Here is a 230686-nt window from a genome sequence, read left to right on the forward strand (position 1 = left end):
TTACTTGCCGAAACCCAGCTGGTCAATGTGAACAGGCTGGATTTTCTGAAAGAACAGGTCTTGTTCTTTCTGGGATCTATCTTCGTTATTCTGGCAGGATTTATTTCTTTTTTTGCATACCCCCGTTTTAAAAAGTACCGGGTCTTCTTCTGGTCGTTTCTTTTTACGTTGACGCTTTTCGTTTACCTGAAAGCTAAAGGTTATTATGCGATTGGGTTGTACCCGATTTTCCTTGCATTTGGCTCGGTATACCTGGAATCATTGTTTACAAAAAAAATGGTCTGGTTTCGGGCGCTTGCCTTTGGGGTGATGATTGTGATGTTTATCCCATTTTTCAGGATCGCTTTCCCCATCAAAAGCCCGGCTGAGATTGCAGAGAATTCGAAGGCGTATAAGGATTTTGGCCTGTTGCGTTGGGAGGATGGCAAGGACCACGAATTGCCCCAGGATTTTTCGGATATGCTTGGCTGGCGCGAGTTGGCCGAGAAAGTGGATGCGGATTACGAAAAAATCGCAGATAAGGAACATACCCTGGTTCTCTGCGACAATTATGGACAGGCCGGCGCCATCAATTATTATTCCAAATTCAAAAACATCGGAGCGGTAACCATGCATGCGGACTATATCAATTGGATTCCGCTGGATGAGGAAATTAAAAACGTCATCCTGGTGCAAAACGCGGACGATGACGACAAGGATAGAAAAAAGGAGCAGCCGCTTTTCAGGGAAGTAAGGATGACGGGCAAAATTGAAAACAGGTATGCGCGTGAGAAGGGCACGAGCATTTATGTGCTGCTGGACGCGAAAGTTTCTATTAACGAGATTTTGAAGGGCGATATCGAGAGAGAAAGGTGGTAGCAGTCCGGTACGGGTGCAGTCTTCAGTAACCCGCGGGCGATCCGCAGGAGTATGGCTTCACCTGAGATACGATGAAAACGGACAAAGGCTGAGAACAAGGGTCTTTTCAAATGGCTCTTTTCCAGTAGCCATCAAAATCGAAGCCACGTGCTCGCTGCGGATTGTAAATGGATAGAAGGGTTGTTGCAAAGGCGGTGCCCCGATAGTAGGTTTTTGAGGAATCGAGGTTTAGTTATCAAAAAGAGCAGTTTCCTCAGAATCGAACTTATGAAACAACTTATACCAGCCTTTTTCGCCGGACTTTTGATCGTTGCAGGAATTACGTCAAACGCGGCCGACATCCGTATCAAAATCACCAATAAATATCTTAATCTGCCTGTTTCTCAGAAGCAAGAACGGAAGACCATGCATTTCGAGATTGATGGCAGGCAGGAGCGCTCCTTCAAAATCAGGCTCTCCAATGAACCGGAATACTGGGTTTTCTGCGATATGACCGCTTTCAAGGGGGAAACCGTCAAAATAAGCTATGACGGCGATGCGGCAGGTTTGTCCAAAATTTACCAGGACGATAAAATGGCCGGACAGGATTCCCTTTATAAGGAGAAGAACCGCCCTCAGTTTCATTTCACTTCCAAAAGAGGCTGGAATAACGACCCGAACGGGATGATTTTTTATGAAGGAGAATACCATCTTTTTTACCAGCACAACCCTTATGAAAAAGAGTGGGAAAATATGTCCTGGGGCCATGCCGTGAGCAAGGATATGATCCATTGGGAAGAATTGCCGACTGCGTTAAGCCCCGATCACCTCGGCACTATGTTTTCCGGATCAACAGTGATCGATTACAATAATACGGCCGGTTTCAACAAAGGAAACATTCCCGCGATGGTTGCCGTTTACACGGCCGATAATGCCGAAAAACAAATCCAATGTGTCGCATACAGCCTGGATAAGGGCCGCACCTGGACAAAATACGACAAAAACCCGGTGATCGACTCCAAGGCTAAATGGAACAGCAAAGATACCCGCGACCCGCGTGTGTTCTGGTACAAGCCTGGCAACCATTGGGTACTGGTACTGAACGAACGGGACGGGCATACGATTTACACTTCAAAAAACCTCAAAGACTGGAAAGCAGAAAGCCACGTCACAGGCTTTTGGGAATGCCCTGACCTTTTTGAGCTGCCTGTGGACGGCGATAAAGCCAAAACGAAATGGGTGATGTACGGCGCCTCTAACACCTATATGATCGGTTCGTTCGATGGTAAAACCTTCCGGCCCGAAACCGGCAAGTACTATTACGTCAAAGGTACCATTTACGCGGCGCAAACTTTTACCAACATGCCTGATGCAGATGGCAGAAGAATCCAGATCGGGTGGGGAAGGGTAGGGCATCCGGGCATGCCATTCAACGGAATGATGTTGCTGCCTACGGAACTCACATTGAAGACCACTAAGGATGGCATCAGGATGTTCAGCCTGCCAATAAAGGAAGCGGTTCAACTGTTTAGTCCGATTCAGAAATGGCAAATGCTAACTGCCGAAGATGCTAATACTCAGTTGAAGGCGTTTGCGGCCTCAGACCGTCTCCGCATCAAAACCACCATCAGGCTGTCCCATGCCACAAGCGCGGGACTAAACTTTTTCGGGCAGCGTATTCTGGATTACGACCTCAATTTTAACCTTGTCAACAAAGTATTCTATTCCCCGGAAGATATGACCAGCATGGAGATCAACGCCGACATTTACATGGACCGGACGTCCATTGAAGTGTTCATTGACAACGGTGCTTATTCCTATTCCATGGAGCGGAGGCCTGAGAAAGGCAATACGGAAGGCTTTCAGTTTTGGGGCAATAACATTGAGGTGAAGGGATTGGAGGTTTTTGCGGTGAAGTCTATTTGGGAGTGAGAAATGCTGTCAGTCCTTCGGCGGGCCACGCTAACTGACGTTCCGTGTTCGTGCATTTGCCGGCAAATGCACGAACACGGACGATCTGCGTCTATCCGCGCCATGACCCTGCACACCCGGAGTGGGGCAGGGATGATTGGACGGAATATGCAGTTTGCCCGCTGGGTTAGCCTGCGGGTTTTGGGAACTATCCCAGAAGTAACCCCCTGACGGGAACCTCCATCGCTTTTAAAAAGTTGCTACGCAAGAACATGGACAGAAAACATGGCACCACAGCAACTAAAAACGTTATTTGGAGTAATCGCAGCGCTGGTGATCTGCCCGATGACGTTGGCGGCGCAGGATGCGGCCGACTCCGATAAACAGATCAAAATAGATATGAATGCCTATCCGGTGCCGACCGATGTGCCGGATATGCTCTTTTATCTCCAGCGCTCGCTGGATTTGAATTCCGTTATTTATGCTGCGCATTATGACGAGGCGAAGGGCGGCGGGCACAGGCGGCTGGACAGTGAGCAGCCCGTTGATATTTATTGGCTCATCAATGACGAGGACAGAAGCACAAAGCCGCTTTCAAAGGTTCAGAGGCTGGGCTATGGCATTAAGCCAGAAGACTTTGATGGTGATGTGGTTAAGATCCGTCTGCTTGCTTACCGCGACATGCTTATTGTTCTGAAGCCTTCGCCCAAAGACTCCAGGTACTACGCGCACATAGCTGTGGAGGGCAGGGACGTGATCCTCAAAAAAGTTTTTATCAATATCGATGGCGGCACGAAGCTGAAACCCAATGTAACGTTCATCGAATTGACCGGCACCAACGTTCAAAATGGCAATAAAGTCGTACACAGGTTCAAGCCGTGAGGTCAGCGATGGCTCTGTCAAAACATAGTTGGCCGGCTGTGTTCAGGCAGTCGTTCCCAACAGGGCTTGATGACCTGCATGGCATTCTCAGCCAGGATTTTCTTTTTGGTCTCAAGGGGTAATTTTGAGAAAACGACCCAGCCCAGTTGCTGTCTGGGATCGCGCATCGGCAAGTCGGAGCCGTACATGATACGGTTTTCTCCCGCCCCTTGTACCAAGTATTCAATCATGCCCTGCGGGACGGGGGTGAGCGTTACTTCTGCGTACACATTCGGGAATTTTTTCATAGCGGCAATGGCCATATCCGCCATTTTAAAGCTGCCGCCGGCATGGGCGATCACCCAGCGAACATCCGGATATTTTTTTGCCAGTGTTTCCACTTCGAGCAGGTCCGCCCGGGAATTGTGGATCAATCCGTAGAACTTGTTTTTGTTGCCATACTCCCACCATATATCGTAAACCGGATCGTGAAATTCATAGCCATAAAACTGGTAAGGCTTCATCCCGATGAAACGCTTATCGGCATATACCTGGCCGATCATGACCCTTAGTTCCTCCTGACTGTAGTGGCTCGGATCGAAGGTAGCCAACCCCCAGTAGCCTTTGGGGGCGGCATCCAATGCCAGACTGGTAACCGGATTTCCCGCAGCGGCATTCTGACTCACGACGCCATTCCAGCTCATGATCCCGCCGCCGATGTAGCCCAGCCTTTTGGCCATTTCAAAAATTCCTTTCGGCCCGCCGTGTTCCATCCGGTAAGTCCATCCGCCGCCGTTCATTCCCTCATGGAGCATATGCATGTGCATATCAATCACGGGAACAGGCAGGGGCTTTCCTTGGCGCACGGCAGTCATCAGGGTGTCTTCGTTTTTGTTCTGACGCAGGACTGGAGGCTTCGCGATCTTTAGCAGGCGCATCAGGTTTCCACCCGCTGCTTTGGCGCGGGCTTCTTGCGGAATGTCAGCATAATCGATGTATGCCCGATGTGCGCCCATTGCCATGGCAGGGCTATTGGACGCGAAAATCATCTGATGCGCGCAACCCGTCCTGTACAGGTATTCAATGCCTTCGTTGATCTGAAAGTTATCGAAACTGATGTGCAGGTTTTTATAGCCTTTAACCAGGGGCAACACATAACGTTGCTCGTTCCAGGTTGCGCTGGTCAGCAGCAAGGGTATCTGAGGATAGCGGACCAAAAATTCTTCCACATCTGTCCATGAACCGAGCTCTGCGCCTGTGGTGATGGTCAGGATTTTGTTGGCACCTAGCCAGTCGAACAAAACCTTGCAATGCCGCGCTTTCCAGTCCCAGGAATTGGTTTTTGGATGAATACTCAATGCACGGACGTTGTGCGCCTTCATTTCCCTGCCCAAATCTTCGGGAGCCGGAAATTCGCCGGTTTGATGGGGCATGGCGTTCCAGATCGGGAATAATTGCGGATGATCGCTCACCATCCGGCTCAGTTCCAGATTGGAATACATCAGGTCATAATTGACGGACTGTGTGTAAGCCACCAGGGCAGCTGATATGGAGCATTGGTCCATATCTTCCAGCAGGTCGGCCAATTTCCATTTCTCCGCAGGATGTTTGAATTTTCTGGGGCCAATTCTCGTGAAACCGTCGAAATAAAGGGTGTCACCTTCATTCACAGTTATTGGACTCAAAAAATCCTCCGGCCGACTGTCCTGCCGGACCGATTCGCGCATCAGTTGGGCTGTGACTCCGAATAACGCATTTGTTTTGATAAAATCCCGGCGAGAAAAATGGGGGTCCAGCATATGAAGCAAGGCGGAAAGACTTTTTGTTTTTGATTTTTTGGTAAACAAAAATAAGATAATTTTGTTTACCAAAAAATCAGACTTTGTATGTCATTACGAGCGTTCCCGCATTACTTTAAAATCATCAGTTTCTTTTGGATTGCAACCGTGCCTCTTTTTGCTCAGAAAAGCACGGATATCGTGGTTCCCCCGTTCGTCCAGGTTCCGGAGCGGCTTCCAAAATATCCTCTGAAAACACAGCGGATGATCTACTCGGATGCAGACCTTGCCGTTGCAAGGCAGAATCTGCGGACCTATCCCGAGGCTGGGAAGGTTCGGGACAGTATCGTGGCAGCTGCCAGCAAATGGTTGGAATTTACAGATACCGAGCTTCGGAATTTACTGACAGACGCCCGTGTACCCCGCGCTTTTGACCTCAATCCCAAAGGAAGTCCGGTGCACGGTGATGCTGTCTTTAAAGTGGGCGGTACCTATCCATGGATCGTAGATCCGCATCACCCTTTGCAGGTAAAGTCCCCGATTGACGGGCAGGTTTTTCCGAGCAATGATTATCTGGCGTACTATCTGAATGATTTCAAAGATAAAACCGGGCTGGACAGAACCTATGCCGACGATGGCTGGGGCTGGGTGGCACCCGACGGGGAACGTTACTGGTTTGTAGCTTATGCCAATCAATGGACCTGGAAGGGCCACATCGAGCCTGGGCTGGCTGATTTGGGAAGAGCATACTTATTGACCGGCGACAAACGGTTTGCGCATAAAGCGGCAGTGATGCTGTACCGGATGGCCGAGGTGTATCCTTCTATGGACCATGCCAACCAGTCGAGGTATGGATTAATGGAAAAGGCGAAGGGGCGTGTTTACGGCGGCAAGGTTTTGAACCTGATCTGGGAAACCAGCTTAATTCAGAATGCGGCTGAGTCTTATGATGCCGTTTGGGAGACGATCGATGCCGACCAGGAGTTGCAAAAGTTTTACGGCAAAGAAGGTAAACAAATCAGATCGTTTATCGAAGCCAATTTGCTGGAAGACGCATTAGACGCCTACATGCAGCGCAAAATCCAGGGAAACTACGGCATGCACCAGATCGCTCTGATTTATATTTTGCTGGCGAGGCAATATATGGATACCGAAAAATACCTGAGAATGATCGTGGAGGAGCCTGGGGAAAGCAGGGTACAGAGCGGGATCAGGTATGCGCTCTATAATATGATCTTTCGCGACGGACAGCCGTTGGAGTCGCCTCAATATAATCTACTTACCGTGGACAAGCTGGCGAAGTTCGCGGAAATACTGAACAAAGGTGGGGTGAATTTGTTTACAGAACCAAGATTGAAGGCCTTGTTGAACAGTCCGCTGGATGTGGTGGCGATAGGCAAGTTTACACCGGATATTGGTGACAGCGGTAATGTACTCGGAAACCTGGTGGGGCGTGACCCGGGGATTTATCAAATCGCTTATAAAATGTACCAGAATCCGGCCTACCTCACCTGGATGGCTTCTGTAGGTAAAACCGGGCCTGCTACTTTCTCGGATTTCGAATCCCTGTTCAGGGCGCCGCTGCCGGAACAAAAACCGCTTCCCGATCACCGTTCGGTTCCGGTACAGCGTTCAAAACTGCTTGCGGGGTATGGTATGGGTATTTTAAACAATCCCTCCGATGCTACCGCAGTCGCTTTCAACTACGGATTCAAGGGGACACATTACCACTGGGATTTTTTGAATTTTGAGCTTTTCGCAAATGGCCAGAAAATGATGCCGAACCTGGGTTATCCGGACGCGATGAACGAATATGTAAAGGAAGTTTATACCTGGTCCCAGAATACCGTCTCGCACAATACCGTGGTGGTGGATGCCCGCAGACAGCAAACCAATGTTCCCGGGACCCTGCATGATTTTTCGGCCGGATCTTTCGCAAGGAACATGGACGCATCTTCGGGCACTTATTCCAATACATCTACCTACCGCAGGAATATGATCATGGTCGATGCGGGAGCGGGGCAAAGTTACGTAGTGGATTTCTTCAGGGTTGCAGGTGGAAGCCAGCATGATTACATCTTGCATGGCCCGCCGGGTAAAACTATTGGCATCAATGGAAATTGGGGCAAAGTGCAGACAGGCACCCTCGCAGGGCCGGACGTAGCTTTGGGCGATATCTATGACGACAAGTCTATGGGAGTAAGGGATTACGCAGGCAGCTATCGCGATTATATGGGCTCCGGCTATCAATATCTGTTCAACGTACAGAAGCTCGGTGACGGCAAGTCTGTACTTGAATACCAGCATGAACTGGACCCTGATGCGAAATTGCGGATCCACGTCATGTCGCAGGCAAATCAGGAAGTATTTATGGCTGACGCCTACGATAAACCTCGGGCGAAGCTTCATGTGCTTAAATATATGGTGGCAAGAAGGAAAGCGGTGCCGGGAAAAATGCTTACCAGCCAGTTTGTAGGCATTATGGAGCCCTATCTGAAACAGAATTTTATATTAGGTGAAAAATTCCTGCCCATTCAAAATGGAACCGGCATTGCCCTGGAAGTAAAACGCCCGGGAATGACAGATGTGATCATCAGTGACACATCCAATACGAAGAAGATTGTTTTAGCAAGAAAAATCGAAACCGATGCCCACGCGGCTGTGGTCACATTTGATCTCCAAGGGAACCTCGCCCGGGCGTACTTCAGCGATGGTACTTACCTCGTTGTAAACGGAAAGAAATTTACTGCGGAGCGTTTTGAGGGGACAGTAACCGGGGTGGATGCTTACAGGCGTAGCATTCAGGTTCGGTTCGACAAAAAGTTCAGTCACCTGACGTTCAGGCCCGGGGATATGGCCCATTTTACAAATCAGCTGAGAACGACTGTGCATCCTGTCGACTCGGTTTTGGTGAAAGATAACACGGTCCTATTTGTTGCTCAAGACGATTTGCTTGTCGGCAAAGTGCATGTCAGGGAAACAGTTGGCGATTCCATTGTAACAGATACCAATTTGCCATTTGCGCCCACTTACCGCGGCACTACCATTCTGGATAACCAATACAGGCCGCTGGGTATCCTGAAATCGGCTTCGGCTGACAAGCTCATACCCGTTGCAGGGCTTACCGGTAGACCCGCCTTGGGAGAGGATGTGTGGGTTTCCGATATTGGCATCGGGGATAAGGTGGTAATCAAAGCCATTTTTTCCTGGGAGAGGGACGGTCTGAAACAAAAGTAAATCTGACATATACCGACCTTTGGATAACAACGGAAAAATATCGACCATTTAAAACGAGCTAATATGCCCCACATTGATCTGCAAAATGGAATGCTCGGTATACTTGGGCCCATGTTATTCAGTCCGCATACTGCTGCGCCCATGAATTTACTGGCAAATGCGCTGACGCAATCAGATGAAGGTTTGAGCCGGGGCGAACGGGAGCTCATCGGTACTTATGTATCTTCTCAAAATGACTGTTTTTTCTGCCAGACCATTCATGGCGCAATTGCAAGCGACTACCTGGGCGACGACGACTGGTCGTTGGTAAAAAGTGTCAAGGAAAACTATCAGGAAACCCCATTGTCCGATAAAATGAAAGCGTTGCTTTCCATTGCGGGTAGTGTGCAGCGAGGCGGAAAACAGGTGACCCCGGAGCAAATAGAGGCTGCCAGGGCAAGTGGGGCCGATGATCGACAGATCCACGATACCGTGCTGATCGCTGCGGCGTTCTGCATGTTCAACCGGTATGTCGACGGACTTGCAACCACAGCACCTACCGATCCGGAGATCTATCGTGCCCGCGCGAAAAAAGTAATTGCGAACGGTTATTCGGCGAGCGGGACCACTTATTAGGCCGCATGAACAGCAATTGAGGCTGCCGATTTTCCCTTACGACGCCGGTTTTCTGCGGAAATAATAGAATAGAAAAACGCAGAAAACAATCAACCCGCCTGCCAGAACGAATACAACGGGCCTGGACGGCCCCAGATTGACAGGTGCGGTTTTGCCGACGAGCACCATTCCCGCCCAGGCATACGGAAGCTGATCAGATGGGCTGGCGGTTTTGAGCCAGTTGGTCTGCGCGTTTTGCAATGCGACATCTAACGGCAGGCCCTTTTCGAGTTCCAGGTAAAACAGTTCGGTCAACCCATAGACCGATTCATTCTCCACGCTCCAGAGTGTCGTCAAAATAGAAGGGATACCAATTCCGGCAAATCCCCTGGCCAGGCTGAGAACGCCTTCCCCGCGCTGATGTTTGCCAATTCCGGTGCGGCAAGCCGATAGGATAAGCAGTTCGGTACCCGATTTCTCGGCGGAGGGCAGCTCATTGAGCCTGAGCGTCGAATCTGCAAAATAGAGTGTCGGTATCTTGTCGCTGCTGTCGGCTGTGGCGTGTGTCAGCAGCTGTACAATGCGGTAGTCGGCGAATTGGCTGACAAAGGCGTTTCTGGAAGCGTCGGCGCCGGTTAATGTTTTGGAGCCAAAAAAATACTGCCCGATGGTTTTCAGGACCTGGTCGGAACCGGGCAGGCCGGGCTGCTCCAGCCTGGGTGCGAACTGAACAGGCGCCAGTCCCAAAAATGGTTTCGAAAGCATATGGTAGCGCTTGTTCTGAAGATTTTTGGCCAGGAAGCCCGCTGAGTAGGTATAGCTGAATGCATATTTCGAAACCAGATATTCCGGAGCCGTGGCTGATGAGCTCAATGCCTCGAAAGGCAGGAAAGCCCCGTCCGGGGAAATGACGACGCGGGTATTTGGTAAAATGGCGAATGGTCTCAAAAGCAACTCAAATAACCGGTTCGAAACCTGCAGATACTCGCGGAACCGACGGTTTTGAGCTTCCCCATCCGCAATAAGCTTCTGAAATTTTGAAACGTACTCCCGATATCGCGGCAGATCGATCTTTTTCAGCACCGTATTTCCGTCAGAAACGGCCAGGCCATATACAGCGCTATCGCCCACAAAAAAAGAGACCATCGTCTGTTTTGCTTCCAGTATCGCGCTCCGGAGTTGTGCAAGCGTTGGAACCGCATTGTCGTATTTGTAAGCGTAATATTGCGGATTGGTTTTTTCGATTTGGCTGATGAAATCCTCCTGCTCGCGGCGTGCTGCGAAAAGCCTGGTCATTAACAGTCCTGTTTTCCTGGTGTCACCTGCATTTTCAGCGAGCCGGTTCTGAAGGTCTGAGACTTTTTGTTTTAGTGCCGTTTCGTTTTGCTGGTCCGTTGTTGATAACAGCTGCCTGGCACCGAGCTCATTGAGCTGATCATTGAGCATGACGGCCCTGCTCTTTTCGAAGAAGTAAAAAGCTTTGCCCGGATCGTTCAGCAGATAGCAGGTTTCGATCGCCTGCTCATACATGCTGCGAGCGGTTTCGCGCCAATAGAGTTTTGAAGCGACACCGGTGTGTTCCCAGCGCATATAGTCGATCATTGTATCGGCCAGCATGTACGTTTTAAGGGCATATTGCAGTTTTACCTGGTCATTGCCGGTATGTTTCGCGTAGGCAAGCCAGATGTCGGCTTTATCGGTAATTGGGTTGAGAATGTAATCCTTAAACAGGATATTCTTAATGGCGGCAGCCTTGGGGTTTTCAGTGACACGGGCAGCGCTAAATCCCAAATGTTCCAGTGAACTCAATGCTAGCTGGATATTGGCCAGTGCCTGATCAAATCTTTTTTCCCGGCTAAAAACCCAGGATTGGTTATCGTAAAGGCGGGAACGGTAGTTTCCGGCAGGGAGGTTTTCAAGTGCCAGCTTGAAATATTTGTCCGACAAAGCCTTGTCCTTTCTCTCCACGGAAATATAATGCAGATCGGAATACAGGATCCCCCGGATCTCCTGTGCCGTGGAATCTTCCATGAAGCCGATGCCTGTGAGATATTGGCCGGATGCCTCTGCATATCGGCCCCGGCTGGCCAGTAAATCGCCTTTCAGTTTGTAATAAACCGCCACGTCCACCGGGCGTGACTTTCTCCTGGCAGTATTGACCAGGAAATCGACCTCCTTAAAATCGGATATGTTTTCGCCCAGATGAAAGCTGCTCAACAGTTTTTCGTAGAGGCAGTTCAGCAAGGCTGCCGTATCGGATCTGGCTTTCGCATAGGTGTACCCCTCTGCCGAGAATTCCCTGGCCCTTTCAAAATCGCCCATTTCCTTATAAATCCCTCCCAGTGCCAGATAGGTCTGCGACATGATTCCCCATTTATCGTACTGGCCCTTCCCAGCGGCGATCGCCTTTTTGTAAGCTGCTATTCTGGCATTATAACTTTCTGATTTTGAGATATAATAACCATAATAAAAATAGTATTTGGTAAGGTAGTAGCGAGGGTTCAAAGTCGGATTTTGCTCTGCGACCTGGATGGCCTGACGCTGAAGCAGGATAGCCTTATTGGAATTGCCGGAGTAAAACAACGCGCCAGCATACAGGCTGAGCAGGTTGGAATAGGTACTGTCCTTTGTAATCCCTGATTGGGTACATTCCTGTTGTAACCGGGCAAAGCGGGTAACCTGCGAAGGATAGTCCAGCACAACAATTTCGTAAAATTCTTTCCAGATGAGCACGCGGTCGCTGTTCGCGGCCGCGTGACGGGGTGCGAGTAAAATAATGGCAATCAGAAGCTTTTTTGCCCCCCAACTAATCATTCATCGTGTATTTTGTCAGGATTTTACAAGATCTTCAGGAGCTATATTGAATTTTTGATCAATGATGTCCAAACCCTGATCGGTAAAGATTTTTAACTCCCGCTCATACAAACCGAAAGATTCGGGTATTACCGGCGGCGGCGGCGGGCCGGGCGTAGGGCCTCCCTGTCCTTTGGGCTTAGATAACTTGTCCAGAACTGAGATGATGTTAGGCCCGGACAGAAATACAGCCTTTCCTTTGTCTTTGATCACAATTTTCAAATTCTTCAGGTCAATCGATAGTTTCATGTGTTCGATCTCCTTTTTGATCTCTGCCGCAGTCCTGCTTTGGGTATAAAAAAGCCACAGAGAATTTCTGTCGTAAAATGTTTTTCTTTCAATAGAGGTTGGAAACCATTTTGTTTCTTTCTTGAATAGCATAAGATGAGCACGGTTAGGATTATGAATAACTGTTGACAAAAATTCAATGCATTTAGCTTCAATCCATCCACTTCACGGCCTCTTTCTTTCCTTCGAGGTTTTGGTCAATGACTTCTTTTAAAAGAGTCCTGGCCTGTTTTGCATCTTCCGGGCCATTGCGCTGAATCAAGGCAATGGCCTCATAAAATTTCCCGGGGTTTGCATAAAGTCCTTTCTGGGCACCCAGCTTGTGGAAATATTCGATTGCTTGGTCGTAATCCAACAGCTTCAGGGAAACAATACCGGCGACCTTTTTTGCGGAAACATTTCCAGGGTCTTTGAGGAGAATGTTTTTACAGATTTTCAATGCCGTGGCATACTGGCCTTTATTGTACTGATCTATTGCGATCTGCATGCTATCGCCATTGTCGCCCATTTGCACGCTCAGCGTCGTGAAATTTTCCATGGCATAGCCGGAGGCAACTTGTCGAAAATCTCTGGCGCCGGGGTTCAGCAGATACCATCCGAGTCCGATTGCCACGGCTGTTATCGCCGCAGCGACGGCGTACCAGACATTTAAATTCGAATTTCCGGAGACTGGTTTTCTAAGTGACTGCCACTCTGCGTGCTTTGCAGCCAGTTTTTGTTCATGGGCCTGAATAGTTACGGTTTGTTTGGATACAAGATAAAAGGCAACCGCCTCCGCCAGCTCAGAATCCGATTTCAAATCGGCCTCAAACTGCATTTTTTCGTTTGGGGAAAGCTTTTGCTCAAAATATTCCTCTATCCGTTCAATCATATCTGGCCGCTGGTTTTTGGCTTTTAGCTGTTGGCTTTTTTGAATGCAACATTCCTTCACCTGCTGTTTTGTGAGGTTCCCTTAACCACTTCACTGTTATTCCTTACACCTTAGTCCTTACTTCCCTTCACATATAATTCCCTCAGCTTGTCCAGGCACCTCAACCGACTTGTTTTGACCACGGCAGCGGATTGGTACCCCATTTCAATGGCGATTTCCTGGTCCAAAAATCCGTCTCCCCAAGCGTGCACCAGTTGTTTACACTTTTCCCCCAATTCCTGAATTCGTTTTTTCAAAAGGTCCATATCATACTGCGCGATCAGCTTTTCAATAATCCCCTTGGAGTCGTCAGGTAGGATATGCAGGTAATCATCCAGCGCCTGGCCGCGAACGGTTTGTTGTTTATTTGTTGAATTTTTCCTTAATAAATCAATGCATTTATTGGCGAATATCTGATTAAGATAGGTTTTAATGGAAGAATTGCCCTTAAACCGGCCGCTCCGGATCTGTTCCAAAACGGTGAGAATGGTGTCCGAATACGCCATAGAACATTCGTCTTCCGAGAGCTGATGCTTCCAGGTGCCTTCCCTGATCAGATAGGCGAATTTTTCATACAATCTGTTCTCGAAAACGCGGCGCCGCGGATCGACACTGCGAATTCCTTCTATTAGTTCTGAATCTGTAAATGTTCTGCTCAGGAGGGCCATTATGTACATTTCTGTATGCCGAGAAATATACAGAAAAACGGGTATTTTACTGTTGGTCAGGTTTTAAATAATGAAAAAAGTGATTCAGCGGTCAAGACCAAAACCCATCTACCAGGACTGCCTCCTCCACATCCACCGGCCATTGGGGCATGGTGGCAATGATAACACACAACGGCCTGTCCCCCACATTTTTGAATTGAAAGCGGTTGCCGAGCGGAATGTTGAAGCTGTCGCCTGTTGTAAATTCTACAGGCGCATTTTTGGGTCCGTTTTCCTTTTCTTGCCAAATCAGGCCTTTCCCTGAAACACAGTACCATATTTCCTGCACCGTTTTGTGCCTTGCCGCTTTCGAAGTTGCGCCAACCGGAAGCGTGCAGTGGCAGATGCCGCCTTCCTTAAAGGTGATCAGATTTCTGATTTCTGAACCGTCCGGTGCAGCGTAATCGGCGTCCGGAGCAAGTGACGTAAATTGAAAGGGTTCTTCCATTTTCTGGTTCTTGGTTAAGGTTAATATTCCGGGGGAAACCTGTCGGCGGTTTGTGTCCGATGTCTTAGTCGTACATTTTCAGGGAATGGTAACAGCTGCTTTCTGTAACCTGCATTTTGGCTACAGCATAATCCGGTTTGGCTACAAGGCGCTTTGAACGCAGGCGGATCTTTGTGCTGTTCAATTTAAAACAGAAAGAATGATGGTTCGGTCAAAAGGATATGCGGCACAAAGTGCCGAAAGTAAATTAGCACCATGGGAATTTGAAAGACGGGAAGTGGGCCCGCACGATGTGCTGATAGAGATCGCCTATTGCGGCGTTTGTCATACCGACGTCCATCTGACCCGTAATGAATGGTTTCCGGGATTATTTCCAATGGTGCCGGGGCATGAAATTGTCGGAATCGTGAAACAAACAGGGGACCATGTAACGAAATTTAAGATAGGCGATCGCGCCGCGGTGGGCGTGATGGTCGATTCGTGCCTCGCTTGCGAGGAATGTAAAAATGGTCAGGAGCAATTCTGCAGCGTAAGTCCGGTGTTGACTTACAACAACCTGGACAAGACAGGCCAGCCGGCCTATGGCGGATATGCCAACAACATGGTTGTTTCCGAGCATTTCGCCTTGCATGTACCCGAAAACCTGGATTTCGCGGGTGTTGCGCCATTACTTTGCGCCGGGATCACCACTTACTCGCCTTTGCGCAGATGGAAAGTAGGGCAGGGGCATCAGTTGGCCGTTGTCGGCTTGGGCGGGCTGGGGCATATGGCGGTGAAATTCGGGGTGGCTTTTGGTGCGGAAGTGACTGTTTTGAGCACATCGCCCAATAAAGCCGCGGCAGCAAAAACGCTGGGTGCGCACCATTTTCTGGTCACCAGGGACGAAGCTCAGATGGAGGACGCCAGGCGTTCTTTTGATTTTGTGATCGACACGGTCGCGGCTGACCATGATATAAATCCCTATCTCGCCGTCTTGAAAACCAATGGGGTATACATCAACGTAGGAATGCCTGTAGAGCCGCTGAGCGTGCCTTCTTTTACGCTTGCGGCCGGTAATAAGGTGGTGGCGGGATCAGGCGCGGGCGGCTTGCCGGAAACACAGGAAATGCTGGATTTTTGCGCAGAGCATCACATCATATCGGATGTGGAACTGATTGATATCAAAGACATTCACACGGCGTTTGACAGAATGCTCAGAGGCGACGTGCTTTATCGCTTTGTGATTGATATGGCAACCTTGTAAATTAGAAACCCAGGCATGAAAATCCAGGTCCTGCTTTTCTTGCCTGCCCGATCCGATGAAAAAAGAAACGAACGTGCCTTACATTTTCAATTCCATTTCCGAGTTACACCGGATGCTGGAACTGCCCAAGCCGGAACATCCGCTGGTAAGCCTGGTCAATTATAAGGATGTCAGAGTCAACGTTGAACACATTGCCAAAGGCTGTGTGATGAATTTTTATAAAGTATCCCTCAAAAAGAGTTTCACAGGGAGGCTGAGGTACGGACAACATTATTATGATTTCGATGAAGGCGGGTTGTCGTTTATTTCGCCTGGCCAGTTGCTTTCGGAGACCGAGCCCAACCCCGACTACGATGGCGTCGGACTACACATCCACCCTGATTTTATCAGGAACTATCCGTTGGGGAGGAACATCAAGAACTACGGATTTTTCTCGTATGCGGTTAATGAAGCATTGCATCTTTCGGAAAAGGAAAGGGTTACGATCATTTCTATTTTTGAAAACATCCGGCAGGAGCTCTCATCGACCATTGACAATTTTAGCCAGGACGTGATCGTGTCGCACATTGAGTTGTTGCTCAATTACGGTAACCGCTTTTACAACCGCCAGTTTATCACTCGTAAATCCGCCAACAGCGATTTGCTGATGCAATTGGAAGAGCTGCTGTGCGAATATTTCGAGAAGCAGATGCCGTTGGTTTCCGGTGTTCCGACTGTCCAGTATATTTCGGAACGGCTGAATGTATCCCCCCATTACCTGAGTGACATGCTCCGATCACTGACAGGCCAGAATACGCAGCAACATATCCATAACAAATTGATTGAAAAGGCGAAAGAGATTTTGAGCACGAGCAGCCTGACCGTTGCGGAGGTGGCTTACCAGCTCGGTTTCGAACATCCGCAGTCTTTTAACAAAATTTTCAAACGCAAAACGAATGTTTCGCCTGTGGAATTCAGGCAGTCGTTCCATTGAGCGTTTATCAAACTTTTCACCTAAACCAGGTATTCCATGTCGTATTGCAATGCAATTGATTTCATGACCGCAGACAGAAAGGCGCTTCACAAAGCCTACCACGATCATTTATATGGGTTTCCGATTCATGATGACGACGAATTGTTCTGTCGGCTCGTATTGGAAATCAATCAGGCCGGGCTGAGCTGGGAAACCATTTTGAAAAAGGAAGAAGGCTTCCGGAAAGCTTACGACAATTTTAATATCAAGATAGTGGCAGCCTACACCGATGAAGACCGTGAGCGCCTGATGTCGGATCCTGCTATTATCCGCAACCGTTTGAAAATCAATGCCGCGATAGAAAATGCGAAGACGATCCTGACCTTACAAAAAGAACATGGCACTTTTGAAAGATGGCTGGAACTGAACCATCCGAGAACAAAAGAAGAGTGGGTGAAGTTGTTCAAAAAAACCTTCCGCTTTACGGGCGGTGAAATCGTGAATGAATTCCTGATGAGTATCGGCTACCTGCCGGGCGCACATTCGGAGGATTGCCGTATATATGAAGAGGTTTTGGCGGCGAAGCCGCTTTGGGCGGCGGGATAGCCAGCGATTTATCAGTTTTTTGTTTTTTTGCACGGATCGTTAATAAGTCAAGCACGTATTGGAATGTGAAGCTGACGATCGAACAAACTGTTATAGAGAAGACGAAGAAGTATGTAAAGGATCAAGAGCGGAGCTTATCTGATTGGATAGAGAATGATTTGAAAATTATTACGAATGACAATCAAGAGGATGATATTGAAATTACACCTCTTGCTGAATCGTTAAGAGGCTCTTTTAAGGCACCCAGAGATTTTGACCACAAGACAGAGAAAAGGACCTTTCACATAAATATCTATAACTGGTGACTGGAATATTGATGATCCCGATGTGATTCTTGATCCAGTTTTTGCCCCATTATTTCCTGAGTCGGGACCCCAAGGCATAAGCCTTGGGGTGATGCAAACTGTATGATCCCATAAAAGTTCGCGGGCGGGCGGCAGACTTTTATGGGATTATTTATAGGACAATAATAGTCCCTATTTTGATTTTTCGAGTAAATAAGGACGACAGGCTGCTTAACAAAGTAAAAATTACTTTCACTTAGCTCAGGCCTGATTCTCAATTAAACCCAAACCGTTCTATGCAAGAAAAGATTACAAATGCTGAGACATCCGCTTCTTCCAGAAGGGACTTCATCAAGGCATCGGCCGCTACGGCAGCAGGATTCATGATCGTTCCCCGCCATGTGCTGGGAGGAAAAGGCTTTTTGGCACCCAGTGACAAGCTTACAGTTGCGGGCGTAGGTGTAGGTGGAAAAGGAACCTCGGATCTTGCCAACTTCTTTAAAAGTGGCAAGGCAGATATTGGTTATTTGTGCGATGTAGACGACAGAAGAGCAGTTACAAGCCGCGAAAGTTTCCCCAAAGCCAAGTACTACAAAGATTGGCGGGAAATGTTTGGGAAGGAATCCAAAAATTTTGATGCGGTGTCGGTTTCAACGCCCGATCATACCCACGCCGTAGTGGCGATGGCCGCAATGCAGCTTGGGAAACACGTTTACGTGCAAAAACCAATGACGCACGATATCTATGAAGCCCGTAAACTCACCGAAGCTGCCGCCAAATATAAGGTAGTGACCCAAATGGGCAACCAGGGGTCATCGGGCGACGGTGTGAGGCAATTGCATGAATGGTACGACGCAGATATCATCGGCGACGTGAACGAAGTATTTATCTGGACCAACAGACCAATCTGGCCACAAGGTATTCCCTGGCCTACAGATAAGCCGGCGGTACCCAAAGAACTGGACTGGGATTTATGGCTAGGAACAGCCCCTAAAAAAGATTACGTAGACAACCTGATCCCCGGAAGCTGGAGAGGCTGGTGGGATTACGGAACAGGTGCTTTGGGTGACCTGGGTTGTCACCTGATGGAGGCACCGTTCCGTGTATTGGGCCTTAAATATGCCATCGACATGCAGGCAAGTGTGGGCAGTGTGTTTACCGCTTTTGGTAAAAGAGGAATTTTCCCCGACAGCTGCCCTCCGTCAAGCCATGCCACCTTGACTTTCCCTAAAACACCCAAAACAAAAGGTCCGGTGATCATGCACTGGATGGATGGCGGTATCAAACCTGAGCGCCCTGAGGAGCTTGGTCCGAACGAATTGTTCGGCGACGGCAACAGCGGCATTTTGTTTGTGGGCTCAAAAGGCAAGATGATGGCCAGCGAATATGCTGCCAATCCCCGTCTGCTGCCGCTTTCGCGTATGCAGGAAGTGAAGGTAAAACAGAAATTTGCCCGCGTACCAGGAAGTGCGGACGGCCACTATGCACAGTGGGTGGAAGGATGTATTGCAGGTTACGGAAAAATGGAATTGAGTTCACCATTTGAACTGGCTGGCCCGCTGACCGAAGCGATCCTGGGCGCTAACCTTGCGATCCGCGGCGCTGACATGCCAAAAGCCAGGGAAGATGGAAAAGGGTTTACCTATCCGGGCAGCAACATGAAAATGCTTTGGGATGCTCAGAATATGAAGGTTACCAATTACGATGAAGTTAACCAATTCGTTCGTCGCAATTACCGCGAGGGATGGAGTCTTGGGGTGTAGCAGTAGCTGGTCCGAACCTCCCGGTTCGAACGGACTATTTGAAGGCCTCCGGCCGACAGGCACAATGCCTATCGGCCGGAGGCCTTTTAGTAATCACGTACTGCATGTCTTGACCGGCCGGAGGCCTGCGAATCAGGTGGCACGAAGGGGACTTTTGCGCCAGCTCGCCTTTGGCTCGCCGGAATTTACACCTATTATTTCGCCAATAGACCGGGGTATAACGTTCCGTCGGCAGTTGGGAAATCGATCTTCAATAATTTTGCGATCAGTGGGGCGATGTCCTGCAAACCCATTTCCGGAATTACCACGCCTTTTTTAATCCCGTTCCCAAAGACAACAAAGCCTGTTTGTATCTCCTTGCTATCAGGAAAAAAACCGTGGGTACCCCCACTTGCCGGGCGGATAAAATCCCCGGTGGCAGCACTGCCGAACGTAAAGCCTTGTTTCGGCGCCAATGCCAATGCAGCGTTTGGATCAGCACCAACGGCGTCCAATGCAGCGCGGTCTTTAACCTCAAACATGCTTTTCTGCGATGCCGGAAGTTTCTCCAGTAACTGTTTTACTTTTTCCAAAGTCTTTCCATCTTTCGGATCTTTCAAATGCAGGAAAGACGACCCGGCGGAAGCATGAAAGTAGGCCTTCCAGTTTTCTTTGTTGTTGGGATCATAAAGCCCCGCCTGTGCCAGCAGAATATTAGGGGCCAGGGATGCATGGATGTTTACAAACCCATGGTCGCCCGTCACAATGAAGGTAGTTTTATCCTTGATACCGGCTTTTTCAACCGCTTCGATAATTGCCTTAATACCCCTGTCGACGCTGGAAAGCGCTGCTCTTACTTTATCACCGTCGCGGCCCTGTTCGTGCTCGAAATGGTCCACAGCCACCAAGTGTACAGCCAGGAAAGAAGGTTTGTATTTGCGGATAATGTATCCGCTGGCCCGGGACAAGTTGTCGTCGATGCCGAGGTAATCGCCGTCAAAATCAATTTCTTCCAGCTTGCCGATTGAGTTTAGCTGAACTTCTTCAAAGAAACCTTTGGGAAAAGAGTTTTCGGTCAATGCATTCAGCATATCCCGTTTACCGCCTTTGGTTTTAGGCAAATACCAGTATTCGGGGATATTGTAATCGGCCGGGCCGCCAAAAGACACCGGCCAGAAGACAGAAGCCGTTTTTAAGCCTTTGTCTTTCGCCGCACTGAAAATGGTCGGCACTTTAATGGTTTTATAGTCCCAGATCCATTTGCCGGTGATTTCTAATGGTTCAGGAGGGGTATTGTAATAAACGCCGTGCTTGATGGGCTTCACACCGGTGATCATGGTGGTATGCGAAGGGTAAGTCACCGTTGGGAATACACCCGTAACGCCATCGGCATAGGAGCCTGTTTCCATGGCCTGCCGGAGGTTTACCATGGGCCAGGTCGGATCTTTATAAAACTCCGGCCGGAGGCCGTCGATGCTGATCAGGATCACATGAGAATCCTGGGCTTGCAAGCGGCTGACGGGCAGCAATGGTAAAAAGGCGAAAAGTGAAACGGTTAATAGTTTTTTCATTTCTAATGATTAAGGTTTTTGCTTGTAGCATTGAGCGGACGGGGCCATCCGGTGGCACAGTCCGCTTAGTGCTGCGATATTTTTGATTGTTATGAATCTGGTAATTCGGTTTTGATCTGAGCCTCAATTAAAACGAATACCGCAATCCTAGCTGGATCTGATAAGGATTGCCGTTCAGCGTTGAGACGCCTGCGCCTTTGTTCACATTGTAAACAAACTGCTCTTTGGCTTTGTCAAAACTTTTGATCGTATAAAGGTTCTGCTTGCCGAGGTTATACCCAACCCCCCAATCTTTATTCAAGAGGTTAGCCAGGTTGAATATGTCAACAGAAGCTTCGATGCCCTGGTTTTTATAGATCTTGAATTTTTTGCCAAGACGCAGATCAAAAACCCCGTAGAAATCATTGATACCACCATTTCGCTCCGCTGTTTTACCGATATTCTCCCGAATGTAGGTCTTGATATGATCCTCGGCCTCGGGGTTATCCAGGATAGCCTGGATGCCGGTACGCAGATACTCGGGAGTTGCAGGGTTGGCAGGATCATACACAAACGGCAGGTCGTTGGAGGACACAAAGTCGCCGTTCATGTTACCGCTCACCGCCAGAGAATAACGCGTTCCGCCGATTCCCGAGTAGCGCAAACCTACCGTAATGCCCCAGAAGCTAGGTGCGGTACCGTAAAGCACGACTTTTTGGCGGAACTGATTATTGGCGTAGCTCATTTTGCTCAGGTCACGCGGATCATCGATGACCATTTGATCCAGCGTCGCCGTGTTGGCCACGTTTCCGTTGTACGAAGTGTTGTCCTTTGCATCGTTCCAGGTATAAGATGCTGTAACCTGCCCGTCCTTGAAATAGCGGTAAGTACCGTCAATGACAAATGAATACTGGTTCTTTTTGCCGTCACTGATCAATTCCAGTACGCGTCCTACCTTATTGGTTTTGCGGCTGTTGAGCCAGTTGGTAGCGCCGTTTGCCGCATTGATCGTTGAGGCGGGTACATACACGCCGCGGTTCGCTTCAGCTGCAATCCTGAAATAAGGATCATCTACCATATTGCGGTCTACATACATATAATTGTTTCTTGCCCAGGAAGCATAGCCGCTGATACCCACACGCAGACGGTCATTGAAGAAGTGGTTGTAAGAGATGTTCGTTTTGTAAACTACCGGTACTTTTGCATCCGGGCTGTTGGTGTTGATGGTGATCAGCCGCTCGATACCGGGTGTGTTGAACAGTTCCGCGCCAGGGGCAGTTGAAGGGTCTTTGCGGTAGCCTATAAAATCGGGCGTGGGTACCAGGTTTCCCTGAATTTCCACAGAAGCAACACGGGTTCCGTCAAATAACATGTTGTTAACCATCGAATAAGGGTTGAGTGCAGAACCAAAAATCCCTGCGCCAAAACGTACTACGTCCTTACCCTGCTCGTTGGCATCCCAGGTGAACTGGACGCGGGGCTGCAATTGGAGCGTGTTAATGCTGTTGTCGGTGCGTATGCCCAGCTCAGTATCGACGATAGGTGTGTAGTTGGCTTTATTGAGATACTTGGTATGGTCCAGGCGAAGGCCAGCCATCATTTCGAGTCTGATGGCCAATTTGGTTTCCATTTGGGCATATAAGCCGGTGCTCAGCGAATTCACGATGGTACTTGGATCATCGCGCAGATTGATTTCCCGGGCATACCGATAGGGTTTTAGGTTGTTGAAATTATCCATGCCGGTGAAATAAAAACGCCCGTTCATTTCACTTCCATAACGCGAATGCATGCGGTTGTACATCAGGTCGACGCCGAAAGTGAAGTTGAATTTTCCGGTATTGTAGTAGAAATTGTCGACCATTTGCAGTACCGTTCCCTTGAACCATTCCGGCGCAAAACGCTGCCCGCCGATTTGGATCGAGTTGAGGTATGTTGCGCTTCCCGACACGGATTCTACGTTTTCAACAATCGCACGGGGAATGCTCGCAGAGGGTAACTCGTCGCTTGGAATTACTGCCACATCCTCATAGAAATGCTGAAATTTCAATTCGTTGGTAATTTTCGGGCTTAAAATCGAACGCAGGGAAGCCATTAAACTATTGTCGAACTTCTTGCGATTGATATAAGATTCGTAAAAATTGATCCCTGAGTTATCGCCTTCTGACAGGCCGTCGTCTTCGATCACCATATTGTTACGAATTGTCAGGAGGTTTTTCGAATTAAGCTGCCAGTCTACACGCGCGAAGATGGCGTCTGTACCTTTTTTCTTGTCAAAAGCACCGTATTGCTGCTTATTGGACATTCCGTATTTCGTTCGCGCGATTTCGGAGAATTTCTCTAGTGTCGCATTGGTAACCCGGTTGGCAGCCTCGTCGGCTGGCGAGAGTATGTTGGCAATGTAAAGCGGGCGGGAATCGGCCTGATGATCCCATGCCACGAAGAAGTGCGCTTTGTCTTTGACGATCGGCCCGCCCAGCGAGAACCCGTATTGATATGTGGAAAACTCTTGCTTTCTTTTGTTTCCTCTCAAATCATAAGGGCTTGAAAGCCAGTTTGTTCTTCCGTAAGTAAATGCGCTTCCTGAAAGCTGGTTAGTCCCGGATTTGGTTACAGTGCTGATAGTTCCCCCGCCTGCGCGGCCATTGGTCACATCGTATTCGTTGGTAACCACTTTAAATTCCCGGATCGCCTCCATAGAAATCGAATAGGCACCAGACGTACCCCCTCCGGCAATGGTGCCCCGGGAGGTCATTCCGTCGATCGTGTAATTGGTCGATGAAGCGAGCTGGCCACCCAGGCTGCTCCCGTTGCTGAGGGGCGAGAGGTCGATCAGCGAGGTAAAGTTACGTCCGTTCACCGGTAGCCGCGCAATATCCCGCGCGGTGACCGGGGTAGACGCGCCAAGCGACACTACCGTGTTTCTGAGCGAGTTGGCTTTAATGTCAACGGCGTTGAGTTCTAGTGAGCTGGTTTCTATTTCAAAGTTCAAACGGAGCTGGTCGCCCTGGTTTAACGAATAACCTGTTTTTTTCTGCTCACCATAACCTACATAGGAAACCGTGATGGAGTAGGGAGACCCTAATGGAAGTTGCTTGATGATATAGTCGCCGTTTGCATCGGTAACCGTCCCTGCCTGAAAGCCGGTTGATTCATTTCTGACAAAAACCGTGGCCCCAATGATCGGGCCGACTTTGGGTTCCGTCACTTTCCCGATGACGGACGCTTCATTCCCCTGCCCGTAAGTAAAGGCAGCAGAGAGCATGAGCATTGTGCAAAGCACAAGGCAGTTCGTAATTGATTTCATCATTTTCTGTTCGTTCGTTTAATGGGTATTCGTGAAATGCGCAGGGCAAATCATGCTTGACGAAGCCGTGGTAGCGATTTCTGTTTGCTATGGAATAATGGATCTTTGATTGGACGTGCCGGATGGATTGAGGCGCCTGTCAATCCCTGACACGAAGAAATGTTACCGCAAAGCGATATACGCAACTGGCCAGTCACGGTTGTACTACCCCGTTTTGTCGGCCACAAATGTAGGTCGGCAATGTGACGGGGCTGTTACGTGAGGGTTAACCTTGGGTTAATTTAATCGGTTTTTAATGGACTAGTCTGCCCGCAATGCCTCAACAGGATTGGTCAGCGCAGCCTTGATGCCCTGTAAACTGATCGTGAAAAGTGCAATGAAAATGGTCAGAATCGCGCCAAATGCGAACACAGGCCAGCCGATTGCGACGCGGTATGGAAAGCTTCCCAGCCATTGATCCATTGCATAATAGGCAAGAGGAAACGCAATCAGGAGCGAAATGGAAACCAGGATGATGAAATCCTTAGATAACATGGAGAAAATATTGAGCACACTGGCACCCATTACTTTGCGGACGCTGATTTCTTTTTTTCGAGTATGGCCCATGAAGGTAACCAGCCCCAGTAATCCCAGGCATGCCAATAGCACTGCAATGCACGTGAAGATCCTGATCAGGCCGGAAATCCTGGTCTGGGATTGGAAGGCTTTCTGAAAACTATCATCTAAAAATGAGTATTGGAACGGCGTATCCTTATCATATTTTCTGTACAGGTCTTCTAATGCGGCAAGCTTGTCCTGAATGTCGTCTTTTGGGTTAAGACGGATTTGCATGAAGAAAAAATTATCGGACGACACTGTTGGTTTCCTGACCATAAAAAGCATCGGCGGCATTTTGTATTGCGGGCCGACCATATCAAAATCCCCGATGATCCCTGCCACAGTTCCGTAAGTGGAACCGTCTTCGGAATAGATAGCTTGCCCGATGATATTGTCATTCGTGTAGCCCATTTCGTTTACGGCTGTTTCATTAACCGTTAAGTAAAATCCCCGATTGTTTGTCAATGCGTTTTCATGGGGTGCTACCTTCCACTTTAACCCCAGGTTTTGTACAAAATGATCATCCGCCTCAAAGTTGGCTACGTCCATTGGTTTTGGGTTGATCTGGCTTTTGAACTTTCGCATGCTATACCCTTCAAAAAAAGCCGTATTGGACAAACTTACATTTTCCATTCCGGCGAGCGCCGCGACGTCCTGTCTGAAGCTCTGGCTTTTTTGTGAAACGGTGCTGCCGAGCCGCAGGTTGAGCACCTGATCCTTGTTAAAACCCAGGTCTTTTTTACTCAGATAGGCAGTTTGTTGCCAGATAACCAGGCTGCATAAGACCAATGTGGCCGAGACCGTGAATTGGAATACCATAAAAGTCCTTCGTAAGGCCGCACCCTGATTTTTGCCTGCATAATTTCCTCTCAATACTTTTACAGGCGAAAAGCGGGATATCACGAGGGCCGGGTAAATGCCCGCCAGAAATGCGGTTGCAGCAAGCAAGCCCAGCATAACCGCAATGAATTCGCTGCTCAGCAGAAAGGAGCCGTCGATTTTTAAATCAAAAAGCAAATTGAATCTTTCCCGGAAAAACAGCACCATAGCCGCGCCAAGCAGGAAAGAAAGAAAAGTAACGAGTACCGATTCTGTAAAAAATTGTTTGATCAGGTTCAAACGGTTAGCGCCCACTGATTTCCTGACACCCACTTCTTTGGCCCGGATCGTTGCCCGCGCGGTCGCCAGATTGATGTAGTTGAACAAAGCCAGCGCAAGTATCAAACCTGCAATACCCGAAAATAGATAGATAACTTTTTTACTGATCTCGTGATTGGAAGTAGCTGTACCATCAAAGCGCAATTCGCTCATCGGCTCCAGCCTGTACCGGTCTGCCTCGTTGTACATAAAGGCATGGATCAGCTTGTTGGCCGGCTTTATATTTTTTTCAATCCTGTTGACAGCCCGGTTGTTACCAAGCAGCAGGTAAGTTTCAAAACTGGGCAGATTTTCGTACCCGAAAGCATTGATTTTCCGATAAGTCTCAACCGGGATCAGAAAGTCGAACGAAATCGTAGAATTGGTGGGAAGTTGGGCCGCGACGCCAGTTACTTCAAACAAATGTTCGGTATTGTAGCTGATCTTTTTACCGATCGGGTTCACATTCCCGAAATATTTCTCAGCCATCTTTTCGGAAATCACCATCGTATAAGGCTGTTCCAGAGCGCTTTCAGCACTCCCGGATTTCAATGGAAAGGAGAAAACCTTTAGGAACGAAGGATCGACGATGAGCCCGCCGCGTTCGATGTTAATAAGGGAAGGCCTGTCAGGATTTTTGATGATCGCCGACCAGTCGCGCTGGATCCGTGTGATATTTGCAATTTCAGGATTTTCCTTCGCCAGCTGTGGCCCGAGTTTCGACGAAAAAATGTGGATGCCATTGCTGCCGTCTTTACCATTAACAGCCAATACCCGGTATATGAGCTTCCCGTTTTGATGAAAAGAATCGTAACTCCATTCGTGCATCACAAACTGTATGATCAGAATTGAAACAGCAACGCCCGCAGCCAGACCAGCTATACTGATTGCAGAAAATGTCTTCTCTTTCCACAAAGAACGGAAAGCGATATGGAGATAGGTCTTAAGCATGGGAGCAGGTCGAGGGTTACAAATAACGAATATAGAAATTTACGCGCTAAATCGTGTTTTCGTTTCAGATCGCAGTTTTTTCGGCCCGTTTTAGGTTGTCCTCGCTCAAATGAGCCGGTCATACGCTTCTTTGCTGGTGGCATAAGTTCCCGTCATAGGAGCAGGGTGTCCGCGAAAATAATCGTCAGAAATGTGGGCAGCGGAAATTTCAGGTCTTTCATAAAGCTAACACGGTGTAAGTTTTCAGACATGCCGTCAAAGACACGCAAAAGCTACCAGTAGCTGGGGGAAAAACGGGAATGCAGCCAATTGACATGATATAGGTTCTCAGTTTTACTTTATATATTTTTGAATATATGATCCAGTCCGCCCCGTTATCAAAATCCGCTGATAAGCTCACCACCCCTCAAAAATGGAAACTTGGCTTTGGGTTTGCGTTGATGTACCTGCCGCTCCGTATATACATGAACGTCCTGACAATCGACGCGTACGAGTTCTTCCATCGCCTGCCGCTTTGGGCGATCGAATTGATCGTGAGTGTGAGCTTGTTTACCCTGTGGATCCATGTCATAGAGCTGCTTCAGCAGTATATCTCCGGGCTGTTGGGAGAAGAGTTTGTCGACGAGTTCAAATTCGTCAACCAGCTCTTCACACTGATTATCGCATTTGGGCTGGCCGTGATGTTCAATGCCAGCTTTCGGATCTTATGGCATTATATGGAGGCGATCTGGGAAAACCAGCCCTTTGAGTGGGCGCCGGTTGTGGTCGACTCCAACAGGCTGCACCGCCGAAGGGCAAATACCGCCATCACCGTGCTTGCATTGATGGGCGCCTATTATCTCGCTTCCAATAAAAGGGCAAACCAAAAGCTTCAACAGGTACATGTCAACGAGGAGCGACTCGAAAAGGAGAATATCAAGGCACATTTCAGCGCTTTAAAAAACCAGGTGAGCCCTCATTTTCTTTTTAATAATTTCAGCGTGCTGTCTACCCTGATCGAAACCAATCAGGAATTGTCTGTTGAGTTTGTGAACCGGCTTTCAAAGGCCTATAGATACATTCTGGAACAATCTGATTTTGAACTCATTAAATTGAGAACGGAAATCGAGTTCCTGGAAACTTATATGTTTTTGTTGAAAACCAGGTTTGAAGACAAGATCCGCCTGGACATTCAGATCTCGAAAAACGAGATAGACCAATACTCGATTGTGCCCTTGTCGCTGCAATTGCTGATAGAAAATGCGGTGAAGCACAATCAAATGTCTTCCAGTAACCCGCTGGTGATCACCATTGTTCGAGATGGGGATTTTCTGGTGGTGAGCAATCCGGTGCGCAGCAGGCAGTTATCGGAGCCTTCTACCCGGTTAGGCCTGCAGAACATCGTGGACCGTTATAAGCTCCTGGTCAACAAACCCGTTTTGATCCTGGCCGAACAAAGCCAGTTTGCCGTAAAAATTCCTCTCCTCCCATGAATGTCTTAATCATAGAAGATGAAGCACTGAGTGCGACCCGGTTGCAGACCCTGCTCAGCCGGTACAATCCGGATATCAGGGTTTTGGCAAAAATCCCCTCAGCCCGAGAGAGCATCCATTGGCTGGAAGACCGGAGCCATGTTATCCCCGACCTGATTTTTTTGGACCTGCACCTGGAAGATGACCTTGGTTTTAAGATTATCGACGATCTGGAACTCACCGTTCCGATCATCTTTACAACCGCTTACAGTGAATATGCGGTCAGGGCTTTCAAGGCAAACGGGGTTGGTTATCTGTTGAAACCGGTTGATCCCGCTGAGCTGGCCACCACGCTGGACAAGTTCAAAAGCCTGCATCACAAGGCCACGCCGGATTTTGGTGCATTGATGGCGATGCTCCGGACTTCCGGCAGCCAGGAGGTATTTAAGGAAAGGTTTCTGGCAACGGCCGGCACCAAAATGTTCAGCATCAAAACGATCGATATTGCCTATTTTATGGTGGAGCAAAAGGCTACTTTTCTCAGGACTTTTGACGGCAAACATCTGGCTTTGGATTACAGCCTGGACAAGCTGTTTCAGTTACTCGATCCTTCCCTGTTTTTCCGGATCAACCGGTCGCTGATCATTTCCATGAACAGCATTCGTTCCATTAACGCGTTGTCGGCGGGTCGCCTTAAGCTGGAATTGTCTCCGCCCCCCCAGCTGGACGTATATGTAAGTACCGACCGCATTTCGGATTTTAAGCAGTGGCTGGGCAAATAATGGCTTTTGAGGACATGCCTGTTTGGATTGTCTTCCATGAATTAGGGCATTTCGCAGTCGAAAACGGGCCATTCGGCGACTTTGATTTTATATAAAAATACTTCCGGTTTACTTTGGGACCAGTAAGTTTTTATTTAAAGTTAAATGCGCATGCAACTCATCGACAAGCCTCAAAACCCGAAATCTTCCGAACTGGGCGATTCAACGCTGAATCAGATCCAGTCCTACATTGTAAAACAGGTGAAGCTGGGAAGGAAATTCACAATCAAGGACGTATCCGAGGAGCTGGGCCTCTCGGAATACAATATGAATAAGATTTTAATTAAAGAGACCGGGCAGACTTTGAAATTATTCATCGCTAATTGCCGGAGAGACCGTTACGTGAAAGAAAAAGCAGTGGCAGAGCCCGTCGGTAAACAAAAGGCGGGAATCTGTCTGCCATGCAGAAAAACTGGGTTGAATTTATTACAGTTGTCCGTAAAACGCATTAGATTGCGGTAACGTCGTCCATATCGGTTTGGAGACAGAAGGTAAGCGACACTGATGAAGTTACAGGTTTCTTTCGAGTACGAGTTATTTGATCATGAGCAGAATCTGGAAGGACCGCTTCAGGTGCTTCTGCATGCCGCGAGAGAGGCGCTTACACTTTCTTACGCACCTTATTCCCGTTTTCACGTCGGGGCAGCGCTTTTGCTGGCCAATGGCGAGATCGTAAAGGGAAGCAATCAGGAAAATGCCTCTTTTCCCGCAGGGATCTGTGCCGAACGCGTTGCATTATCCACCGCATCCTCTCTATTTCCGCTCGAAAAGGTTTCGGCAGTGGCTATCGCTTACAAGAATGCTGTCTCGGATATCGGTCCCGATCCTATACTATCTCCCTGCGGCATCTGCCGCCAGAGCCTGCTGGAAGTCTCAGATAGGCAACAGGATCCCATTAAAGTCGTTTTAAGCAGCGCATCAGGCAGGGTCATACTGCTCGAAAATTCGGCCAATCTGCTCCCTCTGGCTTTCTCAGCCGCCGACTTGTAAATTTTCAAATATTTTATGCCAGAATGCAACGGACGGATTTTGAGTTCGTGTCAGTATGTTTTGAAGGGAAAGCAACTTTTTCCCGGCGATCTAACCTGGCACATTCATGAAAAGACTGTCAACCGTTTCCGTTATTCTGTTAAGCGCCTTATTGTTCATTTCCTGTTCAAAAGAGAATGTTGGTAAGCAGGAAACCAAAGAATTAAATAAACAGCTGGTCGATTCGCTCATGCGGGGTTTTCCTTTTTATGTTTCCAGGGCTTATCAGGTAAAAGGAACCGATACGACTGATTTGCTCTCCGATAACATCATGGAAATCTACCGGAATGCGGCTTATCTGACTTTCTTTGAGGGGACGATTTTGTTCTATGGCGGTAATCCAGTCTCGGATCCCCAATTTCCCGCTCCTGCCAAAACTTTCAGCCTCAATACTAAAATAATGCTGCCAGCCAATATGGATTATCATTGGGACGACGCCCAGGGAACCATCGTGGTGGAGACGCGTGGAAATTCCAGCTACTTTCCTTTTATACCGGCCGGTAAAACAGGTTATATGGATAAGGGGAAATTCAACCTTACCGGAAACTACGAGGAAGCAAAGAATGCCGCAATACCTCCGAGCATGACATTTATTTATGAGGATTATGTGGTCGAGTTAAAGCCGATGTGGGCTTACTACATTGATCCGAACCAGCGACATATTAGGAAGTTTGTTGTATTTTGAGTGCAGATTGCTGTTACCCCGCGTGGAACCGCTTGTCCTGTTATATCTAATCAGAGTAGTTTTTAATGAGAACCAAGGCCCTGATCATTTCTGTCATCTTGTGGGCATTATCCTGTAACCAGGTCAATGTTCTGGATCCGGTAGATCCGGACGAAGAACCGACAGCGGCGATCCAGGTCGTGAAAGGAAGGTTTCCCAGCGCAAAGGACCTGGTATTCAAAACCATTTTAACCAGTAAAATATGGGAAGTGGGCTTTCATTCGGGCACTGACAGCTATACCTCTCTGGTGGATCAAACCAAAATGTGGGAAACATTCAGGGCCAACCCAGACTCCATACCGCCGCTGTTGAATGATCTGCTTTCAAAGACATCCTTCACCGGCGGGACATTTTCGGGCAATTCGGAAGATGTCGATTATTATACCGGTGTTCAGCGGCGTAACCGGTTGATTTATAAATTGAATTCGCTTGATTTTGCATTTGACTGGCTTAGGTATAATGGTGCGGTTTATACCCCGACCAATGCAACTTTTGAGCTTAACAAATATAAAATTCCAGCCCAGAGCCTGGCCTTTTACCCCAAAGAGATACAGGACTACCTGGCTGCGAAAAAAGAACTGTCGTTCCAATACGGGGAAGTCAGGGTCAGGTTGAATTACGAAAAGCAATACTGGCTGCAGGTGCTTTTCAACAGGAGTGGTAAAGACTACCTGGGATACATGCTGTTCGACGAAAAAGGTGCCCTGAAATGGGTGAGCAGGGAATTTAACCAACCTTTTCCGGATGATCAGATCACCAATGTCGAAACATTGCCTGCGGCTGTCCAGCAGCACCTGGATAACTCTCCCGAACTGGCCAATTTCCAATACGTTACCTCCGGACTCGACAAGTGGCGAGGAGAATATGACGGGGTTTCTTGCTACTACTTAAGGCTTTGGAACAAAGGCAATGCGGAAATGTGTGAATTGTTTTTTGATAAAGAAGGAAACCTGTTGAACAAGAGATATTACATCAGTTTTTAAAGAAGAATGAAGTTTTTTACCTCTAACAAATACAGAGATCTGACCCAGCTGGTAGGTGCTTGTCAAAAGCAGGACCCAGCGGCGCAGACTGTATTTTATGACCGGTACAAAAACAGGCTTACGGGGGTCTGTCTCCGGTATGCCAAAACGAGGGCGGAGGCAGACGATATCTTCCAGGAAGCATTTATCCGTATTTTTAGCCATATCCATGAGCTAATGAACCCGGAAGCAGCGGACAGCTGGGTAAAAACGATCGTCATCAGGACAGCGATTAATTACTATCATCGCACCACAAAAGAGCAGGAGCTGCATAGCTCGCTGGATCATACAGAATTACACCTGGATTCGGGTGACTACGAGAAGCTGATGGACCAGCTGAATATTGAGGAGTTGTTGGGCATGATCAATTCACTGCCCGACAAATACAGGACGGTGATCAACCTGCATTTGATCGACGGATACACACATGTGGAGATCGGCGAGATGCTGTCCATGTCGGACGCTACGGCCAGGTCACAATTTATGAGAGGCCGGAATATGTTACTAAAGAAATTAGAATTAAAGGGGATCGTGCATCATGAAAACTTCTGAGGATCAACTCAATGAGGCATTGCGGGCAGCCCTTAAACGCAAGTTTGACAATTTTGAAGATCAGCCCAATCCGTCTTCATACGGCCTCATCCGTGAGCGTCTTAAACAGCCGCGCAATTATAAGTACCTGTTTCTTACCATCTTTTTTATAGCGCTTTTCGTTACCGGCGTAAAAATGGACCAGCACTTGCTGACCGGAAAAACAGGCCATAGGAACGCCCGTAAGGCAGAGGCTAAAACCGCAGGTGCCAAAGTTAAAGCTGCACAAATGAATCCGGTACCACCCCGCGTCGCACTCGCTGCACCGGATCAGGTACTTGTCGGCAAGAAAATTCAGAAAGTCGTTCCGGCTGTATTGGAGGCATTTGAACAAGGATCGAAAGGCCGGGCCGGTTTGAGCGATCCCGGGTTGTTACAACCACCTTCGGAACGATCGGGTAATGATCCGGCAGTTGACGATCCTGTGCCAGCAAGGTCTGCAAAAACACCTGCAACGATCGATCATGCCGAAAACCAATATGTTGCAGCGAATGATCATGTTGAGCATGCTTCTTTTCAACCGGTTCTTACAACAGATATCAGGGAAGTGGAACCGGTCCAAATCAGGCAAGTGGCTGTCGGCCTGCCTGTTATCAGGGCTTCGGAACAATTGCAACAGCGTGTTATACGTACAAATCCAAATCAGATAAGCTGGTTGCTGAATGTAGCAAGCCTTAAGACGTACCAGATCTTAACTATACCCAAGTCAATGGGCCAGAATTTTCAGAATTTCAAATTTCCTTCCGTCTTTTCGCTCGAAAGCCTGGGTTATAAGGTGAGTGCGGGATTTGAGAGGAGAGGACTGCAGGTTTTGTTAAATTACAGCACTTTCCGCCAGACTTATTCCTATGAAATAGCAGGGAACGAGTATGTAGTGCAATCGGTAGGGCAGCAGGATTATAAGATTATACGCCCGGGAACAGTTGTAAGCGAAAACAAAAAACTGGACCTGCTTGGAATAGGAGTGAGCAAGGAAGTTCAGTGGGGACGATCTTCCTACCGCAAATATTTCGCATCCGCCGGCCTGGAATATTCCCACGCACTTAGGGCCGGGCCGGGAATCGGATGGATCAATGCTTCTTTCGGGCGGGAATTTGTTGTGAACAGAGCGGTACAGTTCCATGTGGGACCTTATGCGGAATTCAGCCCGATCAAGACTTCGGGAGCCGGTGATCCATTCTACTACCAACCTTACCGGGTTGGTATTTCACTGGGCATAAAGCTAAAACGGCCGTGATATTGTGTAAAGCGGCTATGTTTTAGACCTTAATTTGTAAGTACTGATCGCGACGAAACTGTAAATTTTTCGCATGAACGGGGGCAGGACGAAGTCTCTGATGACTTCTTTTCTTCTCTCTCCCACTGGCTTCCCCATGTAAAGGTATTTGAGCGCAAATTTCAGTTTCGCCCAGTAATTGTTTTCGTATTGCTTGGCAAACAGCAACTTGTAATAATAAGTAGCAATATTTTTCCGCAACCGGGCATCGTATTTATAATCGAAATGCCGGTTGATATTAGAGTAAAGCTGAATACGGTTAAACAGAAAGTCGGAGCTGTAATGATTATCCGCGAAGCTTGCACCACCACGGTTTTTTCTATAAACCGACATCACTTCGTCGATGTAGCCAATCGGCCCACGGCTCGCGAACATAATATTTCGTGGGATATCGCCGCTCGTCGATAAGTTCGTCCATTCCGGATCTGGATTCTTCTCGAATTCCTCCCGGCGGAACATCAGGCTGGAAGTCGCAATGAAGGTCAGCTCATCCTCGCCAATCAGGTCGTCCTCAGTGATTTCTGCTTTTTTTAACGTATTTACCAGATGCGGGGGCGCCGAGTTATCGTCATAAATCACCATGGCATTGTGAAAGCTGGCCGAGTAATGGGGATTGGCATCCAGCATTTCAACCTGTTTCTGCAGCTTATGTGGGGAAGTGAGGTAATCGTCCCCGTCAAATTGCGCAATGTACTCACCTTTGGCCATAGCAAAGGTCTGAAGGGCATTGTACTTGCCATTCAGACCCAAGTTTTTGGTTTGTAATAATAAACGGATTTTCCCGGGATAGCGTTTCTCGTAATCTTTGAGAATGCCCACTGTATTGTCTTTGGAGCAGTCGTCACCAACAACGATCTCATAGTCAAAAGTGGTCTCTTGCATCAGCAGCGAATCCAGCATTTTAGCTACGAACTTTTCGTGATTATAGGTAATCACGCAAACACTCACTCGAATCATGACGATTTGTTTTATTTAAAAACCTCTTCCACTTCCTCTTGCTTCGGAAATCCGGGGAACAGCAATTCCGGGGTAGGTTTATAAATATAAGGAAGAGGAAAGCCGCGGTCTACGAAAGTTTTCTCTACCAGGTTGTTAAAGCGGAACTGCGAAGTCCAGCGAATGTGCGGGGTAACGTTCGTACCCGAACGGTGTACCGTGAATGTTGAGAAAATCAGGATGTCTCCGGCTTTCAGTTCGAGCTGAACGAATTCATCCTCAGGAAGTTCTTCCTGAATGCTGCTGATATAATCGACGTCGCTACCAGCAAATAAACCTCTTTTGTGGCTGCCTGGCAGAACCTGCAGGCCGCCCAAAGCAGTGTCGCAATCCACCAGCGGGAACCACATCACTATGCTATCGAGTGAGCCTTGTCCGCCGCGCCAGTCCTGGTGTGCGCCCAGTTTCCAGTAATCCTGCTTTTTAGCCAGATTGCGACTATTGAACATCATCGCCGGACGAACCGCTATGATCGGATATTCGAGACCAATGCTTTGCAGAACTTTGGTGATCCGGTCGTCGGTTCCAAGTCTGTGCAATGATACCAGATGTTGAACCTGCTTTCCGGTATTGACAAACGCGTCAAAATCCTTTTGAAAGAAGTCGTACATCCCGGCTTCAAATTCATCCTGATTGTTAATATCGACCTTCTTGCCAGTTGCGCGTTCTATTTGATATGCGAAAACGCCGCGTGCTTCGTCGAAAATCGCTTTGATTTCCTCCGGTGCGAAGAAGTTGCGCACCACTATGTAACCATCCTTGAAATATTGACTTTTTAGATCAGTACCGTTAATGTGCGTTTCATTTGCCAAGCTAATATCCTCCATGTGTATTTTCCTATTTTTGTTTTAAAGGCTGATTAATAGATCCTCAAAGGTACTGTAATTGTTGTTTAATTAGAATTTTCCCAAACTGATATAAATCATATTAAGGTTTTTTTCCAAGTTAACCGATTTCATCAAAACATTAAACGATTGTAGAGTCCGGCGTATAGGTCTGTTTGAGAGCCGGTTGAAGCTAGCAAGTCGTGCGGGTAACCTAGCTCAATCGCAGAAATGGCATCCAGTCGTTTTAAGGCATCCTCGTTTAGCGTGAGGTGAAGACTACCCAGATTATCAGCGAGCTGCGCTTCATTCCGGATCCCCAGCACCGGGATCACCGGCGAGCGTTGCTGCATGATCCAAGCCAGCGCAATTTGCGATGCAGGTACAGCCAATTCTTCTGAAAGTACTTTTATTTCAGTGGCAATCCGGTTATTTCTTTCGGAAAAACGGGGACTATTTTCTCTTAACCGACCGGTTTGCCCATCAAGATATTTACCAGTCAGCACCCCATTTCCCAATCCTCCCCAAGCCGTAACCGAAATGCCCAGTTCCTCCGCCATCGGAATCAGGTCGCGCTCCGGGGCGCGTTGTATCAGGCTGTATTCCAACTGGATAGCCACGAATTTGCTCAAACCTTTCCAGTCCGCCAGCGTATTGGCCTGGCTGATTACCCAGGCCGGTGCATTGGAAATACCCAGATGCAGCACTTTCCCGCTGCGTACCAGATCATCCATCGCCCTCAGCACTTCTTCTGGTGCCGTCGTAAAATCCCAGCTGTGCAGCCAGAGAATGTCCACAAAATCCGTATCCAGCCTTTTCAGACTTTCTTCCAGCGAGCGGACCATGTTTTTGCGATGGTTACCCGAAAAATTCAAGTCGCCGGGGCGGTCTTTCAAGGAATATTTGGTGCCGACTACATGCCGGTGACGGTCGGGCTTGATAAATTCGCCCAGCCACTGCTCGCTGGTACCGTTGGTATAGCGGTTGGCGGTGTCAAAAAAATTGCCTCCCGCCTTCACGAAGGCGTCAAAAATCTGCTTCGACGTAGTCTTATCTGCACCCCAGCCCCAGTCGGTACCGAATGTCATCGTACCCAGGCATACCTCCGAAACCCGGAGACCGCATTTCCCGAGCAGACGATAATTCATCGCGTTTTCGGTTCCGGTTTGCGGGGGATTTTGAGGACCAGCGGGCTGTGCGCCACCAGGCTGTGCGCCACCAGGCTGTTTACCAAGTATGTTCTTAACCCAGTTAGCCATATATTTTTCGGGGTAAATTCAGCGTGATTGTTGTAAAATGAAGATCGTCAAAACCAGCAATACTATGTTGCTGACGATTTTCAATATTACTTGAAGCCCGGCGATAATCAAAAAATAATTTCCGGGACTTCACGAGCGGAGGGCCGCGTGCAGGTTTTTCTGGTTTTATTCAAAGAAATAATGTAACTAAGTGATTATTTGTAGATAGCATTTGTGCCGGTATGCCGAAACTTCTCCTCCTGTTTTTTTGCGTGTCAAACTATTTTATTATTTCACAATGCACATGCAGTGAACTCTCGCACCGCCGCCGGAAAATTCTTCCCCTCATGCCCCGACCGGCTCAGTTTCACCAAAGCAAATCTTTCCAGTAAGTCCAGATTCGCCCATTGTTTTAATGTGATCTCGGGACATTCCCATTCCCGGGCTTTTTGGTTGACTTCTTCCGGTACTTCGCCAAGATAATTCCAGCTGTCATTGAGTTCTGCCAAAATGGAAGGGTAGGAGCCGGTGTATTTCCAAACAACTTCGTTCACGAAATTGGCATACTTTTCGATTTCAAAGCATTCATAACAAGCCATTTGCGCCAGCTTGTCTTTTTCTTCAAAATCCAATTTTACCCAGTCCGATAGCTTCAATTTGATCCGGCAAATGTCGAGCTTGTAGCGGACGATCATAGGGATGCATTTCAAGGTGCCGACAAAATCGTTTTCAAAGTCGAAGAAGCGCGGTGCGACGATCAGGAGGTTGGCCTCTCCGGTTGCAACAGATTGTATCTCAATATTTTCAGCAATCATATAGTTGATGTTAACATATTTGACAAAGCGATTTCTACCGGCAGCAGCATTGACTTTTCATTCTCGCAGGTAGAACAGCAGTAATGTTCCGGGAGATTTTCAAAAAGCGTCCCGGCGGCGATATTTTGGCGTATATCTCCAAATTCGGGATCGTAAACCGTCAGACAATCAGGACATTGATGCACGATTTTTGTCGGAGCCGGAATTGGATCTTGCTCCATGTTTTCATTCAAAAAACCTTTCTGATTTTCCAGCGTCCGCAGGTTACTGAATTTCCGGCAAAGGCGTTCGAGCTGCCAGCCGAGGTGAATGCGGAACAGGCCTTTTTGAAAAAGCACATATTTCCGGCTGTTGGGGTTGAAGTTTTCGGTATGATAAAGGTCGTATGTGCTCACCAAACCAAGCTCGCCGATTTTGACCAGATCTCTTTTTTTGATCAAAACAGAACCAAAAACCTCCGACTTACTGCGCATCTGAATGCCAAAACAAAGGCCAAAAGTGCGCGTATCGTTTTTTTCAAAATGCCTGATTAGGCCGTTTTTCAACTCATTTCCCTCTCCCGGATAATCCTCCGTCTGCCAGGCCAGTTCATTTGCCGCGTGCCTGACATTGATGTTGTGCCTCCCGAGAACGCCACTCCACTCACCGCGGTATTGATCTTCTATTCCTTTGATGATCAATGATTTCCAAGGCGTGGTGCAGATTTCGCCGATACGGGTTTTGAGACAAAGCAAACATACGTCCAGCAAAAAGTCGATCGCAAATTCTTCGTCGCGCCGGTAAAGTCCCAGCCACGTCCGCGACTCGTACCGGTTGAAACCTTCATAATACGGCAGCGAAAAGGAGGGAAGTTCGAGATCAGGCGTCGCCGGTTGGGAAACATAATGCAGCTTCTCTTTCACCGATTGATAAAGAGCGGATTCATCTGTGATTTGCTGATCAAGCATTTGATCTTCAACCGCTTTCGCCACCCGCCCGATTTCATTCGTGTAGATCAGGTCTTTCCATTTGAAAACAACATTGCTTTGCTTTGGCCGGATATATAAAAACCAGAAATGCGGCACATTTGAGCTGACAAAATTGAGGTTACCCGTAAAAAACGGCGTAAAACTCTGGTTTGAATCAGAAATGTTGATCTTCAATCGCGGCCGAAAATCAATGTTATCCAGGATAGAATGATACTCGCCGGCATTGAGCCACTGCCCGGTCCGGAAAACTTCTTCGCCGCAATAAGAGCTGATGATGTTCGGAAAACGGTCGGTATTGACCTCGTAACCCACATTCAGTTTCTTCAAATCACCTTCAAGAAAACGCATATCCTCGTAGTGCACAGTCATCAACATTTGCTGGCGCGAGCCAAACTTCACTTTACGGACTTGTGCTGCCCTTGCCGCCATCAATACTTTTTTCAAAAACCCCGGCGACGCAATACCACCCGGCAGGTTAATTTTGATATGATAATAATCCCGCATATCCGCTCAGATTAGCACTGTTTCCTTCATCTTTTCCAAAATCGACCTGACCTCCGGCCTGCAAGAGCCGCACCCCGTCCCGGCACTGGTTTTCTGACATAACAATGTAAAATCCTGACAGCCTGCCGCGATCGCATTTTCAAGATTCCCGCTGCCGACCTGGTTGCAGGAACATACCAGCTTCCCCAACATTGGCTCCGCCTTCTGGCTAGACCGCAGCAGTTGCAACCGCTTCTCCGACAGCTCTGTACCTTCCGAAATCAGCGCTCTAAACTCCGCAAATTCATTTTTATCCCCGATCAAAATCGTCCCCACCAGCTTGTCGCGGTGGATGATGCATTTTTTATAATACCGCTTGGCCTTGTCTGTAAAAACGATCTGTTCAAATTCAGGATCATTTGCCGGCGCGTCGACCAGGCCCATACTGCACATATTCACGCCTTCCATTTTCAGGATGTTCATGGAAATGCTGCCCTGGTATGGCGCAGCGATATCTCCGGCCAGATAAGTCGCGATTGCCTCGGCTTGCTGCTCCGCGGCCAGCGTGATACCCCACATTTGTCCGTTCCACTCGGCAATTTCGCCCGCAGCAAATATGTCAGGATCAGAAGTTTGCAGGTAATCATTGACAGTAACTCCGCGCTTGCATGCAAGTCCGGCTTCCTGCGCCAGCTGAATGTTGGGTACCGTCCCCGCCGCGATCACGACTGCCTGACAAGCCAGTTTCCGGCCTGATTTCAGCCTGATACCTTCCACTTTTTCGGAACCGTCGAAAGTCGCGATCTCGTCGTTGAAGTAAATGTCAATGTTACGGTCGGCGAGTTCCTGGTACAAAAGTTCGCTGGCGAGCGGGTCGAGCTGGCGCTCCATCAGGCGGCCGCTGCGCTGGATGACGCTCACGCGCACATTCATTTCGCGAAATGCCGCCGCCAGTTCCAGCCCCAGAATGCCGCCGCCTGCGATCACCGCGTGGGGGTCGGGTTGCTGCAAAAAGGGGAGGAGCGCGTCGGCATCCAGCCGGGAGCGCATGTTGAAAATCCCCTTCAAATCCGGGACGCCTTTTGGCATGAAAGCCCGGCTGCCCATGCCGAGGATCAGCTTGTCGTAATGATGTTCATTGCCGCGATCATCGATCACAGTCTTGTTTTTCCGGTCAATGTTGACGATACCGGTTCCCTTGTAGACGGCAATGTGATGTTCTTCAAACTGATCTTCCCGCAGCTTCACGAGTTGCTCCCAGTTCTGCGCGCCGCTGATGTAGTCGGGCAGCATGACGCGGTTGTAAAATGGGTAAATTTCTTTGGAAAAAACATGGATCTCATCGTCCTGATTGAGGCTCCGGTATTTACTAATAAAACCCAAGCCAGCAGATCCTGCGCCGATGATGACGATTTTCTCAAAAGGTTTTTGATAAACCGAAACCTCCACCGCCGAAAATTTAAAATCCGGCTCCTTCGATTTCGGATCAACCAGGGCATTGGTCAGATTATTGGCGCGATTGAGGTTACTGCCCAGCATTTTGCCCCAATGCATCGGTAAAAAACACAATCCCGGCCGCACATCCTCCGTAATCTGCACCTTCACCCGCACTTCCCCACGCCGGCCTTTGACCAAAGCCAGCTGCCCATCATTCAAATTCCTTTTGGATGCATCATTCGGGTGGATTTGCAGGAAAGGCTGGGGGATATGTTTGTTCAGTTTTGTGACGCGGCCGGTTTTGGTCATGGTGTGCCACTGGTCGCGGATACGGCCGGTCGTCAGCACCAGCGGGAATTCCGGGTCTGTCGGTTCCGAGGCATTTTCATCGTCTACTGCGTGGATTTGGGCTTTTTTGTTGGGGGTATAAAACTGATGGTCTTCGAAAAGTCGCTTTGGTAAGCTAATACCCTCGGTAAAATTCTTAGGAGCAGGCCACTGAATGCTTCTTTTCTCTTTCAATAAATCGTGACTAACTCCTGAAACGTCAATATTGGTATCTTCCGTATTTTTGACATATTCATCGTAGACTTCGGAAGTGTTTTGGTAGTTAAATGCATATCCAAAGCCCATTTTTTCCGCAAAACGCCAGATAATTTCTGAATCGGGGAGGGCCTCACCCGGTGCATCCAATGCTTTTGGTAGGTACGTAATGCGTCTTTCGGCATTCGTCATCGTGCCGTCTTTTTCCAGCCAGGCGGCTGCAGGTAGTACCACATCGGCCATTTGCACGGTATCCGCCCGGGTTGAAATGTCCTGAACTACGACAAACCGCGCCTTTTTCAGAGCACTTTCTGTCGCATTCACATCCGGCATGCTCACCATCGGGTTGGTATTGATGATCCAGATGGCTTTTAGTTTATCGTCCGCCAATGCTTCAAACATTTCGGTCGCGGTCAGTCCGGGTTTGGGGGCAATGTTCACCGGGGTTTGCCAGAATGCTTCCATTTCCTGGCGGTGTTTCGGGTTCACAATTTCCCGATGTCCCGGCAGCATGTTGGCTAGCCCGCCTGTTTCGCGTCCGCCCATCGCATTGGGCTGGCCTGTCAGCGAAAACGGCCCATTACCAGCCTTGCCAATTTTCCCGGTAATCAAATGCAGGTTGATCAGCGAAAGGTTTTTATTCACCCCGATCACCGACTGGTTCAAACCCATTGTCCAGAATGAAAGAAAGCCTTTTGATTCGCCGATCCATCTGGCAGCAAGTTCAATATCCTCTGAATGAATCCCGCAAATTTCGGCTGCTTCCGCAATGCTGCGCTGCATTACTTTTTGCCGGTAGGCTTCAAAACCGTCGGTATGATCGGCAATAAAATCAATGTCGATCAGCCCGTTTTCGATCAATAACCTGCCGATCGCGTGGTTCAGCACAATGTCTGTCCCCGGGTTGATCTGTAAATGCAGGTCAGATGAGCGGGCCGTGTCCGTTTTTCTGGGATCGACGCAAATGATTTTCACATCCGGGTTAGCGGCTTTGTACGCTTCCACCCGCCGCCAGATAATCGGGTGGCACCAGGCCGGATTTGCGCCGGTAACGTATAAAACATCAGCCGATTCAATATCGTCATAAGTCACCGGCACAATGTCTTCGCCCAGCGACATTTTATATCCCACCACCGCGGAGCTCATGCAAAGCCGCGAGTTGGTATCGATGTTATTGGAGCCGATAAAACCTTTAATCAGCTTATTGACAAGATAATACTCCTCTGTAAGGCATTGTCCCGAAACATAAAATGCCACCGAATCCGGCCCATATTTTTTAATGAATGTTTTGAAAACCGCCGCAGTCCTCTCCAAAGCCTCATCCCAGCTCACCCGCTGCAAAGGCATCGACCGGCCAAGCCGCATCTGCGGATAAAGCAGCCTGTCCGACTGATCCATCACCGTATAATGCAGGTTCATCCCCTTCGAGCAGAGCATCCCTTTATTCGAAGGATGATCCTTGTCCCCTTCCAGATTCAGCTGCCCATTCGCTTCCTTCGTCACCACGACGCCGCACCCCACGCCGCAGTAGCAGCAGGTTGATTTGAAGGAGGTAGATGGGGTTTTCATGGGGGATTAGTTTGGTGTTGTACGTTGATGTTTGGGATAGTTTGGTGTTGTCCGGTGTTGCTGCATTTTGTCATGCTGCAGAGTCGAAGCATGACAAATAGCCTAAGCCTCAGCTACTTCCAAAGCCTCAGCCACCACCTCCGTTTTTCCACTGAAATCAACCAGCGCCACAACTGCCGCCACACAGGCAATCGCTACCCCGATGTACACAAATGCCTCCGAGTAACTGATACTGCTGGATTTAAACAAAAACCCGGCAAGCACTGCACCAACATTACCGCCAGCGCCCACAATGCCACTCACCGAGCCGATGGCTTTCCGATTAATAAAAGGGACGATCGCATAAGTCACACCATTTGCCATTTTCAAAAACATCGCGAACGAAAGCATGGTCACGACGGCGATCATGATGGTGCCGCTCTGTGCGAAAAGCGCGATACCGATCCCTTCCAGCGCGAGGCACAGTGCCAGCAGGCGGCCTTTGCCCAGCATTCCGTGATTTCTACCCACTTTATCTGCCACGATACCGCCGACAGCCCGGGCGAAAATGTTCATGAAACCGAATGTTCCGGCGAGGATACCGGCGGTGGCAAGGGTGGTGTCGAAGTTTTCGAAGAAGTAGAGGGCAGCCACATTGTCGAAGGTAATTTCAATTCCAAAACACGCTCCGTAAGCCAGAAACAAAGCCCAGGTGCGTTTGTCCTTCATCGCTGCGACGAGGGTACCTTTTGTTTTCGCTGCTTTTGGATTGGCGATTTGGAGATCCTCGAAGTTGCCGGCGGGGGTATCTTTGGTGAAAAAGTAGTAGACGAATGCAAAGACCAGCAGTATCGCACCCGGCACAATCATCGCCAGCCGCCACGCCGATTCAGGGAGATATCCTGCGCCTACAAAACCCGCAAAAATCAGCGGCATGACCATATTGGTGATCCCGCCGCCCAGGTTACCCCAGCCGCCTGCCACAGCATTGGCGGTACCGACGATCTTTTTGTCAAACATCACCGAAGTATGGTATTGCGTGACCACAAACGACGCGCCGATCACGCCGATCGCCAGACGGAAAAGCAGGAATGACTCATAAGAATGTACCAGCCCGACCAGCATCACCGGAAATGCGCAGATCCCCATCAGCGCCGCATACGTTTTCCGCGGCCCCCAGGTATCACACAATTTCCCGATCGCAATGCGCGCCACGACCGTCGCCGCGACCGATGCAATGATAATGTTGCCGATCTGGCTTTTAGTCAGTCCAAGGTCCGTTTTGATCACCGACATCAGCGGCGCCAGTCCGAACCACCCGAAAAAGCAAAGGAAAAATGCCATCCAGGTCAGGTGAAATGTGCGCATTTGAATGCCTTTCATGCTGAAAATGTTGAGTTTTTCCAGCGGCTGGTTTGTGCTTTCCATCGTAATAGGAGTTGAGTGGTTAAAATATTATTTGATAAAATCAGGCTTGATATTGATCATCAGGTAAGCCCAATTGGCCATTTTGGACGGATTTGGGACGTTTTTTACAAAACCTAATGTGGAAGTCGTGAAGTAAGTGCAGTAGCCGCCCTGAAAGCTGATCGCCTTCGTCAGGTTGTAATTGGCAATGATATCCAGCTCGCTGCCGAGGTCCGAGGATAGCTTCTGATCACTCGCATTATGGATCGTCGCTGCGCTTGAAAAGTGGTGATAGTCAGCATTGATCAAGAACTTTTCTCCTGCTTTGATCACGCTGTTGACATACACATCCGAAAGTCCGCCTTTGCCGAAACCGTTCGCCGCGTAGAAGTAATCCATTTGTCCCCAAAACTTGTGCGGCGTGCCGTAAAGCGGATCGAATGTGCGGTTTTTGGAAGCATTGCTGCCGGTACCCGAGGTATGGTCAAAACCGGGGCCGACGGACAGAAATTTGTTCACCGTGTAAAGTCCTCGCAGCGAATACATATTGGCATTCAGTGATTTGCCGTCTTTGTCTCTGCCAGTCTGAAAGTAGGCGCTGGCCGTCAGGTTCCAGGATTTGTAGGGTTTAATTTGCAGATAGGGGCCGAATGTCACGCGGTTCCAGGTGCCTTTTTGAAGTACCCGCTCGCTCTTTTCATTCAAAGTATATTTCTGAAAATCGTCTTTTAACGCCACGAAAGAAATGTTTCCGGCACTAAGTTTTTTGCCCAGATAAACAAACTGCATCGACTTGTACATGGTACCGATCCCGTTTGTCCCGGCGGGATATCCGTTTGGAATTCCCTCATATAATGTACCCGTTTTTAGTTCACGGTTCTGGTTATACGCGACGCCGATGTGGGCCGTGAAATTGTTGGCGCCGAGTTTCAAAACCGCCGCGTCGTGGCGCCTTGCCTGTTGCAGCCAGTCGAGGTTACCAAGCAGGCGGCTGTCGTCATAAAGCAATTCCTGGCGACCGATTTTCAATGCAAACTCCTTGCCAAGTCTGGTTTTATTAGTGTCCAGCAGGCTGATTTCGGCCCAGGCTTCATGCAGCATGAGTCCATTCAATGTTGAATTGGTGATCCTGTTATTGGTAGAAGCGTCCTGGCCCCACACCCGCACATCCTGCACGGCTACGAAAAAATTGAAACGATAACCCTTGTAACCCGCATTCAGCCGGGTTCTTTGTGAGGTAAAAAAGGCAGGTTTTTCTCCCTTGTTCAGCGGGTTGCCCTGTCCTTGCAGCAGCTCCGTGCGGGTCCTGAGCTGGCCCGAGATAGTCAGTTGGGCGAAAGTTTCACCGGGGCCGAGCATGGCGATGCCGATGATACCCGCCCAGAGCAGGTAAATGTTCTTTTTCATTCGAATAGGAGTTGTAGGTTGGTATTAAATCAGCTGCATACTTTGCAGGTAATCCATTGAATAAGAGGGATTCAGAGCTACCACTTCGCCGATCACCATGATCGCCGGCGTCCCGATCCCGTTTTCTTCCGCCAGCCGCGGCATTTCCCAAACCTGCCCGATCACACTTCTCTCATTTTCCCTCGTCCCGTTCTGGATGATCGCCATCGGCAAATGGGCCCGACCGAATTTTTTATACAAATCACAAACTTCCTTCAACCGGCTCATCCCCATCAAAACCACAACGGTCGCCTTCGACTGCGCCGCCAGCTGCATATCGTCGGAAAGTTCTTCATTGCGCGTCGTGCCGGTGATCACCCAGAAACTTTCGCTGTATCCGCGGCTCGTTACCGGGATTTCCAGCGAGGCAGGTACCGCAATGCAGCTCGAAACGCCCGGCACTACTTCTACCTCGATGCCATGCTCGCGGGCGTAATCCAGTTCTTCATAACCTCTCCCAAATACAAATGAGTCGCCGCCTTTCAGTCTCACCACATGTCCGCGCTTGCGTGCAAGCCTGACGATCAGTCCGTTGATCTCGCTTTGTGAAAAGGACGGGTTGCCTGCCTTCTTGCCGACATACATTTTCAATGCGGCTACAGGCGCAAATTCCAGCAGCTCGGTATTGGCGAGTTCGTCGTACAGCACCACATCGGCCTGCTGCAATGCTTTCATGCCCTTCAAAGTGATCAGTTCCGCATTTCCCGGACCTGCACCGACCAATGTAAGTTTTGGCGTCATCATAAGTATGGAGTGATTGAATGTTGAGATTGTACTATAAATAGTATATAGTTACTACGTCAACTATGGCATCAAAATTAGGTGTAATATTTTACAAAACAACACTTTGACCAAAATTTATATTTAAAAATAACTATATGAGCAAATTTTACATTAGGAAATGAACTATATGCCGTTTACATTTGAATGCTGGGAGTGACTATGAGATGTCAATTTATTTAAATATTTATATAATATTTTGTTGAAATTATAATTTAATAGTTAATATATACTATGAACTCTATTTCTAACACGCGAATTGTAGTTGCCGGCAACGGAATGGTAGGATATAAATTCTGCGAAAAGCTGTTGTTGCGAAAGAAAAGTGATCAGGTCTTTGAAATCACAATTTTCGGAGAAGAGCCGCGGGCGGCCTATGACAGGGTACATCTGAGCGAATTCTTTGCTGGAAAAACGGCTGATGACCTTTCACTGGCAGGCACAGACTGGTACCATGAAAACGGAATCCGGCTGCTGCTTTCCGATCCGGTTGTGGACATTGATAGGAATGAAAAATGTGTCAGGTCGCACCACGGACATGTAGTGTATTATGACTACCTCGTGCTGGCGACCGGCTCTGGCGCATTTGTGCCGTCCATCCCGGGCGTGGAAAAAGACGGTGTATTTGTGTACCGTACCATTGAGGACCTGGAACTGATCCAGGCGCACGCAGTCAGAGCGAAAAAGGGCGCGGTACTTGGCGGCGGACTTTTAGGTCTGGAAGCTGCCAAAGCATTGCTGGACCTCGGTTTGCAAGAGGCACACGTAGTCGAATTTGCGCCAAGACTGATGCCCCGGCAAATCGACGAAGCCGGTTCGCGAACATTACAAAGTCAACTGGAATCGCTTGGTTTACAGATACATCTTGCAAAAAGTACGCAGGAGATCACAGGCGGCGACAGCATTTCGGGCATGCAGTTTGCCGACGGCAGCCTGCTGGAAGTGGATATGCTGGTGATCTCGGCGGGTATCCGTCCGCGCGACGAGCTGGCGAAAATTGCAGGATTGGAAACGCATCCACGCGGCGGCATCGTAGTGAACAATCAGCTTCAAACCTCCGATCCCGCCATTTTCGCGATCGGTGAATGTGCCCTGGCGCACCACATGATCTACGGACTCATCGCTCCCGGCTACGAAATGGCCGATGTGGTTGCGACGAAAGTTACCGGTGGCGAGAAGGAATTTCTGCCTTATGACATGTCGACCAAATTGAAACTCATCGGTACCGATGTAGCCAGCTTCGGCGACGCATTTATCGAGGAGCCGGCCTGTAAAACAATCCGTTACGAAAACAAGGCCAAAGGAATTTACAAAAGAGTGAATGTAAGTGAAGACGGCAAAACGCTGCTGGGCGGAATCCTGGTAGGCGACGCGAGCCAGTACAATATGCTTCTGCAGACATTCAAAAACAAAACCGTCCTGCCGCCCGACCCGGAAGATTTGATTTTGGGATCGCGCGGAGGCGAAGAAGCAGGCGCTGGTGTGATGAGTTTCCCCGACGACGCGCTGATCTGCTCCTGCGAGGCGGTTACCAAAGGAATGTTATGTCACGAAATCGGCGAAAACGGACATCATACAGTAGATGCTCTCAAAAAATGCTGCAAAGCCGGTACAGGCTGCGGCGGCTGCGTGCCGATGGTGAAGGATATCATTGCCGGTGTGATGAAGCAAAATGGTTTGTATGTCCGCAATGTCGTTTGTGAACATTTCAGTTTTAGCCGCCAGGAACTGCTCGATCTGGTGAAAATGAATGGGTTGAAGACGTATGGCGCAGTTCTGGATGAGTTTGGAAAAGGCGACGGCTGCGAAGTTTGTAAACCGGTAGTGGCTTCATTGCTGGCGAGTTTGTGGAACGAAAATATCCTGCAAAAAGACCGGGCGCCGATCCAGGATTCCAATGATCGTTACCTGGCCAACATTCAGAAAGGAGGGACCTACTCGGTAGTCCCGCGCATTCCCGGCGGGGAAATTACCCCTGAAAAACTGATCGTGATCGGCGAAGTGGCGCAGAAATACGGGTTATATACCAAGATCACTGGCGGCCAGCGCATCGATATGTTCGGCGCACACCTGGGCGACCTGCCGCTGATCTGGGAAGAGCTGATCGATGCCGGTTTTGAAAGCGGACATGCCTATGGAAAATCATTACGGACCGTAAAAAGCTGCGTAGGCTCCACCTGGTGCCGTTTTGGCGTGCAGGATTCTGTGAGTTTCGCAATTGAAGTGGAGGACCGGTATAAAGGTTTGCGCTCGCCGCATAAGTTAAAATCGGCAGTCTCAGGTTGTATCCGCGAATGTGCAGAGGCGCAGAGCAAGGATTTTGGCATCATCGCCACCGAAAAAGGCTGGAACCTGTACGTCTGCGGAAATGGCGGCTCCAAACCCCAGCACGCCCAGCTGCTCGCCACCGACGTGGACAAAGAAACCTGCATCCGCCTGATCGACCGCTTCTTAATGTTCTACATCAAAACCGCCGACCCGCTCACCCGCACCGCCACCTGGCTCAACAAACTGGAAGGCGGCATCAACTACCTCAAAGCCGTAATCGTGGAAGATTCTCTCGGCATCGCCGCCGAACTGGAACACGACATCCAGCAACTGATCGATGTGTATCAATGTGAATGGAAAGAAGTAGTGCAAAATCCGGAGCTAAGAAAACGTTTCACCCATTTTGTAAATACGCCTGAAAAAGATCCGACGGTGGGATTCGAGGAAATGAGAGGCCAGAAGAAGGCCGCGGAGTGGGCTTAAAATTCGTGTTCAATTCGTGTATTCGTGGCAATAAAAACAACTCCTATGTACTCAGAAAAAACAACAACCAAAGTAACCTGGCACAAAGCCTGCCACGTCAGCGACATACCCGAAGACGGAGGCGGATGCGCGTTAATCGACGGTCGTCAAATAGCCATCTTCAATTTCAGCAGGCGCGGCGAATGGTTTGCGACCGACAACCAATGCCCACACAGGCAGCAGATGGCGGTTTCACGCGGCATGATCGGCAGCCAGGAGGGCGAGCCGAAAGTCGCTTGTCCGTTTCACAAAAAAACCTTTTCATTGCAAACCGGAAAGTGCCTCAATGATGATAATTATGCGATCAGTACCTTCCCGGTGATGATCAAAGAAAACCTGGTTTACATTGGAATATGACACATGGAAAGACTTGATAACCGGGTAGCAGGAAGCCTGACGCGCTTTTACGTCGTCGCCCTTTGTGTCGTGGCCATGCTGACGATCAGCGGTTTATTCCTGATCCGGAGAACGATCAGCGGATTGAACCACGACAGCAGGGTCGTCAATGTGGCGGGCAGGCAGAGGATGCTCAGTCAGCGTCTTACCAAAATCGCGATCCTGGAAACCGAGGGGAAGTCTTATGACGATCCGGCCAGCTTCGATTCGCTTCTGGTGCTCTGGAAGGAAAGCCACGATCATTTGCTGAAAAATAAGCTGCCCGTCGAAGCAGGCTACGTCACCTGGAAAAGCGCCAGGCTTGACTCCATGTTCCGCGACATATCCCCGGTTTTTGACAGTTTGTACCATGATTTTGGACAAATAAAAAATGACTCCGTTTCAAAGAAGCAAAGCGCGGAGTCCCTGGCCTCGATCCTGAAAAACGAACCGCAGTATCTGGCCAGGATGGACAACATTGTCTTCCAGTTTGACCAGGAAAGTTTTCGTAAACTCGAAAACCTGGAAAGGATCGAGTGGATACTGGATATCATGACAATCCTGGTTTTGCTGGCCGAAGGTCTGCTGATTTTCAGGCCGGTAGTGAATACAACGAGGCGGGTCGTGCGCATGCTGACCGAGTCGGAGGAGGCACTTCAATTGTCAAATCAAAAGTTGAAAGAGGCGAATGAACATCTTGTAGCGGCCCAGCATGACCTCTTACAATTGCAGGAAGAAAAATACCAATTGCAAATGGCAGAGGATAGGATCAGGGCGGCGGCGCTGATCGAGGGGCAGGAAGAAGAGCGGAAACGGTTTGCGTTGGAACTGCACGACGGTATCGGACAAATGCTCACCGGGCTGAAACTCCATGCCGAAAAGCTTAAAACCATGCCTTTTTCCGATGAAAAGCATCAAAAGAGGTTCGGGCAGCTGGTATCATTGATCCACGATACGATCCAGACCACCCGGCAGATTTCATTTAACCTGATGCCATCGGTTTTGAATGACTTCGGGCTGGCCGCCGCGCTGAAACTGCTGTGCGAGCAAACGCAAAATTCTTCGGGTATCAACATTCAATTCGAACAGAAAACATCGGGCGAGCCGGAACTTGGCCGTACAATGGAAACCGGCCTTTACCGGATCGCGCAGGAGGCATTGAACAATGCGGTCAAACACGCCCAGGCAGACAGGATCGACGTCAGACTGGACCAAAGCGAAACCCGCGTTGTACTGGAAGTAAGCGACGACGGGAAGGGGTTCAATCTCAAAGGTTTGAAGCCTTACCAGGATTTTGCGTACAACCACCATGGGATGGAAAATATCCGCACCAGGGCGCAGCTGATGAATGGCGAAATGGAAATTATATCTGAAATTAACAGCGGGACGAGGTTGATCGTTAAAGTGGATTTCTAATATTTGCAAAAAACATTTCGTCAATGCCGATCAGGATTTTAGTTGTGGATGACCATTCTGTGGTCCGTCAGGGAATTATTTCTTTACTCGAAGATGAGGAAGATATCTTCATCGCCGGTGAGGCTTCCGATGGCGACGAGGTGTGGGATATGGTGGAAAAAACAAAGCCTGACGTAATCCTGCTGGACCTGACCATGCCCCGTGTTTCGGGTATGGAGGTGATCGAACAGATCGTTCCCGAGTTTCCGGACGCACGCATTCTGGTTTTCAGCATGCATAATAACCCCGATTACATGATTTCTTCGGCGAAAAAGGGCGCTTCGGGTTATCTTCAGAAGGATACCAGCCGGGACGAAATGCTGGCCGCGATCCGGAGCATTGCCAAAGGTGAATTGTACTTTCCGCCTTATGCTTCGTCGATCATTATCAGAAGCCTGCTGAAACAAAATTTGCAGGATGCGCCTGCAATAGCTCTTGACATGGAGCACATTGACGGGAAATCGATCTGGAATGTGATTACGCCCCGTGAGCAGCAGATCCTGAAATGTCTGACCGAAGGCATGAGCAGTAAAGACATTGCCGAAAAATTCGATATCAGCGCCAACACAGTGGCTAACCAGCGGGCCAGCATCATGAAGAAGGCGAACGTGAAGAACACTGCGGAGTTGATCAGCCTGGCTCTAAAGGGTTCGCGATAGGATTTTTCCGCTGGTGGAAGTGTACCGGTTAAGACAATTCCATATAATCAATTTCCTGGAAATCGGCTACAAGGGGGATCCATATTTCGTGTATGAACCTCTGGTGCTCAGGATGATCTGAATAAGCGTCGTATTTTTCCTGATTTTCAAATTCCATTGACAGCCCATATTCAAACTTGTTTTTCGGGCTGATCTCTTTCAATACTTTGAAATTGTTGACGCCGGGGATATTTTGCAGTTCCCGTGCCGCTTTCAGGAAAAGCATTTGTTCTTCTGAGTTCTGAGGGTATTTAAGTCTGAGGAATACGGAGTGGTAAATCATCCATTTACAATTTAAATATGTTCAAATAGTCGAACCAGCCAGTGCAGAGGTGCAGTCCCTGACCGATTGATGTGAAAAGCGCCGCCGCTACGGAAATGAAGATAATGGCGTTCCTTTCAGGAAAAGGATTGACATCGCTTCATTTACCCGAAGAGCCGGATAGCGATGGTCAGCGACATGCCCCCGAGCATGCGCGACCAGCCGGGTCATAAAGGACAATATAGTAATGAATGTAGTCCTCATCTTGGTTTCTCAGCCTTCTCCGTTACCTTTAGTATGCCTTGCATTACTTTCCAATGTACTGGAAATGAACATATAAACGGATAATCTCCTGGCTGGGTGGGCGCGGTAAAATCCAATCGGAAGCTTTTGCCGGCATTAACCAGAGGTGTAGCGAACAACACATCGGCCGTGTTGGGTATAAAGTTCTTTTCAAAACCGTCTTTCAGGTTTGCCATTGCGTCCGCTGCCTCTCCTACTTTTTGTTCCGTGCCCGGTCTGACGATGACCACATTGTGCGGCATCACGTCAGGATTGTTAAAGACAAGCGATATTTTCCGGCCTGCCGGGACACTTAACGCTTTTTGATCAAAAGCCATTTTTGCTTCAACGGAATGGAGTACAATTTCAATGGTACCGATGTTTTCAAGCAGGGAGAGTACTTTTGCCCTCTGGTTTTCGGGAAGGCGGCTCACTCTTTTCTTCATTTCCACAACGGCCGCAGCAAATTGTTTTGAGTTTTGGACATGTTCGGGCAGGGTCTGTAGCGATGTCACGAACGATTCGGTCGATTGTACGGTACCGTCGTTCTGCATCGTCATATCCATCAAAAGCGGGTAAGCAATTTCTGGGGTTTCGGCTAAAGAAACCGCCTTATCCGACGACAACAGATTTTGCCGGGATTTGTCCGATGCGATCAGTGCAGCATAGCCTATCACTTTCATTAACCTGCTGGTATCGCTTTCGACCATCTTTTCAAAACCCGCCCGTTCTTTGAACAATTCATCAGGCCCCGACTTCAAGAGAAGCCCAATCAGCGTGTTCTGCGCGTCCGTACCGGTCTTTTCCTGCCTGATGGCATGGATCAGGAGATTCACCCTACTCATTTTCTGAATTTGAGCCAGTTCGGTTAGCGCAGCTCTTTTCCGTTCAGGATCGAAATCCGGCCTGGTCAGGGCAGTTGCGAGTACTTGTGGTGTTTTGGGCAAACCCGTAAGTTCCTGATCGGTCAAAAGCGTAACCAGATATTTTTCAGCCTTCGCAGGTATTTTTCCTTCTTGCAGGGATACCAACCATACGGGCTTCAGATGTCTGAAGGTTTCACGAATCGCATAATCCAGGTAATAATCTGTCGGGTATTTCAAAATGTCGAGGGCAGCGTTCACGCCTGCTTCGGATTCTACAAAGCTCGCGGCGACGATTGCTTCCAACCGCACCCGGGGAGATCCGTCGTTGATCCGCGCCTTTAATAACACCAGTGCATTGGGTATGCGATCGTACCAGAATCGTAAAATTTTCGTAGCGGCGGCCCGTGCCTGAGGTTCTTTTGCATTCAGCAGCGTTTTCAGCTGGTCGGTTTCCACCACATCAAAATCCTGATAAAGCCAGAGTGCTTCCAGCAGGTTGTGCTCATACTGCGGATCGGATTTATCGAGGGAGGAAACCCAGTTTTTCAGCGCTGGTAATACTTGGAGTGGCGACTTTTCTCGGATCAGGGTCCTGGACCGGTAACGGAGCCGGTCTTCATAGGCTTTGAGGTTATCCAGCAGTTCAGGGACGGTCTGTTTCGAGATATCGGCGGTTTGGAGCAGCGGCTTATCATGGTAGGTAATTCGCCAGATCCTGCCGTGCGACTTGTCCCGCGCCGGATCGCGGGGCGGGTTTTCACCGTGCGAGATCAGCGGGTTGTACCAGTCGGCGATGTAAACCCCTCCATCAGGCCCGAATTCAAGATCGATTGGCCGGAAATTGGGATCGGAAGATTGTAACAGCGGTTCCACTTCCTTGCCGCGGATTCCTGAATTTTCGTGAATAATGCGGTGCTGTTTTGTCCCCTGGAAACCAATATTATTATTGACCAAAAAGTCCCCCTGGACATCATCCGGGAACTGACGGCTGGAAATGATTTCAATTCCCGCAGTAGGCCGTACACGTGTTTCCGTAAACATATCGATGCGCGGGTGCTTGTCGGGATAAGTGACTTTGCCGGTCATAGGCGGCGCAAAATAATTAGAGCCGTCGGAGGCGTCGCCAATGAGGTGCGTGCCCCACCTGTCGAAAACACTCCCCCATGGATTGTAATAAGGGTAGGAAATATAATGGGTTAATTTGGCCGTACGTGGCTCATACCGGTAGGTAGCGCCGGCATAAGAGTGTACCGGGCCATAGGGTGTTTCCACCTGGGTGTTCAGGAAAGTGCCTTCGTTAAAATACAGTGCGCCATCCTGTCCGTAGGTGAATGCATGGGTAGCGTGGTGGCTGTCCTCCGAACCAAAGCCGCTCAGGACCACCTCGCGCAGATCGGCCTTTCCGTCACCGTCGGTATCTTTTAAAAAAAGAATATCCGGCTCCTGGGATACAAATACGCCTCCGTTGCCAAATTCAAAGCCCAGCGGAAGGTACAGATCGTCGGCAAAGACGGTATGCTTGTCGGCTTTGCCGTCGCCATCGGTATCCTCCAGGACCACAATCTTGTCATGAACAGGGATGCCCGGGAAATATTGGGGGTAAGTAGGCATGGTAGCCACCCAGAGCCTGCCTCTCGCGTCGAAATTGATCGCTACAGGTTTTTCAATCGGGAAGTCTTTTTCGGAAGCGAAAAGATTGATCTCAAATCCTTTTGGGAGCTTGAACTGCTCGGTTGTAGCGGGCCATGTCTGGTCATGATGTTCGTGTGCGGCTGCTCTTGCAGCCTCTCCCTGTCTGCCGGTCATCGGGATATCGGTAACCAGCGTCGGGTCAATTGCCTTTCCCCGGCGATCGACAATATCCAGCGCCTTTTGATAGGCGCTTGTGTCCTTTGTTTCTGCGAGCGTCCAAATCACTGAGTCCAATGCGACGGTCATCTGATTGAGCTTACGCATCTCGGGAGGAAATGCAATAACGCCGAAAGGCTCCCTGCGGCGTCCGTATATATATTCGCCGTTTACTGCGCGCCAGCGGTAAAAAAAATGGTCGTCCTTCATTTTGATGACTGCCCGTAGCTTTTTTTCATTTTCGGAATCGAAATCGGCTTTGGCGGGGAAGCCCAATGATTGCCCGATCCATTCCGCTGCCAGCCGGTAACCCGTATCATTGAGGTGGATACCGTTTATCGTGAGGGGCTTTTGCAGCTTCGATTTCATGCGTGCCATCGAAGGCTCAAACAGGTCTACGAAATACAGGCCTTTGGAGGAGGCCGATTTTTGCATCGCCTTGGTATACAGTTGCAGATTTGGGTTATGTGCGGAAGGATCGGGAAACGGGATGCCCAGATTTTCGTGCGCGATGGGCGATATCAGCACCAAAACCGGGGCGGCTCTCCCGTTGTATTTGTGGCTGGTCAGGTTTTCTATAAATGCGTTCAAGTCTTTTTCAAACTGGGGCAGTCCGCCAGGACCTTTGAACGACTCATTCATGCCAAAGCAGAGAAATATGATATCTGCTTTCTGATCGGTCAGGTCCTGGTTCAGCCCGTCGAAATTGAGCGCAACCGGCATGATAATCTTTTCCTGCTCGTGCGTAAAACTCTTGAACTTGATCTCTTTCTGGCCCTCCGTAAGCCGGTCGGTTTTTTCTCCAAAACCGGGAAAGTTAAGCGGGCGAGGCTGTAAGCCCACTTCATCGGCACTCCATCCCATGTTCCGCAGCACTAGTTCCTGGCCGGGGAAGCTTTTCTGCAGCAGCGTTTCGAAGTAATTGTAATGCCGCATCCTGTCGGCAAAAGTATTGCCGAGCAGGATGATATGGTCGCCCTTTTTAGGCAAAAATCCGGGATTAGGCGTTTGGGCAGCCAGATGAATGCTGAGCAAGGCGAATAGCACATGGAGCTTTCGCAGGAAACGCGGGAAGTATTTTTTCATGAGTTAAAGGCTAGGAGCGTTGAAATTATCAATAAATCAATAAAGTTTATGGTGATTCGATAACTTCCTTAGCTTTAACAGGCGAAATGCATATTCACTCATCATTCGAAACTACCGTTTGTGTAGACAATCAGTCCGCTTTTCGCCAGCTACTGTATATTGCATAGTACCTTGCAAAACAATTTTAGCCATGAAATTCAAACTGTTATTTCCAATTGGAGTGTTGCTTTTAAGCTTTTTTTCTTGCCGTGATGCACAGAATATCGACATTAAAGTGGTTGACGATGATGCGGTTTACAAGTATTCAGCTTCGTTCCCTCGTAACAGAAGCAGGCTGGTTGAAAGGTTTATTAACAACCGGATCGCCCCTTCGAGCATCAGTTATGACGATTATGTGGACCTGACAACTACGCTCGATGATCAAACGACATTTGAGTACGAAGCTGCCCCGGGAGAGCTGCGGATCGAACTCGACAAAAGGATAAATAGTCCCGCGTCCTATATGAGGATCAAGAAAATGTGTGAGGGGCTTAATCAGATCATCAATCCCAAAAAATAGCCAGCGTTCTGCCGACTACCTGCGTAGCCAAAATTAAAGCCTTCCGACTTCAAAAAAGTTTTAATTTTGGAAACGTTATACTGCTCATATTACCGCGGGTCGCATGGTAGCTGGTTTCTTCGCCAAACACAGACAAATCATCCTGTACGGCATTTCGCTTGCGCTGCTTTTATTTCTGTTAAAGTGGCTGGAACTCCGTTTTTTGGTCATTAACCACATTATTGAAATATATGCCGGCGGCATTGCTGTGATTTTTACCGGTCTGGGCGTCTGGCTCGCATTGAAGTTGACGAAGCCGAGAGTGGAAACGATCGTGGTTGAAAAGGAAGTCCGCATTTTTGCGGAGGACAACTTCGCTTTTAATGAAGCCGAAATGGCCCGGCTCGGTTTAAGTAAGCGGGAACTGGAAGTTTTGCAGTTGATTGCAGAGGGGCTGAGCAACCAGGATATCGCATCGAGGCTGTTTGTCTCCCTGCATACGGTCAAAACACATTCGTCGCGGCTTTTTGATAAAATGGAGGTGAAAAGCAGGACCCAGGCTGTGGAAAAGGCAAAAAGGCTGGGACTTTTGGCCAAAAATCACTCTTAAGTATGAACGGTAAAAGGCGCAGGGACTTCAATTTTGCATCATCAGTTTCATCAAAAATTTAATGATATGAAAAGAATTGTCTTGACCTGCGGATTGATTTCCGGCATCATCGTTTCGGTTTTTATGGTCTCCTTTATTGCCTGGTGTTTTTCTAAAGGGAATTACGAAGGGAGTCTGTGGGCGGGTTACGCCTCGATGCTGCTCGCCTTTTCGCTCATTTTCGTGGGGGTGAAAAATTACCGTGATAAGTACAATCAGGGCGTCGTCTCATTTGGCAAAGCATTCAAGATCGGGCTTTACATTTCGCTCCTTGCCTCCACGGTGTATGTGATTGCCTGGCTGATCGATTATTATTTCTTTGTTCCGGATTTTATGGAAAAATTTTGCTCGGCAACCCTCAAAAGAGTGCAGGCCGAAGGAATGAGCGGCGTTGAGCTGGAAGAGAAAATCGCCGAAATGGATATGTATAAATCCATGTATAAAAGTCCGCTGATGGTTATCCTGCTGACTTACATGGAGATCCTGCCGGTGGGCCTGATCGTTTCTCTTCTTTCGGCGCTGATCCTGAAAAAGCCGGAGCCCAAAGCAGGAATAGCCTGACAGGCAATGGTCGGAGCCGCGTGAAATATTCCATTATAACGGCCTATCCTCAGAAATATGGTTAGGCTCGACCTGTCAACATAATCCATGACACGGTGGTGATCGCAAGGTCTCCGGGAAAAGAGGGCCGGCTGCGCGAAATTTCGGGGTCGTACCGTAACTTGCATCGCTGGAATAACAACGACCTGCCGTGCATACTACTTTTCCAAGATTGGATATTGGACCCCTGACTAACTATCAGGCGGAAGATGTAATGATCAGCCGGTTTTCGGATTACCTTGCGGCTCATCAAAATCTGGTTTTCCCGCACCGGCATAGCTTCTATCAGCTTGTGCTTTTTACGCAAGGAGGAGGATCTCACACCATTGATTTTCATCGGTTTGAGGTAATGCCTTACCAGATCTATTTCATGCTTCCGGGGCAGGTGCACGCCTGGAATTTCGAAGGGGAAATGGACGGATATGTGATCAATTTTTCGGAATCCTTTTTCCGTTCCTTCCTGCTGCAGCCTGATTACCTCGATATGTTTTCATTTTTTGACGGCGACGCCCGCCATGCGGTGGTCCAGTTAAAAGCCGGCTTGCGGGATAACTGCACAGGCATTTTCGAGAACATGCTCTTTCAGGTCGGTCAGCCTTTGGTATTCCGGGAAGACATGATCAGGGTTTTGATGCTGCAGATTTTCCTTATGATCGAGCAAAGCGATTCTATCGAATCAGGAAATGATCGGCCATACCATAAGAGTCAGACAATCAGAGACTTTAAAAAGCTGATTGAAAATCATTATGAATCGCTGCGGCTGCCTGGGGAATATGCGAAGTTGCTGCATATTACGCCCAATCACCTTAATGCTGTTTGTAAAGAGCAGTTGGGTAAGCAGGCGGGTGAAATGATCAGGAACCGGATCACGCTGGAAGCCAAGCGACTGCTGGTGAACAGGGACCTCACAGTTTCCCAAATATCAGATAAGCTGAATTTCAACGACAACTCGTATTTCTCCAAATTCTTCAAAAAGGAAACCGGCAGCACGCCGGAGGAATTCCGGCGTAAGTCTTTGAACCCGCCGTGACTGTCAGATCATTTCTTTGGGGGCCGGTTTGATGAACAATGCCAGCCAGGACCGCCTTGCCAGCCTGTAAAACAACGGGGTCAACAAGATCAGGATAGGAATGATGCTGATCAGGAAGTAGTCGAGGTATTGTTTGAAAAAGTTTACAAAAATCAAAAAGTAAATCACCATAAAAGCCACGTAGAACGAATAGCTCATATAAAGCGCGCCCTGGTAAAACCCTGGCTCAGGTACCAGGTTTTCGCCGCAATGAGGACAATGCTTGTGCATCTTGTCGAAATTTTTGAGGCTATAGGCGCTCTTGGTGATGAAAAAGTCGCCAACCCCACACCTGGGGCATTTGTTGAATAAAACGCTATATAATCTATTGGGCTTTGCCATATTGTGAATCGGTCAAAATTGAAAAAAGCATATGCAAATCTCCTCAGAATGGCAATCGGAACAAAAGACTGATCATTTCTTTTATGGTAGAAATCAACGATTGTTCATTTTTATACTAGGCTGTTGATGAATTCTGCCATCCGACTGATATCCAAAATATAATCGGCGAGTCCGTTGGAAATGGCATGCTGGGGCATAAAAGGCATCTGGGCTGTCTCGGGGTCCTGAACCACCGTTCGCCCGCCCGATTTTTTGATACACGAAAGTCCGTAGGTGCCGTCTTCATTGGCACCTGACAAAAGCAGTGCCACTACGGCAGCGCGATAAACTTCCGATGCCGATTCGAAGGTTACATCAATACTGGGCCGGCTGAAATTGACCTTTTCGGAATAATCCAGCGAAAATGTACGATCCTTCTCGATAAGAAGGTGATAATCAGCGGGAGCCAGGTAAATGTTGCCCGGGGAAACGGGATCTTTATCCTCTACTTCCCGCGTCGGATAGACGCTTTTCGAGGAAAGCAGCTCAGACAATGAGGAATCGCCCGAATTCCGGCGATGCAGGATCAGTACCACAGGAAAAGTGAACCCGGCATGGAGCAGCGGCAGTAATTTAAACAGCACTTCAAGGCTTCCCGCTGAGCCAGCTATCAATAAGATTTCGCAAGACGGTGTTAGACGATTTTCTTCCATATTTTCTCGCGGTTGAGCTGTTTGAACTTACTCTGAACAGCCGAAAACTTGAGTGTTTCCTTGGTACCCAGGGCCAGGTAACCCAGTGAACCCAAACTGGCGTCGAAAAGCTTCAGAACCCTGTCCTGCAGGTCCTTGTCAAAATAGATCAGTACGTTTCGGCACAAGATCAGGTCAAATTCGTTGAAGGAGCTGTCAGATACCAGGTTATGGGTGGAAATGATGATTTTTTCCGAAAGCTCCCGGTCCAGCTTGGCCTGTCCGTAATTGGCGGTGTAATACATGGAAAAATCTTTAACGCCTCCCGAGGCGATATAGCTTTCGGAGTATTGCTTCATCTGGTTGAGCGGGAAAATCCCTTTACGGACTTTTTCCAGTACGCTCGGGTTCAGATCGGTAGCATACAAGAGTGATTTCCGGAGCAGGTTTGCTTCTTTCAACAAAATAGCCATTGAATAAACCTCTTCGCCTGTTGAACAACCAGCGTGCCATATCCGGATAAAAGGCTTGGTCCCAAGGATAGGCAGGATATCGTCCCGCAATGATTTGTAGAACGTGGGGTCACGGAACATCTCCGTCACATTCACGGTAATTTCCTCCACAAACCGTTTGAGATAATCCGGGTCGTTTTTTACCCGGTATCGCAGTTCAGCAAAGCTGGGGAATTTATCCAGCGAACATAGTCTCACGATACGCCTTTTCAGGGAAGCTCTGGAATAACTTGTAAAGTCATAGCCGTATAGATCAAACAAGTCATTCAGTAACAGATCTATATCCTCATCTTCGATCATTCCGCAAATCTTAAATATCCCGCAAAAGCTTTAATAATTTTTCGACATCTATTGGTTTTGAAATATAATCGTCGGCGCCGGCTTCCAGACATTTTTCCTTGTCGCCCACCATGGCCTGAGCGGTAACCGCAATAACGGGTATCCCTTTCCGCTGATCTATTTTTTTGATCAATGGAATTGCTTCGTAACCATCCATTTCGGGCATCATCATGTCGATCAGCACAGCATCTACTTCTTGCTCTGATCTTAGCAAATCCAATGCCTCAGGTGCGCCTGTACAGGAAACGCATTCAAATCCCTTGGCTTTGAGGGTGGCTTTCAAAGCGAAAATATTTCTGGCGTCGTCGTCAACGATCAGGACTTTCTTTTTATTCATGCAGGGTGTTGCGTTTTTAAGGGTTGGGAGGTAAAAGGGATTAAAAGTTCAAGTAGGGTTGATTATGTGAAATTTGGCCCTTTCACTTTTTGGCCATCAGTCTTTTAATCATTTTTGAGCGTGTTCATTTTCAAAACCTCTCGTAAAGCCATACGCGTAGTAACGAGAGCAACTGATCGATATCGACTGGTTTGGTAATATAGTCCGATGCCCCTGCATTGATGCATTTTTCCCGATCTCCCGTCATGGCTTTGGCGGTCACCGCGATCACCGGGAGATTTCGCCACTTGGGATTTTCGCGTATGCGCCTGGCCGTTTCATAACCATCCATCTGGGGCATCATCATATCCAGCAGCACCACGTCGGTTGCAGGATGTTCTTCCAGTTTCAGCAGTGCCTCCTTTCCGTCCAGGGCTGTGACGACGTTCATTTTATAGTTTTCCAACGACTTGGAAAGAGAGAAAATATTGCGGACATCGTCGTCGGCAATCAGGACCGTCTTGTTGCTCAGGATCTCGCCCAGGCCGCCCAGCTTCTTCTGTTCCGACAGCTTTTCTGGTCTTTTTTTGTTTTCTTCAACCACATGCAGGAACAGGGATACCTCATCCAGCATGCGCTGGTAGGAATGCGCGGTTTTAACGATGATAGAGTCCGCGTACTGCTTGATGCGCAATTCCTCCGACATGGAGAGACTTTTTCCTGTAAAAATGATGATCGGGATATTTTCAAAGCCCGGGTTTTTCTTGGCTTCTTCCAATGTTTCGTAGGCCTTTTTATCGGGAATACCCATGTCGAGAATGACACAGTCCACGTCCTTGCCCTGCAAAGCCTCAATCCCCTCGGAAATGTCGCTCTTAAGTTCCGAGTTGATGTTGAAAGTGCCAAGGTAGTAAGCCAGCGCTTTCGCGTGCATGGAGTTATCTTCCAGGATCAGCACCTTTTTGGATTCCTTGTTGATGACATGCTCGATCTTGTTCAAAACTTCCTGAATTTTGTCCACGGAGACGGGTTTGTCGATAAAATCGATGGCGCCTTTCATCAAGCTTTCGTTTTTCATGCGATGCGATGACATAATATGCACGGGGATATGCCGTGTTTCAGCATTGGCCTTCAACTGGTCCATGACCTCCCAGCCGCTTACCACGGGCAGCTGGATGTCCAGCAGGATTCCCATTGGTTTAAAGGTCCTGGCCAATTCCAATCCTTCGTCACCTCTTACAGCTACAATGCCTTTGTAGCCTTGTCGCCTCGTATACTCCAATACCGATTTCGCAAAAAACGTATCGTCTTCGATGATCAGGATCGTCCTGTCATTGACGGTGATTTCATTACGGTCGTCTGAAATGCTCTCGGGGATGATGGTACTGATAAACCTGGGGTCTTTTCCTGACGGGTTGCGCGGTTTAGTTTCCTCTGGGGGGCTAACGAAGAAATGATGGCTTTCAGGTTCTTTTACCGAATATTTTGGCGATACCGGGATGAAAATCGTGAACTCGCTTCCGTGATCCACGACACTGGTGAGCGATATTTCGCCGCCCAATAGTTTTACCAGTTCCCGGCTGATCGATAAACCAAGCCCTGTCCCTCCATATTTCCTTTTGGTCGAGCCGTCGGCCTGCTGAAATGCCTCAAATATTTGCTGCTGTTTGTCGGCAGCTACTCCGATGCCCGTATCCTTCACCATAAAGCAAATGACTTGATCGTTGCCTTCGAGCATTTTAATATTTACCTGGACCGAACCCCTGGACGTGAATTTCAGCGCATTGGATACAAGGTTTTTAATAATTTGCTCCAGACGCATCTTGTCTGTTTCGATCACTGCAGGGACACCCTGAGCTATATTGACTTGGAAGTCCAGACCTTTTTCCCGTGCAACAGGCGAAAAAAGCGCTTTCATATCATCGCTGATCTCCTTGATGGATACACTGAAATAATCGAGCTCCATTTTGCCAGCTTCAATTTTAGACAGGTCAAGTATCTCATCGATCAGGCCCAGCAAACCGTTGCCCGACGACTGAATAACGGTAGCGTATTCGATCTGGTCGCTGGTCAGGTTTTTCTCGTCATTTTCCGCCAGCAGCCTGCTCAGCAGCAGGATTGAATTGAGGGGTGTCCGCAACTCGTGCGACATATTGGCCAGGAATTCGGATTTATAGCGGGTAGTGAGTTCGAGCTCTTCCGCCTTTTTTTGGATTTCAAGATTCTTTTCTTCCAGTAACCCGCTTCGTTCCTCCAGCTCTTCATTCGTTTGCTGCAGTTCTTCCTGCTGCACCCGCAACTCCTCTTCCGAAGCCTGTAATTTCTGAGATTGAGCCTCGAGCTCCGCATTGAGGTTTTCCAATTCATTGTGCTGGTTCTGAAGCTCCTCTGCCTGGGCTTGTGTTTCTTCCAGGAAGTTTTGCAGCTTGAGGTAGTCCAATGCCGAATTAACCCCTGTTGCTATAGCTTCGAGATTATCATATAAGAAATTGAGCTCTATTTCCCCTGGCGGCGTCAGGAAAGCCAACTCGATTACGCCAATGCATTCGTACGCGTATGTGAGCGGGAGGATTGCCAGAGCGGCAGGTTTGCTCTCCCCCAGGGTCGAGGTGACCTGCAGATAATTTTCAGGGATGTTCTGTATGATCAGTGGTTTTTTGCTTTCGATCACCTGGCCAGCCAGGCCCTCACCAGACACGATCAGTTCCGGCGCGTTCTGGACAGCATAGCTTCCTGTCAGCCTGAAATTCCAGTCGGCGTCCAGGATATACATGGTTGCAAGCTGCGCGCCGGCATAGTCGGTAATGGCGTTCATGAGATTGGACGCGAGCTTTTTCAAAACCCGCTCACCCCGGATCGCGTCGCTGATTCGGACAGCGCCTGTTTGTAGCCAGTTTTTGGCCTGCAGATCAGTGATCGTTTTTTCCAGCGAACTGGTCATGGAGTTGAGCGCAACCGAGATCCGCCCGAGGTCATCTTCCAGTTCATCCTGGCTGCGTACAGAATAGTCGCCGTCGGATACCTGTTGGGTAATTTGTTCTATGTAACTGATCCTCCGGTTGGTTTCAGCATATTTTGCTGCTTCGATGTTCTGTAGGGCAATCCGCTTGTCCATGTCATTTTTGATCCGGACGTACGCGAATACTGTGATCAGGATCGAAATCAATGCCGCAATCACCAGCAGAATCGGCGTGTATTGGATATAGATCTGCTGCTGTTCGAGCCGTGCTTCGAGGATCTGGTTCTCCGTCTCCTTAATTCTTGAGACGACCAAGCGGAGATCGTCCATGATTTTCTTTCCGCGGAGCATTTCTTTCAGACGTTCTTCTGTATCATCAACAAAATGCTGCTTTCTCCGGGCCTGGTCGATGATGTTTTGCATCTGGCCAAATTTCGCTTCGTAAAGCGCCTTCAATTCTCGCAGGTACTTTTGCTGTACCGGGTTGTCTGCCGTCAGGTCCGAGAGTTTGTTGTAACTGTTAGTGGTTTTTTCGTAGGCGCCGTTATAAGGGTCCAAAAAACTGGGTTCAAGGGTGACCAGATATCCCCTCTGGCCTGTTTCAGCATCTTTCATATGCGAAATGATGCTTTCCGCCTCAATAAGAACTTCGTTGGTGTGGTTAACCAGCTCCGAATTATTGATCAGTTTTTGGGTACTGTAATAGGAAGCCAGGAGGCTGAAAATCAATAATAGAATGGAGAAGGAAAATACAATCTGTAACTGCTGAATGATGGAGTTAGAAGTTTTAGTCATAGGTTTTCGGTGTACTGATTTTCTGTTTGAGCATCATTCGGTGCTTTTTCCTGTACCAAAGGAAGCACCAATATAAATCTTGCACCCTGATTCTCTGTGCTTTGTGCAGAGATGAGGCCGTTATGTTTATCCATAATTTTTTTAGCAATAGCGAGACCGATCCCCGTTCCTTCGTAATTGCCCGGGTTATTGAGCCGCTGGAAAATGATAAAGATCCTGTCCAGGAATTTTTCATCAAAACCAATGCCATTATCTTCAATTGCAATCCTGCAAAAGCTCCCGTTTGCGGAAGGCAGAGCCTGGGAATGTTTAGCATCGACGAGATCATAGGTAATGGAGATTTCCGGCGCTATGTCTGGCTTTGAAAACTTCAATGCATTGCTGATCAGGTTCTGAAAAACCTGGCGTATCTGGCTCGGAATGGTGTCGATCACCGGCAGCTGCGCCATTCGGATCACAGCATTTCTTTCCCTGATCGCTTCGTCGAAGTCCGTAAGCAATTCATTCATCAGTTTGTTCAGGTCAGTTGGCTGGAAATGGGCCTTCATGGAAAGCCGGGAGTAATCCAGTAAATCGCTGATCAGCCGGGACATCCGCGCCGATGAGTTGATTGACCTGTTGAGATAAGATGTCGCCTCAGGGTTTTCACTTAAATACTTGTCCTTGATTAAGTGATTGAATGTCTGAATCTTACGAAGAGGTTCTTTGAGATCGTGGGATACCACCCATGCAAACTGCTGCAATTCGTGGTTGGTCGTCTCTAATTCTGAATTCTTGTCCAGCAGTTCCTGTGTCCTGATTTTTACTTTCAGTTCGAGCAGATCGTGGGCCATTTTCTGTTGGTGTATGTCTGTGAAAGTCCCAACCCAACGTGCGATTGTGCCGTTTTGGAGGATCGGGATGATTTTCAGAAGGAAATATCTGTAATCCTGTGTTGCCAGATGTTTGAGGCGTGCCTCTCCGGTAAATTCCAGGCCTTGCTCAAAGTGTCTCTCCCAGCTGTCCCAAATCGCATCCTCAGGGTGTATTTCGGGTAAGTTTTCGGTATCTTCGGAATATTGGAACCAATGCTCGTTGACATATTCGATTTTGCCGTCAATTTTGATCGTGAAGGCGATCTGAGGCAAGGACTCGAGAATGAAGCGAAGCTCCTGCATGCGCCCGGCCAGTTCTTCCTGGGCTCTCTTACGGGTTTCGATTTCGTTTCTGAGCGATTCCTGGATGACCTTTAGCTCCTGCTGTTGTTCGTAGAGTTTGTAAAAGGTTTTTACTTTTAACAACAGGATATCCGTGTCGACCGGCTTGGTGAGATAATCGATACCTCCGGAGCTATAACCTTTGGTGATGAAACGTTTTTCGGTATTAACTGCCGACAAGAATATGATCGGCGTATCTTTTGCCCTGCTAAATCCGGATATTGCTTCCGCAACCTCAAAGCCGTCCATCCCAGGCATCTGCACATCCATGATGATCACAGAATAAGTCGTTTTCAGGATTTTCTTTAAAGCTTCTTCCCCGGACTCCGCGCTATCTGTTTCAAAATCATGTAATTCCAGTATTTTTTTTAAAGGAAGGATATTCTCCGGCCTGTCGTCGACAATCAGAATCATAGTTTTGGGCAAAAAATTGAAAAGCGGCTGGAATGGCAGAATCCGGCATTCTGGGAAGAAATGCCGGGTGTCTTTTTTGTAAAACCAGGAAGTATATACGACACAAAGAAAACGATTTCTGCTGTGATGAGCTGTAATACAAAAAAAGTGTGTGTACGGGACAACGGCAAACAAAAATCATGCCTAAAACCCAGTTTTAAGCGATTTTTTACCAGCTTATTTATTCGCCCGTGACGCGTCCGCCCAATTCCGCCCTGACAATTTCCTTTAATTCCGCGACCCATTTCTGAACAGTAATCATAGGGTGAACAAACGGCGTTTCAAAATCTTCAACAATAGACGTATTGCCATTGATCTTTACCAACTCTATCAACGAATTGACGAGCTCTTCACCGGCCGAATTGTACGTTGTGTCTTCATTGGTGTTTTCAGTTTCTTCTAAAAAAGCGTACAGCAGTAACAGGCGTTGTGTATCCATAAAATGACGTTTTAATCTGTGTAAATCCACATCTGTGGAAAATTTTCCCGGGTGTCCCGGGGACATATTGGCATAATTTTATAGCAAATAGCATACTCAGGTCGATTTTGGGTCATTTTAGAAAGCAGGGAAGTGCGGATCGGCCTGTCCCGGCCATGTGTATGGTTCATGTGGGTAAAAAAAGAAAGTATGATGAGAAAAATTGCCAATCAAAAAGTTGTAGATCACTCTAAACTAGATAATGTAATCGTTTATCCGGGTGAGCCATATCCATTGGGCGCAACCTGGGATGAGCAAGGGGTTAATTTTGCCCTTTACTCTGAAAACGCCATAGGTGTCGATTTGTGCCTTTTCGATAGTGCAGATAGTATTTCTGAAAATGTAAAAATACAGATCAGGGAAGTAACACATCATGTCTGGCATGTCTATGTGCCCGGGCTCAAACCTGGCCAGTTGTATGGATACCGGGTGCATGGACCGTTTGAGCCTACGGTGGGATTGCGGTTCAACTCCAATAAGCTGCTCATTGATCCCTACGCAAAGTCGATCTCCGGTACCATCCAGTGGCATGATGCACTTTTTGGTTATGTGATCGGCGATCCCGTTGAAGACCTGAGTTTCAGCGAACTGGACAGTGCTTGTTATATCCCGAAGTCGGTGGTGATTGATCACCGCTTTGACTGGGAAGGGGTAAAGCCTCCTGAAATTCCCTATCACGATACCATTATATACGAAACGCATGTCAAGGGTTTCACCAAACTGCATCCCGATGTCCCCGAAGAGATCAGAGGCACTTATGCCGGGCTCGCACATCCTGCCAGTATAGGCTATCTTAAGAAGCTGGGCGTCAACGCGGTTGAACTGATGCCCGTTCATCATTTTGTTTCCGACCGCCACCTGAAAGAGAAGGGGCTTACCAATTACTGGGGGTACAATTCCATTGGATTCTTTGCTCCAGACGTTCGTTATAGCAGCTCGGGAACACATGGCGAACAGGTGATTGAATTCAAAAACATGGTGAAGGAGATGCACAGAGCCGGGATAGAAGTAATCCTGGATGTGGTGTACAACCACACCGGTGAAGGCAATCAGATGGGGCCGACACTCTCTTTCCGGGGGATCGACAACATGTCGTATTACCGTTTGATGGACGGACGGTATTACATGGATTATACCGGTACCGGAAATACGTTGAACGCCCGCCTGCCCAGCGTGTTGCGCCTGATTATGGATAGCCTCCGTTACTGGATCACCGAAATGCACGTGGATGGTTTCCGGTTTGACCTGGCGTCTACACTTGCCAGGGAGCTCCACGCGGTCGACAGGCTAAGCGCCTTTTTTGATATCATTCACCAGGATCCCGTCATTTCTCAGGTAAAACTGATCGCAGAACCTTGGGATATTGGCCATGATGGTTACCAGGTGGGCAAATTCCCAATCGGGTGGGCCGAGTGGAACGGCCGGTACCGTGATTGCATGCGGGATTACTGGAGGGGCGCGGATAGCATGCTCGCCGAGTTTGCCGAACGCTTCACCGGGAGCTCCGATCTGTATAAAGGCGAGGACCGCCGCCCGACTGCCAGCATCAACTTCATTACTGCACACGACGGTTTCACCCTGAACGACCTGGTGTCGTATAATGAAAAGCGTAACTTCGAGAACGGAGAGGATAACAGGGACGGGGAGGATCACAACCGCTCATGGAACTGTGGCGAGGAAGGGCCCAGCGGCAACCCGGAGGTGATTGAGTTGCGCGAAAGACAAAAAGGGAATTTCCTGACAACCCTCTTTCTTTCACAAGGCGTGCCTATGCTGGTGGCTGGTGACGAATGGGGACGGACACAGGGCGGTAACAATAATGCGTATTGCCAGGACAACGAGATTTCCTGGCTTAACTGGGAAAAAGCAGACCAGAAGCTGCTGGCTTTTACCCAAAAGCTGATCGCGTTTGTTAAAAGACATCCGACTTTCCGCCGCAAACATTGGTTTCGAGGTGTGCCTATTAAGGGTATAGGCCTGGAAGACATTGCGTGGTTCCTGCCAGAGGGTACGGAAATGCCTGAAGAAAACTGGAACCATGATTATGCCAAATCTCTCGGCATCTTTTTAAACGGAAAGGGTATCAGGCACGTGAATCCCAAAGGAGAAGCCATTTATGACGACAGTTTTTATATGATTTTCAACGCACATTATGAGCCTGTCACCTATACTTTGCCCCCCGAGAAATACGGAAGTAGCTGGGTAAAGGTAATTGATACGGTTGATTGCTGTGTTAGTGAGGATGGGCAGATCATAGGGGCCGGCGCATCCTTTATCGTCGAGAGCAGGTCGGTAGTTGTTTTTAAGCATGCATTGGAAAAACAAAAGATATGAATTCTTACGAATTATGGCGTGGTTTGCCCGGTGTCAGCTTCAATGAATTCGGTGAAGCAAAAATCCTGGTTTGGGCTCCTGAGGCTGAAAGTGTACATGTTTTGCTTTTTTCACCGGAAAGAATACTTCCCCTCAAAAGGGAACATTATGGGTATTGGTCGCTGCTCACGGACGAGCTGGCACCGGGTGGCCTCTACCAGTTTTCGATCAACGGCGGTGACGCATTGCCGGATCCCGCCACACTGTCGCAGCCGCAGGGTGTCCACGGGCCATCGGCGGCTCACGATATCAGGGATTTTCAATGGACTGACAAGGACTGGCAAAATCCCTTCTTAAGGGATTACATCATTTACGAACTCCATACAGGTACTTTTACGGCTGAGGGGACTTTCGCTGCAATGGAATCCAGGCTGGATTATCTGACGGAGCTCGGCATCACGGCAATCGAGATCATGCCGGTTTCGCAGTTTGCCGGGCCGCGTAATTGGGGCTATGATAGCGTATTTCCCTATTGTGTACAGGATTCCTACGGCGGGCCGGAAGGTCTGCAGAGCCTGGTTAATGCCTGTCATGCGAAGGGGCTTGCTGTGATCCTGGATGTTGTTTACAACCATATGGGTCCCGAAGGGAATATCCTTGCACAGTTCGGTCCGTATTTTACGAACCAATACCATACGCCCTGGGGCGACGCACTTAATTTTGACGACAAATGGAGCGACGGCGTGAGACAGTATTTTATAGAAAATGCGCTGCTGTGGTTCCGTGATTTTCATATAGATGGCCTTCGTATGGACGCCGTTCACGCGATCAAGGATTTTGGTCCCGTCCACTTGCTGCGCGAAATCCGGGAACGCTTAGACGAACTGACGAGGCAAACTGGAAGGGCGCATTACCTCATCATCGAGATGGATCTCAATGATACAAGGTTCATCAGCCCGGTTTCAAAAGGAGGCTATGGGATGGATGCGCAATGGATTGACGAGTTTCATCATGCGCTAAGAGTTTCGTCGGGGCAGCAGCGTAGTGGATATTATTCTGACTTTGAGCCAATTGTTTCTCTTTCAAAGTCGTTTAAAGATGCTTATGTCTACGACGGGGGTTATTCCGAGCACCGCAAGCGGCGATTTGGCGTGAAAGCCGACGGCCACCCGGGCGGGCAGTTTGTGGTGTTCTCTCAGAATCATGACCATATTGGAAACCGGATGCTGGGAGAGCGGACCAGCATGCTGGTGAGTTTTGAAATGCAGAAGCTCCTGGCAGGGGCTGTGATGGTCAGTCCTTACCTACCACTACTTTTCATGGGCGAGGAATGGGCTGAAACAAACCCTTTTCAATATTTCGTAAGCCATACCGACCCCAAACTGGCAGACGCGGTACGGGAAGGCCGGAAGCGGGAATTTGCAGCATTTCACCTGGAAGGGGAGGCCCCCGACCCCATGTCGGAGGAGACTTTTAATGTCTCCAAATTGCAATGGTCGCTTTTAGACGAGGAGCCGCACCGGACCATGTTCGGCTACTACAAGAAACTGATCGGTCTGAGGAAACAGCAGCCTGCTTTGAGCAATGCCGACCGAAGCGGCCTTTCAGTAGAAGCATTCCCGGAAAAGGAGCTGATCCTGGTTGAGCGTGTTTCATCGGAACAACACCTCGTCGGCATACTCAATTTTTCGAAATCGAACCAGGAAGTTTCATTTCCTGCTTCTTTTGCAGACTGGAATAAGCTGATCGCCTCCTCCGATGAACAATGGAGTGGCCCTACGAACTTGCCTGAGCATGTTGATTCTGGAGTTCTCCTGGTTGCGCCGGAGTCATTTGCGCTTTATGCCCATATCATAAATTCCTGATCTTGATCCTGATTTCCTGCGGGGCCGGCTCATCCCCTCCGAAATAAGGCAACAGCTTGTAGGCGATTCCGACCCCGCCAGAACAATGGCGGGGCATTGTTGTTTCGATACCGTGGTAGGTGAAAAGGTACGAATTGTCCTTAAGCTCAATCTTAAAGCTTGTAGGTTCATTGAGTTCTGCCGTTCCCAATTCTTTTTCCATCCGCTGACCATTCACATATACGTACGCATAAATACGTAGCGCGCCCTCACGCCAGTTCCAGCCAAACCTCGCGCTGTTGTTCTGATGCTGGGAACTGCAGTCGGAAAAGCCGTACAATTTATTGATATCGTTCTGGTTTTCGGGAACTGCATTCCGGTACACGCAGCTGCTGTCGAACAGGGCCTGGAAGTGCATCGAGCTTGAGGTAAAGGGCGTATTGATGCTGTTGTCAGGGTCGTGGTTACCGGCACGAATGGTGTACGTTATAAAATCGTCGCCGAAGCTGGGCGTGTTGCCGATCCAATCGCAGGAAGCGGCGCAGAATAAGAGAAAAATCAGGAACAGGGCTAATCTCATGGCATTGTTTGTTCGGGACGTCGCGGACCGGCGTTGCTACCGATCAGCTAATCAACGAACTGCCGGTGCGAAAATTGAATGGACATGGACCAGAATTCTATCCCTCCCGGTAGGCAGACGGAGTTACGGTCATCTTCTTCCGGAATATTCTTGAAAAATAAAATTCTGACTCAAATCCTGATTTATAGGCGATTTCAGACACTGAAAAAGAAGTTTCTCTCAGCATTTCACAAGCTTTTTCAATTTTAAGGTTGAGGTGGTACTGGCCGGGCGAAGTCCCTACGACCTCTTTGAAAGCTTTCCTGAACCAGCCGTAACTAACGCCGTTTTGCGTTGCGAGTTTCTCCATATCGATATTCCCCTGGCAGTTTTCATGGATCTGATGCCGCATGCGGTGTACGAGCTTTTCCTTATATGACCTTGCCTGGTCGGTCATAAGAGCGGAAGCGTACACGAGCCCCAGTAATTGGATCACCAGACAAGAGGAAATTTGCTTGTACGCAACTCCTTCGAATTTAAGCGTTTGCACCAGTCTCAAAAATACATTCAGCAGTTCGGAGTTAAAACCGATTTTGATCAGCGGACTATCCGCGCTGAAACATTCCTGACGCATCAGGTATTCGGAGTAATGGCCTCCGAAACCGACCCAGAATTCCTCCCAGCCGGTATCGGGCGATGGCTTGTAGCGATGCCAGACACCGGGAAAAAGCAGAAAAGCCGTGCCGGCTTCAACCAGGGTCGCAGGGATGTTTTCTGTTTCAAAGATGCCGCTGCCGCTAGAAATATACACCAGCTGAAATTCCTGGATCACCCTGCCTTTTTCCCAATCGAAATAATAACTGTCGGGGTGGTTGGCGTCGGGATAAGGCTTCTGTACAGGGTGCACGTTATGCCCGACGTTCAGAATGGAGACACCCCAGTTCGGTTCTGCGTCAGCCAGTCGTTCCAGCTGTTCCGCATCAAAGTATTTACGGTATAGTTCCATATCAATTTGTGCAAATAATGTATCACTTTATTCATTGTATGTAATCTTCCCTGTGTCCTATTTTTGCAGACAATAATTGAAATTTTTGCCTATGAAACTGTAAAATTCAATAAAAAAAATTAAAATGCACAAATTTTACTACCAGGAAATTTCAGCGTGATTTGTATTTTTTGATATGACAACAAGGAGGAAATATAATCTTAAAGCCGGACTTTTTGGGATAGGCTTGCAGGCTTATTGGGAGCAGTTCGAAGGGCTGGAGGAGCGGTTGAAAGGTTATGTAGGTCTGGTCGGGGAAAAGCTTACGGGCTTTGGTGCCGAGATGATCAATCTGGGGCTGATCGATACGCCCGAGAAGGCTTTGGATGCCGGGCACGCGTTCAGGGAGGCCGATGTAGACCTGATATTTCTGTACGTTACCACTTATGCGCTTTCTTCAACTGTTTTGCCGGTTGTGAAGAGGGCAAAGGTTCCTGTGATTGTGCTTAACCTGGCACCAGAAGCGGCCATCGACTACAAATGGTTCAACAGTCTGAACGACCGCACAAAAATGACCGGAGAATGGCTCGCTTACTGTTCGGCCTGCCCTGTGCCCGAGATCGCCAATGTTTTCAATCGTTCGCGAATACCGTTTTATCAGATCACCGGAATGCTTCACAATGATCCCCTGGCCTGGAATGAAGCGAGGGAGTGGGTCGAAGCTGCGCAGGTTGCCCATACCATGTCGCACAACCGGCTTGGCGTGATGGGGAATTACTATTCGGGGATGCTGGACATCTATTCGGACCTCACACGGCAATGTGCAGTGTTTGGAGGACATGTTGAAGTGATCGAAGTAGATGAACTTTCGGCCCTGAGGCAAGAAGTGACTGAGGACGAGGTGTCTGATATGCTAGAAAAAATTGATTCTGCTTTTGAAGTGCAGCCCGATTGTGCGGAGGCAGAATTGAAAAGGGCCGCGAAAACCGCTGTCGCGTTGGATAGGCTGGTCGACAAATACCAGCTGGGTTCCATGGCGTACTACCACAAAGGAACCGGTAACCCGATGAACGAGGATTCTATGAGCTCCGTGATCCTTGGAAATTCATTGCTGACCGGACGCGGGATACCTGTGGCCGGGGAATACGAAATCAAGAATGCCCAGGCGATGAAGATTATGGATAGCTTTGGTGCAGGGGGTTCATTTACAGAGTATTATGCAATGGATTTCAATGACGACATCGTACTGATGGGCCACGACGGGCCCGGTCATATCGCAATCGCGCAAGGGAAAACCAAAGTCAGACCGCTGTATGTGTACCATGGAAAAGTGGGCAATGGGCTTTCGGTGGAAATGAGCGTGCGGCATGGACCGGTTACACTGCTGTCGGTGGTCGAAACCTGGGATGGTAAGGTCACCTTGCTGGTCGCAGAGGGGGAATCGGTCCTGGGACCGATCCTGGAAATCGGGAATACCAATAGCAGGTACCGGTTTTCCATCGGGGCCAGGAAGTTTGTTGAAAACTGGAACAGCCACGGACCGGCGCATCATTGTGCGGTGGGTGTGGGGCACATCACTTCCAAAATTAAAAAACTGGGTCAATTGCTTGGGATTGAAACGATTGTAGTTTGCTAAGCACGGGTTTCAAAATGAAACAGACCGATCATAATCAAATCATGAGAACCTCAGCACTTACTTTCCTCTGCGTTTTTCTTTCATTCACTGGATACAGTCAATTTCAGGTTGTAAAGCTGAAATGCGAAAACCAGCAGGATCCATTGGGTATCGAGGTGCAGGGACCTTCGCTTTCCTGGCAACTGACCTCTTCTTCGCGAAATGAGATACAAACAGCCTATCAGGTGATGGTTGCGGATGCACCCGAGAAATTGGCAGCTGGCAAGGATTTAAGCTGGCATTCGGGCAAGGTGGCGGGCAGTGAATCTATTCAGATTCCCTATTCAGGAAAGCCGCTCCTTTCGGGAAGAAAGTACTATTGGAAAGTAAAATCGTGGGACAAATCCGGAAGGGAGTCGGCGTGGAGCCCGGTGGCGAACTGGCAAATGGGTTTAATGGAAAAGTCTGGCTGGGGCAAGGCAAAATGGATTGCGTTAACCCCTTGGACAGACGCTATGCGCATTGCCCCCGGCATTCACGTGCCGCACAGCAACCCCGATTTTGGCAAGAAAAAATCGGGCACTCATCCGCTGCCGGTTTTCAGGAGATCGTTTGAGTTAAATAAAAACGTGAAAAGGGCTACGGTTTTCATTTCAGGATTGGGGCACTATGAGCTGATTATCAATGGGGAAAAACCAGATAGGGCTTTCCTGGCACCAGGTTGGACAAATTATGATGATTATGTTTACTACAACACCATCGATATTACCGCGCATTTGAAAAAAGGGGAAAATGCGATCGGCGTGATGTTAGGAAATGGTTTCTATAATGTGCCTAATGAACGATACAGAAAGCTCCTGGTGGCTTATGGAAACCCGAAAGTAATTTGCAAAATGCTCGTTGAATTTGCCGACGGTTCTCAACAGGAAATCGTTACGGACGAAAGCTGGAAAGTTGCAGAGAGCCCGGTCACTTTCACCAGCATTTATGGCGGCGAGGATTATGACGCCACCAAAGAGCAAAAAGGCTGGAGTGCGCCAGGGTTTGATGACAGCAATTGGAAAAGACCGGTTGTTGTGGCGAAAGAAGAGAAGTTATTGTCCCAGGTGGGATACCCGATGGCCGTTATGGACACGTTTTCTGTAGCCAGGATTTCGCAGCCCGAAGCTGGCGTGTGGGTTTATGATATGGGCCAGAACGCTTCTGCCATTCCACAGCTTACCGTTCGGGGAAATGCAGGAAGAGTCGTTAAGATCACACCCGCCGAGCTGATCACCGACCTGGGCGATGTGAACCAAAGCGCTTCGGGTTATCCCCACTTTTACCGATATACTTTGCGCGGCGAGGGTACGGAGTCATGGCAGCCGCGGTTCACTTACTATGGTTTCAGGTACATCCAGATTGAAGGAGCGGTGCCCGACGGGGAACCCAATCCGTCGGGTTTGCCCGTGGTAATGGGATTGCGCTCCCTGCACGTGCGGAATTCGGCCCCGCAGACGGGCCGTTTTCAATGTTCGAATGAGCTCTTCAACCGGATCTATAACCTGATCAACTGGGCGATTAAAAGTAACATTGCACATGTGGTGACGGACTGCCCGCACCGGGAAAAGCTCGGGTGGCTGGAAGAGACTTACCTGATGGGGAATTCGATCCAGCTCTGTTATGATATGCATCTTTTGAACAAGAAGATGATCCGGGATATGGAATCCGCACAATTGAAAAACGGCCTGGTTCCCGACATCGCGCCCGAATACGTCCCTTTCGAAAGTGGTTTCCGGGACTCTCCGGAGTGGGGAAGTTCGAGTGTAATTTTGCCGTGGTACACCTATCAATGGTATGGCGATAAGAAATTGCTGTCGGATCACTATGAGATGATGAGCAAGTATGCAGAGTATCTTTCTGGAAAAGCCGCTGACCATATTTTAATGCATGGCCTGGGCGACTGGTTCGATATGGGACCGGGGCCAATGGGGGAATCGCAGCTGACACCGAAAGGGTTTACGCCCACCGCTACCTATTATTATGATGCGACTATACTCGCAAAAATCGCAGGAGTGCTGGGTAAAAAAGATGATCAGGCCCGGTACGAGCAACTCGCTTCTGAAATCAGGAACGCTTTTAACCAAAAATTTTACAACGCTTCCACCAGGACTTATGCAACCGGCAGCCAGACAGCGAGTGCCATGGCCATTTATCTTAATCTGGTCGAGCCCGGTGAGAAAAAACTGGTTTTTGATAACCTTCTTAATTCGCTTCAAGATAACCGCTATGTGCTTACTGCCGGTGATGTGGGTTTTCATTACCTCGTAAAAGTCTTGTCGGAGGGTGGTGCAGCTGATGTTTTGTTTAAAATGAATAACCGTAATGATGTTCCCGGCTACGGCTATCAATTGGCACAGGGAGCTACCGCACTGACAGAAAGCTGGCCCGCCTTGCGGAATGTATCCAATAACCATCTGATGCTTGGACATTTGATGGAGTGGTTTTACGAAGGAATAGGAGGGATCAGGCAGGCAGAGGGATCGGCAGGCTATCAGGAGCTGCTTATTCAGCCGCAGTTTCCGGGTAACCTTTCTTTTGCGGAGGCTTCTTATGAAACACCCTATGGCCTGGTCGGGACGAAATGGACCATAGACAAAGGCCATGTTGACCTTCGTGTTGAAATTCCGGTCAATACGTCGGCGAAGTTGGTGCTGCCCACAAAAACCCTGGATGGTGTCACAGAGAATGGAATCGCGGTATCTGCCCTGAAAGACTTGACGTTCAGTGGAAATACGGTCAGCCTGGGATCCGGAAAGTATCTTTTCCGGTTTGCTATGCCCTAAAAAAGCCGGACCTGAAAATCATGGTCCGGCTTACTCAATCTAATCACAATAAACACAAATTATCTTTATTGATGTTGCCTTTGGTGTTTGCCTAGGCTATGGTGATCTTTTTCGTTGCTGGTGATATGATTACCTTTTACCAGCTCTTCTTCTTTGTGCCTGCTGTCCAAATTGTCCTTGTTTTCAGGCCTTGGTCGGGAAGTCTGGCTTTGCTGCATTGTCCCCGAATGCTGTGACTGTCTCATGACAATTGTTTGTTTGGTTATGCATTAAATTGTTTAAATACTATGCCAAAGGTGTCTGAGCAGGCTGGATTTCTCTTCTTGTACCTTCATAAAGTTCGTATTCCAGCAAACGACAGTCAATTTTTCCTGAATAAAATTCGATCCTGCGCCGTGCTTTCAACCCTATCTTTTTAGCGAGGTCCATGTTCCCGGTGAAGACATATCCGGAATATCCTCTACACTTTTGTTTCATAAAATCACCAATTCGTCCATAGGTTTCTTCGAGTTCTGCCATTTCTCCAAGCCGCTCCCCGTACTCGGGGTTTACAAAAAAGACGCCTTTATTTTCCTGAGGAACCTGGGTTTCGGCAAAATCGCAGACATCAAACTCGATCATATCGGCAACACCGGCAGCAATCGCATTTTTCTTGGCATTGGCAACTGCTTCTACGCTATGGTCGGTGGCAATGATCCGGAGGCCAGGGATTTCAATGATCTGCTCTTCCAGTTTGTCCCGCTCTGCATCATAGAAATCTTCATCGTAACCCTGCAAATGCATAAACGAGTAGTTGTTGCGAAAAAGGCCGGGCCGGCTTTTGCTTGCGATCAGCGCCGCCTCGATGGCCAAAGTCCCCGATCCGCACATCGGGTTGATGAATGCGGAATGCTGGTTCCAGTTACTGGATAAAATGGTCGCTGAGGCCAGGGCCTCCAGCATCGGCGCTTTTCCAGGAATTTTGCGATAGCCGTGGCGTGCGAGGGAATCACCCGAGGTATCGATAAAAATTTCAGCGTCTTCATCTTTCCAATACAAATGCACTACTGCCGACGATAAGTCTGGGCCGGAAGAAGGCCGCTCTCCCTTTTTCGCCCTGATCCGGTCCACGATCGCGTCCTTCACCTTTACATTGGCATACATCGAATTGTTGACCGTAGGATTCTGAACATTGCTGGTTACCGAGAAATACCCGTTGTCGAGCAGGATATTTTCCCAGGCGACTCCAGACAGAAATTGATAAACATGGTCCGCATTTTTCGCCCGGAATGTGCCCATACTGTACAGCACCTGACTCGCACAAAACAAATGAAGATTGAGCCTGACGCAGTCGTTCATTGTGCCGCGTATACGTACTCCCGTTGTGAAAGTTTCTACGATTTTGAAACCAAGTTCGCTCACTTCTCTTTGAAGACTGGGCGCAAGCCATTTGTGGCAGGTAATGGTAATGGGGGCGGTGGTCTTGAAGTCGGGCATTTGCTGGTTGGTCGCTTTGGTTGCAAACTTAGCGTTATCCATTCAAACCGCCAGTTGGAAACCTTTTTATGTTTGACGTTAACACGGTGAGACACTTATTCCACTTCAACAACGATCGTGATCTCTCCGGTCGTTTCTGTCTCTTTACCAGGGATATATATGAGACTCAACCTTTTTTCGTAAATATCCATTGGACCTGAAAAATAATTTATTTTACCACTGTCCAATTGGATAGAGCCGTTTGACATTTCGACTGAGTTTTCGGAATAAATATTATGGTATAGACGTGATCTGTCACTAAGATTACCTTTTACCCAAACACGATACCGGATCGGTGAAAAGTCCGTCTGAATTTGGAATGCATCGGGAAACCGACAATCACTCTTGACCTTAAATTCCCACCTGTGTTCACTTCTGCCGCAACTGAGAGTTAACAGAAGTATGATAATAGCCGGTATTCTAAGCATATCAGGGTTGTTCAGTGTGAATTACCATGTGTAGTTCTGCCATCCCGCAGTAGGAATTAATACGCCTCCGGTGCGCTAATGCTGAGTATGCGGGAAGTTGACCAGGAGCTACCTGTGTTCCGCTAGCGAGATGGGGATCACATGCATTAGGCTGATATGTTCCACTTCCACCTGGTCCACCACCACCTTGGAATGGGGTTTTCAGATGGCAAAGAACTAAAACATTATAGAGATATCCTCTCAAACATGAAGTAATTCTGATTGTCTCTCACGACTGCTAACCGATCATCCCTCAAAAATAAGTTCGTGATTGATCATCGCGCCAGCCATTGTTCCCGCAGCATTTACCATGGATATACTTCGGAAGGCGATGGTGTTGTCGCCGGCGGCGTAAATGCCTGGAATATTGGTTTTCTGAGAAGCATCTATTTTGATATGGCCGGCTTCCGTTAATTCGCAACCGAGTTCCTGGGGAAGGCGGCAGTGCTGTTCAAAAGGCGGGCGGATATATAAGGCGTCAATGTCGGCCTCGCTTTGATCGATAAAAATAATGCTTTGCAAATATCCGTTTTCGTGCTTTAAACTTTCGATTTCAGATTCGTTGATTCTGGCACCCAAGGCGAGTATTTTTGCCCTGGTTTCTTCGCCGAAAGTGGCATGGCCATTGGTATAAATGGTCAACTCTGACGTCCAGTGGCGGATCAGTTTTCCGAATTGCAATGCGAAGTCGCCGTTGACGAAGATACCCGTGTTTTGCGCCCGGTATTCGTAACCATGGCAGTAAGGGCAATGGATTACGCTGATTCCCCAGCATTCCCGAAAGCCGGGAATTGAAGGCAGGTTATCTTTTACGCCGGTGGCAAAAAGCAACTTTTTTGCCGTAAATCGCTGTCTTTCTTCGGTGAATACTACGAAATCATCATCCTTGCCGCTTACCTCGGTAACCCTGCCTTTCAAAAATTGAATGGTAGGGTAGGCTAGTACCTGCGTCCGTGCTGCTTCGGCAATCGCTGTCGGCGTTTCTCCGTCCCTGGTCAGGAAATTGTGGGAATGGGGTGTTTGCCTGTTGCAAGGCTCGCCACTGTCGATGATCAATGCTTTGCGTATAGCGCGCCCCAGTGCCAGGGCCGCTGAAAGTCCGGCGTAGCTTCCGCCGATCACGATGACTTCAAAGTTTTCAGATTGTTCCATAGAGAAATATTCTGTCTCAAAAGTGAGACATTTAAACACAAATTTTTTTAAACACTAATGGCCCGGCTGAAAGAAATCCAGGCAAACTGCTTCAATTCTTCACTGGTGATCGTTCCAGTGGCTTGCATGGCAATAGCAGCATTCACAACCCCATGGTAAAGATGGTGGATCCAGTCGAGAGACAGGTTTGCATTGATCCTTCCGGCTGTCTGTAAAAATTTTAAGTGCGATTTCCATAAATGAAAGGTATTGTCATACCCAGCGCATTCCGCATTTCCAGCCTGGTGCGTGTGATCGTGGAGTGTGTGCAGCTTGTGCAAAAAGGTGTGTTTGGTACCGCATTCGACCCCGGCATAAAACATCTTTTTCAATTGCTCCATCGGCTCATCGGAGCTGTTGTAAGCGCGCGTCATCGCTGCGTGGCACGTTTTCCTGACTTCTTTCTGGCACACTTCCATCAGTTCCTTCCGATCTTTGAAATAGCGATGCAAGGTACGTCGTGTTGTTTGCGCCTGTTCTGCCACTTTTTCCAAAGGAGCGGAAAGATCCTCATTGAAGATCAGTATCGCCGATTCGATTATACATTGGGAAGTGTCTTTGGTCTGCATAAAAACAAAGGTAGGAGAATGTCTCAGATTTGTGACATTCTCCTACCATTTTAATTTTCGGGTCTTCGGATCAGATTCCGTTCAGCTCGGCTTCGGTGAATGCCTTCTCCCGACCGGTGAGTTTCGTGCGCACTTTGACCACTTCGTCGGTGCTTACCTTGTCGGCATTATTGCGCCACGATTTCCGGATGAAACTAAGCAGCTGGGCAATATCCTCACTCGGCATATCTTTATCGTAACCAATCCCGGGCATATCACCACTCACTTCGGGTGTCTGATACACATGTCCGTTCACCTTGACAGGGCCTGTGAGGCCGAAGAGAACAATGGATATCAACTTGTCCTTGTTGCCGGTAACCCACTCCGACTGGTTTAAAGGCGGAGCCAACGATTTCACGCCGCCACCATCCGGCCCGTGGCAAGTCTGACATACCGAGGTAAAAAGTGCTTCACCTTTTGGAAATTCTTTTTTGAGCATTTCTGGGTTTCTATTCCCCTGTGCGCTTCTCACGGCCGTCACCACGCGTTCGAGCTGTTTGTTAAAAAGTGCGTCAGGATTGCCCAGAGAGGCTGTTATCACAGCTTGGAATGCTTCTTCGCGATCCTGAAGATTGCTGATCACCGCATCGGATACATAACGGTTGTTAGGATATTGCACAGCCAGCCTGGTGAGGAGGCTTTGCGAGGCAGCGGTGTCGAATTTGGCCAGGCTTTTGCAATTCAGAGCAATGTACGGGGCTGCCAGGGTATCGTTGTCGTTAACCATTCCTTCGAATGCGGCGGCGAATTGTTTGTAGGAGGTGGGTGTCATCAGGGATGAAGCCACGGCCAAACCTTGCATCTTGAATGTCCAGGCGGATTGCCTCATCCAGCTCAATGCTTCTTCCGTTTTTAAAGAGTTGAGCCCTTCCAGCGTCCACAATGCGTGGATCGCCAATAATGGGTTGGCTGTTTGTCTGATCGCTTCGCGAAGGGCAGGCACTGTCTGATTGTATTTGCCGTCGACCAGCTTCTGTTGTGCCCGGTCGCGTACCCAGCCGTTAGGATGGCCGAGCAGCTTCACCAGATCGCTGGCGCCGTCGGGGATGAGTACGGGTACGGATTGGGTGTTCTTGGGGACCACTTTGTAAATCCTCCCGGCAGATAAGGGCTGTGTCAGGTCCCTTTGCCCGATCTGATCTTTCAAATACGGTGTAAGGTAGGTTTTGTGCTGGATGATCCCGCGGTACATATCCAGGATATACAAGGCGCCGTCGGGTGCATTGTACAAGCTCACAGGACGAAAGCGTTCGTCGGTACTTGCCAGAAATTCCCTGCCCTTGTAAGCCTGCTTCCCTTTCACCACATACCCATTTGCGTCCAATATATTTCTTTTGATCAGGTTCGCAGATGGTTCGGGAACAAATGCATTGAACTCGAAAGACTTATCAAACAGATCGCCCCGATAAACGACGGGAGCAGCCGCAGCTGTAAAATCGTTCAGGCGGAGGCTGTCGTCCAGGATGTTTTTCATATAGCCCCTGTTCACGCCGGGTGTAGGGTGGAGCGGGTACACTTTGTTGTCTGCTACGGACTTTTCATTGTAGCCCGCCACACCGCGCTGGTTTTTATTAGAAGCACCCAATCCAGCCGGGAAATAGTCGCCTAGCAGGTTTTGCGAATTGTTGTTATAATATAGCCTTCCATAGTTATCCTGGCAAATCCCCCATTGTCCGCGGAAGTGCGTATGCTCGATCTGCCACTTGTTTCCGACTTTCCGATAACGCTTGTCGGATTTGGCATTGTAAATCCAATTGTCCATCGCCCGGAGCAAACCGTTTGGCTGATGCTCCACATTACCTCCTTCAGTATATTTGGGATCAACCAAAATCCTTTTGCCGGCTTTGTCATTTTTGATTTCGTAGAACCACAAGTTGGTTGGCTCGGCGACAAGTATGCCGTTTCCGATCAGGCAAATGGCGCGTGGCAGTACCAGCGAGTCGATGATTACCTGGCGGTCGTCGTACACGCCGTCGTGGTTTTTGTCGTCCAGGATTACAATCTTTCCATTGGGAATATCTTCTCCCGTACCAACGGTGTCGGGCATGTAGCCTGTCATTTCCACGACCCACATCCTGGCTCTATCGTCGAATTGCATGGCTACCGGTGCACTTACGAGCGGTTCGGAGGCAACCAGTTTTACCTCGAACCCGTCCTCGACCTGCATTTTTGCAATGGTATTTGCAGCTGGTATAAAGGGAGATTTACCCGGGGTGGCTACCGGGGCTTCCTGTTTGGCAACTTCTTTGACCGTAGTTTGCCCGGTCGTCGCCTGCTTATTTGTTTTACAATAGAAAAGTGTAAAAGAAATGGCAAGAAAGAGAAAAGGATAGCGGTACTTTTTCATTTCAAAAATTATCTCAGCAAAATTAGTAGCAGAATGATAAGCGACAGAAATACAATTGACAGGTTATAAGCCTTTTAACGATTCTTCGACCGGTTTCATATTCTTGGTCAGGAAATGAATGATGGTCCAGGCAACAAAATAGGCGAGCCCGCAAATCGTGAACAAAATATTATATCCCGCGCCAATGTTGCCCTGGCCTTTGTAGTAGTCCAAAAGTGCGCCTACGACAAGCGGGAAAAAGGTGGAACCAAGCGAGCCAGCCATGCCGCCGAGACCCACTACCGAGCTTACCGCCCTTTTGGGGAACATGTCGGAAACGGTCGTGAAAATATTGGCGCTCCAGGCCTGGTGCGCGGCAGTGGCCACACTGATGATCCCCACCACGATCCAAACATTGGTTGCAAACTGGGCGAGAATAATGGGTAAAACTGCAAACGCGACAATGAGCATGGTGGCTTTCCGCGCCTTCAACGGTGCCCAGCCGTTTTTGATCAGGTAGGAGGACAGGTAACCGCCTGCAATGCTCCCGAATGTGGTAGCAGAATAAACGATTGCAAGGTGAAGGCTGGGCTTTTTGAGGTCCAGTGAAAACGTGGTTGCGAAGTAGGAGGGGAGCCAGAAAAGGAAAAACCACCAGATCGGGTCGGTGAGGAACTTTCCGATTATGAAAACCCATGACTGGCGTAGTTGCAGCAGCTTGGTCCAATGGATCGGCGCCTGGCTTTCTCCTTCGACGATTTCATTATCGCTATGGATGAACGCATATTCCTCTGGGGTTACTTTCTTGTGCTTTGAGGGTATTTCATAAAATAACCACCAGAATATGAGCCATATAAAGCCCAATGCCCCCGTAATCAAGAAAGCTTCCTGCCAGCCATAGGCGCCCAGTAACCAGGGTACCAGGATGGGAGCAGCCACAGCCCCGATACTCGTGCCTGAGTTAAAGATCCCGGTGGCAAGCGCACGTTCTCTCTTGGGAAACCATTCGGCTGTTGCTTTTACAGCCGCAGGGAAGTTGCCAGACTCTCCTAAACCCAAAATTGCCCTTACGGCCCCAAAACCAAAAGTGCTCTTTACAAATGCATGGAGGATAGCAGCAATGCTCCAGATAATGATGGATACGGAATAACCCAGCTTGGTACCGATTTTATCAATAATATTTCCGAAAACGATATAGCCCAGCGCGTAGAATCCTGCAAATACCATGACGATATTGGCATAATCCGATTCTGTCCAACTGAATTCTACTTCCAGGGTAGGCTTGAGTAATCCAAGAATTTGTCTGTCGATGTAATTGATTGTGGTGGCAAAGAATAATAATGCGCAAATGACCCAGCGGTAATTCCCAATATTGGTTTGTTTCATAGTGAGGATTCGGTGAATTCTTGGATTTAGGAAAACGAAAAAAATGGCTGCCCGCAGATAAGACTGCTTTTATGCCATTCTACCCCTTAAATCAACTGGAAAGACTTCGTAAAAAAGAAATCCTGCCCTCACAATGCGCGTTGTTCGGGGCAGGATCAGGATGTAATGCAGGGAAACTGTGTGGTTAAGTGAAGTCTTTTCCAGACATTCATTTCGCCGGAAGTGGGCTACTATGCCAGCTGTCAGGCGACGGGATATGCGAGTTGAGCTTTCACCAGTTCGGCTTCATTGGTCAGGTCAAGGCGAAGCGGCGTGATCGAAACGAAATGATTTTCAATGGCCCAACGGTCTGTGCCTTCTTCGGCTGCTTCGAGCGGTACCACGGTAAACCAATAATGTTTGCGGCCCATGGGGTCGAGTGCCGGGACGATCTTATTATCATATAGTCGCACAGATTGTCTGGTCCACCGTACGCCCTGCGGGTGGTGGGGAAAATTGACATTGACCAGGTTTAAGTGTGGATTCTCGAAAATCAGGTTCAATGCTTTTTCGACAAAGGGGTCCAGCGCGGCGAAGTCGGGTTCTACGTCTGTGGGCGTACTCAGTGCAATGCCTTTGATCCCAAATAAGACAGCCTGCTTGGCTGCTGCCAGCGTGCCCGAATGCCACATCGCATTTCCCAGGTTAGGCCCCATATTGATCCCCGACAAGACGACATCCGGCTTGTCCCACAAATGCTGGCCCAGAGCTACGCAGTCTGCCGGGGTGCCGTTCACCCGATAGGCATCGATACCATCGAAGTCTATGGGCGATTTTTTATAGGATAGTGGTCTGGATGCGGTAATTGCGTGACCCATTGAAGATTGTTCTACGTCGGGTGCCACAATTTTTACTTCTCCAAACCTTGCTGCAATCTTAGCGAGCGCGGCAATTCCGGGACTGTATATTCCGTCGTCGTTTGTTACCAGGATTTTCATAGGCGTATCATTTTTACCTTTTGTTTAATAAAATTATGCCTGGTATGTTTTTTATAAAATGGGTGATACTTAATATCCATCTATGAAAAAGGCCGCACTTTTGCACAACCCCACTGCCGGGGACAATGATTTTAGTAAAAAGGAACTTGTCAAGCTGATCAACGCGGAGGGCTTTGATTGCTCTTACGCATCCGTAAAAGAAGAGGGATGGGATCAGTTTAAGGACGATACCGATTTTCTGGCGATTGCGGGAGGCGACGGGACAGTGCGGCGGGTAGCAAAAGCTTTGATGAAAAGGAAATTGCTCGAAAAGCAGTTTCCGCTGGCCCTGCTGCCTCATGGTACGGCCAATAACATTGCCTGCGCCCTGGGCATAGGCGGCACGGCAAGGGAAATTGTGCAGCGCTGGCATCATTATCATTTAAAACCGTTCGATATCGGGAAAGTGCACGGCGTGCGCGACGACCTGTTTTTTCTGGAAAGTCTGGGTTATGGGGTGTTTCCAAAGCTCATGAAAACCATGAGCAAGCTGGAAGAAGGCGAAGTAGGGGAAAGCGTCGAGGAAAAACTGAATGCCGCCAGAGTCGTTTTATGCGAGATCGTGAGCAAGTACGAAGCCAGGTATTGTCAGGTTTTTGCAGACGGTAAGGAGTATTCAGGTCATTTTTTAATGGTCGAGGTGATGAATATCCGCTCCATAGGGCCAAACCTTGTGTTGGCTGGCGATGCAGACCCTGGCGACGGCGAGCTGGAAGTCGTGATGGTGACCGAAGATCATCGCAAACGGTTCCAGTCATTTCTGCAAAGCCAGGTGGAAGGGCAAAAACACGAATTTAATTTTACCACCGTGCGCGCCAAAAATGTGAAGATCATCACCGACTGGAAGGATTTTCATGCGGATGACGAGCGCATCAAGGTAGAGCGGCCCCTGGAAATCGAGATCGAAATTTTACCGGCCATGCTCAATTTCATCGTTACCGACTGATCCGCTCAGATCTTCGGTTTGATCCTGGTCAATGTTTCATTTACCCAAAGCTGATGCATCTTCCCTGAAAAATGCAGGTTGTCGCTGGCGATCAGCGTCGGATCGCTGAGGGCTTTGCGGGAAATGTCGGTAATGTTGATAAACAACACCTTTTCCTTGCTGCACTCTTCTGCGGCTACTTTATTAAAGGCATCGATTTCCCTGGCGACCCTGTCTTTTTCTGTTTCCCCAAAAGGCGTGACTCCCCAGTCGGGGATCGATAGTACAAACACTTTCTCAGCATTGCCACCGGCGTAGGCGATGCTTTTTTCAAGCAAATCATGAAACTGTGAACGGTATTCGTCTATGCTCCGACCCTGATACTGGTTGTTCACGCCGATCAGCAGGGATACCATATCATAAGGTTCATCGGGATGATAATTCTGGATGCCATCGAGCAGGTCTTTGGTGGTCCAGCCAGTGCGCGCTATGAAGTATGGCTGCTGCACATAGATACCATTTGCCTGGAGGTCGCGGGCCAGCAACACGGGCCATCTGTCGTCGTAGCCTACACTTTCACCAATCGTATAGGAATCGCCGAGCGCGAGGTAGGTCAGGCCGGTAGCGGTTGAATCTCCATCTTCGCGGACCGGCGCCGGGTCGCTTTTGCAGCCCGTCATCAGCAGGAGCAGGCCGAAAATCAGTAGTTGCGTTTTCATAAACCTATATACCATTTTCCAGTCCGTTTGGATCGATTTTGGAGTTTCTAACAATGTTAAATTTCCTTCTTAGTAATAACTGCTACGCTGGGAACCTACGCCATAACCGCAATCAGGTTTAATGAGACCTTCGCAAGATCTTGATCCCCAGTTACTATGGTAGTTTGGCGGGCTTCAAGAGGACTTAATGCCTTTGTGAAAAGCTTCCAGGCCGTGTCGGCAGGTAATGTGATGGCGGCAGCCGGCTGCGCAGACACTTCCTGCCCGATTTCCCAGCCTTTTTCAAGTTTAGTCAGGTACCAGTCTTTTTGCCCGTCCAGGACAATGCTGATCTTCACGACGGTCCCGCTTTTAGAGTCGGTGTTTCGATAAGTGTGAGGAAGTCCGAGCAACAATGTTTCTATAAATGGGTAAAAAAGCTCTGATGTGATAATGCCCTGCACGCCTACGGCCTCCCGGATCTGTTGCTGGTGATGCCACTTTTCGGTGTACTCCCTGGCCACATGAAACCAGTTTCTGGATACCTCCTCGCCAGCCCAGGAAACTGCAAATATCGCGTCGGCATTCATATCCTGGGCCGCCATGATTTCGGAATATTGCCTGCCGCTCATTTCAAGCAGCTCAGTCAGCAGAGCGGGGCTGAGTCTCCGGGAGGCATTTACCCAATCCGCGTTTAACTGATCAAGGTATCCTACCAGGTCGGTATAGGAGTGAATTTCGCGGTCGGGTTTGGACATGAACTGGTCGCGGTACAGGGAAATAGCACGGTAGTTGCCATCAAGCAAATGCGCCGCTACATCCCTGACTTTCCAAAGGCGGGCTACGGTTGGCCTTTCCCAATCTTCGCTAGAGAGAGACCTTAAAAGTTCAATCAGCTTTTGGTCGAGCAGAGGAAATAAATGAATGGTTTCGATCATTATTTCGGGTTTCTGTTTGCCGCAATTTTAAAAATTTATCATCAAAAAAGGATTTTTTTAGCTTCCCCATTGCTCAATTTGGTACTTTTGGGGTCGGTTTAAGTACCAGCCAGGCAGCATTCACCAATTATTTACCCACGCAGTCTGGCATTTAAAGAAAGAAAAAATGACTTATTGTTTAGGAATAAAAGTAAAAGAAGGGTTGGTTGCCATCGCCGACACCAGGATCACAGCCGGGACCAACACCACCGTTAAAAAGAAAATGTACGTCACCCAAAAGGACAATTACTCCATGTTTATCATGACCAGCGGGCTTCGCTCGGTGCGGGATAAGGCGGTACATTATTTTGAAGAACTGATCAATGAAGGCGTTGTTTATAACAAGCTTTACAAGGCAGTAAATGCCTTTGGAGAGCAGATCAAACGAGTTGCCGACGAGGATAAAGCCAATCTGGAACGCTCAGGGTTCAAGTTTAACCTCAATACCATCGTTGGCGGGCAGCTGAAAGACGATACAGATCATAAGCTCTTTCTGCTTTACTCGGAGGGGAATTGGGTGGAGCTGGACGAAGGCTCGCCTTACGTGATCATCGGAAATTCCGGCCAGGGCAAAGCGATACTCAACCGTGTGCTGAATGAAAATTCAACGATGAAGCAGGCGCTGAAAGCGGGATTTTTATCTTTTGATTCAACCAGAGTGAGCAACAACGATGTTGATTTCCCTATCGATGTAGTGCTTTATAAGAAGAACAGCTTCGCGATCGTACAGCACAGGTATGAGCAGAAGGATATGCAGTTAATCTCGGAAATATGGGCGGAGAAGCTAAAACAGGCGCTCGACGACATTCCGGAGGAGTGGATGGACCAGAGCTTTGAAAAAATTCCGGAGGTAACTATTAAATAAAAACGGGTAAATAAAAACGGGCGGCCGAATCGATTCAGCCGCCCGTTTTTATTTGGCCTCGGTTATTCGATACCGTATTTGTCGATCAGGTAGATCATCGATGCCATGGCCGCTGCTCCCAGGTCCAGTTCCCGCTTGCTAACTGCTTCAAAAGTATCGTTGGCAGCGTGATGGTAATCGAAGTAGCGCTGCGAATCTGGCACGAGGCCGAGCAGAACGGTGCCTTGCGCGGCCAGTGGGCCAATATCCGCCCCGCCTTCACGAAGCCCCAGCTCGTGGATCCCATAATCGTCAAACAGTTTCTGCCATTTCATAATCGCTGCCTTTTGGGCAGGTTTTCCGACAATCCCAAACCCGACGGGCCTGAACCCGCCGTTATCGGATTCCAGAGCGGCGATGTGTATTTCTTTTTTAGATTTTGCGGAGTCGGCATAGGCCATGCCTCCTTTCAGGCCATTTTCTTCATTCATGAACATGACGGCCCGCAATGTATTATTGGGCTGGTATCCCAAGGTTTTCAGAATCCTTAATGCTTCAATAGATTGTACGCAGCCCGAACCATCGTCGTGCGCGCCTTGTGCCAGGTCCCATGAATCGAGGTGTCCGCCCACGGCAATGTACTTAGTGGGCGTTTTTGTCCCTTTCAGTTCCCCAACCACATTGTGCGAGGGGGCGTCGGGTAATGTTTCGCAATGCTGTTCGAAGTAAAATTCAGCCTGGGCGTTCGCTTTTAATATGTTGCTGAGCATTTCGGCCCCGTTTGTGCTGATGGCCGCAGCAGGTATCATGGCTGCGCCGCTGGCGTAACGCATGCTGCCGGTATGCGGAAAATCATCAAGTCGGGTAGTCATGGACCTGACGATTGCGCCAACAGCGCCTAATTTTGCGGCCTCGCTGGCCCCGGCGCCACGCTGCTCTACCGCGCCGATATAAGCTTCAAAAGTATTGATCTTAGTTGGGTCCATAGGCCGGTTGAAGAACACAATCTTGCCTTTCACTTTGTCTGTCCCCAATTCGCGTAGCTGCTGAAAGCTTTTCACTTCGACTACCTGCGCCCTGAGACCGCCTTTTGGCGTTGCTACCGAGCCGCCCAGGGCTGCAATGGGCACTTCTGTTTTTTGTTTACCGCTGATGATCTGTGCTTTTTCCTTTGCTCCCCTCACCCAATGGGGTACCATCACATTTTGTAAAAAGACATGATCAAATTTTTCTGCAGCCATCACCGAGCGCGTATAATCAACCGCCTTGGCTGCTCCTGCTGAGCCACTCAATCTCGGCCCTATTTGCTGGGTCAGATGCCGAAGGTATTCGTAGGCTTTACCCTCGCTCAGAGCAGTACGGAATATTTTGCTGATAAAAACAGAATCAGCCTGGTAGCTGGTCTGCGCAAATGTAGCTGTGCTCAGTCCCAGAGAAAGGGCCGACAGCAGAGATAAACATCTTTTCATAAAGTAACAGGAGTTGATTTTTACAAATGTAAAACGCGTTTAGCTCGGTTTCACATTCCGGCCCTGTCTTTTAGCGATAGATAACAGCAATGCAGGCAAGAGTATCAGGTTGGTGCACATAGCTACCAACAATGTAATGGAGACCATCACGCCCATAGCTGCGGTGCCCCCGAAGCTGGAAGCTGAGAAAATTGAAAACCCGCAGAAAAGGATTATGGCGGTGTAGATCATGCTGAGCCCCGTTCCGAAAATAGATTTTGTAACAGCAATCGCAGGCGGAAAACCATTTTTATGTAGTTCCTCGCGGTAGCGGGTCAAAAAGTAAACGGTTCCGTCCGAAGCAATACCAAACGTAATACTGAAAATCAGAATGGTAGTTGGTTTGAAATAAATATCGAAATAGCCCATGATTCCGGCAGTCAGTGCCAGCGGAATGAGGCAGGGTAATTTGGAAAGCAAAATGATGGGGACTGAACGGAAAAGCACCATACCCACGATGGCAATAAGGCCGATGGCGATTGCCAGACTCTCGTATAAATTGCTGAGCAGGTAATCATTGCTTTTCAGGAATACCAGGCTGTGCCCGGTAAGGCTCACTTTATATTTTTGAGGACTAAAAATTGAGTCGACTTTCGGGCGTATTTGCCGCATGAGGACTTTAATCCGCTCGGAGCCTACATCGGCCATTTGAAAGCTGACGCGGGTAATGCTTTTATCCTCATTCAAAAAAGCATTGATCTGCTTGGTTGCGCCTTGTTTGCCCTGAACGTAGCCAGTCATTTTGTTCAGTTCGAGCACGCCGGGCAATGCGTAATATTTGGCATCCCCTCCGCGGTAAGCCTGGTAAAGGAAACGGGAAGCTTCGGCAACGGAAAGCGGCTTTGAAAACTCTGGAAACTTGGCCATTTCGTTTTGGAAGGCCTTGATCTTGTACAAGGCCTGTGCCTGATCAGCAAAAATCCCATTGGGCTGTTTGGTATCGATCATCACTTCGAAAGGCAACACACCATTGAAGTTCTTTTCAAAAAAACGGAGATCGGTATAAACCACGTCCTTTTTGGGAAGGTCGTCTACTACATATCCGATTGTTTTGATTTTGGTCATCCCGAAGGCAGATACGATGATCATTACCACCATGGCGATATAGATTTCCCGTCTGCGGTTGTGCACGAGATAGTCTATCTTTCTTAAGAAACCAATGGCCCATTTTCCTTCGAGGTGCTTCAGATGCCGGGCTTTCGGCACATCCATGTAATGCAGGGTGATGGGAAGCAGCACAAGACAAAGGACATAAGTTACCATGACGCTGATGGCCGCAACCACACCAAACTCGACGAGCAGGATACTGTTTGTGAAATAGAACACACCAAAACCGATTGCAGTGGTCATATTGGCCAGGAAAGTCGATAAACCGATCTGGCGGATCATTTCCCTCAAAGCCTCATCTTTGTTGTTATGGGATATCAGCTCCGACTGGTATTTATTAATCAGGAAAACACAATTAGGAACACCAATGACAATGAGAAGTGGAGGTATCAGTCCCGTCAGCGCAGTTATTTTGTAGTCAAACAGATGCAGTATCCCGACCGAAAATACCACTCCGATCAGCACCACTACAATTGAAAGTAATGTAAGCCTCAGCGACCTGAAAAATGCCCAGAGGATCAGTAGCGTAACAAAAACGGCCAGTCCCATGAACAACTCCATTTCACCGGAGATCTTCTTCATGTTCACGGTCCGTATGTAAGGCATACCTGAGTAGTGCAGGTCGGTCTGATATTTGTTGGCGAATTTCTCGGCAAGTGCCTCAATGTCGCCGACAATGCTCAGCCGACGTTTAGAATTGAGTGCTTTGTCATTGAAAGTAACAATAATTAAAGTAGCGTTGGACTTGCTGTTGAGGATAAGCCCCTCGTAGAATGGTAGGTTGGCGATTTCTTTTTTAATACTGTCTGCTTCGGCTTGCGTAGCAGGTACCTGCTTGATGACGGGTTCGAAATCAAACCGGGTAAGGCTATCATTCCGGACAATTTTGTTGACATTGGCTAACGAGAGTACATTTTTGATACCCGGAGTCGCCTTGATTTCCTGTGAAAGCCTGCACCAATCGCGAAACTTGTTGATCTCAAAAAGCTGCGGGTCCTGCCATCCGATCACCATCACGCTGCCATCTTCACCAAACAGTTTCCTGAATTCCTGATATTCTTTTTCAACCGGATCGTTGGAGGGTAAAATTCTTGCAAAATTGTATGAGAGTTCAATTTTACTGGCTTCGAAAGCCATGAAGACCGTTGATACTAACACTATTGCAACCCACAACAACCGGTATCGGATAATGTAAGCTGCTATTTTATTCCACATATCATTTAATCAGGTTACCACAAAAAGTTGCAAATATACGGACAGAGAGGGGAAAGAGGGATTTTTGTTGGTTAAATACCGGTCATTCTTTCCAAATGATGGTATCCGATTCCGAAGTAGCGCTTGGCTTGCTCTATTTTTTTCAATAACAAAGTCTGGTCTGCCTTACTTTTATGATCCTTGATTCCAACGATCATGACGTTTTTGGGTGTATGTTCATCGGAAACGAATTCAAAAACTTTCGTCTTGTATCCAAAGTACTCAAGAATCATTGCCCTGATCCCGTCGGTGACCATCTCAGCCTGCCTTTCCAGAAAAATGCCATATTTTGTCAAGAATAGGAGATCATTATCGGCTTTGTTTTTTTCCATTTCGCGGCGGATCTGTTTATGGCAGCATGGGGCAACTACAATTAGTTCTGAACCGGCAGTTATTCCCTTATAAAGTGCGTCGTCGGTCGCGGTATCACAGGCATGCAGGGCGATCAGGATATCCGTTCCTGTGCTGTCATATTGCTCGATCGTCCCTTCTTTAAAATGAAGGTTGTTAAAATTAGCGTTCCAGGCAATACTGTTGCATAAGTTCACCAGGTCTGGACGAAACTCGACGCCAGTTACTTCGGCATCAATGTCCAGCACATTTCGAAGGTAATCGTACAATGCAAAGGTGAGATATCCTTTACCCGAGCCCATATCGGCCACTTTCAGCTTCTCTCTCACCGGAATTTCTTTGATCAGGCTGCTCAGGATCTCAATGTAGTGATTGATCTGCCGGTATTTGTCCTGGGCATTTTTCAGGACATTCCCACCCTCGTCGGTTATTTTCAGATTGTGCAGGTAACCCTTTTTTTGGGGTTGGATCAGGCGGTGTTTGGTCTTGTCGTGATCCATCGATGGGACTTCCCGGATTTGCGTTTCTTTTTTTCTGAGGGTTATTTTCTTGCCTGAATGTATTTCAAGCTGCAGGTCAAATGTGCTGGTCAGAAGCGTCGCAGTGTGGAAGTCGCGGCCAATGAAGTCAGCAAGTAACTGCCTGGATTCACCTACGGAGTAGTTTTTGATGATGTCCCTGGTTTTGTACCGGTATGTGAAACTCAGCTTTTCTTCCTTTTTGATCTGGACTCTTTTTATGTAGATGTTTTTGAGATTTTCCTCGGCTCCTTTATAGTTTCCGAGAGAAAGCTTGGCGAAGGAGTTTCCGGCAAGGCTTTCGTTAAAAGCAAGTATAAATTCCTGTACCTTTTCAACAATGTTCATGAGCGCTTGGTCTTATCTTTAAGCTAACACCAAAAATCCGGGTGCAGTTTGGTTTCGCTGTAAAGTTAACGTGCGACGATCTTTGGAATTTCAATCTCTACGCGTGTGCCGCTGTTTTGTTCATTCAGGATCTGGATTTTTCCTTGGACACTTTCAACCCGACCTTTTACATTTTTCAGGCCCATACCATGGCTGGCCGTTTCGATGATGCCGCTCCCATTATCGCTGACGATCAGTGTAATGTTTTTTTGGTTTTCGGTCAGGTCAATCGAAGCGCGGCTTGCGCCTGAATGCCTGATGATATTATTGGTCAATTCCAGTATAATGCTGTATAACTCGAATTCAATTTTACTGTTTAGCCGGTTACTAAAACCGGAAAGGTTGAATCTGAATTCTATATTCTTATTCTCGTTCAACTTGCTGATCAGCCGGTTGAGCGCTACGATCAGCCCATTTTCTTCCAGTTCTGCTGGCATCAGGTTGTGCGAGAGACTCCTGACCTCACGGTACGCGGAACCGACCATCTGGTGGACGCTGTCATAAATTTTCTGCTCTTCGGGGGAAAGCACCTTTTTGTCTATACCATATAAGTACCAGTTCAGCGAAGCAAGTGTGCCTCCCAGATGGTCGTGCAGCTCGGCAGCTACACGCTTACGTTCAATGGTTTGCCCCTGGATCAGCGCTTCCTTGATTTCTGCATTTTTCCTCCTCAACTTTTTGTTATTAAGCCAGAGAAATGTCGCAAATCCGATGATCAGGCATGAAAAACCGATCAGGAATGTCTGGATTGTTTTTTGCTCTGTAATGATGTTTTGCTGGATTGCCGAATCTTTCAGCTCGTTCTCGTAGGTGAGCTGATACATGGTAGTCTGGCGCTCCACATATTCGTCGTGCACCATTCGGCGGTTATGATTGACCTGCTCGCAATAGTCCAACGCTTCTGCATACATTTTTTTTCCTTTGTATGCCCTGGAAAGCGTAATCAGGGCCCAGTTTGTTTGTTGGGTCGAATGGTAAATCTTGGAATATTCAAGCGCTTTGAGGCCGGCTTCAATGGCTTTATCGTATTTTTCCTGCTTGAAGTAGGTATTGCTGAGATCATTGAGCGTATTCAGCTCACCATAGCGGCTATTGACTTTTCGGGAAAGTGCGAGGCTTTTTTTGAAAAAGCTTTCGGCCGCCGGATACCTGCTGATCCGCACGTTCATGTATCCTCTGCTTTGCAAAACAGTTGATTTCCCCCAATCGGAGTTCAACTTAGTAAAGATTCGATAGGACTCGTCGTAATACCGGTTGGCCTCGTCGTAGATGCTTTTTTCACGGTAGCAATTGGCCAGATTTTCCAGGGTCAGGGCTTTGGCACTGTCGGCACCGAGTTCGGAGAAAATGGCAATTGCTTCGTCGTAATTAATCCGTGCAGAATCCCATTGCCGGTATTCCGAGTAACTTTCAGCCATGAATCTTTTTGCATGCGCTGTATAAAGTGGCAGATTCAGTCTCTTGGATAAGGTCATCGTCTCATTGGATAATTCCCGCAGAATATCATAACTGCCATCCAAAAGATAATAGGTACTCAACAGATTATAGGCGAGTATCTTTCCTTTGCTCCACTGATGTTTTTGAGACAGGAACAGGACGTGCTTTGCATAAAACATGGACCTTTCCGCATCGACAAAAAGATAGGAAGTACCCAGCCTGTAATATTTAAGGACAAGCGCGGTATCTTCTTCAAAATTTTCACGTGGCACCGCTTCTACAAATTCAGGCTTACGACCCGATGGGTTGTCGTCGGCTGACTGACAACCACTTCCCGAAAGAAATGCGCCAAAAAAGAGAATGGAAATTAGCTTGTAGAGGTTACTCATATCATCCTGATACCATGTGGCAAGATTTTCCGAAGGAGCGGAAAAAGTAAAAGAGTTTCATGGCAATCGTTGAGATTCGATGTTCACCAGTTCAAATATAAAAAATCAATCGCAATATCATATTGGTTATTCCCGATCGAATTGAATATTTTGAAGTATCAAAAACAAGCCTTCAGGATTTGCTGACAAAAATATTGTCCTTGATAAAATAGCGGTAAGGTAGATCTTTCCCTACATTAATGCCGATCCTTGCAGAAGAAATGATCTCGAAGCCGGTTATAACAGCAGGCGTTATAAATAGGGGAGCTTCTGCCAGGTGGAGATTATTATGAAGGGAACGTTCGATGCCCATTGCTCTCACCAACCTGCCTGGTCCCCTGCAAAGTTCTCTAAGGCTGATTTTCTTGTCTCCCACGGGCCTAACCGTTTTTCCGACTGGCATAAGCCGGCGTTGTTCCATCAATGCTACGCCGCTGGTGGGTTGTAGGGCACGGATTAGTACCGCTTCACCGATGCCCTCCTCATTGCTGACCACATTGAAACATTCGTACATTCCGTAAATCAGATAGATATAGATGGTTCCCGGAAGTCCGTACATGGGTTCTGTCCTCGGTGTCCGGCGGTTATAGGCATGACTGGCGGGATCGCCCTGAATATAGGCTTCTGTTTCAACGATGATCCCGCTGGTGATCCCGTCTGCATGGATGTGGACCAACTCACAGCCCAGCAGTTTCCGGGCTAGTGAACGTGTGTCGTATTTTTCAAAAAAAGAATGCGATAATCTTTCCTGCGGCATTCAATCAGATGATATTCATCGTTTGCTCCTTGATTTTTTCGAGTTCATCCTTCATTTGCACAACCAGATGTTGGATGGAAACGTCGTTTGCCTTAGAGCCGATCGTATTGACTTCCCTGCCGATTTCCTGAGCGATGAAGTTCAACTTTTTACCATTGCTTTCAGAGGCCTTCATTGTTTCGAGAAAGTAGGTTAGGTGATTGGCCAGTCGTATCTTCTCTTCCGAAATATCGAATTTTTCGACATAGTAAATCAATTCCTGCTCAAACCGGTTTGTATCGAAATTATCGTCAGACAACAATTCCCTGACCTGCTTTTCGAGCCTTTCGCGCACCGCTGGTATTCTTAGCTTATCCTGATCGGCGACGCTATCCAACAACGTTTGAATGGTCTTGATATATTCGACAAACTTATCGGAAGTCATTTTGCCTTCCTGCTCTCTGAAAACGGTGCACTTGCGTAGCGCTTCCATCACCGCCACCTTAATCTGTGCCCAATCATTTTCTTTACCGGAGTCGTCAACGGTTTCATTGTTGTACGCATTAGGCATCTGAAGTGCGATTCTCAGCAATTCGGTGGTATCAGGGGCAAATCCGAGATCATTAGCAGTAGAGACGAGGTCCTGGTAATAAGCAGAGACCAATTGGCGATTGACAGACGTGGATGCCACAGTTTTGCCTACAGGTTGAACTGTGAGCGTAAATTCCACCTTGCCCCTTTCGAGTGATTGTGTGATCAGGTTTCGGATTTCGATTTCTTTTTCCGAATAGTTGCGGGGGATGCGACAATAAATATCCAGAAATTTTGAGTTAAGGGTCTTGATTTCAACCGTAACATTGATTGAATCGGATTCGATGTTGGATACACCGTATCCGGTCATTGATTTTAGCATTTTGTTAGTTGTTAAATCGTTGTTTTCCACCGGATTTGGCAGGATGCTGGCTCTCGGAAGGCTGGGGTTTTGACACCAGCGCATTTTTTTCTATTTCGGCATTGAAAGCCCTGAACCTGGATACATCGCAAGCCATGTATATAGCTTGCAGTAAAGATCCGGGCTCCGCCAGGTTTTTGCCGGCTATGTTGTAGGCTGTGCCGTGATCCGGAGATGTCCGGACTGCAGAAAGGCCTGCGGTGAAATTGACACCTTCGTTAAAAGCAAGCGTTTTGAAAGGAATAAGACCTTGATCATGGTACATGGCCAGTACGGCGTCGTATTGTTTATAAGTGCCGGCGGCAAAAAAGCCATCGGCGGGGAAAGGTCCGATAACAAGATTGCCTTTCTCTTTGAAGTGCTTGATGACTGGCTGGATAATCTCGATTTCTTCATTTCCGAGCAATCCATTTTCTCCGGCGTGCGGATTAAGCCCAAGGACAGCCAGTCTTGGTTTTTTTATGCCAAAATCCCCTTTTAAGGATTGTAATATCTGTTCGATCTTGGAGCTCAGCTTCTCTGCCGTGATCTGGGACCTCACTTTCTCCAGTGGTATATGGCCTGTCAAAACGCCTACGCGGAGATCGCCAGCTACCATGAACATCAAAGCCTCTTCTTTATCAAATGCCTGTGCCAGGTACTCGGTATGTCCGGGGAATTTGAAAGTGTCGCTCTGAATATTGTCTTTATTGATAGGGCCGGTAACGAGGGCGTGGATTTTTCCTTCCTTAAGATCTTCAACCGCCCGTTTCAGTGAAGAAAGCGATCCTTGTCCGGCTTCGGCTGTAATTTTGCCAGGCTGTATTTCTGTCTGATGATCATGCCAGCAAGTAATGACGTTGGTTAATTTATGGTTAGCCTGTTCGGGTTTCTGAATACCATGGAGCGTCCAGTCCTTCATTTCCAATTGATTTCGGTACTGGTTTAAAACTCTCAGAGATCCGTAAATAATAGGGGTGCACAATTTTGCTAACTGATTTCCTTCTAGTGCTTTAAGGATCACTTCAGGCCCGATGCCATTGTAATCGCCGATTGTAATTCCTATGATGGGTTTGTCGATATGCTGTTCGCTCATGTAGGTAAAATGCTGTTGGGTCTATTCTGCGGAGTAATTCTATATTACTTTTGCCAAAAGTTTAGTCGGCAAGTTACAAAAAATCCTGTGCTCCTATGAAAATCCTGATAGCGGACTCCATGCATTCTTCTCTTTTCGGTATGCTGGACGACCGCGGCTGGAACTATGATTATCTTCCTGAGTATCGAAGGGACGATATTAAGTCAGCATTGCCAAATTATGATGGACTTATTATCCGTAGTAAGACTTTCCTGGACAAACAAATCCTTTCAGAGGCTAAAAATCTGAAATTCATCGCCCGGGCCGGTGCCGGATTGGACCTGATTGACCTGGATGTAGCTGCTGAATACGGTATCAGGGTTTTTCATGCAGGAACTGGAAATCGGGATGCGGTTGCAGAACACGCACTTGGGATGTTGCTGGCCTTGTTTAATAATATTCTGAAAGCGGATCGCGAAGTGCGGAACGGAATTTGGGATAGGGAAGGTAACCGGGGCGTGGAGCTAATGGGAAAAACGGTCGGACTGATCGGATATGGTAATAACGGGACTGCGACCGCGAAAAGGCTTAGCGGCTTCGGCTGTAGGGTTCTTGCCTATGACAAATTCCGGGACAATTACGGTGACATATTTGCTCAGGAATCATCTCTGGAAGAAATTGCCGCTCAGGCAGATATACTAAGCCTGCATATTCCGCTCACGGAGCTAAGCCGAAACCTGATTGATGCGGCTTTTATTGCCAGTTTCGCCAAGCCATTTTATCTGCTCAATTTATCGAGGGGTGAGATTGTTCAATTGGACGCAGTAGTCCACGGTTTGAAAACCGGACAATTAAAGGGCGCCTGCCTGGACGTCCTTGAAAATGAAAAGATCAGCAAGCTCACCGAAAGCCAGCAGGAGGCATTCGATTACCTACGGAATTCAGACAATGTAGTATTGACGCCCCATATCGGTGGCTGGACGCACGAAAGTTATGTCCGGATCAACGAAGTTTTGGTCAAACAGATTGAGGACGGGCTGTAAACAAAAATGCCGACCAAAGGTCGGCACGTTTGCATCTATTAGCCATGAAAAATAAAATACTTATTTACCAAGTGTACCGCGAAGTGCACGTGGGATCTCAACTGAAGCGATCGGGTTGCTTGCGGCTGTCAATATAACAAAATTTTCAGCTTTTAATGCACCAACTTTCACAGATTTTCCTAAATCAAGCTCAGTAATATCAACATTAACATAGTCCGGAATATTTTGTGCCAGACCCTGTACGCGCAATTTACGCAATTTTTGATTCATTTTGCCACCTTTCATTACTCCGGAAGAAGTACCTGTCAACTTTACAGGAACATCAACTTTGATTTCTTTGCCATCGACGATCTGCAGAAAATCCGCGTGGATCAATGAGTCGTTTACCGGGTGAAACTGTTTTTCCTGAAGAATGGCATTATATAATGTACCTTCGATGTTTAACGTCACGTTAAAAATATCCGGTGTGAAAAGCAATTCGCGGAACAACATAGCTGGCGCGTAAAAATGAACCTGCTCGCTTCCACCATACAGCACAGACGGAACATAACCTTGTGAACGTAGTTCCTGGGCTTCCGTCTTGCCGAGATTCGCTCTTTTAAACCCTACAATCTCATGCTTTTTCATAAGAATATTTAATAATAAAGTTAATTAAAATAAAAATTTACTGATAATTTATAAATAATGAACTAATAGATTCATGATCACGGATGCGGCCAATGGCTTTTGCAAATAACTCTGCAACTGACAATACGCGAATTTTGGGATTCTGTTGCTTCAGAGGAATAGTATCAGTGACAATTAATTCTTCCAAAACAGAGTTTGCGATATTTTCGTGCGCTTTGCCGGACATAATCGCGTGAGTACTGATAGCCCTCACCGAATTTGCACCTTTTTCAAGGATCAGTTCCGCCGCCTTGCACAAGGTGCCCCCGGTATCGATTAAGTCATCGACCAACACCACATCCATTCCCTCCACATCTCCAATCACCTGCATGCTTGCGATTTCATTGGCACGTTTCCTGTGTTTGTCGCAAAGGATCATGTCCACATTGAGAAACTTGGCGAAATTTCGTGCACGCGCAGCGCCGCCCATATCAGGAGAGGCAATCAGCAGGTTCTTGAGGTTCAGGGATTTGATATAGGGAACAAAGATTGAAGTGCCTTCCAGGTGATCCACAGGTAAATCAAAAAAGCCCTGGATTTGACCTGCATGAAGGTCGATCGTAATCAATCGGTCTACACCGACTGAGGTCAGGAGATTGGCTACTACTTTTGCAGCGATGGCTACGCGTGGTTTGTCTTTCCTGTCCTGTCTGGCATATCCGAAATAAGGAAGCACAACTGTTACATAATGTGAAGAAGCGCGCCGGGCCGCATCCACCATCAGCAGTAATTCCAGCAAGTTATCAGCCGGCGGAAAGGTTGATTGGATCAGAAAAACGTCACAACCACGGATGGATTCTTCGAAGCTCGGGGACAATTCCCCGTCACTAAACTTTCGCAAAGTGTAGCCACCCAACTCTTTACCATAATACCTGGCGATGTCTTTGGCCAAATATTCGGACTGACTTCCCGAAAATATTTTTACAGTATTAAATGAACCCATGGCCAGACTAAAATTTCCGCAAAATTAAATAAAAATTCATCAATCAGTGTAATATCTTCTCAAAAAATAATTATGAGCCCGAACAGAGAGCCACCCGACGAGTGTCCCAACCAAAGCGCCAACGAAAATGTCGGCAGGATAATGGACGCCAACATAGACACGGCTATAGGAATATATGACAGCCCAGACTCCAAGCAGCCAGATATACCGCACCTTTCCTCTCAAAAAGCAGAGCCAAGTTACCGCAAGTGCAAAGCTCGTGGACGCATGTGAAGATGCAAATCCATAAAGCCCTCCGCAATCAGTAACCTGATGTACTAAACCCATCAAAGCAGGCTCATGGCATGGGCGGAACCTTAGAAAATAGGGTTTCATCAGGCCGGAGGTTATTTTGTCAGCGATAATTACTGCCATCAATACAGTCAAAATGATGCCCAGTCCTTTTTTAGCGTTTGGTTTCAGAGAAAAAAAAATCAGCAGCAAATACATCGGTGTCCATGTGTACTTATAAGTAACCCAGTACATCACTGTATCAAGCCAGGGCGTATGCATACCATTCAACCATAGAAAAAAGTCCTGGTCCGAACGAATAAGCATATCAATGGTTTGGGTCATGAACTAAAGCCAAGGGTTTTGCGGACTTTCTGAATGGTTTGCCTTGCGACCTCACGGGCTTTTGTCTCCCCTTCTATGAGAATGGCCTCTAGCTCATCATTGTGATCCATATAATGATTGAAAATGCGGCGAGGCTCGGCAAATTTGTCAAGTATACATTCTAAAAGCGCCTGTTTGGCATGCCCGTAACCGTAACCGCCCCTCAGATAATTTTGACGCATTGCTTCGGTGTCGCTTTCGGATGCCAGCAGGCTATAGAGTTTATAGGTTATATCACTTTCGGGATCTTTGGGTGCTTCCATCGGTGTCGAATCCGATACGATCTTTTTGGTAACTTTCTTAAGCTCGTTTTCTGGAAGGAAGATGTCAATGTAATTATGGTATGACTTACTCATTTTCTGCCCGTCGATGCCCGGAACGGTCATTACTTTCTCGTCGATCCGTGGTTCAGGCAGCACAAGAATTTCTTCACCAGCTATTGCGTTGAACCGGCTGGCGATATCTTTTGTCATTTCCAGATGCTGTTTCTGGTCTTTTCCGACAGGGATGATATTGGCATTATATAGCAAAATGTCTGCCGCCTGTAATACCGGGTAAGTAAACAAACCAGCATTCACGTCGGCCAGTTTTTCAGACTTCTCTTTGAACGAAGTTGCATTAGCCAGCATTGGAAATGGCGTAAAGCAGCTCAAATACCAGGCAAGCTCCGCATGTTCCTGAATCCGGGATTGGCGCCAGAACACGTTCTTTTTAACATCGAAACCGAAAGCAAGCCATGCTGCTGCGATAGCCCGGACATACTCTTCTCTCTCAGGCCCGTTTTTTAGCGATGTGAGTGAATGCAGATCAGCAATAAAGAAAAACGATTCATTTTGAGGGTTTTTCGAAAGCTCGATTCCGGGTAGTATTGCGCCTAAGATATTGCCCAAATGAGGCCTGCCGCTACTTTGAATGCCTGTAAGAATTCTGGCCATTTAAATTGTCAGGGAAGATAATACTTCGATTTGTTTCAGTCAGGACGAACAGCACCGACCTTTCCGAATCGCCAAAATTCGTTAAATTGAATCACAAAACGTAGTAAATTCGAATTTTATAGCTCCTTTAAAATACAATGGATTCCAAGACGCTTCACTTTCTCAGCCAGTTAGCAGAAAATAATAACAGGGACTGGTTCCAGGAAAACAGAAAACTTTACGATGCTGCTAAGGCAGATATGGAAGAATTGGTCGGTTACCTCATTTTAGAAGTCGGGAAGTTTCAGGATCTTGGAAATTTACAGGTTAAGGATTGTCTGCTTCGGATCAACCGCGACATAAGGTTTTCAAAAAACAAAGCTCCGTATAAAAATAACCTGAGCGCGGGAATTGGGCCCGGCGGAAAAAGCTCCGGTAAAATTGACTATTACATACAGATCCAGCCCAACGGTCTGTCCTTTCTGGGCGGGGGAATGTGGGAAACCACTTCGGAACAATTGGCAAGGTTCCGCCAGGAAATCGATTACAACGCGGACGAGCTGAAAAGTCTTATCGAAGACAAGGACTTTCGGGCATTTTTCCCGGACATCCACGGCGAATCGCTGAAAACAATGCCAAAAGGCTACGCAAAGGATCACCCCGAAAGTGACCTGCTGAAACGTAAACAACTTTTTTTCATGCATAGGTTTACCGATAAAGAGGTAGCTTCCAAAGACTTCGGAAAATTGGTGCTGAAAGGTATCGGGCTGCTCAAACCTTTTACGGATTATATGAATTATGTATTGTATGAGCAGGCCGCGGAATAGTAACGCGATTTTGCACGTTTAACAATTATTCAACTCACTGATCAAATGCAATTTTCACACCTGCACTGCCACACCCAGTTTTCACTTCTCGATGGTGCTGCCGATATTAAAAAACTCTTCAAAAAGGCCAAAGAGGATAATATGCCTGCGGTTGCAATAACTGACCATGGCAATATGTTTGGCGTTTTTGAATTTGTGGCTGAGGGTAATAAACAGGGCATTAAGCCGATTGTGGGTTGCGAATTCTACGTAGTCGAGGACCGGCATATCAGGCAATTTACGAAAGACAAGAAGGACGTCCGCTTTCACCAATTGCTGCTTGCAAAAGATGAGATTGGCTATAAAAACCTCGTTAAAATGTGCTCCCTGGGGTTTATTGAGGGCATGTATGGAAAGTATCCCAGGATAGATAAAGAGCTGATTGTCAGGTACCATAAAGGACTTATTGCGACCACCTGCTGCATTGGGGCCGTCATTCCAAAGACTATTTTGCGGCAGGGTGAAGAAGCTGCGGAGAAGGAATTCAAATGGTGGCTGGACCTCTTTGGCGACGATTTCTATGTGGAGTTGCAGCGCCACGACATTCGTGACCAATATATTGTGAACGAGGTCCTTGTGAAGTTTGCCAAGAAGTACAATGTAAAGATCATCTGTAGCAACGATTCCCATTATGTGGACCGAGACGACTGGAATGCGCATGATATCCTGCTCTGCATCAACACGGGTGATAAGCAAAGTACGCCTTCGGCCAAGGATTTTGATGACGATAAAGGGATACCCAAAGGTTCGCGCTTTGCATTTTATAACGATCAGTTTTATTTCAAGAAAACCAGCGAGATGCTGACCCTTTTCAACGACCTGCCCGAGTCGCTGGACAATACCAATGAGATTGTTGATAAAATAAAAACCCTAGACCTTCGCAAGGACATCCTCCTGCCGAACTTTCCGATCCCGGAGGAGTTTAAGACGCATACCTTGTCGGAAATGGTTGGTAAAAAGGAACTTACAGCCGATGTCCTGAATCAGTGGGAGTACCTGAAACACCTGACGTTTGAAGGTGCCAGACGTAAGTATGGTACGATCACCCCGGAGATAGAGGAACGGATCAACTTCGAATTGAACACGATCCGTAACATGGGTTTTCCTGGCTACTTCCTGATCGTCGCCGATTTTATTGATGCGGGACGTAAAATGGGGGTGTTCATTGGTCCGGGCCGTGGTTCTGCGGCAGGATCCGTGGTTGCATACGCCACCGGGATTACCAATATTGACCCCATCAAGTACGACCTGCTATTTGAGCGCTTCCTGAACCCCGACAGGATATCTTTGCCCGATATTGATACGGATTTTGACGATGAGGGCCGTCAGAAAGTGATTGACTACGTTGTAAAGAAATACGGGTACAATCAGGTCGCGCAAATCGTGACCTATGGTACCATGGCAGCCAAATCGGCGATTAAGGACGTGGCCAGGGTAATGGACCTTCCGTTACCCGATGCAAACATGCTGGCCAAGCTTGTTCCGGACAAGCCGACCTACAATATGACCCTGAACCGCATTTTCACAGCACCGCTGGAAGGTGAGGGCAGTTTGATGAAGAAGGAGGGGATTGCGCCGGAAGAATTGGACAATGTTAAAAAAATGCGCGCGATCGCCCTAGGTAACGATTTGCAGGCGAGTGTTTTACAAGAAGCCAGACGATTGGAAGGTACTGTCAGAAATACAGGTATTCACGCTGCGGGTATTATTATTGCGCCAAGTGACCTGACCGAAATAATCCCGGTAAGTACTTCAAAGGATTCGGATTTTCTGATAACACAGTACCAGGGAAAGATCATTGAAGATGCCGGGGTTATCAAGATGGACTTTCTGGGTTTGAGGAACCTGACCATTATTAAGGAAGCGTTAAGGTTGATCAAGCAGAACCATGGGATCGATATTGTGATCGACGACGTTCCGTTGGATGATCCAATGGTTTTTGAGCTGTTCCAGAGAGGCGAAACCAACGCGATTTTCCAGTTCGAATCGGACGGGATGAAAAAGCACATGCGAGACCTCATTCCCGACCGGTTTGAACACCTTATTGCGATGAACGCCCTATACCGTCCGGGGCCGATCGCCTACATCCCCAACTTCATCCGTCGTAAAAACGGTCAAGAAGAAATCACGTATGATTTACCTGAATTGGAGGAGTATTTATCTGATACCTACGGAATTACCGTGTATCAGGAGCAGGTAATGCTTCTTTCTCAAAAACTGGCTGGTTTCACAAAAGGCCAGGCGGATACGTTGCGGAAGGCAATGGGTAAGAAGCAGATCGAGACGCTGAACAAGCTGAAAGGCGACTTTATGAAGGGTGGTACCGACAAAGGCCTGGACGCGAAAAAGCTGGAAAAAATCTGGACTGACTGGGAGGCGTTTGCATCCTATGCATTCAATAAATCCCATTCTACGTGTTATGCATTCGTCGCCTATCAGACAGCATACCTGAAAGCGCATTACCCCGCAGAATATATGGCGGCGGTGCTAACAAGTTCCCTGGGTAATATCGATAAAATTACATTTTTCATGGAGGAGTGTAAAAATTTGGGAATTAAGGTGCTTGGGCCGGATATTAATGAATCTGACAGGCAATTTAACGTCAACAAGAAGCACGAGATACGTTTTGGACTGGCAGGGGTGAAAGGCAGTGGCGATGCCGCTGTTGAATCAATTATTGAGGAAAGAAATGCAAACGGGCCTTTCAAGGATATTTTCGATTTCATGACGAGGGTAAACCTGAGAACGGTCAACAAGAAAACATTGGAAAGCCTGGCCTATGCAGGTGGTTTTGATTGCTTCCAGGATTATCATAGGGCGCAGTACTTTACAGTCGAGGCGGGAGAGCAGGGAACCTTCATTGAAAAGCTGATCAGGTATGCCAACAATTACCATGCGGAGAAGTCATCTGCCCAGGCATCGCTGTTTGGCTCAATGAGCGGTGGAGATACCACCCTTGCAAAGCCGAAAGCTGCTGATGTCATTCCCTGGGACGATCTGGCAAAGCTTCGTTACGAACAGGAAGTGGTAGGATTTTATATTTCGGGCCACCCGCTGGATACATTCAGGGTTGAGCTGGATAACTTTTGCAACTGTACCCTCGAAAAGGTAATGGAAATACATGAGGGTGAAAGGGCGCCGCGGTATTTCGGGAAGGAGATCAGCGTGGCAGGAATTGTAACCAGCGCGCAGGAAAGGATGTCGCGGAATGGAAGCAACTTTATGATTTTCAAGATCGAAGATTACCAGGGATCCATGGAAATGCTGCTTGGCGGGGAGGACTACATCCGTTTCAAAAACTACCTGCAGGTGGGCCAGTTTTTATATATCAAAGGAAAGGTACAGAACCGCTGGAAGCAGGAAGACCAGTTTGAATTCAAAATATCCCAAATTCAACTGCTCACCGAGATCAGGGAAAAAATGTGCAAAAAGATCAAAATCAACCTGACACTGGATCAGATCGATGCACAATTTATTCATTTGCTGAACGACACATTCAGTAATCATCCGGGTTCCTGTTCGGTGAATATGACAGTGGTAGATCCGGAAACCCACCTGGAAGTCGAAATGTTGTCGCGCGGTTACAGGATCGCGCCGTCCAACGAACTCTTCAAAGTGCTGAGTGGATTTCATGGTGTTAAATTCTTTCTGAACTGATCCGTTAATAGTTTAAATCCGGAACTTTTAGATTTAAATTATCCTTATCATACCAGATTTATAAAACAACATTAGACACTTTTTAACATGGGAAAAGCAGTTGAAATAACCGACAGCACCTTCGAAGAACTTATCCAGGGCGACAAACCGGTACTTGTGGATTTTTGGGCAGAGTGGTGTGGCCCTTGTAAGATGATCGGGCCGGTTGTAGAGCAACTGGCTGGCGAATACGAAGGTAAAGCAGTAATTGGGAAAATGGACGTAGATATGAATTCGTCAGTTCCTGCTAAATTCGGTATCCGCAGTATCCCGACGTTGATGATCTTTAAAGGAGGACAATTAGTAGATAAAGTGGTAGGGGTTGTTCCTAAAACTACTTTGGAAGATAAATTGAATGCACAAATCGAAGCTACGGTTTAGGTAGTTGCGATTTGTGAAAGCAAGAAGGCCCTGGGATTTCGGGGCCTTTTTTTTGCTTTATAGAGAAACCTGGACACTGAACTTTTATCTGTTGAATGATTACAATCACATCAGTTGAGCCCGCTGGTGGAATCCTGAAGGCCGATGTTTGTGCCCCAGCAAATATGCAATCAAACTTCCTTTGGTGTTTTAAATGGAATTCGTAATAATACGAGCAAATGGCTTAATAGTACGGCGGGGACAATATAGCAGGGTAAAAACACAAAAGGGAAATGTAAAATCGCAATGTTGGGCTGATCAAATGCAAATTGCTGGAAAGGCAATGGTGCCGACAGGACAGCACGGGTCACAATATTTAGTAACAGGCCCAGACAAACCACGTTCCAGATTATCAATGCTTTTTTGCCAATGCTTCCTCTCTGGTATAGCCACCATATAACCGGCGCGGTGAGCCCGGAAAGGATATCGGGATTGCTTCCTTCGAACGTCATTAATTTGGGGATAGCTTTATTCAGAAACAAAAAATAAAGAACGATTTCTACGAAAATGCGAACGCTGTGAAGAAGGGTTAACCATTTTAGAGACAACATTGGCTGGGCTGAATCCTTAACGCGGTAAAACAGAAATATGGTGATTCCCAATAATGGAATACCTATTAAAATCGGAAACCTGGGAAAACCTTTGGTGACAGCGTAAAAGCCGGTCAATGCAATTACTCCCTGTGAGCCAAGCCAGATGAGACTAATTAATAAGGTGCGTTTTGAATTACCTAATGCTTTGTAAAGGAGGGCAATTGTTGCCAAAGTAGTGAGAATAAAGAGTAGATAGACTCCTGACGGCAGACGTTCCATGCTGAATGAGTTTAGTATGCTAGCAAAGGAAGTACATCGCAATCGCAGAAATCTTGTCAAATGACAAGTATTCGGGTCAGCCTTTAAGAGAGATTTCCTTTCGGATACGGCTCAGGGAGGTATCGGTGATTCCCAGGTAACTGGCAATCATTTTCAACGGAGCGTGTTGAATGACTTCGGGATTATTTTCCAATAATTGCAGGTAACGCTCCTCGGCTGTTTCGGTAATCGTAACCAGCATTCTCGCCTTTAATTCTGAAAACCCTTTCACGAGGATCGCACGTCCGAACTCCCGGAATTCTGCGGAATCGTGAAAGAGAAAATTCAATTGGTCATAGGTAATTGAGAGTCCGTTGCATTTTGTGATTGCGTGGATACTTTCTTTTGATCGTGTCCTGGTAAAAAAAGAGGAAACTTCAAAAACCATCTGACCGCTGTAATAAAAGCCTGTAGTGACTTCATTCCCATCAGGATTCAATGCAAATGATCGCATTAACCCGTTGGTCAGAAATAGATAATCACAGGAAGTTTGATCTTCATTCAGAAAAAAGTCGCCCTTTTCAAATACCTTTTCCTGAAAATAACCCGCAATTTCTTCCGCTTTTGAAATTCCCATAGGCCTGATCCGAAGTATAAATTCAACCAGCCACTTCCGGTGGTCATTCATTGATTTCAATGGAGAACCGGGCATTGAAATCAGTACCGGCAGCCAGCTTTAAAATCCCTTCTTTTTTCTCGAAATCCTGGTTTGAATCGGCACTGTCGGCAATGCCAAGCCAGGGCTCGATGCAAACAAAATGTGCATTTGGTTTTGCCCAGATTCCCAGATAAGGGAAGTCTTCATAATGGACTGTGATCACCTGTCCGGATTTGGTACTTCGCAGGCTCACTTGCTTTGAAATCAGATGTTTGAAAATAAGGGCATCGTGATCAAATAAATGCGAATTAAGATGTAGTACATTGGTGTGCTCAAGCACGGGGCGAGTCTCATTGCTCACCAGGCCATCGCTTGCTAAAACCCAGGTAGAATCATTTTCAATAGCCTCAAATTCAAGATAATAGTCTTCATAAGTTTCTCCCTTATGCAATGGACACCTGAAAGCGGGATGCGCGCCCAGTGAAAAAAGCATTTCATCAGTCCCATGATTGATTACCTGATGGTTGATCACAAGCCGATTGCCTTCCAGGGAATAAGTAATCAGGAATTCGAATTGGAAAGGATAGATCGCCAGCGTTTCCTCGCTGAACTTCAAGCCAAAAGTCAGGCTTGCGCCAGTCTGGCTAACCAGGCGCACATTATCGTTGTTTCTGACAATACCGTGACGCGGAATCCTGTACTCGTGGCCCTGGTACTTTACGAAGCCATTCTTAACCGCGCCGATTACCGGAAAAAGCACGGGCGCATAACTGGACCAAGTGTCTGGATTCGCGTCCCACAAATAATCTGTACCGGTGACAGTTGACTGGATCTGGCAGAGTTCGGCCCCCTTTTGGAGGACGGCAATTTTCAAATGGTCATTTTGAATGGAATAGGTCATAAGGATGGCAGGTTGGCCTCCCGGACTGAGGAGGCGCGTTCAGATCCTGTAAAGTTAAAAATTATATTTAGCCCGCCAGCTCGCTTTCAGTTTTGCCCCTGCGTCAATGAATTCCTGATCTGTTCCCTGTGCATTCGCGTCGAGCGGATAACGCAGTGGTCGTGTGACCTCCGGCATGTTGACAAGGGTCAGGATCCCTTCTGCGGTCGTTTGCAGGTTCATGGCGAACTCTTCCATTTTGCCAAAGAAGCCAGCGCCTAGCGCATTGAATTTTTCCGATGCAAATGGCTCGTATTCTGCTGCAATTTCTGGTCTGCCGGCAGATATTCCTACTTTGCTGCCGTAGGTCATTTCAGTAGGGTAAACCCCTGGTTGGATCGTAACGTTTTCGATATGAAAAGGTTTAAGTTCGTCCTGCATACCTTCTGCTATACTTTCCAAGCCAAATTTCGAAGCCAGGTAAGAAATCATGAAGGGTAGGGTGTGGCTGCTGGCGCAAGAACGTTGGTATCTTCCAGCGTGTCTATATTATATTTAGAAGGCGGTCCGGAATGCAAGCTGCTCCTGTCACCTGACCAATGGTTTTCCGGCGCAAAGTTCATGATATGCTCCTGACCTTTGTTATCGACTGAATAGGTTCCGAGAAAACCCTTGCAAACGAAGGCATTAAACCACCAAACATCGCCTTCTTGTAATTAGGTATGCCTTTTTCTCAAATGTTTGATGACGCTTACCGATTCGACTAGGGTAAAGTCCTCTTCGCCCAATCTCGTTTTTTCTTCGAGATATTTTCGGAAAAAGCCAAATGTGCCTGGGTTGTTCATGCTGTCGGGGAGTCCAGGACGTCGAGTATCACGGAGCATGCTTCCTTGACCTGTTCTTCGGTAATCGTCAGCGGCGGGGCTATACGCATCGCATTGTCGCAAAACAAAAACCAGTCGGTGACCACTCCTTTTTCAATGCATTGGTCAATGGCTTTTTTTAGTTTTTCAAACGATTCCATTTCCACAGCAAGCATCAGGCCCGAACCCCGTACTTCTTGTATACGAGGATGCATAAGAAAAGATTTGAATAGTTCGCCTTTCCCAATGGCCTGACTGGCAAGATTTTCGTCAACAATCACATTTAAAGTCGCCAGAGAAGAAGCACAACTCACCGGATGCCCGCCAAATGTTGTGATGTGGCCCAAGACCGGGTTGTTTTTAAAAACCTGCATAATTTGTTGCGAAGCCATAAACGCGCCGATCGGCATGCCACCGCCCATCCCCTTGGCACTCAGCAATAGATCGGGGTAAATGTCAAACTGCTCAAATGCCCAAAAACTCCCTGTACGGCCGAAGCCTGTCTGGATTTCATCGAGGATCAGCAACGCGCCGACTTCCGTACATTTCCTCCGGAGCGCAATCATGTAATCTTTTGAGGGGATACGCACTCCCGATTCTCCCCCGATTACTTCCATAACCACGCCGGCTGTTTTGTCGGTTATCTTGTCAAGATCGGGCAGATAATGGGGCTTGATGTGTTTGATGCCTGGAAGCAAAGGCCTGAAATTACGCTTGAAAAACTCGGCTCCCGCGAGACTCAGCGCACCCTGGCTAGCTCCATGGTAGGCATTGAAACAGGATATGAATTCAGTTCTTCCGGTAAATCGTTTCGCCAGTTTCATGGCGCCTTCAACAGCTTCGGTGCCGGAATTGGTAAAATAAATATTGTCGATCAAGCCGAATGGAGACGCGTTAGTTGCCTGGATGTGAAGTGTATCTGCCAGTGCTTTGGCCAGTAATACCTGGCTGCCCTGCACATACTCGCCGTACACAAGCAAATGCATGTGCTTGTCCAACTGATCATGAATTGCTGCAAGGACTTTGGGGTGACGATGGCCAACATTACTCACGGCGATCCCTGAGATGAGGTCCATGTATGATTTGCCGTCGGGGCCATACATGTAAACCCCTTCGGCCCTTTCAATTTCCAGGGCGAGCGGGTAATCGGATGTCTGTGCCAGGTGGTGAAAGAAATGTTGGCGATGGGTAATATACATTACTGACTTTTAATACTTTTATAAAGTATAATACTTTTAAAAAGTTGAATTGTTTCCTATTATTTTTCAAAAAAACCCGCACTGCCGCCTACCCAGGTAAAGTGCTTATTGTAACGGACCCCGATCATCTCGCCGCGGCTCAGGCGACTCAGGCTGATGAGCAACTCAGGTTTTGCCGCCTTGTCGTGCCAGCCATACATCATCCGGATTTCACATTTCACCAGTCCGTCCGGGGCCTGAATAACCGGCTCGTACTGCACCTTTTTTTGCAAAATATAGTTTTCAGGATCTGGCAGGGACGAAAGGTCCTCCCTCGCAATATGAAGTTTCACTCCTGAACCGGCAAAAGAAAAAAGAGGCTTCAGTACGTAATTCTCCAAGTCTAACGGAAAGTTACCTTCGTATTCGTTTACAAACTTTGTTTCCGGGATATACTGACTTTTTAAAAAAGGTATGGAGAACTTACTGATCCTGAAAAACCAATTGGGGTGACCCACCCAGCTGACATCTACCTCATCGGTAAAATGATAACTCGTTTCTAGGCCCGGATAGCTATTTAAATCATCAAAAATCAAGCGGTTATAGATCCTTTTTACTTGAATCTTCCGACCATCTTTTTCATAGAACAGTTTTTTCCCTTCCTTAATCAGCTTGGTATAGCACACTGCTTTCACACCCAGCATTGCTTCAGTCACGGCGAAATCGATCCTGGTTTTTTGCTTTTCCGGGTAAATTTCCAGCAGTACAACTTGTTCAGAGTCCTCACCAGCCAGGATGAGATCTCTCAATTTTTGGACATAACCCTCGTAGTTGCCGCCATCAAGCACATATTCGAAGCCGTCGATAATATCGAAATGCTTTTTGAAGGATTCGGATAGAAATGCCTGGTAGCCAAAAATAGATGGAAATCCTTGCAGCTCAATTAATTGCGGAACAAGTTCGCCGGATTCATCTTTGCATATGGCATAATCGATAGCCAAAAAGGAAGTGTGTTCATTTTCGCCCGGAACATTCTGGCCCGCGGGCACAGCGCGATCTGTTTTTGCTTTGAAATCAGGAGAAAGCAAAGTCTTGATGATTTCTTCCGAAGCTTCTGAAATCTTATCACTTAGTTCTTTCGGAACAAAAATGGGCGTCTCCGCCACGCGGAAATCCAATTGGCCCGGAAAGGCTGTTTCAAAAGACGCCACAAACTCGTTGTATTTGCGCTCAGTGAATGAGCGGTTGAAGGCTTCTCGGGCTTGCTTATGCATAGGCCAGGGAAAAAGATTTGTTCAATGCATTTTTTAAAAATGTCGGGAGTATGACGGACTCAGTCATCAATATCTTATCCGGGTCGTTCAGGTGCGCAATCATATCATTGTATTTGGCTTCGCCGTGTGCGGCAATGATACTGGTTTTTTTATCCTCTCTCAAGAAGTAGCGAAGCATTCCCTCCGCATCGGCCTCAGGATGAAATTGGGTACCAACGATTTCGTTTGAAAACCGGATCGCCATTACAGCTCTTTCCAATGGAACATGGGGCCGGATTTTCTCCAAGCAAAGCAATTTGGCGCCCATGCTTTCCATCATATACTGATTGGGCTGCGTGACCTGGAAATCCCGGGAGTCTACAATCCAGAAAGGGTCACTCACCGCATGAAGCAGCGGGTCTTTTCTCCCAAGGCTTGTTTTATGGACCGGAAACGTTCCGAACGAGGTTTTTCTCCTTTTGCTAACCCCTGCCAATTCCCAATGGATGCAGGCCATCTGGAAAGAATGGCAAATTAAAAACAGGTGCTTTTTAGTCTTATTCTGTCGTTTTATATTGTGTTGGAAAAGTTGGTCAAGGAAATTGAAATACCTTTTTTCCCAGGCTTCCCCAACGGGAGACGGGTTTCCCGGGCCACCAGTCGAGATATATGCATCGAAATCCAACCCCGGGACTTCGAGTTTTTGCCTTACGTCAAAAACGGTCAGTTCAACGGGAACGGATTCTTTTTCACCAAAATTGGTAATGATCTTCTTGATACAACGCATTCCTTCGTTGTCGTGGCCATTGTACATATCCAGGATCGCAATCCTGAAATGCTTAGTATGAGGTGTCATTGGCTTGTGCTTTTAGCGGCGCGCTGTCGGCTTTTGGCTTCTAGCTTATTATTTATAGGATCGGGTCAGCTACTTAAAACAATGTAAGCCGTTTATAGTTCGGATTTCAGCTAAAACAACCTGAAAACTTTTTTCAGTAAAGCCCGATTTTCGTTTCCTCTACAATATAATCGACAACCGCATTCATGCTGCCAGTTTGCTCAAAAACAGCCAGTTGGCGATCTGCCCCTGTACCCATTTCCATGATCTGATGGATATAGTCGATTTCTTTCCTGCTGCCTAGTCCGTCAACTACGTCGTCAATAAATTCGAGCAATTCGACCACCAGGAGCCTGTACTCAACTTCTTCTTGTTTACCGAAATCAATCAGTTTCCCTTGAATGCCATACCGCGCTGCACGCCATTTATTTTCGTTGATCAGCATCCGGTGATATGGCCTGAAGCTGAGGTTCATCCGGTGGAGTTTGTGAATTTTAGCGACTAGTGCCTGCATGATAGCCGCCAGACAAATGGTTTCGTCGGTACGCATGGGCACATCACACATACGGAACTCAATGGTGTTGAAAAACGGGTGTACCCGGATGTCCCACCATATTTTCTTGCCGTTATCAATACATTTGGTCTTGATCAGCAGCTCCACGTACTCGTCGTATTCAGAAGCGCTGGAAAAGAAATCGGGAATACCTGTTCTGGGAAATTTATCAAAAACCTTCGATCGATAGGATTTGAAACCAGTATTACGGCCGCACCAGAAGGGTGAATTGGTGGAAAGCGCATAAATATGTGGAAGAAAATAACGTACCGCATTCATGATCTGGATGCCCTCGTTCCTGCTCTCGATACCCACGTGGACATGCAGGCCGAAAATCAGGTTCCCCCTTGCAACATCGCGCATCTCGTCTATGATTTCATCATATCTGGGATCGGGCGTAATCAATTGGTCGACCCAATCGGCAAAAGGGTGCGTACCGGCGGCAGCCACCTGAAGATCCTGCTTTTGGGCAAGATCGAGTATCATTTTCCGCAGATAAGTGACCTCTTCACGGGCCTCTTGTATGTTATGGCAAATATTGGTGCCCACTTCTACCACTGCCTGGTGCATTTCTGCTTTCACCCGTTCTTTTAAAGTAATTTTTCCGTCCTCGACCAGTTTGGACATATGCGAACGCAAATTGCGGGTTACGGGGTCTATGGTCTGAAACTCCTCTTCAATTCCAAGTGTGAAAGTGGCCATATAAGCTATAAATCAAATAATCAGGATTTCTTCAGTTTCGAATTTTTGGCGGGGGCTTTGGTAGCCGCAGCTTTTTGGGTCGGGACTACTGGCTCCGGTTCGGCGATTGTTTCTGCTGCCTTTGCAGTTGCCGGTTTGGCGGCTTTCTTAGGCACCACTGTTTTCACTTTAACTTCGCTGGCGCTGGATCCCTCTGTTGGGGCCGAAGCGGTTACCGGAGCATTTACAGCATTATTGATAAAGGTACCCCATGTCAGGTTAACCTGTCCCGGTACTTGTTTTTTTGCACGGTCGATAGCCATATTTGCGGCGGCTTCGACGACCCATTCGAAATTGTCACGGCCGACAGAATAAATATCGGCGTCCGGGGCGGGATTGCAAAAATCGATCGCAATGGGAATACCATCGCGAACTGCGAATTCTACTGTGTTAAAATCATAACCCAGTGCCAAGTTCAGTTTGAGCGTATATTCTTTGATGGTAGCCAGGAGTTTTTCCCTTTCGTCGCCGGTGGCTTTCAACTCCGCTGCATACCTCAAATGATGCGGATTGCGTGGTTCGTATGGCATGATCAATACGTCCTTCTGGCCAATGCAGTAACAGCGGACATAGTCGTCGAAGACAATTTCCTCTTGCAGCATCATCACCAGCTGGCCGGTTTCCTCATGCTTGTACCACATATCCTGCGGATTGACGACCTTATAAACACTCTTCCAACCGCCGCCATCGTGTGGTTTCATGTAGGCAGGAAAACCAACATACTGGAAAATTTCTTCCCACGCCATTGGAAAGGCCAGGTTGCGGAAAGATGTTTCGGATGTGTTTTCAGGGCGTTCTTTTGAAGGTAAAAGGACTGTTTTAGGGACTGGAACGCCTATTTTTTCCGCCAGAGCATTGTTAAAGAACTTTTCATCGGCGCTCCACCAGAACGGATTGTTAATGACCGCCGTACCGCTTAACGCAGCATTCTTAAGAAAAGCCCTGTAAAACGGAACGTCTTGAGAAATACGGTCAATAATCACGGCGTACTCGGTCGGGTCTGCCTGTACCACCTTATTTATAGACACTGCTTCGGCTATAATCCCTTCCTCGCCTTTGCTGTTGACTCTTTCAATAAATGCGTTTGGGAATGTATTCTCCATTCCAAACAAGATTCCAATTTTTTTCATATCGAGGTTTTCGTTTTGTTTTCTGCAGTTATAGGATACGCGAAAGGTAATGCGGGAACATCTTATTCCAAAGCGGCCAGTCGTGCTTTTCCCAGCCACGTATGTCGAGCCAGTGGTCGATACCCTTTGCATTTAGAATATTGGACATCCGGATATTGCTATCCAGGCAAATATCCCACTCGGAGGTACCGAGCACGATTTTCATGTGACCGTAACGCCAGCTTTGTTCATTTGGCATAAAATCTACGGGATTATTGAAATAAACTGTGTCATCATAGAAGCCGTCGGTGAAGCTGCGGATATCGAATGCGCCGCTCATGCTGATGAGATAAGCTACCTGGTCGGGATGTCTGAATGCAAAATTAGCAGCATGGAACCCGCCAAAACTACATCCTGCGACGCCGATTTTCCCCACATTACATTCGTTCCGGATATATGGTGCCAGTTCGTGGTGCAGGAATTTATCGTATTGGATGTGGTTCAACACACGGTATTGGGGATTGATATGTTTGGCGTACCAGGAATCCGCATCAATGGAATCGATACAGTAGATCTTATATTTTCCGGAGTCCACCAATTCTCTGACAGATTCGATCAGGCCCATATCTTTTGCCTGGTAATATCTTCCGAGCGTGGTGGGGAAAAGAAGGATAGGATAGCCCCAATTGCCGTAAACAAGCATCTCAATATCTCTGCCGAGATGATGAGAATAATATTTTATATGCTTCTCTTCCAAATGGAGCGGGTTTATGATTAATAAATGAAATATACAAAACAAATCATAGTAAGCAAATTAATACCTTGCAGGTTTAAATTTCAGTAAAATCAACAGGTAAGTGAGTGTGAGCCCGTCTTTTTCGGAAGTTTCGTCTGAAACCAAAAGTATTTTTTCCAGCTTTCTAAACAGGGAAGTTACGGTGTCCATTATTCTTCCGGCGGGCTATGATCCGTCTGAAATGTACCCATTGCTGCTTTTCAATGACGGTCAGGACTTTGAGGCGTTGAAGCTGGAAAATATACTAAATTGTTTAGAAACAACAAGTGGTGTCCAATCGTATGTTATTGCAGGTATTCACGCCAATTTCGATAGAATTTACGAATACGGCACTGCATTGAAACCTGATTATGCCGGGCGAGGGGATAAGGCCCGTGCGACGACCGATTTTGTTCTGACTGAACTCTTGCCCTACCTCAGCGAACACTATCACACTTTTGCTAGTGGCGTTGCTTATGCGGGTTTTTCGCTCGGGGGATTGATGGCCATCGATATGGCCTGGAATAATCCAGGCATATTCTCAATGGTGGGTGTATTTTCGGGTTCTCTGTGGTGGAGACAGCGGGCATTGGATGCGGGTTACCGCGATTCGGACCGTATGATGCACGCTCAAATCCGTGACTCCCCTGCAAAGCCGGATCTGAAATTCTGGTTCGAATGCGGGTCTCTAGATGAGTATGATGATCGTGACGGCGATGGCGTGATCGATTCGATCCAGGATACGCTGGAATGCATTGCCGAATTGGAAAAAAAAGGATATGCCTGGAACCGGGACGTTTTTTATACTGAAGTTCGCGACGGAAAGCACAATCCGGAGACTTGGTCGCTCATTATGCCTTCGTTTTTAAAATGGGTTTTTGGTAATGCGAGCTGATGCCTACGCTAGTTCAGCCAGGAACTGCATGGTATCCACAGCATCGGCATAATCGGAAAGCCCCGGCTGCTGGGATTCTCCGAACCCAAGTGAGTTGTCAATTCCGGTTTCCTGCTTCGCGATCACACATTGGATCTTCTCCTTAAACTCCGCCAAATTTTCTTTTACAGTTTCAATGTCATTGTAGATCTGATAGTGCAGTACGCTGATCGGTGACACCAATGCTTCGCTTTCATTCATCATCAGAAAACCATTGTCGAGGTGAGGGACGCGGTTGATCAGGAAAATGGACTTGTTGTACTCATAGTTATTGAAGTATTTGTGGTGGTGAAGGTATGCATTTTCAGTGTCCTGAATGGATTCGTAAAACTTGGTAAAATCATATCCGGCAGGTACATATAACTTTGAAACATTGCGGCAGCCCAGGCCATAATATTGTAACACATCCCGACCCAATGCAGCTAGTTCCTCACTGGTTTCGTTTCCGTTCAGCACCGCCACGGAAGTCCTGTTTTTCCGGATTACGTGAGGCTTTTTCGCAAAATAATAATGGAAGTAGCGCGCCGTATTGTCGCTTCCTGTGGCTATATAAGCATCTGCGTCATTCAGTCGCTCCACAAATTGTATCCGACTTGCAAATGCAGGTTCGATATCAATGAGCGTTGCCAGTAAAGCCTGTATCAGCACCTGATCGTCGGAACTTTGCTTCGCCATGAGGATATGGCCGCTGATCAGCACGCAGAGTGCATCATGAAATCCCACTGCTGGAATATTACCAGCCATGACAACACCGATTTTCTGAACGGAAGCAGGCTCCGAATACTGTTCAGACCAGCTTTTCAAACTACTTTCATTGAGAAACTGGGTAGCTATCGCATATAACGAGCTTCTTACGTTCTCGGGAGTGAACCAGTTGTTCTTACTTTTTGCCCTTGCCACCCATTCTTCAACGACTTCTGTATTGGTAGGATCGGTGATGAATTTTCCAAGATTGGCAAAGGCTTCTACCCGCCGGATTCGTGATATCATTCTATGTGAACTCTAAAAAGTTTAATTACAAGTGCTGTTTTTATTTTTCTGATTGTTGGGAAACTATAAATAGTTATATTTGTTACTCTAAACAGAAGAAATAGCAACAAATATAAACAATCCGGCGACTATGGCTATAATGATAACCGATGAGTGCATAAATTGCGGGGCGTGCGAGCCAGAGTGCCCCAATACGGCAATTTATGAGGGAGGAGTAGAGTGGACCTGGGGAGATGGAACAAGTTTGGACGAAGTGGATTTTGGCGACGGTACGGTTGTCAGCGGAAAAGAAAAGCAATCCCCCGTTTCTGATGAATTTTATTACATTGTGTCCGATAAGTGTACTGAGTGTGTAGGCTTCCATGAAGAACCACAATGTGCAGCCGTTTGCCCGGTTGACTGCTGTGTCCCGGATCCTGATAACGAAGAAGAAGAAGATACATTACTGGCCAAAAAAGCCTGGATGCACGGCGAATAAGCAACATACGCCGAGAAGAATTTGAAGCCCCGCTAACAGCGGGGCTTTTTTTGTGCTCGTACACTCAAAAAAATGTCATTATAATAATAAAATTTCTTAATAACTGTAACTCGGGTTTATATATAAAATTCTGTTTATTGAACTTAACGCAGAATATTAATTTTCAAGTAATAATTGCATTTTTGACATTATTATGGTTGAAATCCAATAAAAAAGAGTACAAAAGGATGATTATTGTATTTTATCATATAAATTATGCGGATAATATTTGATAAATATAATTTAAGAACAATATTTGATCCACAAATATAGCCGGGGAGTAGTATTAACTTAAACAGAATATAATTATGAAAAAAGTCTATTGTGCAGTATTATCTTTGATGGTTCCTTTTTTGGGTTTTGCGAAGTCGGGTGAGGAGAAAAAGGCAGTGAAAGCGGATACAATAATTGTGGCTGAGGTTGAGGAGGATGCAAAAGGGTCTTTTGCGTTTTCGGGTTATCTCGATTCTTATTACATGGCCAACTTTAACAAGCCAGCTTCCCAGTCAAACATGGGAGCTACCAACGCCCGGGTGTTTGATCAAAGGTCAGGCCAATTCTCACTGGGGTTGGTTCAAACAAAAATGGTGTATACCAATAGCAAATCGGAGGCAGTGGTTGATCTGACTTTCGGTCCTAATGCGAACCTCGGTAACTACGGAAACTTCCCGTTCAGTACTGCACTTGCTATTAAGCAGGCGTATTTCACTTACAAATTCACAGACAAGTTTTCCATGACCGCTGGTCAGTTTGGAACGCACATTGGTTATGAGGTAATCGACGCCCCGGCCAACTTCAACTACTCGCTATCTAACCTTTTCAATAACGGACCTTTTTATCATGCCGGTTTAAAAGCGACTTACGCCTTTTCCGACAAAGCTTCATTAATGGTAGGCTTGGTAAACAACGTGGATGGACTTGGTGATAACAACCGTAAAAAAGGTATCATCAGCCAATTGTACTTCAAGCCTGTTGAAAACTGGAATGTCTATCTAAACTACATTGGAAGTAACGAAGCCAGTCCCGACAGCTTGGGAAAACAGCCTGACGGGTTTTATCAGGTGTTTGACCTTACTACCAGCTTCCAGATCACAGAAAAATTCCTGTTGGGTTTGAATGCGGCCTACGGAAGCCAAAAAGGAGATTATCAGGGTTACGGCGGTCCGGATGATACGCAGACCTGGGGTGGTTTTGCAGTGTACGCGAACACTGCGTTGACTGATAATTTTGGGATCGGTGCCCGCTATGAGTACTTCAATAACGACAATGGTGTTCGCAGCTTGCTTACCCGCGCCGGAATGGGGACCAAAGTAAATTCAGTGACTTTGACCGGTAACATCAGCCTTGCCGACGGACATATCCTGGTTAAGCCTGAGTTCCGCCTGGATGCCTATCCAAAGGTCTCAGGTGCAAATGCTGAACAACAATTCCAGGATTCAGACGGCAAATGGAGCAAAAACAGCCAAACCACTTTCGGACTTGCATTTATTTACAAATTCTAGTTATATTAACCATACCTTCTTAATCTACTTTAATAACAATTAACAACAATGAAAAAAGGTAATTTCATCCCGCTGATTATCCTATTGGTAATCGCCATCCTCGGTGCCTTTGTGCCCAATGTCCCGACACAGATTGTCACCGATGGGGTTAATTCGGGAGACACTGCGTGGATGCTTGTCTCTTCTGCACTGGTTCTACTCATGACTCCCGGTCTTGCCTATTTCTACGGAGGAATGGTGAACAACAAAAATGTTATTTCTACAATGCTTCAGAGCTTTATAGCAATGGGCGTTATCAGTGTGTTGTGGGTTGTTGTTGGTTTTAGTATCGCATTTGGTGAAGACATTGGCGGGTTTATCGGAAATCCAACGACACACTTCATGTTCAAAGGGGTATTGGACGCGCCACTTTCAGGGACAATTCCTTTTGCGCTGTTTGCTATGTTCCAAATGAAGTTCGCAGTAATTACTCCTGCGCTTGTAACTGGTTCAATGGCTGAGCGTATCAATTTCCGTTCTTACGTTTTATTCATCATCCTGTTCTGCATATTCATTTACGCTCCTTTGGCTCACATGACATGGCATACTGAAGGTATCCTTTTCAAAATGGGGGTACTCGATTTCGCTGGTGGTACAGTGGTTCACATGTCTGCGGGTTGGGCTGCCCTGGCAGGCGCTCTTTATCTGAAAAGACGCAAGTCACTGATGGAAGATCACGTATTACCTCCTGCTAACATTCCTTTCGTTCTTTTGGGAACTGGTTTGCTTTGGTTCGGTTGGTTCGGATTTAATGCTGGTTCGGCTTTGTCCGCAGGTCCACTTGCAGTTTCAGCTTTTGCTACTACCAACACAGCTGCCGGTGCTGCCGGTCTTGCCTGGGTGCTTTTTGATGCTGCAAAAGGTAAAAAGGTTTCGGCACTTGGATTTTGTATCGGTGCGGTTGTAGGTCTTGTGGCGATCACGCCTGCTGCCGGTTTTGTAACGGTTCCAGCTTCTCTTTTCATCGGAACTGTTGCTGCCATCATCTCTAACTACGTTGCACATTTGCGCACCCGTTCTACATTGGACGATACACTTGACGTGTTTCCTTGCCACGGTGTAGGCGGTATGGTAGGTATGTTGATGACCGGTATCTTCGCTACAAGCGGTATCAACTCATTGGTTACTGACCAGGGCCTTGCATTCGGAGAAACTACATTGTTTATCAATCACGTGATTGCGCTGGTTGGAGTATCTGTATTCGCTTTCGCAGGTTCATTCCTTCTTTTGAAAATCACAGATCTTATCCTGCCACTTCGCGTATCAGAATCTGATGAGCAAGCTGGTTTGGATATCAGCCAACACGATGAGTTCCTGGTTGAGGCATAGTTTTACTCGACGTTCATAATTGAAAAAGTCCGGGTTATCCCGGACTTTTTGCGTTGGTTGATTGCAGAAACCTTCGTCGAATCTACGACAGCGTAAGATTTGGTTTAATGCACTAATATTTCGGCTTCAATTTCAGAAACTTCCATCAAGCCAGAGTCATTGAGGTATTCGTATTTTACATTTTTAGTTTCGTTGATCCATAACGGATCATACTTGACAGCCACCCTGACGTAGTTCTCTGTAAACCCGAGCATTTGCCCATCCTGCATTTCATCTTCGAACAGCACGATGCCGGCTTTCCCGATCTGCTGTTCATAAAAGCACCTCTTTTTCTTTTCGGAAAGGATATGGAGCATTTTTGACCGGTCTGCCCGGACGTTTTTCGGGACTACCGGCCTGATTGCCAGGGCGGCAGTATTTTCTCTTTCAGAGTAGGTAAACACATGCAGGTAAGAGATATCCAGTTCGTTCAGAAAGCGGTAACTTTCTTCAAACAACTCCTGTGTTTCCCCGGGATGTCCAACAATCACGTCGACGCCGATGCAGCAATCGGGTATCAGTGATTTGATCCGGGCAACACGTTCGGCATATAATTCTCTTTTGTAACGCCTCTTCATCAGGCCCAGCACCTTATTGGAACCAGATTGTAAGGGTATATGAAAGTGGGGGGCGAAGCGTTTGGATTGGGCAACAAAAGAAATGATATCGTCCGTCAGCAGGTTTGGCTCAATCGAAGAAATCCTGAAACGGGTTATCCCCTCTACTTCATCCAATGCTTGCACCAGATCCAGGAAAGTTTCTTTCCGTTCTCCGCTTTGCAGCCCAAAATCGCCAATATTGACTCCTGTCAGTACGATCTCCTTTACATCCCTCGATGCGATTTCATAAGCGGCTCTCACGATATTTTCGATAGTGTCCGACCTGCTTTTGCCTCTTGCCAGCGGAATCGTGCAGTAGGAGCAGGGATAATCACACCCGTCCTGCACCTTAAGAAATGTGCGGGTGCGATCGTTCAGCGAATAAGAGGTATGGTATTCTACTGCGTTGTCGATATGCGAGGCAATCACTTTTGCGGGTTGCCCGACTGGTATTTTTTCAAAGGTGTCGATGAGATCGGCCAGCCTGAATTTTTCTGCCGCACCCAGCACAGCATCAACGCCCGGTATCATTGAAATCTCCTGCGGTTTTAATTGTGCATAGCACCCGATAATGGCTACATACCCGTCCGGATTAATCTTCTGGGCCTCCCGGACTATCTTCCGGCACTTTTTATCGGCATTCTCCGTAACGGAGCATGTATTGATGATGAAGATATCCGGATTCTCGTTGAATTCAACGCGTGAATGGCCTTTCTGTTCAAACATCCGGGCAATGGACGAACTCTCTGAATAATTCAGTTTGCAGCCGAGTGTATAAAATGCGACTTTTTTCATTGTTTTTAAATATGCGGCAAAAATACGTCTTTTATCGTCAGCGCTTTATATAATCCGTATAAGAAGCCTGCAGATAAGCTTTTCCCAGTTTTTCTTCTTGTGCATTTAATGAGCCAACCCGTTCTGTGATATTTCCGCCAATATTATCGCGCACGATACATCCTTGCGGCCGCATCCAGCCTAACCCGTTGTTGAAAGCGAAATAAGCGAAGGGTGTCCGGCCTTGCCCGAAAATATCATTACTCCACTCGAACTGGGCGGATGGCAAATGAAACTGGTTCAACAGGGTCGCGGCCAAATCAGTCTGCGAACACAAGGTGTCAATTCTTGCTCTTTTGTTTTCAATTGCCCCGCCCAGCCAAAGCATTGGAATATGAAATTCTGCGGGTTTGGACCGATCAGTTTCGGGCAAAGGGTGACCGTGATCGGCAATGATGATCAGCAGAGTATTGGACCACCAGGGCTTTGTTTTGGCCTTTCTCACAAATTCACCAATCGAGGCGTCGCTGTAATGATGAGCATTCAGGAATAAATGTTCGGGGTCGTTCCCGGCAATTGCGGTTTTAACCGGAACTTCAAATGGCTCATGGCTGCTGAGCGTAAACAAAGTTGAAAAGAAAGGTTGTTGCTGCGAATCCAGGTCTTTGATCAGCCTGTCTAATACAATATGATCGTGTGCGCCCCATTTGGAATTCATGTCCTTTTTGTCAAAATCGTTTTTGTCAATGATCCTGTCGAAATTTTGCTGCAGGAAATAGGATTTCATATTGGCAAATTCCGTTTCCCCGCCGTAATAAAAAGCGGTATGCCACCCATTTTTATGAAAAACCCCAGGAAGTGAAGGCAGGGACTTGGTCTTTTTGGGAGTTTTGATAATTGAGTTGATGGGCTGTGCGGGGTAACCGCTCAGAATGGCTACCATTCCTTTGTCGCTCCTGTTACCGCTTGCATACATTTTCGTAAAAAGGATCCCCTCGCGCGAAAGTTGATCAAATTGGGGTGTTACACCCTCCAGGCCATTCAGGCTGTTCACGACTTTTGCTGTAAAACCCTCCCAAATGATAATAACCACGTTTAGCTTTTTAGAACTGTCTGTGACTTGTATGGGAGCCCTGCCTGTTTTGTAAAGCCGTGACACGAGGTGATCGGCTTCTTTCTCAGGATAGTATATGAATGGGTTATGGGTCGAATAACTTGCACTTATCAGGGAGCTCATGTAGTTCCACGGGACGTTGACCGCGGCGTAGTTTGCAAAGCTTTTATCACTGAAGAAGACCGCACTTTCATTCATCGGTATCAGCTGGAACCCACCGCGAATGGGAATGATCAGCCCCCCCGCCAGAAGCAGGAAAGCGGGTGCCGTAAAGAGATAAGACACGGGCCTGAATGCTGCCGTGCCTCTTTTCACGACAACGGACAATGTTTTTGCAATCAGCGCAAACAGGGCGACAAGCAGTAGCAGCAGTGGAAATACAGGGGCAGCCCCCATAGAAGCAAAGGCCTCGGTCGGCGTTTTAAGATAATGCAATGAGGTACCATCGATCCTGAAACCCCACGCCCGGAACAGTTCCAGATCTACGACCACCAGAACTGTAACGAAGAACGAGACAATGGTACTGAAAACGGTAATCGCCCTTCGATACCAACCCCATTTGCCGGCCGTAAACATGATCAGCAACGTTGGAATAACAAGAATGTAAGATGCGAAAGAAACGTCCATGAGCAACCCGTGCCGGGCGCTCTCGAACCAAAGACGCGGGGGTAATTCGAGCGTCTTCTTATAATGGTAAGCAAAAAATAGGATACGGAAAAACTGAAAAATGAAAACCCAGCTTAATCCATAAAGTAAAATAAACTCTAATCTTTTGCGCATTGGTGTCTGTCTGGAATCTACAAAGTTCCAAAAAATGCGTTAACCTTGGTTTGGAAAATGAGTTAATAGTGAAAATGTCGGGATGAATTGTTGTAGCTATGGTTAAATAAATAATTTTGGGGAGAATTAATATAACTCAGTAAATAAATGACTTTTCGTTCCAAGGCTTTTGAAATCGCCCAAGGCCGCGTGTCCCCCGTTTTAACCCCTCCAACGGAAAAAGTAACCGATCTATATGGAAGCAATACTTTCAGTGATGAAGTAATGAAAACGCTTCTTTCGGCCGAAGCTTACTCCAAAGTTTCCAGTGCGATCCGCTCAGGATCAACAATAGACCGGGAGGTGGCCGACGAAGTGTCGGCTGCGATGAAATCGTGGGCGATATCCAAAGGTGCGACGCACTTCACGCACTGGTTTCAGCCCCTAACCGGTACAACCGCTGAGAAGCACGACTCATTTTTTGACCTGACCATTGACGGCAAAGCCGTTGAAAAATTTAAGGGAAGCGCACTGGTACAACAGGAGCCAGATGCATCTTCTTTCCCAAGCGGCGGGCTAAGGGCAACATTTGAAGCCCGGGGTTATACGGGCTGGGATCCCAGCTCGCCGGCATTTTTAATGGACAACGGGGCGGGTGGGAAGACTTTGTGTATACCATCCGTTTTTATTTCTTATACAGGGGAAGCATTGGATTATAAGGCACCATTGCTGCGGTCGCTGGTGATGCTGGATAAAGCTGCGACTGGCGTGTGCCAGTTTTTTAACCGGGATGTCAATAAAGTGACCCCGACTCTGGGTATTGAGCAGGAGTATTTCCTGGTGGATAAGGCATTGTATTATGCCAGGCCGGATTTGTTGATGGCGGGAAGGACAGTTTTTGGTCACAGTCCTGCCAGGGGCCAGCAGTTGGATGATCATTATTTTGGCTCTATATCGCCGAGGGTCAACGCATTTATGGTCGATTTCGAGTTTGAGGCGCTAAAGCTGGGTATACCTGTGCGGACGCGGCACAACGAAGTCGCGCCGGGCCAGTTTGAATGCGCACCTACATTTGAGGAGGTCAACCTGGCCATCGACCACAATGCATTGTTGATGGACCTCATGCAAAAGGTTGGAGATCGGCATAATTTCCAGGTTTTGTTCCATGAAAAACCGTTTGCCGGCATCAATGGCAGCGGTAAGCATAATAACTGGTCGCTTTCTACAGATACCGGGATTAATTTGCTCGCGCCGACTTCAAAACCCAAGGAAAATCTGCGTTTTCTGACATTCTTGCTCAATGTGGTCAAGGCTGTGCATGACCATGCTGATTTGTTGCGGGCGTCTATCAGTTCGGCCGGGAACGAGCATCGGTTGGGGGCCAATGAGGCGCCTCCCTCCATCGTATCCGTATTTTTAGGTAACGAACTCACGAGCATGCTGGAAGACCTGGTCAATAAAGGTGAGATCACGCTCGAAAAGGGAGAGAATTTTTACTATAAACTTGGTTTGACGCGCATACCGAACCTGCAAAGGGATAATACCGACCGCAACCGGACGTCCCCGTTTTGTTTCACAGGAAATAAATTCGAATACCGTGCAGTGGGTAGTTCCCAAAACAGCGCTTCGCCGATGATTGTCCTCAATACCATTGTCGCTCACCAGTTGATGGAATTCAAAAAGGAAATGGATGAGCGGCTTGCGAGCGGAGAAGAGAAGAAGGTCGCTACCGTGGGGATACTGAAGCGGTATTTTACAGAATCCAAGAATATCCTTTTCGAAGGCAATGGCTATTCCGAAGAGTGGATTGAGCTCGCGAAACAGCGGGGTCTGAGCAACATCAGCAATACGTATGATGCGCTTTACGCTTATAAAATTCCCAGGACAATTTCTGTTTTTGAAAAAATCGGTGTCCTGACTTCTCGTGAACTGCATGCAAGATATGAGATCGAACTGGAAAATTATGTGAAGAAGTTACAGATCGAGTCGCGGGTGATTGGCGATCTTGCACTAAACCATATCGTATCCACGGTTGTGAAATACCAATTCAAACTCGCGCAGACGGCACGTTCGCTTACTGATCTTGAAATGCTGGAGGAAGCTGAGCCGATCAAAGAGATTATCAGAGATATTTCGTCGCATGTAGTGGTGATCAAAAAACTGGTGCATGAAATGACCGAATGCAGAAAAACGGCAAACGGCATTGAAGATCTTTTTGAAAAGGCCAAATATTACGGTTCCGAGGTCAGGCGCTTCTTTGAAGAGATCCGTTATCACGTAGATAAACTAGAGTTATTGATCGATGATGAGGACTGGCCTTTGGCAAAATACCGCGAAATGCTATTTTTGGAGTAATTTTCAAAACAAGTGTTTGTTAACAATCAAATAAAACTATGAATCCGGGATTCGATCCAGAAGAAATTGCCCAGCTCAGAAGAGAGTGCAAAGCGGAAAGGTCAAACTTTATCCACGTTGAAGATGAATTTGAAGAAGAGGAAGAGAACAATGAGCACGCTCATGTTCAATTCATAGGGCTTTATAAGGACGCGGAAGTAATCTACGATGCCTTGATTTACACCCTCCGCCTGCACCATTCAACCCTGGTTTATGATGAAGCTCTGGAGCGTTTGAAAAAGGAAATGCCGCACTATATCTCTCAGGACGAGCGTCCCGCCAACTATAAGATCAGCGCGGAGGATGAAGAGGACGCTGAAATGCTGCTGACCGAATTCATAGAGGAGATTGAAGAAAATGAAGAAATCACCGTTCGCGAGCACGTGGAAATCGACGATAGCTTCGAATATGGCATCGGTCTTGAAGTAGGCCTTAACAAAACGGAGATTACGGATAAAGTGATCGACGAATTCATAGCTGTCTTCAATGCAGGCCGTGTTCAGCTGGACCCGACTTTGTATTCGTTTACAGGAAGTGAGGAAGAGGACTGATAATCAGAATTCGCTGGAATGACGTATAAACGAAAAAACCACCGGAAGGTGGTTTTTTCGTTTTGTTCTTATGTGGATTATGACAAAACTGCCGATTTCACAGTTTTGATAATACGTGCTGCCACTTTGTAAGGATCAGCAGCTGAGTTTGGACGACGATCTTCCAGATACCCGTTCCATCCTTTTGCAGGAACTGTTACCGGTATACGAATGGAAGCACCGCGGTCGGAAACACCGTAGCTGAAATCGTGGATAGAAGCTGTTTCGTGTTTTCCAGTCAAACGAAGGTGGTTATCAGCACCATATACTTCGATATGTTCTTTCACGACAGGACGGAAAGCTTCGCATATTTTATCGAAAGTTTCTTTGCTGCCAGCAGTTCTCAAAGTTGTGTTTGAGAAATTAGCGTGCATACCGCTACCGTTCCAGTCAAGAGCACCAAGAGGCTTGCAGTGCCAGTTAATAGCTACGCCATATTTTTCGCCGATTCTTTCAAGCAGGTAACGTCCCAGCCAGATCTGATCTCCGGCTTCCTGAGCGCCTTTTGCGAAAATCTGAAATTCCCACTGACCGGCAGCAACCTCAGCATTGATACCTTCTACGTTCAAACCGGCTTCAAGACAAGCATCGAGGTGTTCCTCGATGATATCACGGCCAAATGCGTTGTTTGCACCTACCGAGCAATAGTATGGGCCTTGTGGGCCTGGGTAGCCGTTTGCAGGGAAGCCCAGTGGCTTGTTGGTTTCGATGTCCCAAAGGAAATATTCTTGTTCAAATCCGAACCAGAAGTCGTTATCGCCGTCTTCGATTGTAGCGCGGCCATTTGATTCGTGTGGCGTCCCGTCTGCGTTCAAAACCTCACACATTACGAGGAATCCGTTTTTACGCTGCGGATCGGGGATAATGTAAACGGGTTTCAACAAACAGTCGGAAGAACCACCCGGAGCCTGCTCAGTGGAAGAACCATCAAACGACCACATGGCGCAATCTTCAAGCTTTCCACTAAAATCGTTTTCAATTTTGGTTTTGCTGCGTAAACTTTGGGTCGGCTTGTAGCCATCCAACCAAATATATTCCAGCTTGGATTTTGACATAATAGGACTAGATAAAGTGGTGACGAATTATTATAACGGCACAATATTAATGTAAAAATGTATTTCCCAAAAATAAAATATAAGAAAAATTCGCCTTCCGCAGAATAATATTGCGCGCATGGTAGTATTGTCAGTAAAAAATGTACTTTTTTAATAATTCTGGCAGTGTGCAGACACATTCAATCCAGCCAGATTTTGCGTAAATGGGCCAAAAACGTGTCTAAATATGCGTTTATTTACAGAAAATAGCATTAAAATTCTATCAATGACCATCATTTTACCAACGAAGCAGTATTGCTGACAATGCCGGCTATTTTTGAATTAATTGCAGATAATTTCTATATTTTTGAACGCAGAACTGGCAGTGTCGAACTAATTTTTTAAGCTTAAATGCATTTATTTTATCAGGCCCACGAAAACCTTTTTGAATTGAACGAAGAGGAGGCAAAACATACTACCAAGGTGCTCAGACTGAGTTCCGGTGACATCATCCATGTAACGAATGGAAAGGGACTTTTGGAAAAATGCGTTTTGAATATACAGGGGAGGAAAGTGGGATATGAAGTGATCGAGTCGAAAATAGTCCCCCGAAGAAATTTCGAAATAACGATCGCCGTGGCGCCTACCAGAAAGGCTGAGCGGAATGAATGGATGGTGGAGAAATTGACAGAAATAGGAGTGGAGCGGATTGATTTCCTGGTGACAGAACATACTAATCCGGACACAATGAACAGGGTGGTGAATACGATCAGACTTAACCGGATCGCGGCTGCCGCAATGAAACAGTCACAGCAATATTATAAGCCGCTGATCACAGTGAATAATCAGTTTGTGCCGTTTGTAAAGAATGCATCAGAAGAATCAAAGCTGATCGCTTATGTTCCCGATCAAAATAAAGTACAGCATGTTTTTAGTAAGGTGAGCAAAAATAGTCGTACCTTATTATTAATAGGCCCGGAAGGAGATTTTAGCGAAAACGAGGTTGATCTGGCTTTGGCTAATGGTTTTTCCACAGTTTCACTAGGGCCGACCAGGTTGAGAACGGAGACGGCTGCGATAGCTGGCTGTCATGCGATTAATCTTGCGCAAATCCTGTAATAATAACATATACTAACGATGCCCCGGAACGCTGTCTTTTTTCGAATCATTTTTCTGAATGCGTTGCTAACTATTTGTAGTGCTGCATTTGGGCAATCCTCGCTAAAAATTGCAAAGCTTAAATATGGCGGCGGCGGAGATTGGTATGCTAATAAAACCTCCCTTCCAAATCTGATCAAATTTTGCAATGCGGAGTTGAAAATGAATATTAACCCGGCAGAGGATGTCGTGGAGGTAGGTAGTCCGGACATTTTTACTTATCCTTTCGTCCATATGACCGGACACGGTAACGTTGTATTTACGGACGCAGAAGCCCAGAATTTGAGAAATTATCTGTTATCAGGAGGCTTTCTGCATGTTGATGACAATTATGGACTCGACCAGTTTATCAGAAGGGAAATGAAAAAGGTTTTTCCTGAGCTGACCTTCGTTGAGCTACCCTTTGACCACCAAATCTATCGCGTCAAATATAATTTCCCGGATGGCCTTCCCAAAGTTCATGAGCACGATGGGAAGCAGCCGCAGGGATTCGGATTGATCTGGCAGGGACGCCTGGTGTGCTTCTACAGTTATGAAACAGACCTTGGCAATGGATGGGAAGATCAGAGTGTTTACAACGACCCGGAGGAAATGCGCCGAAAAGCTTTACAAATGGGAGCGAATCTATTAAGCTATGCTTTTATGATCCAGTGAATGTAATCGATAAATTAGTTTGCAGCGTATGTATGCAGTATAAATATATTGCAAATTTGACATTTCAAATTTCGGTTTTCTAACCTTTGCAACTTATTTTTGTGCAAAGTTGTTTTTTTAATTTTAGACCGTTCCATGTATATTGTTCTGATTGTATTTGTTGTACATTGGTATTTATCCCTATTCTGCCAAACCTTTTTCCTACACCGCTATTCTGCTCATAAGATGTTCATAATGAGCAAGCCTTGGGAGCGTTTCTTCTATTTGCTTACCTATCTATCTCAAGGTTCGTCCTATCTGAGCCCCCGGGCATACGCAATTCTTCACCGCATGCACCATGCTTTCAGCGATACCGAAAAAGATCCTCATTCACCGCATCATACAAAAAACGTTTTCACCATGATGTGGGAAACCAAAAATATTTACAATGCCGTACTAAGCCGTAAGCGAGCTATTGAGACGCGTTTCGAAAGAAATTATCCTGAATGGAATTTTGTGGAGAAACTGGGTGATTCGTGGGTTTCAAGAGTAGGCTGGGGCGTTTTGTACATGGCGTTTTACATTCTCGCTTACATTTACCTTGATATGCACTGGGCATTCTTTTTCTTGTTGCCGATCCATTTTTTGATGGGTCCGATCCATGGGGCGATTGTGAACTGGAGCGGTCATAAATATGGGTACCAGAATTTCGACAATTCCGATAAATCAAAGAATTCTTTGATTTTCGACTTTCTGATGATGGGAGAGCTTTTCCAAAATAACCATCATAAGAAGCCCAATTCAATCAATTTCGGTTCTAAATGGTTTGAGGTTGATCCCACTTACCCGGTGATCAAGCTGCTGAACCGTCTTAAAATTATTGAGATCCGAAAGAAGCATTAAGTAAGTCATTACCACAAACATTGAGCCCTTTGGCTCCGTTCAGGGTTGACATCGATTGTCCCGTGAATGGAACCAAAGTTCTCTTCTTGATATATGATCCAGCTAAAAGCGCCACAATATAAATTGGAGAAGGAGTACTGAATACCCATAAAAAACTTTGGCAGGCGTGAAGAACGCCTGCCAAGTTTGCTTATTAACACCACAAAAAATGAAATCCTGATTGAGTCGCGCTGCTAATCTGTTGCGACAATACAAATAAATCTGGTAATACTTAAAATGGCGTTAATAATAAGTTAGAATTTCCTTAGAGCCTCGAAAATGTTATCCTGAAAATGGTACCCTTGGGTCGGTTGGAGTGAATAGAGACGGATCCGCTGTGCAGCTTGACGATCCTTTCGACCAGAGAGAGGCCAATGCCGTAACCTTTCACATTGGCTGTATTGTCGCTTCTGAAAAAGGGTTGAAATACCAGATTTTGATCTTCTTTTGGTATCCCCTTGCCATTATCTGAGAATGCGAGGCTAAGCTGGCCGCGGGTCGGATGGAGGCTGATATTCACTACCTGATCGTCCGAGAACTTACAGGCATTGTCCATCAGGTTAAGAAATGCTGTTTTTAGCAGGGTGGAGTTCCCTGTCAGTTCGAGCCAGGTATCGTCTTCGGGCAATTCATCGAAATTCAGAATGATGTTATAAGAAGGATTTGCCTGGCTCAGGTTGAGGCGACAGTCCAGAAGTAACTCGTCGACCCGAATGGTTTCGGTCAGCAGGTCGCGCTGATCTTCGCTTACCTTAGCGAGTTCCAGTAATGTATTGGACAATTGGGCGAGTTCTAGGATATCCTCCAGCACGGAATGTATTGTTAGCTGGTACTCCGCGGCGTTTCGTTCTTTCAGCATACTTACTTCCAGCTGTGAACGAATCTTGGTCAATGGATTCTTAAGTTCGTGAGACACATTGGCCACAAAGATTTTTTGCATTTGAAATGCGGTTTCGATGCGGTCCAGCAACTTGTTAAAAGTCGTGGTAAGCCTGCCAATTTCGTCTTTTTGATTGGGTACTTCCAAACGCGTGTCCAGTTTCTGAGGCAATATACCCTCCACCTCGTTCATTACCTTTGAGATTGGTCTTAGCGCCCGTTTGGAGAATATCCATCCTACCATGGTGACTATGATCGTCACGATGAAAAAGAGGACAGTTAGTAAGGTGCTAAGATTGGACAGGTTGGCCTGACCATACAAATCCTTGGCCCCCAGCATGACCACAGCGCGGTTAAATGGATATTTGTAGTAAAGCCCTACCACCTTATAATCACCATCTTCATAGCGTATTTGCCCCGATTTACGGATCTCGTCTAGCCAATAATTGGATACGTGCAAGGACTTAACTTGGGGAGTTGTGGTATTGCTGTAAATCAGCCGGTTCTTTTCGTCGAAAATGAACGTCTTTTCGTCGTAAATAAGATCACGGTTCGTCTCATCAAGTGCTTTAAGTACATCGGAGTTGATCAATGGGACCTGTACTTTCAGGAGCAGTTCAGCCTGTGATTTGGCCTTGGACCTTAACCGGTCGTAGAAATCCTCGGTGACGTTGGAGTAGGAGAAGAAATAGATGGCAAGAAAAGTAATCAAAAGAATACCGCTTACCAACAAGGAAAACTGAACCGTAAGCCGGGTGCGGATCTGCATATCTTATTCTACTTTAAGCACATAGCCCATTCCAAACAATGTGTGAATCAATTTGACAGGATAATCCTTATCTATTTTTTTTCGGAGATAATTTACATAAACTTCAATCACATTGGTACCCGTGTCAAAGCCTATGTCCCAAACCTGCTCGGCAATCTCAACCTTTGAAATCACCCTGCCCTGATTACGGATCAGGTATACCAGCAAATTGAATTCACGGGCTGTAAGATTGATCTTGTTGCCCGACCTGTGCACGGTTTTTGCGTCCAGGGAGACTTCCAGATCGGCGAAACGCAGGACCTGTGCGGTATGGGAAACCGTAGCGCCCCTTTTGGTTAATGCACGCACTCTTGCCAGCAATTCCTTGAATTCGAACGGTTTGACCAGGTAATCGTCTGCTCCGGCGTCCAGTCCGGTAACTTTATCGTCGGTCGTGCCCAATGCGGTCAGCATCAGGATCGGCGTTTCATCACCCCATTTCCTGATTTCCCTGCAAAGCTCAATACCATTGATCCCGGGTATGATGATATCGCTGATGATTAACTGATAAGTATTGTTTTTTGCCAGTTGACGGCCAATCAGGCCATCATAAGCGATATCAACCTCATAGCCATTTTCCTCCAATCCCTGTTTGATGGATTGCAATGTTTTGGGCTCGTCTTCGATCAGCAGGAGTTTCATTTGATTGGTAAAAATAGGTCTGATACTTCTTTCCAATCGGACACCCGTTTAAAAGTATTGTCTTTTAGATTGTGCGGTGCCGTAAATAATACGCCCTTACCTTTGAAAGCCACGAGGTTCCTTACATGATCATCGATCAGATAATCCGAGTTGAGAATACTTTTATAACCACAAAAAACAATATTGGTCCACGGAATAAAAGGAAAGTGCCTCTTGAGCCAATTGAATTTGTCGTTAAAAGAAGTAGGAAATTCCATACAAGCAGTCGCCACAAACAATTCATAGAATTTCGATAGCCTGTAAACCGTTTCCTCTGCGCCTTCCTTCACCTGGACATCAGCAAAAAAGCCCGGGGTATCTATGATCTTGTTGATTTTCGCGAGTTGCTTAGGATGCAGCAATTCCCGGAGTGCCTTGGAACGAAGCTCTTTTTCTGTCAGCGTGGTGTCAAATTCATTCAGGACGATATCGATCAGCTTCTCATGTGTGTTCGCCAGGACATCGTCCATGTCCAAAGTCAGTCTCAGCATCAAATAATGGTTCTGTGAACGTCGAAATTTTCAAGATAATCGTTAACTCTTTTCAGGAACATACCGCCCAGTGAGCCGTCCACAACACGATGATCATAAGAGTGTGAAATGAACATCATACTTCTGATTCCCAGCAGGTCGCCTTGCGGTGTTTCGATCACAGCCGGCTTCTTTTTAATGGCGCCGAATGCCATAATAGCTACCTGAGGCTGAACGATAATAGGTGTACCCATCAGGTTGGCAAAAGCGCCGATATTTGAAACGGTATAAGTGCCACCGGAGACATCATCTGCTTTCAACTTGTTTTCCCTCGCTTTTCGCGCGAGCTCGTTAACCTTCCGCGCAAGGCCGGGCAAATCGTACTGGTCGGCACGATGGATAACAGGCACGATCAGGTTGCCGTCGGGCAGCGCAACCGCCATTCCGATATTGATATCTTTCTTTTTAATGATCTTGTCACCTTCTACCGAAATATTGATCAGGGGATAATCTTTGATTGCTTTAACTACCGCTTCGATCAATATCGGCGTGAATGTAATGCTGTCACCGCTTTTCTTTCTGTATTCGTTTTTGACATGCTCGCGCCAGTTTACGACCGGTGTCATATCGGTTTCGATGAAAGAAGTAACGTGCGCGGAAATTTTCCTGGATTCGATCATTCGTTGCGCAATCATTTTGCGCATACGGTCCATTTCAATGATTTCGCTGGATCCGTTCAGGGAGACAGCTACTGGCAATGGAGCAACCGAGACCTTGGTTTTACGGTGGTCAAGAAAAGCAAAGATATCGTTTTTGGTTACCCTGTTATCGGCGCCGGTCCCTTGAATCCTGGCGAGATCATCCGCATTGATATTTTCCTGCCTTGCGATGCTTAGCACCAGCGGAGAATAAAAGTTACTATGTCCGTTTTGTTCAGAAACGGGTTCCGCTTTTTTTGTGAGTACATGCAGGTAATCTTTTTCGAGAAAATCGGCGGTTGCCATCACCTCCAGTACGTCTTCCTGCGGCTCTGCGACTAAGACCGGGCTATCCGGATAATCCTCGTCGGCAACTTCGATATGTGCCACTGCACTACCTATTGCAACGACATCATTCTCCCTGACCAGCCATTCTGCAATCTTTCCACGATAGGGGCAAGGCACCTCGGTATCTACTTTGTCGGTAGCCACCTCCAATACAGAATCATCGATTGACACCTGCTCGCCAGCCTTTTTCAGCAGATGGAGCACCGTACATTCCATAATACTTTCGCCCATTGGAGGCATTACCATTTCTACTATTTTCATATCAATGTTTTTCGTCGGTAACGCCAGTATATGGTTACCTGAATTAGCGGACTATTCAGCTCTTAACGGCCAACTTGCTGTTAAGGATGGTTTTTCTCAAAAGATTAAGGGCGTATGAAGAGGTCATTTCAATGTTGATCTTTCGGTTGTTCCTTAACGTGAGCAGTTGTGTGTAAGTTTCGTCGGGTGTCGCACAGGCAATCCACACGGTACCTACCGGCTTTTCTGCGGTACCGCCGTCTGGACCTGCTATACCGGTTGTTGAAATCGCAAAAGTGGTGTTAAGCAATTTTCTTGCCCCCTCGGCCATTTCCCGTGCGGTTTGTTCGCTTACTGCACCAAATGTTTCCAAAGTCTCTTCTGACACACCCAAGACTTTCATTTTGACGGCATTACTGTAACTGACGATCGAGCCTTCGAAATAGCGCGATGAGCCAGGAACGCTGGTGATCTGATTGGACACAAAGCCACCGGTGCAGCTTTCGGCGGTGCCGACGGTTGCCTGGCTATTGATCAGTAACGATCCGATCACTGTTTCGAGTTCATCGTCATCGTAGCCAAAAACGTGCTCAGATATATAGGGCAGAAGAGAGGCGATCTGCTCTGCCAATTGCTCCTGGAGAAGGGCCTGATCTGTTCCCGTCCCTGTCAGGCGCAGCTTGACCTGCCCAAAATGAGGGAGATAAGCCAATTTAATGTGATCCGGCAAAGCATCCTCCCAAGGGGCAATCTTCTCCGCGAGGAAGGATTCACCGATGCCAATGGTGCGTACGGACTTATGCTGAATGATCTGGGTTGAAAAGCGCTCTTTCAGCCGGGGAAGGATCTCAAACTCCATCAGGCTCTTCATTTCGTAAGGAACACCCGGCAGGGAAATATAAATGACATTGTCCTTTTCAAACCACATTCCAGGGGCTGTTCCCAAAAGATTTGGGATGTAGGTACAGTTTTTTGGCAATGCAGCTTGTTGGATATTCAGCTCCGTCATGGCACGGCCTCGTTTGGCAAAGAAAGCAGTAATCAGTGTAAGCGCTTCCTGGTTGATTTCCAGCTCGGTACCAAAGTATTCGCAAAAGGTATGTTTCGTAATATCGTCCCTGGTGGGGCCCAGACCACCCGTTACGATGATCACATCGACTCGCTGACTGGCTTCTTTAAAAGCATTGAGGATATCCTGTTTATTGTCCCCGACAGAGGTTTTGCGTACCGGACGAATACCGATGTCAGTAAGTTGAGTGCCAATCCATTGGGTATTCGTGTCTGTAATCTGACCAAACAAAATCTCGTCACCGATGGTTAATACTTCTGCCCTTGGGGAGGAAATGTTCATCTGAAAATGGGTTAATTGGGACGGTTATTTTCCCAAAAATAAGTAAAATTAATCGTTATTGAGTACGTTTGAAGCTTAGTGAAATAATATCAAACTCATTTGTAATGAAACTGAAAATCTTAGTTATAATCATATTTTGGGCCTTTTGCAGTACCGTATCAAAGGCTCAGTTCAATTTGGGAAAAGTATTGGACAAGGTGGGCGGCAACGATACAGGATTAGGCGAAGGCGAGATCGTCCAGGGGCTGAAAGAAGCATTGAATGTCGGAATAAGCAACGGATCGGCAGAAGCTTCCAAGATTGACGGGTTTTTTAAAAATGAACTCATCAAAATCGCAGTGCCGCCCGAAGCACAGAAGGTGGCGGAAACCTTGCGCAAAATGGGACTGGGTGCGGAAGTGGATAAATTCACTTTGTCGCTAAACCGGGCTGCCGAGGATGCAGCGAAGAAATCGAAACCAATTTTTGTGAAAGCAATTACCTCCATGACAGTGCCTGATGCCCTGAGCATTTTGAAAGGCCAGGACGATGCGGCGACGCAGTATCTCAGGAAAACAACCAATGATGATCTTTTTAAAACCTTTTTCCCCGTTGTGGACAGTACCTTGAACCTGAACAAGGCCACCGAGTATTATGCCGACATTGTAAAGAAGTACAATGAGCTTCCGCTTGTAAAAAAAGTAAACCCCAACCTGAAAGAGTATGCAACTCAGAAAACCATTGACGGTTTGTATGTGCTGATCGCCCAAGAGGAGAAAAAAATCCGTGAGGACCCGGTTGCGAGGGTAAGCGACCTGCTTAAGAAAGTGTTCAGCAAGGCAGGTAAATGACGTCGGGAGGCCGCAGTGTGCTTCAAATGCTTACTTTTGTGAAAATTTATAACCTTCTATGAAAAAATCAGAAATACATTTCACCGTTGAACTGGACGACAAAAATATACCGGAAAAAATCTTTTGGGAAGCAACAGATAACCCGAACGAAGGCATTAACGACACCCGGGCAATAGCGATCGCAGTTTGGGACCACTACCACAGGGGTACTTTGAAGATCGATCTTTGGACAAAAGATATGGAGGTTTTTGAAATGAAGCGCTTTTATATCGAATTAATGAGCGGCATCGCGGACACATTGCTTACGGCTACCAACGACCGTAGCATGGCGGATCTGATTGAGGGCGTTTGCGAAACTTTAAGCAAACGTCTGGATGAAGAAATGAAGGCTGCGAAGTAGCATTGGTCAATTAGAACGGAGTCAAAGGGCTGCTGATATGCGCCTTGACTCCTTGTTCAGGAGAGCAGTAACACTTCCCGTTCCTTCTTAGGCAGGGTGGCTACTACCAGGTCGTATGAGTCTTTTACCCAATCAAAAAGTGTTTCACTCGGAATGCTTCCGGTAACATACACAGTATTCCAATGCTTCTTGTTCATGTGATATCCGGGCTTTACGTCCGGATATTTTTCTCTCAATTCTTCTGCTTTTTCCGGGTCACATTTGGCATTGAACTGATGGGTTACCGAGTCCATAGGTGTCAGCAAAAATACCTTGCCTTTTACCTTGAATACGAGTGTATCCGGTCCGAACGGTAATTCTTCGGTTACACCAGGCAATTTCAGGCAATAATCGCGTAATGTTTCGAGATTCATCTTGTTAACGCTCTGACGATCATGATGATGACACAAATCAAAAACATGACGATCGAGATACGATTGATCCCGTGCATCATGCGCAGGTTAAATGAATCGGGTGCATTGGGATCTTTTTTCTTAAAAACCCGGACGAAGTAATAAAACACGTCACCCAATTGAAAGTATTTTTTCATTGTATATTTTTGAATAGCACCTCTTAATCTTGACTCAAACCAATATCTCGCGCTCGCTGGGTTCGATCCACCTGCCGTCTTCACGGATCAGATCAATGAGTTCTTCTACCGCTTTTGCCGCAGTTACCGACCTTTTGATCACTTCCTGTCCACGGTATAAAGCAATTTTATCTTTCCCCATACCCACATATCCGTAATCCGCGTCGGCCATTTCGCCCGGGCCGTTTACTATGCAGCCCATAATACCAATTTTCACGCCTTTTAAATGCTCCGTATGCTTCCGGATCATGGCCGTTGTTTCCTGAAGGTCAAATAATGTCCGTCCGCAGGAAGGGCAGGAGATATATTCGGTTTTGGACATTCTGGTCCGGGCGGCCTGCAAAATGCCAAACGCAATTGAGTTGTACGTGGCAGCCTGTCTTAGCCTGTCAGCAATTAAAACGTGGTCTGAAAATAACGGCGATAATAAGGTGCCATCTCCAAAACCATCTACGAGTAAGCCACCTATATCAGTGGCCGAAAACAAGGTAAGTTTGTCGCCCAGATCAGTTGGGTACGACCTTTGGATGATTACAGGTAACTTGATTTTTAATTCGGTGAGTTTGTAAAAGAACCTTCGAAGTTCGGGCATTGCGTGGGCATTGCCTGAATGCAAAACCAGCACCACGTTGCTTTGGTCGCGATTGCTTTCAAGAAAACTTTCGTCAAATGCATGTATATCACCTCGAATGAAGTTCAACTGGTCGGAAGAATCTATGGCTTCATTCCAGGCTAATACCGACCATAAAGGGTATTTGTTGCTTCGATCCGGATGAACTTGCCATTGCTCATGATCCAGGATTTCTTTCAAACCATTTGGGAGCATAAAAGGGGCGGGATTTTTACCGGTATAGATAAAATCTGCTCCCTGGTCGTTCATTGCCCATTTATCGGGTACCGGCAAAAAGAAATGCCCAATGCTTTTCAAATCATCAAGTCCCTGAATCGGAATATTGGAATAGTCGGCAATAATCCTGGGAACATTCATGTGGCCAATGTTATACACATCATGCGTATCCCGGCGTATATATTGGAACGGGTTGATCGGGCATTGATCGACGGGCTCAATGAAATCGTGAGGAGTACGGGTTGTGTAGCGTTCAATCAGCGCCCGGGCCACGGGTGCCTCTTTTTCAGGCGCCTCGGTCAGCGAAACCCGTACGGTATCGCCTAATCCGTCTTCCAGCAAGGTGCCAATTCCCACAGCGGATTTGATACGGCCGTCTTCTGCCTCACCAGCTTCTGTAACTCCGAGGTGCAGCGGGTAGGGTTTCAAACCTTCCTGGCCGAGCCGTTGAACGAGCAACCTATAAGCCTCTACCATTACCTGTGTATTGCTGGATTTCATAGACAGCGCGATGTTGAAGTAATTGAACTCCTCGCAAATCCGTAGAAATTCCAGCGCCGACTCAACCATTCCTAACGGGGTATCGCCATATCTGCTCAGGATCCGGTCGGACAGCGAACCATGGTTTGTCCCGATCCGCATGGCTGTGCCGTATTCCTTACAAATTCTGACAAGAGGAATAAATTTTTCCCTGATCCTTTCCAGTTCAGCAGCATAAGAGGCGTCGGTATAATCGATTACTTCAAATCGCTTGCGGTCGGCATAGTTACCCGGGTTGATCCGGACCTTCTCAACAATCCTGGCGGCGAGTTCTGCAGCATTTGGTGTAAAGTGAATGTCCGCAATCAGCGGAACATAGATACCCAGCTTGCGCAAGCCATTTCTGATATTTTCAAGATTCTGGGCCTCTTTGACACTCGGTGCAGTAATACGGACATATTCGCAGCCCGATTCCACCATTCGTACCACTTCGTCGATCGAGCCCTGGGTATCCATCGTATCGACCGTTGTCATCGATTGCACACGGATCGGGTAGGCGGAGCCCATCGGGACGCCCCCGATGTTAATGGTAATGGTTTCGCGTCTTTGATAGGCTGTCAGCGACGGGCAGTAAAGATTGGTTTTTTGTTCTGAAGCTGTGATCACTGTCATGAAATTGCAGTTACTACAATGTATGTCACAAAGGTCTTAAAACAAAAACACAATCGGAATTACAATCGTGCATTTAATAGCTAACCTTCCACACGCGTTCCCGAATCAACATGGATGATGTAACTTTTTCCACCCTGTTTCTCTATGGCCTCGGCAACTTCTTCCGCGCGCGTCGGCGCATATACAAACATGCATCCTCCTCCTCCGGAGCCATTGATTTTTCCTCCCAAAGCACCGGCATCCAGTGCTGCATTCATCATCCTTTCGATCTTGGGCGTCGAAGTCCGCTTGTGATCACGCAGGTTTTTATAATGTTGATAGAGCAACTCGCCGAAGGCTTCGTCAAATAATTCATTGACGGGACTGTATGTATTTTCAGTTAGCAGCTCCTTCCCTTGCAGCAAAATATCCCGGTCTTCCACATTAGCCCGCAAAAGGCTCAATTCATCTTCGGTAAGCTGCTTTTTATAATCTTCGGTTTTTTCAAATGGGGTTGTAAAAATGGAAAAATCTGGATCGTAGGCGGTCACTTTGCGGATAACTTCCTCCATTCCATACCGACAGCGCGCGAGTATACCCAGCGTATCTTTAGGTTCCAATGAATCGCCCAGCACAAATGTTCCCAGTTGGGGTGTAAGTGCTTCCACATAGATCTCAGGTGTTGATTCCAGATAAATCACATGGCCTATAGCAGTAGAATAATGGTCCATCATCCCGCCGGGCTCACCAAATTCGAGCACTTCTGCCGCATTGGCGATCTCACCCAATTCCTTTTGAGAAAAATTTACAGGATTATCACTCATCTTATCCAAAAAGTGAGCCCAGGAAACGATCAGGGCTGACGAGCTCGACGTGCCCGAGTTGATCGGGATATTTCCATGAATAACACACTCAAAACCTCTCGAAAAGGATAGACCCTTTCTTTTCAGGATATTAATGGTACTGCGGAAATAATCACGTTGGATCACATAAGGAAATGTATCCCTGAGCGAAAATTCCTCACGTAAACCTAAATCGGGAAGATGCAGGATAATTTTATCGTCATGCCGGTAATCGCCTTCAATGCTGATCCTTCGGGAAATCGCCGCGGCGATAACCGGTAATCCTAGATAATCCTGATGTTCGCCAAACAAACAAATACGGCCGGGAGTTGAAATCCTCATGAAACTACCAGCTTTTCTTTTTGTGGCCCAGAAGACCGAAGTAGAGGATAAATACGTATAATGGAATCATGATCCAGTATGCTTTTTGGGTGCTGCCAATGGCATCGGCTATGCCACCGTAAAGCAATGGAACGATCGCTCCCCCGGAAATACCCATTACCAGAAGAGCTGAACCTATTTTGGTGAATTTACCCAACCCGCTCAGCGCCAGAGGCCAGAGGGCGGGCCAGATCACGGCGTTTGCAAAACCCAAAACTGCTATGCAAACGACTGAAGTAAAGCCGGTTGTGAAAAGGGCAACAAGCGTAACCACCAAACCGAGTACAGCGCAGAATTTGAGGTAAGCTTGCTGGGAAACGTACTTTGGAATCAGTGAAGCGCCAAGTACGTAGCCGAACATCATTCCATATAAGGTGTAAGTACCAAATAGCCGGGCTTCCTCATCCGGAAACCCCAGAGAAAAGCCATAGTTGATAATGGTGTCACCGGCAATCACCTCAACTCCGACATAGCAGAATATCGCAATAACACCCAGAATCAGGTTGGGGAATTGGAATATGCTGGTTTTTGTAACAGTCACCAGGGCTGCGGCTGAGGGCGTTTCTTCTTCCTCCTCGCTTACTTCAACGAGTCCTTTTGATAAACGGATCAGCAATGCCATACCGACCAGGACAGCCGTCAGAATGATGTAGGGAAATACTACTTTGTCCAATTCGGCTTTGGGATCGCCGGTGGCAGACGCGCCCGCCAATAACAATTTACCGAAAATCAACTGGCTGATCACACCCGCTGTTTTATTGGCAATGCCCATAAAACTGATCCGCTGCGCCGCGCTTTCGCGTGGACCGAGAATGGTTGCGTAGGGATTTGAAGCAGTCTGAAGGACGGTTAACCCAATGCCTATAGTAAATAGGCCAACCAGAAATAACGGATAGGAAGCCATTTCAGCTGCCGGGATGAAGATTAACGTGCCGGCTGCCATGACCAGGAGCGCCAGCGACATGCCATTTTTAAAACCTGTCTTCTTCAGTACTAAGGAAGAAGGAACGGCCATCAATGTATAGGAGATAAAGAAAGCGAAGGTGACCAGGTAAGAACTGGTATTATCCAGGCTGAAAGCTTTTTTGAAAAAACTGATTAAAGTTCCGTTGACCCAGGTGACGAAACCCATGATAAAGAAAATGACGCCTATGATTAAGAGGGGGACCAGGTAGTTGTTCTTTTTGCTCATTTAAGTTTTAATTTATTGGGTGTTCAGGGTTAGTATGGTTGGACAAACGGTTAATGTATATACTGAGTTTTCGTGTTTCAGGCCCAAAATGAAAGAAATATTTCAAATTTTTGGAAAAATAACGAACAGAATGTGTTTGATAGGGGTTAAGTGGAATATTCGGCTATTTGTTTGAATTAACCAAATAATCTTTCGCATTTCAGTCCAGGCCCGCAATTTACACTCAATAACCATTTTTTTAATTTTTTTATTAATTAAAAAATCAGCTGGGCTGGACGAATGCATCCAGGTAATTTTAAAATCGATTGAACAAATTCACGGATTAAGGCGTTAACCCATTGCAAGTGACTCCTATGAGCATTTTCACTCAGGCTCGAAGGCCTTAAATGTGTTGGACACATACTTTGTAACGACATTTGAGGCAGTTTTAAATTTAAGAAGATTAAAATAATGGTGCAAAAGGTGGCGGTGTTCCGAAAGGAGCATTTTAATGCGGCTCATCGTCTTCATAATCCGCAATGGCCGGACGAGAGGAACGAACTGGTATTTGGTAAATGCAACAATCCCAATTTTCACGGCCACAATTATGAGCTGATCGTGCAGGTAACCGGGGAGGTGAATCCGCAAACCGGCTATGTGGTAGATATGAAGATACTCAGCTCCATCCTGAAAGAATCCGTTATCGACCGTTTTGATCATAAAAATCTGAACCTCGACGTAGAAGAATTTAGTAACCTAAATCCCTCAGCTGAAAATATAGCGATCGTTATTTATTCAATATTAAGACCAAAAATTGATTCAGGCCTTGCTCTGAAAGTGAGATTATATGAAACAGAACGGAACTTTGTCGAATATCCAGCCGACTGAATTTTTAGATATTGAGGAGATTGGAGACGATCACGTATACTCATCCATTGAAACGCCGATGCGTAAGGATGCTTTTGCCTTAGAGGATGAGGTCAAAATCGAGTTGATCGAAAAACATTTTCGCCATATCATGGAGATCATGGGCCTCGACTTGACGGACGACAGTCTGAAAGGTACTCCTAAAAGGGTCGCGAAAATGTATATCAAAGAAGTTTTCAGCGGGCTGGACCCCAAGAACAAACCTGCGGTTACGCTTTTTGAGAATAAATACAAGTACGACCAGATGCTGGTTGAGAAAGATATTTCCGTTTTTTCCAATTGTGAGCACCATTTTGTGCCAATCTACGGGAAAGCGCACGTTGCGTATATTTCGAGCGGCAAAGTGATCGGACTATCCAAGTTGAACCGTATCGTTGAATATTTTTCCAAACGCCCGCAGGTACAGGAGCGGCTTACAGTCCAGATTGCCAATGAATTAAAACTCGCGTTGCAGACTGACGATGTAGCCGTCGTGATCGATGCACAGCATATGTGCGTTCAGTCGCGCGGAATTCGCGACTCCGGTAGCTCAACCGTCACTGCTTTTTATGGCGGTAAGTTTGAGGAAGAAGCGGTGAAGAAGGAATTTCTGAGTTATTTGGGGATGTAATGTACCCCGGTCCCTGGGATGGGGCTTTTTCTATTGCTGTACTGGAACAGCCTGAATCTAAAAAGGGCATTTTGCTGATCGCAAAATGCCCTTTTTTAGTTAAATAAAATGTGTCCGCTCTGGGAGGATGAGAAGGTTAAACTGTCGGTCCAACTCTTTCAAGTAACGCTTTCGTCGCCTTGATACCATCATATTCGGAGAGCTTGCCTCCTTCGTATTCGATACCGGCGATACCTCTAAATCCGCTTTCTTTTACGATTTTCAGGATTTTGGTATAGTCCGTTTCAATGCAATTGCCCTTTTCGTCAAAATCGTAGGTTTTTGCGCTCACACCTTTTGCAAAAGGCATCAGTTCCTTGGTTCCCTGGTACCTGTCATACGATTCCGCGCAGCCGCCGTCTTTTCTGGTAATACAGAAATTTCCAAAATCAGGCAGGGTACCAACATTTTTAAGGTTAACCTGCTTCATCACGCCGGATAACCACTGACCATTTGAAGACGAACCGCCGTGGTTTTCAACAATCACATTGATGCCTGTTTTGGACGCAAATTCGCCAAGCTTACCAAGACCTTCCACAGCCGCTTTTGCGATTTCTTCATTGGTTCCTTTCCCGAATGCATTGACCCGGATGGTTTTGCATCCCAGGTATTTGGCTGCTTCTACCCATTTGTAGTGATTTTCAACCGCTTTGTTACGAACAGCTGCATCCAGCTCACCCAAACCGCCTTCGCCGTCGATCATGATCAGGTTGTTGGTGACACCGTTGTCTTTGGATCTTTTAAGCAAATCGGCGAGGTAGGTTTTGTCTTCCGCCTTGTCCTTGAAAAACTGGTTGACGTATTCTACAATGGAAATACCAAATTCTTTCTTGGCCAACTCCGGGAAATCCAGGTTGGTTAGCTTTTTCGCAAAAAGGGCTTTGTGAAGTGACCACTCTGCGAGCGAAATATCGAACCAGAGCTTCTTGGCTGGATCAGCGAACAGGTCAGTGAAAGTGGTTGCAGCCAGTGCAGTGGCCCCCGCTTTTTTAAGGAAATCGCGACGTGAAACGTACATTTTGGTTAGAATTTAGATTTATGTTTATTCCTGAATATTAATCTGAGCATCGGTATAAAGCTTTTCGTTTTTAACGAGCTTTGCCGCATCCCATTCAATGTCCTGTACAAAAGCATGCTTCCGGACAGGGCATGTATCGATCCTGCAAAAGTAGCAACATTGATAAAGGCAGGGATCTGCGTGAACGAAAACCTCTGTTTCGCCAACGTGACTGCTCTTGAGCACATTTTCAAAGTGATGAATTGTTTCATGTACTCTTTGAAGTTCCCAATAATAGGGAAGGGTCAAATGACAGTCAATGTGCAGATCTGATCCGTATTGCTGTGCCCTGAGATTATGCACATCAATCCAGTCTGCCTTTTTGTTTTCACGAAGTGTTTTAACCACCTTGTCAAGCAAAGCGTCGTCAACTGCGTCCATCAGCCCTGCCACTGATCTGCTCGTAAGCTGGAACCCATTGTAGGCGAGAAAAATCCCAAACAGCAGTGACGCGGCACTGTCGATCCACAAGTAGCCGGTCAGCATGATCAATCCAACGCTCAGTATCAGTACCACGCTGCTGATACTGTCTGTCATTAAATGTCGTCCGTCGGCGACTAAGGCCAGGGAGTTTGCTTTTTTTCCTTCAACGATCAATTTATAGCCTATGACTGTGTTGACCAAAATCGTAAAAAGAATGAACCCTGAGCCCTTAGCCAGGTTTTGTATTGGCGCCGGATCCAGCAGTTTCTGTACTGCCTCGTAAGTGATGAAAATAGAGGCAATGATGATTAAAGTGCCCTCCACACCGGCAGAAAAGAATTCGATTTTTCCATGGCCGTATGGATGGTTACGGTCTTTGGGTTGAGAAGACAGATAAATACTGTAAAATGCGAAACCACTTGCGATCACATTGATGATCGATTCGAGCGCATCGCTCAAAATTGCATTGGAAGAAGTGATGTAATACGCAAAAAACTTCAGGGCCGTCAACAAAATGCTTGCTATAAAAGAAAGCAGGATAAGTCTTTGTTTGAGCTTATTTTGGTTTATTTGCATCTTAGGTTTGAACTACGGAGGCTAAAATTACTAAGAAAATGCGGGTTATGTCCACTGAAAATAATTGGAAGACACTTTCTTCGGAAACCGTTTATGAAAATGCTTGGCTGGAACTCAGTCACCGTGACGTGATTAACCCCTCCGGCAACAAAGGAATTTACGGGCTGGTTAAATTTAAAAATCAGGCGATCGGTGTGATTCCCCTGGACGAGGAAGGGAATATTTACCTGGTGGGACAGTACCGCTATGCTATTGAAGAGTATTCCTGGGAGATTCCGGAAGGTGGAGGTTTGCTGGGTACCGATGTACTGGAAGCGGCCCAAAGAGAGTTAAAGGAGGAGACCGGGCTGGTGGCCGGAAAATGGACGCGATTGGCAAGGATCCATACATCCAACTCGGCCACGAACGAAGAAGGTTTTCTTTATATTGCCGAAGAACTCACCCAGTTGGATGCCGAACCTGAAGAGACAGAAGATTTACAGGTAAGAAAGGTTTCTCTGGCAGATGCGGTAGAGATGGTTATGAAATCCGAGATAACCGATTCTCTTTCTGTGTGTGCCATTTTGATGACCGCCCGGCTGAAAGGTATCTGATATGCTTCAATCTCTGTTTTACGGATTGCTCACCGGAATTGCGTTGTGTCTCACCTTCGGTACCGTTTTCTTTTCACTGGTCCAGAATAGCGTGGACAACGGCTATCAGACCGGTATCAAAATTGCCTTTGGTGTCTTTGTGTGCGACATTATATTCGTATTCTTCGCCATTTTTGGAACGGCACTACTTCCCGAGATCCCCGATTTTAAAAAATGGATGGCGGGGGCGGGCGTCATTTTCCTGATCGTTCTTGGACTCAATAATCTGATCCGCGGGCAGCCTGCTATCGCCTATCCCAAAACCAGCCTGGGAAATCTGGTCTATTACTTTACTACCGGGTTTTTGCTGAATGGCCTCAATCCGATCAATTTTATCAGTTGGGTGACCATTGCCTCTTATATTCGAACCAACCTGCATTACAATTTTAATCAGGTCCTGCTTTTCTTCGCTGCCAGTGTTGTTGCCGTTTTTCTGGTAGAATGTGCGATGGCCGTGTTTGCGCACAGGCTAAAGAGGTTATTCACATCGAAGGTAGTGGCACTTTTCAACAAAGTGACAGGCGTAGTCTTTATTCTCATCGCCTGTCAGATTGCCTACATTAACTTTGTTCAGTGACGTTATTTTTTGATGTAGCCATTTGTTTGAAGAAATTCCTTCCATTCATCGATCAGGAAATTTTTAAAAACGCGTGGGAATTTGTTCTGACCGCCCAGTTTTCCTTTTGACTTCATCCAGGCGTAGAATGCCTCGTTGGGCAGGATAGTGACAAATACTTCTTGCAACGCATGACGGCGTTCAACCGCGTAGTCGTCATTCAGCTGCGATAATTTGGCGTCCAGTTTCTTTTTGAGAAGCTCACTGTCGACATTTTGCTCTTCGACACCAATGTACCAATGGTGAGCGAACATGGTTCCGTGTTCAACACCGGAAACTGTAAATTCTTTCACAGTAAGGCCCATTTCGTCCGAAACCAGATCGATGGCCTTGTTCATATTATCCACGGAAAGGTGTTCACCACAAAGGCTGAGGTAATGTTTGGTACGACCTGTTATGACGATCTCACCCCTCGATTTGTCTACAAACTTGACAGTATCCCCGATAAGGTATCTCCAGGCCCCTGCGCAAGTGGACAGCAGCAGCGCATATTCTTTGCCTTCCTCAACCTGATCAATCATCAGTGTCTCCGGTTTTGCGTGCATGGAGCCGTCCGAATCGAAGTTATTTTCATTAAAGGGAATAAATTCAAAAAACAGTCCGTTGTCGCAGACAAGCTCCATTCCCTGAGCGCCCGGCCTGGTTTGGTAAGCAATAAAGCCTTCGGAAGCCAGATAGGTATTGATATAAATCAGCGGCCTGCCCAGTAACTTCTCGAAACCCTTACGATAAGGTTCGAAAGACACCCCTCCATGTGCGAAAACCTGCAGGTTTGGCCAGATATCGTGAATAGTCTTCACGTTGTAATATGCAATGATCTTTTCCATCAAAAGCTGGATCCATGCGGGAACACCAACGATGAACCCGATATCCCACTCGCTGGCTATTTTTGTAATTTCTTCGAGTTTTAGTCCCCAGTCCTGCTGAGCGGCAATTTTCTGACCAGGCTTGTAGTAAGGCCGAAACCAATACGGGATCTGAGCGATCTGGATCCCGCTCAGGTCACCTTCCAAATGTTTATTCTGGTCTTTGAGATTGGTGCTGCCGCTAAGCATTAAGAAACCTTTTTCATAAAGGTCATTGGGAAGGTCCTTGTAATGTCCGAGAGAAAGAATTTGCCGGATGCTGGTCTTTTGTATGGCCCGGGACATGGCTTTTGTTACCGGAATATGTTTGGACGCAGCCTCGGAAGTTCCTGAACTCAATGCATAATATTTGATCTGACCCGGCCAGCACACATCTTTTTCTCCCTCGAGCGATTTATGCCACCATTCATTAAAAATCTTATTGTAATCGTAAACGGGTACTGATAGCTTGTACTGCTCATAAAAAGCACCCTTTTCACCGAAAAGAATCGAAGAGAGCAATTCGTCGAAATTGTACTTCTCTCCAAACTCGGTATATCTGGCTTTGGCCAGGAGCTTGGCCAAAGTTTTTTTCTGTTGCAGATGAAGGCTCGCCTTGCGACGGTTAGCAACAATGTTACTGAAATGTATACCTTTCTTTAATAAACTACCTACTAATGCCATAGTTGATTTTTAAAATTACAAATCCCAGGTTGATAGCTTTTTTAACGCTTCATACGCTGTCAGATCATATTGACATGGCACCACTGAGATATAGTTATGCTCGAGTGCCCAGACATCGGTATCTTCTTTTTCTGTATCAAAGTTGACAAATTCACCCGCCATCCAAAAATAGCCTCTTCCGTTTGGATCAATGCGGTAATCAAACTTTTCCTGCCATTTCGCATGAGCCTGCCTGCAAGCCTTCACGCCCCTGATAGGGAAGTCTGTTTTAGCAGGAATATTCACATTCAATGCGATACCATTCGGGATGCCGTTTTTTAAAGCGGCCTCGGTGATCGACCTGACGAACGGGACTGCATGACTAAAGTCGGCATCTTCATTAAAGTCGCAAAGTGAAAAACCGATAGCAGGCAGTCCTTCGATCGCTGCCTCGATCGCCGCCGACATTGTACCGGAGTAGAGAACGTTGATGGAATTGTTACTTCCGTGATTGATTCCACTTACAACTAAATCTGGCCGACGGTCGAGCAAAACGTAGTGTTTGGCGATTTTTACACAATCTGCCGGTGTCCCGGAGCATTCGTATTCTACTATGTTTTCAAAAATATGTGTTGAGTAGAGTCTTAAAGGTTCACCAATTGTAATGGCATGTCCCATTCCCGACTGCGGGCTGTTTGGGGCCACTACAACGACTTCGCCGAGCATTTGCATCGTTTCAACCAGTGCCCGGATTCCTTTGGATGTTATTCCGTCGTCATTAGTAACTAAAATGAGGGGTTTCATAAAATTCTACTTATCAGCGCCAAAGCGATAACGCGTTCTTGGTGCCTGGCAAGTAATCATGGTTTTTAAGTTGATAAAATATTTATTTGCAGTTTTGAGAGCCAAATTTACGCAATATGCCTGCATTCGCAATAAAGAACGCGACCGTTGAGGACATCCCCGATATCATCGCGATCCAGGAGAAAACCTGGGAACCTACTTATGGTGACATTCTTAGCAAAGCGCAAATCGACTACATGTTCGAAAAAATATATTCTTATGAATCTTTGAAAGAACAGATCATCGATGGGCAGCATTTTTTGATACTGCTGAATAATGGCCTTCCCGAGGGTTTTGCTTCTGTCTCAGAAGAAGAGTCCGAAAAATTCAAGTTACATAAAATCTACTTGCTTCCTTCAAGTCAGGGCTCCGGTGCGGGTAAGTATCTTTTGAGTGAAGCTGAAAATTACGTCCGGTCGATGGGCGGAAAAATGCTATCACTCAATGTAAACAGATATAACAAGGCAAAAAAATTCTACGAGCGCATGGGCTACTTGGTGGTGGCCGAAAAAGACATTCCGTTTGGCCCGTACTGGATGAATGATTATATACTCGAAAAAAGACTGGGGCAGTAATTACAGAGTCTCAGCTTTTTGCGCAAGTTTCATCTTTTTGATGTTTTTCTTTTGGCTTTTTAGTCCCTGCAAAGGATGGTAGTGATTGCTCTGGCTTACGTAGTAGCCGGTTCCATCGTAAATCCTTTTTCCTGGGTGGGCCTTGCATTCAGGTGAACAAGCTCCTTCCATTTCTTCACCGCACTGGTGACAAACTGGCACGTGGTTATTGCATTCCGCATTGGCGCAGTTGATCATGCGGTCGCAAGGCTCGTTGCAGATGTAGCAACGGGAGATAATGGTGGGATTTATGGTATTGACATCCACTGTAATGCGATTGTCAAATACGTAACATTTTCCGTCAAAATTTTCTCCGCCTTCTTCCAGACCATAACGGATGATGCCTCCATGCAGCTGGTACACATCTTTGAAGCCCTGGTCTAGCAGATAAGCACTTGCTTTTTCGCATTTGATGCCGCCTGTGCAATAGGTGACGATTTTTTTATCTTTTAAATGCTCGATTTCATGTACATGTTCAGGAAGTTCGCGCAGGTTGTGCATGTCAAAAGTGATCGCGCCTTTGAATTTCCCTACTTCATGCTCGTAATCCGACCTCATGTCAACCAGAACTACATCAGGATCATGAATGAGCTTTTTGAATTCAGAAGGTTCCAGGTGTTTTCCAGTGCGGACCAGGGGATCAACACCCAGATCAGAGTTTACGATTTCATCTTTAACCCTGACATGTAGCTTTTGAAAAGCAATTTTGTCGTGCTCTTCTACCTTAAACTGAACGTTCCGGAACCTTTCGTCGGAGCGAATATAGTTCATGTATGCTTCGCAATCCTCTGGAGTGCCTGAAACGGTTCCGTTCAGACCTTCGGGGGCAATGATAATCCTGCCCAGCAAGTTGTTTTCTACGCAAAAAAGATGATGTTCATCCCGATATGCTTCTGTATCGGCGATCGGAGAATAATAATAATATAAGATAACCCTGAAAGGTTTCATTGTAATGGATTTTATAGATTCAATGGAGAAAAACAATTTTGCGTCGCAGTTCTTACCTCCAAATCAGCCGCAAATATACGAATAACCCGAGTTTATAGAAAATCGAAAAATGCTGTTTTGGGCCGTTGTGGCTCCTGTGAAAATCCATATTTTTGCCACCGATCATTCGCTTACTAAACTTTACACGCATGCACATCGCTATCATCGGTAATATCGGCGCCGGAAAAACGACATTAACCCAGATGTTGGGTGAATATTACAAGTGGGACGTGATGTATGAGGCTGTAGAAGGAAACCCTTACCTGGCGGATTTTTATCAGGATATGGACAGGTGGGCGTTCAACCTCCAGATCTACTTTCTGAACAGCCGCTTTGCCCAGGTACAAAAAATCAGGGCTACTACGTATGCCACGATCATTCAGGACCGGACCATTTATGAGGATGCATTCATCTTTGCAAGGAATCTGCACGAGTCGGGCGTCATGACCGACAGGGACTATCAGACCTACCTGCTTTTATTCGAATCGATTATCCGGACTGTATCTCAACCGGACCTGCTTATTTATTTAAAAGCGGATATTCCCAAGCTGGTATCTCAGATTAAAAAGCGTGGCAGGGATTTCGAATCGGCTATTTCATTGGATTACCTGTCGAGCCTCAATAACTATTACGAAGATTTTGTAAAAAATTATGACCACGGAAAGATATTGGAAATCGACGTAAATCAGATGGATTTCGCAGCGAATCCAGAGGATTTCCAGGCGATTGTAAAGCTTTTGAATAAAGAGCTGTTCTACGTTTAGTTTATTAAAAGAGGCAGGCGAGGGCTTTGTTCAGCATTGCGCTCTTTCTTGTGTCAAGGCTAAATACCTTATGGTCTTCGGGCAGGAAGATTTCGATCTTGGAAGTACCCCTCATTTTGTCAAGCTCTTTCGGTGTCAGCGGGGCGGAAAGTATAAAACAACTTTGCCACCGAGTCCTGTCCGAGGTGGTGGTGAAAAGGGAAAAATTGCCATACTCTGAAGTAAATTTGATTTCGGTGAACATCTGGACATGGAATACCAGGTCGATCTCTTCATTATGATAGCTGAAAAGCCTTTCGTCACCTGAACTGGAAAGCGTGAGGTATTCGTGTTTACCTGTTAGAGGAATGTTTTGATAATGAACAGGTTGCTGAGTTGCCTCGCTCTTTCTTTCCTTGCATTGACCAAAAGAGGCAGTCTTGGCACAAATTAACAAGAAGACAAGCAAACAAAGCCTGCCAGCTTTATTGAAGGAAAATTGTTTCAAGTTAGTGCTAGAGAAATACGTTGAACATATCGATAAATAAAGATATTAAACAAATCAAAAAAAACGCATAAATGGTCGGGAAATAGGAATCTGTAAGGTGGCGGCTGAAATAACGGCACAAAAAAAACTGCGTCGGGATTCCCAAACGCAGTTTGCAATGTGACCAGGAGGAGAGTCGAACTCCCATACCCGAAGGCACTACCCCCTCAAAGTAGCGTGTCTACCAATTTCACCACCTGGCCGAGGATCAGGATGCAAAAGTAATATTTATCTGTTTTGTCGCAAGAGGCTTCTGAATGTTTTTTAACAAATAGGATTTATTGCGGAAAAATGCACCCGGATTGGCTGAATTATTAGTATTTTCATAGTTTAAAGCAAATCATAATATACTTCTGTTCCTATGCCTCAACAATCCCAGAAAAACAGACGGGACTTTATCAAAAAATTATCTGGCGGTGCGATGCTTGCCGCAAGTCCTGTGCACGAACTGCTCGCCGGAAACTCGGCTAAGTCCTATTCCCATGAAATCCCCTGGCTGAACCAGAAGATAGCGGCCAATGACCAGATTCAGATCGCCTGCATCGGAACCGGTATCATGGGTATGGGAGATACCCGGACAGCATTAATGGTGCCTGGGGTGAAACTGATGGCCGTCGCCGATGTATACGACGGTCACCTGGTACGCGCCAAAGAATTGTTTGGAAAAGATATTCAAACTACGCGGGATTATTCCGAAATATTAAGCCGTAAAGACATTGACGCCATTATCCTGGCTACACCCGACCATTTGCATTCCCAGATCGGCATTGAGGCATTAAAAGCGGGTAAGAACGTGTATTGCGAGAAGCCGATGGTGCATAAGATCGAGCAGGGATATGACATGATCAAAGCCCAGAACGACTCCAAAAAGGTTTTTCAGGTGGGTAGTCAGCGTGTCAGCTCGATTGTTTACACCAAAGTAAAAGAGCTTTACAAGGCGGGCGCAATCGGTGAGCTGAATTTCGTGGAGGTTTATTACGACCGGCATTCCGCGCAGGGCGCATGGCAATATTCCATTCCACCCGACGCGTCGACGCAAACCGTAGATTGGAACCGTTTCCTGAGCAATAAAGCACCCAAAAGAGAATACGACCCGCTTCGTTTTTTTCGCTGGAGAAACTACCAGGATTACGGAACCGGAGTGGCGGGTGATCTTTTCGTCCATTTGTTTTCCGGAATGCACTACATTCTTGACAGCAAAGGTCCTACGCGTATAATGACCAGCGGTGGACTTCGCTATTGGAAAGACGGACGTGATGTTCCCGACGTCATGGTCGGAATTTACGATTACCCTAAGACTGCGTCCCATCCTGCTTTCAACCTGACTTTAAGGGTGAATTTTGCGGACGGATCGGGTGGGGGATCCGGGTTCAGGTTTGTCGGTACCGATGGACAGATTACCCTGCAAGGTAACACCGTAACCGTGAAGAAGAAGAAAATGGCTAAGGCGCCTGGTTATACCATTGATACATTTCCAAAAGAGTTGCAGGATAAATTTCTTGCTGAGTACCAGGCGAAGTATCCTTCTATTCCGGAAATGTCCGAGCCGGAAACGGAAGAATATAAAGCGCCCAACGGATACGACGATCGCCTCGACCATTTTGCATTGTTTTTCGACGCCATGCGCGGAAAGAGAACGATTGTAGAAGATGCGGTTTTTGGTTTACGGGCAGCAGGACCCGCTTTGCTTTCAAACAAAAGTTATTTTGAAAACACGGTCGTGAACTGGAATCCTGAGGAGATGAAAATTGTCAAGGCTGTATAAAATTGAGAAGGCCAGCGGCTCGGCAGACAGCCTAAGGACGGATTTCAATCCGTCGACGATAGACGATAAAAAAGCGGCAGCTTGATCTCACCCGATCGATGCTGCCGCTTTTCCGTGTATACCGGGTTGAAACCTGGCGCCGGGGCCTTGGCGTCGCTGCCGGCTGTTGATGTCTAATGCGGTTACTAGGTTGACAGTGGTCGGCCGGCAGGAATGTTGATTCTTTGCTTTCCGGTCGGATATGCCGCTTTTTTCGCAGTAAATTTCGCGGTTACATATTCGACCATATCAATCTCTCCGGTGATTGTGTCACCGTTCACTTTTCCGTAAAATGTCATCACCACATTATCACCCGGAATGCTGTAACGGCTTTGGAACCGAACCTCGTTGCCGTCTATATTTCCCATCAGTTCGCGGGTTGCAAACTCTCCCTTATGGGTTCCGTAAAGATAGTTTCCGTCTTGCTTTTCAATCAGGAAAGTATGCTTGCTGGTACTCGTATAAAATTCAATGTCAACCTCCCAGCGCCCGCTGATATCCGCCGCAGGCGCTTTCATTTCGGCTGCTGCTTTTGGGGCGCTGCGTTTGCGGGACAGGATTTCGTATACCCTTTCGGCTACGATCTTGTCGTTTCCTGGTCCCATCATGTAAGCAGCAATATTGATCGATGTGACGGGAGGACCCGAAGCTGCCGCCGTTTGCCCCCTTCTAAAACCCGTTCCGACCGCAACCCGCGGCTTGGTGGTCTGCAGTTCGTCGGCAACTTCCTGGCCTGTGATATTTAATTTGGTTGGATCCCACGAAATGGTCAGGTTAGGGGTGGCATTGTCGAGCGCACCCTCTGCCGGTTCTTTGATTGAGGCCTGCACGCTATCGATCCCTGAAACCTTTTTGGAAATTGTTTCCAGCCAGGAGACCCACATTTTCATTTCTGCTTTATGGTCGCGCGTTGCCCAGGCTTCCACGGCAGCGAGCATGCCTATTACTTCTTCCCGACCTATTTTGTTGTCGCGGCAGGGGCCATGGTGCGGCGCACTGGCCTGCCATGCAGACATTAATATGTCTTTACTACCGAGCATCAAACCTGCACATTGCGGCCCGCGTATTACTTTTCCTCCACTATAGGCCACAACCGAAGCGCCGGCCTGCAAGTGAATATTAGGTATTGTCAGTCTTTCGGCTGCCGCATCTACCAGTATGGGTACATTCGCCGGCCTGGCGATTTTGGCTACGCTTGCAACGGACCAGGGTTCATTGCCAGGCATCATGTAAATCATAGCAGTGCGCGGATTGATAGCTTTCTGCAGTTCCTCAATGGTTTCAACTGTAATGATTGTTACGCCACAATTACGGATCGCATGGTCGTAAACATTCCTTGACGATCTTGGGATAATTACTTCGGTTTTTCCAAAACCTTCCAGATTGGGGATACGGATTAGTTTTTCGGGGTTACCGCCTGAGATAATCCCGGCAGTAATCTCATTCATTCCCGCCGCACAACCCGCAGAAACCATTCCCCATTCAGCACCGGTTATTTCAGCAAGGCGCTGACCGACGCCAAATGCAAGCTCGTCGATCTGAACATTGTACTGGCAGGCATATTCCATGGCCTGCCTAACTTCCGGAAGTTCAATAGAAGCCCCGATAATGGTAAAAGTCCCACGACAGTTGATAATAGGCTCAACACCAATTGATTGGTAGATCTGAGGGCCTGCCTTCAGCGGACCGGGGGCGGAAACGGCCGCCGCCGCTCTGTCGAACCAGTTGATGGATTTTTTACTTTCTGCCATGGCATCCATTCCACCGACGAGCCCGCCAGCCAATGGTAACATAGTCAGTTCTTTAAGAATTTCTCTGCGTTTCATGAAATTAAGGATTTTAATATTTCAAATCGGGGATATCCGCTAAGTGAAGTGACCGCTATGGCCGGGCCGGCTTTGAGCTTTCCGGACTTGTTCGCGGTGGCAGGTTCACCGGATCAACGAGTGCATTCAGCGTATACACAATGCTGCCGCCTTTAATGGTCAGCTCGGTTTCAATCCGCTTCTTACCCTCGATCTTTCCGTCGCGGGCATAAAAACCGAATTTGCCGTCACGCAGGTTTAGCACTGCTACATCTGCCGGCGAGCCTACAGACAAGTTACCTAATTCTTCTCTTTTGATTTCCTTGGCAGGGTTCCAGGTGCTGGCCGCGATCACACTTTTGAAATCCATCCCCATGGCGATAAACAATGACATGATGTTGTTCATGTCCTTCATCGCGCCATTCATGCTGCTGGTATGCTGATCGGTGCTGATGGAATTAGGATAAAAACCTTGTTTGATGGCAGGCTGTCCCTGAGCGAGCAAAAAACTAGACCCCCCGAAGCCGACATCGAAAATCACCCCCTTCTTTTGTGCCTCTATTACATACGGTTTTACTTTGTTCACTTCGGTATCCACAATCGATTCACGCCCACGGCCACTATTATTGCTGTTTCCTCCGAAGCAATGCGTATAAATGTCGCCAACCCGGAATTTTTTCAGATATAGCTCTTCCAGGGACAGCACCGGATTTGCGCCGCCAAAGTCGACCATGATAGGAATGTTGGCCAGTTTGCCGGCTTCCAGGGCGCGGTCGGTAGGGGTCCAGTCGTGCCCGTTGAAGTGGGCGAGTTTCACGCCCACGATATCATCAGGATACTTTTTTGCCATTTCCGCTGTTTTTGCGGCGTCCATTTCTTCCAGGCTGTTTTCAAATTTTCCGCCCGCCATTCCTTCGCCAACGATGTTGAGCATCGCCAGCACGCGCGTTCTGGAGAGATCAATGGTTTGTTTCTTGAATGTTTCGAATGTTTTCCAGCCTGAGCTACCTGCGTCCACCACCGTGGTAACGCCCGACCGGAATGTGAATCCGTCGGGCTGCAGCCCATTTGGACCATTGCGGTAAGTCCCTTTCAGGTCTGTACCCCAGAAATAGTGAACGTGGATATCGATAATGCCAGGCGTCACATACATTCCTTTGGCATCGACCACCTGCAGAGCGAGGTTCTTATCGATGTTTTTGGCGACCAGTGCTATTTTACCGTCGTTACCACCGGGGGTTCCCTCAATGGCGACGTCCATGATCGCGTCGATGTTATTTTTCGGGTCAATAACGTGACCGCCTTTAATCACAATGCTGTATTTCTTTTCTTGTGACCAGGACGGCTGGCATAAAATCAAAAGGAGCAAAAAAGGCAGGAAAGTGCGTATGCGCATAATTGGTTAAGGGTTTAGTGATCAAAATTTTCGGGCTGGTTAAGCAAACATGGAAGTTAAAATCAGGACATACAAATGAGGACAAAACCCTCATCCGTAGGATGCATTTATTTTTATCCCGCGAAATGCGGCTTGCTGTGCACCGGAGGGCGCCTTCCAGGCAACGTCAGCCGCTGTGGTCCTCTCACTAGCTGGCTTGGAAACTATTTATACAATATCACTGAGATCCAATTTACCAGAGGCATATCACTTGAAGGATCGCATTCAAAGCATTAAGGAAGCCTCATTTCGCCGAATTTAGAAACTGAATTTTTACTTAAATGACCTGCAACAGGCCGATTGCTTCAGGCGTAAATTATTTTGGAAACCTGCTACTTATGAAAAATGCTTTACGTTCGCTGATTTTCTGCCTGTTCTCGATTCATGCATTGGCGCAGGTGGATTGTAGTAATGTCGGTTTTGAACAGGGTAATACCTCAGGCTGGACGCTGGGTTACGGCACAGTTACAGATGAAAATCAAAAAACCAATTTCTCGTCGGAAATCAATGGCACAGAGCTCAATGAACATTATATTACAAGTCTGAGCGACGGCAATGATCCGAAAATCCCTTCCATCCCGATGGTTGCACCCGGCAGTACGCATTCGATCCGGATTGGCAATGTGAATGAGGGAAGCCACTACGCGCGGATCAGGGCCACTTATACGGTAACTTCTGATAATACTTTATTCCAGTATAAGTTTGCCGTCGTGCTTCAAAACACCTTCGGTTCCGACGGTCGGGCTAATCACGAACCTTATCAAAAGCCAGGATTTGATATTCTGATTTATGACGCCAATGGGCAGGAGCTTCCGTGCAGCAGCTATGACGTACAATTACAGGGGGCCAATACTGTGGATGGTTTTCAGTCTTCCGGCGATATTCAGTACCGAAACTGGACAACCGGCGCGATTGATCTGAGAAGCTCGGTGGGAAAGACACTCACTATAGTGGTTACGGCACACGGGTGTACCCGCATGCGCCATTTCGGCTACGCCTATTTCGACGCGGAATGTCTCAAATCTGAGATCAGGGCGGCCTCAAATTGCCCGGACGAGAACGGGTTTATGACATTGAGTGCCCCCGACGGCTTTGGAAAATACCTCTGGAGCAATGGTGCCGCTACACAGAACACGCAGGTAAAAGCAAATCTGGGGGATAAGTACAGCGTACAACTTTCCCCTTTGGGCAGTCTTGACGAGTCTTGCGCATTGAAACTGGAGTATACGATTACTTTTAAGAAAAGCGAAGCAGTCGTATCCGATACCATCTGTGAAGGGGAGTCGGTAACGCTCGGTGATACCGTGCTCAGGACGAGTGGCACATACGTAAGAAATATCAGTAAAAGCAATGTCTGCGACAGCACTGTTACCCTTACTTTAAAGGTGAACCCCGTGAGCCATTATACCCAGAACATCCGGATCTGTGAAGGCGAAAGCCTGACGGTAGGAGATACCAGTTATACCACTCCCGGAACCTATATCAGGAATATTCCCCAGGCAACAGGCTGCGATAGCATTGTGACGACAAACCTGGAAGTGATCAGTATGAATCTGACTGTTTCTTCGACCCTCTCGATTACCCAGGGCGACAGTGTGCAGATCCAGTCGCTGGTTGACCCTCCCGGCCAGTACAGGTATCATTGGCAACCATCCGGCTTGTCATGCACCGATTGCCCCGATCCCTGGGCATCGCCGCTGGTATCAACGCTGTTTCAACTGCAGGTCACTGATCCCGATGAAGTTTGCAGTACAGCTGCCCGCGTGCAGGTATATGTAAAACCATGTGGTATCTATGCGCCGGAAGCCTTCTCGCCCAACCGGGATGACCATAATGAAGTATTTTTTGTGTACGGAAATAAATGCGTGAAGATGATCAGGGAAATGGCGATTTACGATCGTTGGGGCGAGGTAATCTTTCAAAAAGCAAACTTCGCGGCCTCTGATCCCAATTCAGGCTGGGATGGCACCTACCATGGGTTGCTTTCTGGTGCAGGCATTTACCCTTATAAAGTCAAAGTTGAGCTTAACGATGGTTCATTGATTGATTACGACGGTGTCGTGAATTTGCTGAGGTAAAAACGAATTGTCTGAAATTTTTTGATGGTAATGTCTTATATGTTTATTCTCGTTTGTCATGGGAATGATATTGATATGAACCAATAAAAAACTATGAAAAATGGGGACGTTAAACGCATTCACTTTCGTGACATTAAATGGATTTTATAAAGGAGCCAACGAGGATATCAGCTGGCACCGACATGTAGCCGAAGAAGGAAGTTTCGCTTCGAAAAACTTGGAATCTCGTCGGGGGACGCTCGTATTCGGCCGAAAAACCTATGAGCAAATGGCAAGCTGGTGGCCGACCCCCATGGCATTGGAAAGTATGCCCGAAGTCGCAGAGGGTATGAATGAATCGTCCAAAATCGTATTTTCGAGAACCCTGGACACAGTCGATTGGGAAAATACTACGCTGATCAAGGGTGATTTGTTTGAGGAGATCAAGAAACTTAAGGCCGATCCTCACGTGGTCATGACGATTCTGGGTAGCGGCAGTATTGTGGGCCAACTCGCCGACGCCGGCTTAATAGACAGTTATCAAATCATGATAGATCCTGTTGCGATCGGGCACGGAACGCCATTGTTTGGTGGTATGAAAAACAAGCTTGACTTGAAACTGGTGGACAGCCGTACTTTCAAAAGTGGTGTGGTGCTACACAGTTACGTACCCTTGGAAATCAACCGGCAGGCTGCGCTCATTTGACAGCCAGCGACCCGGTGTTGATAACCGCGCGGCGGATGCCTAGCTGGACCATTTCAAATTCCGCCGCCATCTGGGAGTGGCACTTTTCATAGTCCAGCAGGAAGGCCTGGATAAGCTGCCGCTCCTTCATCAGCTTATTCCGTTCTTTTTTGTCGGTGGTCACAGATAGCTCGCGGTCGATGTCGGCAATATCTTTTTTATAGAAGCCCATGGTGGGGAAATCGTTATCAGCGGAGGTGAGTTCATTGGATCCCAAGCTCATTGTCTTGACATTATCGATCGTACAGCGATATTTTCCATCCAGGATCTGGATGCTCACTCGGTAATTGAAAGACTTAAACCTAATGGATGCGAGTGGCTCAGTGTCCAGAAACACGATCTTGCCGTCCTGGAAATCATCCGTTTTAATAATCTCGCGGTAATTAGGGTATTTTTTAACGATCCAGGTTTTGATGGCCTTGAAAGTTTTGTCTTTGGAGCGGTCCGTATCGACGGATACTGTTTGCGTGATCTCGCCAGTAAATCTGTTAAAGGGAAGTTCTGCCTTTTGCGCGTAACAATGACTTGCGAAAAGCAGGATTAAAGCAACTGACGCTGAGAATAAAAAAGGCTTCATTAACGATTGAGGGAGAGTTGTTTAGCAGCGAGTCTGTGATGACAAGCATGAATTTAAAGATTAAAAGTGATTTTAAGCTTTCTTTACTAACTAATTCTATAAGAAATCAATAAACTTTCTTTTGGGGTGGGTATGTAAGGAGGTTGGGACTTGCAAAAGACACCTTAGTTATCATTTTGAAGACATTCACTTCGAAAGTCTCGGAGGGATAGGTGCCAAAACGATTGTTTAGAGAAACATTTCAATATTGAATTTCAAATTTTCCAGTCTTTTGTATGATATTCTCGAACCATTGAACTCCGGTGATATAATGGCTCTGAATATGGTTGGGTATCTTGGTGCACGATCAGGATTGTTCTATAATTGACCTTACCCGACGGTAACACAACAGATTGCCAGGAGGGAGAGTTAGCATGAACTGGAGAAACTAACACCTCCATCCGGAAAGTTTTGTCGCGCAGAGCAGTTGAGTAATTGATGAGGTCACGGCTATTAAGGCTTTTGCTCTTAATCATACGAATCGTTTTCTAACTCAGTAAAGCTGAGTCGCCTGTGTCTACATTCTGACTGCTTGGCAAAATGAATGGGTTAGCTGAGATCAACCAACCCATTTTACGTTTTTTGGCAAAAACGGGCTGTTTACGGTACCAAAGATTTTACCCCTGTCGACCAAACTGTCTGTACCCAGTCCGATGTTGCGCTGTCAGCAAGCTTTCGAAACTCTCTGGCGCCTGTTGATGCACTTTGGTAGGTGACTATACTGCCTGCTTTGAGCGTTCCATAAGTGCTATTCAGCGTCGTTTTCGATGTCGGCGCGGTTGTAGATGCGTTCGATACAAAGCTTGGCGGGGTAGTGCTGACAATCCATTCTACGCCATTCCAATAAATTTCTTTACTAAGATCCGTATCGAAATAGCGGTAGCTTATCTGCGTAACGGTTGGCCGTTGTGCTGTTGTTCCTCTCGAAACAGTTCTGCTTTGCGTTAATGGCATAAATCCCTGAGTCAGGCTAACCGGTAAATAAGTATTGTGACCGATCGCAGCATCCGTAACCCCGCTGGCGAATTGAATTGGAGCGGCTCCTATTGTTTTGGAAAAAGAGCACCCGAAAACCTCAAGCTTTGCCACCAGTGTTACCGTGTTTTCAAATAAACCTTGCCCGGTATGATAGCCGTCAAATTTAGAGTTATAAAGATAAATCTCGTGGTCGGCCCGCCTTACATCGTAAAACCTGACATTGTTGAAAGTACTGTTAGATATCCTGATGATTCGGGAACCCGAGCTGTATAGTACGATCCTCGCTGCGGCGCTTGAGCTTACCCGTGAATTGTTAATACTTAATTCAGCGCTTGCCGAAGTCAACTGAGCTGTATTAGGGAATATAAGGTCACAGTTGTCATAAGAAGCTTTGCCAGTGATATTTGCAATACAGTTATTTCCGGAAACGGTTACCGATGACCAGTCCATTAATGTATTTGTTACAGTAATGTCCCCTGCGGTGGTCCGCGACTGATTGACAAATGCGAAATTGCCTACGCAATCATTTATCGTAATGCTGCCCTTTTGACCGAAGACGTCACCAATTGAGACTGGAAGCCTGGTTGTTGAATTAATGTTGTTGATGCAATCGCTGATCAGGAAGATGGGGGACCAATCTTCTGTGGTAGGTAGCAGTTGAATGTTATCGGTGAACCAGTCGGCAGTCTGAATTTTTCTATTAAATGTATTACCAATGATGTTCACAACCTGAGTATAACCAACTTCGATACCTCTCTTGCAGTCGGTCAAAATATTCCCTGAAATCGTCGCCACCTGGTTGTTACCATAGCTGAAACCTATACCTGTGCCCGTATAAGTTGCGCTATTAATAACATTAGAAATTTTGTTATTGCTGATGATGTATTGGTATTCGGCAACGTCGCCAATAGATGGGGTCACGACGATACCTCTTGCGTAGAGATTGCTTACGACGTTGGCTTCACATACGATTCCGGCTATATTTTCCGCCCATATACCTGCATTGGGAAAGGATGCGGCATTCGGATTTTCGAAGGCATCAATACAAGTGTTACCGATGATGACCGCGTCTCGTGTCAGGTCATCGTCGGCGCCTTCACAAACAATCCCAATACGTGAAAAATCGCTGCAGTGGTTATTCATGATCTGCGGGTTCAAAGATTCTCTTACATATATGCCATCTCCACTGTCACCACGGGTTTTCCTGGTTATACAATTGGTTATTTTAATGTAATCAGCATCCCTGCACCAAAAAGCCTGCAATTGCACATTGAACACTTTTACGTTTTGTATGGTTACGCCGGTCTGTCCGTCCACGTATAGTCCACGCCCGCTTGGGGTACCCGACAAGTCTCCATCAATAGTGATATCTTTTACAGTCACATAAGATTTCCCAATTGTCAGAACGGCATTACTTTGCGTCAGGATTGTGCCGAAGCCAGATACATTGCACTTGACACTGGTGTTTGCGGTAGTCGTGAGATACTTATAGTTTAGTTTGACTTCGGCATTTCTGCTGTCTGCCGCATTAAACGCAGCTTGCAGGGCAGCTCCATCATTTGTAATCCCATCACCTACCGCACCCCACCATTCGGGATAAAACACATTATCATGTTTTCTCTTAAACCTTTTGGTGCTGGACAAGATGGTTAATACCCCGTCGTCGGGAGTTGATGTGTCGGTTGGGTCATAAATGAAGATTCCAGACTTTTTCAATTCATTCACATAAACCACATTCGAGGTGTCAGCTACACCTGCGCGCAACTCTGCAATAGTCATATAGGGAATATATTCCTGGGTGACAACAGCAAGCCGCGCGGTTTGAACCGTGGGCTGGGTATCGTCCGGGGCAAAAGTTGAAAATCCGATTTGCCCTACCAGGATAAAATCGGACTGACTATTAGCAAATTGATTACTTCTCAAAAGCATGAACGTACCCTCCTGAGACGGTTTGACGAATTTTCCCCGAATTGTGTAAGATGCGGAAGGCCGGGTCGAAGAAAGTTCCGTTCCGATATAATCGGTGTACGTTCCACCAGTTTGCTGAAACCCATCTGGAAATGCCATTTTCAACTTGAATGAAGACGCTCCTTTGAATACGTAGACGAGATTTGGACTGAGAGACTGAAAACGTGCTGTGATTTTGATCTCAAATTCCTCGCCAAGACTGATGGTTGTGGCGTCTGTTGTCAAGGTAAATTTGATTGGATCGATCTTTGGACTTGAGGCGTTGGCGATGCCGGATATGAATAGCAAAGCCATCAAGTGTGCTAACGAGCTTGTAATGTTCTGTTTCATTTTTAAAGGATTAGATGGGCAGGAAAGTTATGAATAGTAACCACCTGAAACTAACCGTTAGATAATATATATTCTACAAAAAATATAATATTGTCTATCTGTAAATATAATAAATTCTATTTATTGTTTGACGAAATTCGATTTGGTTAGAGTGCTGATTATTGGGGGTATGTATTAGACAAGCGTATCCGAGGCTCAATTGGATTCAAAGTTTACAATGCAGTGACCGGGCAGTAAAAAGTTGGCCCCGGCGTGTAACCTGAATGCCCAGAATTGTTCCCGGTAGCTGTGAAAACATTCTTAGCAGGCTAGACCCAAATACCAGATACTTAATCTTTATATTGAATAAATATACGGGAGCTGGTTTGAGAGAATAAATTAACTAGAAATATCCGAGACCATTTCTTATATGGGAGAGTACAATATCTGTATTCGGCTACTTGTGAAAATTGCTTTAGAGTGAATAGAAACAACCCCTTGAAATACATCAAAGGGTTGTTTTTAAACCACTTTACTCGCTCGAAAACATATTGTGTTTGATCGTGGACTTCTGGATTCGGAGCATTGTTGGTAACATCCACAATCTTCTGACCCTTTGTTGCCGAAGTTGCCACGCTAACTGCCAGCTTGGTCTATGAATATACTGGATCTTGCTGAGTATTAATTTGAGAGCAAAAGTTACGTTGCAGTTAGGTGCCCTCTTCGAAGAGTTACGTATTCGTGGTTACCGTGACACCCTTCCCGACAAGAAGGTTATATCCGGCGCTTGAAGTTCTTTTAGGTAAATTGCCGGTTAAATCAACAACTCCTCCTGAGGCCCAGGTTGCGGCTCCAAGATCAGCAAGTAGCAGGTTAACCATGGCTGATGTCCAACTGTTCCTTTTTGAGATTCTGATGACTACTCTTCTCATTCCGGTGGGCCAGGTCCTTTGGGTATATATGTATTGTCCACTGACCGTTTCATCATTCCAGTACGTGCATAATGAAGGTAAATCATGAAGATCTCCTCTTAGTACGGGTGTGTGAGGGTATAAACTAGGATATTTCAGACTTATTTCCGTCAAGTTCCCGGGTAGATCGCTCAATCTACCTTCGATCATAGATTCTGGATCGTGAACATGCAGAAAAGTGAGCGCTCTCGGTAAATTAGTTATATTGCCCTTTAGATTTATCCCAAATGACGTATTGTCCTGTTTAATGGTTAAGGTTGTTGCTGGCAGCGACCAGAGTCTCACCAAAAAGCAATTCGGAGAATTGGTGGTATCGTACTTTATGTAGAAATTGTCTGTTCCATTGCCAAATTCGGTAATAGAGTTATAATGATCAATTATAATAGAGCCTTCTTCAGATGGGCATTTGAAAAAAATGCCCATGGTGGCAGGTGTTCCTGATGGTCCAGCAGAGAATGTCTTTTTACCCGATGGATTTGACCCAGAGCCATCGCTATATAATGTTATTCTTTCTTTTGCAGTGACTATAATATCACCCACAATTGTCAGCGTTATCTTACCGTAACCCGATCCGTCTCCGGAGGCTTTGAATGGTATGATTTGCTTATCAAGATATGCCAGGCTCCGAGAGATCTTATCGACTGGGTATATATCTATGTCATTCACAACACCGTCCGTATTTAAATATCCTGTGCAGTCGGTGATTTCAAGATTAGTGTTTATCAATGTATTTTCTCCCCAGACCAGTCCGCTTTGGCCCTGGAATTTCACCATCGTGTTTTTGAATATATTTGCTCGCACCTGAGTATTGTAATCCGCATTTTGAGTGATGGTTGGGTTGTATTCTTCGGGATCCGTGTTTAACCAATTTTCATCATCAGCCCACTCTATCAGTGTTTTGACAGCAACCAAATGGAGCCCGTTGCCGATACATATATTACCCTCCCAAACATTATCTATGCATGGCGCAATGTAACACCGCCTACGCATTGCAGAATAGGATAACTGGCGCATATTTCCAGCATTTTCTGCTTCAAAGTAGTCTCCGTAAATCTTGTTACCACGGATGGTATTTCCAAACGCATACATGAACAGCAAGACAGGATGAAAGCAATTAGTAAATGTGTTGTATTCGATTAGGTCATTTTGGTAGGCATAGGTTACTGCGTAACTGTCGCCGACCGAGGCATTTTTAAAAAACTGTGGTGATCCTTTTACTATAAAATTCTTGAAGTCAACGTCATCATCTGGCTCTATTTCCAGTATTTCCGAATATTCAAATTCCTTCCCTTTTGTAATGGATGTCATTACAGTGTTCACCAGGGTGCTAGAGTTAACTGGCTCCTCATATTCGAGCATGACTCGTGCGCTGGCGCTGTCAATCAGCTCAGAAATAGTAAAGCGGTTCCGGTTAAATGTGAGGCTGAGCCCGTCGTTATCCGTAGCGTCGCAGGTGAAGGCTTCTTCCATCATGTTAAAGAAATTGTTTCCTCTTACAATGTTGTTTTTGAAGCCTCTGAAACACCTGGCCCTTTCCAATGAATCAATCCAGGTACGGTAGGCAGTACTATTGTCAATTGGGCCGTAGGTCATCATGAACATTACCCCTGAGTCGCCGTTGTCCATTGTGTTATTTTCAATAACATTATTAACCGCGCTCAGAAACACCAGCGGCTGTCCGTGATCACCTCTTAGATAATATGGATAGTAGAAAGAATTTTCTCCGATGTAGCCATCTTCTGCAGATAGAAATCTGAATATATATAGGTCAGGATCATTTTGGGTGAATTTGCAGCCTCTGATATTAGGTGTCACAATTACGTTGTCGCTAACCGGATGCGGTTCAACATTGTCGATCTGAAAATTTTGTGCAGTTATTCCTGGCTTTACAATAAACTTTAAGGAACGCGGATAAGGGTACATGTTGCATATACTAACACGTCCATTTGCTATGAATCCATCTTCACCGCTAATGGAAAAATCACCCGTTGCATTTGTATAAAAATTCGTCAGCGTCACCCCAGGATCAATATGCACCGAACACCCTTCGCTAAGACCTTTATAGTTTTTTGCAAGTACATCCTTTACGGTAACTTCCATGCTACTGGCTGAGCGGCCAGTCTGCGTCATATTCTTGTCGATTACAAACTTTGTCCGCACAAAGGAGTCGTAAAAGTTCTCCGGGTATTCTGATCCGGAGAAGAAATCGCCGATATAGATGGTATTGTCATTGACTTTAAACATCTTGACTAACGCCGTTCCTTCAATTAAATAATTTCCTCTCGGATTAATGATCGTCGGGAATATTTTCTCATCTGTGCTACCGTAGCCAGCCGGAGAAGTAAATGCAACTAGATCAAAAACTTCAAAAATATCAATCGTTGTAGTACCAGCTCCAATATTTGATATTGAAATCCGTGTATCGGTTCCGCGGTAGACCATACTAATGGTGGCTTCAAAATTAGCCCCTGTAAGACCAGTAATGAATTTGACGGTACTATCGACTGTCAATATCTGCACCTCCGGTGACGATGTACTGCCCTTAATGTGAACCTTATACCAATTGTCTGCAATTAAAGGAATTGTTCTGTAAATGCGCCCGCTGCTCGTGCTCGTGGTAAAAGAACCTGCGCTATCTTTAACGGCGCTCCCATTGGTCGACCAACCAGCATAGATGTTCAGCGGTGAAGGTATCTTGTTTGGGGCCGTGTATGAAAATTTGGCGCCAGCTGAACAGTCCAGCGCAATCCCTGCAGGCAAATCAATTTTATCAGAAATTTTATGCACATTCGACACTTTCAAAATCGAATTTGCGTAAGGCACCAAATTAGCCGTAGACCATTCAAAATCCGCCGGGACAACAAAAATCTTGGATCCCAGAGACGGAGCTATTTCTGCCGCCGTAGCCTTGACCCACGCCGTCCCATTCCAGTAAACCCCTTCGCCTACCCCATAGCTTAATGAGGACCCCGTGATACTATTGGTGCCCGTAGCCGAAGCTACCCACAACTTGTATTTATCGGTTGTGTTGTTGAGGGTTAAGCTAGCGAGATTTGGGGTGCTTGTACCCGGGTTCCAATAGGCTTGAAAATTGAATGCGATGTTTGCCATGAGCTATAAAAGGGTTTTAGTGAAATTGCCACGATCTTTCCTTACACCGTATTTTAGGTACACGGCTAAAGATAAATAGTACTTGATTGTCAGAGCGGTGTGTGGTCAGCTGTGGTCATCAGCTTAAATTTGAATGGAAATATGTAACTGGGCGCTACATCGGCAATACTACCCAAATTTTACTTATTTGTAGAAATATTTGAATTAAGAAATCGGGTGACTTATTATTCGGTAGAAGGTGCGATATGAAGAGCCAGACCTCTCGGAAATACGTAGATTGAAGCTTTTTCAAACTCACTCTAGCAAAATCCCGACCTGCCCATAATGCACCAGGCCGCTACCTGCCGTATTTCGAGAGACTCAAACTTGCAATAAATGGATTTGTCCAGGCATACATGAATGCGCATCCGGATAAACCTTATATTTACTTTTCAGTAAACGCGCCGAACTTTCCTTGGGAGACCGGAACTGGTGGAGGAAGTAGCAGGAATGATACCCGCACTTTGACTTAAAACGGGAAATTCAGGCAATGTGACTGCCTAAGTGCTTTGAAGCTCAATGAACTGACTTTTCCCCCAAGTCTCACTTTTCGGTGGACGAATTTTTCGTCTTCGTAGCGCAAAACTTGCATATAGTTCCAATTGATATCGGTATATTCTCGCCCATAAATCATATTCCAAGGGTTCCTCGATGTGTCATCCTTTATCCTACCAGATAATCCTGATTTGTTTTTTTCTGAAAATCGACATGGACGGGTGGAATGTGACACAATAAGCTCAAAAAAGCCATTTATGTTGTTAAACATTGACATATACCATGGACGAATACATCATCTTTATGCGCCTAGACCTGCTTACAAAAGAGGCGCAGCCGTCACCCGAACAAATGCAGGAGTATATGAAGCAATACCAGGACTGGGTGGGAGCGATCGCTGCACAGGGTAAATTCAGCGGCGGACGAGGGTTGTCGACGGAGGGGAAGGTCGTTGGTTATGGCGATGTGGTTACCGACGGGCCGTTTGTTGAAATCAAGGAATCTATTGCCGGATTCATCATTATTAAAGCGGCAAGCCTGGATGAAGCGGTGGAAATGGCCCGCGCCTGCCCGATCCTGATGGGGGAAGGCAATACGGTTGAAGTCAGAAAAATCAGCGCCGTGCATCCCCAGGCATGAATGAGCTTATCCCGCATCTTTTCAGGACTGAATACCGTAAAATCGTTTCAGTTCTTTGTCGGCGTTTCGGTTTTCAGGATATCCAGACTGCTGAGGATATTGCAAGCGAGACTTTCCTGACGGCAATGCAATCTTGGGGAATTGAGGGGCCTCCTCCTAATCCGCCCGGGTGGTTGTACCATGTGGCTAAAAATAAGGCAAAAAATTATCTGCAACACCTGGCCATTTTGGAGGAAAAGGTACTGCCGGAAATCCGGACCCAACTGCCAGACGGTGAGGAAGGTGATTTAGATTTGTCGCCTCAAAATATTCAGGACAGTCAGCTTCAGATGATGTTTGCGATTTGCAATCCTGCTATTTCCGCTGAATCACAGATCTGCTTGTCGCTTAGGATCCTTTGCGGTTTTGGGATAGAGGAAATTGCCGATGCCTTTCAAACAAATAAGGACACCATCAATAAACGGCTGCTACGCGCCAAAGAAAAGCTGCGAAATGAAAAGGTGGACTTAGAATTTCCCGACACCGCCGAAATTGGAGAGAGGCTCGAACCTGTCCTGACCACCATTTATCTGCTCTTTAACGAAGGCTATTATTCGGTTAGTAAAAACAGGACCCTGCGAAAAGAGCTTTGTCTGGAAGCAATGAGGCTTTGTACCATGCTTGTTGAGAGCGCGCTGACCAACAAGCCCCAGGTCAATGCTTTGCTTGCCCTCATGTGTTTTCATGCCTCGAGGTTTGACGCCCGGCTGGACGATAGCGGTGGGCTGGTATTATATGAAAAACAGGACCCGGGCCTATGGAACACCGATCTGATCAGCAAAGGTGGTTATTTTTTACAAGCCGCTGCGGTGGGAGAGAAGTTATCCAAATACCACCTGGAGGCAGGGATCGCTTTCTGGCATACCCAAAAATCAGATACGGATCAAAAGTGGGAGTGCATTCTCTGGTACTACGACCATTTGCTTCAGATGCGGTATTCTCCGATGGCCGCGTTGAACCGTATCTATGCCCTCTCGAAAGTGAAAGGAAGAGAACTTGCCATTGTGCAGGCGGAAAAGCTTAGTTTGAACAGCAACCACCTCTACTATCTTTTGCTGGGTGACCTCTACCAGGGAATTGATGATAAAAAAGCACAAGGGAACCTGGAAAAAGCCCTTGCGCTTGCTAAAACGGAAAATGAAAAGCTCGCGATCCGAAAAAGAATAGAGACTCTATGATCGGCCTGCCTTATTCTCCCCGGTACGCTTTTTCTAATGCAGCAAGATCCATTTTCTTCATGTTCATCATCGCGGCGAAAGCCCGCAGATAACCAGGATCGTCGGGATCGCTGCCCATTTCTTCCAGCATGACAGGCACTACCTGCCATGAAACGCCGAATTTGTCTTTCAGCCAGCCGCATTGCTGTGCGCCCGGATCTCCACCTTCGCCTAGTTTCTCCCAATAATAATCGATTTCTTCCTGGGTTTCGCAATCGACGATGAAGGATATGGATTCGTTGAATTTGAACAGTGGGCCTCCATTCAGATTGACGAACCTTTGTCCTTCCATTTCGAATTCAACCGTCATCACAGTGCCTGGTTTCTGACCGTGGATTTCCTGGCCCACGTTACCATAGTAGGTGGTCTTGGTTATTTTTGAATTTTTGAAAATGGAAACATAGAACTTCGCCGCGTCTTCGGCCTGGTTATCAAACCAGAAATTGGGTGAGATTTTGTGTTTGACTGCCATGATATGATACCTTTTAAAGAATTGATTGAACAAAAATAGGGTCAGCCAATTCAGCAGGTACTGTGTAAAACCGACAAATTAAAGGGGGAATTGCGCCATCTCATGCTTTGTCATCTAGGGTAGCCGTTTTTTTGATGCTTTTATCGCTCTTGCTTTTTTCATTCTGTCGAAAAAGAAGCTGTTGAGACGGATAAAGATGAACAGTCCGATCAGGATCAGCACCGCATTGAGCTTGTACGAAAATCCTGCAAATGTTTCTTTCCCGTCCAGAGAAAGCCGGTACCTGAGCCACGACCGTTCCGCAGTAGTGGTTACCTTGTCGAACGGCAACGCTTCGTCGTACACTACCTTGGTAATAAAGTGCCCTGTCGTATCTATATAGCCATATTTGTCGTCAATCCTGACCATGGAAATGCCGTGATTGTAATAGGAAGCGAAGTCGTATTTCAGCGGTGTCCTGACTTTCCCTGACTTGTCTATGTGACCGAACTTACCGTTAATCGCGACCGCCGAGCGGTTTTCGGAGGTAAAACCGGTGGCTTCATCGTACAGGAAGGCAATCCTTACCTTGCCGGTTTTGTCGATGCAGCCCCATTTGTTGTTCTTTTTAACCCAAAACAAACCATTGGTGGGTTTGCGGGTATCGGTAAATTCGAAAGGGGTGATCATATCACCCGTAAATACATTGATGTAACCATATTTGCCATTGTGCTGCACCCTTTCCATCCCCTGTCCCGAAAACTTGTAGGTTGGGTCGATGTCGTCCAGCGAAACAGGCACCTTCAGCACCATATTCTTATCAATGATGCCGTATTTGCCTTCGTATTGGAAATGGTAAATGAACTTCGATTTCTTGATTTCCTTTTCGATAAAAGGGCTGAAATTGAAGTTCAGGATGAAAAAGATATTCTTTTTCCACCAAAGGACATCTTCCCGGGTGTCCTGGCCGCACACGAACCTCACCTCGGCTTTTGAAATCAAAAAATCATTTTTGAAATACCCGATGGGGATTTTGTAAAGCGTTTTTCCCTGGGTATCAACATAGGAAAGTCCAAATTGCTTGCCTGAACGATAAATAACCCACGTTTTTCCGTCGCGGTATTTGTCCGTTGCGGTGTAAACCGGTTCGACAACCACTTCCCCTTTTTTATTGATAAATCCGTGTAAACCAAAGCCCTGTGCATCCAGCTGCATCGGTACGAATTCTGCCAGTCCATCGGAAAAATCGCCGATATCCCGGAAAGCCGGGGTAAGTTTCCTGCCATTACCATCGACCAGCCAGGTTTCATAGGAACGGCAGGGAATAGCCACTTTTTTGACGACATACACGCCATTGTATTCCTTATATTCCTTGTATTCTTTCAGCCAGGGTTTGCCCGCATCGGGTCCAGACAGGGCAAGTGAAGGCGCTACAAATATGAAGATTAGCAAGTAAACAAAATGCCGAAAAGCTAACTGAAACATCCAAAAAAGGTTTATCGGGTCAAATCTGGGTACTGAAAAGATTGGCTAATATAAATAACCCGACCGTTCAAATTGTATCCCCAGTTACTTTATTGTTGTAAAAACGGCCGGCCAATTGAAAAGCCGCGTCGGTCACTTCGCGGGGATATTGGTTCAATTCCAGGATCCTGATCGCGTTCGTGTTAGTCAGCACGCCGGGTTTGATCTGATAATCGAATAGGATCTTATCACTTTCAACTACTTCTGTAAAATGAAAGGTGTCGAATGATTCTTTTAGCAAATCGGCCAGCTCCAGGTCGTGTGTGGCTACAAAAACCAGGTTATCGTGCTCGTTTATATATTCCAGAACAGCTTTTCCGGCAGCAACCCGCTCCACCGTATTCGTTCCTTTGAACATTTCATCCAGTAAAAACAGATTGCCAAAACCCGACCGGCTCTCTTCCAGCAAAGCCTTTACAGCCAGTACTTCTTCGAAATAGTAACTTTTTTCGTTCAGCAGATCGTCTGACACCCTGATCGCCGAATGTACGCTCAGCATAGGCATGCGGAAGTGTCTGGCAAAACAGGTATTGATCGTTTGGGCCAGGATCGCATTGATGCCGATGGTCCTGATGAAAGTGGTCTTGCCCGACATATTGGAGCCGGTTAACAATGCTGATTTACCCCGCAAATCAATATTATTAGCGATTGGGTCGAAGATAAGCGGATGGTAAATGCCCAGCGCGCTGATTTGTTTGCTGTTCTGATCGAATGCCGGGATACAAAATGATGTCAGTTCTTCGCGCAGCAGTCACACAGAAAGTGCGGCGTCTATTTCGCCTATATAATGATAAACGTCCCGCACTTGCGCTCGTTTTTTATCGAGCTCCTTCAGGACGTTGTAAAGCACCAGCGGCTCGATCAGGAACAATGCTTTAATCAGTTCCAGCAAGTGGTCGACAAGAAGGCCCACCTCGCTTTGCAGCTTCGCTTCCAGCTTGAAAATCGACATCCGGAAGCCCAGGCTATCGATAGCGGCGATGGATTTCCCGATTTCCGGGTTCAGCTTGTCCATGCCCTGATGTTTCGAAATTTCCCTGGCCGCCCAATTGAGCCTCGACAATTGCGGAATGGAGCTGCCATACTGGTATAGGTTATTTTTGTTCCAATAATGAAAACCGAAATTGACTGCGAGCAAAAGGGTGAGTGCAATAAACGCCTGGGGGAAAAAGAAGAGCAGTAAAACGGAGCATGTGCTGGCGGCCGACAGCAGCGGTACAATCCAAAACCAGCCGGGCTTGCTGATGTGCTCCTTCAGAAAGAGTGTAAGGATGTAGTAGGCTCCGTTACTCTTTAAAGCCGATAGTTCCAGCAAAACTTTATCTCTTAGGGCAGGGTTTTCCTGGAAAGCTTCTATTGTTTTTTCAAAACGGCCGGCCGCTGCGGCATCTTTTGGGATATTTCTAATCGTATGATATAGAAACTGTTGTCCGACCCTGGAAGTGGTGCGGTCGATGAACATAAAAACCTCGTCCATATCCAGGTCCTGAAAGGTCCTGTCGGAAATGGCCTGGTGAAAGTCTTTTTTATCGCTTAAAGTGAAGAATTGTGCGATGTTAAAGAAATCGAAAGGCTCGTCTTTGATTTTATTGGCAGTGGCTTTCAACTGAGAAAGCTGTTTCTTTCTGGGTTTGAACATCTTGACTGATCAGGATTGCTTTCGCGGTTGGTAGCGTAGCATCGTATTTTTGTTAAAATTATCTTTAATATCGGCAGTAAGGTTTTAATTGACGCTTTATTTAAATTCCATGTCCGATCAGTTTTTCCCCGTATGCTGGCAAACCATATCCCTCTCAGCAGTTCATAAAATGGCAGATCGGCCCGTCCGGCACCGCACAAAAACTGTCCGATTCTGAACAAAAAAAATTTGAAATATCCCGTAACTATTCACTGGACGCCGAGTTTACACAGGGCATGAAAGTTGCAGTCGTGTTCTATCCCTTGTCTTATTTTTTATGCTCAAAAATTACCTGGTTCTCGCCTTTCGCAATCTGGTCAAGGATAAATTCTATAGCCTGATCAACATCCTGGGTCTTACCATCGGGGTAACCTGTGGCATGTTATTGTTTCTCTATGTGTCGGACGAGCTGAGCTACGACCGTTACCATCAAAAAGCTTCACGGATTTACAGGATCGTTTCTTATATCCGGGAGCCCGACAAGATCAACAAATGGACCAGCACGCAGCCGCCGCTGGTGAAGACCCTCAAACAGGATTATCCTTTTGTAGAGAATTATGTGAGGTTCTTCGGTCGGGGACGGATGATGTTCCGGCTTGGTGAGCGGCGTTTTTATGAAAATGACGTGTACTCGACCGATTCAACACTCTTCGATATTTTCACCTATAAATTCCTCGAAGGCGACCCGAAAGTAGCACTGGCCCAGCCTGGAAGCGTGGTGTTGACTAAAAAGGTGGCAAAAAGGTTTTTCGGCAATAAAGAAGCACTTGGCCAGATCCTGCGTACCGACGACACTACTTCGTATAAGGTAACAGGTGTAATCGAAGATGTTCCCAAAAATTCCCACATGACATTCAATGTGGTGACGTCGCTGGATGCAAATCAGCGCAATGCCGACGGATGGGGCGGTTTTTATATCAACAGCTATTTGTTGCTGTCCAAAAATGCGGATATTAAGAAACTGGAGGCGGGTTTCCCCGGACTCTATGAAAAATATATGTCCTCCATATTTAAGCGGATGGGTATTCATATCACCTATCAGATGCAGCCCCTGACGAGCATACACCTGTACTCTAAATTCGACGGCGAAAGCAATGGGGATATCGGATATGTGTACACATTCAGCGCAGTCGCATTTTTCATGCTGCTTATCGCCAGCATTAATTACATGAACCTTGCCACGGCGCAGTCTGCCAGACGTGCGAAGGAAGTGGGTTTAAGGAAAGTCATGGGGTCATTAAAAGGCGCATTGATTGCGCAGTTCCTCACGGAATCCGTGCTGATCACACTGATCTCGCTGGTTTCGAGCCTTATCCTGGTAGCCGCCTTGCTGCCGTTCTTCAATGAAGTTTCGGGCAAGGAAATTGGTTACCTGGAATTGTTTAGCGTGAAATTCCTCATCATTGGTGTATGCATCGTAGCATTCACCGGTTTGGTAAGCGGCAGTTACCCCGCCTTTTATTTATCTGCATTTGAACCTGCGACGGTATTGAAAGGATCGTTCAAAGCGCGTGGCGGCAGTTTCTTCAGAAAAGCGCTGGTGGTTACCCAGTTTTCTATTTCAATGGTCATGCTGATCTGCACCTGGATCGTGTACCAGCAGCTCAATTACATGCGCAACAAGGATTTGGGCTACGACCGCGAACAGGTTTTGACCATTGATTACCAGGATAACCAGCCGAAAGACAAATACAATGCTTTCCGGAAATATTTGCTGGACAACCCCAATATACAGAACGTCGCTTCTGCTTCGGCCCCGGTCAGTAACATCGGGGGACGTGTGATCTTTACGGTTGAGTCCAGCACAGGAATGAAAGAAATGGCCTTCAAACCAACCTTGATTGATCATGATTACATCAAAACAATGGGAATGAAAATTGTGAAGGGACGCGACTTCTCCGACGAATTACCTGCTGATACAGCCAATAGTGTGCTCATTAACGAGGCGGTCGTGAAACGTATGAACTGGAAAGACCCGATCGGGAAGAAAATCATGCTCGGGACTGTCCCGGCCGACGGTAAAAATCCGCCTCCTACTGCCCAGGTGGTGGGTGTGGTGCGGGATTTTCACCAGCAATCGCTTTACAATCCGATCGAGCCGTTGATCATGATCTACCGCAGGGCCAGTGGGGTAATCCACGTCAAAATAAAGACCAAGAACACCAAAGAAACAATGGCCTACATTGGTCAGAAATGGCAGGAAATTTATCCCAACCGGTTGTTCGAATACCGTTTTCTGGACCAGGATTTTCAGTCGGCTTATCGCGCGGATGAACTGCGCGGGCAAATTTTTACGGCATTTTCCGCATTGACGATCCTGATCGCCTGCCTTGGCTTATTCGGCCTGGCCACTTTCACTACCGAGCAACGTGTAAAAGAAATAGGCGTACGCAAAGTATTGGGCGGTTCGGTTTCCAGCGTGGTGCTGCTGTTGTCCAAGGATTTTACGAAACTGGTTTTGTTTTCATTCCCGATCGCAATCCCGATCGCCTATTTTTCGATGGATAAATGGCTGCAGGGTTTTACCTACAAAACGCCCATGAGTGCGTGGGTTTTTATCGCAGCCTGCTTGCTGACACTGGTGATCTGCTGGCTGACTGTCATTTACCAATCCCTGAAAGCTGCGCTGGCCAATCCGGTCAAATCATTGCGGTCTGAATAGGTCAGGGCCGTCCAAAAATAGCAGTGGCCTCAATCCCGTAGTGCCGGTGCTATTTTTGTTGCAAACAATTCTATTCCTTTGACGACCTCCTTAAATGGCTGTCCGCCGAGATCGATCTGGCCCACGTAGCGTTTTGCGCCAATTACTTCCTTGATGAACAACAATTTCTCCGTGACCTCCTGTATACTTCCGCCTACGAGCGAGCCGTGGGGCGAAAGCATATAATTATATTGCTCTCTCGGCATTGGTCCTTTAAAAAGAGGTTCCATATAGGCCGAATAGTAGGGAAAAAAATCTTCGTGCGTTTCTATGGAGGTTTCAGTCACATGTAAATGGGAGAAAATTGCAAGGTTAAGATCTTCCATGGCGTGGCCGCTGTGCTCCCACACTTCCTTGTACATGGCTGCGAGGCGGGCATAGGTGGGGAGGGTGCCTCCAAGCACAGGAATAGCGACCGGGTAGCCCAGTGTTGCCGCCCGGTCGACGCTCTCAGGCGAACCCGCGCCGATCCAGACGGGAAACTTGCTCTGTACCGGCCGTGGCGAGATCTCTGCATTGCTAAGGGCCGGACGGAATTTGCCTTTCCAGCTCACCCTGGATTTTGAATTTAATTCTGAGAACAAATGCAGCTTTTCCACAAACAGGGCATCGTAGTCGCGGGTATCGAAACCGAAAAGCGGGAAATTGTCTGTAAAAGCGCCGCGCCCGAAAATCAGCTCGACTCTACCGTCCGAAACGAGGTCGGCGGTGGCGAATTCCTGGAATGTCCGCACCGGGTCTGTCGTGCTCAGCAAAGTGGTAGCGCTGGTGAGTCTTATCCTTTTGGTAACCGCAGCCATGGCTGCCAGCGTGGTTGCCGTGGCCGAGTTGATAAAGTTCAGACTATGGTGCTCACCAACACCAATGATATCCAGCCCCGATTCGTCTGCCAGTTTCGCGATCTCCAGCATTTGATGCATTCTATCCCTGCTGCTGATGGTGGTCCCTGTTTTGGGATCTGCAACAAGGTCGCCAAATGTATATAAGCCAAGTTCCATGTTGTATGCTTAAACGATTATGCTTGTCTGGAGCAAGTATATGCAAATAAGCCTATAAATGACCATGGATTAGAAAAAAGGTGCAAAGCAGTGCCGTTTGGAGGAGGTAGGGAGCGAACCTTTATCCACTTTAACAAATACACCATTGATATACCGGAAGAGGCTTGGGTAACTCTGCTCGACTGCTCATCAATTGGTGGTAGTAGTAGTAGTAGTAGTAGTAGTAGTAGTAGAAATCGAACAGGGCGGGGGCGATCGGTATTGTTGACAGGTGCAAATGACCGTTTCGCTAACCGGTTTTACCGTTTCCCGGACATTCCGTGTCAGAGGTGTCCTTAACGCATTTTAGTTTGCAGAAGTAAATACATGGCGAATGGCTTTTTTAAGATATTTAATGCGTGATACAAAAAATCTGAAAAACAGGGTGCACGCCAGACTTGTCCGTCCGTCCATACTGCTGCTGATGCTCGTTATCCTGAACTTCTGCTTCTATGGCAGGTTCAAAGGGACTACCTCGGAGTATGTATTGATTTCCATCTTATGGCTGACGCTGGCATGGGCGACCTGGGAGGTCAGCTGCATCTGGACTAACCGGATGCGCCTGCGTTATCCCCGGTCCCGAAACAGGCAACGGATATTGATCACTTTCTCAGGTTATGTGGCAATTGAAATCATTAGTGAGCTGATAGGCGTGCTGATACTTTTTGCGCTGGGATTTACCTGGATGGAATTTGGATTGCGCCCTTATCTCACTTACCTTTTTCTGGCACTGATCACCACTTTTACGGTGGCGGCCGCTTACGAAACCTTCCATACTCTTGAGCAGTACCGTATCACGCTTCAGGAATCGGAGGCAGCCAAGAACCAGGTGCTGCAAAATCAGTTTAACAGTCTGAAAAACCAGGTCAACCCACATTTTCTGTTCAACAGCCTGAATTCGCTTTCCGCGTTGATCGAGGAGGACAGGCGGAAGGCCGGCGAATTTCTGGACGAGCTTTCAAGCGTGTACAGGTACCTTCTGCAATCCAGTGAAAACGGGATGGTATCCCTTCGAAGCGAATGCGATTTTATTGCTTCCTATCTTTTTTTGCTCAAAACAAGGTATGCCTCGGCGCTTCAAGTTACGATGTCTGTCGGGGATGAATATGCGGATATGCTGATCCCGCAGCAAACGCTGCAGATTCTCGTCGAAAATGCCATCAGGCACAATGTGATTATGTCTCAAAAACCGCTGCGCATTACCATCGGTACTGTGGATGGGTACCTGGCCGTCAGCAATTCGATCCAGTACAAAAGCTACATCCCTGTACCGGCAAAAGCGGGGTTGAAGGAAACCATCAACCAATTCAGGGACCTGAATCTTGGAAACCCGGTGATCACGGATGATGGTCAGTTCTTTACGGTGAAGTTACCATTGTTGTCAAAAAGAAATTCCTGACATTATATTTGTATATGCCGCTGACAAACCTCCGCTAATATCTCGTGCGCGTCGTAACCTACACCAAACAGGACCTTTTGATAGCCGCCGGAATTCTGCCGGTTTATATCATGGTTATGAACTACCTGTTGCTCGGAGGGAGGTATTTCCGGGAGCTTTACACATTCTGCGTAGCAACCGGGATTCTTTTTGTGATCATTGGGCTGGCGTACCAGTTTCTGCACTCGCGGGTTGCCGACTGGTTCCGAAGGCGGTACTCGCACCATAACGAAACGCCCCGGAGAATGCTGCTGATGATACCGGCGCACATCCTGATCAATTTCTGTATTATTACCGCCTTGTTCTTAGGATATGCGTTTTTCAGGTTCCCGGGCTACCAGTTCGATCTCAACTCGTTCAGATGGGCGCTGGTGTTGGGGGCATCCATGAACATCGTAGTGACTTGTATCCACGAGGGCGTTTACGCTTTCGAACTCTGGGAACAAAAACTCTTGGAAATGGAGAACCTTAAAAAAGCGAATTTGCAAAGTCAGTTCGAAAGTTTGAAACAGCAGATCAACCCGCATTTTCTGTTTAACTGCCTGAATTCGCTCTCGTCACTGATAGAGGAAGATGCCCGGAGGGCCGATCAGTTTATCGAGGAAATGAGCAACGTGTACCGGTATTTGCTGCGGAGCAATGAAACTGAGCTGACGACGCTTCGGGCGGAGCTTCGGTTTGCCTGCTCTTATTTTCACTTGCTGCACACCCGGCACGGCAGCGACCTGGTCCTGAAAGAAGAAATTGATCATGCATTAATGGACATGCTGCTGCCGCCGCTCACATTGCAGCTTTTACTGGAAAACGCGGTCAAGCACAATGTGATCATGCGGGAAAGGCCGTTGTTGATCGTACTTCAAACCACCCCGCAGGGACAACTGATCGTGCGCAATACACTTCAGAAAAAAACGAACAAGGTGCCCTCCAGCCGCATCGGGCTGGCGAATATCGCCAGCAAGTACCATTTACTGGGGCAGGGAGAAATCAGGATTGAAGAGAACGAACAGTTTTTCTCGGTCACGCTTCCATTGCTGCGAGCTGAAACAACCCTGGCGTAAGCCCGCACTGGCCTGTTGTTTCATGCCAGCTAAATACCGTTTCAATGGTCCGTTTTACGTTTTTGTTGATATATGCCTTGCTAAAACAACTTGTCCCTGCGAATTTTTGCCAAAAGCCCTAAAAAGAGATAACAACCTATGAATGTTTTGATTATTGAGGACGAAGATCTGGCCGTCCGGAAACTGTCCAAATTGTTGAATGAAGTTGAAAACAACGTGCAGGTCGTAGGCCAAATGGCAAGTGTGCAGGCTTCCGTACACTTTCTGAAGACCAACCCGGCACCCGACCTGATCCTGATGGACATAGAACTTGCAGACGGGCAGAGCTTCGAGATTTTCGACCAGGTGGAAGTTGAATCGCCTGTTATTTTTACGACTTCCTACGATGAATACGCCTTGCGTGCTTTTAAGGTCAACAGCATCGATTATCTTCTGAAGCCGATCAAGCGGCTGGAACTGGAGGCCAGCCTTGCCAAATACAACCGGCTAACCAAAACGGCGGAACCAGCAACCAGGGCATTTACCAATCTGGACCGCAGCGCCATTGATTCACTTGTCTCACAGCTTCGCGAACAGATACAACCGGCAGATTACCGGAAAAGATTTTTAGTCAAACATATGCAGCAATGGATGCCGGTAGAGGTAGGGGACATTGCCTACTTTTATTCCGAAGAAGGGGTGAGCCTTTTCAGGTCGCGCGCCAATCAGAAGTTCTCGCTGGACTATACCCTGGACGAACTTGAAAAAATGCTTGACCCGGAGAATTTTTTCCGCGCCAACCGGCAGTTTATCATCAGCGTCCAGTGCGTGCAGCAGATCAACCCTTACTTTAATAACAAAATCAAACTCGCTCTGAACCCGCCACCGGACACGGAAGTGGTGATCAGCCGCGAGAAAGCGACGGATTTCAAAAAATGGCTTGGGAAGTGAACGACTTTCCACGGGTAGTTTTGATCATTTCACAAAGTAATTATTCCGCTTTATAAACCTTCACCATGGCCTGAGAGCGAAGCCGACACATTTTTGCAGCGTTAAATAAAAGATCTATTACGCTATGAAAATGTTTGGAAAAATCATGAAATGGACCGCATGGGCGCTCTCCCTGATTCTGCTTCTCTTTGCGGGCTTTTTTACCAAAGCCTATTTGTCCACGGAAACGAGGCGCAACAAATATTATCCGGTATCGCCGATTGCGGTCCGGGTCAGCACCGATTCTGCGATACTGGCCAAGGGGAAGCGCCTGGTAAAAGTCAAAGGCTGCGACGATTGCCACGCGAGCGACCTGGGAGGCCGGATAATCTTTGAAAAGGAAGGGGTCGGGCGCCTGACGGCCCGCAACCTGACGAGCGGGAAGGGGGGACTGGCCCCAGGCTTTTCTGCCAGCGACTGGGTGCTCGCGATCCGTCACGGCTTGCAGCACGACAAAAAACCGTTGGTATACATGCCTGCCGGCGATTACAACCAGCTCGCAGAAGACGACTTACAGGCGATCATATCCTATCTCGCCCAGGTACCGGCCGTAAACCGGGCATTGCCACCTTCCCAAATTGGCCCGGGCGCGCGCCTGCTCACGGACCTTGGTATGCTGGATCTTTTTGCTGCCGAGCAAATCGATCACAAATTACCGCCGCCGACAAGCCAGAAACCTGAGGTAACCGCCGAATTCGGAAAGTACGTAGCCCTTATCTGCACGCATTGTCACCAGCCCAATATGAAAGGCAAGCCCGGGGACGGCGGTTACCCGGATATTTCGTCTACCGGTCCAAGCAGTAAATGGACAGACCAGGAGTTTTACCAGGCATTACGTACCGGAAAACGTCCGGACGGATCCGAGCTCAAAGCACCTATGCCGTGGCAGGTCACCCAGGCGTTTTCAGACACAGAAATGAAGGCATTGCGCCTGTATCTCCAAAGCATCTGATTAGCCATTCTTGAAGCCCATCCAAATGTTGAGGTTGTTGGTGTTAGTGATATATCTAAGATGGTACGTGATGTGTTTGGGAAATATTCCTCGTTTCCATGTTTTACTAACTATGAAAGTTGATTAAAGTGACAAAGCCGGACGCGGTATTTGTGCGGTACCCACCAAATACCATGCTGCCATGGTGAGGATGTATGGGAAAGCGGAAAGCATGTCTTTGCTGAAAAAACCTTCTGCCTTACCTCCGGAGAATAACCAGACCATTACCATCGATAGAAGTTATTCAGGAGGTGGGGGGGAGCGCGCAGCCTTCCGCTGGTCGCCTGGGAGTCAGAATTTGGCCAGGACCCGAATTCGTCCAAATCGAAAGTGCTCACCGACCAGGAGAGCAATCTTCGTTATGAATACAATGGCTCCGGTCAGGAGTCCTTAGTGCCGGTTACCGGACTTTATACCGACGTAGCTACCACCAGACATTCGGCCAACACCAAAATTCCAGCGTTCAGCGGCGTTGTGCTGGTGAAGATCCTCAATCCGTAGTTATAGAAAGCACCGGCTTCGGCAACTGGTCCAATCCGGCGATATGGTCGGGGAGGTTTGTGCCCGCGGAGGAAGACAATGTCCGGATCAACAAGGACCACGTCATAGACGTGGACCAGGAAGTGATTACGAAGAAGATCGAGGTAGGAGCGCGTGGAGAGCCGCATTTTCCGGATAATTTCAAAGTGCTGAAGACCAACTGAGCCATCGCCGAAAATCCTTTGCCGACGTTCGTATCCATTTCAGCGCGAAGTTTCAGGTTCCACCGGTTGAAATTGATTTGAATAATGCTTATGTTGGTAATTAAAATAAAATGAGCAGTCAATCTGGCGGCTGGGTTTTGTTTGGGTTTGATCCGATCATCTAAAACGCATTCTTGTGCAATGATTCTCCTTGACCTGTTGTCGGTGCTTCTGATAGGGATAAGCAGTTTTGCAATCGGTCACCTCGTAGAGCTATGGAGACCCAGGAAACGCAGGCATGGATCGCGCAGAAGGCGTTCCGAAAAACCAAAGCGTCCCAACCGAGTCCAGATAGAGACAGATCTTGACAAGCTGCTGCTGCTTTACCAGCAAGGCGTTTTGAATGAACATCAGTATTACGACCGGGCCAATCAGCTCATCGATCAGCTGGCCGACGTGATCAATGCCGAGTCGCCCGTAGTCCAATAAAATGTGCTTTACCGCTGCGAAGGGTTCAGATATTGGCCCGTAATTGAATCATCGGCTTTCAGAAGTTGCAAGGGAGTCCCTTCAAAAACTACTTTCCCGCCTTTGGTACCGCCGTCGGGGCCCATGTCGATGATCCAGTCCGCATTCCTGATCACGTCGAGATGGTGTTCAATGACGATCATCGTATTACCCGCATCGACCAGCCTGTTCATGATAGAAAGCAAGTGGCTGATATCCGACATATGCAAGCCGGTGGTAGGCTCGTCCAATACATAAACGCCGCTTTTCTTATGCAGCTCGCTGGCCAGCTTGATGCGCTGGCATTCCCCGCCGGATAATGTGCTGAGCGGCTGGCCGAGCGTGAGATAGTCCAGGCCAACGTCACGCATCGCCCGCAGTTTGTGCAGGATTTCCTTTTGACCGAAATAATCCAGGGATTGCAGAACCGTCAGTTCCAGAACGTCCGAGATTGATTTTCCGTCGAGCTTGTATGCCAGGACTTCTTCCTTGAAACGCTTTCCTTCACATATTTCGCAAGGTGTCTTAATACCGTCCAAAAAGCCCAGATCCGTATAGATAACCCCCGACCCCTGGCAATTTTCGCACGCGCCCTGTGAATTGAAGCTGAAAAGTGAGGCACTCACGCCATTCTCTTTCGCGAAAACCTTACGCACGTCGTCCATCACGCCGGTATAAGTGGCCGGGTTGGACCGGGTAGAGGTTCCGACAGCCGACTGGTCGATCACGATCGCCTTGGGGTGTTGTTTCAGGAAAACCTGGTTAATAAGCGAGCTTTTGCCTGATCCCGCCACGCCGGTGACTACCGTAAGCACTCCCTTGGGAATATCGACACTTACCTGGCGCAGGTTGTTGATGTTTGCATTGATAATAGAGAGCTTGCCCGACGGCTTTCTGGTCTTTTCCTTGATGGGCAACGTCTGTTTAATATGGCGGCCGGTCAGTGTATCCGCGTTGGCCAGGTCGGCAAAACTTCCTTCAAAAACAATCCGTCCGCCTCTGCTGCCCGCGTGGGGGCCTACATCCACGATATGGTCGGCTACTTTGATCACGTCCGGATCGTGTTCCACGACGATGACCGTATTGCCCTTGTCGCGGAGCTTTCCGAGCAGCTCATTGAGCCGGTGCACGTCCCTTGGATGTAAGCCGACACTCGGTTCGTCGAAGATATACATCACGTCGATCAGGCTGCTGCTGAGGTGCTTAACCATTTTTACCCGCTGCGATTCTCCCCCTGATAAAGTGCTTGTTTCCCGGTCGAGGCTCAGGTATTCAAGGCCGATATCGATCAAATGCTGCAGCCTCTCCGACAATGTATGGAGCATTGAGGCAGCAACAGGGTCGTTGATACCCTTGATCAGGGCAAGCAGTTCAGATACTTCCATGGCCGACATTTCGGCAATATTTCTGCCTTCTATTTTGCAGCTCAACGCAGCCTGGCTCAGGCGCGTCCCTTTGCAGGAAGAGCATGGCCCAAACGCGATATATGGGGCGACGGCTTTCTGCGTTCGCTCGGACAATGTTTTAAGATCTCGCTTGATATAGGCCCTCTCGAACTTCTCAATAATGCCCAGGTAAGTCGCGTTCATGGAACCGCCGCCGACCTGTAATTTAAATTTGAGGTTCTTGCCGTAAAGCAAAAGGTCCATTTCTTCCTTCGTAAATTCCGAGAGCTTTTTATCATTATCAAAGAAGCCCGAGCTCGCGTAACTGGTTTTCTCCCAGGTAGCAAATACCGGGACCTGGACGGCGCCTTCGTTGAGCGACTTGTCCATATCCAGAAAAGAATCCGCCACAACGCCCATTTTCCTGCCCAATCCATTGCATTCGGGGCACATTCCCTGCGGGTCGTTGAAAGAAAAGGCGTTAGAACTTCCGATGTGGGGCTCGCCGATCCTTGAAAACAGCAGGCGCAACACAGGTGAAATGTCGGTAATCGTACCCATCGTGGAATGGGAATTTCCTCCCAGCCTCCGCTGGTCCACCACAATGGCCAAACTCAGGTTTTCGATCGCATCGGCATGGGGCTGGCTGTATTTCGGTAGGAAATTCCGGACGAACATGCTGAAATTCTCATTAAGCTGCCGTTGCGCCTCGGTCGCAATGGTATCGAAAACGATGGATGATTTTCCGGATCCGGACACGCCGGTGAAGATGGTTATCTTCCGTTTCGGGATCCTTAGGAACACATTTTTTAAATTATTCTCCTGCGCTCCGCGGATTTCTATGTATTCCTGAAACATAGTCATTGCTATAAGTCTTGCGGTTTTAAGAAGTGTATCTTTTAGGCCTTAATTAAGGAAAGCGAGCCTAAACTTCCTGAATTTTTTGATAAAAAAACAACAGAAAGCATTTTCTAAGATAGGATATTCCAAAACCTGCGTTGTGCTGCGACCCTGGTTAACGTCCCTGATGCTCCTGTATCAGTTGCCTCATGGCTTTTTCGACGGCCTGGTAATAGGGTTCGTTGCGTTTGGTGTTGTACGTTTCGAGTTCCCGAAGCAAAACCGGCAGATAAATAAACTTCCGTTCATTCAAATAGTGTTCTTTCAGGCGTTGCGCATCGGAAAAATGACCCAGGTTTTGCGCAATGATAATTTCTCCTGCCCTTACAAAATGTTCATACACACAAGCTTTCCAAGCCGTATAACCCTGGTCAGCCATAGCTTCTTTGATAGGGGCAAAAAGCGGCTCAGTCTCATTGAGAAGTGTTTTCGGAAGCTGGTCCACGGCTGTGTTGGCAAAAGAATGTCCAAATTCATGCGTGCTCAATTCAAGGAGATGCTTTTTGTTATTAAAACCCATATCCAGCCGCGACACCTCGTGGAATGAAGGTAAGCCAAAGGATCCGAACACATGGTACGCCAGAGTTTGATGATTGGAGGAATATTTAATGCCAAAACCCATACCGGGTGGGATCGTCAGGCTTGGAACCAAAATATAATTGTCCAGATGCCCCTGATAAAAGCTTTCCATTGCCGGAATAAACAAGCTATCCGGCAGGCCGTCCTTCACCTGGCTGGACGCGTTTTCATATTTTTCGCGGTTTTTGCTGAGATAGGAATCGAAATCCACTTCTGTATAAAGCTGGTTCATGGCTTCGATAAAAACAGATGCATTTGTCCTGGCTTCTTCGGGCTTTCTTGTGGGAGAAAACCGCAAATAGTAGGACGGGTTGATTTGATCCGTCAGGCGGGCTTTTGGAAAATCGTCCAGCTGGACCAGTAAGGCGATAAAATAATCCAGCCAGATATCCTGGGCGAACCCCACAGCGACGGCCAGCTGCTTGCTGTTTTCGTAAGCTTTGTATTGCTGATACAAATCCAGGCCATAGGCGTACCGGGCCCTGGTTTTAGCGGAATAATCCGGCGTTTGGGACTGGGCACCCTCGTACCCCAGGAAATATACAAAACCCAGAAGTTCCACATTTTTATTGATCCGGATCTCAAAACCGCGGTCCGTCGGACTAATAGGGCGACTGCTACCTTGCTGGCAAAAAGCAGAAAATGGTCCGAAAAGGAACATGAAAAGGAAAAACGGCTTGTTAATCATGGCTTGTCAAACTTTTAGGTTGAAAGCCAAAACAAGTGAATGCCGCATGGCCTTGCGCTTTGGAACGTCTTTTCGGACGTCCGGAATCACGATTCGGGACGTCAATAACAGAATTCTCTGACGGCGTTGTGATTTTAGATCCAGGATTTTATTTCTGGACCAGCAGAAACTGGGATGGCGATTTTCCGGTGTGCTGTTTGAACACCTGGTTAAATGTGGATTTGGAATTAAATCCGGCCTCCATGGCCAGGGCGAGCACCGTTTTGTGCTGTTCTTTCGGATCGCCCAGCTTTCGGATCACTTCCTCTACCCGAAAGCTGTTAACAAAAGCATTAAAGTTCGAAGCAGAATGGGTATTGATCAGATAAGAAACGTACCTGGCAGGCAGGCGTAACCTTGCGGCCACTTCTTCCAGAGTCAGCTTGGACTGGGTATATAAGGCGTCCTGCCGGAAAACTGCATGTAATCGCTGCAATTCGGCTAAGTCATCGTACTGTGCAAAATCCGGTTTTTCAGAGACTTTCGCTTTCGGCAACGCGGGCAATGTAAAGAAGGCGGGATCCAGATAAGCAATGTAGCCCAGTCCGAAGAGGCAGAACGTCAGCATAGCCTCTATCACGCCAAAAACCGGCCAATCCAAGACGACGCCCGCAGCCCATAGCAATGTCAGGACAAAAAGGAAGGTAAATAACCCATAGGATCGAAGGTATTGCCAGGGTTTGACAGGGTAGTTTTGGTCCTTCCAGGTAGAATGGAAATCAAACAGCTGCCGGGCATAAACTCCGAGAGCCACGAACATACCGATGATCGGCAGTATTTCGGTAACGAAAAACCACACCGGGTTATCCAGTAACGAAGACAGATGGATATCGAAATGGCGACGATAATACTGCCAGTAAGACCTTATCAGTACTTCAATCAGAACCGGAAGATAAACAAGCCAGTAACGGTTTTTAAAAGTATAGCCCGGCATGGTGGTGAGCCGGGCAAAAAACCAGAGCGAAATTGGCAGCACCAGATAACTCTGAAAGTTCCAGAATGGAATCGCATCGGGGCTCTGATGATAGTGCACCTGCATACCCCAGGCATTCAGCAATTCCTGAGCAAACACACAGAGTATCAACCCCAAAAACAGACTGGCGCGTTGGCCGTTTAATCCTCTGGCAATCAATGCCAGGCTGAGGATCAGACCCTGCCCGGAGGCTAGCATAAACGCAATGGCTTTCCAGTTTTCCATTCACTTTGTTCGAAGAGCGGTTCTTTGATTTGGTTAAGTAGGCTTTCCTAGGTAAACAGATCAGCTAGTTAAGGATCACATTGGGATAAATTACTCTTTCGACGGGTCTATTTGGTGCTTGCAAAACGGCATATTGACAAACTGCGGATGGTATCTGGCTAAAATCCCTGAACAATTCAGCATTTTTGTTACCGCCCGGCGCATTCTTCCGACTAACGATTTGAATCAGGATTACTTTAAACTCTAAATGTGCCGCCCATGGGAACGCGATTGGCAACACCTTCCATTTCTTCTCCAATTTCAATTCTAACCAATACTCTTTTAATAAAAGGGGTATTTGAGGGCGCTGAAGTCTTGGTGGCTTCCGCCACTTATCTCGATAAAGTTGCACAGGGTATTTGCAGTAATTCGTCTGGGGAACTTTACCTGTCCTTGTCGCGCGAGTTGCAACCGGACGATGCGTTATATGCTGTGCAGCTAAAGGATGGCATGGAAAGTGAGCCTTTTCCGGCTGTTCTTGCGCAAAGAGTGCAACCTGTACCTCTGTTATCGGACTTGGCGCCAATTGGCTTTATGAGCCATGTTTACGACTGTGGCCGATATATTTGGGTGATTGGTGGCATTCCGGGAGCAAAACTAAGGATTCTCAATGGTGAGGGTAACCCCATTGGATCTGGCGGGTTTGACCACGGCGGCGCAATCATTTCACTAAGTGAGCCCGCCAGCGCGAATTTTCGAGTTTATGCAATTCAGACAATACCGGAAGGCGATGGTATAGCTGCCTACGTAGTGGTCGATGAACATCCCAAAATTTTACCACCTCCTGTTTTACAGCAACCGATCAATAGCTGCATGGATGCAATAGATGCAAGGGAGATTTACGACGGTTCGGTACTGGTGATGTCAATTCAAAATGGAACAACGACAAAAACAATAGACTGGGGCCTGGACTTTCATGCGGTAAGGCTGGCTAGTGGTGAATTTCCGTTGACGGAAGGTTCAGAAATTCAGGTATTCCAGTATTTTCCCGATTGCAATTCCGGCGAAATCATCAAGTCGGATCCGATCGTTGTCAGCGCCCTTGACAAGATTCCAAAACCGCTGTTTTTGGCACCATTAAGCGCAAATCACAGCGTTGTGAGAGTGGTAAACCTGATGGCCGGTGCGGAAGTGGTCATGACGACCTCGCAGGGCGAGTATATGGGAAAAGCTTCGGTCAATTCGTCCAGCATTGATTTTTATGTGGAAAACCTTGAACCCGGTTCTGAGATTGCAGCATTTCAAAGGACGCCCTGTGGACAGAGTGAAGAAACGGTGATCGCTGTTGAACCTGCTATCGACAATTCGAGAAATGAAATTAGACTTTATGAGCCGATTTACGCCGGAGCAAGAGGCGTACAGGTTGAAAAAGCCAATAGAGGCTCCATGATTGAAATTTGGAAGCGCGACAAAAATGGCCAGGAATTTCCAATCAGTCAGCGTAACCTCTATATATCGGGCAGTCCGATTATGCCGATTACTCCGTTTTTGTCAATAGGAGACATGGTTTGGTTCAATGAGTATTCGGGCCACGGTTTGATGACGAAATCCAATGAAGTTGAAGTACTGAAACTGGAAAAGGAAACTAAGGGACTGTATCCGGAACTTCAGGTCATGATCAGCAGAACGTTTGAGATCACAGCATATGGGTTGCCAGGAGCATATATCGAAGTGCTCAAAAAGGACGGAACAGCCCGTGAGGTTATTGGGTCCGGAATCGTTGCGGCGGATAAGACCATGCATTTGTCATTGCGAAAACCACTTGTTTTGGGAGAAGTTTATATAGCCCGGCAATATATTGGGAACATTGTCAATTCTTCACTGGATCAAAGTGTCCTGCGGCCCAATCCGTCTAAGCCCCGGGAGATCGAACCACGCTCCGGGCAGGGAGGTGTTGCAGTTAATTCCAATCTTATTTGGTCAGATTCTTCATGGCATACCGAGGCAAGGGCGACAAAGTTCAGAGTTTTTCTTTCAACCTTTCCATACGGTGGGCAGACAAGTGTGCAAATCCTGGAACAAGAGGTTCAGGCTGACGAGAGCATCTTAAATAATACCTTTGATTTGCCAACGCTGAGCTATTTGACCCGTTATTACGTTTCCGTCATGCCAATCAACGAAACGGGTACAGGCGAGCCCCTCCGCATTCTCTTCACGACTGCCGGAGAACCAACGCGGCCACGGACAACTCCCAACATTGACTCATTCGATGTAAATTCGATGACGCTTAAAGGCAGCCGGTTTACCCCAAACAGCGGCATCAGAATTACAATTCAGGCGACCGGGTCTATACCATTCGTTGCCAATGATATGGATGAATTGTACCAGCATTCTTTGCCGGACAATCGAAACAACGCTGAAATTAACGATATGCCTTTAACGACTGTCGCCGATCATGCGGGCAGGTTTAGTTTGGTGATCGATCTGAAAAAGGAGCTCGGCAGGAAGTATCATATGGAGTACGGACAGTACATGGAGGGGGTTTTACAGGGTGAAGATATCACATTTAATGCCCTAGATGAGATGTCGGCAACTTACGCCTATCCACCGTATACGTGGAATGCCACGCAAAATATCGGCGTAGCGTACGGTCAGATCTGACCTGTCCTTGGCTACAAATGAATAGCAAACAATTTGTAGCCAGCATTAGTCATTCTATATACTCCAGTATATCCGCCGGCTGGCAATCCAGGGTTTTGCAGATGGCTTCCAGGGTACTGAACCGGATCGCTTTTGCCTTGCCGGTTTTCAGGATGGAAAGATTGGCGAGGGTTAAACCCACCTTGTCCGAAAGCTCATTCAAAGACATTTTACGCTTGGCCATCATGACGTCCAGATTTACGATGATAGGCATAGTTTATACAGTTAGTTCGTTTTCGGATTGGATTTCCACGCCGCGCTTGAAGACCTGTGCGATGATGAAGACCAGTCCCGCCATAAAAAGCGATTCGTCGTTTGCCAGTTCACCGGGCAAGATCCCTGTTCTTTCTGACAGCCAATCGCTGTGCAGGCTACTTAATAAAGCCAGGGACCAGGTGCACAACAGGACGTAGCTTATCTTTTCAATTAGCATTGCCACCTCTACTTGAAAGGGGTTCGCCAGATTCACACCGGACAGGGTCTTGATGAGCAGAGACAATGCGAGTGCTTTCATAGACAATAAGGCAACCATCAGCAACACGTACAAGGTGTAATGTACGAAACTGAACTGTTTGAGCAGGTGCAGATTCAGTCCCTTATAAAGGTCCTTTGCAGCCTCAGGGTTAACACAGCTTACGCCGTACGAAATCAGTATGGCACCTGCTTTGGTGGTGAACCCAATGAACGCCACCCATGTCAGGACGCGCATAACGGTCAGAATTTGCCCGGTCCTCGAATTTGTTTTGATTTCTGTTTCCATCGCATGAAATATTTGAGGTAGTTAATCGATCAAATATAGATAATTATTTATTGTAATTCGATAAATAAAGTATCTTTTTCAATAAATTGAAAATTGGCGTGTCAACGACCTCGCGAGCCTGGACGTTAAAACTGGCGCCGCCCGGACAGCGGACGGGATTTCTGACATTGGAATCTGCCATTTTACCGTTTAATAAATTTTTAAACGGGATCACCATAGCCGTTTACTTTCAAAATCTACATTTTTTATATTTGGTTACTACTCAACCAGCGTAATACCCAACCTTCATGCCGCGTATACCCCGAATTGTCAGTCTGTTAAAAAGAACCCCCTTATTTGCTAGTCCAAACCCATTATCTCGCCGTGCATTTGTTCGCCAGGGTTCCCAACTTCTGATTGCGGGGACTTCATTTTCTTTCCTGACGCGCTGTAAGTCGACAGAGCCACGTATAGTCATTATCGGCGCTGGCCTTGCTGGCCTCACGGCCGCTTATCATCTCGAAAAGGCGGGTTTAAAAACGGAAATTTACGAATCGCTGGACAGGGTAGGAGGCAGGGTGATGTCCGCCACGAATCTGGTGGCAGATGGCATTACGACCGAACTTGGGGGGGAGTTCATTGATTCAACTCATGCGGATATCCTGGCCTTCTGCAAGGAATTTGGGTTGCCCTTGCTGGACATGAAAGCACCTTCCGAAAAGAAGTTGGTCGGTATCGACTATTTTTTCGGGGGGCGCAGGATCACGGAGGCTGAAATTATTGCCGAATTTCAGCATTATGCAGGCCGTATGAAGCTTGATAGCGATGCTCTCCCAGCCTCGCTAGATCCCCGGAACCCCAAAGTAGCTGAACTGGACCATTTGTCGATTGATGCTTATTTACATCGCATCGGCATGACCGGCTGGCTGTTCGACGTGTTGAGTACTTCCTTTACCAGTGAACTAGGCATCGCCGCAGGCGATCAATCGAGCCTGAACCTGCTTGGCGTGGTCAACACAGACACTTCGAAAGGTTTTGAAATATATGGTGAAAGTGACGAACGGTTTAAAATTGCCGGCGGCAATGAGCGTCTGCCGACCGCGCTTCGCAAATCCCTGAAAAGCCAGATCTACACCGGCCATCATTTGAACAGGATCCGATCCAATGGACCCGGGTATAAACTCATGTTCAGGGACGGGCAAGAAGTAAAAGCAGACCTGATCGTTATGACCTTGCCTTTTTCCGTGCTTCGGGATGTATCATTGGACATTGAAATGCCCGAGCGGAAACGGCGGTGTATCAATGAACTGGCCTATGGAATGCAATCCAAGTTATTCATAGGAGTCAACGAACGGGTGTGGCGCGCACCCGGCTATTCGGGTTATGTGCTGAGTGATCAGGTTCACAACGGATGGGACAGCAGTCAGATGCAGCACGAAAACACCGGCCCTGGCGGGTACAGCCTGTTTCTGGGCGCTGATAAAGGTAAGAACCTGGCAGTGTCGCAATACGATTCCTACCTGTCTGAGTGCGACAAGATATACCCAGGCATGAAGCAAGCGGCCAATGGTAGGAAAAATATCTATAACTGGAATCAAAACCCCATGACAAGGGGCGCTTACGCATGTTACAAAGTAGGTCAGCTGGCTGGTATTGGTCACGCCGAGAAAGAAACGGTGGGCAATATGTTTTTTGCAGGCGAGCATTGCAGTGATGAATTTCAGGGCTTTATGAATGGTGCCGCGGAAACCGGCCGGAAAGCTGCGGAAGGCATATTGAAAAAATTAGGGGCCAGACAGCTCCGGTAAGCGAACCAGAAAAGGAAACAAAGAAGATATACGCAACGTCAATTACTTAATCATCCATCGTAAACCTCAACCCTCATCTGACATGGAAAGTATCATTGCCCAAACCCCGGAGCCCCCGTATTATGTGGTTGTCTTCACCATCGTATTGTCGCCGAACCTGGACGGATACGTGAGTATGGGCAACCAGATGGTCCAACTAGCTTACCAGCAGCCCGGTTTCCTGGGCATGGAGTGGGGCGGCGGTGAGATGGAACTCACCATCTCCTATTGGGACAGTTTGGAAGCGATAGATCAATGGCGTAAAAACACGCAACATTTGCAGGCCAAGGAACTCGGGCAGCAGCAATGGTTCCAGGAATACAAAGTCCGTATTGCCAGAGTCGAAAAGGACTACGGAAATCCCGTCGCTGGCTAGTCAGGCCAGCACATCTTCTTCTTGAAAATTCATCCGAGGCGTTACTTCTGCGGCTTGGAAGGTATTCACACATGCACTTCTAAAAAACTCCGCCCTGGCATGGCCAGATCGCGGGCATACTTTGGGGTAACCCGGATTTTGATTTCAGGAATTACGTCAATGCCAATAGTGGTAGCAATAAAACGTGTCGATAAAACCCGTGTGATCAATGGATTTTACTGTTAAGTGGATCGAAAAAGATCCTGAAAAGGAATTCTGGGATGCTTTCCAGGCAGATCATACGCTGCCAAAGGATCTTTTAATCAAGCATTTTCAAAAGCCTGGGGCACAGGCCAAACCAACGGCTGTCTCGGTCTATTACGCTTTGCTGTGCTCCAAAATCGACCCGGCGGCTGGCGACCCGGCGGTCGGCGATCCTGCGACAGGCGATCCTGCGACAGGCGATCCTGCGACGGGCGATCCCGCTGCCGGATGTATATTTATCTATTTCCCGCAGTCCAATTCGGTACTGATCCGGCATATTTTTATTAAAGACGCCTACCGCAAAGAATTCGACCTGGACGGGATTGACCCGACATATGACAAACTGAAACATTTATTTTCCAATAAACGCATTTATGCGTCGGAGCAGGATGGACTTGCTTATCTCCTCTCACAAATCGGGAAAGCGGGCCAGCCCATTTACGTTTTCGGGGAAACAATCAACGTATTAAAAGCGAAGGAATTACCGCTTGAAGAACATCAGAAACTCAACAAGCTGCACCGGTTTTATGCGGCCATGAAGGGAAAAACCTTTGAGACGGACCAGTACGATCGGCCGAGGATTGGCGCTGAATTCTCTGATCTGCCACTGTCGCTGATCAATTTCCCCGAGTTTCACGGACGGCCTTTTGCCATTCCCGTTGCGGCTGTATTGTCGTTTGTTGAAGAATACCAGCAGTTTGTTTTAACAAAAGGCATTAGCAATGAGAAAATAACGGATTGGTCCGCAACCAATTTATTGGCGAAGATTGCTGATTTACCCGCAGCAGCGACGGTGGAAGATTTGAGGGCCCTGGGAGTAATTAAAAAGGGCGAACAGTGGGATCAATTTCTTCTGGGTTTACTAAAAGAACAATACTTAGAAGACGAACCCTATGTTTATATGCTTGAGCTTCCGCGCTTGGAACAACCAAAAATAAGTTTCAACAGGGCATCCGTTTGTTTCGAGCTTATGGTTGATGAAGACTATTATGAGCCAACAAATATTGACAAGGAGCAAAAATTCTTTAGAATAACTGAAGAAGTGGAAGAAAAAGGCTTCTGGCAGAGCGCTTTTAGCTGGATTTCCAAAAAACCTACTCAGGAAATAGCGCCGGAAAAGACCCGAGAGGCCAAAATAAACCAAATACTGAGTGATGGTTATTGCGCGATCAATCACTCGTTCGAAACGGACTTGCTGGCTTACAAGTACCAGGCAACTCCTCCGTTTTTTACCAAGAATTACCGCCCCGGACAGTTGGTTACAATCCAGTTTCCCGAATCGAGTGATTTTATTTCAGAGGGCAGGAAAGAAAAATTCTATACCTCTCCAGATGGAACAGGTCGGGAAATCACGATGAATTGTTTCGTCAACTATTCCTATTTTCCAAACAGTCGAATGCGTGTTTGGCACATTGTCCTTCGATCCAGAGACGAATATCCCGTTTCGGAATTTGACATCATCAAATTGATGAAGTTTTTCAGCGGCTCCCAGGAAAGCGTCTCCGAGATTAAGAAAAAGGAACAATTAGCAAAGATCAAATTCAGGGTCGAGAAAGAGGGCGGGGCGATGTGTAACTTCCTTGATTTCTTCAAGCAAGTATCGGAAGTCATTTACATAAAAAGGTCGGATACCAGAGAAAACAAAAACATCGAAGAAGAACTCTCCCTCCTGAAAAACATCAAGACCGGGATAGTGCAATTGGATTCGATGTACGCCAATCTGGAGACATTGATAGCTTATCTGCAAAGCAGTGCGCCCACCGTCAACGAGAAGGAAAATGTATTCAATGCCAAGGTAGGTGAACTAAGTCAGGAAAAGCTGGATAACGACCTGATTAACTATCACGATCATCTGTATCGACAATTCAGTCGTAGACCCAATAAAGACAAGCAGGCTAATCTATACGGAGATATCGAATACCTGCTCAAAACATATTGTGGCATTGCGTTAGGCATATTTGATTTTGAAAGAATGGGCGGACAGGAGGTCGGCGACACGCTGCAGCCCAGAACAGAAAGCCTCGACGACGCTTACTTTCTGACAGTTAACCGGGGAGTGATCACATCCTTCAGCATCGACGACGACGTTTTAAATTCTACCTGGGATACGCTGGGCATCAATCCGTACCTGGTCGTACCCAGTGCGGTGCTGGTGCATAATGAATATGTATCAACCGACGCGGACAACAGGTTGACCAGAGTTTTGGAACGCTGTCGGGTTGACAGCACAAACGCCATCAAGCTGGAAGAATTGATCGAAGAGCGAAACTTTATCGATGATTTAGTAAACGACGACATTTTAGGTAATGTATTTCAATACCCTTCTGAGAAGGAATTGTATGAATACGGGATGGAGCACAGAGGTATTAATGAACGGATCAGGGATACAAAGTCTAAATTGAGCCAGCTTGACAAGATCATTGAGCAGATACAATCTCAGAAAAGTATCTCAAATGAACGGATCATTCAAACCGTACTGGGAATACTGTCGCTGCTCCAAATCGTGTCATTTTTTGCTGATTTAAAGGAGATCTCGGAGTTCCGGAAAATATTTATCCTCCCTGCGATTGGTCTCCTGGCAATTGGACTATTGTATTTTAATTTTCTCAGGAGTAGCAGTGTCAAAATAAAAAAACCTAGAAAAGATGGCAAGCGCAACAAAAAATCTTGATTCATATCTACATTTATTTAACGCCAAGGAAAATGAAAAATTTTATTATCTGACCCTCATTCAGGAGAATTCACAATTTGTCGGTAATATTTTTCGGCCGGGAAATCCTGCCATTGAAGAAAACAAAGCGGCCCTTCTAACCTACTTAGATGAATTTTTTACGATCTATGTGAACACTTTTTCGGGCAATGAAAGGGAAGAAGTTTACAAAATACTGGGACGCATTCTGCCTCAATACTATCTGGATGAGTTAGAGGACGCCCCTGATTGTTTTTCAGATACCTGCAAAGCCATTTCATCGGACAATTTGTATACAGGCTCTGATCTCATGAAACAGATAGAACGTTATAATCGAGAAAGAATCTCAAAAGAAGCCGAATTTGGCTCCTGGAATGACCAGACAATCATTACGCTTTGTTTAAAAAAAGATGAAGAGAAAATGACGGTGGTGGGTGGAATGATATTGGAATATTATTCTTCACGCAAAGAGAACGCCAATCATTCTGAGCTTTCACGTTGCATCCTGACGTACTTGTTTTTTGATGAGGCATATAGAAAGAAAGGTATTGGAGGCTATTTTATAAAAGAGATTTTACCAATCATTACAAAGAGTCAGATCTGTCTAAACGGGCATGATAAGCCGGTTAACCCTTCATATGTATTTTTCGAAACAGATAACCCAATGTACGCTTCCAAAGATGAAGGGGAGTCAGAAGAAGAGATAAATCAAGAATCAGATAAAGAGTTAAAAGTGAAGAAAGGAATGTCATGGAATGACAGGCTGTGCTTCTTTCAAAGTGTTGGTGCGAAATGGCTGGATATTTGTTATGTTCAGCCAAAACTTTCAGCTGACCAGTGTCGGGCATATAACCTGTTGTTTATGATATTTCCCGACGTGTCGGATGCTCTTGAAAACACATTTATGATTAATAAACGGGATGTTTTATCCTTCTTAGTGGACTTTTATAAAAACCTGGAAGAAGACAAACCAAAATTTGATTTGATTCCCCAATTGAAAACAGAACAAAAAAATGATGTCCCCTTAGCTGATATTGAAGGAAAAGATGTGGACCTATATCGCTCATACCTTGCTATCGAAATATCTGACGCAATTGATGATTTTGAGAATAATTTGCATTATCACAAAGTTGTTAAACTTAGGACACTTCAGAAAGATTTAGAAAATCAGTTTGATTTAATTGCCCGCCTGACCATCGGCAAAAGCAGCGACGAGATTAACCTCATTTTTGACTTCTTGGAGCCGGTATTCATGACTGACCTTAATACAAAACACGAATTTGAGGAATATTGTAACAAGTTTTACAGTGACTTACGCGGCTCAATGACGAGTTTAAGACTTGCGGAGATTAAAAATGTAATAGACGATATCATAAAGGAAAAAAATGCTTTGGAAATCGGTTCTACAAAAATTAGATCCCTTGCTGAGATCAAAAGTGATTTGCAACAGATTTTTGAAGAGCCTTTGATAGAAGCTCTTGGAAGCAACCCAGAGGATTTTTCTAAGAATGTGGGAAACTCTATCGCAGACAACATTGCTATTTTAAAAGGTAATGATACATTTTATCTGAAAGAAGTGCCCCGATTTGAATCACCTATGCTGCTATTTGATAGGTCATCAATTGCATTCAACATTGCTTTGAACCCATATGTTGACTCGAAATATTTCTCCCTTAGTTCGCGGGACAACACAATGTTTTATAATTTTAATTATAAAAGCGAAAAAGTACTGAAAAATATCCCAAACGCCCGGTTATTGCATTTGCGGTCGAAGGACAATAAGATTCTCACTTTCGAAGAACTGGATTGTCCTATTTTCAAGTCTTATGAAAATGATTTATTTGCGTTTAATTACTACGAGGAAAAATCGAGGACAAAGAATAAATTCCTCACATCTTTTACAGTTGAGGTAACGTTTCCGTATAAAATTGAATTCCTGTCAGAGGGACGCAAGGAGAGTTTATTTTTGAATGTTAAGGAGGATCCATTCATTCTAGAGAATGATGAAAAGGAGGCGAAGTACCTTACTTATAAAAAGAAACTTAAAGGCTTTCTAAATGTGATGTATTTTAAAGATGATATTTCCAGGGACTTTGCTGATCAATATGAGCGCATAAAGAGTAATGGAGGGAATACTTTATTGGAAGGAGACGATGATATAATTCTTGACTTCGAAGTCTCTAACGCAAAAAGCCTCGTTTGGAATATAGTTTTTACTAACGATAGAAATGACTTTAATAAAAGTATAGCACTCTCTGAATACGAAATTATCGCATTGACCAAGCTGTTCTCTGGAAAGCAGGAGCGAAGTTATGTGGACTTGAAATTTGACAATGTAACGATTAAGTCGAATTCTGCAAGTATCAGGGATTTACTCGTCAATATTTTTGGAATAGTTAACGACAAGATTGCCAGAAAGAAGAATGTGTTATATGACATTCACTCGGGTATTATACAAATTGATACCTTGAAAACGAAGATTTTTTCGAGTAATAAAAATGAATATACGGATCTTTTTCAGTCCGACTATGATACGGAATTGGCGATAGCCAGGCGGAGGAAAATGCGGCAAAGGAGGCAGCAACTAATGGAAACCAATCTTACCAAGCAAAATATTTATATTTTGCTTGAAGAATATCTGAAAGACAACGTTGACAACATTGAATTACTCGATCAACTGTATCCGGAAATTAAGCCAGAGGAAGAAGCAGCGATATCCCATCTCGAGCTCTACCGTAATGCCCGGGATTTTCATTATGATGATTCATTCACGGGATTTGAGGATCGATACAACGTAAACAAGTTTTTAAATTATTCTCTTAACGCGCTTTGCGGTATTTCGCTGGGAATTTTTGACTTTCATAGGATGGGCTATGAGGAAGTAACTGATACAATCTTTCCATTAGATGAAAGCGCCACAGATAAGGCAATGATCATTATGAAAAGGGCCAGCCTATTTAGTTGCTGCCATGAGAACAGTGTTTTTGATAGTTCTATTGGGACAATTGGTATGAGCCCTTATTTAATTATCCCGAATTCTGTACTGGTTTATAATAGGGTACAAGCAGACTATTACAAGAATTTTATGCAATCGATCTTTAAGTTAGCAGATGAAGAACTAGACAACAAAGAGTTTCTTTTTCGTCGCGAGGAGGCGCTAAAAGACCTGAACATAAAAAGTAGGGATTTATATCTGATCCTGCTTAAACTTAAAAAGAAAACAGAAAGTTTTTTTGACGATATTTATATTCCAGACATTTTTAACTATCCGACGGAGCAGGAAATTTATTCAAAAGGAATAAAGGATAGAGGAATAGTTGAGTTATTTAACCAAATATCGGTTACAGGAGGTGAATTAAAAGAACGGATTGAGGAAGTGGTAGAAGTTAGAACGACAATTTACAATATCCTTACAGCCTTATTTTTAGGCGTGTTTTCGATCGCTTCTACTTATGAGCTTTTCACTAAGCCTTTATTCATTCCTTTTTGGGAATTTTATATCAAAGGAGGGCCACTTGTCGGCTCCTATTGTTTCAGTGTTGGCGCAGTCGTCTTTCATGCTTTGCTTTGGGGATTTCTTGGCTATTTCGTGAACAGACTGCGCAAGATTATACCAAGGTATATCACGATTGACTGGTTTAGAATAGGGTAACCCTGTTGCCGTTTCAGGCCAATTAGTTTTTGAATCACGTCAGTCCCCGGAGCTTGCCCCCTCAGACCGCGGCTCCGGGAATCGCAGTCAATGCCACCGACAAATCATCCACGCGCTGGCTGACCAGATTGTCGTACATTTCACGAATAATATTTTGGCCGTTGGCCGATAGGCCGATCAATTCTGGTGCCGTCGGAGTTAGCGGTCGAAGCCCTCGAAGTTGTTTGATCGCTTTGAAATCGTGCAGGTAGTTTTCGGTCCCATAACGGGTTGTCGAATCCGGGTCTTTGTTCCGGTCGAGGCTCTTGGCTAGTTCCATCACAAATGAGATAACCGTTTCTACGGAAATGGTATCCGTCAATCCGGTAAGGCCCGGGAAACACAGCAGATAGAGGTTCGTCACAATCCCTTTGTCGTCACCCAATGGCGGCTGTACATAGGTGAAGTCAATCCGTTTTGCGCCCATTCGGCTGAAGAATTTGAGTCTTTTCGCAGGCGGCATCGAATCCATCTCCGGCGGTGTGTCGAAAGGATTATTTGATTCGAACAACACGGCATTGATGTGCTTGCCATATTGGTTTGCAAAGAATTTTACTAACCCCGCCAGTCCCTGCTCACTTTCGATCAATGATTCGGCGATTTTCTTTTGTTCGGCACCAATGCCTATCCCTCTGAATGCCTGGTCGACGAACAAATAGGTAACCAGTCCGCAGCCGCTGTCAGGGTAAAATTCGACGATACAGCCGGCCACAAATTGTTTGGTGCCATCAGGACTTACAAGTTGATAGGCCATCAGGTGCGTATGTGGGTTGTCGGTTCCTTCGGCGATGCGTTCTTTGATGAACAGCGGCTCTTCCAGTTCGTCGGGATCGGGAAAGTTGGATGGGTGTTCGTACAGCGAAAAAAATGAGTCTACGAGCTCGGCATGTGTCTGAAGGTCTTCGGGTCGGGTGATCCAGACGATGTCGAACGAGTGGCTATTGTATTGATCCACAGCAAGATTATAATTTTGTGATTGGATTTGAACCTCTTTTGGGAGTGTTAATATAAAAAGACTTTCAGAACACTTTCGATAAAATGTGCTGTGGCGGTAATTTGACGAAGTGTTTTCAAAGCGAAACCGATCGGGAAATCAGCCTGTAATGGGGCTTACCGGCTTTGAGCCAAAAAAGGGTTGCGGTATAAATCCCGGGCTTCATTTTTTTGGGAATTTCAACATTGAGCTCACCGGCTTCACTACTTTTCCAGGATGGCCTGGTATCTATCAGCGCCAGCATATAAAACTTAGCCGGGTCTGCATTTTCAGAGAGCCCCAGATACGTATCCTCTCCCGGCACCTCCCTGCCTACATGCAATACCTTCACCTCCGCGACTGGGTAAATAAAAGTGCTATATCTGTCCAGCTTCGGAAAATCGGTAACCTTTATTTCTATGCCTTTTGCAGGCGTAGTCGTGCTTTTCCATGCGTCAATGGTTGTTTTGTCGAAATATTCCGGGAACGTGTAGTTCTCGTAAAATTCGGGCGCAGGATCGGGAAGGTTGAAATACTGGTGCAGGAAGACGCCGTTCCTTGTGTAATTATAACTGTCGGCTTTGAGCCCGGCAGTGTGAAAATTGACGGCTCTCTCGTATTTTTTGTAGCTGTAAATGCTGATTACCAATGCGAGGAAAACCGAGGCAATTTTAAACAAAGCTGCATTTCGGAAAGGGGCGCTTTTAACCAAAAACAAATAAAAAATGATAGCCATGCTCACGGAATAGATCTGGAACCGGATCGAGATCATGGTCCCTACTCCCCCGGCATAACGTCCGATCATGATTACAGCCATGCTGGCAAGGAGTCGGAGAAAGCAAATGTCTGTGAGATCAAATTTGAACCGTTCGGTGAAAGTGAGTCTGGGGTTGTGTTTGGGGCTTGGGAAAAATTTAAGCAGGAGAAAAGCAACGAGGATCCCTGCACCCAGGAAGGTGGATAGCATGACGCCGTGTGTATCCGATATGATTTTGGCCAGAGAGCCGATAATTACAATAAAAGCGTGTGCCATTGCCGGTAAGCTGGCAAATGAAAAATCGATGCGACTGGCGGAGGAAAGTTTGAAATGGGTGAAATAGACCGCGAAATAAGCCACCGAAAAAGCAAGAAAAACGGCGCTGTCTTTCCAGCGTTTTTGTGTCAGTAGCCAAAATACCCCTATTGGCATGATGCCGATCCCGTCGAGGTTGGTGAGGCTGGCTGCCACTGCGATTGGAAATGCAAAAAACCATCGCGCCTTTTTCTCGGGCTGTAAAAAATAGAGGCACAAAATGGAAAAAGCAATGGAAAGTGTATGCTGAAAAGCGGTAAGGCTCCAGAGATGAACCTGGTAAACAATAGGCGAAAACAGGAGTATTGTTACAGGCAGAAACGAAGTGATATTCTTATTGGCAGACCGGTAGATCAGATAAAAGGCATAACCCAAAAGGACCAGGTTAAAATATCCCAGCAGGATCATCAGCCTGAAATCCAGTGTACCCCGCAACAGATAACTCAGTATAATTCCCAGCCTGGGGAAGGTCGACCGGTGGTCGTTCTGCTGACGGAATAGTACCGTAAAGAGATTGGAAGTTCCCTTTTTCAGGATGTTGATGGAATCGACCAGTTCCATATCATCCATATAAGGCACATTAAGCGCGTGTCTGAAAATGTAGGAGCCAAATACAATGACGGGAAGAATCATTGCTAAATAAAGCAAGGCATACTTTCCTTTTGTAGCCGGGATGTTCATGTAGTAAGTTGAGATGCCATCGACTGATTTCCATATCAAAAATAGGAGATCAGCCGTGAATTAAGTCAAACCGGTTACAAATCTTTTGAGACACGATGCAAATTAGCTCTACACAATGTATGATATGCAGCCTGGCAAACAGCGTTGCTAAAGGTTTGTCCCAGCGACCTTTTCCCTTAAAAATGGGTGGTTCACTGCTAGAATTTGGTAGTAGGTTGTAAGCTAGCGGATGGCTTTATCGTCGGGTCATGAGCTGAGATTGACCCGGTTTCTTGATTTATGCGAGTTTTTAAACTCCTGAACGTCGCGGCTCGTTACAAAATCGTCAAATTCCCAGGCTTGAAACTCTTTTATCCTGGGCCCTTCGACCAAGCGGGTGGTTACCTGACGGAAACGCAGAAAATAGAAGAGCACGAACGGATTATGGTCCAGCATTTCCGGAGTTGCCGATGGATTGAATTTCTTATTTTTCACGGCAATGATATAGGTTTTATTTTCCGGGAGCGTTGGTATGTATTTCATTTGTTCATACCCTTGGGCAATAATTTCATCTTTTGTCATCACTGGCTAATTGCGGGTTATGTTCTTCGGAATATTCTCAAATGCTGATGTGCATTCGCATTGCTTATGTATTTCTACTCTCTCCTTATGGTTTTTCAAAGTATTTTTATGGAAAATGTAGAAATATATTTTGAATTAATGTTATGATTATCAATTAGTTATAAATATATATGGCAGTTGTGGTTTTCCCTAACAAATGAGCGAAGAATACATTCGCCGGTTTTGGGCCGAGGCAGGGCGCACAAGAAGAAATGGACGGTAAAACAAAGATGCGCGATTGACCGAAAGTTTTGTCCGGTGGCCGAATATCGGGGCCGGATCACTAGTTTTGGGTAAGTGATTTGTGCACATTCGAGCGCCGTATATCAATACATTCCCATATGTTATCTTCTCAAATGCTGCACCAGGAATTTGATCCCCCCGAAGAGCTAACGGATACGATCAGGTGCTTTTGGTACGATAGAAAGGATTTTGGAAAAAAAAGATCGGGCTTTGAAGTTGTACCTGACGGTTATGCGGAAATTATTTTTCATTTCGGAAGCGCATGCAGCATTTCTTACAAAGGAGCCTTGCAGCCGTTGCCATCACCCTTCATGATGGGGCTGCTCAATGAGCCTGTACTTTTTCAGACGAAAAACCGTCAGGAAATTCTGGGCGTCAGATGCTATCCGTGGACCGTGTTCGATTTGCTCGGACTGCCGTCCGGCAAAGGCGGGGTACGCACATTGGAGCATCCGATTGCACAGCTTCAGCCTATTTTGGGTGAAAGGGTCGGCGCAGGTGAAATAGCAGAAGCGGTGGAACTGTTGCAACAGTATTTCCTGAATGCGAGAGCGCGGACAGCAGGTAACAGCATGCTTTTCAAAGCGGGAAAGGCTATGCAGGAAGCGAACGGGAGCATGCCGGTAAGCCAGGTAGCGGCGTCAGCCCATGCGACGGTTCGCACATTGGAAAGGAAGTTCAAGCAATCGTCGGGCCACAGTGTGAAGGATGTTTCCGGCCTGATGCGCTTTGAGCAGGTACGAAACCAGTTATGGCGGGACCCGGATTCCAGCATTGCAGGCCTGGCCTACGAGTTAGGTTATACGGATCAGTCACACCTCAGCAGGGAATTCAAGCGGTACAGCGGCGTCAGTCCTGCTGTTTTCGCAAGGGAGGCCAGGAAACAAGCTGTGCAAGATCATTTTGTGTCTTTCATGCCATCCGGCAGCCTGTCCAAATAAAAAGCCTGCAAACCGGTGATCTGCAGGCGCTGGACGTCTTTTGTTTTCGTTACAGTTCGGGTGTGGAATACAGCAGCTGCCCGCCTACGTGGATCTGAGCGTCGACCAAGTATTTCTTTAAACCTTCATTGTTGATCTCCATACCGAGTCCGGGGAGTTCCGGGACGTTCACAAACCCATTGTTATCCAAAAGAATTTTATTGGTGGTGATATCAAGCGCAAGGCTCTTGGGCTCTACCGGGTATTCGCAAATGATGTCTGTTTCCAGTCCCGCATACGGCTGGATGGAGGCACTTAAAGCCAGGTGCGAAGTAAAAGTGTGGTTGACATATGTGATGTTTTTTGCCACGGCGTGGTCGGCAACCCGCTTGGCAGAGGTGATGCCGCCAATCCTCCCGGTATCGATCTGAATGTATTCCAAGCCACCAAAATCCAGCATGGCAGCAGCCTGTACGTAGTTGTTGCAGCCCTCGCCGGCTGCCAGCGAAATTTGGGGCTTCGCCTCCGAAAGCGCCTTGTATGGGCCGAGCGCCAGGTTGGTAAAGGGTTCTTCCAGCCAGTAGGTGTTTACTTCCTTCAATGCCTCCAGCCGCTCGATGGCAGCAGCCGCATTTTCATTCCAAACCGTGCCGATATCTATCATCAGGAACAAATCTTCTCCCAGACCGGCCCGGGCGGCGCGAAAGTGTTGTCCGTCTGTTTTTGCGTCAGTCTTACCTATTGGGCCCCAGCCAAATTTCACGGCTTTGTAACCTCCTGCCCGGGAGGCTTTTGCCTTTTCAAAGGTAAGCTCCGGGGTATCTCCGAAGAGCTGTGAAGCGTAGGGCAGCTTTGGAAATGCTTTTTTGTAACCCAATAGCCGGTAAACGGGCTCCTGCAGATATTTCCCCAACAGGTCCCAGAGCGCGATGTCTATCCCGGAAAGTGTATGGTCCGACTGCAGAAGATCGAAGCAATTTTCATGCACGCGTTTGGTAATCTGGTAGATGTCGGCAATACTGTTCAGCGACATACCTTCCACTGCCCATTTTACCGGTTTACAAGCGCTATGCGACATCGGTGTTACATAGCTGGCGATGGTGGGCAATGGCGAAGCTTCGCATTCTCCCCATCCTTCCAGGCCGCCGCCCCGTACCCTAACCAGCGTAGAATCCTGACTGCCGTCGCCTATATCAAGCACTTCGGGCATGCTGAGGTAAAAAAAATCAACCGATTCGATTTTCATAGAAAAGTGTTAAGGATTGGAAAATAGGTTAAAAGTTTAGAAATAGTTAAAACGTGATCGTCAGGCCCCCGTCGACGGTGAGCACCTGGCCGGTGATATAGGAGGCATCTTTGCCAGCCAGGAAAAAAACGACGCCTGCAATCTCCTCTGGATAGGCCGCACGGCGTAACGGCAGGTGGTTGCCTTCGATGTAGTTGTCGCGGAACCATTGCGTATGCAGCTCATTTTCCCCGTCCGTAACGGACATGGGCGTATCCACAAATCCGGGCGCCACTGCATTGACGAGGATGCCGCGATCGGCCAGTTCGAGGGCCATCGCGCGACAGAACTGGTTAATGGCCGCCTTGGCCATCGAGTAACTGCTGCCGTATTGCTCGGCTCTTTCCCCGTGTATGGAAGTGATGTGGATGATCCGGCCGGGGCCGGACATCAGGCCAATGCCCATCCGGGATATCAGCAAACAGCCGTCGACCATGATGTCGAATATCCGGCGCCATTGCTGCGGCTCCATGCTGAGCAGGTCGGTCCGGCCAGATACGCCGGCGCAGTTGACCAACGCATCCAGTCCGCCCCATTTTTCCAGTATCAGCGCTCCCAATCGGGATACCGTGCCTGGCTCGGCATAACTGCCGGCAAACATCAGATGGTGATGGCCGGGAAGTTCCGCGAAAACAGCTTCGAGCTTTTCCGTTTGGATATCGTTTAAACACACATTCCACCCCTCGGCCGCGAAACGGATTGCTGTTGCTTTTCCGATACCCGACGCGGCCCCGGTAATCAGAACTTTTTTGTCAGTCATTTTCATAAAGCCGGCCGGTTTGCGCCGGCATAAATAGTCACAACGGTATCAATCTTTTCGCCGGGATGAAGTACCGTACATTGGTTCAGGTCTTTGGCCTCGTTCACGCTCACCGGCATGGCCGAAGCGGGTTCCAGGATTGCGGTATAATGGTCATTGAACTGGCCGTAAGAGGCGAAGTACCATTGATATGGAAAAACGTAGCCGTCGTACCTGTATTCAAAAAGGTGCTCGTCGTGATGGCTGACCATGCCCATCTCCGCCCTGGGGACATCGTATAAGTAGAAAAAATCCATTGTCTGATCATAGGCCGGTACTTTGGATACATCATTTGATTGCAGGTGAGGCCATGGGAATTCCTCTTCCGATTTGATCCTGCCGACTTCAGGGTCGACGGCCCTGGCTTTTGCGGCGCTGCTGACGACCCTATCACCTTCGGCAATTTGTACGGCCGCATGCAGTTTCCAGAGAAAGTGCCTGGTACTGTTTGAGTCGTTCCTGATTTTGTAGCTCATCCGTATGACAGGCTCCTCCGAAGGAAGGGATAGTGTTTTTTTGTAATAAAGCTTGCTCAATGGCAAGAGCCCGAACACGGAGATGTTATTTTCATTGATTTCAAATTCCAAAGGAGCGGTCCATAACTCGCCGTGATCCGGGTAGGCAATGGAATCTACGGTTTCGGGGATATCATTGGGGATCAGCTCATCGATACCACCCCAGAAGTTCGAGTCGTAATCCGCACCGGCCTGGTTTTCGGCCAGGTTCAGGTTTTCATTGTGCCAGAGAAATTCCTTTTTCAAATCTTTATTGTAAACACTGACGATCCTGCCGCCCAATTGAGGAGCGATTTCAAACGCAATATGCTCATTCTCCGCCCGAATGATCAGGACACCGCCGCGGTAGGTTAAGTCTGTTTTCATCCCAGGATCGTTTCGGTTTCTTTGCGTACAAACACCAGTTCGCCCAATTCCGCCAACAGCAAATTGTCGGCCGGGTAACTGAACCCCAGATGCTGACGGAATCCTTCCGCATAGTCGCGGCCTATTTTCTGTCCGGCTTTTGCGGAAAACTCCTTCATCGAAAGGACAAACTCATCCAGCCCGGAAATCTGTCTGAGCCAATCCCGCTGACTTTTGTGACATTTCAGCATCTCCTCTTTAAATGGCATCACCCGGGTGATATCAACGTGAATGGTGGAAAAGATTTCCCTTCCCAAAATGTCTTTGTTGTGAGTAGGTTCGCAATAATACAAGTGAGGTACCGGCGAGAAAGCTTCAACACCTTCAATAGGAATATTGGGAATGCCGGCAGCGATGCAGGCAGTCTGCATTACTTTACTTGTGATCTCGTGATCGACAATATAATCCGACGGGCTGGCCGTAAAAACGACCGACGGCCTCACTTTCCTGACCAGCTCAATGGCCTTCATTAGGGTTGGCCGATCGTAGGCAATAAAAATATCTTCACATTCCAGACAGTAATAGGTCGCGTTGATCAGTGCCGCGGAATTGGCTGCCTCCGCACGCCTTATTGCACTGATTTCCTCCGGACCCATCACCGTAGAGCCCGCCTGGCCGGGTGTCATCGTTGCCATCACGATCTGCCATCCTCTTTCCGCCAGTAACGTTAAGGTGCCTGCGCATACAAATTCCGCATCATCAGGATGCGCGATCACGCAAAGTGCTGTTTTATTTTGTTCCATTTCAGAATTCAATTTTTTACCACCACATATAATAAATCACGGCATATACGACTGCCATGACACCCCACCACAGCCAGGCCGATTGCCAGAGCGGCCGGTCGGGCTCGTTTTCGGGTACTTTTAAAAGTTTGATATTCCAGAGCATGCTCCGGATTTCCTCAACATTACGGGGCTTGGTTACCAGGCTCACGGCAATCAGAATCACCGAGCAGAAGAGTTGGGTAATGCCGCCGGTCACATAGAAATTCGTGAGACTGTACTCCGCGATCGTTTCGGAGGAAAAGAGGGCAGGGATGATGGCAAGCTGTATCAATGCCCCCAATGGTATGCCGATGATCATGACGGTCAATGCGGCAGCTGGGGTAGCTCTTTTCCAGAATATCCCAAACAGAAAACAGGTCGCGACCGGGACCGCCAAATAAGTGGATGCTGCCTGGAAATAGATAAAAATGCCGCCAAAGTTTTCGATCACCGGCGCATACAGGATGCTGAACACCATCAGGCCCAATGTAGTGAAAATCCCTACCCGCACGAGCTTCCTGTCGCCCGCCTCTTTATTGATCCATTTTTTGTAAACATCATAAGTGAACAATGTGGAAATGGAGTTAAGAAAGGCGGCCGTGGTAGACATCACCGTAGCCAGCGTACCGATCAGGATCAGCCCTTTCAGTCCCTCCGGGATCAGGTTTTTGATCAGCATCGGGTACACATTATCGATCTCGTCCGGCAACACCCGGTATTCGCTATGGCCCGTAAAAGCAAGTGCCCGCGCGACCATGCCGGGAAAGATTTCAATAAAAGGGCGGATCAAAACAAAGCCGGCCGCGAGGATAATCGCCATCCGTACGTCCCATTCGGACCTGGCGCCCAAACCCCGCTGCACAAGTGCCTGGTTGATGCAGGAATAGAAAAGCTGCAAATTGAAGAGGGCAAAAAGCACGGCATGCCAGGGCATCACCGGCGTGTCTGTGGGCTGCATGAGATGGAAGCCCCCCGGCGCAAACTCTTTCACATCAGCCCATCCGTGAGGCAGTTTCATATAGCCCAGTATGAACAGGACCGCACCGGCTGTGAGTACCAGAAAAAAATCGAAGACAGCCGCATTCATCACGAATTTCATGCCCCCGTACATGGTGTACAGCCCGGCGAATGTGCCCAGGATCAGTACGCCCAGCCAGATCGGTACGCCATATATTCCCTGAAAAAGCTTCGCGCCGCCATATAACACCACCGAAAGGTTCAGCAGGATGTAGCTGATCAGCAATAGGACGCTGAAAATGTGCTGGCTTTGCACACTGAACCTCAAGCCCAGGTATTGGGGCATGGTGACGATGTTGTTGCGGAGATAAATCGGGAAGAAGCAAAAAATGAGTGCGCTGTAAACAAAAATGGCGATCAGGTAAGAATTGACGAGTGGCAAGCCTACCATATAACCCATACCGTTCATCCCCACGAGCTGTTCGGGATTCAGCCCGGAAGACACATAGGCCGCAGCGATCGCCCAGAATGGGAGCGTGCCTTTAGACACGAAATAATTGGCAGCGGTGCCTTTCTTCCCCCGCCCCGACCACAGGCCCACTCCGAGGATCAGGACAAAGTAGCCCACGATCGTCAGGACGTCAATAGTACTGGCAGACATAAATAATAATTTAAAAAAATGAGTGTTTCAGGAATGCTATTGCAGGAATGCTATTCGAGACTAATTTTTAGAGACCCCATTGGGGCAAACGTTTCCGCATAGGTATTGCGGTGGTCATGCACGGTCAGTTTTTGCGGCTTGTCTGATAAATTCCAGACGATCACACACTTCGCGCCGGGATACCACGCGCAAACGCAAGGCGATTCTTCAATCACGTAAGGTATTTTGGACGACTGCAAATGGGGCAGGATGGTCTTTCTCCATTTCCAGAGCGCAGTCAGATCTTCTTCCTGGCGGGTTATCTGGATATTGTTTCTCAAAATCGCATCGGGCCGCGCCACGAGATAGGGGAGCCGGTCGTCTTTGGTAACCTGGGCACAATCTTCATTGCTGACAAACACCCAGCCGTCCCCTGTGTTTTTGAGATCATCAATCATTTCAAAAGGCACACCCAGTGCTAGCCACAAAGAATAAGGCTGATCGCGGCCTACAAACCTGGACATTTCGCCCCAGTAGTGTTTCAGGGGTCCTTTTAACGAATGCCCTGCAACCGCCCTGTGAAGCGCCTTTTGTTTCGTGATAGCCGGCCCGAAAGTACTCCAGTAGCTATCCGGCAGCGGAACCAATCCACTCATGAAAGTGGTATGGCGGACGTCTGCAATCGTGGAAATCGTAAGCTTTGCAGCCATATTTTCGGCAGAAACGGCATCGGCGGGAAAAGCGGTGGTTTCGCTCCAGGCATATTCAGGTGCAATGAACCTCCGGTGGAAGAGCACGCTGAAAAGTTCATCGGTCCAGCCTTTGGGTTTTGACAATCCGGTGTCCGTGAAATGCGCTTCCCCCACTCTGATCGGTACGTTTTTATAATCCGAAAACCGTATACCTGCCTTTTCAGAACACAGGTACATGGCCATGAAACCCAACCCCGCGCCAAAGCCTCGCTGCTGGATTTTGAAGGATTCAGTGAGCAGATCACATTGCCAGTTTACCCATGCTTTTACCAGAGGGGTCAGTTGCCGGTTTTTGATATCTTCCACCAGCTTTTTCCATGAATCTGCTGCATATCCGCCTTTTTCGATAAAAAGCTGTTGGTTGGCGTCATTGTAATTCCCGCCGATGGTACCTGGCGCGCGGGCAATTCGGAAGTCATCGTCCAGGATACATTCGGGAAATCCCATCTCCCTCAACTCCTTCAATGCAATCGCATTTTCCCGATTGGCCAATGTGCTCACCGTCGTTCCCGCATACAGTTTGCCTTCGATATCGATACTTCTGCCCCAACTGTCAGGCGAAATGAGCGGGAATTCCTTATCTCTCGGGTTCAATGCGTCGCCCGGATGGCCAAACGGCAGGGTGATTGCGGCCGCTTCCATACCGCTGTCCAGGATTGATTTCCTTGCTTTTTTCAGTTTCTCCTTGTCCCAGGGCCAGTAACCGTAAAAGTACGTCGCCAGCCACACGCGGTTCACACCAGCGTCCGCCACCATTTTCAGCATTCCCGGATTTTCAAGAATGGCATCAGCCGTAAGGCAGACTGAAAAATCACGTTTATCTTTCGCCGGTCCTGAGAGATCGAAGACATCCGAAATTCCGGATGCAAATACCGGCAGGAACAAGCCTGCTACTCCCGTCTTGATAAATTCGCGACGGGAGGCAGGGGTAAGTGAGGTTACTGACATCAATAATTAGGATTTTGTACCAGCTTCGGATTGGTGTCCAGCGCCGACTGCGGGATCGGGAAGACGTAGTTTTTGTTGGCGTAGAATGTCCTGGCACCGCCCGGAATCGTCACAGGTTTATAAACCCGCTTGCCGTTTTCAGTGGATATCGCCATACCATGCAGCTGACCGTTTAATTTGACTTCCGCAATTTTCAGGCGGATCAGGTCGTACCAGCGTTTTTCTTCGAGACTCAGCTCAACCCGGCGTTCCCGCTGAATCGCAGTGCGCATTTGCGCCTGGGTAAGTCCGGCCGCAAGGGCAGGCAAGGCAACCCGTGCCCGGACCTGGTTCAAGGCGGAGTAAACGGATTCGTCGGGACCCACTGCTTCATTCTGTGCTTCCGCATAGCTCAGCAATATTTCGGCATAGCGGAAAATGATGAAATGAGCGCTGTTAAGGTTGTTGTCGATAAATGCGTAAGCAGGGTCCATGCCTTTCCTGAAATAATAGCCGGTATTGGTCGCTTCGCTTTTTTCGTTCAGGTCAATTTCGTTCTTGCTTCCCTCGCCGAGGCGCGTCACGATCTCAGAACCCAGCCAGGTGGAACCATCGTACACGATGTCCTTGTAAAAACGCTGCTCACGGTTCGCATAAGGATTTTGCGGATCATAACCCGATTTCGGATCGGAGATCGGCAAGCCATTTGCCATCGCATATTCATCGACCAGCTCCTGCGTAGGGTTCACGCCGGCGAATGCACGCGCAATTCCGTTCACGTAGCTGGGTGCCTGCAGGGCGGTTTTTTGATTTCCCAATACCGTTCCGCCGAGATAAACCTTGTCGAAAATCACTTCTGAATTGTTATTGTTGGCTTCGAGGAACATGGTTCCATAGTCGGGAAACAGCTTGTATTGGTTCAGATCGATGATGCTTTTGTTCGTCTGGGCGGCGGCAAGCCATTTTGACTTATCGCCAGTCGGGTTGTGCAGCGGACTGGCGGCGAACAATTCGCACCATCCTTTCAGCGCCAGCGCGGCCCCTTTTGTAACACGTCCGGCCTGGGCGCCTTTCAGCGGGAGGTCCTGCGCAATGGCAGCGCATTCGTCGGTGATAAACTTGAAGGTCTCCTCGAATGTATTGTTGGGTTTGTAAATTCCGTCACCCTGTTCGCTCAGGCTAAGTACCTCGTTGATGATCGGAACATTTCCATGAGCAGCCCACAGCAGCATATGAAAATACGCTCTCAGGTACCTTGCTTCCGCCAGACGCAGCTTTTTCCAGGCATCGGGCAGGGTCGATTCCGTTACGCCCTTGATGAACACATTGGTTTTACGGATACTGCTGTAGTTGTCCCACTGGCTCGGCCCGTTGCTCGCCGTGTAGCCCGAATTGGCATAGGTTGCCGCGCTGAACCTGCCGGCAATCCCGTTGATGGAATTGTCCGAGAAGTTTTCCCAGGGATCGGGGCTGTTAAACGGTGCAGGTATGGCGCCGTAAATATTGTTCAGGAACAGGTCGGCATTTTCGGTTGTTTGCCAAAGGGTCTGATCCGAAACCTGGTCGGTGGGGGTGACCTCCAGGAATTGATCGCAGGACGACAATGTGATCGCCATGATCAGAAAAAGTATCTCCTTTCTCAGCTTAAATGCGATTGATTTCATGATGATACAGGGTTTAGAATGTAAGGTTAACACCGATGGAAATCACTTTTTGATTGGGGTAGCTCCATCCGTTGGTCGGTGCGCCGGAATCGTTCGGGCCAATTTCTGGATCGTAATATTTGAGCTTGCTCCACGTCAGCACATTCTGTCCCGAGACATAAATACGGGCATTCTGCAGCTTGATTTTTTCAATAATCGATGTCGGGATCGTGTAGGAAAGCGTCATGCTTTTCAGGCGGAGATATGCGGCATTACCCATCCAGAATGAGGATGTCTGCAGGTTGTTGGTTGTGGGTGCATTGGTGATGCGCGGATTTTTTGCATTCGGGTTTTCCGGTGTCCAATAATCCAGGTTATGCACGTATGGCCGCATGGTGTTGGCAAAAGGCATCACAGCAAAAGCCTGATAGTACCAGTTGGTTTTGGCCGCGCCCTGAAAAAGCAGGTCCAGGCCGAGTCCTTTGTAATGTACTGACGGTGAAAGTCCGTAGATAATCCGCGGTGAGGCCACGGGGTTACCAATTTTGGTAATATCATTGTCATCGATCTTGCCATCATTGTTCAAATCGGCATACCGGATATCGCCGGGCGCTACTTTGCCCCAGGGCTGCACCGCGATGCCTGGTTTCAGATTACCGCTCTCGTCAAAATCATTCACCTGGAAAAATCCCAGTGATTGAAAGCCAAACTGTGTTCCCAGCGGCCGACCGGTTACCCGGCGATTGGGGTTGTTGTAGGTCACCGGGGTTTCAAATACTTTCAGCAGCTTGTTTTTGGCATAGGTAATGTTAGCGCCCAATGACACCCGCAAATCGCTCGTTACCCGGTAGTTGGAACCGATGGCCAGTTCGATACCACGGTTGCTCATCACACCTTGGTTTACCTGGCTCAGCCCGATGCCATATTCCTTCGGAACGATCACGTCCGGCGTTACCAGCATATTGGAACGCTTCTCGTAAAAATAATCTGCCTCCAGGTTGATAAACCCTTTGAACAAAGTGGCTTCCAGACCGATGTCCGTTTTCTTGCCCCGCTCCCAGGTAATGTTACGGTTGGGTTCTGCGCGCTCGCTTACACCCTGTACGGCATTGTTGTCAAAGGCATATGCGGTACCCACCACATTATAAGTGCTCAAATATTGAAATGCGCTGCCGGCCAGCGAACCCACCTGTCCGTAAGATGCACGGAGTTTCAGATTGTCAATCCAGCGGATATTGTCTTTGATAAAATGCTCTTCCGACAACCGCCATCCCGCCGAGAATGCAGGGAAAAAGCCATACCTGTTTTGTGGCGCGAAATAATAGCTCCCGTCGTAACGGCCGCTGGCTTCGAATAAATATTTGTCATTGTAGTCGTAGGTAACACGGTACACCAGGCCCATTTGCCTGCCCGAGGTAGACGATCCGCTCGTGGTCATATCCGCCTGAGCAGAGCTTCCCATGTTGATCTCAGGCACCGTGAGGTTGTAGTTGGTACGTGCGGCACCGAGTCCGAACGTCCGGTTTGCTTTGGCTTCAAAAACGCCCAGGAAGCCCAAATTATGTCTGCCAAAAGTCCGGTTGTAGTTCAGGCTGGCCTGATAGGTAAGTTGCTGAGCACGGCTGTAGGATTGCGCCAGAGAAGGCTTCACCGCGCCGAAAATACCATCGGTAATCACGTAGGGATGTTTTGTCGTGTCAACCGTGGCGACGTGCATGGGGATTTTCCAAAGCTTCGATTCCGAAAAGCTGGGGTCATACGCGACGGTACCTTTCAGAGAAAGCCCCATGATGAAAGGCAGCTGCTGTTCGATGGTCATCTGCGAATAGATGGAAGTACCGTTGTTTTTTTCATAGCCACTTGCAAACAAAGCTGCCATGACATGGCTTCCGTACATCCCGTTGCTGAATACCAGGGGGCCAAATCCCAGGTGGGCAAATCCGGCCAGCTCAAAAATCCGGCCGGTTCTGTGGGTAGTTCCCGAACTTTGGTCCGAGGGTGGATAGGTCGATTGTTGCACGATCCCGTTTAGTCCAAATGATATTTTGGTCGTTTTGGTGGCCTGCGCGTCCAGGTTCAGGGATAAATTATACCGGCTTGTACTGGTGGTTTTCCACATTCCCTTTTGGTTCTGATAACCGACACTGGTGAAGAATTTAATCTTGTCTGTCCCGCCGGAATATTGCAGGTTGTGGGTGGTAATCACCGCATTCTTGTCAATCACCGCATCCCAGACATCGTGTTCAGGATAGCCGTCCGGATCCGAATGATCTTTGTACTTCTGTAGCTGGCCTTCGGAAAAAGGCAGCGGCAACCCGGCATTCTTTGCAGCAGCATTTCTCAATGTTGCTTCCTGAAATGAATTGGCATAATCGGGCAATGATAGCGGGTTTTGAAAACCGATGTATCCGGAGTAGGAAAGCGTAGGATTACCGGCTTTTCCCCTTTTTGTGGTTACAAGCACCACACCATTTGCACCGGCGACACCATAGGGGGCCACTGCTGCGGCATCTTTCAAAATAGTGAACGATTCAATGGTATTAGGATCCAGCAGCTGGAAACTTCTAGGGATATTATCCACGATCAGCAGTGGCTGGTTGTTGCCTGTGGAGGAAATACCGCGGATAAAAATGTTAGATCCGTCCTTACCCGGCTCACCCGAGTTCTGTTTGACGATTACCCCCGCAATGCGTCCGCCCAGACCGTTACTCAGGTTGGAGATGGGTGTTTCTGCAATGTCGCCGCCTTTTAATGTCCCTACCGCAGCGGTGACAGAGGTCTTCTTTTGGGTACCATAACCCACCACCACCACTTCGCCCAGGGCTTTTATATCTGATTTCAATACGACATCGAGCGAGCTTGCATTGCCGGCGGGCAATTCCTGGCTTTCATAACCCACAAAACTGAAAATCAGGATGGCCGAGTTGTCGGGTACCACGATCTGGTAATGGCCTTCCGCGTCGGTGGTCATACCTCGCGAAGTTCCCTTGATGATAATGCTCACACCCGGCAGGCCCGCTCCATCTACGTCCTTTACGGTGCCCTTAACGGTGATGTCTGCCGCCCGGAGGGAAGTTTTTTCAATGACATCTTTTTCGGTGTTGAAACCTGTGGGCTGTGCATCGCTCCCGACCATTTTCCGGCTCAGGATAATCTGGTTATTCCGGATAACCTTGTACTGTATACGTCTTGGGGCCAGGACATGCCTGAGCACCTCGTCGAGCGTTTCATTTTTGAATTCGAAATTGAGCCGTTCTTCCGTGGAGACGACATCTTTCTGATAGGAGAAAATGACATCCACCTCCTTTTCAAGGCTCTTCAGAAAGGCTTTTAACGTGCCATCCCGGACCGTAAGGGTCACTCTTTCTTTGAGCAGCTCCTGCGAGAAAGCCGGTGCTGCAAGGCTGTTCCCGACCAGGATACAGGCAATAACAAGTTGAACAGAAGTGATCTTCATAATCCTGAAAACCTCTTTTCTAGTACATAAAATTTTCATACTTTTGACTGAGTTTGTTTTTCAAAAGACAAAACTGATTGTCCAATAGCCTTCCAGGCATTGGCGGAAGGAAGGGGATGTCGCCACATCCTTTTCCTTTTTTTTTGGGCATTGTTGCGGAATAGGTTACTTCATAGGCAGGTGGGTTAGTCGGTAGTGGGTTCGGGTTTAGGGCATTATAAACAGCCGGTTGATTCGATGATAATCTGAGCGTCTATTTCCTTGTGCGTCGCACCGATGGTCTGACAGACTACATCGAGCTTGTCATTCAGGGATTCGTTGCCGAAAATGGTGCTGATAATGCAGGAAGCCAGGATCTCTTTATTGTAAATGATCTTGACGCCGTATAATTCTTCAAGTTCCTGCAACACCTGTCCCACGGGAACTTCTTCAAACCGCTTTTTCTGGTCGGCAGCCTGTGGTACCAGAGGGACGGGCCTGTCAGAAAGATGCTTGGAAAGAAGTTCATTTTCGCGGTCAAAAACAGCCTTTTGGTTGGGCAGCAGAACAACACCCTTTGTTTCGCCGTCCAGTTGCCTCTGGCTGAACACCGATACCTGGCCCGTAAGCACATTGACGCTGGCATGACGTTCCCCGTCAAAGGACTTAATTGTAAAACTTGTGCCCAATACTTTGGTTGTCAATTCATTAGAGTATACCAGGAAAGGCTTTTGAGGGTTCTTCGTCACTTCGAAAAATGCTTCACCACTCAGAAAGGTTTCACGAACACCCGAAGCGAAATGGACCGGATAACTTAGTCTGCTGTTTTTTTGTAAGGTGACCATCGTGCCATCTTCCAGTTTCACATGCATCGGACTTTCAGAAGTATTCACCCTTTCGGTCATCTCGTACTTTTCCCTAGCTTCGGCTACCAGGTCTTTGTAGCTGGTAGCGTGCCCGAATTTGCCGTTGAGCAGTAGCCAGCCCATTCCGGCGAACACAAAAATAACCGCTGCCCATTTTAACCAGCCTGTGTTCCTCTGTTTTTCCATCGGCCATTCGAAAACTGAATCCTGCAATTGAATTTCTCCCTGGATACGTCTCAAAACCCGGTCTTCATCCAAATCCAGTGTCTTATTTCCTTCTTCGTAGTTCAACTGACAAATGATCACGCGCGCTTTCTCGATCAAGACGGCACGGGACGGAAATAACTGCCTCACCTGCTGCCAGTAAGCATCTTCCTTTCCTGTCAATGCCCATTGAACAAAAGAGTCGTCATTCAGAAAATCCTGTAAATCAAAATTGCTGTAATCCATGGATATAGTGCAAGTCCCTAATTATACAGAGACAAGCTTTTTTTTAAAATAACCCATGGGCGTAAATTATTTTTTCAGATGCAAAGTGTACCCGCCTGAATAGGGGAAACAGGCCGTTTTTCAGGCAAGAGGGAAGCCGGAGGGAGCGCAGAATAGCAGCACGGAGATGAACTTAAGCGTAAGCCGAAGAACCGTGTAAGCCTTAAAAAGCATATTGGAAGCAGCTTGCTTGTTGATGCCCATGATCTGGGCGATCTGGTCGAGGCTCATGCCATGATAAAACCGCAGGTTGATCGCCTCCTGCTGCCGGGGGCTGAGGTTGGCAATCGCATACCTTACTTTCTGGACCTGGTCCAGTGCACCTTCGTCGTCGATGATTTGCTGCTCGGATGAAAGGGAAACAAGGTGGTCAAGGAAATCGTCCATATTTTCGGACTGATCAAAAATATCATGGTGCGTATTACGCATCAGCTGGTTCCGTAATGCGCGCAGCAGATAAAACTTGGGGCTCTCTACATGCCCGAGATTGCCGAGTTGCTCCCTGCGCCTCCACAGCGATACAAAAAGATCCTGGACGGCATCTTCCAGTAAGAGGACGTCGCAAGTAAACCTGGACCCATAGTTGGCCAGGGTTTTGAAATAATACCTGTAGATCAATACAAAAGCTTCTTTATCACCATTTTTAAAGGATTGCCAAAGCTCTGCTTCCTTCAACTTATCGAGTGGGTTATCAGACATCAGCTGATCAAAAAGATAATTGCGAAAGACGACAATATTATAAATTTTTCTATTAAAAAAATGCAAATGGCATGATTAATCATCGCCGATTTTGATTTTCAGTGATAGGATCGTGCGTGGCGGTTCACGGCGGTTTTTGGATTTTTACAATGGCACCCGTACCAGACGATTGCGGCCGGGGAAACGGGAAAGTGGGTACGGCAGGCATTTCAGGTAGTAATTCATCACGCCGTTCTTTATGCAGAAGGAAATCAGAAGGCCCCTAAGCTTTTTCTGGCAAGGGCGAACCCAATATCGGCTTCTAACAAACATAGCGGCGGAATGTGACCGCTGCTTTTTATGGATTCAACAAAACCAAAGATGAAGACAGCCAATTTTAAGTGCGTGCTATATGCGATTTTGATGCTGGTCGTCAGTGCTTGCGTGCAGGTTGTGGCCCAAACGCCGACGAGAATGGGCCCGGCCTCCGCCGAAGTAATTGAAAAAGCCCTGGTTGCAGTGGAAGCCGATCTGAATAGCCTGAAAGCCCATAGAGCCTATATTTTCGCGATGGGCATGAAAAATCCACTTCTTTGGGACCAATATGAAGTATGGATGAAGAGGTATCCCGAAAATGTGAATATTCCATTAGCCATCGGAACAGTTTATTATAAAGCTTTAATGCCGCAGCCGAAAGATTTTCTGCTGAGAGCAGCTGCACTGGACCCGAAAAACGCTGAAATATGGTATATGCTTGGCGTAGATGCAGATATGAGGGCGCAAAGCGATTTGTTTACAGCCTATTTTGGAAAGGCAGCATCAGCGGACCCCTCAAATGCCGGTTATGCATTTGGTTATCTCAAATCCTTAGAGAGCGCCGATCCGGATACTTACAAGGAGAAAGTAGTCGATTTTGTGGCGCGCTTCCCGGCAGACGAACGTGGCGCGCAGGCACTTTTCGAGTTGGGCAGCCGCGCCACAGATCTCAATGAGCAGATTCATTATCTCGAAGAACTTCGCAGACTGTTCCCCCCGCAAAAATTTGGGTCGTCCGCATCCGGCATGGTAAGATTGGCGGACGCCTATCTGCAGACAGATCCCGGAAAGGCATTGATGCTCATCGACGAAATGGGTACGGCGGGCGAGTGGAAGAGCAGAAGGCAAATGGCCGTATCATTGATTGAGATTGGCCAATTGGAAAAAGACCATCAATATTCAGCTGCCATTATCAAGCTTGACCAGGTCAAACTTCCCAGCTTCAGCTTTACCAAAGACCTGATACCATTGAAAAAAGCATCGTTAATGGAAAAGTCAGGCAATGTTAAGGGTGCTTATGACAGCCTGTCTGTCAGATTTGCGAAACTACCCACTGACCCGCTTTCCAGCGCGCTGGAATCGTACGGGAAGAAAATCGGTAAAGAAAAAAAACAGATCGATCAAGACATTGAAATGATCAGGATTGGAGCAGCTGTTCCTGCCTATCCATTTGAATTGGGCCTTTATACCAGTAATGACACGCTGAAATTGGCCTCCCTGAAGGGCAAAGTGGTCCTGCTCACGATCTGGTTTCCGGGCTGCGCTCCCTGCCGCGAGGAATTCCCTCATTTTCAAACTGTGGTCGATACATTCAAAAACGACAGTCTGGTATACATCGGCGTCAACATACTGCCTTCGCAGGATGGTTTCGTACTCCCTTTTATGAAAAACACCCGGTATTCTTTCATTCCAGTGCGGGGCAATGCATCCTATGCCGAACAAAAGTTCGGTGTATCGGGCGCGCCTGAGAATTTTGTAATTGACAAGGAAGGGAGGATCATTTTCAGAGATTTTCGGATTGACGGCACCAATCACCGCACGCTGGAGTTGATGATCTCTTCATTGCTGGGGGAAGGAGGAGCTAAGCGATAATTTCAAAGCAAACCATGCATGCCATCGTAGGGCAGGGATTTACCATTTAATGTAGCCTGACAGGCGCATATCTCAATATTGCGAAAATTTAGGATTCTCCGCACACCTGCTCAGCCAGGTGTTCATTTTGATTATCAAATTCGTACGGCACGACTCATTGGCTGAACCTAGTACTTAGGAATTCATCCAGTTCCTTTCCGTGTAAGTTCAGCGCCACGACGTAGCCATTACCATCAATGATCATGTTAAAGGGGAGCTCTTCCAGCTGATAGGTTGTTGCAACAGGTGATGTCCAGAATTTCAAATCACTCACTTGTGCCCAGGGCAGCCCCAGCTTTTTAACGGCCCGCTCCCAGGCGTCTTTTTTACTGTCGAGGGAGATGGCAAAGATTTCGAAATTATGGTCCTGTACGTGAGGGCGGTGATATTTGGCGTACAGTCTTTTGAGCTCCGGCTGCTCCTGAACGCAGGGAGCGCACCAGGAAGCCCAAAAGTCGATCAGGACGGTGTTACCCCTTAAAGCATAAAGCGACTTTTTTTCACCCTTTATCGAAGGCAACTCAATTTCAGGGGCCAGGCTCCCGATTTTGATTGCCTGCTGAGTGAATGCCTTTTCCACAGCGGCACAAACCAAAAAGCCCGCGAAGCAGATTATGATTGTCAATTTTGTCATTTGCGGCGTCGGACTATTGGATAGGATAACTCTTATCAATCCAATCCGTTTTGATATTTTTGGAAATATCCAAAAGCCTCGCATTTTTGAAACCCATCTTCTTAACCTGACTAAAGGCGGGCCGGATATTAGGGCAGCGGTCGAAAGGGCAGCAGCCACAGTAAATGACAACTTCGCGGTCTTTATCTTCTTTTGACAGCAGATTTTCGAGTTTCTTTATATTTTGCTTTTCACTGCCAGGGCCCACATCCACCGAGCCTTTGATCACTGCCTGCGGCCCGATATTGAGAATAAGCGGCATCGGTTTTTTCGCCTGTTCAATACGGTCTGCCAATTGCTTTGGTGCCATCAGGTCGGAAGTGGTCCATGGCTCCTGGGCAGCTTGTCCCATCGCGTATGAGGTTAATATCATCAAATACAGGACCGTGATGACGTGTGAAATTTTTTTCATATTTGTCGTGTCGATTTTTAAGTTAAGAGTTTCAACAGGTGGACAACCGTCCGATCCCGTTCCTGAAAAACCACTACTATCCATACATCGTTCCCTGTAATGTTATTATGCGCTGACACGATGGCTTCTTTGTTTGCAATGCCTTCAATGGCCATTCATAAGGGTCATTCTTGAAAAATCACCGGGGCCTGGGCCGTGGCGGATTTTCCCAAACAGCTTCTTCTCACTGGATCATCATCCTTCCTTGTTCCGACTACCCATTTTTTTCAGATAGGACATCACCTCTTCGTCACTTACCTGGTTAAAGTTCTTATAGAAAGCACCAACGCTAGCAAAATCCTCTGGTATCAACACCGTTACGACTTCTTCAACTTCCCTGGTTAATTTTTGCACTGCTTGCTTCGAGGCTACCGGAACGCCGATGACAATTTTAGCAGGCCGGCCTTTGCGTATTAATCTGACCGTACCCAGAATTGTACTACCAGTTGCGATACCGTCATCTATGATAATTACTGTTTTGCCTTCCATGTTTTGCGTGGGCGTGTAGCCACCGAATTTTCGGTACATTTCCGTTAATCGTTCCCTTATAGATATGAGTTCGCGTTGTATGTATTCGGGTTGGACATTGTGCCGGGGCATCACAAAAAATCCGAAAGACTTGCCGCCCCAATGGCGTACTCTTTGTGACTTGGATGCCCGATCTTTTTAACCAGGACTATTTCCAGGGTAAACCCAAGTTCCCGTGCAACCTGATACGCAACCGGCACGCCGCCGCGCGGAACCGCTAGTATAATGACCGGGTCATCTTTGTATTTGCGGAGTTTTGCTGCCAGCAGTTCACCGGCTTCTGTTCTGTCTTTGAACATTATAGTAAACTTTAATTGCGTATATAATCACACCATGATGGCCGGTATATGGTTTTTGAACCAACCGGATGCCAGCTCAGTCACTTTTCTAATTTTCCGGGCTCTTCAAATAAATGGGAGCCCCCGTTCCCCATTTCCAGCCGCTTTTCGCATTTCAGGTCATGATAAACCTCCCCAACCCGGCACACAACCGTAAAAACCTCTGGCAACCAGGCGGCGTCTCGCAGTGCTTACGGTAGCTGGCCGGGGGTGTTACCTGCTCTTATTCGTTCAATTTCTGTTAAGTCTCCTGATCGTATCAGGATGGTTCTTTGCCCGGCTTATGCAGTGGCTATTGCTGTTTCTTCATTTGTATGCCCGTCTTCAAGGATGGCATTGGCTATTTCAATCGCCTTGTTCCTGACATAAACAGGCAGATCGAGGCATCATACCGGAAAAACGTACACAGTATTACGTTACCAGCTTGCAGGCACCCATCCAGCCTGATCCTCCTTAGCAGTCAGGTCGAGTCCGGCCGAGATTAACTGGTGTCTTGTTATCCCAAAATAGAAATAGTAACAGGCTGATATTGATTAATGTGATCGTGTAATCTCTGAAATTATATTTCGAACATATTTACCTGCTTTTAATAGATCGCCTATTGAAATCTTTGGAGAGCCCATTGATCTTTACCTCAAGAATGGATTTCTTACGGCCCAGTTGGACGGCGGTTTTTGGATCAGGTTCAGAGGATCTCAATGTCAGCGTGTAATCGTGCCATTTTCCGATCGCCTCCTGTAAGGAATCCAGATATTTGCTATTAAGTTGCCTGGACAGCACTTCCCGGGCAATTTTCTCATTGTACAACAGTATCTTGATCTTTTTACGGCACTTATGCAAATGTGCATCTGGAGACGGTGCCGCGACTTCCATGGCGATTTTTCGCAGTTGAGTCCTATAGAAGTTATTAATTGTTCTGTTTTTGACACCTTTTACTTTGCTGTCTAATTTTCGGTGCGCTTTCTTAATTTTTTTTAGGCTTTTTCTTTTCTTTAAGTAAAAAATCGAAAAAGCTTTTTCGGGCAATTGCTGCTCTTTCAACATCTGTATGCGAACAGATGCATTTCTTAGTTCGCCCGCACGTTTGAAAACTTTTCTAACCGTTTTGAAATGGGGAAGCAATTTGGTGTGGCGGCGGCCAAAGTCCAACAGAATTAAAAAAGCTTCAATTTTTTTGACCTGAATTCGGAACTGGTGAAGATGCTCTTGCTCATTCGTGTCAAAATAATCTTTGAGCCACCTTCTCATCTCTCTCCATTCGTCTTCAAAATATTCAATGGCTTTTTTCTTTGTAACGAATTTCAATGGTTAAGTGGTTTGAAATTTTGAACCAAAAAATAGGATAGGGGGCCGTAAAGACGAATGCATGTTAAAATGCTACCGAGCGATGATAATCACCGTACCGCTTACACAACAATTTTCATAATGAAAGTTGCCCATAATGACTAGGTAATCAGTGATGGTTGATAGGAAACTGGTATCCCAAAATAATACATCCGGCGCCAGTCCTATTTTTACCATTGATCTGATATTTCTGTATATTGATAAACCCGTAGTTGAAACCTTCTTCCAAAATAAGGTCACTGTTATGCAGTCTGTATTTGGCAGTCAGATTTGGGATACTCAACCCACCTTTCAACCCAAAATCGAAGATTTGCTGCGCCGGGCAAAGGTTGAATTTGAAAAAGATAAACATCGCCAGCAAATGAATTATATAGTTTTTCATCGGCGTCCATACCAGGTTAAGGAAACTTGAGTGACTATTTTTCGTGCTTTTTTCTTAAGAGCGATTTGTCTATTCCATTTAAACTAAGATTCCAGAAGTCGGTTTCTTTTTAGTTTTCGTAATAAATGTCTGATTCTGTATTTCAGATTGTCGTAGGAGTCTTCACCTTTCTCACGAATTTTTCTTCGGGTCCTGCTGCCTTTTTCAGGCGCAAAAAGAATTCCTGTGAGAAAACTAATGGTTGCGATAAAAATAATGGTCGGGATAATTTGTTTCGGTTTCATATTAATGGCGTAAAATATTCCTCCTGACCAATGCAGGAAACTTAGATGATTCTTGAACACAGGTAAGGGCATTGAAATGTCAGATAGTTGACGACATTTCTGACTCCAAAAATATTTGTCACAATCTGACAAGCAACATCCCGCTCTTTCTCTGATTTCACTTTGCCGTCGAGATATACAGTTCTGCCTATCACACGAATCCTGATTTGATCGCTGTCAACGAAGGGATCGTTTACAAGCGTTTCACGAACTTTCAGCAACAGCTCGGCATCAACATCACTGGCCTCGCCGGATATTTCCGGAGGTCCTTTAACGCTTTTTGACTTCGTCTCATCGTTTTCCATGTTCTGTATCTGAATCTTGGATTATTAGGGACTTGTGATTTGCAAACGTAGATTAAATTTATTGGTGACAAGGTGCTATGAGAATGATATACAATCTATTTGCAGATGATTTTAATCAGCCGGTCTATGCTGTAAATAATTGCATGGTCGCCCGGCAGTTTCAAAATCCTATGGAAATACAGTTTTGACAAATTTTTCTAAGAGTGATTCGCAGGGAGAAATCTTTACAAAATTCCAATCCAGGTCGTTGAGACGGTAGTAGTTGTCACATGTTCGACCCGGTGAAAATGAGTAGATATTTAATGCTTCAAACCAAAGATTGACCTGGCCGTGTTTGAGCAATGGGTATAATGCGGTTTCGCACCGACAGACAAGCAAATGCTGATTCATACATATGCTTTTTTGACAGCCAGCAGTCCAGTTTTTGGCCGGGCCTGAATAAATAAAAAGGGCTTGCGATCAACAAGCCCTTTCTGCGCGGGTTAAGCTATTTCAATCAATCTCGGTGATTTTTGCCTGGCCTGTTCCTTCTTGGGAATAGTAAGGTAAAGAATACCGTTGTCATACCGGGCCGCAATACCATTGTCGTCTACGACGTCTTTAGGCAGCACAAAACTCCTGTGGAACGATTGGTAGCTGAACTCTTTTCGGCTATAACCATCCTCGCTACTTTTCTGCTCCTGCTGTTTATGGGAGCTGATTGTGAGCGTGTTGCCATCAAGTTCGATCTTGAAATCACTTTTGGCCATGCCGGGGGCGGCCATTTCCACTTCGAAATGATCGCCGGTTTCGCGGATGTTGACCGATGGCACAGTCGTGCTGGTCGATGAATAGTTGCTGTTGTCCCAGTTAAAACGTTCGCGGCCAAAGAAATCGTCGAACAGCGCTGGGAATACGGGGGACAATGTCCCGTTCCTTTTGATGAGTGACATAATTAACCGTTTTTAAATAGTTAAACAATACTAATCAGCCCGAGCCTTCGCAGCCGAAGCTAACGAGCAAAAATCAAAGGTTGTGCCAGTCGGCCTGAATCAGACATTTTTGCTGTCGGCTGTCAATTTTTCCAGTAAAATGGTCGTAATGCTGTCATTATTTTAGTTGTCAGCCGTACGAAAGTCTTGCATAAGGACGACCTGTCGGTTATTGAGGCAGATACGTACCAGCTCAGTTCTGAGATGTGATTTGCCTGTCCATATCATCCACTTTTTAACTATGCCAAACCAAAGCTCTTGCCCGGCACAGTTCGGGAATAACCGGCCCACGGTGTCACCGGTAAAGGGTTCTACACTTACTTTCAGTGCCGGAACTTAGCAGTCCAAAAAATTGGGATAAGTGGGAAACGGGCAGATGGGTATTTTTGTAACTTCGCGGACAATTATCCTCCAACTCAACGATATCATGTTAACCTTCAAGAGAAACTGCCCCTATTGCGGTTCTAAAGATATTTCGCGTCGGTCGCGCCCTGTTTTAGCCAGGAATTTCTTTTTCCCATCCCGTTATTTTCAGTGTGAAAGGTGCCTGCGACACTTTTTTATGCTAAAATTTTGAGCTCATTCGGACGCTACCTGTCGGAGCCTGAAAATACTTCGTGAGCTTGCGTGCGCGCATTTATTCGATAGCCAGCATATTTTTAATCGTACGCATGCAATTAAAACAGAAAATGACCGATAGACACCAATTCATATTTCGAAACCAGCAGAGCCTTTTAGATAAGACCCGTGTTAAAATATTACTGGCCTGTATTCTTACTTTTTTGTTCATGCGACTGATATTTCTGGGACTGCACCTCCTGGAGCATCCTGGAATGCCGTGCTTACTACCAGTTATATTGCCTCTGATGTGGCTGATATGCCTGGGCGTGCTTTTGTTCGGGAATTCCTGGAAGGTGGCAGCCAATGTTTTTATGGGGTGCCTGACTTTTATCATTTGGGCAAATATCATCTTTGTCCAGGCCAGTATTAATGTAGTGGTTACCCAATATTGTCTGCTCGCGCTTTCCTGTGGCTATTATTTGCTGGGGCCGAAGAAAGGCCTGCTGTATTCCACCATCAGTATTCTGCCGCTCTTTACGGAAGTGGTACTAAAAAGCTATTTTGGATATGAAATCCCGGGTAGAGATATATTCCCGAACCCGATGGCGTACCCGATTTTAATTGTCACTAACTTCCTGCTGCTGGTGTATGTGCATTATATGTTTTTTGAAGCACATATGCGGGTAGATCAGCAGAAGGATGCGCTAAAAAGTGAGCTGATGGCAGCATTGGCTGAGTCCCGTTTACAGACAGTAGGGAAAACTAATTTTCTTCTGACCATGTCGCATCAATTGCGCACACCTTTGAACGTAGTGCAAGGTGCAGCCAGCTTGCTTCTGACGGGCGCAAAATTGCCTCAGCAAGAGGAATATTTCCAGATGCTTCAATTTTCCACCAATAATCTGATGGCCACCATCGACCATATTGTCGACTTCACTGATTTGGAAGAAGGGGGTGTCGAGCTTGCCAGCGAGCCCTTTTTTCCAGGGGAGTTAGTCAGAAACGTGTACAAGTCGTTTCGGGCTACCGCGGATCAGAAAGATCTTAAATTTTCCCTGGATTCCGACCTTGCAGTGCGCGACGCGGCGGTGTATGGCGACGTGCTGCGTCTTAGTCAAATTCTCTTTCATCTGGTCGAAAATGCGGTCATGTTTACGGAGACCGGCCATATTTCGATAGCTATGCGCGCTTCACGGCCTGCCTGGGACAAACTCACCTTGTCTTTCCGGGTGACAGATACGGGAATTGGATTATCGAAAGAACAATTACTGAAAGTACTGGATCCCTTTGCCAG

Annotated in this window: 190 protein-coding genes, 1 tRNA gene and 1 pseudogene (2 of these 192 only partly in view); 73 read left to right on the plus strand and 119 right to left on the minus strand. The window is 47.2% G+C overall.

Annotation, left to right across the window (positions count from 1 at the left end; genetic code table 11):
* The 3 genes from AC1XUF_RS16335 to AC1XUF_RS16345 all read left to right on the plus strand — a co-directional run.
* Positions 1-858, plus strand: the 3' portion of a protein-coding gene (locus tag AC1XUF_RS16335; RefSeq protein WP_483342890.1) for a glycosyltransferase family 39 protein. 660 nt of this gene lie to the left of the window's left edge; 858 of the gene's 1518 nt are visible here — the last part of the coding sequence; its start codon lies beyond the left edge, outside the window; the stop codon is at positions 856-858.
* Between the two features lie 267 nt (positions 859-1125).
* Positions 1126-2769 carry a glycoside hydrolase family 32 protein gene (locus AC1XUF_RS16340; RefSeq protein WP_483342891.1) on the plus strand — a complete coding sequence of 548 codons (1644 nt, stop codon included), beginning with the start codon at positions 1126-1128 and terminating at the stop codon, positions 2767-2769.
* A 264-nt stretch (positions 2770-3033) separates the two neighbouring features.
* Positions 3034-3630: a DUF4833 domain-containing protein gene (locus AC1XUF_RS16345; protein WP_483342892.1), complete on the plus strand. Its 597-nt coding sequence runs from the start codon at positions 3034-3036 to the stop codon at positions 3628-3630.
* A 17-nt stretch (positions 3631-3647) separates the two neighbouring features.
* Here the strand turns inward: AC1XUF_RS16345 and AC1XUF_RS16350 are convergent, their stop codons facing one another.
* Positions 3648-5456, minus strand: coding sequence for an amidohydrolase family protein (locus tag AC1XUF_RS16350; protein WP_483342893.1), 1809 nt, complete (start codon positions 5454-5456; stop codon positions 3648-3650).
* A 39-nt stretch (positions 5457-5495) separates the two neighbouring features.
* Here AC1XUF_RS16350 and AC1XUF_RS16355 point away from each other — a divergent pair, with 39 nt between their 5' ends.
* A complete protein-coding gene (locus AC1XUF_RS16355; protein WP_483342894.1) occupies positions 5496-8624 on the plus strand; it encodes a heparinase II/III domain-containing protein in 3129 nt (1042 codons plus the stop codon).
* 63 nt (positions 8625-8687) lie between these two features.
* Positions 8688-9239, plus strand: coding sequence for a carboxymuconolactone decarboxylase family protein (locus AC1XUF_RS16360; RefSeq protein ID WP_483342895.1), 552 nt, complete (start codon positions 8688-8690; stop codon positions 9237-9239).
* Positions 9240-9275: 36 nt separating this feature from the next.
* On the opposite strand, the gene AC1XUF_RS16365 is transcribed toward AC1XUF_RS16360, so the two are convergent.
* The 5 genes from AC1XUF_RS16365 to AC1XUF_RS16385 form a co-directional block, all read right to left on the minus strand.
* Positions 9276-12032 carry a CHAT domain-containing protein gene (locus AC1XUF_RS16365; protein ID WP_483342896.1) on the minus strand — a complete coding sequence of 919 codons (2757 nt, stop codon included), beginning with the start codon at positions 12030-12032 and terminating at the stop codon, positions 9276-9278.
* Between the two features lie 15 nt (positions 12033-12047).
* Positions 12048-12452, minus strand: a complete 405-nt coding sequence (locus AC1XUF_RS16370) for a hypothetical protein (protein ID WP_483342897.1) — start codon at positions 12450-12452, stop codon at positions 12048-12050.
* Positions 12453-12510: 58 nt separating this feature from the next.
* Positions 12511-13230 (minus strand): tetratricopeptide repeat protein, encoded by a 720-nt coding sequence (locus AC1XUF_RS16375; RefSeq protein WP_483342898.1) that lies wholly within the window; start codon positions 13228-13230, stop codon positions 12511-12513.
* Between the two features lie 110 nt (positions 13231-13340).
* The gene (locus AC1XUF_RS16380; protein WP_483342899.1) at positions 13341-13937 is read right to left on the minus strand and encodes an RNA polymerase sigma factor; all 597 of its coding nucleotides are present in this window, start codon (positions 13935-13937) and stop codon (positions 13341-13343) included.
* A gap of 91 nt (positions 13938-14028) precedes the next feature.
* A complete protein-coding gene (locus AC1XUF_RS16385) occupies positions 14029-14424 on the minus strand; it encodes a cupin domain-containing protein (RefSeq protein WP_483342900.1) in 396 nt (131 codons plus the stop codon).
* A 202-nt stretch (positions 14425-14626) separates the two neighbouring features.
* Here AC1XUF_RS16385 and AC1XUF_RS16390 point away from each other — a divergent pair, with 202 nt between their 5' ends.
* From AC1XUF_RS16390 to AC1XUF_RS16410, 5 genes are all read left to right on the plus strand, one after another.
* Entirely contained in the window at positions 14627-15667 is a 1041-nt protein-coding gene (locus AC1XUF_RS16390) for an NAD(P)-dependent alcohol dehydrogenase (protein WP_483343112.1), read from the plus strand.
* Between the two features lie 55 nt (positions 15668-15722).
* Complete coding sequence (locus tag AC1XUF_RS16395; protein ID WP_483342901.1) at positions 15723-16640, plus strand: helix-turn-helix domain-containing protein; 918 nt, start codon at positions 15723-15725, stop codon at positions 16638-16640.
* A 36-nt stretch (positions 16641-16676) separates the two neighbouring features.
* Entirely contained in the window at positions 16677-17225 is a 549-nt protein-coding gene (locus AC1XUF_RS16400; protein WP_483342902.1) for a DNA-3-methyladenine glycosylase I, read from the plus strand.
* Between the two features lie 65 nt (positions 17226-17290).
* On the plus strand, positions 17291-17530 hold the full coding sequence (locus AC1XUF_RS16405) for a DUF6364 family protein (RefSeq protein ID WP_483342903.1): 240 nt from the start codon (positions 17291-17293) through the stop codon (positions 17528-17530).
* Positions 17531-17805: 275 nt separating this feature from the next.
* Positions 17806-19272, plus strand: coding sequence for a Gfo/Idh/MocA family oxidoreductase (locus tag AC1XUF_RS16410; RefSeq protein ID WP_483342904.1), 1467 nt, complete (start codon positions 17806-17808; stop codon positions 19270-19272).
* Positions 19273-19466: 194 nt separating this feature from the next.
* Here the strand turns inward: AC1XUF_RS16410 and AC1XUF_RS16415 are convergent, their stop codons facing one another.
* The 3 genes from AC1XUF_RS16415 to AC1XUF_RS16425 form a co-directional block, all read right to left on the minus strand.
* Entirely contained in the window at positions 19467-20822 is a 1356-nt protein-coding gene (locus AC1XUF_RS16415) for an alkaline phosphatase family protein (protein WP_483342905.1), read from the minus strand.
* A gap of 127 nt (positions 20823-20949) precedes the next feature.
* Complete coding sequence (locus AC1XUF_RS16420; RefSeq protein ID WP_483342906.1) at positions 20950-24108, minus strand: TonB-dependent receptor; 3159 nt, start codon at positions 24106-24108, stop codon at positions 20950-20952.
* Between the two features lie 297 nt (positions 24109-24405).
* On the minus strand, positions 24406-26790 hold the full coding sequence (locus AC1XUF_RS16425) for an ABC transporter permease (protein WP_483342907.1): 2385 nt from the start codon (positions 26788-26790) through the stop codon (positions 24406-24408).
* 356 nt (positions 26791-27146) lie between these two features.
* Here AC1XUF_RS16425 and AC1XUF_RS16430 point away from each other — a divergent pair, with 356 nt between their 5' ends.
* From AC1XUF_RS16430 to AC1XUF_RS16465, 8 genes are all read left to right on the plus strand, one after another.
* Positions 27147-28262 (plus strand): sensor histidine kinase, encoded by a 1116-nt coding sequence (locus AC1XUF_RS16430; RefSeq protein ID WP_483342908.1) that lies wholly within the window; start codon positions 27147-27149, stop codon positions 28260-28262.
* Positions 28259-29023, plus strand: coding sequence for a LytR/AlgR family response regulator transcription factor (locus AC1XUF_RS16435; protein WP_483342909.1), 765 nt, complete (start codon positions 28259-28261; stop codon positions 29021-29023). Before AC1XUF_RS16430 ends, AC1XUF_RS16435 begins: the two co-directional genes overlap by 4 nt.
* Positions 29024-29173: 150 nt before the next feature.
* The gene (locus AC1XUF_RS16440) at positions 29174-29524 is read left to right on the plus strand and encodes a hypothetical protein (protein ID WP_483342910.1); all 351 of its coding nucleotides are present in this window, start codon (positions 29174-29176) and stop codon (positions 29522-29524) included.
* 42 nt (positions 29525-29566) lie between these two features.
* On the plus strand, positions 29567-30052 hold the full coding sequence (locus AC1XUF_RS16445; RefSeq protein ID WP_483342911.1) for a cytidine deaminase: 486 nt from the start codon (positions 29567-29569) through the stop codon (positions 30050-30052).
* A gap of 106 nt (positions 30053-30158) precedes the next feature.
* The gene (locus AC1XUF_RS16450) at positions 30159-30776 is read left to right on the plus strand and encodes a hypothetical protein (RefSeq protein WP_483342912.1); all 618 of its coding nucleotides are present in this window, start codon (positions 30159-30161) and stop codon (positions 30774-30776) included.
* 65 nt (positions 30777-30841) lie between these two features.
* Positions 30842-31798 (plus strand): hypothetical protein, encoded by a 957-nt coding sequence (locus AC1XUF_RS16455; RefSeq protein WP_483342913.1) that lies wholly within the window; start codon positions 30842-30844, stop codon positions 31796-31798.
* Between the two features lie 6 nt (positions 31799-31804).
* Positions 31805-32389: an RNA polymerase sigma factor gene (locus AC1XUF_RS16460; RefSeq protein ID WP_483342914.1), complete on the plus strand. Its 585-nt coding sequence runs from the start codon at positions 31805-31807 to the stop codon at positions 32387-32389.
* A complete protein-coding gene (locus AC1XUF_RS16465) occupies positions 32376-33665 on the plus strand; it encodes a hypothetical protein (RefSeq protein ID WP_483342915.1) in 1290 nt (429 codons plus the stop codon). The genes AC1XUF_RS16460 and AC1XUF_RS16465 overlap by 14 nt, the downstream gene beginning before the upstream one ends.
* A gap of 15 nt (positions 33666-33680) precedes the next feature.
* On the opposite strand, the gene AC1XUF_RS16470 is transcribed toward AC1XUF_RS16465, so the two are convergent.
* From AC1XUF_RS16470 to cobA, 9 genes are all read right to left on the minus strand, one after another.
* A complete protein-coding gene (locus tag AC1XUF_RS16470) occupies positions 33681-34661 on the minus strand; it encodes a glycosyltransferase family 2 protein (RefSeq protein WP_483342916.1) in 981 nt (326 codons plus the stop codon).
* Positions 34662-34672: 11 nt separating this feature from the next.
* Positions 34673-35527: a phytanoyl-CoA dioxygenase family protein gene (locus tag AC1XUF_RS16475; RefSeq protein WP_483342917.1), complete on the minus strand. Its 855-nt coding sequence runs from the start codon at positions 35525-35527 to the stop codon at positions 34673-34675.
* 131 nt (positions 35528-35658) lie between these two features.
* A complete protein-coding gene (locus AC1XUF_RS16480; protein WP_483342918.1) occupies positions 35659-36783 on the minus strand; it encodes an aldo/keto reductase in 1125 nt (374 codons plus the stop codon).
* Between the two features lie 272 nt (positions 36784-37055).
* Positions 37056-37577, minus strand: a complete 522-nt coding sequence (locus AC1XUF_RS16485; protein WP_483342919.1) for a nitrate reductase associated protein — start codon at positions 37575-37577, stop codon at positions 37056-37058.
* Positions 37574-39049 carry a rubredoxin gene (locus tag AC1XUF_RS16490; protein WP_483342920.1) on the minus strand — a complete coding sequence of 492 codons (1476 nt, stop codon included), beginning with the start codon at positions 39047-39049 and terminating at the stop codon, positions 37574-37576. The genes AC1XUF_RS16485 and AC1XUF_RS16490 overlap by 4 nt, the downstream gene beginning before the upstream one ends.
* A gap of 6 nt (positions 39050-39055) precedes the next feature.
* The gene (locus tag AC1XUF_RS16495; protein WP_483342921.1) at positions 39056-42577 is read right to left on the minus strand and encodes a molybdopterin-dependent oxidoreductase; all 3522 of its coding nucleotides are present in this window, start codon (positions 42575-42577) and stop codon (positions 39056-39058) included.
* Positions 42578-42679: 102 nt separating this feature from the next.
* Entirely contained in the window at positions 42680-43984 is a 1305-nt protein-coding gene (locus AC1XUF_RS16500; protein ID WP_483342922.1) for a NarK family nitrate/nitrite MFS transporter, read from the minus strand.
* Between the two features lie 27 nt (positions 43985-44011).
* A complete protein-coding gene (locus AC1XUF_RS16505; RefSeq protein ID WP_483342923.1) occupies positions 44012-45370 on the minus strand; it encodes an alginate export family protein in 1359 nt (452 codons plus the stop codon).
* Positions 45371-45394: 24 nt separating this feature from the next.
* Positions 45395-46150 (minus strand): uroporphyrinogen-III C-methyltransferase, encoded by a 756-nt coding sequence (gene cobA, locus AC1XUF_RS16510; RefSeq protein ID WP_483343113.1) that lies wholly within the window; start codon positions 46148-46150, stop codon positions 45395-45397.
* Positions 46151-46423: 273 nt separating this feature from the next.
* Between cobA and nirB the strand changes: the two genes are divergently transcribed.
* The 4 genes from nirB to AC1XUF_RS16530 are packed head-to-tail and all read left to right on the plus strand — an operon-like array spanning position 46424 to position 51468.
* Entirely contained in the window at positions 46424-48940 is a 2517-nt protein-coding gene (gene nirB, locus AC1XUF_RS16515; RefSeq protein WP_483342924.1) for a nitrite reductase large subunit NirB, read from the plus strand.
* Positions 48941-48985: 45 nt separating this feature from the next.
* Positions 48986-49336, plus strand: coding sequence for a nitrite reductase small subunit NirD (gene nirD, locus AC1XUF_RS16520; protein WP_483342925.1), 351 nt, complete (start codon positions 48986-48988; stop codon positions 49334-49336).
* Between the two features lie 3 nt (positions 49337-49339).
* Entirely contained in the window at positions 49340-50770 is a 1431-nt protein-coding gene (locus AC1XUF_RS16525; RefSeq protein WP_483342926.1) for an ATP-binding protein, read from the plus strand.
* A 23-nt stretch (positions 50771-50793) separates the two neighbouring features.
* Positions 50794-51468, plus strand: a complete 675-nt coding sequence (locus AC1XUF_RS16530) for a response regulator (RefSeq protein WP_483342927.1) — start codon at positions 50794-50796, stop codon at positions 51466-51468.
* 28 nt (positions 51469-51496) lie between these two features.
* On the opposite strand, the gene AC1XUF_RS16535 is transcribed toward AC1XUF_RS16530, so the two are convergent.
* Together AC1XUF_RS16535 and AC1XUF_RS16540 are read right to left on the minus strand one after the other, a co-directional pair.
* On the minus strand, positions 51497-51790 hold the full coding sequence (locus tag AC1XUF_RS16535; RefSeq protein ID WP_483342928.1) for a Dabb family protein: 294 nt from the start codon (positions 51788-51790) through the stop codon (positions 51497-51499).
* A gap of 239 nt (positions 51791-52029) precedes the next feature.
* The gene (locus AC1XUF_RS16540) at positions 52030-55851 is read right to left on the minus strand and encodes a PVC-type heme-binding CxxCH protein (protein WP_483342929.1); all 3822 of its coding nucleotides are present in this window, start codon (positions 55849-55851) and stop codon (positions 52030-52032) included.
* A gap of 190 nt (positions 55852-56041) precedes the next feature.
* Here AC1XUF_RS16540 and AC1XUF_RS16545 point away from each other — a divergent pair, with 190 nt between their 5' ends.
* From AC1XUF_RS16545 to AC1XUF_RS16560, 4 genes are all read left to right on the plus strand, one after another.
* Positions 56042-56410 (plus strand): hypothetical protein, encoded by a 369-nt coding sequence (locus AC1XUF_RS16545; protein ID WP_483342930.1) that lies wholly within the window; start codon positions 56042-56044, stop codon positions 56408-56410.
* Positions 56411-56513: 103 nt separating this feature from the next.
* The gene (locus tag AC1XUF_RS16550) at positions 56514-56999 is read left to right on the plus strand and encodes a response regulator transcription factor (RefSeq protein ID WP_483342931.1); all 486 of its coding nucleotides are present in this window, start codon (positions 56514-56516) and stop codon (positions 56997-56999) included.
* A 66-nt stretch (positions 57000-57065) separates the two neighbouring features.
* Positions 57066-57599, plus strand: coding sequence for a DUF4199 domain-containing protein (locus AC1XUF_RS16555; RefSeq protein WP_483342932.1), 534 nt, complete (start codon positions 57066-57068; stop codon positions 57597-57599).
* A 190-nt stretch (positions 57600-57789) separates the two neighbouring features.
* Positions 57790-58668 carry a helix-turn-helix domain-containing protein gene (locus tag AC1XUF_RS16560; RefSeq protein WP_483342933.1) on the plus strand — a complete coding sequence of 293 codons (879 nt, stop codon included), beginning with the start codon at positions 57790-57792 and terminating at the stop codon, positions 58666-58668.
* Positions 58669-58671: 3 nt separating this feature from the next.
* Here AC1XUF_RS16560 and AC1XUF_RS16565 read toward each other — a convergent pair whose 3' ends face one another.
* The 7 genes from AC1XUF_RS16565 to AC1XUF_RS16595 all read right to left on the minus strand — a co-directional run bounded on the left by AC1XUF_RS16565 (position 58672) and on the right by AC1XUF_RS16595 (position 66729).
* Complete coding sequence (locus tag AC1XUF_RS16565) at positions 58672-58938, minus strand: DUF983 domain-containing protein (RefSeq protein ID WP_483342934.1); 267 nt, start codon at positions 58936-58938, stop codon at positions 58672-58674.
* Between the two features lie 221 nt (positions 58939-59159).
* Complete coding sequence (locus AC1XUF_RS16570; RefSeq protein WP_483342935.1) at positions 59160-59741, minus strand: chemotaxis protein CheB; 582 nt, start codon at positions 59739-59741, stop codon at positions 59160-59162.
* Positions 59723-60532, minus strand: coding sequence for a CheR family methyltransferase (locus AC1XUF_RS16575; protein WP_483342936.1), 810 nt, complete (start codon positions 60530-60532; stop codon positions 59723-59725). Before AC1XUF_RS16575 ends, AC1XUF_RS16570 begins: the two co-directional genes overlap by 19 nt.
* Before the next feature lie 10 nt (positions 60533-60542).
* The gene (locus AC1XUF_RS16580) at positions 60543-60908 is read right to left on the minus strand and encodes a response regulator (RefSeq protein WP_483342937.1); all 366 of its coding nucleotides are present in this window, start codon (positions 60906-60908) and stop codon (positions 60543-60545) included.
* A 130-nt stretch (positions 60909-61038) separates the two neighbouring features.
* Complete coding sequence (locus AC1XUF_RS16585) at positions 61039-64641, minus strand: response regulator (protein WP_483342938.1); 3603 nt, start codon at positions 64639-64641, stop codon at positions 61039-61041.
* Positions 64638-66251 (minus strand): hybrid sensor histidine kinase/response regulator, encoded by a 1614-nt coding sequence (locus tag AC1XUF_RS16590; protein WP_483342939.1) that lies wholly within the window; start codon positions 66249-66251, stop codon positions 64638-64640. Before AC1XUF_RS16590 ends, AC1XUF_RS16585 begins: the two co-directional genes overlap by 4 nt.
* 220 nt (positions 66252-66471) lie before the next feature.
* Positions 66472-66729, minus strand: a complete 258-nt coding sequence (locus AC1XUF_RS16595) for a hypothetical protein (RefSeq protein WP_483342940.1) — start codon at positions 66727-66729, stop codon at positions 66472-66474.
* Between the two features lie 192 nt (positions 66730-66921).
* Here AC1XUF_RS16595 and glgX point away from each other — a divergent pair, with 192 nt between their 5' ends.
* Positions 66922-69102, plus strand: a complete 2181-nt coding sequence (gene glgX / locus AC1XUF_RS16600; RefSeq protein ID WP_483343114.1) for a glycogen debranching protein GlgX — start codon at positions 66922-66924, stop codon at positions 69100-69102.
* A complete protein-coding gene (gene treZ, locus AC1XUF_RS16605; protein WP_483342941.1) occupies positions 69099-70946 on the plus strand; it encodes a malto-oligosyltrehalose trehalohydrolase in 1848 nt (615 codons plus the stop codon). Before glgX ends, treZ begins: the two co-directional genes overlap by 4 nt.
* Here the strand turns inward: treZ and AC1XUF_RS16610 are convergent.
* Together AC1XUF_RS16610 and AC1XUF_RS16615 are read right to left on the minus strand one after the other, a co-directional pair.
* A complete protein-coding gene (locus tag AC1XUF_RS16610) occupies positions 70933-71505 on the minus strand; it encodes a hypothetical protein (RefSeq protein WP_483342942.1) in 573 nt (190 codons plus the stop codon). The two genes, treZ and AC1XUF_RS16610, sit on opposite strands and share 14 nt — an antisense overlap.
* Positions 71506-71602: 97 nt before the next feature.
* Entirely contained in the window at positions 71603-72490 is an 888-nt protein-coding gene (locus AC1XUF_RS16615) for an AraC family transcriptional regulator (protein WP_483342943.1), read from the minus strand.
* Positions 72491-72665: 175 nt separating this feature from the next.
* On the opposite strand from AC1XUF_RS16615, the gene AC1XUF_RS16620 reads away from it, so the two are divergent.
* Positions 72666-74105 (plus strand): arabinose isomerase, encoded by a 1440-nt coding sequence (locus tag AC1XUF_RS16620; protein ID WP_483342944.1) that lies wholly within the window; start codon positions 72666-72668, stop codon positions 74103-74105.
* Between the two features lie 41 nt (positions 74106-74146).
* Positions 74147-76909: a family 78 glycoside hydrolase catalytic domain gene (locus tag AC1XUF_RS16625; RefSeq protein WP_483342945.1), complete on the plus strand. Its 2763-nt coding sequence runs from the start codon at positions 74147-74149 to the stop codon at positions 76907-76909.
* Positions 76910-76974: 65 nt separating this feature from the next.
* On the opposite strand, the gene AC1XUF_RS16630 is transcribed toward AC1XUF_RS16625, so the two are convergent.
* The 7 genes from AC1XUF_RS16630 to surE (AC1XUF_RS16660) all read right to left on the minus strand — a co-directional run bounded on the left by AC1XUF_RS16630 (position 76975) and on the right by surE (AC1XUF_RS16660) (position 85379).
* Positions 76975-77154 carry a hypothetical protein gene (locus tag AC1XUF_RS16630; RefSeq protein ID WP_483342946.1) on the minus strand — a complete coding sequence of 60 codons (180 nt, stop codon included), beginning with the start codon at positions 77152-77154 and terminating at the stop codon, positions 76975-76977.
* A 40-nt stretch (positions 77155-77194) separates the two neighbouring features.
* Positions 77195-78427: a THUMP domain-containing class I SAM-dependent RNA methyltransferase gene (locus tag AC1XUF_RS16635; protein WP_483342947.1), complete on the minus strand. Its 1233-nt coding sequence runs from the start codon at positions 78425-78427 to the stop codon at positions 77195-77197.
* Positions 78428-79137: 710 nt separating this feature from the next.
* On the minus strand, positions 79138-80043 hold the full coding sequence (locus tag AC1XUF_RS16640) for an NAD(P)/FAD-dependent oxidoreductase (RefSeq protein ID WP_483342948.1): 906 nt from the start codon (positions 80041-80043) through the stop codon (positions 79138-79140).
* A 47-nt stretch (positions 80044-80090) separates the two neighbouring features.
* Positions 80091-80651, minus strand: coding sequence for a TetR/AcrR family transcriptional regulator (locus tag AC1XUF_RS16645; protein WP_483342949.1), 561 nt, complete (start codon positions 80649-80651; stop codon positions 80091-80093).
* 70 nt (positions 80652-80721) lie between these two features.
* Complete coding sequence (locus AC1XUF_RS16650) at positions 80722-83037, minus strand: DUF7133 domain-containing protein (RefSeq protein ID WP_483342950.1); 2316 nt, start codon at positions 83035-83037, stop codon at positions 80722-80724.
* 63 nt (positions 83038-83100) lie between these two features.
* The gene (locus AC1XUF_RS16655) at positions 83101-84402 is read right to left on the minus strand and encodes an MFS transporter (RefSeq protein ID WP_483342951.1); all 1302 of its coding nucleotides are present in this window, start codon (positions 84400-84402) and stop codon (positions 83101-83103) included.
* Between the two features lie 242 nt (positions 84403-84644).
* Complete coding sequence (surE, locus tag AC1XUF_RS16660; protein ID WP_483342952.1) at positions 84645-85379, minus strand: 5'/3'-nucleotidase SurE; 735 nt, start codon at positions 85377-85379, stop codon at positions 84645-84647.
* An 82-nt stretch (positions 85380-85461) separates the two neighbouring features.
* Between surE (AC1XUF_RS16660) and AC1XUF_RS16665 the strand changes: the two genes are divergently transcribed.
* Positions 85462-86364 carry a diacylglycerol/lipid kinase family protein gene (locus tag AC1XUF_RS16665; protein ID WP_483342953.1) on the plus strand — a complete coding sequence of 301 codons (903 nt, stop codon included), beginning with the start codon at positions 85462-85464 and terminating at the stop codon, positions 86362-86364.
* A gap of 5 nt (positions 86365-86369) precedes the next feature.
* Here AC1XUF_RS16665 and AC1XUF_RS16670 read toward each other — a convergent pair whose 3' ends face one another.
* Both AC1XUF_RS16670 and AC1XUF_RS16675 read right to left on the minus strand, forming a co-directional pair.
* A complete protein-coding gene (locus AC1XUF_RS16670) occupies positions 86370-87062 on the minus strand; it encodes an SGNH/GDSL hydrolase family protein (RefSeq protein ID WP_483342954.1) in 693 nt (230 codons plus the stop codon).
* 95 nt (positions 87063-87157) lie between these two features.
* Complete coding sequence (locus tag AC1XUF_RS16675; protein WP_483342955.1) at positions 87158-87979, minus strand: maleylpyruvate isomerase family mycothiol-dependent enzyme; 822 nt, start codon at positions 87977-87979, stop codon at positions 87158-87160.
* 166 nt (positions 87980-88145) lie between these two features.
* Here AC1XUF_RS16675 and AC1XUF_RS16680 point away from each other — a divergent pair, with 166 nt between their 5' ends.
* Positions 88146-88883, plus strand: a complete 738-nt coding sequence (locus AC1XUF_RS16680) for a proteasome-type protease (RefSeq protein WP_483342956.1) — start codon at positions 88146-88148, stop codon at positions 88881-88883.
* Between the two features lie 62 nt (positions 88884-88945).
* Here AC1XUF_RS16680 and AC1XUF_RS16685 read toward each other — a convergent pair whose 3' ends face one another.
* The 7 genes from AC1XUF_RS16685 to pdxA form a co-directional block, all read right to left on the minus strand.
* The gene (locus AC1XUF_RS16685; RefSeq protein WP_483342957.1) at positions 88946-90331 is read right to left on the minus strand and encodes a M28 family peptidase; all 1386 of its coding nucleotides are present in this window, start codon (positions 90329-90331) and stop codon (positions 88946-88948) included.
* 39 nt (positions 90332-90370) lie between these two features.
* Positions 90371-92614: an efflux RND transporter permease subunit gene (locus tag AC1XUF_RS16690; RefSeq protein WP_483342958.1), complete on the minus strand. Its 2244-nt coding sequence runs from the start codon at positions 92612-92614 to the stop codon at positions 90371-90373.
* A gap of 149 nt (positions 92615-92763) precedes the next feature.
* On the minus strand, positions 92764-93948 hold the full coding sequence (locus AC1XUF_RS16695) for a class I SAM-dependent methyltransferase (RefSeq protein WP_483342959.1): 1185 nt from the start codon (positions 93946-93948) through the stop codon (positions 92764-92766).
* 65 nt (positions 93949-94013) lie between these two features.
* Positions 94014-95813, minus strand: coding sequence for a tetratricopeptide repeat-containing sensor histidine kinase (locus AC1XUF_RS16700; protein WP_483342960.1), 1800 nt, complete (start codon positions 95811-95813; stop codon positions 94014-94016).
* A 172-nt stretch (positions 95814-95985) separates the two neighbouring features.
* On the minus strand, positions 95986-96609 hold the full coding sequence (locus tag AC1XUF_RS16705; RefSeq protein WP_483342961.1) for a DNA-3-methyladenine glycosylase: 624 nt from the start codon (positions 96607-96609) through the stop codon (positions 95986-95988).
* 4 nt (positions 96610-96613) lie between these two features.
* Positions 96614-97501, minus strand: a complete 888-nt coding sequence (locus AC1XUF_RS16710; RefSeq protein WP_483342962.1) for a YicC/YloC family endoribonuclease — start codon at positions 97499-97501, stop codon at positions 96614-96616.
* 4 nt (positions 97502-97505) lie between these two features.
* On the minus strand, positions 97506-98615 hold the full coding sequence (gene pdxA, locus AC1XUF_RS16715) for a 4-hydroxythreonine-4-phosphate dehydrogenase PdxA (RefSeq protein ID WP_483342963.1): 1110 nt from the start codon (positions 98613-98615) through the stop codon (positions 97506-97508).
* Positions 98616-98710: 95 nt separating this feature from the next.
* Here pdxA and AC1XUF_RS16720 point away from each other — a divergent pair, with 95 nt between their 5' ends.
* Positions 98711-99637, plus strand: coding sequence for a 2-hydroxyacid dehydrogenase (locus AC1XUF_RS16720; protein WP_483342964.1), 927 nt, complete (start codon positions 98711-98713; stop codon positions 99635-99637).
* A gap of 60 nt (positions 99638-99697) precedes the next feature.
* Here the strand turns inward: AC1XUF_RS16720 and AC1XUF_RS16725 are convergent, their stop codons facing one another.
* From AC1XUF_RS16725 to trpS, 4 genes are read right to left on the minus strand one after another with little or no spacing between them, the layout of a single operon-like run.
* The gene (locus AC1XUF_RS16725; RefSeq protein WP_483342965.1) at positions 99698-100264 is read right to left on the minus strand and encodes a 50S ribosomal protein L25/general stress protein Ctc; all 567 of its coding nucleotides are present in this window, start codon (positions 100262-100264) and stop codon (positions 99698-99700) included.
* A gap of 37 nt (positions 100265-100301) precedes the next feature.
* Complete coding sequence (locus AC1XUF_RS16730) at positions 100302-101246, minus strand: ribose-phosphate pyrophosphokinase (RefSeq protein ID WP_483342966.1); 945 nt, start codon at positions 101244-101246, stop codon at positions 100302-100304.
* A gap of 39 nt (positions 101247-101285) precedes the next feature.
* Positions 101286-101861: a phosphatase PAP2 family protein gene (locus AC1XUF_RS16735; RefSeq protein ID WP_483342967.1), complete on the minus strand. Its 576-nt coding sequence runs from the start codon at positions 101859-101861 to the stop codon at positions 101286-101288.
* Positions 101858-102835: a tryptophan--tRNA ligase gene (trpS, locus tag AC1XUF_RS16740; protein WP_483342968.1), complete on the minus strand. Its 978-nt coding sequence runs from the start codon at positions 102833-102835 to the stop codon at positions 101858-101860. The genes AC1XUF_RS16735 and trpS overlap by 4 nt, the downstream gene beginning before the upstream one ends.
* Positions 102836-102972: 137 nt before the next feature.
* On the opposite strand from trpS, the gene AC1XUF_RS16745 reads away from it, so the two are divergent.
* The 3 genes from AC1XUF_RS16745 (at position 102973) to trxA (ending at position 107757) form a co-directional block, all read left to right on the plus strand.
* Positions 102973-103641: a DUF2461 domain-containing protein gene (locus tag AC1XUF_RS16745; protein WP_483342969.1), complete on the plus strand. Its 669-nt coding sequence runs from the start codon at positions 102973-102975 to the stop codon at positions 103639-103641.
* 45 nt (positions 103642-103686) lie between these two features.
* The gene (dnaE, locus tag AC1XUF_RS16750; protein WP_483342970.1) at positions 103687-107337 is read left to right on the plus strand and encodes a DNA polymerase III subunit alpha; all 3651 of its coding nucleotides are present in this window, start codon (positions 103687-103689) and stop codon (positions 107335-107337) included.
* Between the two features lie 87 nt (positions 107338-107424).
* Positions 107425-107757: a thioredoxin gene (trxA, locus tag AC1XUF_RS16755; RefSeq protein ID WP_233866963.1), complete on the plus strand. Its 333-nt coding sequence runs from the start codon at positions 107425-107427 to the stop codon at positions 107755-107757.
* Positions 107758-107927: 170 nt separating this feature from the next.
* Here the strand turns inward: trxA and AC1XUF_RS16760 are convergent, their stop codons facing one another.
* From AC1XUF_RS16760 to AC1XUF_RS16805, 10 genes and pseudogenes are all read right to left on the minus strand, one after another.
* On the minus strand, positions 107928-108608 hold the full coding sequence (locus tag AC1XUF_RS16760) for a hypothetical protein (RefSeq protein WP_483342971.1): 681 nt from the start codon (positions 108606-108608) through the stop codon (positions 107928-107930).
* A 76-nt stretch (positions 108609-108684) separates the two neighbouring features.
* On the minus strand, positions 108685-109275 hold the full coding sequence (locus AC1XUF_RS16765) for a Crp/Fnr family transcriptional regulator (protein ID WP_483342972.1): 591 nt from the start codon (positions 109273-109275) through the stop codon (positions 108685-108687).
* A complete protein-coding gene (locus AC1XUF_RS16770) occupies positions 109268-110146 on the minus strand; it encodes an aldose 1-epimerase family protein (protein ID WP_483342973.1) in 879 nt (292 codons plus the stop codon). Before AC1XUF_RS16770 ends, AC1XUF_RS16765 begins: the two co-directional genes overlap by 8 nt.
* 54 nt (positions 110147-110200) lie before the next feature.
* Positions 110201-110635, minus strand: a pseudogene (locus AC1XUF_RS16775) (SDR family NAD(P)-dependent oxidoreductase); the annotation flags it as partial.
* A 331-nt stretch (positions 110636-110966) separates the two neighbouring features.
* Entirely contained in the window at positions 110967-112187 is a 1221-nt protein-coding gene (locus tag AC1XUF_RS16780; RefSeq protein ID WP_483342974.1) for an aspartate aminotransferase family protein, read from the minus strand.
* 59 nt (positions 112188-112246) lie between these two features.
* Entirely contained in the window at positions 112247-113440 is a 1194-nt protein-coding gene (locus AC1XUF_RS16785; RefSeq protein ID WP_483342975.1) for a hypothetical protein, read from the minus strand.
* Positions 113433-114275, minus strand: a complete 843-nt coding sequence (locus AC1XUF_RS16790) for a type 1 glutamine amidotransferase (protein WP_483342976.1) — start codon at positions 114273-114275, stop codon at positions 113433-113435. The genes AC1XUF_RS16785 and AC1XUF_RS16790 overlap by 8 nt, the downstream gene beginning before the upstream one ends.
* 133 nt (positions 114276-114408) lie before the next feature.
* Positions 114409-115509 carry a carboxylate-amine ligase gene (locus tag AC1XUF_RS16795; RefSeq protein WP_483342977.1) on the minus strand — a complete coding sequence of 367 codons (1101 nt, stop codon included), beginning with the start codon at positions 115507-115509 and terminating at the stop codon, positions 114409-114411.
* 20 nt (positions 115510-115529) lie between these two features.
* Complete coding sequence (locus AC1XUF_RS16800; RefSeq protein ID WP_483342978.1) at positions 115530-116678, minus strand: ATP-grasp domain-containing protein; 1149 nt, start codon at positions 116676-116678, stop codon at positions 115530-115532.
* Between the two features lie 28 nt (positions 116679-116706).
* On the minus strand, positions 116707-117414 hold the full coding sequence (locus AC1XUF_RS16805) for an esterase family protein (protein ID WP_483342979.1): 708 nt from the start codon (positions 117412-117414) through the stop codon (positions 116707-116709).
* 106 nt (positions 117415-117520) lie between these two features.
* Here AC1XUF_RS16805 and AC1XUF_RS16810 point away from each other — a divergent pair, with 106 nt between their 5' ends.
* The gene (locus tag AC1XUF_RS16810; RefSeq protein WP_483342980.1) at positions 117521-118327 is read left to right on the plus strand and encodes an alpha/beta hydrolase; all 807 of its coding nucleotides are present in this window, start codon (positions 117521-117523) and stop codon (positions 118325-118327) included.
* A gap of 3 nt (positions 118328-118330) precedes the next feature.
* On the opposite strand, the gene AC1XUF_RS16815 is transcribed toward AC1XUF_RS16810, so the two are convergent.
* Positions 118331-119356, minus strand: coding sequence for an acyl-CoA reductase (locus AC1XUF_RS16815; RefSeq protein WP_483342981.1), 1026 nt, complete (start codon positions 119354-119356; stop codon positions 118331-118333).
* 130 nt (positions 119357-119486) lie between these two features.
* Here AC1XUF_RS16815 and AC1XUF_RS16820 point away from each other — a divergent pair, with 130 nt between their 5' ends.
* From AC1XUF_RS16820 to AC1XUF_RS16830, 3 genes are all read left to right on the plus strand, one after another.
* Positions 119487-119834, plus strand: coding sequence for a 4Fe-4S binding protein (locus AC1XUF_RS16820; RefSeq protein WP_234613222.1), 348 nt, complete (start codon positions 119487-119489; stop codon positions 119832-119834).
* 347 nt (positions 119835-120181) lie between these two features.
* The gene (locus AC1XUF_RS16825) at positions 120182-121375 is read left to right on the plus strand and encodes a porin (protein ID WP_483342982.1); all 1194 of its coding nucleotides are present in this window, start codon (positions 120182-120184) and stop codon (positions 121373-121375) included.
* A gap of 48 nt (positions 121376-121423) precedes the next feature.
* A complete protein-coding gene (locus AC1XUF_RS16830; RefSeq protein ID WP_483342983.1) occupies positions 121424-122743 on the plus strand; it encodes an ammonium transporter in 1320 nt (439 codons plus the stop codon).
* 104 nt (positions 122744-122847) lie between these two features.
* Here AC1XUF_RS16830 and mtaB read toward each other — a convergent pair whose 3' ends face one another.
* The gene (mtaB, locus tag AC1XUF_RS16835) at positions 122848-124176 is read right to left on the minus strand and encodes a tRNA (N(6)-L-threonylcarbamoyladenosine(37)-C(2))-methylthiotransferase MtaB (protein ID WP_483342984.1); all 1329 of its coding nucleotides are present in this window, start codon (positions 124174-124176) and stop codon (positions 122848-122850) included.
* Positions 124177-124213: 37 nt separating this feature from the next.
* Positions 124214-126049 (minus strand): LTA synthase family protein, encoded by a 1836-nt coding sequence (locus tag AC1XUF_RS16840; protein WP_483342985.1) that lies wholly within the window; start codon positions 126047-126049, stop codon positions 124214-124216.
* A 147-nt stretch (positions 126050-126196) separates the two neighbouring features.
* On the opposite strand from AC1XUF_RS16840, the gene AC1XUF_RS16845 reads away from it, so the two are divergent.
* Together AC1XUF_RS16845 and AC1XUF_RS16850 are read left to right on the plus strand one after the other, a co-directional pair.
* Positions 126197-128383 carry a glutamine synthetase III family protein gene (locus AC1XUF_RS16845; RefSeq protein WP_483342986.1) on the plus strand — a complete coding sequence of 729 codons (2187 nt, stop codon included), beginning with the start codon at positions 126197-126199 and terminating at the stop codon, positions 128381-128383.
* A gap of 38 nt (positions 128384-128421) precedes the next feature.
* Positions 128422-128973: a hypothetical protein gene (locus AC1XUF_RS16850; protein ID WP_483342987.1), complete on the plus strand. Its 552-nt coding sequence runs from the start codon at positions 128422-128424 to the stop codon at positions 128971-128973.
* Positions 128974-129050: 77 nt separating this feature from the next.
* On the opposite strand, the gene AC1XUF_RS16855 is transcribed toward AC1XUF_RS16850, so the two are convergent.
* Positions 129051-130067 carry a glutamine synthetase beta-grasp domain-containing protein gene (locus AC1XUF_RS16855; protein ID WP_483342988.1) on the minus strand — a complete coding sequence of 339 codons (1017 nt, stop codon included), beginning with the start codon at positions 130065-130067 and terminating at the stop codon, positions 129051-129053.
* Between the two features lie 390 nt (positions 130068-130457).
* Between AC1XUF_RS16855 and AC1XUF_RS16860 the strand changes: the two genes are divergently transcribed.
* The 3 genes from AC1XUF_RS16860 (at position 130458) to AC1XUF_RS16870 (ending at position 132740) form a co-directional block, all read left to right on the plus strand.
* Positions 130458-131165 carry an RsmE family RNA methyltransferase gene (locus tag AC1XUF_RS16860; RefSeq protein WP_483342989.1) on the plus strand — a complete coding sequence of 236 codons (708 nt, stop codon included), beginning with the start codon at positions 130458-130460 and terminating at the stop codon, positions 131163-131165.
* 18 nt (positions 131166-131183) lie between these two features.
* Positions 131184-131858, plus strand: coding sequence for a DUF4159 domain-containing protein (locus tag AC1XUF_RS16865; protein WP_483342990.1), 675 nt, complete (start codon positions 131184-131186; stop codon positions 131856-131858).
* 135 nt (positions 131859-131993) lie between these two features.
* On the plus strand, positions 131994-132740 hold the full coding sequence (locus AC1XUF_RS16870; protein ID WP_483342991.1) for an acyl-CoA desaturase: 747 nt from the start codon (positions 131994-131996) through the stop codon (positions 132738-132740).
* 304 nt (positions 132741-133044) lie between these two features.
* Here AC1XUF_RS16870 and AC1XUF_RS16875 read toward each other — a convergent pair whose 3' ends face one another.
* The 5 genes from AC1XUF_RS16875 to AC1XUF_RS16895 are packed head-to-tail and all read right to left on the minus strand — an operon-like array spanning position 133045 to position 138254.
* Positions 133045-134427 carry a sensor histidine kinase gene (locus tag AC1XUF_RS16875; RefSeq protein WP_483342992.1) on the minus strand — a complete coding sequence of 461 codons (1383 nt, stop codon included), beginning with the start codon at positions 134425-134427 and terminating at the stop codon, positions 133045-133047.
* 3 nt (positions 134428-134430) lie between these two features.
* Positions 134431-135108 (minus strand): response regulator, encoded by a 678-nt coding sequence (locus tag AC1XUF_RS16880; protein WP_483343115.1) that lies wholly within the window; start codon positions 135106-135108, stop codon positions 134431-134433.
* Positions 135105-135638 carry a 5' nucleotidase, NT5C type gene (locus AC1XUF_RS16885; RefSeq protein WP_483342993.1) on the minus strand — a complete coding sequence of 178 codons (534 nt, stop codon included), beginning with the start codon at positions 135636-135638 and terminating at the stop codon, positions 135105-135107. The genes AC1XUF_RS16880 and AC1XUF_RS16885 overlap by 4 nt, the downstream gene beginning before the upstream one ends.
* Complete coding sequence (locus AC1XUF_RS16890) at positions 135638-136924, minus strand: dihydrolipoamide acetyltransferase family protein (RefSeq protein ID WP_483342994.1); 1287 nt, start codon at positions 136922-136924, stop codon at positions 135638-135640. The genes AC1XUF_RS16885 and AC1XUF_RS16890 overlap by 1 nt, the downstream gene beginning before the upstream one ends.
* 55 nt (positions 136925-136979) lie before the next feature.
* Positions 136980-138254, minus strand: coding sequence for a competence/damage-inducible protein A (locus AC1XUF_RS16895; RefSeq protein WP_483342995.1), 1275 nt, complete (start codon positions 138252-138254; stop codon positions 136980-136982).
* A gap of 104 nt (positions 138255-138358) precedes the next feature.
* Between AC1XUF_RS16895 and AC1XUF_RS16900 the strand changes: the two genes are divergently transcribed.
* Together AC1XUF_RS16900 and gldC are read left to right on the plus strand one after the other, a co-directional pair.
* Complete coding sequence (locus AC1XUF_RS16900; protein WP_483342996.1) at positions 138359-139084, plus strand: DUF4197 domain-containing protein; 726 nt, start codon at positions 138359-138361, stop codon at positions 139082-139084.
* A 58-nt stretch (positions 139085-139142) separates the two neighbouring features.
* Positions 139143-139484 (plus strand): gliding motility protein GldC, encoded by a 342-nt coding sequence (gldC, locus tag AC1XUF_RS16905; RefSeq protein ID WP_167272128.1) that lies wholly within the window; start codon positions 139143-139145, stop codon positions 139482-139484.
* Between the two features lie 56 nt (positions 139485-139540).
* On the opposite strand, the gene AC1XUF_RS16910 is transcribed toward gldC, so the two are convergent.
* The 5 genes from AC1XUF_RS16910 to AC1XUF_RS16930 form a co-directional block, all read right to left on the minus strand.
* Positions 139541-139897, minus strand: coding sequence for an MmcQ/YjbR family DNA-binding protein (locus AC1XUF_RS16910; protein ID WP_483342997.1), 357 nt, complete (start codon positions 139895-139897; stop codon positions 139541-139543).
* Positions 139894-140073 (minus strand): DUF6728 family protein, encoded by a 180-nt coding sequence (locus AC1XUF_RS16915; RefSeq protein WP_483342998.1) that lies wholly within the window; start codon positions 140071-140073, stop codon positions 139894-139896. The genes AC1XUF_RS16910 and AC1XUF_RS16915 overlap by 4 nt, the downstream gene beginning before the upstream one ends.
* A gap of 34 nt (positions 140074-140107) precedes the next feature.
* On the minus strand, positions 140108-142111 hold the full coding sequence (ispG, locus tag AC1XUF_RS16920) for a (E)-4-hydroxy-3-methylbut-2-enyl-diphosphate synthase (RefSeq protein WP_483342999.1): 2004 nt from the start codon (positions 142109-142111) through the stop codon (positions 140108-140110).
* A gap of 80 nt (positions 142112-142191) precedes the next feature.
* Positions 142192-143274 carry a GHMP family kinase ATP-binding protein gene (locus AC1XUF_RS16925; RefSeq protein ID WP_483343000.1) on the minus strand — a complete coding sequence of 361 codons (1083 nt, stop codon included), beginning with the start codon at positions 143272-143274 and terminating at the stop codon, positions 142192-142194.
* Positions 143275-143278: 4 nt separating this feature from the next.
* Positions 143279-144505, minus strand: coding sequence for a sugar MFS transporter (locus AC1XUF_RS16930; protein ID WP_483343001.1), 1227 nt, complete (start codon positions 144503-144505; stop codon positions 143279-143281).
* Positions 144506-144955: 450 nt separating this feature from the next.
* Here AC1XUF_RS16930 and AC1XUF_RS16935 point away from each other — a divergent pair, with 450 nt between their 5' ends.
* The gene (locus tag AC1XUF_RS16935; protein ID WP_483343002.1) at positions 144956-145372 is read left to right on the plus strand and encodes a 6-pyruvoyl trahydropterin synthase family protein; all 417 of its coding nucleotides are present in this window, start codon (positions 144956-144958) and stop codon (positions 145370-145372) included.
* Positions 145332-146021: a GTP cyclohydrolase I FolE gene (folE, locus tag AC1XUF_RS16940; protein WP_483343003.1), complete on the plus strand. Its 690-nt coding sequence runs from the start codon at positions 145332-145334 to the stop codon at positions 146019-146021. The genes AC1XUF_RS16935 and folE overlap by 41 nt, the downstream gene beginning before the upstream one ends.
* A gap of 136 nt (positions 146022-146157) precedes the next feature.
* On the opposite strand, the gene AC1XUF_RS16945 is transcribed toward folE, so the two are convergent.
* Positions 146158-147078 (minus strand): sugar phosphate isomerase/epimerase family protein, encoded by a 921-nt coding sequence (locus AC1XUF_RS16945; RefSeq protein ID WP_483343004.1) that lies wholly within the window; start codon positions 147076-147078, stop codon positions 146158-146160.
* 24 nt (positions 147079-147102) lie between these two features.
* Entirely contained in the window at positions 147103-148116 is a 1014-nt protein-coding gene (locus tag AC1XUF_RS16950; RefSeq protein WP_483343005.1) for a cation diffusion facilitator family transporter, read from the minus strand.
* A gap of 38 nt (positions 148117-148154) precedes the next feature.
* On the opposite strand from AC1XUF_RS16950, the gene AC1XUF_RS16955 reads away from it, so the two are divergent.
* Together AC1XUF_RS16955 and AC1XUF_RS16960 are read left to right on the plus strand one after the other, a co-directional pair.
* Entirely contained in the window at positions 148155-148709 is a 555-nt protein-coding gene (locus AC1XUF_RS16955) for an NUDIX domain-containing protein (RefSeq protein WP_483343006.1), read from the plus strand.
* A gap of 1 nt (position 148710) precedes the next feature.
* Positions 148711-149325, plus strand: coding sequence for a LysE family translocator (locus AC1XUF_RS16960; RefSeq protein ID WP_483343007.1), 615 nt, complete (start codon positions 148711-148713; stop codon positions 149323-149325).
* 2 nt (positions 149326-149327) lie between these two features.
* On the opposite strand, the gene AC1XUF_RS16965 is transcribed toward AC1XUF_RS16960, so the two are convergent.
* Together AC1XUF_RS16965 and surE (AC1XUF_RS16970) are read right to left on the minus strand one after the other, a co-directional pair.
* Positions 149328-150893: a GH3 family acyl-acid amido synthetase gene (locus AC1XUF_RS16965; protein ID WP_483343008.1), complete on the minus strand. Its 1566-nt coding sequence runs from the start codon at positions 150891-150893 to the stop codon at positions 149328-149330.
* A 15-nt stretch (positions 150894-150908) separates the two neighbouring features.
* Complete coding sequence (gene surE / locus AC1XUF_RS16970; protein ID WP_483343009.1) at positions 150909-151676, minus strand: 5'/3'-nucleotidase SurE; 768 nt, start codon at positions 151674-151676, stop codon at positions 150909-150911.
* A 116-nt stretch (positions 151677-151792) separates the two neighbouring features.
* On the opposite strand from surE (AC1XUF_RS16970), the gene AC1XUF_RS16975 reads away from it, so the two are divergent.
* Positions 151793-152290: a GNAT family N-acetyltransferase gene (locus AC1XUF_RS16975; RefSeq protein ID WP_483343010.1), complete on the plus strand. Its 498-nt coding sequence runs from the start codon at positions 151793-151795 to the stop codon at positions 152288-152290.
* On the opposite strand, the gene trhO is transcribed toward AC1XUF_RS16975, so the two are convergent.
* A complete protein-coding gene (trhO, locus tag AC1XUF_RS16980) occupies positions 152291-153277 on the minus strand; it encodes an oxygen-dependent tRNA uridine(34) hydroxylase TrhO (RefSeq protein WP_483343011.1) in 987 nt (328 codons plus the stop codon).
* Positions 153278-153465: 188 nt separating this feature from the next.
* On the opposite strand from trhO, the gene AC1XUF_RS16985 reads away from it, so the two are divergent.
* Positions 153466-154080, plus strand: coding sequence for a deoxynucleoside kinase (locus AC1XUF_RS16985; protein ID WP_483343012.1), 615 nt, complete (start codon positions 153466-153468; stop codon positions 154078-154080).
* Between the two features lie 4 nt (positions 154081-154084).
* On the opposite strand, the gene AC1XUF_RS16990 is transcribed toward AC1XUF_RS16985, so the two are convergent.
* Together AC1XUF_RS16990 and AC1XUF_RS16995 are read right to left on the minus strand one after the other, a co-directional pair.
* Positions 154085-154567, minus strand: a complete 483-nt coding sequence (locus tag AC1XUF_RS16990) for a hypothetical protein (RefSeq protein ID WP_483343013.1) — start codon at positions 154565-154567, stop codon at positions 154085-154087.
* A 160-nt stretch (positions 154568-154727) separates the two neighbouring features.
* Positions 154728-154809: transfer RNA gene (locus AC1XUF_RS16995), tRNA-Leu, on the minus strand.
* Positions 154810-154967: 158 nt separating this feature from the next.
* Between AC1XUF_RS16995 and AC1XUF_RS17000 the strand changes: the two genes are divergently transcribed.
* Positions 154968-156371, plus strand: coding sequence for a Gfo/Idh/MocA family protein (locus AC1XUF_RS17000; RefSeq protein WP_483343014.1), 1404 nt, complete (start codon positions 154968-154970; stop codon positions 156369-156371).
* Between the two features lie 185 nt (positions 156372-156556).
* Here the strand turns inward: AC1XUF_RS17000 and AC1XUF_RS17005 are convergent, their stop codons facing one another.
* Positions 156557-158236 carry a selenocysteine synthase gene (locus tag AC1XUF_RS17005; RefSeq protein WP_483343015.1) on the minus strand — a complete coding sequence of 560 codons (1680 nt, stop codon included), beginning with the start codon at positions 158234-158236 and terminating at the stop codon, positions 156557-156559.
* Between the two features lie 55 nt (positions 158237-158291).
* The gene (locus AC1XUF_RS17010; protein WP_483343016.1) at positions 158292-159611 is read right to left on the minus strand and encodes an amidohydrolase/deacetylase family metallohydrolase; all 1320 of its coding nucleotides are present in this window, start codon (positions 159609-159611) and stop codon (positions 158292-158294) included.
* Between the two features lie 377 nt (positions 159612-159988).
* Between AC1XUF_RS17010 and AC1XUF_RS17015 the strand changes: the two genes are divergently transcribed.
* Together AC1XUF_RS17015 and AC1XUF_RS17020 are read left to right on the plus strand one after the other, a co-directional pair.
* Positions 159989-161728 carry a T9SS type B sorting domain-containing protein gene (locus tag AC1XUF_RS17015; RefSeq protein WP_483343017.1) on the plus strand — a complete coding sequence of 580 codons (1740 nt, stop codon included), beginning with the start codon at positions 159989-159991 and terminating at the stop codon, positions 161726-161728.
* A gap of 100 nt (positions 161729-161828) precedes the next feature.
* On the plus strand, positions 161829-162413 hold the full coding sequence (locus AC1XUF_RS17020) for a dihydrofolate reductase family protein (protein ID WP_483343018.1): 585 nt from the start codon (positions 161829-161831) through the stop codon (positions 162411-162413).
* On the opposite strand, the gene AC1XUF_RS17025 is transcribed toward AC1XUF_RS17020, so the two are convergent.
* From AC1XUF_RS17025 to AC1XUF_RS17035, 3 genes are all read right to left on the minus strand, one after another.
* Positions 162406-163029: a DUF4468 domain-containing protein gene (locus AC1XUF_RS17025; RefSeq protein WP_483343019.1), complete on the minus strand. Its 624-nt coding sequence runs from the start codon at positions 163027-163029 to the stop codon at positions 162406-162408. The two genes, AC1XUF_RS17020 and AC1XUF_RS17025, sit on opposite strands and share 8 nt — an antisense overlap.
* Before the next feature lie 639 nt (positions 163030-163668).
* The gene (locus tag AC1XUF_RS17030; RefSeq protein ID WP_483343020.1) at positions 163669-166344 is read right to left on the minus strand and encodes a right-handed parallel beta-helix repeat-containing protein; all 2676 of its coding nucleotides are present in this window, start codon (positions 166342-166344) and stop codon (positions 163669-163671) included.
* Between the two features lie 710 nt (positions 166345-167054).
* Entirely contained in the window at positions 167055-170405 is a 3351-nt protein-coding gene (locus AC1XUF_RS17035) for a hypothetical protein (protein ID WP_483343021.1), read from the minus strand.
* A gap of 816 nt (positions 170406-171221) precedes the next feature.
* On the opposite strand from AC1XUF_RS17035, the gene AC1XUF_RS17040 reads away from it, so the two are divergent.
* Positions 171222-171578 (plus strand): YciI family protein, encoded by a 357-nt coding sequence (locus tag AC1XUF_RS17040; RefSeq protein WP_483343022.1) that lies wholly within the window; start codon positions 171222-171224, stop codon positions 171576-171578.
* Complete coding sequence (locus AC1XUF_RS17045) at positions 171575-172795, plus strand: RNA polymerase sigma factor (RefSeq protein WP_483343023.1); 1221 nt, start codon at positions 171575-171577, stop codon at positions 172793-172795. Before AC1XUF_RS17040 ends, AC1XUF_RS17045 begins: the two co-directional genes overlap by 4 nt.
* A gap of 10 nt (positions 172796-172805) precedes the next feature.
* Here AC1XUF_RS17045 and AC1XUF_RS17050 read toward each other — a convergent pair whose 3' ends face one another.
* The 4 genes from AC1XUF_RS17050 to AC1XUF_RS17065 all read right to left on the minus strand — a co-directional run bounded on the left by AC1XUF_RS17050 (position 172806) and on the right by AC1XUF_RS17065 (position 176448).
* Positions 172806-173306, minus strand: a complete 501-nt coding sequence (locus AC1XUF_RS17050; RefSeq protein WP_483343024.1) for a VOC family protein — start codon at positions 173304-173306, stop codon at positions 172806-172808.
* A 114-nt stretch (positions 173307-173420) separates the two neighbouring features.
* Positions 173421-174770, minus strand: coding sequence for a WG repeat-containing protein (locus AC1XUF_RS17055; protein ID WP_483343025.1), 1350 nt, complete (start codon positions 174768-174770; stop codon positions 173421-173423).
* 67 nt (positions 174771-174837) lie between these two features.
* Positions 174838-175440: a MutS-related protein gene (locus AC1XUF_RS17060; RefSeq protein WP_483343026.1), complete on the minus strand. Its 603-nt coding sequence runs from the start codon at positions 175438-175440 to the stop codon at positions 174838-174840.
* 120 nt (positions 175441-175560) lie between these two features.
* Complete coding sequence (locus tag AC1XUF_RS17065) at positions 175561-176448, minus strand: hypothetical protein (RefSeq protein ID WP_483343027.1); 888 nt, start codon at positions 176446-176448, stop codon at positions 175561-175563.
* Between the two features lie 316 nt (positions 176449-176764).
* Here AC1XUF_RS17065 and AC1XUF_RS17070 point away from each other — a divergent pair, with 316 nt between their 5' ends.
* The gene (locus tag AC1XUF_RS17070) at positions 176765-179149 is read left to right on the plus strand and encodes an ABC transporter permease (protein ID WP_483343028.1); all 2385 of its coding nucleotides are present in this window, start codon (positions 176765-176767) and stop codon (positions 179147-179149) included.
* Positions 179150-179178: 29 nt separating this feature from the next.
* Here the strand turns inward: AC1XUF_RS17070 and AC1XUF_RS17075 are convergent, their stop codons facing one another.
* Entirely contained in the window at positions 179179-180186 is a 1008-nt protein-coding gene (locus tag AC1XUF_RS17075; RefSeq protein WP_483343029.1) for an LLM class flavin-dependent oxidoreductase, read from the minus strand.
* A 373-nt stretch (positions 180187-180559) separates the two neighbouring features.
* Between AC1XUF_RS17075 and AC1XUF_RS17080 the strand changes: the two genes are divergently transcribed.
* The 4 genes from AC1XUF_RS17080 (at position 180560) to AC1XUF_RS17095 (ending at position 184642) form a co-directional block, all read left to right on the plus strand.
* Positions 180560-181624 (plus strand): sensor histidine kinase, encoded by a 1065-nt coding sequence (locus AC1XUF_RS17080; protein ID WP_483343030.1) that lies wholly within the window; start codon positions 180560-180562, stop codon positions 181622-181624.
* A gap of 44 nt (positions 181625-181668) precedes the next feature.
* The gene (locus AC1XUF_RS17085; RefSeq protein WP_483343031.1) at positions 181669-182721 is read left to right on the plus strand and encodes a sensor histidine kinase; all 1053 of its coding nucleotides are present in this window, start codon (positions 181669-181671) and stop codon (positions 182719-182721) included.
* A 138-nt stretch (positions 182722-182859) separates the two neighbouring features.
* Positions 182860-183651, plus strand: a complete 792-nt coding sequence (locus tag AC1XUF_RS17090; protein ID WP_483343032.1) for a LytR/AlgR family response regulator transcription factor — start codon at positions 182860-182862, stop codon at positions 183649-183651.
* 145 nt (positions 183652-183796) lie between these two features.
* Entirely contained in the window at positions 183797-184642 is an 846-nt protein-coding gene (locus tag AC1XUF_RS17095) for a c-type cytochrome (RefSeq protein ID WP_483343033.1), read from the plus strand.
* A gap of 123 nt (positions 184643-184765) precedes the next feature.
* On the opposite strand, the gene AC1XUF_RS17100 is transcribed toward AC1XUF_RS17095, so the two are convergent.
* Positions 184766-184906 (minus strand): hypothetical protein, encoded by a 141-nt coding sequence (locus AC1XUF_RS17100; protein WP_483343034.1) that lies wholly within the window; start codon positions 184904-184906, stop codon positions 184766-184768.
* Positions 184907-185011: 105 nt separating this feature from the next.
* On the opposite strand from AC1XUF_RS17100, the gene AC1XUF_RS17105 reads away from it, so the two are divergent.
* Complete coding sequence (locus tag AC1XUF_RS17105) at positions 185012-185182, plus strand: hypothetical protein (protein ID WP_483343035.1); 171 nt, start codon at positions 185012-185014, stop codon at positions 185180-185182.
* On the opposite strand, the gene AC1XUF_RS17110 is transcribed toward AC1XUF_RS17105, so the two are convergent.
* Positions 185172-185423: a hypothetical protein gene (locus tag AC1XUF_RS17110; RefSeq protein WP_483343036.1), complete on the minus strand. Its 252-nt coding sequence runs from the start codon at positions 185421-185423 to the stop codon at positions 185172-185174. The two genes, AC1XUF_RS17105 and AC1XUF_RS17110, sit on opposite strands and share 11 nt — an antisense overlap.
* A 142-nt stretch (positions 185424-185565) precedes the next feature.
* On the opposite strand from AC1XUF_RS17110, the gene AC1XUF_RS17115 reads away from it, so the two are divergent.
* Positions 185566-185853, plus strand: coding sequence for a hypothetical protein (locus AC1XUF_RS17115; RefSeq protein WP_483343037.1), 288 nt, complete (start codon positions 185566-185568; stop codon positions 185851-185853).
* Positions 185854-185861: 8 nt separating this feature from the next.
* Here the strand turns inward: AC1XUF_RS17115 and AC1XUF_RS17120 are convergent, their stop codons facing one another.
* From AC1XUF_RS17120 to AC1XUF_RS17130, 3 genes are all read right to left on the minus strand, one after another.
* Positions 185862-188120, minus strand: coding sequence for an ATP-binding cassette domain-containing protein (locus tag AC1XUF_RS17120; RefSeq protein ID WP_483343038.1), 2259 nt, complete (start codon positions 188118-188120; stop codon positions 185862-185864).
* Between the two features lie 151 nt (positions 188121-188271).
* The gene (locus tag AC1XUF_RS17125) at positions 188272-189423 is read right to left on the minus strand and encodes a DUF4932 domain-containing protein (RefSeq protein WP_483343039.1); all 1152 of its coding nucleotides are present in this window, start codon (positions 189421-189423) and stop codon (positions 188272-188274) included.
* Positions 189424-189571: 148 nt separating this feature from the next.
* A complete protein-coding gene (locus tag AC1XUF_RS17130) occupies positions 189572-190660 on the minus strand; it encodes a helix-turn-helix domain-containing protein (RefSeq protein WP_483343040.1) in 1089 nt (362 codons plus the stop codon).
* A gap of 258 nt (positions 190661-190918) precedes the next feature.
* Between AC1XUF_RS17130 and AC1XUF_RS17135 the strand changes: the two genes are divergently transcribed.
* Positions 190919-193300: a hypothetical protein gene (locus tag AC1XUF_RS17135; protein WP_483343041.1), complete on the plus strand. Its 2382-nt coding sequence runs from the start codon at positions 190919-190921 to the stop codon at positions 193298-193300.
* 49 nt (positions 193301-193349) lie between these two features.
* Here AC1XUF_RS17135 and AC1XUF_RS17140 read toward each other — a convergent pair whose 3' ends face one another.
* Positions 193350-193553: a helix-turn-helix domain-containing protein gene (locus tag AC1XUF_RS17140; protein WP_483343042.1), complete on the minus strand. Its 204-nt coding sequence runs from the start codon at positions 193551-193553 to the stop codon at positions 193350-193352.
* A 3-nt stretch (positions 193554-193556) separates the two neighbouring features.
* Positions 193557-194099 carry a DUF2975 domain-containing protein gene (locus AC1XUF_RS17145; protein ID WP_483343043.1) on the minus strand — a complete coding sequence of 181 codons (543 nt, stop codon included), beginning with the start codon at positions 194097-194099 and terminating at the stop codon, positions 193557-193559.
* A gap of 287 nt (positions 194100-194386) precedes the next feature.
* Between AC1XUF_RS17145 and AC1XUF_RS17150 the strand changes: the two genes are divergently transcribed.
* The 4 genes from AC1XUF_RS17150 (at position 194387) to AC1XUF_RS17165 (ending at position 202885) form a co-directional block, all read left to right on the plus strand.
* On the plus strand, positions 194387-195886 hold the full coding sequence (locus AC1XUF_RS17150) for a flavin monoamine oxidase family protein (RefSeq protein ID WP_483343044.1): 1500 nt from the start codon (positions 194387-194389) through the stop codon (positions 195884-195886).
* An 82-nt stretch (positions 195887-195968) separates the two neighbouring features.
* Positions 195969-196301, plus strand: coding sequence for an antibiotic biosynthesis monooxygenase family protein (locus AC1XUF_RS17155; RefSeq protein ID WP_483343045.1), 333 nt, complete (start codon positions 195969-195971; stop codon positions 196299-196301).
* 208 nt (positions 196302-196509) lie between these two features.
* Positions 196510-199215, plus strand: a complete 2706-nt coding sequence (locus AC1XUF_RS17160) for a hypothetical protein (RefSeq protein WP_483343046.1) — start codon at positions 196510-196512, stop codon at positions 199213-199215.
* Positions 199190-202885, plus strand: a complete 3696-nt coding sequence (locus tag AC1XUF_RS17165) for a hypothetical protein (RefSeq protein ID WP_483343047.1) — start codon at positions 199190-199192, stop codon at positions 202883-202885. The genes AC1XUF_RS17160 and AC1XUF_RS17165 overlap by 26 nt, the downstream gene beginning before the upstream one ends.
* A gap of 61 nt (positions 202886-202946) precedes the next feature.
* Here the strand turns inward: AC1XUF_RS17165 and AC1XUF_RS17170 are convergent, their stop codons facing one another.
* From AC1XUF_RS17170 to AC1XUF_RS17180, 3 genes are all read right to left on the minus strand, one after another.
* Positions 202947-203879, minus strand: a complete 933-nt coding sequence (locus AC1XUF_RS17170) for a hypothetical protein (protein ID WP_483343048.1) — start codon at positions 203877-203879, stop codon at positions 202947-202949.
* Between the two features lie 115 nt (positions 203880-203994).
* Complete coding sequence (locus AC1XUF_RS17175; RefSeq protein ID WP_483343049.1) at positions 203995-205650, minus strand: hypothetical protein; 1656 nt, start codon at positions 205648-205650, stop codon at positions 203995-203997.
* A gap of 246 nt (positions 205651-205896) precedes the next feature.
* Positions 205897-206172: a hypothetical protein gene (locus tag AC1XUF_RS17180; protein ID WP_483343050.1), complete on the minus strand. Its 276-nt coding sequence runs from the start codon at positions 206170-206172 to the stop codon at positions 205897-205899.
* Between the two features lie 419 nt (positions 206173-206591).
* Here AC1XUF_RS17180 and AC1XUF_RS17185 point away from each other — a divergent pair, with 419 nt between their 5' ends.
* Positions 206592-207434: a helix-turn-helix domain-containing protein gene (locus AC1XUF_RS17185; RefSeq protein WP_483343051.1), complete on the plus strand. Its 843-nt coding sequence runs from the start codon at positions 206592-206594 to the stop codon at positions 207432-207434.
* Between the two features lie 49 nt (positions 207435-207483).
* Here AC1XUF_RS17185 and AC1XUF_RS17190 read toward each other — a convergent pair whose 3' ends face one another.
* The 10 genes from AC1XUF_RS17190 to AC1XUF_RS17235 all read right to left on the minus strand — a co-directional run bounded on the left by AC1XUF_RS17190 (position 207484) and on the right by AC1XUF_RS17235 (position 221590).
* Complete coding sequence (locus tag AC1XUF_RS17190) at positions 207484-208659, minus strand: mandelate racemase/muconate lactonizing enzyme family protein (RefSeq protein ID WP_483343052.1); 1176 nt, start codon at positions 208657-208659, stop codon at positions 207484-207486.
* A gap of 46 nt (positions 208660-208705) precedes the next feature.
* Positions 208706-209464 (minus strand): SDR family NAD(P)-dependent oxidoreductase, encoded by a 759-nt coding sequence (locus tag AC1XUF_RS17195; RefSeq protein ID WP_483343053.1) that lies wholly within the window; start codon positions 209462-209464, stop codon positions 208706-208708.
* Complete coding sequence (locus tag AC1XUF_RS17200; RefSeq protein WP_483343054.1) at positions 209461-210378, minus strand: hypothetical protein; 918 nt, start codon at positions 210376-210378, stop codon at positions 209461-209463. The genes AC1XUF_RS17195 and AC1XUF_RS17200 overlap by 4 nt, the downstream gene beginning before the upstream one ends.
* Entirely contained in the window at positions 210375-211160 is a 786-nt protein-coding gene (locus AC1XUF_RS17205) for a PIG-L deacetylase family protein (RefSeq protein WP_483343055.1), read from the minus strand. Before AC1XUF_RS17205 ends, AC1XUF_RS17200 begins: the two co-directional genes overlap by 4 nt.
* Positions 211161-211176: 16 nt before the next feature.
* Positions 211177-212799: a sodium:solute symporter family transporter gene (locus AC1XUF_RS17210; RefSeq protein WP_483343056.1), complete on the minus strand. Its 1623-nt coding sequence runs from the start codon at positions 212797-212799 to the stop codon at positions 211177-211179.
* A 50-nt stretch (positions 212800-212849) separates the two neighbouring features.
* Positions 212850-214478 (minus strand): hypothetical protein, encoded by a 1629-nt coding sequence (locus tag AC1XUF_RS17215; RefSeq protein ID WP_483343057.1) that lies wholly within the window; start codon positions 214476-214478, stop codon positions 212850-212852.
* A complete protein-coding gene (locus AC1XUF_RS17220; protein ID WP_483343058.1) occupies positions 214478-216121 on the minus strand; it encodes a RagB/SusD family nutrient uptake outer membrane protein in 1644 nt (547 codons plus the stop codon). Before AC1XUF_RS17220 ends, AC1XUF_RS17215 begins: the two co-directional genes overlap by 1 nt.
* A 13-nt stretch (positions 216122-216134) precedes the next feature.
* Positions 216135-219596, minus strand: coding sequence for a TonB-dependent receptor (locus tag AC1XUF_RS17225; protein WP_483343059.1), 3462 nt, complete (start codon positions 219594-219596; stop codon positions 216135-216137).
* 176 nt (positions 219597-219772) lie between these two features.
* Positions 219773-220852, minus strand: coding sequence for a FecR family protein (locus AC1XUF_RS17230; RefSeq protein WP_483343060.1), 1080 nt, complete (start codon positions 220850-220852; stop codon positions 219773-219775).
* 120 nt (positions 220853-220972) lie between these two features.
* Positions 220973-221590, minus strand: a complete 618-nt coding sequence (locus tag AC1XUF_RS17235) for an RNA polymerase sigma factor (protein ID WP_483343061.1) — start codon at positions 221588-221590, stop codon at positions 220973-220975.
* 360 nt (positions 221591-221950) lie between these two features.
* On the opposite strand from AC1XUF_RS17235, the gene AC1XUF_RS17240 reads away from it, so the two are divergent.
* Entirely contained in the window at positions 221951-223477 is a 1527-nt protein-coding gene (locus AC1XUF_RS17240) for a redoxin domain-containing protein (RefSeq protein ID WP_483343062.1), read from the plus strand.
* A 154-nt stretch (positions 223478-223631) separates the two neighbouring features.
* On the opposite strand, the gene AC1XUF_RS17245 is transcribed toward AC1XUF_RS17240, so the two are convergent.
* From AC1XUF_RS17245 to AC1XUF_RS17285, 9 genes are all read right to left on the minus strand, one after another.
* Positions 223632-224150: a TlpA family protein disulfide reductase gene (locus AC1XUF_RS17245; RefSeq protein ID WP_483343063.1), complete on the minus strand. Its 519-nt coding sequence runs from the start codon at positions 224148-224150 to the stop codon at positions 223632-223634.
* A 13-nt stretch (positions 224151-224163) separates the two neighbouring features.
* Entirely contained in the window at positions 224164-224601 is a 438-nt protein-coding gene (locus AC1XUF_RS17250) for a rhodanese-like domain-containing protein (RefSeq protein ID WP_483343064.1), read from the minus strand.
* A 234-nt stretch (positions 224602-224835) separates the two neighbouring features.
* Positions 224836-225168 carry a phosphoribosyltransferase family protein gene (locus tag AC1XUF_RS17255; protein ID WP_483343065.1) on the minus strand — a complete coding sequence of 111 codons (333 nt, stop codon included), beginning with the start codon at positions 225166-225168 and terminating at the stop codon, positions 224836-224838.
* 71 nt (positions 225169-225239) lie between these two features.
* The gene (locus tag AC1XUF_RS17260; protein WP_483343066.1) at positions 225240-225467 is read right to left on the minus strand and encodes a phosphoribosyltransferase family protein; all 228 of its coding nucleotides are present in this window, start codon (positions 225465-225467) and stop codon (positions 225240-225242) included.
* A 615-nt stretch (positions 225468-226082) separates the two neighbouring features.
* Positions 226083-226811: a CHAD domain-containing protein gene (locus tag AC1XUF_RS17265; RefSeq protein ID WP_483343067.1), complete on the minus strand. Its 729-nt coding sequence runs from the start codon at positions 226809-226811 to the stop codon at positions 226083-226085.
* A 148-nt stretch (positions 226812-226959) separates the two neighbouring features.
* Positions 226960-227232, minus strand: coding sequence for a hypothetical protein (locus tag AC1XUF_RS17270; protein WP_483343068.1), 273 nt, complete (start codon positions 227230-227232; stop codon positions 226960-226962).
* Positions 227233-227315: 83 nt separating this feature from the next.
* Complete coding sequence (locus tag AC1XUF_RS17275) at positions 227316-227516, minus strand: YtxH domain-containing protein (protein ID WP_483343069.1); 201 nt, start codon at positions 227514-227516, stop codon at positions 227316-227318.
* A gap of 41 nt (positions 227517-227557) precedes the next feature.
* Positions 227558-227860: a BON domain-containing protein gene (locus AC1XUF_RS17280; protein ID WP_483343070.1), complete on the minus strand. Its 303-nt coding sequence runs from the start codon at positions 227858-227860 to the stop codon at positions 227558-227560.
* 482 nt (positions 227861-228342) lie between these two features.
* Positions 228343-228792, minus strand: coding sequence for an Hsp20/alpha crystallin family protein (locus AC1XUF_RS17285; RefSeq protein WP_483343071.1), 450 nt, complete (start codon positions 228790-228792; stop codon positions 228343-228345).
* 827 nt (positions 228793-229619) lie between these two features.
* On the opposite strand from AC1XUF_RS17285, the gene AC1XUF_RS17290 reads away from it, so the two are divergent.
* On the plus strand, positions 229620-230686 hold the 5' portion of the coding sequence (locus AC1XUF_RS17290) for a response regulator (protein ID WP_483343072.1). Its footprint extends 586 nt past the window's final position; 1067 of the gene's 1653 nt are visible here — the first part of the coding sequence; it begins with the start codon at positions 229620-229622; its stop codon lies off the right edge, out of view.

The sequence above is a fragment of the Dyadobacter sp. HNCC25DJ185 genome (assembly GCF_056895195.1).

Coding starts and splice junctions, on each gene's coding strand:
- AC1XUF_RS16340 (WP_483342891.1), top strand. CDS start 1,126: ATGAAACAACTTATACCAGCCTTTTTCGCCGGACTTTTGATCGTTGCA.
- AC1XUF_RS16345 (WP_483342892.1), top strand. CDS start 3,034: ATGGCACCACAGCAACTAAAAACGTTATTTGGAGTAATCGCAGCGCTG.
- AC1XUF_RS16355 (WP_483342894.1), top strand. CDS start 5,496: ATGTCATTACGAGCGTTCCCGCATTACTTTAAAATCATCAGTTTCTTT.
- AC1XUF_RS16360 (WP_483342895.1), top strand. CDS start 8,688: ATGCCCCACATTGATCTGCAAAATGGAATGCTCGGTATACTTGGGCCC.
- AC1XUF_RS16365 (WP_483342896.1), bottom strand. CDS start 12,032: ATGATTAGTTGGGGGGCAAAAAAGCTTCTGATTGCCATTATTTTACTC.
- AC1XUF_RS16370 (WP_483342897.1), bottom strand. CDS start 12,452: ATGCTATTCAAGAAAGAAACAAAATGGTTTCCAACCTCTATTGAAAGA.
- AC1XUF_RS16375 (WP_483342898.1), bottom strand. CDS start 13,230: ATGATTGAACGGATAGAGGAATATTTTGAGCAAAAGCTTTCCCCAAAC.
- AC1XUF_RS16380 (WP_483342899.1), bottom strand. CDS start 13,937: ATGGCCCTCCTGAGCAGAACATTTACAGATTCAGAACTAATAGAAGGA.
- AC1XUF_RS16385 (WP_483342900.1), bottom strand. CDS start 14,424: ATGGAAGAACCCTTTCAATTTACGTCACTTGCTCCGGACGCCGATTAC.
- AC1XUF_RS16390 (WP_483343112.1), top strand. CDS start 14,627: ATGGTTCGGTCAAAAGGATATGCGGCACAAAGTGCCGAAAGTAAATTA.
- AC1XUF_RS16395 (WP_483342901.1), top strand. CDS start 15,723: ATGAAAAAAGAAACGAACGTGCCTTACATTTTCAATTCCATTTCCGAG.
- AC1XUF_RS16400 (WP_483342902.1), top strand. CDS start 16,677: ATGTCGTATTGCAATGCAATTGATTTCATGACCGCAGACAGAAAGGCG.
- AC1XUF_RS16410 (WP_483342904.1), top strand. CDS start 17,806: ATGCAAGAAAAGATTACAAATGCTGAGACATCCGCTTCTTCCAGAAGG.
- AC1XUF_RS16415 (WP_483342905.1), bottom strand. CDS start 20,822: ATGAAAAAACTATTAACCGTTTCACTTTTCGCCTTTTTACCATTGCTG.
- AC1XUF_RS16420 (WP_483342906.1), bottom strand. CDS start 24,108: ATGATGAAATCAATTACGAACTGCCTTGTGCTTTGCACAATGCTCATG.
- AC1XUF_RS16425 (WP_483342907.1), bottom strand. CDS start 26,790: ATGCTTAAGACCTATCTCCATATCGCTTTCCGTTCTTTGTGGAAAGAG.
- AC1XUF_RS16430 (WP_483342908.1), top strand. CDS start 27,147: ATGATCCAGTCCGCCCCGTTATCAAAATCCGCTGATAAGCTCACCACC.
- AC1XUF_RS16435 (WP_483342909.1), top strand. CDS start 28,259: ATGAATGTCTTAATCATAGAAGATGAAGCACTGAGTGCGACCCGGTTG.
- AC1XUF_RS16440 (WP_483342910.1), top strand. CDS start 29,174: ATGCAACTCATCGACAAGCCTCAAAACCCGAAATCTTCCGAACTGGGC.
- AC1XUF_RS16445 (WP_483342911.1), top strand. CDS start 29,567: ATGAAGTTACAGGTTTCTTTCGAGTACGAGTTATTTGATCATGAGCAG.
- AC1XUF_RS16450 (WP_483342912.1), top strand. CDS start 30,159: ATGAAAAGACTGTCAACCGTTTCCGTTATTCTGTTAAGCGCCTTATTG.
- AC1XUF_RS16455 (WP_483342913.1), top strand. CDS start 30,842: ATGAGAACCAAGGCCCTGATCATTTCTGTCATCTTGTGGGCATTATCC.
- AC1XUF_RS16460 (WP_483342914.1), top strand. CDS start 31,805: ATGAAGTTTTTTACCTCTAACAAATACAGAGATCTGACCCAGCTGGTA.
- AC1XUF_RS16465 (WP_483342915.1), top strand. CDS start 32,376: ATGAAAACTTCTGAGGATCAACTCAATGAGGCATTGCGGGCAGCCCTT.
- AC1XUF_RS16470 (WP_483342916.1), bottom strand. CDS start 34,661: ATGATTCGAGTGAGTGTTTGCGTGATTACCTATAATCACGAAAAGTTC.
- AC1XUF_RS16475 (WP_483342917.1), bottom strand. CDS start 35,527: ATGGAGGATATTAGCTTGGCAAATGAAACGCACATTAACGGTACTGAT.
- AC1XUF_RS16480 (WP_483342918.1), bottom strand. CDS start 36,783: ATGGCTAACTGGGTTAAGAACATACTTGGTAAACAGCCTGGTGGCGCA.
- AC1XUF_RS16485 (WP_483342919.1), bottom strand. CDS start 37,577: ATGATTGCTGAAAATATTGAGATACAATCTGTTGCAACCGGAGAGGCC.
- AC1XUF_RS16490 (WP_483342920.1), bottom strand. CDS start 39,049: ATGCGGGATTATTATCATATCAAAATTAACCTGCCGGGTGGTATTGCG.
- AC1XUF_RS16495 (WP_483342921.1), bottom strand. CDS start 42,577: ATGAAAACCCCATCTACCTCCTTCAAATCAACCTGCTGCTACTGCGGC.
- AC1XUF_RS16500 (WP_483342922.1), bottom strand. CDS start 43,984: ATGGAAAGCACAAACCAGCCGCTGGAAAAACTCAACATTTTCAGCATG.
- AC1XUF_RS16505 (WP_483342923.1), bottom strand. CDS start 45,370: ATGAAAAAGAACATTTACCTGCTCTGGGCGGGTATCATCGGCATCGCC.
- cobA (WP_483343113.1), bottom strand. CDS start 46,150: ATGACGCCAAAACTTACATTGGTCGGTGCAGGTCCGGGAAATGCGGAA.
- nirB (WP_483342924.1), top strand. CDS start 46,424: ATGAACTCTATTTCTAACACGCGAATTGTAGTTGCCGGCAACGGAATG.
- nirD (WP_483342925.1), top strand. CDS start 48,986: ATGTACTCAGAAAAAACAACAACCAAAGTAACCTGGCACAAAGCCTGC.
- AC1XUF_RS16525 (WP_483342926.1), top strand. CDS start 49,340: ATGGAAAGACTTGATAACCGGGTAGCAGGAAGCCTGACGCGCTTTTAC.
- AC1XUF_RS16530 (WP_483342927.1), top strand. CDS start 50,794: ATGCCGATCAGGATTTTAGTTGTGGATGACCATTCTGTGGTCCGTCAG.
- AC1XUF_RS16535 (WP_483342928.1), bottom strand. CDS start 51,790: ATGATTTACCACTCCGTATTCCTCAGACTTAAATACCCTCAGAACTCA.
- AC1XUF_RS16540 (WP_483342929.1), bottom strand. CDS start 55,851: ATGAAAAAATACTTCCCGCGTTTCCTGCGAAAGCTCCATGTGCTATTC.
- AC1XUF_RS16545 (WP_483342930.1), top strand. CDS start 56,042: ATGAAATTCAAACTGTTATTTCCAATTGGAGTGTTGCTTTTAAGCTTT.
- AC1XUF_RS16550 (WP_483342931.1), top strand. CDS start 56,514: ATGGTAGCTGGTTTCTTCGCCAAACACAGACAAATCATCCTGTACGGC.
- AC1XUF_RS16555 (WP_483342932.1), top strand. CDS start 57,066: ATGAAAAGAATTGTCTTGACCTGCGGATTGATTTCCGGCATCATCGTT.
- AC1XUF_RS16565 (WP_483342934.1), bottom strand. CDS start 58,938: ATGCACAAGCATTGTCCTCATTGCGGCGAAAACCTGGTACCTGAGCCA.
- AC1XUF_RS16570 (WP_483342935.1), bottom strand. CDS start 59,741: ATGGAAGAAAATCGTCTAACACCGTCTTGCGAAATCTTATTGATAGCT.
- AC1XUF_RS16575 (WP_483342936.1), bottom strand. CDS start 60,532: ATGATCGAAGATGAGGATATAGATCTGTTACTGAATGACTTGTTTGAT.
- AC1XUF_RS16580 (WP_483342937.1), bottom strand. CDS start 60,908: ATGAATAAAAAGAAAGTCCTGATCGTTGACGACGACGCCAGAAATATT.
- AC1XUF_RS16585 (WP_483342938.1), bottom strand. CDS start 64,641: ATGACTAAAACTTCTAACTCCATCATTCAGCAGTTACAGATTGTATTT.
- AC1XUF_RS16590 (WP_483342939.1), bottom strand. CDS start 66,251: ATGATTCTGATTGTCGACGACAGGCCGGAGAATATCCTTCCTTTAAAA.
- AC1XUF_RS16595 (WP_483342940.1), bottom strand. CDS start 66,729: ATGGATACACAACGCCTGTTACTGCTGTACGCTTTTTTAGAAGAAACT.
- glgX (WP_483343114.1), top strand. CDS start 66,922: ATGAGAAAAATTGCCAATCAAAAAGTTGTAGATCACTCTAAACTAGAT.
- treZ (WP_483342941.1), top strand. CDS start 69,099: ATGAATTCTTACGAATTATGGCGTGGTTTGCCCGGTGTCAGCTTCAAT.
- AC1XUF_RS16610 (WP_483342942.1), bottom strand. CDS start 71,505: ATGAGATTAGCCCTGTTCCTGATTTTTCTCTTATTCTGCGCCGCTTCC.
- AC1XUF_RS16615 (WP_483342943.1), bottom strand. CDS start 72,490: ATGGAACTATACCGTAAATACTTTGATGCGGAACAGCTGGAACGACTG.
- AC1XUF_RS16620 (WP_483342944.1), top strand. CDS start 72,666: ATGACAACAAGGAGGAAATATAATCTTAAAGCCGGACTTTTTGGGATA.
- AC1XUF_RS16625 (WP_483342945.1), top strand. CDS start 74,147: ATGAGAACCTCAGCACTTACTTTCCTCTGCGTTTTTCTTTCATTCACT.
- AC1XUF_RS16630 (WP_483342946.1), bottom strand. CDS start 77,154: ATGAGACAGTCACAGCATTCGGGGACAATGCAGCAAAGCCAGACTTCC.
- AC1XUF_RS16635 (WP_483342947.1), bottom strand. CDS start 78,427: ATGGATAACGCTAAGTTTGCAACCAAAGCGACCAACCAGCAAATGCCC.
- AC1XUF_RS16640 (WP_483342948.1), bottom strand. CDS start 80,043: ATGGAACAATCTGAAAACTTTGAAGTCATCGTGATCGGCGGAAGCTAC.
- AC1XUF_RS16645 (WP_483342949.1), bottom strand. CDS start 80,651: ATGCAGACCAAAGACACTTCCCAATGTATAATCGAATCGGCGATACTG.
- AC1XUF_RS16650 (WP_483342950.1), bottom strand. CDS start 83,037: ATGAAAAAGTACCGCTATCCTTTTCTCTTTCTTGCCATTTCTTTTACA.
- AC1XUF_RS16655 (WP_483342951.1), bottom strand. CDS start 84,402: ATGAAACAAACCAATATTGGGAATTACCGCTGGGTCATTTGCGCATTA.
- surE (WP_483342952.1), bottom strand. CDS start 85,379: ATGAAAATCCTGGTAACAAACGACGACGGAATATACAGTCCCGGAATT.
- AC1XUF_RS16665 (WP_483342953.1), top strand. CDS start 85,462: ATGAAAAAGGCCGCACTTTTGCACAACCCCACTGCCGGGGACAATGAT.
- AC1XUF_RS16670 (WP_483342954.1), bottom strand. CDS start 87,062: ATGAAAACGCAACTACTGATTTTCGGCCTGCTCCTGCTGATGACGGGC.
- AC1XUF_RS16675 (WP_483342955.1), bottom strand. CDS start 87,979: ATGATCGAAACCATTCATTTATTTCCTCTGCTCGACCAAAAGCTGATT.
- AC1XUF_RS16680 (WP_483342956.1), top strand. CDS start 88,146: ATGACTTATTGTTTAGGAATAAAAGTAAAAGAAGGGTTGGTTGCCATC.
- AC1XUF_RS16685 (WP_483342957.1), bottom strand. CDS start 90,331: ATGAAAAGATGTTTATCTCTGCTGTCGGCCCTTTCTCTGGGACTGAGC.
- AC1XUF_RS16690 (WP_483342958.1), bottom strand. CDS start 92,614: ATGGCTTTCGAAGCCAGTAAAATTGAACTCTCATACAATTTTGCAAGA.
- AC1XUF_RS16695 (WP_483342959.1), bottom strand. CDS start 93,948: ATGAACATTGTTGAAAAGGTACAGGAATTTATACTTGCTTTTAACGAA.
- AC1XUF_RS16700 (WP_483342960.1), bottom strand. CDS start 95,813: ATGAGTAACCTCTACAAGCTAATTTCCATTCTCTTTTTTGGCGCATTT.
- AC1XUF_RS16705 (WP_483342961.1), bottom strand. CDS start 96,609: ATGCCGCAGGAAAGATTATCGCATTCTTTTTTTGAAAAATACGACACA.
- AC1XUF_RS16710 (WP_483342962.1), bottom strand. CDS start 97,501: ATGCTAAAATCAATGACCGGATACGGTGTATCCAACATCGAATCCGAT.
- pdxA (WP_483342963.1), bottom strand. CDS start 98,615: ATGAGCGAACAGCATATCGACAAACCCATCATAGGAATTACAATCGGC.
- AC1XUF_RS16720 (WP_483342964.1), top strand. CDS start 98,711: ATGAAAATCCTGATAGCGGACTCCATGCATTCTTCTCTTTTCGGTATG.
- AC1XUF_RS16725 (WP_483342965.1), bottom strand. CDS start 100,264: ATGAAAAAGCATGAGATTGTAGGGTTTAAAAGAGCGAATCTCGGCAAG.
- AC1XUF_RS16730 (WP_483342966.1), bottom strand. CDS start 101,246: ATGGGTTCATTTAATACTGTAAAAATATTTTCGGGAAGTCAGTCCGAA.
- AC1XUF_RS16735 (WP_483342967.1), bottom strand. CDS start 101,861: ATGACCCAAACCATTGATATGCTTATTCGTTCGGACCAGGACTTTTTT.
- trpS (WP_483342968.1), bottom strand. CDS start 102,835: ATGGCCAGAATTCTTACAGGCATTCAAAGTAGCGGCAGGCCTCATTTG.
- AC1XUF_RS16745 (WP_483342969.1), top strand. CDS start 102,973: ATGGATTCCAAGACGCTTCACTTTCTCAGCCAGTTAGCAGAAAATAAT.
- dnaE (WP_483342970.1), top strand. CDS start 103,687: ATGCAATTTTCACACCTGCACTGCCACACCCAGTTTTCACTTCTCGAT.
- trxA (WP_233866963.1), top strand. CDS start 107,425: ATGGGAAAAGCAGTTGAAATAACCGACAGCACCTTCGAAGAACTTATC.
- AC1XUF_RS16760 (WP_483342971.1), bottom strand. CDS start 108,608: ATGGAACGTCTGCCGTCAGGAGTCTATCTACTCTTTATTCTCACTACT.
- AC1XUF_RS16765 (WP_483342972.1), bottom strand. CDS start 109,275: ATGAATGACCACCGGAAGTGGCTGGTTGAATTTATACTTCGGATCAGG.
- AC1XUF_RS16770 (WP_483342973.1), bottom strand. CDS start 110,146: ATGACCTATTCCATTCAAAATGACCATTTGAAAATTGCCGTCCTCCAA.
- AC1XUF_RS16780 (WP_483342974.1), bottom strand. CDS start 112,187: ATGTATATTACCCATCGCCAACATTTCTTTCACCACCTGGCACAGACA.
- AC1XUF_RS16785 (WP_483342975.1), bottom strand. CDS start 113,440: ATGCATAAGCAAGCCCGAGAAGCCTTCAACCGCTCATTCACTGAGCGC.
- AC1XUF_RS16790 (WP_483342976.1), bottom strand. CDS start 114,275: ATGACACCTCATACTAAGCATTTCAGGATTGCGATCCTGGATATGTAC.
- AC1XUF_RS16795 (WP_483342977.1), bottom strand. CDS start 115,509: ATGGCCACTTTCACACTTGGAATTGAAGAGGAGTTTCAGACCATAGAC.
- AC1XUF_RS16800 (WP_483342978.1), bottom strand. CDS start 116,678: ATGAAAAAAATTGGAATCTTGTTTGGAATGGAGAATACATTCCCAAAC.
- AC1XUF_RS16815 (WP_483342981.1), bottom strand. CDS start 119,356: ATGATATCACGAATCCGGCGGGTAGAAGCCTTTGCCAATCTTGGAAAA.
- AC1XUF_RS16820 (WP_234613222.1), top strand. CDS start 119,487: ATGGCTATAATGATAACCGATGAGTGCATAAATTGCGGGGCGTGCGAG.
- AC1XUF_RS16825 (WP_483342982.1), top strand. CDS start 120,182: ATGAAAAAAGTCTATTGTGCAGTATTATCTTTGATGGTTCCTTTTTTG.
- AC1XUF_RS16830 (WP_483342983.1), top strand. CDS start 121,424: ATGAAAAAAGGTAATTTCATCCCGCTGATTATCCTATTGGTAATCGCC.
- mtaB (WP_483342984.1), bottom strand. CDS start 124,176: ATGAAAAAAGTCGCATTTTATACACTCGGCTGCAAACTGAATTATTCA.
- AC1XUF_RS16840 (WP_483342985.1), bottom strand. CDS start 126,049: ATGCGCAAAAGATTAGAGTTTATTTTACTTTATGGATTAAGCTGGGTT.
- AC1XUF_RS16845 (WP_483342986.1), top strand. CDS start 126,197: ATGACTTTTCGTTCCAAGGCTTTTGAAATCGCCCAAGGCCGCGTGTCC.
- AC1XUF_RS16850 (WP_483342987.1), top strand. CDS start 128,422: ATGAATCCGGGATTCGATCCAGAAGAAATTGCCCAGCTCAGAAGAGAG.
- AC1XUF_RS16855 (WP_483342988.1), bottom strand. CDS start 130,067: ATGTCAAAATCCAAGCTGGAATATATTTGGTTGGATGGCTACAAGCCG.
- AC1XUF_RS16860 (WP_483342989.1), top strand. CDS start 130,458: ATGCATTTATTTTATCAGGCCCACGAAAACCTTTTTGAATTGAACGAA.
- AC1XUF_RS16865 (WP_483342990.1), top strand. CDS start 131,184: ATGCCCCGGAACGCTGTCTTTTTTCGAATCATTTTTCTGAATGCGTTG.
- AC1XUF_RS16870 (WP_483342991.1), top strand. CDS start 131,994: ATGTATATTGTTCTGATTGTATTTGTTGTACATTGGTATTTATCCCTA.
- AC1XUF_RS16875 (WP_483342992.1), bottom strand. CDS start 134,427: ATGCAGATCCGCACCCGGCTTACGGTTCAGTTTTCCTTGTTGGTAAGC.
- AC1XUF_RS16880 (WP_483343115.1), bottom strand. CDS start 135,108: ATGAAACTCCTGCTGATCGAAGACGAGCCCAAAACATTGCAATCCATC.
- AC1XUF_RS16885 (WP_483342993.1), bottom strand. CDS start 135,638: ATGCTGAGACTGACTTTGGACATGGACGATGTCCTGGCGAACACACAT.
- AC1XUF_RS16890 (WP_483342994.1), bottom strand. CDS start 136,924: ATGAAAATAGTAGAAATGGTAATGCCTCCAATGGGCGAAAGTATTATG.
- AC1XUF_RS16895 (WP_483342995.1), bottom strand. CDS start 138,254: ATGAACATTTCCTCCCCAAGGGCAGAAGTATTAACCATCGGTGACGAG.
- AC1XUF_RS16900 (WP_483342996.1), top strand. CDS start 138,359: ATGAAACTGAAAATCTTAGTTATAATCATATTTTGGGCCTTTTGCAGT.
- gldC (WP_167272128.1), top strand. CDS start 139,143: ATGAAAAAATCAGAAATACATTTCACCGTTGAACTGGACGACAAAAAT.
- AC1XUF_RS16910 (WP_483342997.1), bottom strand. CDS start 139,897: ATGAATCTCGAAACATTACGCGATTATTGCCTGAAATTGCCTGGTGTA.
- AC1XUF_RS16915 (WP_483342998.1), bottom strand. CDS start 140,073: ATGAAAAAATACTTTCAATTGGGTGACGTGTTTTATTACTTCGTCCGG.
- ispG (WP_483342999.1), bottom strand. CDS start 142,111: ATGACAGTGATCACAGCTTCAGAACAAAAAACCAATCTTTACTGCCCG.
- AC1XUF_RS16925 (WP_483343000.1), bottom strand. CDS start 143,274: ATGAGGATTTCAACTCCCGGCCGTATTTGTTTGTTTGGCGAACATCAG.
- AC1XUF_RS16930 (WP_483343001.1), bottom strand. CDS start 144,505: ATGAGCAAAAAGAACAACTACCTGGTCCCCCTCTTAATCATAGGCGTC.
- AC1XUF_RS16935 (WP_483343002.1), top strand. CDS start 144,956: ATGGTGCAAAAGGTGGCGGTGTTCCGAAAGGAGCATTTTAATGCGGCT.
- folE (WP_483343003.1), top strand. CDS start 145,332: ATGAAACAGAACGGAACTTTGTCGAATATCCAGCCGACTGAATTTTTA.
- AC1XUF_RS16945 (WP_483343004.1), bottom strand. CDS start 147,078: ATGTACGTTTCACGTCGCGATTTCCTTAAAAAAGCGGGGGCCACTGCA.
- AC1XUF_RS16950 (WP_483343005.1), bottom strand. CDS start 148,116: ATGCAAATAAACCAAAATAAGCTCAAACAAAGACTTATCCTGCTTTCT.
- AC1XUF_RS16955 (WP_483343006.1), top strand. CDS start 148,155: ATGCGGGTTATGTCCACTGAAAATAATTGGAAGACACTTTCTTCGGAA.
- AC1XUF_RS16960 (WP_483343007.1), top strand. CDS start 148,711: ATGCTTCAATCTCTGTTTTACGGATTGCTCACCGGAATTGCGTTGTGT.
- AC1XUF_RS16965 (WP_483343008.1), bottom strand. CDS start 150,893: ATGGCATTAGTAGGTAGTTTATTAAAGAAAGGTATACATTTCAGTAAC.
- surE (WP_483343009.1), bottom strand. CDS start 151,676: ATGAAACCCCTCATTTTAGTTACTAATGACGACGGAATAACATCCAAA.
- AC1XUF_RS16975 (WP_483343010.1), top strand. CDS start 151,793: ATGCCTGCATTCGCAATAAAGAACGCGACCGTTGAGGACATCCCCGAT.
- trhO (WP_483343011.1), bottom strand. CDS start 153,277: ATGAAACCTTTCAGGGTTATCTTATATTATTATTATTCTCCGATCGCC.
- AC1XUF_RS16985 (WP_483343012.1), top strand. CDS start 153,466: ATGCACATCGCTATCATCGGTAATATCGGCGCCGGAAAAACGACATTA.
- AC1XUF_RS17000 (WP_483343014.1), top strand. CDS start 154,968: ATGCCTCAACAATCCCAGAAAAACAGACGGGACTTTATCAAAAAATTA.
- AC1XUF_RS17005 (WP_483343015.1), bottom strand. CDS start 158,236: ATGAAACGCAGAGAAATTCTTAAAGAACTGACTATGTTACCATTGGCT.
- AC1XUF_RS17010 (WP_483343016.1), bottom strand. CDS start 159,611: ATGCGCATACGCACTTTCCTGCCTTTTTTGCTCCTTTTGATTTTATGC.
- AC1XUF_RS17015 (WP_483343017.1), top strand. CDS start 159,989: ATGAAAAATGCTTTACGTTCGCTGATTTTCTGCCTGTTCTCGATTCAT.
- AC1XUF_RS17020 (WP_483343018.1), top strand. CDS start 161,829: ATGGGGACGTTAAACGCATTCACTTTCGTGACATTAAATGGATTTTAT.
- AC1XUF_RS17025 (WP_483343019.1), bottom strand. CDS start 163,029: ATGAAGCCTTTTTTATTCTCAGCGTCAGTTGCTTTAATCCTGCTTTTC.
- AC1XUF_RS17030 (WP_483343020.1), bottom strand. CDS start 166,344: ATGAAACAGAACATTACAAGCTCGTTAGCACACTTGATGGCTTTGCTA.
- AC1XUF_RS17035 (WP_483343021.1), bottom strand. CDS start 170,405: ATGGCAAACATCGCATTCAATTTTCAAGCCTATTGGAACCCGGGTACA.
- AC1XUF_RS17040 (WP_483343022.1), top strand. CDS start 171,222: ATGGACGAATACATCATCTTTATGCGCCTAGACCTGCTTACAAAAGAG.
- AC1XUF_RS17045 (WP_483343023.1), top strand. CDS start 171,575: ATGAATGAGCTTATCCCGCATCTTTTCAGGACTGAATACCGTAAAATC.
- AC1XUF_RS17050 (WP_483343024.1), bottom strand. CDS start 173,306: ATGGCAGTCAAACACAAAATCTCACCCAATTTCTGGTTTGATAACCAG.
- AC1XUF_RS17055 (WP_483343025.1), bottom strand. CDS start 174,770: ATGTTTCAGTTAGCTTTTCGGCATTTTGTTTACTTGCTAATCTTCATA.
- AC1XUF_RS17065 (WP_483343027.1), bottom strand. CDS start 176,448: ATGTTCAAACCCAGAAAGAAACAGCTTTCTCAGTTGAAAGCCACTGCC.
- AC1XUF_RS17070 (WP_483343028.1), top strand. CDS start 176,765: ATGCTCAAAAATTACCTGGTTCTCGCCTTTCGCAATCTGGTCAAGGAT.
- AC1XUF_RS17075 (WP_483343029.1), bottom strand. CDS start 180,186: ATGGAACTTGGCTTATATACATTTGGCGACCTTGTTGCAGATCCCAAA.
- AC1XUF_RS17080 (WP_483343030.1), top strand. CDS start 180,560: ATGGCTTTTTTAAGATATTTAATGCGTGATACAAAAAATCTGAAAAAC.
- AC1XUF_RS17090 (WP_483343032.1), top strand. CDS start 182,860: ATGAATGTTTTGATTATTGAGGACGAAGATCTGGCCGTCCGGAAACTG.
- AC1XUF_RS17095 (WP_483343033.1), top strand. CDS start 183,797: ATGAAATGGACCGCATGGGCGCTCTCCCTGATTCTGCTTCTCTTTGCG.
- AC1XUF_RS17100 (WP_483343034.1), bottom strand. CDS start 184,906: ATGGTCTGGTTATTCTCCGGAGGTAAGGCAGAAGGTTTTTTCAGCAAA.
- AC1XUF_RS17110 (WP_483343036.1), bottom strand. CDS start 185,423: ATGGATACGAACGTCGGCAAAGGATTTTCGGCGATGGCTCAGTTGGTC.
- AC1XUF_RS17115 (WP_483343037.1), top strand. CDS start 185,566: ATGATTCTCCTTGACCTGTTGTCGGTGCTTCTGATAGGGATAAGCAGT.
- AC1XUF_RS17120 (WP_483343038.1), bottom strand. CDS start 188,120: ATGACTATGTTTCAGGAATACATAGAAATCCGCGGAGCGCAGGAGAAT.
- AC1XUF_RS17125 (WP_483343039.1), bottom strand. CDS start 189,423: ATGATTAACAAGCCGTTTTTCCTTTTCATGTTCCTTTTCGGACCATTT.
- AC1XUF_RS17130 (WP_483343040.1), bottom strand. CDS start 190,660: ATGGAAAACTGGAAAGCCATTGCGTTTATGCTAGCCTCCGGGCAGGGT.
- AC1XUF_RS17135 (WP_483343041.1), top strand. CDS start 190,919: ATGGGAACGCGATTGGCAACACCTTCCATTTCTTCTCCAATTTCAATT.
- AC1XUF_RS17140 (WP_483343042.1), bottom strand. CDS start 193,553: ATGCCTATCATCGTAAATCTGGACGTCATGATGGCCAAGCGTAAAATG.
- AC1XUF_RS17145 (WP_483343043.1), bottom strand. CDS start 194,099: ATGGAAACAGAAATCAAAACAAATTCGAGGACCGGGCAAATTCTGACC.
- AC1XUF_RS17150 (WP_483343044.1), top strand. CDS start 194,387: ATGCCGCGTATACCCCGAATTGTCAGTCTGTTAAAAAGAACCCCCTTA.
- AC1XUF_RS17155 (WP_483343045.1), top strand. CDS start 195,969: ATGGAAAGTATCATTGCCCAAACCCCGGAGCCCCCGTATTATGTGGTT.
- AC1XUF_RS17160 (WP_483343046.1), top strand. CDS start 196,510: ATGGATTTTACTGTTAAGTGGATCGAAAAAGATCCTGAAAAGGAATTC.
- AC1XUF_RS17165 (WP_483343047.1), top strand. CDS start 199,190: ATGGCAAGCGCAACAAAAAATCTTGATTCATATCTACATTTATTTAAC.
- AC1XUF_RS17175 (WP_483343049.1), bottom strand. CDS start 205,650: ATGAACATCCCGGCTACAAAAGGAAAGTATGCCTTGCTTTATTTAGCA.
- AC1XUF_RS17180 (WP_483343050.1), bottom strand. CDS start 206,172: ATGAAATACATACCAACGCTCCCGGAAAATAAAACCTATATCATTGCC.
- AC1XUF_RS17185 (WP_483343051.1), top strand. CDS start 206,592: ATGTTATCTTCTCAAATGCTGCACCAGGAATTTGATCCCCCCGAAGAG.
- AC1XUF_RS17190 (WP_483343052.1), bottom strand. CDS start 208,659: ATGAAAATCGAATCGGTTGATTTTTTTTACCTCAGCATGCCCGAAGTG.
- AC1XUF_RS17195 (WP_483343053.1), bottom strand. CDS start 209,464: ATGAAAATGACTGACAAAAAAGTTCTGATTACCGGGGCCGCGTCGGGT.
- AC1XUF_RS17200 (WP_483343054.1), bottom strand. CDS start 210,378: ATGAAAACAGACTTAACCTACCGCGGCGGTGTCCTGATCATTCGGGCG.
- AC1XUF_RS17205 (WP_483343055.1), bottom strand. CDS start 211,160: ATGGAACAAAATAAAACAGCACTTTGCGTGATCGCGCATCCTGATGAT.
- AC1XUF_RS17210 (WP_483343056.1), bottom strand. CDS start 212,799: ATGTCTGCCAGTACTATTGACGTCCTGACGATCGTGGGCTACTTTGTC.
- AC1XUF_RS17215 (WP_483343057.1), bottom strand. CDS start 214,478: ATGTCAGTAACCTCACTTACCCCTGCCTCCCGTCGCGAATTTATCAAG.
- AC1XUF_RS17220 (WP_483343058.1), bottom strand. CDS start 216,121: ATGAAATCAATCGCATTTAAGCTGAGAAAGGAGATACTTTTTCTGATC.
- AC1XUF_RS17225 (WP_483343059.1), bottom strand. CDS start 219,596: ATGAAAATTTTATGTACTAGAAAAGAGGTTTTCAGGATTATGAAGATC.
- AC1XUF_RS17230 (WP_483343060.1), bottom strand. CDS start 220,852: ATGGATTACAGCAATTTTGATTTACAGGATTTTCTGAATGACGACTCT.
- AC1XUF_RS17235 (WP_483343061.1), bottom strand. CDS start 221,590: ATGTCTGATAACCCACTCGATAAGTTGAAGGAAGCAGAGCTTTGGCAA.
- AC1XUF_RS17240 (WP_483343062.1), top strand. CDS start 221,951: ATGAAGACAGCCAATTTTAAGTGCGTGCTATATGCGATTTTGATGCTG.
- AC1XUF_RS17245 (WP_483343063.1), bottom strand. CDS start 224,150: ATGACAAAATTGACAATCATAATCTGCTTCGCGGGCTTTTTGGTTTGT.
- AC1XUF_RS17250 (WP_483343064.1), bottom strand. CDS start 224,601: ATGAAAAAAATTTCACACGTCATCACGGTCCTGTATTTGATGATATTA.
- AC1XUF_RS17255 (WP_483343065.1), bottom strand. CDS start 225,168: ATGTACCGAAAATTCGGTGGCTACACGCCCACGCAAAACATGGAAGGC.
- AC1XUF_RS17260 (WP_483343066.1), bottom strand. CDS start 225,467: ATGTTCAAAGACAGAACAGAAGCCGGTGAACTGCTGGCAGCAAAACTC.
- AC1XUF_RS17270 (WP_483343068.1), bottom strand. CDS start 227,232: ATGAAAAACTATATAATTCATTTGCTGGCGATGTTTATCTTTTTCAAA.
- AC1XUF_RS17275 (WP_483343069.1), bottom strand. CDS start 227,516: ATGAAACCGAAACAAATTATCCCGACCATTATTTTTATCGCAACCATT.
- AC1XUF_RS17280 (WP_483343070.1), bottom strand. CDS start 227,860: ATGGAAAACGATGAGACGAAGTCAAAAAGCGTTAAAGGACCTCCGGAA.
- AC1XUF_RS17285 (WP_483343071.1), bottom strand. CDS start 228,792: ATGTCACTCATCAAAAGGAACGGGACATTGTCCCCCGTATTCCCAGCG.